This is a genomic window from Variovorax sp. 350MFTsu5.1 (assembly GCF_048302515.1).
GTDB lineage: Bacteria > Pseudomonadota > Gammaproteobacteria > Burkholderiales > Burkholderiaceae_C > Variovorax > Variovorax guangxiensis.
The window spans coordinates 1,193,163-1,421,785 of the sequence record NZ_CP157620.1; the positions used below are offsets into that span (position 1 = coordinate 1,193,163).

198 protein-coding genes and 1 pseudogene (2 of these 199 cut by a window edge) are annotated in these 228,623 nt (G+C 68.2%); 99 read left to right on the plus strand and 100 right to left on the minus strand.

Annotated features, from left to right (window positions below):
- From mdoH to ABL843_RS05190, 6 genes are all read right to left on the minus strand, one after another.
- Positions 1-719: the 5' portion of a glucans biosynthesis glucosyltransferase MdoH gene (mdoH, locus tag ABL843_RS05165; protein WP_418119196.1), read on the minus strand. 1,294 nt of this gene lie to the left of the window's left edge; the window shows 719 of its 2,013 coding nt (coding positions 1-719); it begins with the start codon at positions 717-719; its stop codon lies beyond the left edge, outside the window.
- 402 nt (positions 720-1,121) lie between these two features.
- Positions 1,122-2,510 carry a sigma 54-interacting transcriptional regulator gene (locus tag ABL843_RS05170; protein ID WP_126021369.1) on the minus strand — a complete coding sequence of 463 codons (1,389 nt, stop codon included), beginning with the start codon at positions 2,508-2,510 and terminating at the stop codon, positions 1,122-1,124.
- Positions 2,507-3,175, minus strand: a complete 669-nt coding sequence (locus ABL843_RS05175; RefSeq protein ID WP_418119197.1) for a hypothetical protein — start codon at positions 3,173-3,175, stop codon at positions 2,507-2,509. The genes ABL843_RS05170 and ABL843_RS05175 overlap by 4 nt, the downstream gene beginning before the upstream one ends.
- Before the next feature lie 60 nt (positions 3,176-3,235).
- Positions 3,236-4,663 carry a sensor histidine kinase gene (locus ABL843_RS05180; RefSeq protein WP_126021367.1) on the minus strand — a complete coding sequence of 476 codons (1,428 nt, stop codon included), beginning with the start codon at positions 4,661-4,663 and terminating at the stop codon, positions 3,236-3,238.
- Entirely contained in the window at positions 4,663-6,012 is a 1,350-nt protein-coding gene (gene miaB, locus ABL843_RS05185) for a tRNA (N6-isopentenyl adenosine(37)-C2)-methylthiotransferase MiaB (RefSeq protein ID WP_418119198.1), read from the minus strand. Before miaB ends, ABL843_RS05180 begins: the two co-directional genes overlap by 1 nt.
- Before the next feature lie 89 nt (positions 6,013-6,101).
- Positions 6,102-6,419 (minus strand): hypothetical protein, encoded by a 318-nt coding sequence (locus ABL843_RS05190; RefSeq protein WP_260319175.1) that lies wholly within the window; start codon positions 6,417-6,419, stop codon positions 6,102-6,104.
- A 394-nt stretch (positions 6,420-6,813) separates the two neighbouring features.
- Between ABL843_RS05190 and ABL843_RS05195 the strand changes: the two genes are divergently transcribed.
- Together ABL843_RS05195 and ABL843_RS05200 are read left to right on the plus strand one after the other, a co-directional pair.
- Complete coding sequence (locus tag ABL843_RS05195) at positions 6,814-7,989, plus strand: efflux RND transporter periplasmic adaptor subunit (protein WP_126021701.1); 1,176 nt, start codon at positions 6,814-6,816, stop codon at positions 7,987-7,989.
- The gene (locus tag ABL843_RS05200; protein ID WP_418119199.1) at positions 7,986-11,144 is read left to right on the plus strand and encodes an efflux RND transporter permease subunit; all 3,159 of its coding nucleotides are present in this window, start codon (positions 7,986-7,988) and stop codon (positions 11,142-11,144) included. Before ABL843_RS05195 ends, ABL843_RS05200 begins: the two co-directional genes overlap by 4 nt.
- A gap of 166 nt (positions 11,145-11,310) precedes the next feature.
- Here ABL843_RS05200 and ABL843_RS05205 read toward each other — a convergent pair whose 3' ends face one another.
- Genes ABL843_RS05205 through ABL843_RS05220 form a run of 4 tightly spaced genes read right to left on the minus strand, consistent with a single transcriptional unit; the run spans position 11,311 to position 14,632 of the window.
- Positions 11,311-11,952, minus strand: coding sequence for a histidine phosphatase family protein (locus ABL843_RS05205; RefSeq protein WP_369659566.1), 642 nt, complete (start codon positions 11,950-11,952; stop codon positions 11,311-11,313).
- Between the two features lie 20 nt (positions 11,953-11,972).
- Positions 11,973-12,599 (minus strand): DUF4136 domain-containing protein, encoded by a 627-nt coding sequence (locus tag ABL843_RS05210; protein WP_369659565.1) that lies wholly within the window; start codon positions 12,597-12,599, stop codon positions 11,973-11,975.
- A gap of 46 nt (positions 12,600-12,645) precedes the next feature.
- Positions 12,646-13,590, minus strand: coding sequence for a tRNA 2-thiocytidine(32) synthetase TtcA (gene ttcA, locus ABL843_RS05215; protein ID WP_418119200.1), 945 nt, complete (start codon positions 13,588-13,590; stop codon positions 12,646-12,648).
- 55 nt (positions 13,591-13,645) lie between these two features.
- Positions 13,646-14,632: a LysR family transcriptional regulator gene (locus tag ABL843_RS05220; protein WP_418119201.1), complete on the minus strand. Its 987-nt coding sequence runs from the start codon at positions 14,630-14,632 to the stop codon at positions 13,646-13,648.
- 100 nt (positions 14,633-14,732) lie between these two features.
- On the opposite strand from ABL843_RS05220, the gene ABL843_RS05225 reads away from it, so the two are divergent.
- On the plus strand, positions 14,733-15,962 hold the full coding sequence (locus tag ABL843_RS05225; protein ID WP_418119202.1) for an MFS transporter: 1,230 nt from the start codon (positions 14,733-14,735) through the stop codon (positions 15,960-15,962).
- 25 nt (positions 15,963-15,987) lie between these two features.
- On the opposite strand, the gene ABL843_RS05230 is transcribed toward ABL843_RS05225, so the two are convergent.
- Together ABL843_RS05230 and ABL843_RS05235 are read right to left on the minus strand one after the other, a co-directional pair.
- The gene (locus tag ABL843_RS05230; protein WP_418119203.1) at positions 15,988-16,362 is read right to left on the minus strand and encodes a dihydroneopterin aldolase; all 375 of its coding nucleotides are present in this window, start codon (positions 16,360-16,362) and stop codon (positions 15,988-15,990) included.
- A gap of 11 nt (positions 16,363-16,373) precedes the next feature.
- Positions 16,374-17,153, minus strand: coding sequence for an SDR family oxidoreductase (locus ABL843_RS05235; RefSeq protein ID WP_418119204.1), 780 nt, complete (start codon positions 17,151-17,153; stop codon positions 16,374-16,376).
- A 23-nt stretch (positions 17,154-17,176) separates the two neighbouring features.
- Between ABL843_RS05235 and ABL843_RS05240 the strand changes: the two genes are divergently transcribed.
- From ABL843_RS05240 to ABL843_RS05260, 5 genes are all read left to right on the plus strand, one after another.
- A complete protein-coding gene (locus tag ABL843_RS05240; RefSeq protein ID WP_126021356.1) occupies positions 17,177-18,292 on the plus strand; it encodes a class I SAM-dependent methyltransferase in 1,116 nt (371 codons plus the stop codon).
- A 560-nt stretch (positions 18,293-18,852) separates the two neighbouring features.
- Positions 18,853-19,743: a TauD/TfdA dioxygenase family protein gene (locus tag ABL843_RS05245; RefSeq protein ID WP_418119205.1), complete on the plus strand. Its 891-nt coding sequence runs from the start codon at positions 18,853-18,855 to the stop codon at positions 19,741-19,743.
- Positions 19,744-19,769: 26 nt separating this feature from the next.
- Positions 19,770-20,780: an ABC transporter substrate-binding protein gene (locus tag ABL843_RS05250; RefSeq protein ID WP_369659558.1), complete on the plus strand. Its 1,011-nt coding sequence runs from the start codon at positions 19,770-19,772 to the stop codon at positions 20,778-20,780.
- A 147-nt stretch (positions 20,781-20,927) separates the two neighbouring features.
- Entirely contained in the window at positions 20,928-21,686 is a 759-nt protein-coding gene (locus ABL843_RS05255) for an ABC transporter ATP-binding protein (RefSeq protein ID WP_369662483.1), read from the plus strand.
- Complete coding sequence (locus ABL843_RS05260; protein ID WP_418119206.1) at positions 21,683-22,552, plus strand: ABC transporter permease; 870 nt, start codon at positions 21,683-21,685, stop codon at positions 22,550-22,552. The genes ABL843_RS05255 and ABL843_RS05260 overlap by 4 nt, the downstream gene beginning before the upstream one ends.
- Positions 22,553-22,561: 9 nt before the next feature.
- On the opposite strand, the gene ABL843_RS05265 is transcribed toward ABL843_RS05260, so the two are convergent.
- The gene (locus ABL843_RS05265; protein WP_184634812.1) at positions 22,562-22,960 is read right to left on the minus strand and encodes a DUF5329 family protein; all 399 of its coding nucleotides are present in this window, start codon (positions 22,958-22,960) and stop codon (positions 22,562-22,564) included.
- A 114-nt stretch (positions 22,961-23,074) separates the two neighbouring features.
- On the opposite strand from ABL843_RS05265, the gene hisN reads away from it, so the two are divergent.
- The 5 genes from hisN to ABL843_RS05290 are packed head-to-tail and all read left to right on the plus strand — an operon-like array spanning position 23,075 to position 27,025.
- A complete protein-coding gene (gene hisN, locus ABL843_RS05270) occupies positions 23,075-23,851 on the plus strand; it encodes a histidinol-phosphatase (protein WP_418119207.1) in 777 nt (258 codons plus the stop codon).
- Positions 23,852-23,861: 10 nt separating this feature from the next.
- Positions 23,862-24,056 carry a DUF2905 domain-containing protein gene (locus ABL843_RS05275; protein WP_184634816.1) on the plus strand — a complete coding sequence of 65 codons (195 nt, stop codon included), beginning with the start codon at positions 23,862-23,864 and terminating at the stop codon, positions 24,054-24,056.
- A 38-nt stretch (positions 24,057-24,094) separates the two neighbouring features.
- Positions 24,095-25,021, plus strand: coding sequence for an ROK family protein (locus tag ABL843_RS05280; RefSeq protein WP_418119208.1), 927 nt, complete (start codon positions 24,095-24,097; stop codon positions 25,019-25,021).
- A 19-nt stretch (positions 25,022-25,040) separates the two neighbouring features.
- A complete protein-coding gene (locus ABL843_RS05285; RefSeq protein WP_418119209.1) occupies positions 25,041-26,582 on the plus strand; it encodes a tetratricopeptide repeat protein in 1,542 nt (513 codons plus the stop codon).
- Positions 26,579-27,025 (plus strand): DUF1877 family protein, encoded by a 447-nt coding sequence (locus ABL843_RS05290; protein WP_184634822.1) that lies wholly within the window; start codon positions 26,579-26,581, stop codon positions 27,023-27,025. The genes ABL843_RS05285 and ABL843_RS05290 overlap by 4 nt, the downstream gene beginning before the upstream one ends.
- 21 nt (positions 27,026-27,046) lie before the next feature.
- Here ABL843_RS05290 and ABL843_RS05295 read toward each other — a convergent pair whose 3' ends face one another.
- Entirely contained in the window at positions 27,047-28,492 is a 1,446-nt protein-coding gene (locus ABL843_RS05295) for a PLP-dependent aminotransferase family protein (RefSeq protein WP_369659555.1), read from the minus strand.
- A 183-nt stretch (positions 28,493-28,675) separates the two neighbouring features.
- Between ABL843_RS05295 and ABL843_RS05300 the strand changes: the two genes are divergently transcribed.
- A complete protein-coding gene (locus ABL843_RS05300; protein WP_126021344.1) occupies positions 28,676-29,008 on the plus strand; it encodes a hypothetical protein in 333 nt (110 codons plus the stop codon).
- A gap of 16 nt (positions 29,009-29,024) precedes the next feature.
- On the opposite strand, the gene otsA is transcribed toward ABL843_RS05300, so the two are convergent.
- From otsA to ABL843_RS05325, 5 genes are all read right to left on the minus strand, one after another.
- A complete protein-coding gene (gene otsA / locus ABL843_RS05305) occupies positions 29,025-30,410 on the minus strand; it encodes an alpha,alpha-trehalose-phosphate synthase (UDP-forming) (RefSeq protein ID WP_184634826.1) in 1,386 nt (461 codons plus the stop codon).
- Positions 30,407-32,329, minus strand: coding sequence for a glycoside hydrolase family 15 protein (locus tag ABL843_RS05310; RefSeq protein WP_126021342.1), 1,923 nt, complete (start codon positions 32,327-32,329; stop codon positions 30,407-30,409). The genes otsA and ABL843_RS05310 overlap by 4 nt, the downstream gene beginning before the upstream one ends.
- The gene (gene otsB, locus ABL843_RS05315) at positions 32,326-33,132 is read right to left on the minus strand and encodes a trehalose-phosphatase (RefSeq protein ID WP_126021341.1); all 807 of its coding nucleotides are present in this window, start codon (positions 33,130-33,132) and stop codon (positions 32,326-32,328) included. The genes ABL843_RS05310 and otsB overlap by 4 nt, the downstream gene beginning before the upstream one ends.
- 84 nt (positions 33,133-33,216) lie before the next feature.
- A complete protein-coding gene (locus ABL843_RS05320) occupies positions 33,217-35,046 on the minus strand; it encodes a hybrid sensor histidine kinase/response regulator (RefSeq protein WP_418119210.1) in 1,830 nt (609 codons plus the stop codon).
- A gap of 76 nt (positions 35,047-35,122) precedes the next feature.
- Positions 35,123-36,310 (minus strand): multifunctional CCA addition/repair protein, encoded by a 1,188-nt coding sequence (locus ABL843_RS05325; protein ID WP_418119211.1) that lies wholly within the window; start codon positions 36,308-36,310, stop codon positions 35,123-35,125.
- A 161-nt stretch (positions 36,311-36,471) separates the two neighbouring features.
- Between ABL843_RS05325 and ABL843_RS05330 the strand changes: the two genes are divergently transcribed.
- Positions 36,472-37,197, plus strand: coding sequence for an OmpW/AlkL family protein (locus tag ABL843_RS05330; protein WP_418119212.1), 726 nt, complete (start codon positions 36,472-36,474; stop codon positions 37,195-37,197).
- 30 nt (positions 37,198-37,227) lie between these two features.
- On the opposite strand, the gene ABL843_RS05335 is transcribed toward ABL843_RS05330, so the two are convergent.
- The 3 genes from ABL843_RS05335 to ABL843_RS05345 all read right to left on the minus strand — a co-directional run bounded on the left by ABL843_RS05335 (position 37,228) and on the right by ABL843_RS05345 (position 40,605).
- Entirely contained in the window at positions 37,228-37,917 is a 690-nt protein-coding gene (locus ABL843_RS05335; RefSeq protein ID WP_126021337.1) for a glutathione S-transferase family protein, read from the minus strand.
- Between the two features lie 108 nt (positions 37,918-38,025).
- Positions 38,026-38,559, minus strand: coding sequence for an MgtC/SapB family protein (locus ABL843_RS05340; protein ID WP_418119213.1), 534 nt, complete (start codon positions 38,557-38,559; stop codon positions 38,026-38,028).
- A gap of 15 nt (positions 38,560-38,574) precedes the next feature.
- Entirely contained in the window at positions 38,575-40,605 is a 2,031-nt protein-coding gene (locus tag ABL843_RS05345; protein ID WP_418119214.1) for a transglycosylase SLT domain-containing protein, read from the minus strand.
- A gap of 9 nt (positions 40,606-40,614) precedes the next feature.
- On the opposite strand from ABL843_RS05345, the gene ABL843_RS05350 reads away from it, so the two are divergent.
- Entirely contained in the window at positions 40,615-41,232 is a 618-nt protein-coding gene (locus tag ABL843_RS05350; RefSeq protein WP_125948468.1) for a 5-formyltetrahydrofolate cyclo-ligase, read from the plus strand.
- Between the two features lie 24 nt (positions 41,233-41,256).
- Here the strand turns inward: ABL843_RS05350 and ABL843_RS05355 are convergent, their stop codons facing one another.
- Complete coding sequence (locus tag ABL843_RS05355) at positions 41,257-42,240, minus strand: LysR substrate-binding domain-containing protein (RefSeq protein WP_176668509.1); 984 nt, start codon at positions 42,238-42,240, stop codon at positions 41,257-41,259.
- A gap of 170 nt (positions 42,241-42,410) precedes the next feature.
- On the opposite strand from ABL843_RS05355, the gene ABL843_RS05360 reads away from it, so the two are divergent.
- Entirely contained in the window at positions 42,411-42,728 is a 318-nt protein-coding gene (locus ABL843_RS05360; RefSeq protein WP_184634843.1) for a DUF2917 domain-containing protein, read from the plus strand.
- Positions 42,729-42,793: 65 nt separating this feature from the next.
- Here ABL843_RS05360 and ABL843_RS05365 read toward each other — a convergent pair whose 3' ends face one another.
- Entirely contained in the window at positions 42,794-43,204 is a 411-nt protein-coding gene (locus tag ABL843_RS05365) for a BLUF domain-containing protein (RefSeq protein ID WP_126021331.1), read from the minus strand.
- 92 nt (positions 43,205-43,296) lie between these two features.
- Here ABL843_RS05365 and ABL843_RS05370 point away from each other — a divergent pair, with 92 nt between their 5' ends.
- Positions 43,297-44,067, plus strand: a complete 771-nt coding sequence (locus ABL843_RS05370) for a Crp/Fnr family transcriptional regulator (RefSeq protein WP_375792071.1) — start codon at positions 43,297-43,299, stop codon at positions 44,065-44,067.
- Between the two features lie 25 nt (positions 44,068-44,092).
- Here the strand turns inward: ABL843_RS05370 and ABL843_RS05375 are convergent, their stop codons facing one another.
- A complete protein-coding gene (locus tag ABL843_RS05375) occupies positions 44,093-44,947 on the minus strand; it encodes a DUF6279 family lipoprotein (protein WP_418119215.1) in 855 nt (284 codons plus the stop codon).
- A gap of 40 nt (positions 44,948-44,987) precedes the next feature.
- Between ABL843_RS05375 and glmU the strand changes: the two genes are divergently transcribed.
- On the plus strand, positions 44,988-46,418 hold the full coding sequence (gene glmU, locus ABL843_RS05380; RefSeq protein WP_418119216.1) for a bifunctional UDP-N-acetylglucosamine diphosphorylase/glucosamine-1-phosphate N-acetyltransferase GlmU: 1,431 nt from the start codon (positions 44,988-44,990) through the stop codon (positions 46,416-46,418).
- A 9-nt stretch (positions 46,419-46,427) separates the two neighbouring features.
- Here the strand turns inward: glmU and ABL843_RS05385 are convergent, their stop codons facing one another.
- On the minus strand, positions 46,428-46,919 hold the full coding sequence (locus ABL843_RS05385) for an Lrp/AsnC family transcriptional regulator (protein WP_418119217.1): 492 nt from the start codon (positions 46,917-46,919) through the stop codon (positions 46,428-46,430).
- A gap of 138 nt (positions 46,920-47,057) precedes the next feature.
- Between ABL843_RS05385 and glmS the strand changes: the two genes are divergently transcribed.
- Entirely contained in the window at positions 47,058-48,938 is a 1,881-nt protein-coding gene (gene glmS, locus ABL843_RS05390; protein WP_184634850.1) for a glutamine--fructose-6-phosphate transaminase (isomerizing), read from the plus strand.
- Positions 48,939-49,087: 149 nt separating this feature from the next.
- Here the strand turns inward: glmS and ABL843_RS05395 are convergent, their stop codons facing one another.
- The 6 genes from ABL843_RS05395 to ABL843_RS05420 are packed head-to-tail and all read right to left on the minus strand — an operon-like array spanning position 49,088 to position 54,636.
- Positions 49,088-50,101 (minus strand): transketolase family protein, encoded by a 1,014-nt coding sequence (locus ABL843_RS05395; RefSeq protein WP_126021326.1) that lies wholly within the window; start codon positions 50,099-50,101, stop codon positions 49,088-49,090.
- On the minus strand, positions 50,098-50,976 hold the full coding sequence (locus ABL843_RS05400) for a transketolase (protein WP_418119218.1): 879 nt from the start codon (positions 50,974-50,976) through the stop codon (positions 50,098-50,100). The genes ABL843_RS05395 and ABL843_RS05400 overlap by 4 nt, the downstream gene beginning before the upstream one ends.
- 39 nt (positions 50,977-51,015) lie before the next feature.
- Positions 51,016-52,275, minus strand: coding sequence for a TRAP transporter large permease (locus tag ABL843_RS05405; protein WP_126021324.1), 1,260 nt, complete (start codon positions 52,273-52,275; stop codon positions 51,016-51,018).
- Between the two features lie 24 nt (positions 52,276-52,299).
- Complete coding sequence (locus ABL843_RS05410) at positions 52,300-52,830, minus strand: TRAP transporter small permease (RefSeq protein WP_126021323.1); 531 nt, start codon at positions 52,828-52,830, stop codon at positions 52,300-52,302.
- Between the two features lie 26 nt (positions 52,831-52,856).
- Positions 52,857-53,846, minus strand: a complete 990-nt coding sequence (locus ABL843_RS05415) for a TRAP transporter substrate-binding protein (protein ID WP_126021322.1) — start codon at positions 53,844-53,846, stop codon at positions 52,857-52,859.
- A 40-nt stretch (positions 53,847-53,886) separates the two neighbouring features.
- Complete coding sequence (locus ABL843_RS05420) at positions 53,887-54,636, minus strand: SDR family NAD(P)-dependent oxidoreductase (RefSeq protein ID WP_126021321.1); 750 nt, start codon at positions 54,634-54,636, stop codon at positions 53,887-53,889.
- A 158-nt stretch (positions 54,637-54,794) separates the two neighbouring features.
- Here ABL843_RS05420 and ABL843_RS05425 point away from each other — a divergent pair, with 158 nt between their 5' ends.
- Complete coding sequence (locus ABL843_RS05425; RefSeq protein WP_126021320.1) at positions 54,795-55,694, plus strand: LysR substrate-binding domain-containing protein; 900 nt, start codon at positions 54,795-54,797, stop codon at positions 55,692-55,694.
- Between the two features lie 206 nt (positions 55,695-55,900).
- On the opposite strand, the pseudogene ABL843_RS05430 reads toward ABL843_RS05425, so the two are convergent.
- The 17 genes and pseudogenes from ABL843_RS05430 to ABL843_RS05510 form a co-directional block, all read right to left on the minus strand.
- Positions 55,901-56,100: pseudogene (locus ABL843_RS05430) on the minus strand (IS5/IS1182 family transposase); the annotation flags it as partial.
- 210 nt (positions 56,101-56,310) lie between these two features.
- Positions 56,311-56,973: an aspartate/glutamate racemase family protein gene (locus ABL843_RS05435; RefSeq protein ID WP_126021319.1), complete on the minus strand. Its 663-nt coding sequence runs from the start codon at positions 56,971-56,973 to the stop codon at positions 56,311-56,313.
- Between the two features lie 7 nt (positions 56,974-56,980).
- Complete coding sequence (locus ABL843_RS05440) at positions 56,981-58,138, minus strand: MFS transporter (protein ID WP_418119219.1); 1,158 nt, start codon at positions 58,136-58,138, stop codon at positions 56,981-56,983.
- A gap of 11 nt (positions 58,139-58,149) precedes the next feature.
- On the minus strand, positions 58,150-59,475 hold the full coding sequence (locus tag ABL843_RS05445; RefSeq protein WP_418119220.1) for an NAD(P)/FAD-dependent oxidoreductase: 1,326 nt from the start codon (positions 59,473-59,475) through the stop codon (positions 58,150-58,152).
- A gap of 263 nt (positions 59,476-59,738) precedes the next feature.
- Complete coding sequence (locus ABL843_RS05450) at positions 59,739-60,719, minus strand: threonine ammonia-lyase (RefSeq protein ID WP_418119221.1); 981 nt, start codon at positions 60,717-60,719, stop codon at positions 59,739-59,741.
- A complete protein-coding gene (locus ABL843_RS05455; protein ID WP_184634864.1) occupies positions 60,716-61,711 on the minus strand; it encodes an ornithine cyclodeaminase family protein in 996 nt (331 codons plus the stop codon). The genes ABL843_RS05450 and ABL843_RS05455 overlap by 4 nt, the downstream gene beginning before the upstream one ends.
- 117 nt (positions 61,712-61,828) lie before the next feature.
- Entirely contained in the window at positions 61,829-63,154 is a 1,326-nt protein-coding gene (locus ABL843_RS05460; protein WP_418119222.1) for an NAD(P)/FAD-dependent oxidoreductase, read from the minus strand.
- 73 nt (positions 63,155-63,227) lie between these two features.
- Positions 63,228-64,646: an aldehyde dehydrogenase family protein gene (locus tag ABL843_RS05465; RefSeq protein ID WP_221297367.1), complete on the minus strand. Its 1,419-nt coding sequence runs from the start codon at positions 64,644-64,646 to the stop codon at positions 63,228-63,230.
- A 32-nt stretch (positions 64,647-64,678) separates the two neighbouring features.
- Entirely contained in the window at positions 64,679-65,032 is a 354-nt protein-coding gene (locus ABL843_RS05470) for a cupin domain-containing protein (protein ID WP_126021314.1), read from the minus strand.
- Positions 65,033-65,258: 226 nt separating this feature from the next.
- Positions 65,259-66,740 carry an NAD-dependent succinate-semialdehyde dehydrogenase gene (locus tag ABL843_RS05475; RefSeq protein WP_418119223.1) on the minus strand — a complete coding sequence of 494 codons (1,482 nt, stop codon included), beginning with the start codon at positions 66,738-66,740 and terminating at the stop codon, positions 65,259-65,261.
- Between the two features lie 19 nt (positions 66,741-66,759).
- On the minus strand, positions 66,760-67,848 hold the full coding sequence (locus tag ABL843_RS05480; protein WP_418119224.1) for a tartrate dehydrogenase: 1,089 nt from the start codon (positions 67,846-67,848) through the stop codon (positions 66,760-66,762).
- Positions 67,849-67,859: 11 nt separating this feature from the next.
- Positions 67,860-69,497, minus strand: a complete 1,638-nt coding sequence (locus ABL843_RS05485; RefSeq protein ID WP_418119225.1) for an ABC transporter ATP-binding protein — start codon at positions 69,495-69,497, stop codon at positions 67,860-67,862.
- Positions 69,497-70,402, minus strand: a complete 906-nt coding sequence (locus tag ABL843_RS05490; protein WP_184634876.1) for an ABC transporter permease — start codon at positions 70,400-70,402, stop codon at positions 69,497-69,499. Before ABL843_RS05490 ends, ABL843_RS05485 begins: the two co-directional genes overlap by 1 nt.
- Before the next feature lie 12 nt (positions 70,403-70,414).
- On the minus strand, positions 70,415-71,371 hold the full coding sequence (locus tag ABL843_RS05495; RefSeq protein ID WP_418119226.1) for an ABC transporter permease: 957 nt from the start codon (positions 71,369-71,371) through the stop codon (positions 70,415-70,417).
- 34 nt (positions 71,372-71,405) lie between these two features.
- Complete coding sequence (locus tag ABL843_RS05500; RefSeq protein WP_418119227.1) at positions 71,406-73,034, minus strand: ABC transporter substrate-binding protein; 1,629 nt, start codon at positions 73,032-73,034, stop codon at positions 71,406-71,408.
- 69 nt (positions 73,035-73,103) lie between these two features.
- Positions 73,104-74,402 carry an NAD(P)/FAD-dependent oxidoreductase gene (locus ABL843_RS05505; RefSeq protein ID WP_418119228.1) on the minus strand — a complete coding sequence of 433 codons (1,299 nt, stop codon included), beginning with the start codon at positions 74,400-74,402 and terminating at the stop codon, positions 73,104-73,106.
- A gap of 35 nt (positions 74,403-74,437) precedes the next feature.
- Positions 74,438-75,103, minus strand: a complete 666-nt coding sequence (locus tag ABL843_RS05510; RefSeq protein ID WP_418119229.1) for a haloacid dehalogenase type II — start codon at positions 75,101-75,103, stop codon at positions 74,438-74,440.
- Positions 75,104-75,672: 569 nt separating this feature from the next.
- Between ABL843_RS05510 and ABL843_RS05515 the strand changes: the two genes are divergently transcribed.
- From ABL843_RS05515 to ABL843_RS05530, 4 genes are all read left to right on the plus strand, one after another.
- Positions 75,673-76,551 (plus strand): GNAT family N-acetyltransferase, encoded by an 879-nt coding sequence (locus ABL843_RS05515; RefSeq protein ID WP_126021305.1) that lies wholly within the window; start codon positions 75,673-75,675, stop codon positions 76,549-76,551.
- Between the two features lie 11 nt (positions 76,552-76,562).
- The gene (locus tag ABL843_RS05520; protein WP_418119230.1) at positions 76,563-77,498 is read left to right on the plus strand and encodes a 2-hydroxyacid dehydrogenase; all 936 of its coding nucleotides are present in this window, start codon (positions 76,563-76,565) and stop codon (positions 77,496-77,498) included.
- 158 nt (positions 77,499-77,656) lie between these two features.
- Positions 77,657-79,060, plus strand: coding sequence for an aspartate aminotransferase family protein (locus ABL843_RS05525; RefSeq protein ID WP_418119231.1), 1,404 nt, complete (start codon positions 77,657-77,659; stop codon positions 79,058-79,060).
- 72 nt (positions 79,061-79,132) lie between these two features.
- Positions 79,133-79,627, plus strand: a complete 495-nt coding sequence (locus ABL843_RS05530; RefSeq protein WP_418119232.1) for an Lrp/AsnC family transcriptional regulator — start codon at positions 79,133-79,135, stop codon at positions 79,625-79,627.
- An 86-nt stretch (positions 79,628-79,713) separates the two neighbouring features.
- On the opposite strand, the gene ABL843_RS05535 is transcribed toward ABL843_RS05530, so the two are convergent.
- The gene (locus ABL843_RS05535; RefSeq protein WP_418119233.1) at positions 79,714-80,700 is read right to left on the minus strand and encodes a polysaccharide deacetylase family protein; all 987 of its coding nucleotides are present in this window, start codon (positions 80,698-80,700) and stop codon (positions 79,714-79,716) included.
- On the minus strand, positions 80,654-81,466 hold the full coding sequence (gene blaOXA, locus ABL843_RS05540) for a class D beta-lactamase (protein WP_418119234.1): 813 nt from the start codon (positions 81,464-81,466) through the stop codon (positions 80,654-80,656). Before blaOXA ends, ABL843_RS05535 begins: the two co-directional genes overlap by 47 nt.
- A 266-nt stretch (positions 81,467-81,732) precedes the next feature.
- On the opposite strand from blaOXA, the gene ABL843_RS05545 reads away from it, so the two are divergent.
- The gene (locus ABL843_RS05545; protein WP_418119235.1) at positions 81,733-82,971 is read left to right on the plus strand and encodes an alpha/beta hydrolase; all 1,239 of its coding nucleotides are present in this window, start codon (positions 81,733-81,735) and stop codon (positions 82,969-82,971) included.
- A 10-nt stretch (positions 82,972-82,981) separates the two neighbouring features.
- On the opposite strand, the gene ABL843_RS05550 is transcribed toward ABL843_RS05545, so the two are convergent.
- Positions 82,982-83,890, minus strand: a complete 909-nt coding sequence (locus tag ABL843_RS05550; protein ID WP_418119236.1) for a LysR family transcriptional regulator — start codon at positions 83,888-83,890, stop codon at positions 82,982-82,984.
- Positions 83,891-84,043: 153 nt separating this feature from the next.
- On the opposite strand from ABL843_RS05550, the gene ABL843_RS05555 reads away from it, so the two are divergent.
- From ABL843_RS05555 to ABL843_RS05575, 5 genes are all read left to right on the plus strand, one after another.
- On the plus strand, positions 84,044-84,778 hold the full coding sequence (locus ABL843_RS05555; protein ID WP_126021298.1) for an SDR family NAD(P)-dependent oxidoreductase: 735 nt from the start codon (positions 84,044-84,046) through the stop codon (positions 84,776-84,778).
- Positions 84,779-84,806: 28 nt separating this feature from the next.
- Positions 84,807-85,043, plus strand: coding sequence for a tautomerase family protein (locus tag ABL843_RS05560; RefSeq protein WP_418119237.1), 237 nt, complete (start codon positions 84,807-84,809; stop codon positions 85,041-85,043).
- 140 nt (positions 85,044-85,183) lie between these two features.
- The gene (katG, locus tag ABL843_RS05565; protein WP_369659532.1) at positions 85,184-87,385 is read left to right on the plus strand and encodes a catalase/peroxidase HPI; all 2,202 of its coding nucleotides are present in this window, start codon (positions 85,184-85,186) and stop codon (positions 87,383-87,385) included.
- A 115-nt stretch (positions 87,386-87,500) separates the two neighbouring features.
- A complete protein-coding gene (locus ABL843_RS05570) occupies positions 87,501-87,944 on the plus strand; it encodes a hypothetical protein (RefSeq protein ID WP_418119238.1) in 444 nt (147 codons plus the stop codon).
- Between the two features lie 63 nt (positions 87,945-88,007).
- Positions 88,008-88,400 carry a carboxymuconolactone decarboxylase family protein gene (locus tag ABL843_RS05575; protein WP_184634902.1) on the plus strand — a complete coding sequence of 131 codons (393 nt, stop codon included), beginning with the start codon at positions 88,008-88,010 and terminating at the stop codon, positions 88,398-88,400.
- Between the two features lie 18 nt (positions 88,401-88,418).
- On the opposite strand, the gene putA is transcribed toward ABL843_RS05575, so the two are convergent.
- The gene (putA, locus tag ABL843_RS05580; protein WP_418119239.1) at positions 88,419-92,153 is read right to left on the minus strand and encodes a trifunctional transcriptional regulator/proline dehydrogenase/L-glutamate gamma-semialdehyde dehydrogenase; all 3,735 of its coding nucleotides are present in this window, start codon (positions 92,151-92,153) and stop codon (positions 88,419-88,421) included.
- 176 nt (positions 92,154-92,329) lie between these two features.
- On the opposite strand from putA, the gene ABL843_RS05585 reads away from it, so the two are divergent.
- The 3 genes from ABL843_RS05585 to ABL843_RS05595 are packed head-to-tail and all read left to right on the plus strand — an operon-like array spanning position 92,330 to position 94,620.
- Positions 92,330-93,409 carry a hypothetical protein gene (locus ABL843_RS05585; protein WP_418119240.1) on the plus strand — a complete coding sequence of 360 codons (1,080 nt, stop codon included), beginning with the start codon at positions 92,330-92,332 and terminating at the stop codon, positions 93,407-93,409.
- A 60-nt stretch (positions 93,410-93,469) separates the two neighbouring features.
- Positions 93,470-94,081, plus strand: coding sequence for a helix-turn-helix domain-containing protein (locus ABL843_RS05590; RefSeq protein WP_418119241.1), 612 nt, complete (start codon positions 93,470-93,472; stop codon positions 94,079-94,081).
- Positions 94,078-94,620 carry an N-acetyltransferase family protein gene (locus ABL843_RS05595; protein WP_418119242.1) on the plus strand — a complete coding sequence of 181 codons (543 nt, stop codon included), beginning with the start codon at positions 94,078-94,080 and terminating at the stop codon, positions 94,618-94,620. The genes ABL843_RS05590 and ABL843_RS05595 overlap by 4 nt, the downstream gene beginning before the upstream one ends.
- Positions 94,621-94,660: 40 nt before the next feature.
- Here ABL843_RS05595 and ABL843_RS05600 read toward each other — a convergent pair whose 3' ends face one another.
- Together ABL843_RS05600 and ABL843_RS05605 are read right to left on the minus strand one after the other, a co-directional pair.
- Complete coding sequence (locus ABL843_RS05600; protein WP_418119243.1) at positions 94,661-95,803, minus strand: NADH:flavin oxidoreductase/NADH oxidase; 1,143 nt, start codon at positions 95,801-95,803, stop codon at positions 94,661-94,663.
- Entirely contained in the window at positions 95,800-96,783 is a 984-nt protein-coding gene (locus tag ABL843_RS05605) for a DMT family transporter (RefSeq protein ID WP_418119244.1), read from the minus strand. Before ABL843_RS05605 ends, ABL843_RS05600 begins: the two co-directional genes overlap by 4 nt.
- Before the next feature lie 141 nt (positions 96,784-96,924).
- On the opposite strand from ABL843_RS05605, the gene ABL843_RS05610 reads away from it, so the two are divergent.
- The 4 genes from ABL843_RS05610 to ABL843_RS05625 all read left to right on the plus strand — a co-directional run bounded on the left by ABL843_RS05610 (position 96,925) and on the right by ABL843_RS05625 (position 104,768).
- Positions 96,925-97,803, plus strand: a complete 879-nt coding sequence (locus ABL843_RS05610) for a LysR family transcriptional regulator (RefSeq protein ID WP_418119245.1) — start codon at positions 96,925-96,927, stop codon at positions 97,801-97,803.
- 145 nt (positions 97,804-97,948) lie between these two features.
- Entirely contained in the window at positions 97,949-102,727 is a 4,779-nt protein-coding gene (locus ABL843_RS05615) for a CapA family protein (RefSeq protein ID WP_418119246.1), read from the plus strand.
- Positions 102,724-103,662, plus strand: coding sequence for an alpha/beta hydrolase family protein (locus tag ABL843_RS05620; RefSeq protein WP_418119247.1), 939 nt, complete (start codon positions 102,724-102,726; stop codon positions 103,660-103,662). Before ABL843_RS05615 ends, ABL843_RS05620 begins: the two co-directional genes overlap by 4 nt.
- 11 nt (positions 103,663-103,673) lie before the next feature.
- The gene (locus ABL843_RS05625) at positions 103,674-104,768 is read left to right on the plus strand and encodes an aldose epimerase family protein (RefSeq protein ID WP_418119248.1); all 1,095 of its coding nucleotides are present in this window, start codon (positions 103,674-103,676) and stop codon (positions 104,766-104,768) included.
- Between the two features lie 16 nt (positions 104,769-104,784).
- On the opposite strand, the gene ABL843_RS05630 is transcribed toward ABL843_RS05625, so the two are convergent.
- Positions 104,785-105,726 (minus strand): LysR family transcriptional regulator, encoded by a 942-nt coding sequence (locus ABL843_RS05630; protein WP_418119249.1) that lies wholly within the window; start codon positions 105,724-105,726, stop codon positions 104,785-104,787.
- 175 nt (positions 105,727-105,901) lie between these two features.
- Between ABL843_RS05630 and ABL843_RS05635 the strand changes: the two genes are divergently transcribed.
- Genes ABL843_RS05635 through ABL843_RS05645 form a run of 3 tightly spaced genes read left to right on the plus strand, consistent with a single transcriptional unit; the run spans position 105,902 to position 109,431 of the window.
- Positions 105,902-106,888, plus strand: coding sequence for a Bug family tripartite tricarboxylate transporter substrate binding protein (locus tag ABL843_RS05635; RefSeq protein ID WP_418119250.1), 987 nt, complete (start codon positions 105,902-105,904; stop codon positions 106,886-106,888).
- Positions 106,889-106,900: 12 nt separating this feature from the next.
- Positions 106,901-108,031 (plus strand): C45 family autoproteolytic acyltransferase/hydolase, encoded by a 1,131-nt coding sequence (locus ABL843_RS05640; RefSeq protein ID WP_418119251.1) that lies wholly within the window; start codon positions 106,901-106,903, stop codon positions 108,029-108,031.
- A gap of 38 nt (positions 108,032-108,069) precedes the next feature.
- A complete protein-coding gene (locus ABL843_RS05645; RefSeq protein ID WP_418119252.1) occupies positions 108,070-109,431 on the plus strand; it encodes an L-serine ammonia-lyase in 1,362 nt (453 codons plus the stop codon).
- Positions 109,432-109,455: 24 nt separating this feature from the next.
- Here ABL843_RS05645 and ABL843_RS05650 read toward each other — a convergent pair whose 3' ends face one another.
- The 4 genes from ABL843_RS05650 to ABL843_RS05665 form a co-directional block, all read right to left on the minus strand.
- Entirely contained in the window at positions 109,456-111,315 is a 1,860-nt protein-coding gene (locus tag ABL843_RS05650) for a hybrid sensor histidine kinase/response regulator (protein WP_418119253.1), read from the minus strand.
- A gap of 37 nt (positions 111,316-111,352) precedes the next feature.
- Positions 111,353-112,432 (minus strand): hypothetical protein, encoded by a 1,080-nt coding sequence (locus tag ABL843_RS05655; RefSeq protein WP_418119254.1) that lies wholly within the window; start codon positions 112,430-112,432, stop codon positions 111,353-111,355.
- A 286-nt stretch (positions 112,433-112,718) separates the two neighbouring features.
- Positions 112,719-113,846: a 3-deoxy-7-phosphoheptulonate synthase gene (locus ABL843_RS05660; protein WP_418119255.1), complete on the minus strand. Its 1,128-nt coding sequence runs from the start codon at positions 113,844-113,846 to the stop codon at positions 112,719-112,721.
- A 72-nt stretch (positions 113,847-113,918) separates the two neighbouring features.
- Positions 113,919-114,851 carry an SMP-30/gluconolactonase/LRE family protein gene (locus tag ABL843_RS05665; RefSeq protein ID WP_418119256.1) on the minus strand — a complete coding sequence of 311 codons (933 nt, stop codon included), beginning with the start codon at positions 114,849-114,851 and terminating at the stop codon, positions 113,919-113,921.
- 126 nt (positions 114,852-114,977) lie between these two features.
- Between ABL843_RS05665 and ABL843_RS05670 the strand changes: the two genes are divergently transcribed.
- Positions 114,978-115,778, plus strand: a complete 801-nt coding sequence (locus ABL843_RS05670; protein WP_418119257.1) for an SDR family NAD(P)-dependent oxidoreductase — start codon at positions 114,978-114,980, stop codon at positions 115,776-115,778.
- A 140-nt stretch (positions 115,779-115,918) separates the two neighbouring features.
- Here the strand turns inward: ABL843_RS05670 and ABL843_RS05675 are convergent, their stop codons facing one another.
- Positions 115,919-116,884, minus strand: a complete 966-nt coding sequence (locus tag ABL843_RS05675; RefSeq protein ID WP_369659517.1) for a LysR family transcriptional regulator — start codon at positions 116,882-116,884, stop codon at positions 115,919-115,921.
- A gap of 148 nt (positions 116,885-117,032) precedes the next feature.
- On the opposite strand from ABL843_RS05675, the gene ABL843_RS05680 reads away from it, so the two are divergent.
- The 10 genes from ABL843_RS05680 (at position 117,033) to ABL843_RS05725 (ending at position 130,011) form a co-directional block, all read left to right on the plus strand.
- Complete coding sequence (locus ABL843_RS05680) at positions 117,033-118,487, plus strand: aldehyde dehydrogenase family protein (RefSeq protein ID WP_418119258.1); 1,455 nt, start codon at positions 117,033-117,035, stop codon at positions 118,485-118,487.
- 82 nt (positions 118,488-118,569) lie between these two features.
- Positions 118,570-119,535, plus strand: coding sequence for an ABC transporter substrate-binding protein (locus tag ABL843_RS05685; protein ID WP_184634929.1), 966 nt, complete (start codon positions 118,570-118,572; stop codon positions 119,533-119,535).
- Between the two features lie 137 nt (positions 119,536-119,672).
- Positions 119,673-120,743 carry a multiple monosaccharide ABC transporter substrate-binding protein gene (chvE, locus tag ABL843_RS05690; RefSeq protein WP_184634931.1) on the plus strand — a complete coding sequence of 357 codons (1,071 nt, stop codon included), beginning with the start codon at positions 119,673-119,675 and terminating at the stop codon, positions 120,741-120,743.
- A 2-nt stretch (positions 120,744-120,745) separates the two neighbouring features.
- A complete protein-coding gene (gene mmsA / locus ABL843_RS05695) occupies positions 120,746-122,314 on the plus strand; it encodes a multiple monosaccharide ABC transporter ATP-binding protein (protein WP_418120439.1) in 1,569 nt (522 codons plus the stop codon).
- Positions 122,301-123,518, plus strand: coding sequence for a multiple monosaccharide ABC transporter permease (gene mmsB, locus ABL843_RS05700; protein ID WP_418119259.1), 1,218 nt, complete (start codon positions 122,301-122,303; stop codon positions 123,516-123,518). Before mmsA ends, mmsB begins: the two co-directional genes overlap by 14 nt.
- Before the next feature lie 10 nt (positions 123,519-123,528).
- Positions 123,529-125,052, plus strand: coding sequence for a sugar ABC transporter ATP-binding protein (locus ABL843_RS05705; protein ID WP_418119260.1), 1,524 nt, complete (start codon positions 123,529-123,531; stop codon positions 125,050-125,052).
- Positions 125,053-125,218: 166 nt separating this feature from the next.
- The gene (locus ABL843_RS05710) at positions 125,219-126,268 is read left to right on the plus strand and encodes an ABC transporter permease (RefSeq protein WP_418119261.1); all 1,050 of its coding nucleotides are present in this window, start codon (positions 125,219-125,221) and stop codon (positions 126,266-126,268) included.
- The gene (gene yjfF, locus ABL843_RS05715) at positions 126,265-127,293 is read left to right on the plus strand and encodes a galactofuranose ABC transporter, permease protein YjfF (RefSeq protein ID WP_369659512.1); all 1,029 of its coding nucleotides are present in this window, start codon (positions 126,265-126,267) and stop codon (positions 127,291-127,293) included. Before ABL843_RS05710 ends, yjfF begins: the two co-directional genes overlap by 4 nt.
- A gap of 42 nt (positions 127,294-127,335) precedes the next feature.
- Positions 127,336-129,084, plus strand: coding sequence for an IlvD/Edd family dehydratase (locus tag ABL843_RS05720; protein WP_418119262.1), 1,749 nt, complete (start codon positions 127,336-127,338; stop codon positions 129,082-129,084).
- Between the two features lie 9 nt (positions 129,085-129,093).
- Positions 129,094-130,011, plus strand: coding sequence for a dihydrodipicolinate synthase family protein (locus ABL843_RS05725; protein ID WP_184634943.1), 918 nt, complete (start codon positions 129,094-129,096; stop codon positions 130,009-130,011).
- 40 nt (positions 130,012-130,051) lie between these two features.
- On the opposite strand, the gene ABL843_RS05730 is transcribed toward ABL843_RS05725, so the two are convergent.
- The 5 genes from ABL843_RS05730 to cphA (ABL843_RS05750) form a co-directional block, all read right to left on the minus strand.
- A complete protein-coding gene (locus ABL843_RS05730) occupies positions 130,052-130,342 on the minus strand; it encodes a hypothetical protein (RefSeq protein WP_126025651.1) in 291 nt (96 codons plus the stop codon).
- Positions 130,343-130,478: 136 nt separating this feature from the next.
- Entirely contained in the window at positions 130,479-130,970 is a 492-nt protein-coding gene (locus tag ABL843_RS05735; RefSeq protein ID WP_418119263.1) for a hypothetical protein, read from the minus strand.
- Between the two features lie 72 nt (positions 130,971-131,042).
- Positions 131,043-131,453, minus strand: a complete 411-nt coding sequence (locus ABL843_RS05740; RefSeq protein WP_369659508.1) for a hypothetical protein — start codon at positions 131,451-131,453, stop codon at positions 131,043-131,045.
- 155 nt (positions 131,454-131,608) lie between these two features.
- Positions 131,609-134,176, minus strand: a complete 2,568-nt coding sequence (gene cphA / locus ABL843_RS05745) for a cyanophycin synthetase (protein WP_126025654.1) — start codon at positions 134,174-134,176, stop codon at positions 131,609-131,611.
- A 43-nt stretch (positions 134,177-134,219) separates the two neighbouring features.
- A complete protein-coding gene (gene cphA, locus ABL843_RS05750; RefSeq protein WP_418119264.1) occupies positions 134,220-136,457 on the minus strand; it encodes a cyanophycin synthetase in 2,238 nt (745 codons plus the stop codon).
- 139 nt (positions 136,458-136,596) lie between these two features.
- Here cphA (ABL843_RS05750) and ABL843_RS05755 point away from each other — a divergent pair, with 139 nt between their 5' ends.
- Both ABL843_RS05755 and ABL843_RS05760 read left to right on the plus strand, forming a co-directional pair.
- Complete coding sequence (locus tag ABL843_RS05755; RefSeq protein WP_418119265.1) at positions 136,597-138,888, plus strand: ABC transporter ATP-binding protein; 2,292 nt, start codon at positions 136,597-136,599, stop codon at positions 138,886-138,888.
- Positions 138,885-139,364 carry a DUF1854 domain-containing protein gene (locus ABL843_RS05760; RefSeq protein WP_369659505.1) on the plus strand — a complete coding sequence of 160 codons (480 nt, stop codon included), beginning with the start codon at positions 138,885-138,887 and terminating at the stop codon, positions 139,362-139,364. The genes ABL843_RS05755 and ABL843_RS05760 overlap by 4 nt, the downstream gene beginning before the upstream one ends.
- 54 nt (positions 139,365-139,418) lie before the next feature.
- On the opposite strand, the gene ABL843_RS05765 is transcribed toward ABL843_RS05760, so the two are convergent.
- The 3 genes from ABL843_RS05765 to ABL843_RS05775 are packed head-to-tail and all read right to left on the minus strand — an operon-like array spanning position 139,419 to position 143,175.
- Positions 139,419-140,129 (minus strand): hypothetical protein, encoded by a 711-nt coding sequence (locus ABL843_RS05765; RefSeq protein ID WP_418119266.1) that lies wholly within the window; start codon positions 140,127-140,129, stop codon positions 139,419-139,421.
- Positions 140,126-141,661, minus strand: a complete 1,536-nt coding sequence (locus ABL843_RS05770; RefSeq protein ID WP_418119267.1) for an alkaline phosphatase — start codon at positions 141,659-141,661, stop codon at positions 140,126-140,128. Before ABL843_RS05770 ends, ABL843_RS05765 begins: the two co-directional genes overlap by 4 nt.
- 32 nt (positions 141,662-141,693) lie before the next feature.
- Positions 141,694-143,175, minus strand: coding sequence for an alkaline phosphatase (locus ABL843_RS05775; protein ID WP_369659502.1), 1,482 nt, complete (start codon positions 143,173-143,175; stop codon positions 141,694-141,696).
- A 259-nt stretch (positions 143,176-143,434) separates the two neighbouring features.
- Here ABL843_RS05775 and queC point away from each other — a divergent pair, with 259 nt between their 5' ends.
- On the plus strand, positions 143,435-144,172 hold the full coding sequence (queC, locus tag ABL843_RS05780) for a 7-cyano-7-deazaguanine synthase QueC (protein WP_418119268.1): 738 nt from the start codon (positions 143,435-143,437) through the stop codon (positions 144,170-144,172).
- On the opposite strand, the gene ABL843_RS05785 is transcribed toward queC, so the two are convergent.
- Together ABL843_RS05785 and ABL843_RS05790 are read right to left on the minus strand one after the other, a co-directional pair.
- Positions 144,121-145,914, minus strand: coding sequence for an ABC transporter ATP-binding protein/permease (locus ABL843_RS05785; protein WP_418119269.1), 1,794 nt, complete (start codon positions 145,912-145,914; stop codon positions 144,121-144,123). The genes queC and ABL843_RS05785 overlap by 52 nt on opposite strands.
- A gap of 107 nt (positions 145,915-146,021) precedes the next feature.
- A complete protein-coding gene (locus tag ABL843_RS05790) occupies positions 146,022-146,582 on the minus strand; it encodes a phosphonate degradation HD-domain oxygenase (protein WP_126025660.1) in 561 nt (186 codons plus the stop codon).
- Between the two features lie 302 nt (positions 146,583-146,884).
- Between ABL843_RS05790 and ABL843_RS05795 the strand changes: the two genes are divergently transcribed.
- The 7 genes from ABL843_RS05795 (at position 146,885) to ABL843_RS05825 (ending at position 154,487) form a co-directional block, all read left to right on the plus strand.
- Positions 146,885-147,919 carry a putative 2-aminoethylphosphonate ABC transporter substrate-binding protein gene (locus tag ABL843_RS05795; protein ID WP_126025661.1) on the plus strand — a complete coding sequence of 345 codons (1,035 nt, stop codon included), beginning with the start codon at positions 146,885-146,887 and terminating at the stop codon, positions 147,917-147,919.
- A gap of 163 nt (positions 147,920-148,082) precedes the next feature.
- Entirely contained in the window at positions 148,083-149,153 is a 1,071-nt protein-coding gene (locus ABL843_RS05800) for an ABC transporter ATP-binding protein (protein ID WP_418119270.1), read from the plus strand.
- Between the two features lie 2 nt (positions 149,154-149,155).
- On the plus strand, positions 149,156-150,871 hold the full coding sequence (locus ABL843_RS05805) for a putative 2-aminoethylphosphonate ABC transporter permease subunit (RefSeq protein ID WP_418119271.1): 1,716 nt from the start codon (positions 149,156-149,158) through the stop codon (positions 150,869-150,871).
- On the plus strand, positions 150,868-152,013 hold the full coding sequence (locus ABL843_RS05810) for a TIGR03364 family FAD-dependent oxidoreductase (RefSeq protein WP_418119272.1): 1,146 nt from the start codon (positions 150,868-150,870) through the stop codon (positions 152,011-152,013). Before ABL843_RS05805 ends, ABL843_RS05810 begins: the two co-directional genes overlap by 4 nt.
- 62 nt (positions 152,014-152,075) lie before the next feature.
- Entirely contained in the window at positions 152,076-152,918 is an 843-nt protein-coding gene (gene phnX, locus ABL843_RS05815) for a phosphonoacetaldehyde hydrolase (protein WP_418119273.1), read from the plus strand.
- 64 nt (positions 152,919-152,982) lie between these two features.
- Positions 152,983-153,120 (plus strand): hypothetical protein, encoded by a 138-nt coding sequence (locus tag ABL843_RS05820; RefSeq protein ID WP_369659494.1) that lies wholly within the window; start codon positions 152,983-152,985, stop codon positions 153,118-153,120.
- A 95-nt stretch (positions 153,121-153,215) separates the two neighbouring features.
- On the plus strand, positions 153,216-154,487 hold the full coding sequence (locus ABL843_RS05825) for an MFS transporter (protein ID WP_418119274.1): 1,272 nt from the start codon (positions 153,216-153,218) through the stop codon (positions 154,485-154,487).
- Here the strand turns inward: ABL843_RS05825 and ABL843_RS05830 are convergent.
- Entirely contained in the window at positions 154,435-155,853 is a 1,419-nt protein-coding gene (locus tag ABL843_RS05830) for a PLP-dependent aminotransferase family protein (protein WP_418119275.1), read from the minus strand. The genes ABL843_RS05825 and ABL843_RS05830 overlap by 53 nt on opposite strands.
- Before the next feature lie 99 nt (positions 155,854-155,952).
- Between ABL843_RS05830 and ABL843_RS05835 the strand changes: the two genes are divergently transcribed.
- Genes ABL843_RS05835 through ABL843_RS05845 form a run of 3 tightly spaced genes read left to right on the plus strand, consistent with a single transcriptional unit; the run spans position 155,953 to position 158,151 of the window.
- The gene (locus ABL843_RS05835) at positions 155,953-156,141 is read left to right on the plus strand and encodes a DUF2970 domain-containing protein (RefSeq protein WP_418119276.1); all 189 of its coding nucleotides are present in this window, start codon (positions 155,953-155,955) and stop codon (positions 156,139-156,141) included.
- Positions 156,138-156,848 (plus strand): c-type cytochrome, encoded by a 711-nt coding sequence (locus ABL843_RS05840; protein ID WP_418119277.1) that lies wholly within the window; start codon positions 156,138-156,140, stop codon positions 156,846-156,848. The genes ABL843_RS05835 and ABL843_RS05840 overlap by 4 nt, the downstream gene beginning before the upstream one ends.
- Positions 156,849-156,861: 13 nt before the next feature.
- On the plus strand, positions 156,862-158,151 hold the full coding sequence (locus ABL843_RS05845; RefSeq protein WP_418119278.1) for a c-type cytochrome: 1,290 nt from the start codon (positions 156,862-156,864) through the stop codon (positions 158,149-158,151).
- A gap of 16 nt (positions 158,152-158,167) precedes the next feature.
- Here ABL843_RS05845 and ABL843_RS05850 read toward each other — a convergent pair whose 3' ends face one another.
- From ABL843_RS05850 to gspG, 14 genes are all read right to left on the minus strand, one after another.
- Complete coding sequence (locus tag ABL843_RS05850; protein WP_418119279.1) at positions 158,168-160,177, minus strand: lipoxygenase family protein; 2,010 nt, start codon at positions 160,175-160,177, stop codon at positions 158,168-158,170.
- A 170-nt stretch (positions 160,178-160,347) separates the two neighbouring features.
- Complete coding sequence (locus ABL843_RS05855) at positions 160,348-161,739, minus strand: 8-oxoguanine deaminase (protein ID WP_418119280.1); 1,392 nt, start codon at positions 161,737-161,739, stop codon at positions 160,348-160,350.
- A gap of 56 nt (positions 161,740-161,795) precedes the next feature.
- A complete protein-coding gene (locus tag ABL843_RS05860) occupies positions 161,796-162,695 on the minus strand; it encodes a 5'-nucleotidase (RefSeq protein ID WP_418119281.1) in 900 nt (299 codons plus the stop codon).
- Positions 162,696-162,729: 34 nt separating this feature from the next.
- Positions 162,730-163,968, minus strand: a complete 1,239-nt coding sequence (gene gspF / locus ABL843_RS05865) for a type II secretion system inner membrane protein GspF (RefSeq protein ID WP_418119282.1) — start codon at positions 163,966-163,968, stop codon at positions 162,730-162,732.
- 18 nt (positions 163,969-163,986) lie between these two features.
- Positions 163,987-165,384: a GspE/PulE family protein gene (locus tag ABL843_RS05870; RefSeq protein ID WP_126025674.1), complete on the minus strand. Its 1,398-nt coding sequence runs from the start codon at positions 165,382-165,384 to the stop codon at positions 163,987-163,989.
- Positions 165,385-165,395: 11 nt separating this feature from the next.
- Entirely contained in the window at positions 165,396-167,732 is a 2,337-nt protein-coding gene (gene gspD, locus ABL843_RS05875; RefSeq protein ID WP_126025675.1) for a type II secretion system secretin GspD, read from the minus strand.
- A gap of 5 nt (positions 167,733-167,737) precedes the next feature.
- The gene (gspN, locus tag ABL843_RS05880) at positions 167,738-168,538 is read right to left on the minus strand and encodes a type II secretion system protein N (RefSeq protein WP_418119283.1); all 801 of its coding nucleotides are present in this window, start codon (positions 168,536-168,538) and stop codon (positions 167,738-167,740) included.
- Between the two features lie 22 nt (positions 168,539-168,560).
- Positions 168,561-169,109 carry a type II secretion system protein GspM gene (gene gspM, locus ABL843_RS05885; protein ID WP_126025677.1) on the minus strand — a complete coding sequence of 183 codons (549 nt, stop codon included), beginning with the start codon at positions 169,107-169,109 and terminating at the stop codon, positions 168,561-168,563.
- A complete protein-coding gene (gene gspL, locus ABL843_RS05890) occupies positions 169,106-170,317 on the minus strand; it encodes a type II secretion system protein GspL (protein ID WP_418119284.1) in 1,212 nt (403 codons plus the stop codon). Before gspL ends, gspM begins: the two co-directional genes overlap by 4 nt.
- Before the next feature lie 126 nt (positions 170,318-170,443).
- Positions 170,444-171,460: a type II secretion system minor pseudopilin GspK gene (gspK, locus tag ABL843_RS05895; RefSeq protein WP_418119285.1), complete on the minus strand. Its 1,017-nt coding sequence runs from the start codon at positions 171,458-171,460 to the stop codon at positions 170,444-170,446.
- Positions 171,457-172,152 (minus strand): PulJ/GspJ family protein, encoded by a 696-nt coding sequence (locus ABL843_RS05900; protein WP_418119286.1) that lies wholly within the window; start codon positions 172,150-172,152, stop codon positions 171,457-171,459. Before ABL843_RS05900 ends, gspK begins: the two co-directional genes overlap by 4 nt.
- 3 nt (positions 172,153-172,155) lie before the next feature.
- Positions 172,156-172,545, minus strand: coding sequence for a type II secretion system minor pseudopilin GspI (gene gspI, locus ABL843_RS05905; RefSeq protein ID WP_126025681.1), 390 nt, complete (start codon positions 172,543-172,545; stop codon positions 172,156-172,158).
- Complete coding sequence (locus ABL843_RS05910; protein ID WP_418119287.1) at positions 172,542-173,057, minus strand: prepilin-type N-terminal cleavage/methylation domain-containing protein; 516 nt, start codon at positions 173,055-173,057, stop codon at positions 172,542-172,544. Before ABL843_RS05910 ends, gspI begins: the two co-directional genes overlap by 4 nt.
- Positions 173,032-173,472 carry a type II secretion system major pseudopilin GspG gene (gene gspG, locus ABL843_RS05915; protein ID WP_184634988.1) on the minus strand — a complete coding sequence of 147 codons (441 nt, stop codon included), beginning with the start codon at positions 173,470-173,472 and terminating at the stop codon, positions 173,032-173,034. Before gspG ends, ABL843_RS05910 begins: the two co-directional genes overlap by 26 nt.
- Before the next feature lie 50 nt (positions 173,473-173,522).
- Here gspG and ABL843_RS05920 point away from each other — a divergent pair, with 50 nt between their 5' ends.
- The gene (locus tag ABL843_RS05920) at positions 173,523-174,179 is read left to right on the plus strand and encodes a hypothetical protein (RefSeq protein ID WP_418119288.1); all 657 of its coding nucleotides are present in this window, start codon (positions 173,523-173,525) and stop codon (positions 174,177-174,179) included.
- 59 nt (positions 174,180-174,238) lie between these two features.
- On the opposite strand, the gene ilvA is transcribed toward ABL843_RS05920, so the two are convergent.
- Positions 174,239-175,906, minus strand: coding sequence for a threonine ammonia-lyase, biosynthetic (ilvA, locus tag ABL843_RS05925; protein WP_418119289.1), 1,668 nt, complete (start codon positions 175,904-175,906; stop codon positions 174,239-174,241).
- Here ilvA and ABL843_RS05930 point away from each other — a divergent pair.
- A complete protein-coding gene (locus ABL843_RS05930; protein ID WP_126025686.1) occupies positions 175,905-177,035 on the plus strand; it encodes a hypothetical protein in 1,131 nt (376 codons plus the stop codon). The two genes, ilvA and ABL843_RS05930, sit on opposite strands and share 2 nt — an antisense overlap.
- 123 nt (positions 177,036-177,158) lie before the next feature.
- Here ABL843_RS05930 and ABL843_RS05935 read toward each other — a convergent pair whose 3' ends face one another.
- Positions 177,159-178,418, minus strand: a complete 1,260-nt coding sequence (locus ABL843_RS05935; protein WP_418119290.1) for a porin — start codon at positions 178,416-178,418, stop codon at positions 177,159-177,161.
- Between the two features lie 282 nt (positions 178,419-178,700).
- Here ABL843_RS05935 and coq7 point away from each other — a divergent pair, with 282 nt between their 5' ends.
- The gene (coq7, locus tag ABL843_RS05940; RefSeq protein WP_418119291.1) at positions 178,701-179,330 is read left to right on the plus strand and encodes a 2-polyprenyl-3-methyl-6-methoxy-1,4-benzoquinone monooxygenase; all 630 of its coding nucleotides are present in this window, start codon (positions 178,701-178,703) and stop codon (positions 179,328-179,330) included.
- 10 nt (positions 179,331-179,340) lie between these two features.
- Here coq7 and ABL843_RS05945 read toward each other — a convergent pair whose 3' ends face one another.
- Positions 179,341-179,790 (minus strand): OsmC family protein, encoded by a 450-nt coding sequence (locus ABL843_RS05945; protein WP_369662480.1) that lies wholly within the window; start codon positions 179,788-179,790, stop codon positions 179,341-179,343.
- Between the two features lie 270 nt (positions 179,791-180,060).
- On the opposite strand from ABL843_RS05945, the gene ABL843_RS05950 reads away from it, so the two are divergent.
- The 9 genes from ABL843_RS05950 to ygiD all read left to right on the plus strand — a co-directional run bounded on the left by ABL843_RS05950 (position 180,061) and on the right by ygiD (position 191,582).
- Entirely contained in the window at positions 180,061-181,302 is a 1,242-nt protein-coding gene (locus ABL843_RS05950) for a porin (RefSeq protein WP_418120440.1), read from the plus strand.
- A gap of 183 nt (positions 181,303-181,485) precedes the next feature.
- Positions 181,486-182,466, plus strand: coding sequence for an ABC transporter permease (locus tag ABL843_RS05955; RefSeq protein ID WP_184634997.1), 981 nt, complete (start codon positions 181,486-181,488; stop codon positions 182,464-182,466).
- Position 182,467: 1 nt separating this feature from the next.
- The gene (locus ABL843_RS05960; RefSeq protein WP_418119292.1) at positions 182,468-183,742 is read left to right on the plus strand and encodes a M20 aminoacylase family protein; all 1,275 of its coding nucleotides are present in this window, start codon (positions 182,468-182,470) and stop codon (positions 183,740-183,742) included.
- Positions 183,743-183,773: 31 nt separating this feature from the next.
- Complete coding sequence (locus tag ABL843_RS05965; RefSeq protein WP_184634999.1) at positions 183,774-185,360, plus strand: ABC transporter substrate-binding protein; 1,587 nt, start codon at positions 183,774-183,776, stop codon at positions 185,358-185,360.
- 171 nt (positions 185,361-185,531) lie between these two features.
- On the plus strand, positions 185,532-186,443 hold the full coding sequence (locus ABL843_RS05970; RefSeq protein ID WP_126025693.1) for an ABC transporter permease: 912 nt from the start codon (positions 185,532-185,534) through the stop codon (positions 186,441-186,443).
- A 133-nt stretch (positions 186,444-186,576) separates the two neighbouring features.
- Positions 186,577-187,647 carry an ABC transporter ATP-binding protein gene (locus ABL843_RS05975; protein WP_126025694.1) on the plus strand — a complete coding sequence of 357 codons (1,071 nt, stop codon included), beginning with the start codon at positions 186,577-186,579 and terminating at the stop codon, positions 187,645-187,647.
- Positions 187,644-188,651: an ABC transporter ATP-binding protein gene (locus tag ABL843_RS05980; RefSeq protein ID WP_418119293.1), complete on the plus strand. Its 1,008-nt coding sequence runs from the start codon at positions 187,644-187,646 to the stop codon at positions 188,649-188,651. Before ABL843_RS05975 ends, ABL843_RS05980 begins: the two co-directional genes overlap by 4 nt.
- Positions 188,648-190,618 carry a glycosyltransferase family 2 protein gene (locus ABL843_RS05985; RefSeq protein WP_418119294.1) on the plus strand — a complete coding sequence of 657 codons (1,971 nt, stop codon included), beginning with the start codon at positions 188,648-188,650 and terminating at the stop codon, positions 190,616-190,618. Before ABL843_RS05980 ends, ABL843_RS05985 begins: the two co-directional genes overlap by 4 nt.
- A gap of 55 nt (positions 190,619-190,673) precedes the next feature.
- Positions 190,674-191,582, plus strand: coding sequence for a 4,5-DOPA dioxygenase extradiol (gene ygiD / locus ABL843_RS05990; RefSeq protein ID WP_418119295.1), 909 nt, complete (start codon positions 190,674-190,676; stop codon positions 191,580-191,582).
- 22 nt (positions 191,583-191,604) lie between these two features.
- On the opposite strand, the gene zwf is transcribed toward ygiD, so the two are convergent.
- Positions 191,605-193,077, minus strand: a complete 1,473-nt coding sequence (gene zwf, locus ABL843_RS05995; protein ID WP_418119296.1) for a glucose-6-phosphate dehydrogenase — start codon at positions 193,075-193,077, stop codon at positions 191,605-191,607.
- Positions 193,078-193,257: 180 nt separating this feature from the next.
- On the opposite strand from zwf, the gene ABL843_RS06000 reads away from it, so the two are divergent.
- The 4 genes from ABL843_RS06000 to ABL843_RS06015 all read left to right on the plus strand — a co-directional run bounded on the left by ABL843_RS06000 (position 193,258) and on the right by ABL843_RS06015 (position 198,393).
- Entirely contained in the window at positions 193,258-194,274 is a 1,017-nt protein-coding gene (locus tag ABL843_RS06000) for an ABC transporter substrate-binding protein (RefSeq protein ID WP_126025698.1), read from the plus strand.
- Positions 194,275-196,524, plus strand: a complete 2,250-nt coding sequence (locus ABL843_RS06005; protein ID WP_418119297.1) for an ABC transporter permease — start codon at positions 194,275-194,277, stop codon at positions 196,522-196,524.
- A 141-nt stretch (positions 196,525-196,665) separates the two neighbouring features.
- The gene (locus tag ABL843_RS06010) at positions 196,666-197,718 is read left to right on the plus strand and encodes an ABC transporter ATP-binding protein (protein WP_418119298.1); all 1,053 of its coding nucleotides are present in this window, start codon (positions 196,666-196,668) and stop codon (positions 197,716-197,718) included.
- A 12-nt stretch (positions 197,719-197,730) separates the two neighbouring features.
- Entirely contained in the window at positions 197,731-198,393 is a 663-nt protein-coding gene (locus tag ABL843_RS06015; protein ID WP_418119299.1) for an HAD family hydrolase, read from the plus strand.
- Here ABL843_RS06015 and ABL843_RS06020 read toward each other — a convergent pair.
- Positions 198,339-199,001 carry a lipocalin family protein gene (locus tag ABL843_RS06020; RefSeq protein WP_418119300.1) on the minus strand — a complete coding sequence of 221 codons (663 nt, stop codon included), beginning with the start codon at positions 198,999-199,001 and terminating at the stop codon, positions 198,339-198,341. The genes ABL843_RS06015 and ABL843_RS06020 overlap by 55 nt on opposite strands.
- Positions 199,002-199,302: 301 nt before the next feature.
- Here ABL843_RS06020 and tal point away from each other — a divergent pair, with 301 nt between their 5' ends.
- From tal to ABL843_RS06035, 3 genes are all read left to right on the plus strand, one after another.
- The gene (tal, locus tag ABL843_RS06025; protein WP_184635013.1) at positions 199,303-200,256 is read left to right on the plus strand and encodes a transaldolase; all 954 of its coding nucleotides are present in this window, start codon (positions 199,303-199,305) and stop codon (positions 200,254-200,256) included.
- Between the two features lie 2 nt (positions 200,257-200,258).
- Positions 200,259-201,812: a glucose-6-phosphate isomerase gene (pgi, locus tag ABL843_RS06030; RefSeq protein ID WP_418119301.1), complete on the plus strand. Its 1,554-nt coding sequence runs from the start codon at positions 200,259-200,261 to the stop codon at positions 201,810-201,812.
- Between the two features lie 144 nt (positions 201,813-201,956).
- Entirely contained in the window at positions 201,957-202,295 is a 339-nt protein-coding gene (locus ABL843_RS06035) for a DUF805 domain-containing protein (RefSeq protein ID WP_126025705.1), read from the plus strand.
- A 72-nt stretch (positions 202,296-202,367) separates the two neighbouring features.
- On the opposite strand, the gene ABL843_RS06040 is transcribed toward ABL843_RS06035, so the two are convergent.
- Both ABL843_RS06040 and ABL843_RS06045 read right to left on the minus strand, forming a co-directional pair.
- Positions 202,368-203,432, minus strand: a complete 1,065-nt coding sequence (locus ABL843_RS06040) for a PdxA family dehydrogenase (RefSeq protein ID WP_418119302.1) — start codon at positions 203,430-203,432, stop codon at positions 202,368-202,370.
- Between the two features lie 57 nt (positions 203,433-203,489).
- Positions 203,490-204,470: a Bug family tripartite tricarboxylate transporter substrate binding protein gene (locus ABL843_RS06045; protein WP_418119303.1), complete on the minus strand. Its 981-nt coding sequence runs from the start codon at positions 204,468-204,470 to the stop codon at positions 203,490-203,492.
- A gap of 93 nt (positions 204,471-204,563) precedes the next feature.
- Here ABL843_RS06045 and ABL843_RS06050 point away from each other — a divergent pair, with 93 nt between their 5' ends.
- From ABL843_RS06050 to xylB, 11 genes are all read left to right on the plus strand, one after another.
- Positions 204,564-205,493, plus strand: a complete 930-nt coding sequence (locus ABL843_RS06050; RefSeq protein ID WP_418119304.1) for a LysR family transcriptional regulator — start codon at positions 204,564-204,566, stop codon at positions 205,491-205,493.
- 180 nt (positions 205,494-205,673) lie between these two features.
- Positions 205,674-206,984: an ABC transporter substrate-binding protein gene (locus ABL843_RS06055; protein WP_019654469.1), complete on the plus strand. Its 1,311-nt coding sequence runs from the start codon at positions 205,674-205,676 to the stop codon at positions 206,982-206,984.
- Positions 206,985-207,123: 139 nt separating this feature from the next.
- Complete coding sequence (locus ABL843_RS06060) at positions 207,124-207,981, plus strand: carbohydrate ABC transporter permease (protein WP_126022945.1); 858 nt, start codon at positions 207,124-207,126, stop codon at positions 207,979-207,981.
- 13 nt (positions 207,982-207,994) lie between these two features.
- A complete protein-coding gene (locus tag ABL843_RS06065; protein WP_126022946.1) occupies positions 207,995-208,831 on the plus strand; it encodes a carbohydrate ABC transporter permease in 837 nt (278 codons plus the stop codon).
- Positions 208,832-208,950: 119 nt separating this feature from the next.
- Positions 208,951-209,991 carry an ABC transporter ATP-binding protein gene (locus ABL843_RS06070; protein WP_418119305.1) on the plus strand — a complete coding sequence of 347 codons (1,041 nt, stop codon included), beginning with the start codon at positions 208,951-208,953 and terminating at the stop codon, positions 209,989-209,991.
- Between the two features lie 88 nt (positions 209,992-210,079).
- Positions 210,080-211,471 (plus strand): D-arabinitol 4-dehydrogenase, encoded by a 1,392-nt coding sequence (gene dalD, locus ABL843_RS06075; protein ID WP_418120441.1) that lies wholly within the window; start codon positions 210,080-210,082, stop codon positions 211,469-211,471.
- Entirely contained in the window at positions 211,468-212,256 is a 789-nt protein-coding gene (locus ABL843_RS06080) for an L-iditol 2-dehydrogenase (protein ID WP_126022948.1), read from the plus strand. The genes dalD and ABL843_RS06080 overlap by 4 nt, the downstream gene beginning before the upstream one ends.
- Positions 212,257-212,263: 7 nt before the next feature.
- A complete protein-coding gene (locus tag ABL843_RS06085; RefSeq protein WP_418119306.1) occupies positions 212,264-212,938 on the plus strand; it encodes a transaldolase family protein in 675 nt (224 codons plus the stop codon).
- 21 nt (positions 212,939-212,959) lie between these two features.
- Positions 212,960-213,934: a carbohydrate kinase family protein gene (locus ABL843_RS06090; protein ID WP_418119307.1), complete on the plus strand. Its 975-nt coding sequence runs from the start codon at positions 212,960-212,962 to the stop codon at positions 213,932-213,934.
- A 14-nt stretch (positions 213,935-213,948) separates the two neighbouring features.
- Positions 213,949-214,893, plus strand: coding sequence for an AraC family transcriptional regulator (locus ABL843_RS06095; RefSeq protein WP_184635034.1), 945 nt, complete (start codon positions 213,949-213,951; stop codon positions 214,891-214,893).
- 177 nt (positions 214,894-215,070) lie between these two features.
- Positions 215,071-216,537: a xylulokinase gene (gene xylB / locus ABL843_RS06100; protein WP_418119308.1), complete on the plus strand. Its 1,467-nt coding sequence runs from the start codon at positions 215,071-215,073 to the stop codon at positions 216,535-216,537.
- Between the two features lie 159 nt (positions 216,538-216,696).
- Here xylB and groL read toward each other — a convergent pair whose 3' ends face one another.
- On the minus strand, positions 216,697-218,349 hold the full coding sequence (gene groL, locus ABL843_RS06105; protein WP_126022952.1) for a chaperonin GroEL: 1,653 nt from the start codon (positions 218,347-218,349) through the stop codon (positions 216,697-216,699).
- A 31-nt stretch (positions 218,350-218,380) separates the two neighbouring features.
- Entirely contained in the window at positions 218,381-218,671 is a 291-nt protein-coding gene (locus ABL843_RS06110) for a co-chaperone GroES (protein WP_007835162.1), read from the minus strand.
- Positions 218,672-219,274: 603 nt separating this feature from the next.
- On the opposite strand from ABL843_RS06110, the gene ABL843_RS06115 reads away from it, so the two are divergent.
- A complete protein-coding gene (locus tag ABL843_RS06115) occupies positions 219,275-220,042 on the plus strand; it encodes a response regulator (protein WP_126022958.1) in 768 nt (255 codons plus the stop codon).
- A 22-nt stretch (positions 220,043-220,064) separates the two neighbouring features.
- On the opposite strand, the gene ABL843_RS06120 is transcribed toward ABL843_RS06115, so the two are convergent.
- From ABL843_RS06120 to ABL843_RS06135, 4 genes are read right to left on the minus strand one after another with little or no spacing between them, the layout of a single operon-like run.
- The gene (locus ABL843_RS06120) at positions 220,065-221,291 is read right to left on the minus strand and encodes an NAD(P)/FAD-dependent oxidoreductase (protein WP_418119309.1); all 1,227 of its coding nucleotides are present in this window, start codon (positions 221,289-221,291) and stop codon (positions 220,065-220,067) included.
- Positions 221,292-221,309: 18 nt separating this feature from the next.
- Positions 221,310-221,627: a non-heme iron oxygenase ferredoxin subunit gene (locus tag ABL843_RS06125; RefSeq protein ID WP_184635040.1), complete on the minus strand. Its 318-nt coding sequence runs from the start codon at positions 221,625-221,627 to the stop codon at positions 221,310-221,312.
- An 8-nt stretch (positions 221,628-221,635) separates the two neighbouring features.
- Complete coding sequence (locus ABL843_RS06130) at positions 221,636-222,106, minus strand: aromatic-ring-hydroxylating dioxygenase subunit beta (protein WP_126022961.1); 471 nt, start codon at positions 222,104-222,106, stop codon at positions 221,636-221,638.
- Positions 222,107-222,109: 3 nt separating this feature from the next.
- Complete coding sequence (locus ABL843_RS06135) at positions 222,110-223,378, minus strand: aromatic ring-hydroxylating dioxygenase subunit alpha (protein ID WP_418119310.1); 1,269 nt, start codon at positions 223,376-223,378, stop codon at positions 222,110-222,112.
- Positions 223,379-223,516: 138 nt separating this feature from the next.
- Between ABL843_RS06135 and ABL843_RS06140 the strand changes: the two genes are divergently transcribed.
- Positions 223,517-224,434, plus strand: a complete 918-nt coding sequence (locus ABL843_RS06140; RefSeq protein WP_418119311.1) for a LysR family transcriptional regulator — start codon at positions 223,517-223,519, stop codon at positions 224,432-224,434.
- A gap of 19 nt (positions 224,435-224,453) precedes the next feature.
- On the opposite strand, the gene ABL843_RS06145 is transcribed toward ABL843_RS06140, so the two are convergent.
- A complete protein-coding gene (locus tag ABL843_RS06145) occupies positions 224,454-226,055 on the minus strand; it encodes a phospholipase D family protein (RefSeq protein ID WP_418119312.1) in 1,602 nt (533 codons plus the stop codon).
- 178 nt (positions 226,056-226,233) lie between these two features.
- On the opposite strand from ABL843_RS06145, the gene ABL843_RS06150 reads away from it, so the two are divergent.
- Together ABL843_RS06150 and ABL843_RS06155 are read left to right on the plus strand one after the other, a co-directional pair.
- Entirely contained in the window at positions 226,234-228,348 is a 2,115-nt protein-coding gene (locus tag ABL843_RS06150) for a TonB-dependent siderophore receptor (protein WP_418119313.1), read from the plus strand.
- A gap of 29 nt (positions 228,349-228,377) precedes the next feature.
- A protein-coding gene (locus ABL843_RS06155; protein WP_184635050.1) for a PepSY-associated TM helix domain-containing protein crosses the window boundary here: on the plus strand, positions 228,378-228,623 show its 5' portion. It continues 954 nt past the right edge of the window; the window shows 246 of its 1,200 coding nt (coding positions 1-246); its start codon is at positions 228,378-228,380; its stop codon lies beyond the right edge, outside the window.

The following is a 228,623-nucleotide window of genomic DNA, read 5'->3' on the forward strand; positions in this document are numbered from 1 at the left end:
TTGGGGCTGTCGGCCAGCGCGGCGCGCAGGTCTTCCCAGGCGGCGCGCTCGGCGGCGGCGGTCTCGGGGTTGTAGCTGTCGGACAGCACGAACACGTCGAACTGCCTGGCGTGGCCGGTGGCCGCGACCGATTCGCAGGTGGCGCGCAGGCCGGCGAACACGGTGGCCACGTCCTCGTTGCAGATCGGCATGATGATCGCGGTGCGTGCCTCGGAGTTCATCGGGTGGTGGGCCACCTGCTTCGCCGAGAGGGAGTATTTGTCACCGCGCACGGAAACGTAGAAGCCCATGAGCGCGGTCACGAAGCCGGTCACGACCCAGCCCGAGAGCAGGCCGTACAGGCCGATCTGGCCGTATTCGAGCCAGAGGTTGTCGTAGTCGGGCTGCACGCTGGCGAAGAGCGAGGACGCGATCACGGTGCTCAGCAGCGTGAGCATCATGAAGACGAAGCGGCGGCGGGCGGCGGCGCGCTGCCAGGGCTGCTTCGTTTCGTTGACGGGGTGAGCGCCGGCTTCGGCGTCACGGCCCGCGCCGAGCTTGACCAGCGCGACGGTGCCGAGGCTGTTCCAGAAACCGCGCCAAGGACGCGGCGTCATGGAGCCGCGGTTGACCGGCGGAGCGGTGACGGAGTTGGGATGGCGTTCTTCGCGAACCTGGCTGCGGCGCGAGAAATCGGTGTCGGCCAGCACGTTCAGTTGGGAGAAGTCGTTCGGCTTCATGCGGTTTACCAACGTTGCTTGTCGAGGGAGGGGGTGTCGCCAATGGCCGGAAGGCGCTTGAAGACACAGTCGGAGGAGGCGCCGCCGGCGCTTGCGAGCGCGGCCAGCGAATGGCCCGCGGCACGGGGCCGCGAGGGGGAAAACTGCTTTTGACGCAGGCCGTCGCGCTGCTGGCGCAGTGCGAAAGATGGGCTGGTAAGTGCTGTCATGCCGATACAGGGGCAAACCCTGTGCCAGGCTGGAAAAACGCTTTCAGATCAACGACTTGGGCGTGTTCGAGAGCATTTTTCGTGGAGAAAGGCCGCCGGAGGGCCTCCAAACCCCTGTTTTTGTCGCCGAATCCCGACAAGCCTGGCCGACTGGCGGGCTTAGGTCAAGAAAATCAACAACTTAGCGGCGTCGCTACTCGGCGACAGCGTCTCCACCGCCAGCGACAGCGTCGGCCTTGAAGTGGCCCGGGGTGAGCTCGTGCTTCTGCAGAAGCCGGTAGAACTCGGTGCGATTCCGGTCTGCCAGGCGGGCTGCGTCGGCCACATTGCCGTCCGTCAGCTTGAGCAGGCCGACGAGGTAATCGCGCTCGAAACGCTGCTTGGCCTCGGCGTAGGTCTGCACCTCCACCGTTGGCACGCGCAGCGCCCGCTGCACCAGCGCCAGCGGGATCAGCGGCGAGCTCGACAGCGCGCACACCTGCTCCACCACGTTGTAGAGCTGTCGCACGTTGCCCGGCCAGGCGGCCATGGTCAGCGCTTTCAGCGCCTCGGGGGCGAAGCCCGAGAGCCGCTTGCCGTACTTGGTCGACAGGCGCTGCAGGAAGTGGTTGGCCAGCAGCGGAATGTCTTCGCGGCGCGCCGACAGCGGCGGCAGCGTGAGCGTGACCACGTTCAGGCGGTAATAGAGGTCCTCGCGGAACTGGCCGGCCTCCATCGCGGCGTCGAGGTCGCGGTGGGTGGCCGAGACGATGCGCACGTCGACCTGGATCGACTGGCTCGCGCCCAGCGGCCGAACAGCGCGCTCCTGCAGCACGCGCAGTAGCTTGACCTGCAGGGCGGGCGGCATGTCCCCGATTTCGTCCAGCAGCAGCGTGCCGCCGTCGGCCTGCTGGAACAGGCCCTTGTGATTGGCGTGGGCGTCGGTGAAGGCGCCCTTCATGTGGCCGAAGAGCTCCGATTCGAGCAGCGCCTCGGGAATGGCACCGCAGTTGACCGCCACGAAAGGCTTGTCGGCGCGCGCGCTGGCCTTGTGGATGGCGCGCGCCAGCATTTCCTTGCCGGCGCCGGAGTCGCCGCGCAGCAGCACCGAGGCGTCGGACTTCGCGACCATGCGCGCCTCGGCCAGCAGTTCGGCCATGCGGTTGCTGCGGCTCACGATCTCGGAGCGCCAGCTGTCGTCGCCGGCCTTGCTCGGCGTGGCGGCGGGGGCGCCGAGCGCCAGCGCCTGCGCGATCTTCTCGAGCAGCTCGCGCCCGTCGTAGGGCTTGGTCAGGTAGGTGAAGACACCGCGCGCGGTGGCTTCCACGGCGTCGGGAATGGTGCCGTGCGCGGTCAGCAGAATCACCGGCAGCGAGGGATGGCGCTTGCGGATCTCGTCGAAGAGCTGCAGGCCGTCGCGCCCGGGCAGGCGCACGTCGCTCAGCACCAGCTGCGGGTGCTCGATTTCCAACTGCGTGAGCGCAGTCTCGGCCGAAGTGACGGCCGTGACCTGGTAGCCCGCCGAGCTCAGCCGCATCGAGAGCAGCCGCAGCATGTCCGGGTCGTCATCGACCACGAGGAGGCGGGCGCCGGTGGTGCTCATTGATTGGGTTTGCCTGCGTTGGGCGGCGCGGCGGGCACGGCCGACGCCGGGTTGCTGTTGGGCCGCGCGAAGCTGCGCTCGATGGCACGCAGGGCTTCGATGCGGTCGTTGAGCTGGTCGATGCGGCGCTGGCTGTCGCGCAGCTGCTGCACCTGCTTGTCGCGGTCGTCCTCCACGCGGCGCTGCTCGACATAGCGGGCAGCGAGTGCGCGCGCCAGCGGCTGCAGCGCCTGCGCTTCGGGCGCGGGGTTGGAGATCACCCGCTGCAGCAGGCCCAGCGCGCGCGCCAGGTCGGCCGGCACGCGCGTCTGCGAGAGCAGCAGCGCCACCTGCATCTGCGCGGTGGGCGAGTCGCCGGGGTCGCCCACGCGGGCGATCTCGGCGCTCAGGTCGGCGCCGTTGAGGGGGCGAATCTTGTCGGCGTACGACAGCATCGAGGACACCGGACCCTGCAGCATCGTCGTGAAGAGCGAGGCGGCGGGCTGCGTGGCCGGCGCCTTGGGTTCGGCCTCCACCGGCATCACGCGCGGCACGACCGGCGGCGGCGGCAGCGCATCGGCCTCCGCGGGCGGCTTGGGCTGCGAGGCGCAGGCGGCCAGCAGCAGGACGAAAGGCACGGTCATCGCCCCGGCGAAGGAGGAACGGCGGACGAACGGGAAAGACATGGGTCGAAGAAGGACGCGAGGCGTTCGGACGGTTTTTCTGGAAAGGGGATGCCGGGGTGGTCAGGCCGTGCGCGGCAGCTCGATGCGGAAGTGGGCACCGGGACCGCCGGGCTGCAGTGTGATGCGGCCCCCGTGGGCTGCAATGTACTCCTGCACGATGGAAAGTCCGATGCCCGTGCCCTTCACCGTGTGCTCGGGCTGGCGCTCGCCGCGGAAGAAGGGTTCGAAGATCCGGTCGCGGTCGCCCTCGGCGATGCCCGGCCCGGCGTCGTTCACGTCGATGTGCACCGCTTCCGGTGTCTGCGACACGGCCAGCGTGATGACACCTCCCGTTACCGAAAAGCGGATGGCGTTGCTCAGCAGGTTGGCGATGGCGGTGCCGAGCTTGGCCCGGTCGACCGTGACGGTGACCGCCTCACCCTCGGCGCGCACGCGCAGGCCGTGCGACTGCCACTGCAGGCGCTGGCCTTCGATCTGCTCCTCGATCAGCGGCAGCAGCTCGGTGCGCTCGCGGCGCAGCTCGCGTGCCTCGAAGGCGGCGGCATTGAAGCGCAGCAGCGCCTCGATCTGGCCCTGCAGCGCCACCGTGTTCTGGTTGAGGATCTGCGCCACCTCCAGCTGCGCCGGGTTCAGCGGCCCGGTCACGCCGTCTTCGAGCAGCGACACGCCTTCGCGCAGCGCGGCCAGGGGCGTCTTCAGCTCGTGCGACACGTGGCGCAGGAAGCGCGCCTTGTCGGCGTCGAGCTCGGTCAGGCGCAGCCGCAGCCATTCGAGCTGCTGCGACACGCGGCGCACGTCGGCGGGGCCGCGGATGTCGATCGGCTCGTCGAGCCGGTTCTGTCCGAGGCCGACGATGGCCTGCTCCAGCCGCTTGAAGGGCCGCGCCAGCCAGATGCCGAAGGCCAGCGCCAGCACCGCGGCCAGCACGCTGGCGGCCACCACCTCGCGCATCAGCCGGCGGCGCGCGTTCTCGATGCGCCTGGCCAGCGCATCGTTCTGCGTCTCGATGAGGAACTGCGCCTGCTGCGCCAGGTTGGTGTTGAGCGCGTCGAGCTCGCGGAACTGCATCGCCATCGTGCTCTCGCGGGCCAGGGCGCTGTCGGCGCTGCCGCTCATCAGGCCCTCGATCACGCCGAGCTGCGTGCGCCACATCTCGATGCCGGCGGGCGGCAGGCCGTTCTTCTCCAGGCGGTCCAGCACCTGGTGCGCCTCGCGCGCCGCCTCGTCGAAGCGGCGGCGCAGCACGGCGTCGTTCAGCACCAGCGACTGGCGCCCGGCGCGCTCCATGGCCGCGCTGCGCTCGGCCAGCGACTGCGAAGCGCCCGACAGGCGCAGCGCGCGCGCGGCCGCGTCGCGGCTTTGCGTCATGAGCGCGTCGTACTGCAGCACCGAGCGCAGTGCCACGCCGACCAGCAGCGCGGTGATCAGAAGGAAGGCGAAGAGCAGGAGCTGCTGGAACGAGCCCCGGATGGACGGACGCTTCGCCATCAGTGGTGGGCGAGCGCCATCGGCGATTCGTTCGTGACGACTTCGCCGCGCAGCGTGTAGGCCAGCGAGCGCGTGATGCGCAGGTCGGCCATCTGGCCCACGAGTCGCGCGTCGCCCTCGAAGTTGACGACGCGGTTGCAGGCGGTGCGGCCCATGAGCTCGTTCGCGTCCCTGCGCGAGGCGCCTTCCACCAGCACGCGCTGCGTGGTCCCGACCAGCGCCTGGCCGAAGCGCTTCACGTTGGCGTCGATCACGGCCTGCAGCTTCTGCAGCCGTGCGAGCTTCACTTCGTGCGGCGTATCGTCGTGCAGCGCGGCCGCCGGCGTGCCGGGGCGCGGGCTGAAGATGAAGCTGAAGCTGGCGTCGAACTGGCAGTCGTCGATCAGCTTCATCATCTTGCCGAAGTCGTCCTCGGTCTCGCCGGGGAAGCCGACGATGAAGTCGCTGCTGAGCGCTAGCTCCGGGCGGATGGCGCGCAGCTTGCGCACCGTGCTCTTGTATTCCATGGCGGTGTAGCCGCGCTTCATCGCCATCAGGATGCGGTCGCTGCCGTGCTGCACCGGCAGGTGCAGGTGGCTCACGAGCTGCGGCACCTTCGCGTAGGCCTCGATGAGGCGCGGCGTGAACTCGTTCGGATGGCTGGTGGTGTAGCGGATGCGCTCGATGCCGGGGATCTCGGCGACGTACTCGATGAGCAGTGCGAAGTCGGCGATCTCGGCCGTATCGCCCATCTTCCCGCGGTAGGCATTCACGTTCTGGCCCAGCAGCGTGATCTCGCGCACGCCCTGGTCGGCCAGGCCGGCGATCTCGACCAGCACGTCGTCGAGCGGGCGGTTCACTTCCTCGCCGCGGGTGTAGGGCACCACGCAGTAGCTGCAGTACTTGGAGCAGCCTTCCATGATCGACACGAAGGCGGTCGCGCCTTCGACGCGCGCGGGCGGCAGGTGGTCGAACTTCTCGATCTCGGGGAAGCTGATGTCCACCTGCGGGCGGTCCAGGCGCTCGCGGTCGCTCAGCATCTCGGGCAGGCGGTGCAGGGTCTGCGGGCCGAACACGATGTCGACATAAGGCGCGCGCGCGATGATGGCCTCGCCCTCCTGGCTGGCCACGCAGCCGCCCACGCCGATCTTCACTCCCTTGGCCTTCAGGTGCTTCACGCGGCCGAGGTCGGAGAACACCTTCTCCTGCGCCTTCTCGCGCACCGAGCAGGTGTTGAACAGGATGAGGTCGGCCTCGTCCACGTTCTGGGTGGGCTCGTAGCCCTGCGCGGCGTTGAGCACGTCGGCCATCTTGTCCGAGTCGTACTCGTTCATCTGGCAGCCGAAGGTCTTGATGAATACTTTTTTCATGGGGAGCTCTCTCGTGGCCTCCCTGCTTGAAGGGGAAGGCACGGCGGCCGGCGCGCGGGACCCGCCGCGCCGGCCGTCTTCTTGCTTGCTTACTGCGTGTTGAGGGTGTCGTTCGAGGTGAACGGCCAGATGTTCAGGAACGGCTTGTCCAGCGATTCGCGGCTGGCGGTGGCTTCGTCGGGCGTGAGGATCCAAACCTCGCGCAGCAGCCCGGCGGCGTCGCGCGTGTAGTTGACGAGGTACTTCTGGCCGACGATGGCGCCGGGCATCACCAGCATGTTCTGGCCGCTGCGGATGCGCGCGCCGGCGCCCAGGCGGTCGGGCCTGCCGTCGAGCTCGACGTCGGGCGCGTTGGTCACCATGAACTTGCCGCGCAGGGTGCCGATGGGGAAGGTGCGGCCGCCCACGAGCGACTCGTTCTGGGTCTGTGGGCGGGGGACTTCGTCCTGTGCGCTGGCGGCGATCGGGAAAAGGCCTGCAGCCGCAATGGCTGCTGTGCAAAGCGCTATGGAAGTGAGAGCATTCGTGGATTGTTTCTTGCAGCGGTTCATGGGGTTTATCCAGAGGCTGTGGACCGGCGATTTTAGCGATGGGCCCCTGTCGGCCCGGGCCGGCCGCAGCGAGTAGTGCGACTTTCGGTTGACCTGCTTTACATTTCTTTACGGGACCCATGATCACCAGGAGTCGGCCGCTGATCCAATAGCCGTGTCAGCCCAAAGTGCACAAGAACCCATGAAGAAAAATGTCGCCGTCGCCCTTGCGGGCGTGTTGATCGTAGCCGTCGTGGGCGGGTGGTGGAGCATGTCCGCAGACAAGTCCGCCGCGAAGAACGCCAAGGCCCCGGCCGCTGGCGGCGCACCGGCGGGCGGTGGCGCTGCGGCGCTCGTGACGCTGGCCACGGCGAAGAAGCAGGACGTGCCCGTGACCGTGCAGGTCAACGGCAGCGTGGTGTCCCTCAACAGCGTCGACCTGCGCCCGCAGGTGACCAACACGGTGAGCGCGGTGCATGTGAAGGAAGGCCAGTTCGTCAAGGCCGGCCAGCTGCTCTTCTCGCTCGACGACCGCAACGACCAGGCCAACCTCGCGCGCGCGAAGGCGCAGCAGAAGAAGGACGAGGCCACGCTGGCCGACCTGGAGCGGCAGTACAAACGCAGCCAGGAACTGGTGGCGCAGAACTTCATCGCCAAGAGCGCGGCCGACGCCACGCTCTCGCAGCTCGAGGCGCAGCGCGCCGCCGTGGCCGCCGACCGCGCGGCCGTGCAGTCGGCGCAGGTGGCGCTGGGCTATGCCACGCTGCGCGCGCCCATCGCGGGGCGCATCGGCGCGGTCAACATCTACCCGGGCACGCTGGTGCAGCCGACGCTGTCGCTGGTCACGGTCACCCAGCTCGACCCGATCGCCGTGAGCTTCCCCGTGCCCGAAGGCAACCTGCAGGACCTGCTGGAGGCCGCGCGCTCGCGCTCCAAGGTCGAGGCCGTCGTTACCGGCCGCAGGGAGCCGCTGACCGGCACGCTCGATTTCGTCGACAACACCGTCGATCCGCAGATCGGCACCGTGCGCGCCAAGGCCGTGTTCGCCAATGCCGACCAGAGCCTGTGGCCGGGGCAGTTCGTGGGCACGCGCATCACGGTGCGCACGCTCAACGGCGTCACCGTGGTGCCGGCCGCGGCGCTGATGATGCTGTCCGATGGCGCATCGCTGTACGTGGTCGACCAGGCCAAGACCGCCACGCGCCGCAAGGTGAAGGCGCTGCACACCTTCGGCACGCAGGTGGCGGTGAGCGGCATCGAGCCCGGCGAGCAGGTGGTGATCGAGGGCAGCCAGAACGTGCGCCCGGGCGGCAAGGTGCGCGTGGATGCGAAGGCGCCAGGCACGGCCCCAGGTGCTCCGGTGAACGGCACCACGGGCGTCACGCCCGGCAGCGCCGCATCTACCGACGGCACCGACATCAAGCCGCCGCGCCAGGAACGCGCATGAACATCTCGGAGCTCTGCATCCGCCGTCCGGCGATGACGGTGCTGCTGTCCGCCGCCGTGGTCGTCATCGGCATCTTCGCGTACTTCAGCATCCCCGTTGCCGCGCTGCCCAGCTACAACACGCCGGTCATCAACGTCAACGCGCAGCTGCCCGGGGCCAGTCCGGACACCATGGCCTCATCGGTCGCGCTGCCGCTCGAAAAGCAGTTCTCGACCATCCCCGGCCTGCAGACCATCAGCTCGGTGAACACGCAGGGCGTGACCTCGCTCACGCTCGAATTCGTCAGCAGCCGCGATATCGACGCTGCCGCCGTCGACGTGCAGGCCGCGCTGCTGCGCGCCCAGCGCCAGCTGCCGCAGGAGCTGACGCAGCTGCCCTCGTACCGCAAGGTGAACCCGGCCGACGCGCCGGTGCTCTTCATCGCGTTGATCTCTCCGTCGATGAACCCGTCGGAGCTCAACGACTACGCCGAGAACCTGATCTCGCCCACGCTCTCGACCATCGACGGCGTGGCGCAGGTGGGCGTGTACGGGCGCAAGGCGTTCGCGGTGCGCATCAAGGCGAATGCCGACCTGCTCAACGCACGCAACATCACGCTCGACGAGCTCGCGAAGGCGGTCAACTCGGCCAACGCCAACACGCCGGTGGGCGTGCTCGACGGTCCGCGCCAGACGCTCACCATCCAGGCCAACCGCCAGCTCATGAAGGCGGCCGACTTCGCCAAGCTCATCGTCGGCCAGCGCAACGGCTCTCCGGTGCGGCTGGACGAGGTGGCCACCATCGAGGACAGCTTCGAATCGGTAAAAACTGCCAGCAGCTTCAACGGGCAGGATTCCATCTCGCTGGCCGTGCAGCGCCAGCCCAACGCCAACACCGTGCAGGTGGTGGATGCGGTGCGCGCGCTCATCCCGCGCTTCAAGGCGGAGCTGCCGCAGTCGGTCGAGATCCAGATGGTGAACGACCGCTCCATCTCCATCCGCGAGGCGGTGCACGACGTGCAGCTGACGCTGCTGGGCACCATCGCGCTGGTGGTGCTGGTGATCTTCCTGTTCCTGCACCGGCTGGTGGCCACGCTCATTCCTGCCGCGACCATTCCCATCTCGCTGATCGGCGCGGTGGCGCTGCTCTACGCCTTCGGCTACAGCCTGGACAACATCTCGCTGCTGGGCATCACGCTCGCGGTGGGCCTGGTGGTGGACGACGCGATCGTGGTGCTGGAAAACATCATGCGCTACGTCGAGAAGGGCATGGACCCGTTTGCCGCGGCGTTGCGCGGCTCGCGCGAGGTGGGCTTCACCATCGTGTCGATCTCCATCTCGCTGGTGGCGGTGTTCATCCCGATCTTCTTCATGCCGGGCGTGATCGGCCTGCTGTTCCACGAATTCGCGGTGGTGGTGGCGCTGGCGGTGCTGGTGTCGGCCGTGGTGTCGCTCACGCTGGTGCCGATGCTCGCGAGCCGGCTGCTCAAGCAGGTGCCGCGCAAGGAAGGCGCGATGGACCATGAGGAAGAGCACCCCGAGCCCGGCACCGCCATCGGCCGCGCCTTCGAGCGCGGCTACCGCAAGGTGCATGCGACCTACATGAGCACCCTCGACTGGACGCTGGTGCACCGCAAGGTGATGCTGCTGGCGGCCGCGCTCACCTTCGTCGTTACCGGCTGGCTGTTCGCGACCATCCCGAAGGGCTTCTTCCCCGAGGAGGACATCGGCCAGATCCAGATCACCACCGAGGCGGCCGAAGACATCTCCTTCACCGCCATGAAGGCGCTGCAGGACCGCGTGGCCGCCGCGCTCAAGGACGACCCCAGCGTCGACTACGTGAGCTCCTTCGTCGGCGTGGGCGGGCCCACCGCCACGCAGAACTCCGGCCGCCTGTTCGCCGTGCTCAAGCCGCGCGGTGAGCGTCCGCAGATGTCGAAGGTGCTCGAGTCGCTGCGCCAGCGCTTCCGCGAAATCCCGGGCATCGCCGTCTACATGCAGCCGGTGCAGAACCTGCGCCTGGGCGGACGGCAGAGCAAGGCGCGCTTCCAGTACACGCTGCAGAGCGTCAACGCCGGCGAGATGGTGCCGTGGGCCACGCGGCTCATGGAACGCATGCGCGCCGACCCCGACTTTCGCGACGTCACCAGCGACTCGCAGAACCGCGGCCTGCAGGCCACCCTCGACATCGACCGCGACAAGGCCGGCGTGCTCGGCGTGGCCGTGGGCGACCTGCGCACCGCGCTCTACAACGCGTACGGCGACCGCCAGATCGGCAGCATCTACGGTGCGAGCAACACCTACCAGGTGATCCTCTCGGCCGCCGACGACGACCGCCAGTTCGAGGAAGACGTCTCGCGCCTGTCGGTGCGCAGCACCACCGGCAAGCTGGTGCCGCTGTCGGCCTTCTCGACCGTCAAGCGCACCGTGGGGCCGACTGCGGTCAACCACCAGGGCCAGCTGCAGGCGGTGACGGTGTCGTTCAACCTCGCGCCCGACGTGCCGCTGGGCAACGCGACCGCGAAGATCGACCAGTTCAAGAGCGAGCTGAAGATGCCGCAGTCGATCATCACCACCTACGGCGGCGACGCGGCGGTGTTCCAGAGTTCGCAGTCGAGCCAGGCCGTGCTGCTGGTGCTGGCGGTGCTGGTCATCTACGTGCTGCTGGGGGTGCTCTACGAGAGCTACATCCACCCGATCACCATCCTCGCGGGCCTGCCCTCGGCCGCGGTGGGCGCGCTGATCTCGCTGAAGCTCTTCGGCTTCGACCTCACGCTCATTGCCACCATCGGCATCCTGCTGCTGATCGGCATCGTCAAGAAGAACGCGATCATGATGATCGACTTCGCCCTCGAGGCGCAGCGCACCGAGGGCATGAAGCCGGTGGACGCGATCCGCGAGGCCTGCCGCCTGCGCTTCCGCCCGATCCTGATGACCACGCTGGCCGCGCTCATGGGCGCGCTGCCGCTCGCACTGGGCCTGGGCGCCGGCGCCGAACTGCGTCAGCCGCTGGGCGTGGCGGTGGTGGGCGGACTGATCTTCTCGCAGGTGATCACGCTGTACATCACGCCCGCGATCTACCTCGCCCTCGACCGCTACAGCGGCACCGGCCCCATGGTCGACCTGCCGGGTGAAGCGCAGGCGGAGGCAGCCCACGCACAGCACTCGCACGCCTGAAAGCGGGAACGCGGGAGCGGGCAGCCGAACGCAGAAGGAAGACAAAAGCTACGCAAAAGTCGCAAAGGAAACCAGGAAACCTTTCAAGGTTTTCTTTCGCGCCCTTCGCGAAACCTTCGCGTCCTCTGCGTCCTCCGCGTTCGGCGGTCCGATCCCGCTCCCGCCCTCAGGTAGTCGTTTCGTCCAGAGCACCGTCCGTGAGGTGCGTCGTATCGCTCCACCCCACGAGGCTGAACCCCTCGCTCGTCCACAGCATGCGGTTGATGGCCGCGTTGCCGAGCAGCCAGGTGCGCGGCGCCTGCAGTTCCTGGCGGGTCGCTGCGCGGTAGAGCACGTCCATCACGCCGCCGTGTGCGACCAGCACCACCAGTTCGCCCGGATGGCGCGCCGCCAGTTCGGCGGCCACGCCGGTCACGCGGTCACGGAAGGTGAGCAGGCTCTCGCCGCCCTCGGGTTCGAATTCGGGATCGCGCTCGCGCCAGAGCTTTGCTTCCACGGGCAGCGTGGCTTCGATCTCGGCGAAGCTCATGCCCTCGAACTTGCCGAAGGCGCGCTCGCGCAGCCGCGGCTCGGGCTGCACGGCCAGGCCATGAGGCTCGGCGATGGCCTGGGCGGTCTGCCAGGCGCGTGAGAGGTCGCTGGCATAGACGACGCCGATGGGCTCGTCGGCCAGCGCCGCGCCCGCGCGCCGTGCCTGCCACACGCCGGTGGCGTTGAGCCCGATGTCGAGCTGGCCCTGGATACGGGTGTCGACGTTCCAGGCGGTCTCGCCATGGCGAACTGCGATCAGGCGGGTGGGTTCTTCCATCCGGGGAATTCTAGAAGGCGCTACTTTTTGGCCTGCTGCCCGGTCTGCAGCTCGATGTTGACCCGGCGCTCGCCCTGCGGCGGATTCGGGAAGCCCTGAAGCGCCGCCTGGAACATCACCGGCAGGATCGCCGCGCTCGACGTGTAGGGGCCATCGTTGCGGGCACGGGTCTCGTAGACCACGCGGTTGGTGGCCGCCTCGCGCAGCACGATGCTCACCTCGCGCTCGTACCAGGGGTTGGCCGGCGGCGCGAACACCGGGCCGCCATACCAGCCGCCGCCGTACCAGCGACGGCCGTAGTAGCCATAGCCGCCGTAACCGTAGCCCCAGGGGCCGTTGTAGAGCCACGGGTCGGCCCAGGGCGAGAGTCCGGCCGTCACCCGCGCGCCGATTTGCGCGGTGTACCGGGCCTTGGCGTCGTCGCGGCGCAGGCCGACCTGGTCGAGCGCCGCGCCGGCCATGGCTTCGAGCGATTCCTGCCGCGCGCCGTCGGCCTGCTGCGAGGGCAGGCGGTCGAAGCGGTAGGTGGCGCCGGGCGCCACGGCGCCGATGGAGGAGAAGCTCTTCACGTCGCTGTCGACCACCCAGGAGGTGGCGCAGCCCGTCAGGCTGGCGGCGAGAAGAAGAGCCGGGATCGCGGATTTCATGAGGGTCTCCGGGCACTGGTGCCCCAAATTCCCCTGGGTTGCCCGTTCAGCCCTGGACGATGCGCAGGGCGGCAGGTGCCTGGGAGAGCAGATCGAAGGAAGGCGGATCGAAGGCCTTGTCGCCCTCGTCGTCCGCCACGCCGGTCGCCTTCAGACCCTTGAAGTCGTGCCGCGTTCCGTCGAGCAGGTGCGAAGGCACCACGTTCTGCAGCGCGGTGAACATGTTCTCCACGCGGCCGGGATACTTCCTGTCCCACTCGCGCAGCATTTCTCCCACCTGCTTGCGCTGCAGGTTCTCCTGGCTGCCGCACAGCGTGCACGGAATGATCGGGAACTCGCGGTGCTGGGCCCAGCGGATGGTGTCCTTCTCGGACACATAGGCCAGCGGGCGGATCACGACATGTTTGCCGTCGTCGCTCACCAGCTTCGGCGGCATGCTCTTCAACTTGCCGGCGAAGAACATGTTGAGGAAGAAGGTCTGCAGCATGTCGTCGCGGTGGTGGCCCAGCGCGACCTTGGTGGCGCCCAGCTCGTCGGCCACGCGGTAAAGAATGCCCCGGCGCAGCCGGCTGCACAGGCCGCAGGTGGTCTTGCCCTCGGGAATCACGCGCTTGACGATGCTGTAGGTGTCCTGGTTCTCGATGTGGAAGTCCACGCCCAGCTCGCTCAGGTACTTGGGCAACACCTCCTCGGGAAAGCCGGGCTGCTTCTGGTCGAGGTTGACCGCGACGATGTCGAAGTGGATGGGCGCGCGCGCCTTCAGCTTGAGCAGGATGTCGAGCAGCGCGTAGCTGTCCTTGCCCCCCGAGACGCACACCATGACCTTGTCGCCCTCCTCGATCATGTTGTAGTCGACGATCGCCTGCCCGACCTGGCGGCACAGGCGCTTCTCGAGCTTGTGCGTCTCGCGCTCGATCTTCATGGAGTTGGCGGGAGAGGGAGCGGTGGCGTCGGCGGTGGCGGGCGCCTCGTCGATCCAGACGGCGTTCATGGGCAGGCTGCTTCGGGGAGTCGGGGTAAGGGGGTGATTGTCCCCGATCCCCATTTCACCCGCCATCCGGCCCGTTTCCGGCCTTCCCGGCTTTTCCGGTTCCAGGCAGCGGCGACTCCGGAAAGGCCTGCCGCATCGCCTCCACGAAGAGCCGCAGCCTCGCCGGATAGAAGCGCGCGTACGGGTACACGATGTAGACCGGCGCCGGCGTCCCGAGCCATTGCGGAGCCAGCTGCACCAGCCGGCCCGCCTCCAGTTCCTCGGTCAGCATCCAGGCCGACGACACCCCGACGCCCACGCCCAGCACGGCCGCGCTGCGCAGGGCGTAGAGGCTGTCGGTGATCATGCGCGGGCGTATGGGCACGCGGTACACCTCGCCCGTGCCTTCGTGCGTGAACACGACTTCGGTCCGGTAGAAATTGCGCGCCGCCAGCCAGGGCAGGGCCTCGAGCTCGGCGGGGTGCGCCGGCACCGGCGTGCCGGCCCCGAAGAGCGACGGCGCCCCGACCGCGATGCGCGGCACGTCGAAGAGGCGGATCGCCACGGCGTTGGGGTCCGTCACCTCGCCGACGCGGATCGCGCAGTCCACGCCCTCGGCGATGAAGTCGGGCGTTTCGTCATGCGGGCTGTCGTGCAGCAGCCATTCGACCGTCACCTGCGGATGGCGCTGCAGATATGTGGCCAGCGGCCCGACCAGCAGCTGCTGCCCGAAGGCATGCGGCGCCACCACGCGCAGCCGGCCCTCGGGCTGGTCGCCGACGCCCCGCAGCTCGGCCTCGAAGGCGCCCCAGCTCAGGATCAGTTCCTTGGCGCGGTCGAAGCAGCGCTCGCCGTCCTCGGTGAGCTTCATCGCGTGGGTGGAGCGCTGCAGCAGCCGCACGCCCAGCGAGCGTTCGAGGGCCTGCAGGCGGCGGCTCACTGTGGGCTGGGTGGTGCCCATCTGGGCCGCGGCGGCCGATAAGCTGCCGGCCTCGACGATGCGAACGAAGGTCTGCATCAGCTCGATGCGGTCGGCCGAAGGCTGCGGAAGGGGCGTTGCCATGCGTCAAGCGTATATCAATTGTTCAACGCCCGGGGCTACCTTCAGAGGGAATTGGCTCGCAAACTCCGGCCGTTGCTTCTCGAATCCAAGGGTTTACACCATGTCTCCTATTCAGAAAACGCATGAAAAGCTGCCAGGCTCGCTGATCCTGCTGCTGGCAGCCAGCGCCGGCTTCGGCGTCGCGGCGCTCTACTACAGCCAGCCCATGCTGGGCATACTCGGCCCCGACATCGGCGCCTCGGCCCGCTCCGTGGGCTTCGTGCCCACGCTCACGCAGCTGGGCTATGCGCTGGGCATCCTGCTGCTTGCGCCCCTGGGCGACCGCTTCGACCGGCGCCGCATCATCCTCGCCAAGGCTTCGGTGCTGGTGCTCGCGCTGCTGGGCGCGGCGTTCTCGCCCTCGGTCGCGCCGCTGCTGGTGGCGAGTCTGGTCGTCGGCCTGGCGGCAACGCTGGCGCAGGACGTTGTGCCGGCCGCCGCCACGCTGGCGCCCGAGGCGCATCGCGGCCGGATCGTCGGCACGGTGATGACCGGGCTGCTGCTGGGCATCCTGCTGTCGCGCGTGCTCGCCGGCTTCGTGGCCGAGCACTTCGGCTGGCGCGCGATGTTCGTCGTGGCGGCCGTGAGCATCGCGCTCATCGGCGCCGCCGCCGCACGCGGGCTGCCGCGCCTGCGCCCGACCACTCACCTGGGCTACGGCGCGCTGCTGGGTTCGCTGGCTGGCCTTTGGAAGCGCCATGGCGCGCTGCGTCGCGCGACCTTCGCGCAGGCCCTGCTGTCGGTGGGCTTCAGCGCCTTCTGGTCGACGCTGGCCGTGATGCTGCATGGCGCGCCGTTCCACCTGGGCAGCGCGGCCGCCGGTGCCTTCGGCCTGGCCGGTGCTGCGGGTGCGCTGGCCGCGCCGATCGCGGGGCGCCTTGCCGACCGCCGCGGGCCCGAGCTGGTGATCCGCATGGGCGCCGCGCTGGTCGCCGTGTCGTTCGCCGCGATGCTGTTCGCACCGCTGCTGGCGACGCCCGCTGCCCGGTTGGGGCTGATCGTGGTCGCCGCCATCGGCTTCGACTTCGGGCTGCAGGCCGCGCTGATCGCGCACCAGACTGTGGTCTACGGCATCGACCCCGGCGCACGCAGCCGGCTCAATGCGGTGTTCTTCACGGGTGTGTTCGTCGGCATGGCCACGGGCTCCGCGCTGGGTGCCCTGGTGCTGGCGCAGTGGGGATGGCCGGGCGTGGCGGCGATGGCCTCGGTGTCGGCGCTCGGGGCGCTGGGGGTGCGCATGTGGCCTGTCGCCTCGAAGAAGACAGCCGTTGCCTGCGGCTCGGCCGCCTGAAAGAAATGCAGGACGTCCGGCTAGCTCACCACTCGCCGGCTTCCATGCGGATCGCCACCTCGCAGTCGTCGAAGATCTCCAGCTTGGCGATCTTCACGCGCACGCCCAGCACGCCGGGCAGCTGCAGCAGCCGTTGCGCCAGCTTGCCGATCAGGCTCTCCAGCAGGTTGACGTGCTCGGCGGTGCACTCGTCGATGATGATGCGGCGCACCTTGCGGTAGTCGAGCACGTGGAAGATGTCGTCGTCCTGCGGCAGCAGCGGCTGGGGGCCGAGATTGAGTTCGGCGTCGACCAGGATCGGCTGGGGCGCCGTTTTTTCCTGCTCGAGGATGCCCAGGTTGGCGTCGAAGCGCAGGCCCTGGAGGGTGAGTGTCTGGCGGCCGTGCGAGGGAGTGGACATGGTGGATGGGCTCACATGAGCGAGAAATCGCGCTCGAATTTCATCAGGTGCTGGCCACCGTCCACCAGCAGCGTGGTGCCGGTGATCGAGCGGTTCTCCAGCGCGAATTTCACCGTGGCGGCAACGTCCTCGGGCGTGGACGAGCGGCCCAGCGGCGACAGCTTGTGCAGCTGGGCGAACTTGTCGTCGTCCAGCATGTGGCTCGCCAGCGTGAGGCCGGGCGCCACGCCCACCACGCGCACGCGCGGCGCCAGGGCCAGCGCCAGCATCGGCGTCGCGGCCTCGAGCGCAGCCTTGGACAGCGTGTAGCTCAGGAAGTCGGGGTTCGGGTTCCAGAGCTTCTGGTCGAGCAGGTGGACGACGGCGCCGTGGGCGTCGCGCGCGGCCAGGTGCTCGTGCAGCGCATTCGCCAGCAGGATGGCCGCGCCGGTGTTGCTGCGCGCATGGCGCTCCATGAGCGCGTAGCCGAAGATGGCGGCCTCGTCGTGCTCGAAGAGGGCCGCGCTGTGCACGACGGCATCGACGCTGCGAAAGCGCGCCACCACGCGGGGCAGCAGCGCGCGCGTGGCCTGCTCGTCGTCGAGGTCGGCCGAGAACAGGGCCGAGTCGCCCGAGAGAGCGGCGCAGTCGGCGACGGTCTGCTCGGCCTCTGCGCGCGAGTTCCGGTAGTGCACCGCCACCTGCCAGCCGCCCGCGGCCAGTGCGAGCGCGATCTCGCGGCCGAGCCGGCGGCCCGCGCCCGTGACGAGGACCGTGCGGGGGGAGTTGGATGCGGGGGAGGCGGGGCTCATGCGGGGAGAGGGAGAATGGCGCTGTGACGACAAAGACGACCCCCAGCAGTTTACCTACCGCCCTCGACCACCTCATCGCGCGCTCCGTCGAGCGCGCGGGCGGGTGGATAGGCTTCGACCGCTTCATGGCCCTCGCGCTGTACGCGCCCGGCCTCGGCTACTACGCCAACACACTGGCCAAGTTCGGGCACATGCCTTCTTCGGGTAGCGACTTCGTGACTGCGCCCGAGCTCACGCCCATGTTCGGCCAGACGTTGGCGGCACAAGTCGCCGAGGCGCTGGAGAAGACCGGGACCGATACGGTCTGGGAATTCGGTGCGGGCTCCGGTGCGCTGGCCGTGCAGCTGCTGCATGCGCTCGATGGCATGGGTCGGGGCGACGTGCGCTATCGCATCGTCGACCTGTCGGGGACCTTGAGGGAGCGGCAGCAGCAGGCGCTGGCGGGGCATGCGGGGCGTGTGGAGTGGCTCAACGAACTGCCTGAATCGATGCAGGGGGTTGTCGTTGGCAATGAGGTGCTCGATGCGATGCCGGTGCAGTTGCTGGCGCGTGCCGGCGGGCAATGGTTCGAGCGGGGCGTTGTGCGGAACGCTTCGGACGATGGATGGGCGTGGGCCGATCGTGCGACTGAACTGCGGCCGCCGGTGGAGGTGCCTGGAGAGCATGACTACCTCACGGAGATTCATCCGCAGGCCAAGGCGTTTGTTGCGACGCTGGCGGATCGGTTGAAGAAGGGGGCGGCTTTTCTTATCGACTATGGGTTTCCCGAGGCGGAGTACTACCACCCGCAGAGGCATATGGGGACTGTGATGTGTCATCGGGGGCACAAGGCCGATGGGGATCCGCTGTCTGATGTTGGCTACAAGGACATCACTGCACACGTCGACTTCACTGGGGTTGCTCTTGCTGGACAGGATGCTGGGCTTGCTGTGCTTGGCTATACGAGTCAGGCGCGGTTTCTTTTGAATTGCGGGTTGCTTGGGGTGATGGAGCAAGGGACTGTTGCTGAGCGGGGGATGGCGGCTCGGCTCATCCATGAGCATGAGATGGGGGAGTTGTTCAAGGTTGTGGGGTTTGCTGTTGGGGAAGCTTGGGATGCGATGGGGTTCAGGGAGGGGGATCGCAGTCATACGCTTTGAGTGACTGCGTTTGCTTTGCTTCCCGAGGCCGGGACTCGCCCCGGCGGGCGACCTACTTTTCTTTGCTTCGCCAAAGAAAAGTAGGCAAAAGAAAGGCGACCCCACTGTCTGCGACCCCTTCGCTGCGCTACGGGGCAACCTGCGGTGCTCGCGTTTCGCGGGGTCTCGCAGAACTCGCTTCGCTCAAACAGCTGCGAGCCCTGATCCGCGAAACGCTGCGCTCCTCGGCGCAGCCAGAGGGGAGGGGAGATGCCCGGGCCATCGCGTTGCTCGGCCCCCAAGGCACGGCAGGGGCTTCGCGCCTGCCGTGCCTGGAATGAATCCCTGTGGTTGTTGAATCCACTGAATCGAATCTGTGGCCAAGCGAAGCGAAGGGACGCAGACAGTAGGGTCGCCTTTTCTTTGCTTACTTTCTTTTGGCGAAGCAAAAGAAAGTGAGTCGGCCGCCGGGCCGAGACCCGGCCCCGGGAAGCAATCCCTCACCACGCCAAAAAACAAAGTCATAAGCTAGCAACAAAGAGTTCGTTGCCGATCCAAACCCCGCCCCCTACATTCCCGGCATGACTGCCGCCCCTGCCAGCGAGGTAAGCCCCCCTTCGCAGCACTTCGAAGTGCGCCCTTTCGATGCCCCGGTCGGCGCCGAGGTAGTAGGCCTCGACATCTCGAAGCCCATCAACACCGAAGACTTCACCCGCCTCCACAAGGCCCATCTCGACCACCACGTCCTGGTCTTCCGCAACCAGCAGATCACCCCGCAAGAGCACATCGATTTCAGCCGCCGCTTCGGCCCGCTCGAAATCCACGTCCTCCACCAGTTCCAGCTCAAGAACCACCCCGAGATCCTCATCGTCTCCAACATCAAGGAGAACGGCGAGCCCATCGGCCTCGGCGACGCGGGCGTCTATTGGCACTCCGACATCTCGTACAAGCCCAAGCCCAGCCTCGGCTCGCTGCTGCACGCCCAGGAACTGCCGAGCGAAGGCGGCGATACGCTCTTCGCCGACCAGCATCTCGCATGGGAGTCTCTGAGCTCCGAGCTCCAGCAGCGCATCCTGCCGCTGAAGGCCGAGCACAGCTACCTCGCCAAGTACGAGGAGCTGCGCGCGAAGAACCCATGGCGGCCGAAGCTCTCGCAGGCGCAGATCGACCAGGTCGCGCCCGCGGTGCAGCCGGTGGTTCGTACTCACCCGGAGACGGGCCGCAAGGCGCTCTTCGTCAGCGAGCACTTCACGACGCGCATCGTCGGGCTGCCCCAGGAAGAGAGCGACGCGCTGCTGGCCGAGCTGTTCGTGCACAGCGTGAAGCCCGAGTTCGTGTATCGCCACCAGTGGGCGCCGCATGACCTGGTGTTCTGGGACAACCGCTCGCTGATGCACCTGGCAGCGGGCACGCCCGACCACCTGCGCCGGCGACTGAACCGCACCACGATCGTCGGCGACACGCCTTTCTGATTTTTCTTTCCTAGCCACCGCTTCCAATGAACCGTTTCACCCGCAAAGCCGCGGCGCTCGTCGCCGGCCTCGGCCTTCTCGCCGGCAGCCTTGCCGCGCATGCGGAAGGCCAGATCCGCATCGCCGAGCAGTTCGGCATCGTCTACCTGCTGCTCAACGTGGCGCAGGAGCAGAAGCTCATCGAGAAACATGCGAAGGCCGCGGGCATCGACGCCAAGGTCGAGTGGGTCAAGCTCTCGGGCGGCTCGGCGGTGAACGACGCGCTGCTGTCGGGCAACATCGAGATCGCGGGCGCCGGCGTGGGGCCGCTGCTCACGCTGTGGGACCGCACCAAGGGCAAGCAGAATGTGAAGGGCGTGGCCTCGCTGGGCAACTTCCCGTACTACCTGGTGAGCAACAACCCGAACGTGAAGTCGATTGCCGACTTCACCGACAAGGACCGCATTGCACTGCCCGCGGTGGGCGTCTCGGTGCAGTCGCGCGTGCTGCAGTTCGCCTCGGCCAAGCTCTGGGGCGACAAGGAGTTCAACAGGCTCGACAGGATCAGCGTGGCGGTGCCGCATCCCGATGCGGCGGCGGCGATCATCAAGGGCGGCACGGAGATCACGGCGCACTTCGGCAATCCGCCGTTCCAGGAGCAGGAGCTCGCGGGCAACCCGAATGCGCGCATCGTGCTCAACTCGTACCAGGTGCTGGGCGGGCCATCGTCGGCGACGGTGTTGTACGCGACGGAGAAGTTCCGCAGCGAGAACCCGAAGACGTACAAGGCCTTCGTCGACGCGCTCGACGAGGCGGCGAAGTTCGTCACGGCAAATCCTGAAAAGGCCGCCGACATCTACCTGAAGGTGAGCAACGCGAAGCTCGACCGCGAACTGCTGCTGAAGATCATCAGGAACCCCGAGGTGCAGTTCAAGACCACGCCGCAGAACACCTATCCGCTGGCGGAGTTCATGCACCGTGTGGGCGCGATCAGGAACAAGCCGGCTTCGGTGAAGGATTACTTCTTCGACGACGCGCAGAACGTGTCGGGGAATTGAGTGAATACAGCGGCTGTTCTGGACTCGCGGGTTGACTCCCTCTCCCATCGGGAGAGGGCGGGGGTGAGGGGGGAGCCTCCGGCATCGCCGCCCACCCTCACCCCGACCCTCTCCCGCGAGCGGGAGAGGGAGCAAGACAGCGCGCCGCTGCTGCAGGTCGAGAACGTGAGCCTCGAATACCGCACCCCCGAGCGCGTCGTGCGCGCCACCCATCGAGTGAGCTTCGACGTCCATGCCGCCGACCGCTTCGTGCTGCTCGGCCCCTCGGGCTGCGGCAAGTCCACGCTGCTGAAGGCGGTGGCCGGGTTCATTCCGCCGGTCGAGGGCGAGATCCGCCTCGACGGAAGGCGCGTGGCGCAACCAGGCCCCGACCGCATCGTCGTGTTCCAGGAGTTCGACCAGCTGCCGCCGTGGAAGACGGTGAAGCAGAACGTGATGTTCCCGCTGCTGGCCTCGCGCACGCTCGGCAGGAAGGAGGCGGCCGAACGCGCGCTGCACTACCTCGACAAGGTCGGCCTCTCGAAGTTCGCCGATGTGCATCCGCACCAGCTCTCGGGCGGCATGAAGCAGCGCGTGGCGATCGCCCGCGCGCTGGCGATGCAGCCGCGCGTGCTGCTGATGGACGAGCCTTTCGCTGCGCTCGACGCACTCACCCGCCGCAGGATGCAGCAGGAGCTGCTCGAGCTGTGGGAGGAGGTGCGCTTCACGCTGCTGTTCGTCACCCACTCGATCGAGGAGGCGCTGGTGGTGGGCAATCGCATCGCGCTGCTGTCGCCGCATCCGGGGCGCATGCGCGCCGAGATCAACAGCCACGCCTTCACGCTCGACAGCCTGGGCGGCGCCGAATTCCAGGGCACGGCGCAGCGCATCCACGACATGCTGTTCGAAGAGGAGGCTGCCGTATGAGCGCCGTCGTCCCGCCGGTCCGCCCCGAGTACGAGCGCACGCTGGAGCCCTTCACCGATGTGCCGGTGGAGCGTTCGCTGCCGCTGGGTGAGCGCATCTGGTCGCAGGCCTGGCTGCGCAAGGGGCTGATCCTCGCCGTCATTGCCGTGCTGTGGGAGCTGGCGGCGCGGTGGCAGAACAACGACCTGCTGCTGCCCACCTTCACTGCCACTGCGGCGGCGCTGCTCGACGGTCTTGTGAGCGGCGAGCTGATCGAGAAGGTGCGCATCTCGCTGGCCGTGCTGCTGCAGGGCTACGTCGCCGGCGTGCTGCTGGCCTTCGCGCTCACCACGCTCGCGGTGTCGACGCGCCTCGGCCGCGACCTGCTGGACACGCTCACCTCCATGTTCAACCCGCTGCCCGCCATCGCGCTGCTGCCACTGGCGCTGCTGTGGTTCGGGCTGGGGCGCGGCAGCCTGGTGTTCGTGCTGATCCATTCGGTGCTGTGGCCGCTGGCGCTCAACACCTACGCGGGCTTCCAGGGCGTGCCCGACACGCTGCGCATGGCCGGGCGCAACTACGGTCTCAGGGGGCTGCGCTACGTGCTGCAGATCCTGGTGCCGGCGGCGCTGCCGTCGATCCTGTCGGGGCTGAAGATCGGCTGGGCCTTCGCCTGGCGCACGCTGATCGCGGCGGAGTTGGTGTTTGGGGCTTCTTCGGGCAAGGGCGGGCTGGGGTGGTACATCTTCCAGAACCGCAACGAGCTCTATACCGACCGCGTGTTCGCGGGGCTCGCGCTGGTGGTGCTGATCGGCCTGCTGGTCGAGAGCCTGGGCTTCAGGACGCTGGAGCGGCTGACGGTGCGCCGCTGGGGGCAGCAGCGCTAGGGTGCCCGGCTAGCCGCCGGGCTTCTTCGCGCCTGTCGCCTGCCGCAGCGCGCGCAGTTCGCTGTTGAGGAACTCGTTGGCGTCGCGCACCGTGCCGTTGGTGAGCTTCACCCTGTAGGCCTGTCCGGTCATCTCCGAGCGCGAGGCGCAGCGCTCGATGAAGTCTTCGGCCGTGACCAGCTCCTTTTTGAAGTAGTCGTACTTCGCCTGCATGTGCTTGGCGGCGTCGGAGGCGTTGTACTCGCTGCCGTTGCGCAGGAAGATCATCGAGCTCATCTTCGAGACCCGCTGTATCAGCGTGTCGATCAGCTTGTCTTCGGTGTCGGAGGGTGTGGCGTGGGCCAGAAAGGCCGAGGCGCCGAGCACGAGGGCGAGCAGGGCCGGGCGCAGGTGGGTGAAAGAAGCCATTTGTCGTAGTTCGTGGCAATTTCCGGGCCATGCTAGGGCTGGCGGGCCCGCTGTGTCAAACAGGGGCCGGCTCGGGTCTAATTGCAGGTTTTGGCAAGCGTTTCCAACTCTTTCATGAGCTCCTCCTCTTCCGACCTCTCGCCGATCGCCGAAGCGCTGGCCGATGCCGCCGCCGCCAAGTCGATGCACTACTTCCGCACGCCGCTGGACATCATCACCAAGGCGGACGAAAGCCCCGTCACGCTGGCCGACCGCGCCGCCGAGACGGCCATGCGCGAGATCCTCGCCGCGCGCGCCCCGGCGGACGGCATCTACGGCGAAGAGCACGGCCCCGAGCGGCTCGATGCCGGGCGCATCTGGGTGCTCGACCCCATCGACGGCACGCGCAGCTTCATCACCGGCTCGCCGCTGTGGGGCACGCTGATCGGCGTGCTGCAGGGCGGGCGCGTGGCGCTGGGCATGATCGACATGCCGGTGCTCAAGGAGCGCTGGATCGGCGTGGCGGGCCAGGGCGCGACGCGCGACGGCCAGCCGGTGCGCGTGAGCGGCTGCACCGAAGTGGCCAAGGCGCGCATCGTCACCACCTCGCCCGACATCTTCGCGCCGGCCGACTGGAGCGCCTTCGATCGCCTGAGCCGCCAGTGCGCCATGCGCCGCTTCGGTGGCGACTGCTACGGCTACGCCCAGCTGGCGGGCGGCACCATCGACCTCGTGGTCGAGACCGGCCTGCAGCCCTACGACTACCTCGGACCGGCCGGGCTGATCGAGGCGGCCGGCGGCGTCATCACCGACTGGCAGGGCCAGCCGCTCGGGCTGAAGTCCGACGGCCGGGTGATCGCGGCGGCCACGCCCGAACTCCACCGGCAAGCGATGGCCATTCTCTCGGCCTAGACTGTTGCCCATGCTTCGCTGGCTGATCGTCGTCGTCCTCGCGCTGGTGCTCATGAGCGGCCTGACCGCCTGGCTGCGCCGCTTCGGCTTCGGACGGCTGCCGGGCGACTTCGAGTTCCGCGCCTTCGGCCGCGAGTGGCAGCTGCCCATCGCCAGCACCATCGTGCTCAGCATGATCGCGGCGCTGGTGGCGCGCTTTCTGTAGACAGAGCACAGAACCAGACAAGGAAAAGACGAACCGCAATGAGAGCCTGCGTAGACATCGGCGGCACCAAGGTAGCCGTGAGCCTTTCCGCCTCGAGCGACGCGCCGCTGATCGGCCGCCGCAGCGAGCCTACGGCCAAGACCGGCGACAACGACGCGGTGGCGGTGCAGATCATGCGGATGATCGACGAGGTCTGCGCGCAGCAGGGTGTCGATCCGGCTTCCATCGACCGGGTGGGCGTGTCGTCGGCCGGGCCCTTCGAGCTGCATGATGGCAAGGTCGAGCTGGCCACGCCCAACATCTGCGGCGGCATTGCCGGCCCGGCGCGCGGCCTGCCCAACAACTGGATGACCGCGCTGATCGAGGCACCGCTGGCCAAGCGCTTTCCCCGCGTGCGGGTCGAGAACGACGCGGTGGCCGCGCTGGAAGCCGAGCGCCACTGGGGCGCGCTCAAGGGGATGGACAACTGTGCCTACGTCACCTGGAGCACCGGGGTCGGCGTCGGCCTTTGCGTGGATGGCCGCGCGCTGCGCGGCAAGAACGGCAATGCCGGCCACGCGGGCCACAGCTTCGTGGTGGACGATGCCAGCGGCGCGCTGTGCGGCTGCGGCAACGTGGGCGACGTCGAGGGGCTGATCGCCGGCAACTCGATCGCGCGGCGCTTCGGCCAGTCGGCGGCCGATCTCTTCAACTCGGCGGCGGCCGGCGAGCGGCATTCGCTGGAAATCGTCGACGCGCTGTGCCGCGTGATGGGCCGCATGCTCTACAACCTGATCGCCACGCTCGACCTGCAGGGCATCAGCCTGGGTGGCAGCGTGTTCTGGCACCACCGCGACTTCCTCTTGCCGAGGCTGCAGGCGCACATCGACGGCAAGCTGCCGCCGCTCACGCATGGCGTGCGCCTCATGTCCGCCGGCCTGGGCGACAAGGTCGGCGACTACGCGGCGCTCGCGCTGCTCGACTGACCCGGGCACCCGGCGAACCATGACCCCCTTGCCTCGCCGCCGCTCGTTCGCCTACCTGCTGTGGCTGGTGGGCGGCTTCATCGGCGCGCACCGCTTCTATCTGGGCAGCTACCTGGGCGGGGCGGGGCAGTTGGCGTTTCTGGTGTACGGAATCGCCGGCCTGCCGGGCGGCCGCTTCTGCCTGATGGTGCTGCTGCCGTGGATGCTGTTCGACCTGTGGTGGATCCATCGGCGCATGAGTCAGCTGCAGGCGCAGCGCCCGGCCGAGGAGGAAGAAGAAACCCCGCCCGCCGCCGCGCGCCACGCTTCCCGTCGCCCCGCGCCGAGGGACCCCGCCAAGGATTACGACCTTGCTGCCCTCGCCGAAGCCAACAAGCTGCAGGAGCGCTTCGTGGCCGCCGCCGAGGCCGGCGACTGGACGCAGGCCGTCGCCATCGGCGAGCAGATCGTCGCCGCCACGCGCCGCGTGTTCAAGGGCCCGCACCAGAACCTCGCCATGACCCTGTGCATGCTCGGCCAGGCCTGCTACCAGATCGACGCCTTCGACAAGGCGCGCGCCAGCCTCGAGGAAAGCCTGTCCATCGGCCGCAAGCTCGGCATGCCCGCGGAGGACATGGACGTCGCCCGCAAGGCGCTGGACCTGACGCTGGTCGGCATCGAGCAGCGCAAGGCGCGCGGCGCGACCACCGACGAGCAGGGCGCACTGCTGAACCTGTTGGACGACCGCGAGGCCCGCTACCGCGACGCGCTCGCGCAGGGCGACCTGAAGAGCGCCGAAAGGCTCTGCGCGGAGGCCATCGCCACCAGCCGCCGCCTGCACGGCGGCGCGCACCGCAGCGTGGTGCTGCATCTGTCCAGCCATGCCGAGCTGTGCCGGCGGCTGCGCTGGAACGAGAAGGCCCAGGCCTCGGCCGACGAGGCCCTCGCCGTGGCCGCGCAGCTCGGGCTGGACGACAGCTGGCGGCGCGGTCCGACCAACACGCTGGCGCTGCTGCATGCCGCGGCCGGACGTGCCGACGAGGCCGAGGCGCTCTACAAGAAGACCATCGCCATGGCGGTGGCCGAGGCCGGAGGCGGCTCCAGCGACGGCGTGGTACGCGCCTTCAACAACCTCGCGTTCCTCTATGCCGAGTCGGGCCAGGACGCGAAGGCCGAGCTCTGCTACGCACGCGCCCTGGTGCACCTCGACAAGCTCCCGCCGGGCGAGGGCGACGCCGAGCTGCATTCGGACATGCTCAACAACTTCGCGAGCCTCTTCATGGCGCGCCGCGACTTCGTGCGCGCGCGGGAGCTGTTCGAGCGCTCGCTCGACATCCAGCAGCGCAGCTGCCGCGGCATCTCGTCGTCGGCCGCCAATGCGCACAACGACCTGGGCCTGATCGCGCAGGAAGAGGGCGAGCTGCGCCAGGCGCTTGCGCACTTCAAGCGCACGCTGCTGCTCAACCAGATCTGCGCGCCCGACCATTTCAGGAACATCGACAACGCGCAGCGCAACATCGACAGCGTGAGCATCGCGCTCGCGGCGGTGGCGCGCGCCGCCCGCATGGAGCCCAGCACTTGAGCATCGGCGCCGCCTTCTACGCCCTCGACCGCTACCGGCTGCGCGCGCTGGTGATCGATCCGTCCACCGTCTCCGCCTTCCTGAATTCGCCCGCGGCGAAGGGCGGCCCGCACGACAGCCAGACGGTGGAGCAGGCCTGGGACGTGGTGCGCACGCTGATGCCCGAGGCGGTCGACGGCGAGGAGCTCGACGGCACCGACGGCCTGGGCTGCATCTACCTCACGGCCGCCCACGTGGAGCGCGCGGCGGCACGGCTCGCGCAGTGCGACGTGGCGGCGCTGGTGGGCCGATTCACTGCCGAGCCGGCGAAGTTCGGCGAGCTGTACTGGGCCAAGGCCTGGCAGGAAGGCGCTCAGGACCTCGCGGGCTTCATGGACGGCGTGAAGCGCTTCTTCGCCGAAGCGGCCGCAAGGCGCGACGCCGTCGTGTTCTACATCGTCTGAATCGCGCCGAAGCGCCGGCGGCTAGCGTGGCGGAGGCACTGCCGAGACGATCTCGCCCAGCCGCCGCAGCCCCGCGTCCACCGCCTTCGAAAACGGCCAGCCGCAGTTGATGCGCAGGTAGTTGTCGAAGCGCCCGGAGTTCGAGAACTGCGCGCCTGGCGCCACCAGCATCTGTTCGCGCAGCGCGGCGTCGAACACGTTCACCGACGAGCGCTGCTGCGGCAGCTCCACCCACAGCTGCAGCCCGCCGCGCGGCAGGTTCAGCCGCGTGCCGGCCGGGAAGTAGCGGGCGATGGCGTCGGCCGTCTGGTCGCGCTGCATGTGCAGCCGCTCGCGCAGGCGGCGCAGGTGGCGGTCGTAGCGCCCGCCCGCGATGAACTCGCCGGCGGCGATCTGCGCCAGCGCCTCGTTGTTGCGGGTCTGCGCGTACTTGAGCATCTCCACCTGCGCATGCCAGCGCCCGGCGGTGATCCAGCCCAGCCGCAGCCCCGGCGCCAGCACCTTGTGCAGCGAGGCGCAATAGATCACGTTGCCGGTGCGGTCCCACGACTTCAGCGCCCGCAGCGGCGCGTCGGTCTCCACCAGGTCGCTGTAGGTGTCGTCCTCGACCAGCGCGATGCCGTGGCTCTCGCACAGGTGCGCGAGCCGCTGCTTGTGGCCGTCGGGCATCACGCTGCCGATGGGGTTCTGCAGGTGCGGCACCACCACCACGGCCTTGATGTCGTCGTAGGTGTGGATGGCCAGGTCCAGCGCTTCCAGCGAGATGCCGGTCTGCGGGCTGGTCGGGATCTCCAGCGCGCGCAGGCCCAGGCTCTCGAGCACCTGCAGCAGGCCGTAGAAGGTGGGCGACTCCACCGCCACCGTGTCGCCGGGCTTCGCGACGGCGCGCAGCGCGAGGTTCAGCGCCTCGATGCAGCCGTTGGTGACCAGCACCTCGTCGGGCGCCACCGTCATGCCTATGCGCAGGCTGCGCTGCGCCACGGCCTCGCGGAACTGCTCGTGGCCCTTCTGCGACGAGGCGGTGGTCAGCAGTTCGGGCCGCTGGCGCAGGGCGCGCGTCATCGAGTTGCGCAGTGCCTCCGCGGGATACAGCTCGGGCGCTGCGCGGGCGATCGCGAAGTTGAGCTTCACGCCCGTATGCCGCCCGCGCGCCATGAAGTTGGCCATGCGCGCGCGCATGCTCACGAACTGCGCCGGGTCGGGCGGCACGTCGGCCACCGGTTCTTCCATCGGCGCGATGGCCAGCCGCTGCGGCCGGCGCACGAAATACCCGGAGCGGTCGCGCGCCTCGACCCAACCGTCGCTTTCCATGGCGCGGCAGACCTGCAGCGCGGTGGACAGGCTGATGTCGTGCAGCCGCATCAGGCTGCGCAGCGATGGCAGCTTGTCGCCCTGCTTGAGCGAGCCGGTGTGGATCGCATCCACGTAGTGCGCGGAAAGCTGGCGATAGAGCGGTAGCGAGTCCATGGATCGATGTTCCCCGCATCGGGCATCCGAAAACAGATGCAGTTGCCTGGGAAAACGACCATAACAGATGCGTTTCCAGCCATGCTGTTCCGGTCGCAATAGCCATGGCGTGTGCCTGTTTTCCGGGCAGCAGGATTCCTACGATGAAGCCTCGTCCAACCCACCTATGCCGACGTAGCCGCCATGATCACCACACTCTCCCAAGCGCCCGATTCCATCGTCCTCGAACCCGGACAGTCCCTGCGCACCTCGGTCGAGGCTGGCGCCTGGCTCCAGCTGGCCGAAGGCAGCGCGCGCGTGGTGTCGCCGCCCGGCTGGTTCGGCGAGACCGTGTTCATGACCGAGACGCTGCTCGAGGAAGGCGACATGCACCGCCTGCCGCACGGCGGGTGGATCGAGGTGTCGGCGCTGACGCCGGTGCACCTGCGGGTGCATGCGCCCATGGCCGCGAGGGCGGCCGCCCCTGCCCAGCCGCGGCCGGTGATGCGCCTGGTGCGGCTGCTGACCGGCTGGTGAGCGACCGGCCAGGGAGTCAGCGCTCGCTGGCCGACTCGCGCAGCGCATCCAGGAAGCTGCGCCGCCACCAGTGGATGTCCTGCTCGCGGATGCGCGACAGCAGCTTCTGGTGCCGTTCGCGCCGCTCCTCCAGCGGCATCTGCAGCGCCTGCTGCACCGTCTCGGCGGTGCCGTGGGTGTCGTAGGGATTCACCAGCAGCGCTTCCTTCAGCTGCTCGGCGGCGCCGGCGAAGCGCGACAGCACCAGCACGCCCGGGTCGGCCGGGTCCTGCGCGGCGATGTATTCCTTGGCGACGAGGTTCATGCCGTCGCGCAGCGGCGTCACCAGCCCCACGGCCGCAGCGCGGCACAGCCCCGGCACGCGCTTGCGCGCCACCATGCGGTGGATGTAGCGCACCGGCATCCAGTCGAGCTCGCCGTAGTCGCCGTTGATGGCGCCGCACAGCGATTCGAGCTCGCGCCGGATGTCGGCGTACGCGTCGACCGTCTCGCGCGTGGGCGAGGCGATCTGGATCAGCGTGGCGCTGCGCCGGTTCTCGGGGTAGTTCGCCAGCAGCTCGCGGAACGCGCGCACCCGCTGCGGGATGCCCTTCGAGTAGTCGAGCCGGTCGATGCCCATGAGCAGCCGGCGCTGCGAGTATTCGCGCTTCATGGTCTCGTACATGTCGCGAGACTCCTTCGCATGCGTGAGCGCCGCGAACTCGTCCACGTCGATGCCGATGGGAAAGGCGGCACTGCGCACCGTCTGCCCGTAGGCGCGGTACATGTCGTTGCCCAGGTACTCGCCGGCGGCCTCGTTGCGCACGTAGTGCTCGAAGTGCTGCACGTCCTGCTGCGCCTGGAAGCCGATCAGGTCGTACGAGAACAGCGAGCGCATCAGCCACGCATGCTGCGGAATGGCCGCGATGATGATCTGCGGCGGCAGCGGAATGTGCAGGAAGAAGCCGATGCGCTGCTTGCAGCCCATGGCGCGCAGCTCTGCCGCCAGCGGTATCAGGTGGTAGTCGTGCACCCAGATGATGTCGTCGTCTTTCAGCAGCGGCAGCAGCTTGCGCGCGAAGAGCTGGTTCACCCGCCGGTAGCCGGCGACGAAGCCGGCGTCGAAGTGGGCCAGGTCGAGCCGGTTGTGGAACACCGGCCAGAGCACGTCGTTGCTGTAGCCCAGGTAGTAGCTGTCGTGGTCCTCGCGGCTCAGGTCGAGGGTGGCCAGCGTGACCTTGCCGGCCTGCTGGCGGTGCAGCTCGCCCTCGCCGGTCGGGCCGCCCTCGATGATCTGGCCGCTCCAGCCGAACCACAGGCCGCCGCTTTGCTGCAGGCTCTCGCCCAGTGCCACGGCGAGGCCGCCGGCGGCGGGCTTGCGCGGGTCGGCCACGCGGTTGGAGATGACGACGAGGCGGCTCATATTGCGGAGTCCCAGGGGGCGGACAGCCGAACCGCTGCGTTGATGATGCCGACCATCGAGTAGGTCTGCGGAAAGTTGCCCCACATCTCGCCCGTGACCGGGTGCGTGTCTTCCGACAGCAGCCCCAGCGGGTTTCGCGCCGCGAGCATGGTCTCGAAGATCTGGCGGGCCTCGGCCTTGCGGCCGATCTTGGCGAGCGCGTCGATGCGCCAGAAGGTGCAGATGTTGAAGGCGGTCTCGGGCTTGCCGAAGTCGTCGGCGGCCTCGTAGCGGCGCATGTAGGGACCGTCGCACAGCGTCTTCTCCATGGCGTCGACGGTGGAGATGAAGCGCGGATCGCGCGCGTCGATCAGGCCCACTTCCACCATCAGAAGGATGCTCGCGTCGAGTTCGTGCCCGCCGAAGCTCTCGGCGAAGGCCTGGCGCTCCTCGCACCACGACTTGGCGAGGATCTCCTCCTTCATGCGCGCGGCATGGCCGTGCCAGTAGGCGGCGCGCTCGGCCAGCCCCAGCGTGCGTGCGATCTTGGAGAGCCGGTCGCAGGCGGCCCAGCTCATCAGCGCCGAGCTGGTGTGCACGCGCGCGCGGGTGCGCAGCTCCCACATGCCGGCGTCGGGCGTGCCGTAGACGGCCACCGCGCGCTCGCCCACCGCCTCGAGGTGCGGAAATTCCGCCAGCCCCGCGCGGCTGAGCAGCCGGTGGTCGTGGAAGGCCTGCGCCGCGCCGAGCACGATGTTGCCGTACACGTCGTGCTGGAAGTGCTCCTGCGCCTGGTTGCCCACGCGCACCGGGCCCATGCCGCGGTAGCCCGGCAGCTGGTCGACAAAGGATTCGGGCAGCTCGCGCTCCAGCCCGATGCCGTACAGCGGCTGGATGTGCTCGCCGTGCGAGCCGATCACCACGTTGCCCAGCCAGCGAAGGTAGTCCTCCATGGTGCCGACTTCGCTCAGCGAATTGAGCGCGCGCACCACGAAGAAGGCATCGCGCAGCCAGCAGTAGCGGTAGTCCCAGTTGCGCTGGCTGCCCGGCGCCTCGGGAATGCTGGTGGTCATGGCCGCGACGATGGCGCCCGTGTCCTCGTACAGCGAGAGCTTCAGCGTGATGGCCGCGCGGATCACCGCGTCCTGGTATTCGAAAGGAATGGCCAGGCGCTTGCTCCAGACGCGCCAGTACGAAATGGTCTCCTGCTCGAAGCGGCGCGCGGTGTCGGCGATGCCGTCCATCAGCGTCTCGTCCACGCCGAACATGAAGTTGTATTCGCGCGAGATCACGAAGGGCTGGCGCGAGAGGATGTGCGAGATCGACGCGTCGGTGTTCAGCCGCAGCGTCACGTCGGGCCCGACGTAGCGGATGTGGTTGCTGCCGCGCGTGACCTCCACCGGCGCCGACGAGCCCCATTGGAACCTCGGGTCGAGCGAGACCCGGATGCGCGGCGCGCCGGCAATGGGCCGCACGCGGCGCACGAGCATGAGCGGGCGGAAGTAGCGCGAGCGGCTGTAGAAGCGCGGCGCGAAGTCGGTGATCTCGATACCCTGGCCGGCGCTGTCGAAGAGCTGCGTGCGCAGCACGGCCGTGTTCGGCTCGTACCACTGCTTCGATTCGGCGAAGTCCTCGATGTCGATGCTCCATGCGCCCGCATCCTCGCCGGGGTGCAGCAGGGCGTTGAACACCGGGTCGCCGTCGAAGCGCGGCAGGCAGCACCACACGGCGCGGCCGCGCGAGTCGATGAGCGCGCTGTAGGCACAGTTGCCGATGACGCCCACGTTGAGCGAAGGTTCGGCCGGTGGAGCGAAGCCGCGCTTGCCCGGGGCGGCGGCCGCCCTCGCGTCGACCGGCGCGCGGTCGTCGGGGCCGGCCGCGCCCGCCAGCGCCTGGCCGGCGCGTTCCTCGGGCGCCGCCGGCAGTTGTTGTTCGCTCATCGGGGGCTCCTCGGTGATTCTTCGGGTTGGCTAGCGGTTTCTTTCGGTGGCCGTGCGGCGAGCAGGTCGCGTGCCTGCACCAGCCATTCATACACGGCCAGCGGCGATTCCAGGCGGTGCTGCGCCAAGCTCTGGCCGGAGCCGACCTTCACGGCCACGCCGCCGCGCGGCTGCACCACGGCGAAGCCGCTCTCGTCGGTGGTGTCGTCGCCGAGGAAGACGGGCACGCGGCCGGCGAAGGGCGCCTCGGCCATGAAGGCGTCGATGGCGATGCCCTTGTTGACGCCCGCAGGCTTCACCTCGAACACGAACTTGCCGTGCATCAGCTCCAGCATCGGATCGTGCGCGATGGCGCGCGACATCGCGTCGCGGCACACGGCCTCCAGCTGCGGCGCGAGCCTGTAGTGCAGGGCAATGGCGGCGTGCTTGCGCTCCACCAGCAGGCCTTCGTGCACGCGCGCGAGCTCGTTGGCGATGTCCAGAATGGGTACAAGGTCGGGCGCGCGCTGCTCCTGCATGCGGCCCTGGGCATCGCGGCGCTGCACGCCGTGCTCGCCGGCCGCGGGCAGCCGCAGCGGGGCGAGGAAGCGGTCGATGGAGTCGATCTGGCGGCCCGACACCACGGCGAGCGCGCCGCCGAGCTGGTCGCGCAGGTCGTCCAGCAGGGGCACGAGGGCCGGTGGAATCTCGATGGCTTCAGGCGTGGGCGCAAGCCCGACCAGCGTACCGTCGAAGTCGAGAAAGAGGGCTGCGTCCCGGCCCAACGGAGGAGGCAACTGCGTGTTGCTGGAGGACTTTGGCATCGGGAAAAACCTTAACACGCGTCGCGCGCCGCGCATGTCGGCCAAAGCCCAATGTGCCTGGATCCACCCCGGCGCGGGGGCCGGTCAGTGCGCAAGAGGCCCCGGCGCCAGTTCGGCCAGCGCGCGCAGCAGCGTCGCCGGGTTCACCGGCTTGAACAGCACCGGGATGCCGGAGGCGCGCACGCGCTGCAGCCGATCTGGCGACGTCTCGCCCGTCACCAGCAGCAGCGGCGCCTGCAGCCCGAAGCGGCGCTGCAGGCGCATGCCCGCGTCGAGGCCGTTCTCGCCGTCGCAGAGGCGGTAGTCGCACATGAGAAGAGAGAAGGGCCGCTCGTGCGCGTCGGGCTGGCCCAGCAATTCGGCGGCCTCGGCCTCGCTGGAGACGGCGTCGAGCGCGAGGCCGTGGGCCCGGAAGAGGCCGGTCATGGCTTCGCGGATCTCGGCCTCGTCGTCGATCAGCAGGATGCGGCCGTGCACCGCCGGCGCCGCGTGATCGCCTCGCACCCCCGTGGTGCGCACGGGCGCGGCCAGCCCGGCGTCGGGCATCGCCACCGCCTCGGCGGCCGGGAGCTCCAGCCGGAAGCGGCTGCCGCGGCCCGTCTGCGACTTCAGCCGCACCGGGTGCTGCAGCAGCCGCGAGAGGCGCTGCACGATCGACAGGCCGATGCCCAGCCCCTGCGCGCGGTCGCGGCCCGGGTTGTGCACCTGGTAGTACTCCTCGAACACGCGCTCCTGCTGCTCGGGAGCGATGCCGATGCCGGTGTCGAACACCTCGATCCACACCACGCCGCCGCGCGCGCGGGCCCGCACGGCGACGCCGCCGCGCGTCGTGTACTTCAGCGCGTTGTCGACGAGGTTGGAGAGCATTCGGTAGAGCAGCTGCGCATCGCTGTGTACCCAAAGGCCGCTGGCGCGCACGCGCAGCTGCAGCTGGCGCTGCTCGGCCCGCGCCGCGAACATGTGGTTGAGCGAGCGGAAGAGCGCATCGAGCGAGACGGGCGCGATGGCCGGCGTGACCACGCCCGCGTCGAGCCGCGACACGTCGAGCATGGTGTCCAGCGAACTGCCCAGCGCATTCACCGCGCGCATCAGCTGCTGCGCGTTGCGCCCGCCGTGGTGCTCGCGCAGCTCGTTCTCCAGCGCGGCGCCGAAGAGGGCGATGGCATGCAGCGGCTGGCGCAGGTCGTGGCTCGCGGTGGCCAGGAAGCGCGTCTTCTCGGCGCTCGCGCGCTCGGCCGCGGCGATCTGGGTGCCGAGCTGGTCGGCCAGCGCCTCGTTCTCGAAGCGCAGCACCAGCGAGTCGGTCAGCAGCTTGTGCTGCTGCCCGCCCACGCGCAGCGTGAAGAGCAGGTAGCCCAGGCTGAAGAGCGCGAGGAAGAAATGCATCGCGTCGCCCTGCCAGGCCAGCGCGACGATCAGGCTCAGCATCATCGGCAGCGTGTAGCCGTACAGCGCGGGCTTCAGCGGCCACAGCAGCTGCATGGCCCGCGCGCAGCTGCCGATGATGACCACCGTGATGACCGAGGTCACCGGCAGGTCGCCGGGCGAGATGAAAAGCAGCGGCGCGCTGGCCATGGCCGCGCCCACCACGGTGACGGTGCGCGAATGCCGGCGCGCCCAGCGCCTGGTGTCGGCCAGCGGCACATCGGGGTGCCAGCGCGGCATCAGGAAGAGGAAGAGGCCCAGCGAGAGATGCACCGCCATCCACACCAGGACCCAGGCGCGCGGCTGGTGCAGGTACATGGCCGCGCCCAGCGCCGCGCCCAGGCCGAAGTGCACGAACACCGACGCGTTGTAGGCCGCGTAAACCGAGGCCACGTGCTCGCGCAGCACGCGCAGGCCCAGTTCGTCCGGCCCGGGCGGGCGCGGGAAATCGGCGGATTCATGTGACGGCTTCGGCGCGGTGGCATTCACACGGCCGATGCTATCGGCCGGGTTCGCGCACGGAAGTGTCGTAAGTCATGCCCCGGAGGGCTGGCTCCGGTCGACCTCAGGCCTGGCCCGGCGACGCCGCGACGGCTTCGACGCGGGCCCGGTGGATGGCCTCGCCGATCTTCGGCCCCGTGGCGCCGGACTGCTGGGCGGCTCTGGCCACCACGTCGGTGGCCACGGCCGACGCCGTCGCCAGCACTGCGAGCAGCCGCTGGCGCTGCGGCCAGGGCGTATCGCTTTCGTCGACGCCACTGCCCGCACGGCTGCGCGCCGCGCACTCGCAGGCCAGCAGGGCCTCGGCGAAGCGCGCGGGCTTGCGGAAGGCGTCGCAGCGCTCCAGCAGGCGGACCAGCCCGGCGGCGTCGAGCGCGCCGCTCTCGTCGATGTGCGAATGCTCGCGCGCCACCACCTCCGCCAGCTCGCGGATTTCCACCGGGACGCGCCAGCGCTCGCACACCGCCTGCAGCGAGGCCACGCTGCCCTTGCTGCCGCCGAAGCCGCCGGCCAGGCAGGCGAAGCGCACGGCCAGCGATGTCTTCAGCCGGGCGGCGGTGTCGATCGCCCGCATCGTCCACGCGCCGGCATCGATCTCCGGCAGCAGCACGGCCAGCGCGCCGCATTCGCGCAGCACGTCGAACATGCGCGAGGGGCGCGTTTCCATCAGGCCGCGCGAGAGCTCCTGCCACACGCGCTCGGCCACCAGCGCATCGGCCTCGCCGGCCGCGACCATCTCTCGCATCAGCGCCATGGTTTCGGGGGCGACGCCGAAGTCGTCGAAGCGGGCGGCGAAGCGCGCCACGCGCAGGATGCGCACCGGGTCTTCGCGGAAGGCGTCGGTCACGTGGCGCAGCACCTTGTCGCGCAGGTCGCGCTGGCCATGGAAGGGGTCGGCCAGCGTTTCCGGCGTGGGGTCGAAGCGGCCATCGGCGCTCACCAGTTCGGCGGGCAGCGCGATGGCGTTGACGGTCAGGTCGCGGCGGGCCAGGTCCTGCTCGAGCGTGACGTCGGGCGCGGCATGCACGGTGAAGCCGCGGTAGCCCGGCGCGCTCTTGCGCTCGGTGCGGGCGAGCGCGTATTCCTCGCGCGTGTCGGGGTGCAGGAACACCGGGAAGTCGCGCCCCACGGGCAGGTAGCCGCGCTTGACCATCTCCTGCGGCGTAGCGCCCACCACCAGCCAGTCGTGGTCGGACACCGGGCGCTGCAGCAGGCGGTCGCGCAGTGCGCCACCGACGAGAAAGATTTTCATGGCCGCAGTTTAGGGATACTCCCCTCTGTCAGAAATAGAACGGTCGTTCGATAATTCGCGATGCAGACCGGGCAATCGTTCGTCATTCGGGCGATCTTCAGCGGCGGTCACAGCCGACGCCCGCATCCGCAGAGGGATATTCAACCAAAAGGATTCACATCATGAAGAAAAGAATGATTGCACTGGCAGCTCTGGGCGCCCTGGCGTCCGGCGGCGCCATGGCGCAACAGGCCGGCGACTGGGTCGTCGGCGCAGGGTGGTTCCATCTGTCACCGCAGGATTCGAGCAAGCCGCTGACCGTGACCTCGCCCGTGCAGAGCGTCCTGGCCGGTTCGGGCGCCAGCGTGAGCGATTCCGACACCCTGGGCCTCAACGCCACCTACTTCATCGACAGCCACTGGGCGGTGGAAGGTGTGTTCGGCGTGCCGCCCAAGTTCAAGCTCAACGGCACCGGCACCCTCGGGCGCGTGGGCCAGCTCGGCGAGGCCCGCCAGTGGAGCCCGACGATCCTGGGCAAGTATTTCTTCAACGAAGGCAACGACGCCTTCCGTCCGTTCGTGGGCCTGGGCGCCACCTATGTCTGGTACAGCGACGTCAAGCTGACCCCGAACCTGCAGGGCGCGCTGGCCTCGCAGTTCCACCAGTCGCCCTTCGCGGTCAACACCACGGCCAAGCTGGACAGCAAGTTCGCACCGGTGATCAACGTGGGCGCGGCCTACCAGTTCGACAAGCACTGGGGCATCTCGTTCTCGGTCTCCTACATCCCGCTGAAGACCAAGGCCAAGCTGACGACGACCTCGATCTACGGCCTGCCGGTTGCGACCAGCGAAGCCAGCCTGAAGCTGAACCCGATCGTCACCTACGTGGCGGCAACCTACCGGTTCTGAACCGGGCTCGCCCTTGCAGCGTTTGAAGCCTTATCGCCCCGTGCGGTAGGGCTCTTCGAACTGCAGGAAATCCTTCTCCGCCAGCCCCGCGTCGATCCAGGCCTTCACGCCCGGCAACGCCTGCACGCGCTCGATGTAGGCCGTGATGTGCGTCGGCACCGGCAGGCCATAGGTCCTGATGCGCGTGCCCACCGGCGCGAAGTAGGCGTCGGCGATGCCGAACTCGCGGCCGAACAGCATCGGGCCGCCGTGGGTGTCGAGCAGGCCGCTCCACATCTGCACGATGCGCGCGAGGTCGCTGGCGACTTCGGGCACTTCCTTCATCAGCCGCGCGCCCACCTCGGGCAGCGAGGCTTCGAGGTTCATGCCGCAATGGTTGCGCAGTCCGCCGAAGCCGGAATGCATCTCGGCGCAGACGCTGCGCGCGCGTGCGCGGTCGGCCTTGGCCTGGGGCCAGAGATGCTTCTCGGGAAAGGTCTCGGCGAGGTATTCGGCGATGGCGAGCGTGTCCCAGATGACGAGGCCGCCGTCTTCCACCAGCACCGGCACCTTGGCCACCGGGTTCAGCGCGCCGATGGTGTGCTTGAACTGCGAATCGGCCTCGAAGGAGTCGAAGCGCACCGCGACTTCCTCGAATTCGATGCCGGCCTGCTTCATCAGTACCCAGGGCCGCATGGACCACGACGAGTAATTCTTGTTGCCGACATAGAGCTTGCGCATAAGGGATCTCCGGTCCGTTGCGGGGGTGAAACAAAGCCTTCGATGCTAGCCGCGCGCCCGACTGCGATTGATGCCGAACGCGGCGCGAATTGATGCAGCTGCGCGCGTTCAGTGCCGGCCGCCGTCCTTGCCGCTCTCGTCCTGCTTCCTGGGCCCCGACACGCGCTCGATCAGGTCCACCAGGCGAGGCACCAGTGCCAGCACGGCGAGCGCCAGCAGCGCGCTGAGCACGGCCGTCAGCTCGCGGCCGAGCCCGCAGGCCATGCCGATGGCGGCGGTCATCCACAGGCCCGCGGCGGTGGTCAGGCCCTGCACGTGGCTCTCGTCCTTGCCCTGCTTGAGGATGGTGCCGGCGCACAGGAAGCCTACGCCGGCCACCAGCCCCTGGATCACGCGGCTCATGTCGGCCGGCACGATGCCGGTCTGTTGCGGCACCAGCACGAACATCGCCGAGCCGATCGCCACCAGCATGTGGGTGCGCACGCCGGCCGCCTTGCCCTGCTGCTCGCGCTCGAAGCCGAGCACGAAGCCCAGCGCGCTCGCCAGCGTCAGGCGCAGCACGATGCGCGTGAGCTGCGCGACATCGCCCACGTCCGAGAACTCGGACGCGAGGGTATCGAGGACCTCGTCGCGCCAGCTCATTTCAGGCCGCCGGGCTCAGGGCAGGTCCTTGTTCGGCTCGGGCTCGGAGGCGTCGCGCGGGCCGACGCGGCCCAGGCGCTCCTTCAGCGACTGCGGCCGGCCGCTGATGATGGCGGCGTAGTTGGTGGTGTTGGCCAGCACCTTCTTCACGTAGTCGCGCGTCTCGTTGAAGGGCACGTTCTCGGCCCAGATGGCGGCGTCGAGCACCGGCCCGTTGCGCCAGCTGCGCGGACGGCCGGGGCCGGCGTTGTAGGCGGCCGCCGCCAGCGCCATCGAGCCGTCGAAGTCGTCGAGCGCAAGCTTCAGGTAGTTGGTGCCGATGGTGATGTTGGTCTCGCGGTCGTTGATCTGGCTCGGCGAGAAGTCGGTCATGCCGATCTTGCGGGCCGTCCAGCGCGCGGTGGCGGGCATGACCTGCATCAGGCCCGAGGCGCCGACGCCGGAGCGCGCGTCCATGATGAAGCGGCTTTCCTGGCGGATCAGGCCGTAGACGTAGGCCGGATCGAGGCCGATGTCCTGGCTCTTGCGCAGCACCGTGTCGTGGAAGGGCATCGGGAAGCGCTGTTCCACGTCGACCACGCCCTTGGTGCGCTCGCTGGTGTTGATGCAGCGGTCCCACACCTCGCGCTGGCAGGCGAAGTCGGCCGCGGCCAGCAGCGCGCGGTCGTCCATGCCGCCCTTGTCGTGCAGGTTGGTGGCGTAGTTCCACTCGCGCGTGCCCTCGGGGCGCAGGCCGATGGCGATGGCGTAGAGGCCGCGCGCCAGCGCGGGGTTGCTGCGCGCGGCGGCCTTCTCTTCGGGGGTGAGCGGGGCGGGGCGCGTGGGCACCACGGTGCGCTGGCCCAGTTCCTCCAGCGCCAGCATCTCGTAGAAGCCGCGCGAGCCGGCGATGCTCTGGTAGAGCTCGCGGGCCTGGGCGCGGCGTTCGTCGCCGCCGGCACTGGCCAGGCCGCGCGCCTTCCAGTAGACCCAGGTGGGGTCGAGCTGGGCGGTCTCGCTCATCGCGTTGATAGCGGGCACCACCTCCTTCCACTGGCCGGCGCGCAGCGCGGCGCGCACGCGCCAGCCGAGCATGTCGTCGGAGAGGTCGCCGTTCTTGGTGACGTTGGCGTAGTAGCTGCCGGCCTGCGGCCACAGCTTGATGGCGGCGGCGCGGCCGATGGTGCCCCAGAGCCAGTTGCGCTCCTCGGCCGAGAGCATCGGGCCCCACTTGCTGTCGAGTTGCGAGGCGGCCAGCTCGGGGTCGGCCATGGCGACCTTGATGAGCGCGAGCACCACCAGCTCCTTGCGCGACTTGGCGGCCACGAAGGCGCGGCCGGTCAGGAACTTGGCCGAGCTCGCGTTGAGCTCCTCGAACAGCGGCAGCGCGTCGGGCGCGGCGATGGCGACGGCGGCGCGCGCGGCCTGCGGGCGGTTGGCCTCCATGGCCAGGCGGGCCTTCTTCCAGACGTCGTTGGTCGACAGCAGCCGGGCGGCGGTCATGCGGTCGGCGGCGGTGAGGCAGCCGTCGTCCAGGTCTTTCTGGGCGAACCAGTTGCGGCGCACCTCGTCGGCCTGCGCCTGCGTGGCGGTGCCGCTGCGCAGCGTATCGACCAGGATCGCGTAGCAGCGCACCTGCGGGTCGTCGCCCATGCGGAAGCCGTCGAGCGAGGCGGAGAAGTTGTCCCAGTCGCGGCGCTGGCCGGTCAGCAGCAGCCAGTCGTTGCGCAGGCGGTCTTCCTGGTAGGTGCCGGGGTAGCGGGCGTAGAAGTCCTGCACTTCGTTGGGTGCGGCTTCCTGCAGACGGGCCTTCAGTTCCCAGTAGGCGGCCCAGGGTTCGAGCGCATGGCCGCGGGCCTGCGGCAGCAGGGCCGTCAGCCGGGCCTTGTCGCCGCGCTGGAAGGCCTGCTTCATCTGGATCAGGACGTCGTCGTTGGTGTTGCTCTGGGCCGCGGCGGGCTGCTGCGAGAGCAGTGCGGCCAAGGCGATGACCGCGGAAAAAACCAGCGCGGGAGCCGCATTGCGCGGATGGCTGCGCTTGGATGCCAAAATGCTTGGGAACTGCATCGGGGGATTATGGACAAGTCAAAGGGTGCCGACACCTCGGCAACGGCGAGTTTTCTTAAGGAACAGTTGAGAAAGGCACTCATCGAGCAACGCCTTGCGATGCCCGACCGGTTGACGCGCGCCGACCTGCTGCAGCGCGTGATGCGGATCTGGCTCGTGGGCCGGCCCGACACGGTGATCGGTGCCTACTGGCCGATCAAGGGCGAGTTCGATCCGCTGCCCGCACTGCACCGCTGGAAGGAAGACGGTGAGCTGATGGAAGAGCCGCAGCGCCGCCGCATCGGACTGCCGGTGATCGACAAAGTTCACAAGACCCTGACCTTCCACGCCTGGTACCCGGGCTGCCAGATGGAAGAGGACGCCTACGGCATCCCCAAGCCCAAGGACACCGAGCTGATCGTGCCGACCCTGCTGTTCGTGCCCTGCGTGGGCTACAGCGCCGGGGGCTACCGGCTGGGCTACGGCGGCGGCTTCTACGACCGCACGCTGGCCGCGCTGGAACCCCGGCCCTTCACGGTGGGGCTGGGCTTCACCAACGGCTTCCTGGAAGACTTCGAGCCCGAGGCGCACGACCTGCCGCTGGACGCCATCCTCAACGACAACGGCGTGGTCTGGCCCACGAGCTGAGCTGCCCGGTAACTCGGTCGTCCGTCAGTCGATGTCGTCGACGGTATCCGGGTCGGGCACCTCGCCGATGGTTTCGCGCGTGGTCACGGCCTGCAGCTGCAGCCAGTCGCAGAAGGCCCGGATCTCGGGGCGCTGCATGCTGCGCGGGCCGGCGATCATCCAGTAGGACATCGGCGAATCCATGCGGTGCTGCGGCAGCACCTCGACCAGATCCCCGTTGGCCAGGCTCTCGGCGATCAGCGAGCTGCGCGCCAGCGTCACGCCCTGGCCGGTGAGGGCGGCCTGCACCATCTGGTAGGCGTAGTTGAAGTAGAGCCAGCGCTTGGGCTGGGCGCGCTCCAGCCCGTTCACCTCGAACCAGCGGCGCCAAGTCAGCCATTCCAGGTGCGTGCGGTGGGCGTCGCCGGCCTCGATGAGCGTGAACCGGGTCATGTCTTCCGGCGTCTTGATCGGCGGGCTGCTCTTGAGCAGCCAGGGGCTGGCCACGGGCGTGAGCGTTTCGCCGAACAGGCGCACGGCGCCGGAGGGCATGGAATCGCGCGGGCCGTAGCGCAGGGCGATGTCCACGTCGGCCACGTCGAGGTCGACCGCCACGTCGCTGGCGTCGATGCGGATGTCGATCTCGGGGTTGTCGCGCTGGAAGGCTTCCAGCCGCGGGATCAGCCACATCGAGGCGAACGAGGCGAAGGTGGTCAGCGACACGCTCTGGCGCCCCGCGCTCTGGCGGATCTGGCGCACGGCCGTGTCGATGCGCGGCAGCGACTGCTGCACCGCCAGCAGCAGCAGGGCGCCGGCGCTGGTGAGCTCCACCGCGCGCGTGTGGCGCAGGAACAGCGCCACGCCCACTTCCTCTTCCAGCGACTGGATCTGGCGGCTCACGGCCGACTGGGTCAGCGCCATTTCCTCGGCGGCCGCCCGGAAGTTCAGGTGGCGGGCCACCGCCTCGAAGGCGCGCAGATGCCCGGCGGAGATCGGGCGGGAGCGCAGATGGGTCTGGGAATGTTGCATGGGTGTGAATCCGGGTCGTCTCGCGGCCAGTCAATTGATGCGAAACCAGCATCAGTAGGCTAACTCGTTTTCATTGGACCGCCAACGCCGCACAAACGATCATTCATTCCCGAACTGCGCAATTGCCTCTTTCTGTCAAGCGCCTCGGCAAAGCCCCAAGGAGTTACACCATGTCCACCGCCGTCTGCACCACCGAATCGCTCTCGTCCCTCTCCGTCCCGGCTCGCGCCGCCACCGTCCCGCCGGCAGTGCGCCGCGGCGCATGGCAGATCGCTCCCGGCGAGGCGATGAGCCTGAAGGCGCGGGCGGCGAGCGTCCTGCGCGTGAAGCAGGGCCGCGTGTGGATCACGCCCGACGCCACGCTCGCCAACCCCAGCGAAGACCTGGTGCTCGCCCCCGGCGAGTCGCTGATGGTGGCCGCGGGCCAGCGCATCGTGATGGAGGCGTGGGATGGCTATGGCGCCACCTACAGCTGGGACAACGCCTGATCGTTCCAGTCCTCCAGGTGCTTGAAAAGGCGGCTTCGGCCGCCTTTTCCTTTTTTGGCGGCCGCTCAGCCGTTGATGTCGAAGCTGGGCACCAGCGCCAGGAAGTGCCTCAGCGCCGCTTCCCCGGTCAGCGCATGCACGCCCGCCATCAGGTCGGGGCCCTCGCATTCCGCCAGCCCCATGCCGAAGCCGCTGTAGCGGCGAACCTCCAGCGGGGCTCGGTGGACCACCCTGACGTCCACATGGCGCGGATCCTTCTCGATCCGCTGCATCAGCGCGCTGACGGCATCGGCCGGGCCCTCCAGGTGCTGGCAGAAGCGCATTCCGTCGAACACCAGGAGGCCCGTGATGCCGTGCAGCGCGTTCTGGGTGCGGGCCCGGGAAACGATCTGGCCCACGGTCTGCGGGGGCAGGCTATGCGTGAGCATGCTGCAGTAGAAGATTTCGTGAAGTGGGAGCGTTGCTTCGTCGGTCATGCGTTCGGAGTCGGAGGGGCGCGCAGAGTGTAGGTGGCCGGGGGAAGCCCTGGGCATGTCAAAAGACACAGGCCGGGCGCCTATAGTGCAGTGTGAAATTCGAGGACTACCCAGCTGCCGCCGCCCCGCCCGTCGGCGCGAATTCGTGCGACCGATGCGCGTTGCGCCGTCTGGACGCCTTCCTGCCGTGCTCGCAGGAGGAATTGAAGACCATCCAGTCCTTCCGCGTGGGCGCCCGCCGCGTGGAGGCCGGCGGCGCGATCATCGAGGAGCACCGGCGCAGCGCGCAGCTGTTCACCCTCTATGCGGGGTGGGCTTTCCGCTACAAGACGCTGAGCGACGGCCGGCGGCAGATCCTGAGCTTTCTGCTTCCCGGCGATTTCCTGGGCCTGCAGGACGAGTTCGCCGACGGCCAGACCCATGGTGTCGAGGCGGTCTCCGACGTCACGCTGTGCGCCTTCTCGCGCGACCGGCTGTGGGAGCTGTTCCATGCCCAGCCCAAGCTCGGCTACGACATCACCTGGCTGGCCGCGCGCGAAGAGAAGATGGTCGACGACAACCTCGTCACCGCCGGCCGGCGCAATGCCGGCGAACGGGTGGCGATGCTGCTGATGCACCTGTACCGCCGGGCGCAGCGCGTAGGCATGGAGCGCGACGGCTGGGTCGAGTTTCCTTTCAACCAGCAGCACATCGCCGACGCGCTGGGGCTTTCGCTGGTGCACACCAACAAGACGCTGCGGCGGCTGCAGCGCCTGGGGCTGTACAAGATCGACGCCGGCTGGCTGCGCATCATGGAGCCGCATGCGCTCGAAGCGCTGGGCGACTACTTCGAGCGGCCGATACGGCCGACACCGCTGTTGTGAGCTCCGCCTTCCGGAGCCGGCGTCTTCAGCGCGCCGCCACCAGCTGGCGCAGATCGTCCTGGTAGGCCTGCAGCCGGCGCACCGCCTGCGCGCGCTGGCTGGCGCTGGTGCTGTTGTGCATGGCCGCGGTGTTGCGGCAGCCTTCCTGCAGCAGGGCCCGCTGCTGGTCGCGCCAGGGGCCGGGCGGCGGCTCGGCGATGCGCTGGATGTAGTCGTGCAGCGCGGCCCGCGCCTCGGCCGGCGGGGTCTTGTTGGCGAGGAAGCCGCGCAGCAGCCTCAGCGCCTCCTGCTGTCGCTTGCGGCGCTCGGCGTCCGCCGGCTTCGGATCGAACACCGACTGCGCGACCTGCTGCTTCAGCAGGTCGCGCTGCTCGTTCGTGAGCCGGCCGTAGAAATCCTCGGTGCGCTCCAGGAACTGGTCGTAGCGCTTCTCGTGCACCTGCGCGGGCGTGCGGTCGAGCCAGTCCTTGCGGTATTCGGCGTTGTTCTTGGCGTACTTGCGCTCCAGTTGCTGCAGCTGGGCCTCGCTCAGGCTCAGAGCCAGCTCGGTGCCGGCGGGTTCGGCGCGCTCGGTCACGGCCAGCAGGCGTTCGCGGATGCGGTCGGACATGGCGCAGACCTGTTCGGGCGTCACCTCGCCCGGGGCCATCGTCTCGGCCTCCTTGAGCAGCGATGCGATGCGCGGCAGCTCGTTCTGCCGGTGCCAGGCCAGCAGCCGGGCGAGCTCGTCGCGCACCTTCGGGGTCTGGGCACCGTCGAAATCGAGGTAGCCGTCGAGCCACCAATAGCTCACCGTGGGCAGGTTGTTGTAGGCCAGCTGGATGGCGCTGCAGGCGCCCAGGGCGGTGGCCACGAGCAGCGCGCCGATAATTCGGCTCATTGCCGAGCAAGTCGCGCAACGAATCCTGGAAAAGAAACGCATGAATCAACCTCCGCAACAGAACAGCGACCACGGACCGATCGACGTCGTCATCATGGCCGCCGGCAAGGGTACCCGCATGAAGAGCAGGCTGCCCAAGGTCCTGCACCGGCTGGGCGGCCGCGCCCTGCTGGCGCACGTGGCGGGCACCGCCGCGCGCATCGGGGCGCGCGACGTGGTGGTGGTCACCGGCCACGGCGCCGACCAGGTCGAGGCCTCGATGGCTGGCGGCATCGGCGATGCCAGCCTGCGCTTCGCGCGCCAGGAGCCGCAGCTGGGCACCGGCCACGCGGTGCAGCAGGCCGCGCCGCTGCTGGCGGACGACGGCACGGTGGTGGTGCTCTCGGGCGACGTGCCGCTCATCGGCGAAGAAACCCTGCGTGCCCTCGTCGCGGCCAGTGCCGGCGGCAAGCTCGCACTGCTGACCATCGAGTTCGACGACCCCTCGGGCTATGGCCGGGTCATCCGCGCAGCGGGCAGCGGCGAGGTGCAGGCCGTGGTCGAGCACAAGGACGCCACCGAGGCCCAGCGCGCGGTGCGCGAGATCTACAGCGGCGTGATGGCCGTGCCCGCGCGGCTGCTCAAGGGCTGGCTCGCGCGGCTGGACAACAACAACGCCCAGGGCGAGTACTACCTGACCGACGTCGTGAAGCTCGCGGCCGCCGACGGCGTGCCCGTGGTCGCGCACATCACCACCGACGCGCTTCAGGTGGCCGGCATCAACAGCCCCGCACAGCTCGCGGCGCTGGAGCGCGCATGGCAGCTGCGCCAGGCGAACGCGCTGATGGAGCAGGGCGTGCGCCTGGCCGACCCGGCGCGCTTCGACCTGCGCGGCACGCTCGAATGCGCGGGCGACGTGGAGATCGACGTCAACTGCGTCTTCGAGGGCGCGGTGTCGCTGGGCGAGGGCGTGCGCATCGGCGCGAACTGCGTGATCGCCAACGCGCGCATCGAGGCCGGCGCGGTGATCCATCCCTTCACCCACATCGAGGGCGAGAAGGCCGGCGTCACCGTCGGCGCGGGCGCGCTGATCGGCCCCTTCGCGCGGCTGCGGCCCGGCGCGCAGCTGGGCGCCGAGGTGCACATCGGCAACTTCGTCGAAGTGAAGAACTCCACGCTGGCCGCCGGCGCCAAGGCCAACCACCTGGCCTACCTGGGCGACGCCACCGTGGGCGAGCGCGTGAACTACGGCGCGGGCAGCATCACCGCCAACTACGACGGCGCCAACAAGCACCGCACCGTGATCGGCGACGACGTGCACGTGGGCAGCAACTGCGTGCTGGTGGCGCCCATCACCATCGGCGCGGGCGGCACCATCGGCGGCGGCTCGACCATCAACAAGTCGACCGAGCCGGGCGCGCTGACCGTGGCGCGCAGCAAGGCGGTGAGCTTCCCGAACTGGAAGCGTCCCCAGAAGAAGCCGAAGGCCTGACGACGGCCTTCAGGCCCCCGATGCCAGCGGCATCCGGGGCTCGAACTTCGCGCGCTTCAGGCTGAAGAAGGCCTTGACGTTGCGCACGTTCGCATCGGCCGTGAACAGGCGCTGCGTGAGCGCGCCGTAGTCCGGCATGTCGCGCGCCGCCACCACCAGCACGAAGTCGGGGCCGGGCGATACGCGCCAGCACTGCTGCACCGCGTCGTCGGCGATCACGCGCGTCTCGAAGGCGTCGAGCGAGGCGGCGTCCTGCCGGTCGAGCGAGATCTCGATCACCGCCTGCAGGCCGTGGCCCAGCACCGCGGCGAGCCGGTCGGGCGACAGCAGCGCCACCTGGCGCTCGATGAGTCCGACGTCGCGCAGCCGCTGCACGCGGCGCAGGCAGGTGGGCGGTGAGATGCCCACGTCGGCGGCCAGGCGCTGGTTGGTCTGGGAGGCGTCGCGCTGCAGGGCGTCGAGCAGGCGGAGGTCGGTTGAATCGAGGGAAATTGATTCCATATTCAATGAAATTATGGAATAAAACTCCAATCATCCGAAATGGAGAAATAAAAGTACGAAATCAATTGAATTTCGAATGCATATTTCTTCCATGCCTTCCTACCATCGAGCCTCTTCTCCATTCAAAGGCAGCTCACCATGTGCGGCATCGTCGGGGCAGCGTCCCATCGCAACATCGTTCCGGTCCTCGTGCAGGGCCTCCAGCGGCTCGAGTACCGCGGCTATGACTCCTGTGGCGTCGCGGTGCATGCCGGCGGCCTGACGCGGGCGCGCACCACCTCGCGCGTGGCCGACCTCGTGGCGCAGGTGCGCGACGACAAGCTCGAGGGCCTCACCGGCATCGCCCACACGCGCTGGGCCACGCACGGCGCGCCGGCGGTGCACAACGCGCATCCGCACTTCAGCCACGGCCCGGGGGCCGACGCGCAGGCCGCGCGGCCGGGCCGCATCGCGCTGGTGCACAACGGCATCATCGAGAACCACGAGAGCCTGCGCGCCGCGCTCGAGGCCAAGGGCTACGCCTTCGAGAGCCAGACCGACACCGAGGTCATCGCCCACCTCGTCGACAGCCTCTACGACGGCGACCTGTTCGAGGCCGTGAAGGCCGCCGTGCTGCAGCTGCACGGCGCCTACGCCATCGCCGTGATCTGCCGCGACGAGCCGCAGCGCGTGGTCGGCGCGCGCGCGGGTTCGCCGCTGATCCTGGGCGCGGGCAAGGACGGCGCCGAGAACTTCCTGGCCAGCGACGCGATGGCCCTTGCCGGCGTGACGGACCAGATCGTCTACCTGGAAGAGGGCGACGTGGTCGACCTGCAGCCCGGCAAGTACTGGATCGTCGACAGGAACCACAAGCCCGTCACTCGCCAGGTGCGCACCGTGCTCGCCCACAGCGGCGCGGCCGAACTGGGCCCGTACCGCCACTACATGCAGAAGGAAATCTTCGAGCAGCCGCGCGCCATCGGCGACACGCTCGAGGGCGTGGAAGGCATCGTGCCCGAGCTGTTCGACGGCATCGGCCAAGACGGTGCCACCGGAGCGAGCGCGCACCGCGTGTTCCAGGACATCGACAAGATCCTGATCCTCGCCTGCGGCACCAGCTACTACAGCGGCTGCACCGCCAAGTACTGGCTCGAAGGCATCGCGAAGATCTCCACGCAGGTCGAGATCGCGAGCGAGTACCGCTACCGCGAATCGGTGCCCGACCCGAAGACGCTGGTCGTCACCATCAGCCAGTCGGGCGAAACGGCCGATACGCTGGCCGCGCTCAAGCACGCTCGCTCGCTGGGCATGGAGCAGACGCTGACCATCTGCAACGTGGCCACCAGCGCGATGGTGCGCGAGTGCAAGCTGGCGTACATCACGCGCGCCGGCGTGGAGATCGGCGTGGCCTCGACCAAGGCCTTCACCACGCAACTGGCGGGGCTCTTCCTGCTCACGCTGGCCATCGCGCAGGCCAAGGGCCGGCTGAGCGATGCCGAGGAGGCGCGCTACCTGAAGGAAATGCGCCACCTGCCCGTCGCGCTGCAGTCGGTGCTCGCGCTGGAGCCGCAGATCATCGGCTGGGCCGAAGACTTCGCGCGCAAGGACAACGCGCTCTTCCTCGGCCGCGGACTGCACTACCCGATCGCGCTGGAAGGCGCGCTCAAGCTCAAGGAAGTGACCTACATCCACGCCGAGGCCTACGCCGCCGGCGAACTCAAGCACGGCCCGCTCGCGCTGGTGACCAGCGAGATGCCCGTGGTGGCCGTGGCCCCCAACGACGCGCTGCTCGAGAAGCTCAAGAGCAACCTGCAGGAAGTGCGCGCCCGCGGCGGCGTGCTCTATGTGCTGGCCGACGGCGACACGAAGATCAGGAGCGGCGAAGGCCTGCACGTGATCCGCATGCCCGAGCACTACGGCGCGCTCTCGCCGATCCTGCACGTGGTGCCGCTGCAGCTGCTGGCGTATCACACGGCCTGCGCGCGGGGGACCGACGTGGACAAGCCGCGCAATCTTGCGAAGAGTGTGACGGTGGAGTGAGGCTGGGGGCGACTGGTGGAAGGGCGTTGAACGCAGCTGGCGCTGACCGCTCCTCGAGAAATGACGCGGTCTGCGTAGTCACTCGGTGAAAACGACCGGCGCCGCACCGATGGCGCCAAAGCGCGGGCCCGAAGCCGTTCGAACGCCCCTCAGCCCAGCCAGCCGCGGATGCGCCGCCCCAGTACTTCCCGGCTGATGCCGTAGCGATCGTGCAGGGTTGGCAACGCACCCGCATCGAGGAAGGCGTCGGGCAGGCCGGCGAGTTCGAAGCGGGCGGGCTGCACACGATGCCGTAGCAGCGCCGACGCCACCGCCTCGCCGAGGCCACCGACCACCGAATGGTTCTCGGCGACGACCACGAGACGGGGCGCCGCGCCGACGGCGGCGACGATGGCGGCTTCATCGAGGGGCTTGATGGTCGGGCAGTGCAGCACGGCCACACCGACGCGGTCGGCGGCCAGGTCCTGCGCCACTTCCAGCGCACGCATGGTGAGGATGCCGCTGGAGATGACCAGCACGTCTGCGCCCTCGCGCAGCATCCTGGCCTTGCCGAGCTCGAAGCGGTAGCCCTCGATCTCGTCCAGAACCAGCGGCACCTGGCCGCGCAGCAGGCGCATGTAGACCGGCCCGGGGTGCTGTGCGATCTGCGGCACGGCCTGCTCGATGTCCAGGGCGTCGCACGGGTCCACGATGGTCAGGCCGGGCACGCCGCGCATCATGGCGATGTCTTCGGTGGCCTGGTGGCTGGGCCCGTAGCCGGTGGTGAGGCCCGGCAGCGCGCAGCAGATCTTGACGTTGAGGTTTTCCTCGGCGATCACCTGGTGGATGAAGTCGTAGGCGCGCCGGGTGCCGAAGACGGCATAGGTGGTCGCGAAGGGCACGAGCCCCTCCTTGGCCAGCCCGCCGGCGGCTCCCATGAGCAGCTGCTCGGCCATGCCCATCTGGAAGAAGCGCTCGGGATAGGCCTGGGCGAAAAGATGCAGGTCCGTGTATTTGGCGAGGTCGGCCGTCAGGCCCACGACCTCGGGCCGATCGGCGGCGTACTCCACCAGGGCCTTGCCGAAGGGGGCCGCCTTGACACGCTGGCCTTCGGAGGCGATGGAGGCGATCATGGCCGACGTCGTCAGCCGGGGCTTTGCTTTCTCTGCGATGGCTTGGCTCATGCCAGGGCTCCTTCGGTGGATGGTTCGGGGCGGCTCGCGTCGAGGATGGCCAGCGCCTGCTGCCATTCGGGCGGGTCGACGCGGATGAAGTGGTTCTTTTCGCGCTGCTCCAGAAAAGGCACGCCCTTGCCCATCAGCGTGTCGAACAGGATCACGCGCGGCTTGGCATCGCGCAGGCCGCGGGCTGCGTCGAAGGCGCTCAGCACGGCCGGCAGGTCGTTGCCGTCCACACGCTGGACGTGCCAGCCGAACGCCGCCCATTTGTCGGCCAGGGGTTCGAAGCCCAGTACCTTGCTCGAAGGGCCGTCGGCCTGCTGATTGTTGATGTCGACCAGGCAGACCAGGTTGTCCAGCCGGTGATGAGCGGCGGCCATGGCGGCCTCCCAGGTCGACCCTTCGTCGAGCTCGCCGTCGGACATCGAGTTGTAGACGAAGGCCGGGTTCTTCTTCTGCTTGAGGCCCAGCGCCATGCCGACGGCAATGACCAGTCCCTGGCCCAGCGAGCCGCCGGAGATCTCCATGCCGGGCGTGTACGCGGCCATGCCGGACATGGGCAGGCGGCTGTCGTCGCCACCGTAGGTCTCGAGTTCGCTCTCGTCGATCACGCCGACCTCGATGAGCGCCGCATAGTGGGCAATCGCGTAGTGACCATGCGAGAGCAGGAAGCGGTCGCGGCCTTCCCATTCGGGCTCGCGGGGACGCAGGGTGAGGGCGTGGCGGTAAGCCACGGCCAGCACGTCGGCCCAGCCCAGGGCCTGGCCGATGTAGCCCTGTCCCTGCACTTCGCCCATGCGCAGGGCGTAACGGCGGATGCGCCAGGCAGCCTGTGCCAGCGCTTGCGTGGCCGTTGAAGGCAACGCCGCGGAATCGGTCATGAATTTCTCCTAGAAGACACGGGGGATGGGGGATCTGGGTCACTTCAGGATGAAGGACGGGAAATACGACACGAGGGCCAGGACGCCAAAGGCGACGAGGTAGAACGGGCCCAGTTCGCGCACGGTCTGCCCGACCTTGACCTTGGCCAGCGCGCTGGTGATGAACAGCGTGGTGCCCACCGGCGGCGTGTACAGGCCGATGGCGAGGTTGACGACCATCATGATCCCGAGCTGGGTCATGTCCATGCCGATGGAATTCGCCAGCGGAACGAACACCGGCGTCAGCAGCAGGATGGCCGCAGGCAGGTCGATGAACATGCCGAGGAAGAGCATGAGCAGGTTCATCAGCAGGATCACGAGCACCTTCGCATGCACGTTCTGCTGCACCCACTGCGCGATGCCCTGGGGCATCTGGTCGAAGGTGAGCAGCCAGCCGATGGCGGCGGAGGCCATGATCACCAGCAGCACCACGCCGGTTGCCAAGCCTGCGTGCACCACCGCGTCGTTCAGGCGCTTCCAGCCCAGGTCGCGATAGATCACCGCCGACACGACGCCCGCATACAGGGTCGACAGAACGGCCACCTCGGTCGGCGTCGCGATGCCGAAGCGCAGGAAGATGATGATGAGCACGGGCAACAGCACCGCGGGCGAGGCGTAAGCCAGATGCCTGCGGAATGCGATGCCGTCGAAGGGCGCGGTCTCGCGCGGGAAGTTGCGGCGCCGGCCCACCCACCAGCACATGAACATGAAGCCGCCGCACATCAGCAGGCCGGGCAGCACGCCGGCGACGAACAGGTCGGCGATCGACGCGTTGGCTGTCAACGCGAAGAGGATCATCGGGATCGACGGCGGGATCAGGATGTCGATGGTGGCGGCCGCCGCCAGCGTGGCCGCCGAGAAGGCCGCGGGGTACCCCAGGCGCTTGTGCCAGGGGATCATGAGCGAGCCGATGGCCGAGGCATCCGCCACCGCCGAGCCCGACACGCCGCCGAACAGCGTGGAGGACAAAACGCCGACCTGGGCGGGGCCGCCGTGGAAGCGCCCCAGCAGCGTGGACAGCACGCCGACCAGCGCTTCGCCCAGCTTGCCGCCCATCATGAGGCTGCCGGTGAGCATGAAGAAAGGGATGGCGATCAGTGGGAAGCTCTGCACCTGCGCGACCATCTGCTGCACCAGCAGGTCGAGAGGCACCTTGTCCGAACTGGCCGCCGCGGCCATGGCTGCCACGAGCAGCGCATGAGCGATGGGCATGGCCGCCACGGCGGCCACCATGAACACGAGAAGAATCAGGGCACTCATGTCGGGTCCTTGTCGTGTTGCGCTTTACCAGTGGGCGGCCGGGACGACCGGCTCCGCGTCGGCTGAAGGCGGCAGCGGCGTGCTGCGCCACGTCTTGACGCCCGATTGCAGGGCCAGCGCCGCGAGCAGGGCCATGCCCCCCATCACGCAGCCATAGGTGACCGAGCCCGGCACTTGCAGGATCGGCGACTTCTCGTCGTGCACGATTTCCAGCATGCGGAAGGTGGCGACCGACAGCGTGCCGTACATCGCCGCCACGACGAGCCAGGCGAACGTGGCAACCACACGGCGTGCGCCAGCAGGCAGCGCGTCCATCAAGAACGTGGTGGCGATGTGCGCGCCCTGCTGCGCGGCGATGACGACGCCGGCCATGACGAGCCAGGGAAACAGCAGCTCGGGCACCTCGTTGGCCCACTCCAGGCTGGAGCCGGTGGCATAGCGCAGCACCGTGTTGACCACGAGGATCAGGAAGATGACGGAGGTCGACAGCCAGAGCACCGCGCGGCAGATGCCGGCGATGACGCCATCGATCCAGCCGTTAGGGGCGTGGACCATGGGGATCTCCTTGGCGTGGCTATCGGTCAGAGCGCCTGGGCGGCCGCAACGACCTTCTTGACGTAGGCACCGATGGGGCCGCTTGCCCACTTGGTGACGACTTCCGCCGTGGCCTTGGCAAAGGGTGCCGGCGCAGGGGTGGTCACCTGTACGCCCTTGGCCTTGAGGTCGGCCAGCAGCTTCTCGTCGGCGTCCTGCGACAGCTTGCGCTGCAGCGCGGTGGCTTCGGTCGAGGCCTCCAGCACGATCCTGCGGTCTGCTTCCGACAGCTTGTCCCAGCTGCGCTTGCTCATCAGGAATGGCGTCATCTGGAACTGGTGATTCGTCATGGCCAGGTGCTTCTGCACTTCGTAGAGCTTGCTGGCGTGGAAATTCACGAGCGGGTTCTCCTGCCCATCGACCACTCCCTGCTGCAGGGCCACGTACAGCTCGGCGAACTTGATCTGCTGAGCCTCGGCGCCGAGCGCCTTCATGATGTCGACCAGGGTCGCATCCGGCGGCACGCGCATCTTCAGGCCCTTGAGGTCCTCGGGGCCGTTGATCGGGCGCTTGCTGTTGGTCATCTGCCGGATGCCGTTGTCCCAGGTACCCAGCAGCACCATGCCTTTTTCGGCCGAACGGTCGGCCAGTTCCTTGCCGAGCGGGCCGTCGAGCACCTTGAAGGCAGCCGCCGGGCTGGCGAACAGGAAGGGCATGCCGTAAGCGGCGTACTCGGGCACCGCATTGGCCACCGCACCCTGCGAGTTCGCGCTGATGTCGAGAGCACCGGTGCGCAGTGCGGTGACCATGGCAGCGTCGTCGCCCAACTGGCCGGAAGGTGCGACCTGCACCTCGATGCGGCCGCCTGACCTGGCCTTGACGACCTCGGCGAACTTCACGGCCGCTTCATGCCGCGGATTGCCGATCGCGGCGCCGTGGCCGAGCGTGAGCTTGACTGTCTGTGCGGCGGCGCCCGCAGCGCAGAGCAGGCCGAGGGAGGTGGCAAGCACGCTGCGGATGAAATGTTGGCGGTTCATGCGATGTCTCCTGGATTTTGTTGATGGAGTGAGGTGTCGGTCAGTGAATCAGCATGCCGCCGTTCACGTCGAGGGTGATGCCCGTGCAGTAGGCGGCCAGGTCGCTGGCCAGGAAGACGCAGGCGCCGGCTACGTCCTTGGCCTGGCCCAGGCGAGCCAGGGGAATGGTGTCCTCGATTTCCTTCTTGCGGTCCGGGCTCAGCTTGCCCTGCGTGATGTCGGTCTCGATCAAGCCGGGGGTGATGCAGTTGACGCGGATGCCTTCGACGCCGAACTCACGCGCCATCGCACGCGCCAGGCCGAGCACGCCCGCCTTGGCGGCCGAGTAGTGCGGCCCCCCGAAGATGCCGCCGCCGCGCTGCGCCGACACGGACGAGATGCAGACGATCGAACCGCCCTGTGCGCCGCGCATGGCGGGCAGCACTGCCTGCGACATGTAGAGCGTGCCGCGCAGGCTGACGTCCAGGATCCGGTCATAGTCGGCCCCCGTGATGTCCAGGGTCTTCACCGGCTGGGTGATGCCGGCATTGTTGATGAGGACATCGATGCGCCCGAAGGCCGCGACCGTTGCGGCTGCCGCTGCGATGCAGGCGTTCTTGTCGGTCACGTCGCCGACCACACCGAGGTGGCCTTCGCCCAGGCGAGCTGCAGCCGCCTGCGGTTCCGCCCGTTCGAGGTCCATGATGACCACGCGCGCGCCCTGCGCGGCCATTTCTCGCGCAGTGGCGAAGCCCAGTCCGTTGATGCCGGCACCGCCGGTGATCAGCGCGACCTTGTCCTTGAGCAGCATGTCTTCGATCTCCTGAGTTCTGAGTAAGGGGTCCGCAGCGGCCGTAGGTGGCGCGCCTCTCGGGACGGAGCGAATGGTCGATCGGGCTGAAGATGAAGACAAGCGATATCTCGTCAAGCTAGGATGAAGGATGTTCATCTGAGCGCGGGGGAAACCCGATGTCGTCGATCCCAGCCATTGCCAACCTCCTCGCATTCGAGAGCGTCGCGCGACGACGCAGCTTTGCGCTCGCCGCCGCGGAACTGCACCTGACGCCTTCTGCGGTCAGCCACCAGATCGCACGCCTGGAGTCGGACCTTGGCGTGCGCCTGTTTGAGCGCAGCGCGCATGGGGTGCGCCTGAGCTATGCGGGGACTCGCTACCTCGATCGCGTAGGCGGCGCGTTGTCGGCCATCTCCACGGCCACCGAAGACCTGCGCGAAGGAGTCGGCAACAGCCTGTACGTCCATTGCGCGCCCAGCATCGCTAGCCTGTGGCTCATGCCGCGCCTGCGCCGCTTCGCACAGGCGCACCCCGACATCTCGCTGAACCTGTCGGCCGCCCACACGCAGAGCGACTTCGCGCTGGGCCAGGCCGACATCGACATCCGCTATGGCGTGCCGCAATGGGGCAACCTGGTGGTCGAGCCGCTGTTCGAGGAACGCATCGTGCCGCTCGCGAGCCCGGAGTTCGTCCGCGAGCGTCGCCTGTCCAGGATCGATCAACTCCTGGACATGCCCTTGATCCAAAGCAACGTCAGCATCGTCCAATGGTCGGACTGGCTGCAGGCGTTTTCAGACAAGCGCGCCCCGGAGCGCTACGCCTTGCGTTTCGACCGCGCCCAAATGTCGCTGGACGCGGCAACGCAAGGGCTGGGTATCGCGCTGGAGAGCGACGTCAATGCCGCAGGTCACCTCGCCGAGCGCAAGCTCAAGCCGGTGTTCGGCCTGGACAAGGCGATCAGGGTCAAGGCACATTTTCTGGTCTATCCCCAGCGCCATGCCGGGCGTCCGGCGGTGGAGGCGTTTCTGGCGTGGGTGCATTCCGAAGCCGCGAGGCAGCGGGTGCGGCGCGCCTGAGTGGCGAGGCCGCGCCCGCAGCAACGCCCGCCTCCGCCTGCAAGGCCTCGAGGCCGCCGGCGACCGGTCCGAGCGGCGCAACCCGAGATGCGATTGACAGGAGGCGCCTCGGAAGCCAGCCGCAGGTTGGTCCAGTAGGCTTGAACGTGGGGCCGGGGCTGGTCGAGGCTGCGAATTCTGGTGCAAGCATCTGACAGAGTAGGCGAGAGTAGATCGCACGGTGAACGAAGGCTCGGCTCAGTTGCCGCCCGCAGGAAGTCGTCCCGCGCACCACAGAGTCCGCGAAGCCGGAGCCGATCCATTTTCATGATGCGTTGAGGTGTGCGAACAGCATCTCGACCTTCTTCCTGTCCCTGCGCGACTGGCTGTACTCCGGTGTCTTTGCGATGGACTGTGCCGTCTCGCGGGTATCGCGATCCCGAAGTCGCGCGCGGATCGCATGACAGCTCTGCTTGGATCGAGCGGCAGGCCTGTCGAGATAGTCAAATTGGCGCTCTGAGCCAGGATGACCTTGCGAACGATCACGAGATGCTGCAGCACGGTCTTGTGACGCACGACGCTCTGCATGCCGGGTGCCAGTCGCGTCAGATCCAGACGAGCCTGCGCCTCTTCGAGATCAGGCCGCCGCGGCCACGCGCGCCACGACATCGCGGACCATCCACTCCGGGCTGGCGAACACCGGCTTGCCGGTGGCTTCGGCGAGTGGCGCAGCCAAGTGGGCGAGCGAGGCCTGTGCCAGCACCAGCCGGTCGGCGCGTGCAGCGAGGGCAAGCGCCGATTCCGTCACCAGTGCATCGTGGATTTCGCGCCGGCCGGCGGAAAGCGCGTCGAATGCACCGTCGACCAGCACGCACTCGGCCTTCACCCGCGCGCCGGACGCCGCGGCATGTTCGGCCAGCAGCGAACGGCTCGGCTCCAGCGTCGAGCGCGCCGTGTACAGCAGGCCGACACGGCCATCGCAGCGGGCCGCCTCGGCGTACATCGCGTCGTCGATCTTCACGATGGGCACCGGCACCAGTGGCCGCGCCGCATCGATGGCGGGAGAGGTTGAGGAGCAGGTGAAGACGATCAGGTCCGCGCCCGCGTCGGCGGCCAGCGTGGCCAGCGTGACTATGCGCCGCGTAATGGCGGGCGACGGTCCGTCTCGCAGCAGGTCCTGCAGCACGCTTTCGTCGAGCAGGTGGAAGCAGCGCTGCTGTGGCAGCTCGGCCTGGAAGCGCGGCCGGAAACGCTCGACCAGCAGGGCCACGGTGTGGATGAAGGCGATGGAACGGATCATGGGGTTCTCAGTGATCTTTGAGGGGAAGCGCGAGACGCGCACCGGCGGCCGCCAGTACGCCCGCGGCCCAGAACACGCCGGCCGCGCCAACCAGCGAACCGGCCGCGCCCGACACCAAGGGAATGCCGACGCTGGATGCGTTGTTCACGATCACGCGCATCGCCACTGCTTCGCCATAGCGGTGCTGCGGCGCGAGCCGGTGCAGCAGGCTCATGACCATGGGCTGAGTGCTGCCGAGGCTGAAGCCCAGCAGCGCCGAGCACAGGCCCATGGCGAGCGGCGCCTGCACCAGCGGATAGACGGCGAACAGCAGCGCGGTGGCGACCATCGCGCCGAGCAGGACGGCCCATTCGCGCAACTGCGCGGCCACAAGCGGCGCCAGCAGCCGGACGGCGGCGGCGCCGATGCCGAAGGCGCCCAGGATGCTGCCGATCACCGATGCGGGCACGCCGCGCTCATGACCGAGCACGGGCACGACGAAGGTGTGCACGTCCCAGCAGCACGACAGCAGGCCGGTCAACAGCAGCAGCCGGCGCAGGCCGGCATGGCGCCAGAGGTCCCGGACGCTGCGCTCGCTGGTGGGCGCTTCGTGCAGCGGGGACGCATGATCGACCGCCCCTCGCACGGCTAGCCAGGCCAGCAGCGGCAGTGGCGCCAGCCCCAGGAGCGCGACGCGGATTCCGGCGCTGTCGATGAGGAACCCGGCCATCAGCGGGCCCAGGACATTCGACAAGGCCAGGCCGATCGCCAGCCACGAGAACGCTTGGCGAAGCGAGGCCGCCTCGCCCGCGACTCGCGGAACATGGCGCTGGACCGCAATGATCACGACGCCGCCCGCGCCGCCGGTGAGAAGCGCGCTGGCGCACAACACCGGCAACACCGGCCACGCCGCGGCCATGGCGCAGGCCGCCGTGGCGACCACCACGGCCATCGCGACCGGCCGCTTCAGCCCGCTGCGTTCGCAGTAGCGGCCCGCGGGTAGTGCGAGAAACACCTGGGCGAGCGCGAAGAGCGCGATCAGGCCGCCCACTGCCGCCTCGCCATGCCCCAGTCGCAGCGACTGCAGCGGCATGGCCATCCGCAGGCCGGTCACGCAGGCGTTGACGAACAACTGGGCGAGTACCAGCCTCGCCAGCTCACCGGCCGGAAGTTGAAAAGGGGACACGCGGTGGACTGCTAGAAGTCGGCGACTTGGCCCCAGGCCGACTTCGCGAAGCGCGCCGGGTTGTAGGGCGCCGGATCGAAGATGGGTGGCGCACCCGTCGCCAGGTCGGCGATCAGGTGGCCCGCGCCGGGGCCGATGCCGAAGCCGTGGCCCGAGAATCCCGCGGCCAGGATGAAGCCGGGGATCTGCGGCACCTCGCCGATGCCCGGAACGCCGTCCGGTGTGCTGTCGACAAAGCCAGCCCAGGCGTTGGCGATGCCCGCCCGGCCCAACGCCGGCAGCAGTTCGGCCGCACGGTGGAAAGTCTGCTTCACCGCCGCGGCATCCGGCCTGGGGTCGAGCACACGCACCCGCTCCATGGGCGTGGGCGCATCCAGCCGCCACCTTGCCAGCGTTTCGTGGCCGCCGCGGATGCCCTCCAGACCGCCTGGAAAAACGTTGCGCCAGCGCTTGGCGAACATTGGCAGGAATTGCGGCGCAAAGCGCAGCAGCTGCGCTGTCGGGTCCACGCGTCCGCGCCCGCTGATGGCGAGGTTGTAGCTGCCGTCGCTGCGCTGCGTAACGGACACGCGCGCGGTGTGCAGCGCAGCCGGCAGTCGCTCGGCCACGGATGACACGCGCACGATGGTCTGGCGAACCGTGGCCTGGGGAAACCTGATGCCCAGCTGGCGCAGGAAGGACGAAGCCCATGCGCCGCCGGCGTAGACGGCCATGCGGGTCCTGATGGTGCCGGCCTCGGTGACCACGCCGGCGAGGCGGCCTCCCTCGCGCTCGATGCCGCGCACGGCGCAGTTCTGATTCACCGTGCCGCCGAGTTTCATGAGCGCCGCGGCCACTGCGGGCGCTGCCTTCGACGGGTCGGCCGTGCCGTCGCTGGGCGAGAACACGCCACCCTTCCACGCGCGGCCGGTGGCCCGGCCCCGCTCGCTGGCATCGCGGCCGCTGAGCATGTGCGTCTTCACGCCGGCCGTCTTCGCGAATTCGCCCCATTTGGCCCAGCGGGCGATCTCGTCCTCGTCGTCGCTGAGGTAGAGCAGTCCGCAGCGGTTGAAGCCCGTGTCCTCGCCCGTGTCCGCTGCGAACTGCTGCCAAAGATCGAGGCTGCGGGTGGCCATGGGCAGCTCGCGTGCATCGCGGTTCTGCTGGCGGCACCATCCCCAGTTGCGGCTCGACTGCTCGGCACCGATGCGACCCTTCTCGACGAGCGCTACCGACAGGCCGCGACGGGCCATGTAGTAGGCCGTGAAGACACCGATGATCCCGCCGCCAATGACGACGGCGTCGGCATGGCGCGGCAGTGTGGAGGAGGTCTCGATGAGACGCAAGGGCTGGGCCATGGATGGATCGCTATCGTTTGTTCAGGCTGCCGTGCGTTGCACGACGTAGGGCTTGCGATGCGTGCGACGCGGCTGTCGCCGATTGCCACAGCTTAAGGGGGGTCATGAAGAGGTTGGTGCCGTTGCGTGGCCATAAACCCGCAGCATTGATCGCTATCGGCACCTCTGCCGGCACATGCTGCGGCAGTTGTGGAGCGGATCTCGGCAGATGAGGCTTTGCCGGCGCCGCTTTCCCACGGCGGACACGCCCGACCCCGGAGCGATCAATTGGCGCGCTGAAAGATTTCGGCAAGGTCGCACAGATCCCAGTTGCCGCCTGTCAACACCACACAGACCTTTTCCTCTGGCGTCACTTTGAGTCCTTTCGCCAGCAGCGCGCCAATGCCGATCGAGGCAGCCGGTTCTGCAATCAGCTTGGCGTCCTTGGCCAGCATGCGCATGCCCTCGATGATGTGTTCGTCCTCGACCAGCACGATCTCGTCGACGTACCTTTCGATGATGGGGTAGGGGTTCTGGCCTGGCACACTGATACGCAAACCGTCGGCGATCGTGTTCTTCAGCGGCAGTGAAGTGCGCTCCTTGTTGATGCGGCTATGGAAGTACTTGGGGGTCAGCGCTGGTTCCGCGCCCACCACACGCACGGAGGGTCTGGTTTCCTTGATGGCGGTGGCGATGCCGGAAATGAGACCCCCGCCCCCCATAGGGATGATGACGGTGTCGACGTCGGCCAGGTCTTCCAGGATTTCGCAGCCTATGGTTCCCTGGCCCGCCATGACCGTGGGATCCTCGAATGCGTGCACCACGGCGTAGTGGTTTTCTGCCGCGATCTCGTAAACCCGTTTCCATCGCGCCGCGGTGTCGCCGTCGAACAGAATCACCTCCGCGCCGAGCGCCCGGGTGTTCTCCACCTTGATTTTCGGGGTGGTGACGGGCACCACCAGAAGCGCCTTGACGCCCAGCATCCGCGCCGCGTAGGCCAGCCCCTGGGCATGGTTGCCTGAAGACGTGGCGATGATGCCGTTGTCAATCGCCTCGCGGGGCAGCGACAAGGCCTTGTTCAGCGCGCCGCGGATCTTGAAGGCCCCGGTGATCTGCAGCGTCTCGGGTTTGAGGTACACCTCGCACCCGAGCGTGGTCTCCATCTTCTCGACGCGCAGCAAGGGCGTGTGACGGATGTGTGGTTTCAGTCGCTCCCGCGCTTGGTGGATGTCGCGAAGGGTGGGGTGCTCGAGCAGGGGCGTCATGATTGAATGAACTCAAAAGCCGTGCCGGTGTTGCTGGCCATGGCGTTGCGATAGATCAGGTGCGACGTCGTGTTGTCCTGGATGGCCATGCCCGTCGAGTCGAAGATCGTGATCTCGTCGTCGGACTCGCGCCCCGGCTTCTTGCCCAGCAGGACCTCGCCGATCTCGGCGTGGATGTCGTGCTTGCTGATGATGTTCTTGTGCAGCGGATGCCAGGTTTCGCCTTTCTCGACGCATTGCGCAATCGAATCGTTGACGATCTTGGCGTTCCTGAAGATCTCGGGCTCCAGCTCCTGCTTGCCTTGCGTGTCCGTGCCAATGGCGACGATATGCGTGCCAGGTCGGACCCAGGCGGCTTCCACCAGCGAACCTTTGCCGCGGGTGGTAGTGACTAGGATGTCCGCCTGCTCCACAGCGTCTTGTTTGGAGCGGGCCATCACCACCGGAATGCCGAACTCGCGCTCGATATCGGCCTTGTATTGCGCGAGCGTCTGGGGGTGGGGGCTCCAGGCATGGATGGTATCGATCGTCATCACCTCCCGGATCGCGCGGATCTGCATCCGGGCCTGATTGCCGGTCCCGATGGAGGCGATGGTCTTCGCGTCCTTGCGGGCCAGCGCCTTCACCGAAACGGCCCCGGCGGCGCCTGTTCTCAAGCCGGTGACAAGGCTGCCATCCATCACGCAAATGAGCGCGCAGGTTCTGGCGTCGAACAGGAGGATGGTTCCCATGCCGCTGGGCACGCCGTGCTCGGTGGGGTTGTTCGGGAATCCCCCGGACGAGGTCTTCATCGAGATGATCTCGTTGGCCTCGCAGTACCCTATCTTGAAGTCGATTTCGCCCCGGGGTGGTGGGAAGTGGAGGCATGTGTAGGCCGGTTGAATCACCTGGCCGCTGCTGAAGGCTTTGTACGCCTGCTCCACCGTCCCAATGACTTCCTTCATGGAAATCAGGCTCCCTACATTCTCTTTGTTCAGCAACAGTGTCTTCATCGGTGTGATCTGTCCATGAATCAAGGGCTCGGGGCGACTGCCATCGGTGGCGCCGCGCGTGGTGTGGGGACCATAGGCGAAGGGGCGCCGGCCTGGTGCGGCAAACCCGGAACCGGTCTAGAAATCAGCCACCTTGCCCCACATCGACTTCTTGAACCGTGCGGGGTCGAAAGGCGCGGGATCGAGTATTGGCTTGGCCCCGGACACCAGGTCGGCGATCAGGTGCCCTGCGCCGGGACCGATGCCGAAACCGTGGCCCGAAAAGCCCGCAGCCAGGATGAGCCCGGGAACCTGCGGCAGCTCGCCGATCCCCGGCACGCCGTCGGGCGTGCTGTCGATGTAGCCAGCCCAGGTGTTGGCGATGCGGGCTCCGCGCAGCGCAGGCAACAAGTCGACGGCACGGCGGTGGGTTTCGCGGACACCTGCAGGGTCGGGCTTCGGGTCGAGGATGCGCGCCCGTTCCATCGGTGTGGGCGCGTCCAGCTTCCATCGAGCCCGGGTTTCGTGGCCCCAGCGGATGCCCTCCAGGCCGCCGGGAAACACGTTGCGCCAGCGCTTGGCGAACATCGGGATGAATTGCGGCGCGAAGCGCACCAGCTGCGCTGTGGGGTCGGCGCGCCCTCGCCCGCTGATGGCCAGGACGTAGTGTCCGTCGGGGCGGCGCGTGACGGCGACGCGCGGGCTCGTCAAGGCGGCCGGCAGGCTCTGATCCACCGGCGCCAGTCGTACGATCGATTGGCGAATCGTGGCGACCGGAAACTGCACACCGAGCTGGTTGCAGAACGAGGACGCCCATGCGCCGCCTGCGAGCACGGCGCTGCGGGTCTTGATGGTCCCCGCTTCGGTCACCACGCCGCAGAGCCGGCCGCCTTGCATCTCGATGCCACGCGCGGCGCAGTTCTGGTGCACCGTGCCGCCAAGTTTCATGAGCGCGGCTGCCACGGCGGGCGCTGCCTTGGCCGGATCGGCCGTGCCGTCGCTGGGTGAGAAGACGCCGCCTTTCCACGCGCGGCCGGTCGCTTGGCCGCGCTCGGAGGCCTCGCGGCCGCTCAGCATGTGCGTGGTCACGCCAACGGTCGTCGCGAACTCGCGCCATTTGGCCCAACCGGCAATCTGGGCTTCGTCGTTGCTGAGATACAGCAGGCCGCAGCGCTTGAAGCCCGTGTCTTCGCCGCTGTCTGCGGCAAACTGATCCCACAGCTCAAGGCTCCGGGTGGACATGGGCAGTTCGCGCGCATCGCGATTCTGCTGACGGCACCACCCCCAGTTCCGGCTCGATTGCTCGGCGCCCACGCGCCCCTTTTCCACGAGAGCGACCTTCATGCCGCGCTTGGCCAGGAAGTAGGCAGTGAATGCTCCAATGATGCCGGCGCCGATGACGACGACGTCCGCATGGGTCGGCAGATCGGGGCTGGACTCAACGGGAAACAGTGGTGCAGGCATTCTCGGGATGTCCGTGAAGGGGCGGTGAAAACGTGAAATATGTTTATTTCGATTGTTGGCAGATCCTGCTGGATCAGTAGCCAAGGACTGCCTTGGTCTCGAGATATTCCTCAAGCCCGTGAATGCCGTATTCGCGGCCATTGCCGGACCGCTTGAATCCGCCGAACGGCGCATGGCTGTTCCAAGCCGGATAGTTGATATGCACCTGGCCGGCGCGAAGTTGCATGGCTACGCGCTGCGCTCGCTCCCGATCGCCAGACTGCACGTTCGCACCGAGGCCATAGACCGTGTCGTTCGCAATCGCAATGGCCTCTTTCTCGTCCCGATAAGGAATGATGACCAGCACGGGACCGAATATTTCTTCCTGCGCCACTCTCATGTCGGGCGTCACATCGGAAAACACGGTCGGCTGTGCAAAATAGCCACGCGTCAAGCCGGCGGGCCTGCCCAGACCGCCGCAGACCAGCTTGGCGCCCTGTTCGATTCCGCTGGCGATCAGCTCCTGCACCCTCGCATACTGCGCAGCGTTTGCGATCGGGCCCATCGACGTCTTTGCGTCGCGCGGATCGCCAACCGTGATGCCCGCTGCCGCCGCTTGTGCCAATGCTTCCACCTCGGCCAACCGCGACGCGGGCACCAGCATCCGTGTCGGCGCACTGCACGACTGGCCCGCATTGCGCATTCCTGCCAGCACGCCCTTTGCCACGCCCCGTTCAAAGTCGGCGTCGTCCAGAAACAGGTTCGGCGACTTGCCGCCCAGTTCCTGCACGACGCGTTTCACCGTCACCGCAGCTGCTTGGGCCACGAGCACACCGGCTCGCGTCGATCCGGTGATGGAGATCATGTCGACATCGGGGTGCGCCGCCAACGACGCACCGACCACCTCCCCCCTGCCCCCGACCAGATTGAAGACACCTGCCGGCGTGCCGGCGTCGTGCATCACTTGCGCGAAAAGCTGCGCACTGTACGGCGACAACTCACTGGGCTTCAGGACGATCGTGCAGCCCGCGGCGATCGCCGGTGCGACCTTGGCGGTGATCTGATACAGCGGCCAGTTCCATGGCGTGATCAGGGCGCATACGCCGATCGGCTCTTTCGAAATGGCAACGCTGCCATCCGAGGAAAGAAACTTGTAGCGCTGAAGCACTTCCATCTGGGCACGGACATGCGCAATCCCGAATGGCACATGGGCGGTCCTGGCGAATCCGATGGGAGCCCCCATCTCCGCCACGATGGCTTGCGCGAACAACTCCGCGCGCTCCTCCAGAAGCGCCAGGATTCGCCCCAGGAGCGCAAGCCGCTCCTCGACGGAACTTTGTGAAAACGCCTCGAAAGCGCGCCGGGCCGCAGCGACGGCCAGGTCCACGTCGGTCGATGAGCCGGCTGCGACGTGTCCGATGATCTCTTCGGTAAACGGATCGACGACCGCAATACCCGCGGCATGAGTGCGGTCCTGCCAGCACCCATCGATGTAGAAGCGGGCGTCGTCCATGCGTGGTTCAGCTGTCATCACGGGGCTTTCCGTCAAGCGGTGACCCACACCTTGCGAACGGTCTCGATGGTGCGCCACGTTCCGACATAGCCCGGCTTCATGATGAAGCAGTCGCCGGCCTTGTAGGTCAACGGGGGCTGGCCTTGCTCGGTGATCTCCACCACGCCCGAAAGGATCAGGCAGAACTCCCACGTCTCTCCCTTGATGGAGTGATTGACGCCCACCGTCGACTCGAACACGCCGGCGCGCACCTTGCCGTCTTTGGCGCTGTCGACGTCCCAGTTGCGGCATACGACATCGCCCTCGATGACGCGCTCCGCCGGCGGCCGGTATTCACGCGGTTCACCGAGTTGGTCGAGGTTGAAAGGGACAAGAAGCTTGGACATGTGAAACCCTGTTCGCGTTGGTCGGATGGTGGATCGATGCTAGAAAAAATCCGGCCCCGTTGATGCTGAACCATGGGTCGACAACAGCGGGAAATATGTCTTTGCGAGCGCGCACTGATGGATCGTGCGGTGGCCGTTGATTCGCCGAGACGGAGGTGCCGTCTACCGTTCGATCCGGTAGCCTGCCGTCCGGGTTTTCTCGACGCAGCCAGGGCGAAACGATGCGCTATTGCAGCTGCCCTTGGCACACGTACTTGATGTGCATGTAGTCGTCCAGCCCGTACACCGAGCCTTCGCGGCCGTAGCCCGACTCCTTCACGCCGCCGAAGGGCGCGGCCTCGGCCGCCAGCGCGCCTTCGTTGACTCCGACGATGCCCGACTCCAGCGCCTCGGTCACCCGCCAGATGCGCCGTGCGTCCGTCGAATAGAAATACGCCGCGAGTCCGAAGGGCGTGTCGTTGGCGGCCGCGATGACCTGCGCCTCCGTCTCGAAGCGCGTGACCGGCACCACGGGGCCGAAGGTCTCCTCGCAGCTGCATTCCATCGTCGCGTCGGCGTTCACCAGCACCGTGGGCGCGAAATAGTTGGGGCCGTCGCAGCGCGCGTCGCGCAGCCGCTTGCCGCCGACCACGATGCACGCGCCGCGTGCGACCGCGTCGCGCACATGGCGCTCGATCTTCTCCACCGCGCGCGCGTTGATCATCGGCCCGATCTGCGAATCCGCCTGCGTGGCTGGCCCTACCTTGAGTGCGCCGACCCGCGCGGCCAGCTTGTCGACGAAGGCGTCGTGCACGCTCGCCTGCACGAACACCCGGTTCGGGCACACGCAGGTCTGGCCGCCGTTGCGGAACTTGGCGGCCATCAGGCCTTCGACCGCCGCGTCGAGATCGGCGTCGTCGAACACGATGAAGGGGGCATTGCCGCCGAGTTCGAGCGACAGCTTCTTCAGCGTGTCGGCCGAGCGACGCGCGAGGTGCTTGCCCACGGGCGTGGAGCCGGTGAAGGTGATCTTGCGGACGCGTGAGTCGTCGAGCCAGGCATCGACCACCTCGGGCGTGCGTTCGCGCGAGGCGGTCACGATGTTGAGTACGCCCGGCGGTACGCCGGCTTCAGATGCGAGCGCGACGAGTGCCAGCGAAGTCAGCGGCGTGTCCTCGGCCGGCTTGCACACCACGGTGCAGCCTGCGGCGAGGGCCGGAGCGATCTTGCGCGCGATCATCGCGGCCGGAAAGTTCCAAGGCGTGATCGCTGCAACCACACCGACGGGCTCCTTCAGTGCGAGCATGCGGCGGCCCGTCACGGGTGCCGGGATGATGTCGCCATTGGCGCGCGTCGCCTCTTCAGCGAACCATTCGATGTAGCTGGCCGCATAGGCAACCTCGCCTCGGCCTTCCGCCAGCGGCTTGCCTTGTTCGCGGGAGATGAGTCGGCCCAGGTCTTCCTGGTGCGCGAGCACGAGATCATTCCAGCGCTTGAGGATCTGCGCGCGCTGCTTCGCGGGCACCGCACGCCATGCGGGAAAGGCTGCATGCGCGGCATCGACGGCGGCACGCGCATCGGCGGCCGTGCCGTCGGGCACGCTCGCGAACACGCCATCGGTCGCGGGGTCGCTCACATCGAGGCGACGGCCGTCGCCGGCTTCGCGCCATTCGGCGCCGATCAGATGCCGGCCCGGCATCAGGCTCTTGTTTTCGATTTCGAGAGTCATATGGAGTAGGGAGCTTTCTTCAGGATGCGGCCACACGTTCGGCGATAGCGATGCCCACCTCGGTGGTGGTCGCCGAGCCGCCGAGGTCGCGCGTGCGCGGGCCGTCGCGCAGTACCGATTCGATCGCGCCCAGGATGGCGTCGTGCGCCGCGCGGCCCGCGCCCTGGCCCTGGGTGAGGAAGTCCAGCATCAGTGCGCCGGACCAGATCATCGCGATCGGGTTGGCAATGTTCTGGCCGTAGATGTCGGGCGCCGAGCCGTGCACCGGCTCGAAGAGCGAGGGGAATCTGCGCTCCGGATTGAGGTTGGCCGAAGGCGCGAGGCCGATGGTGCCGGTGGTCGCGGGGCCGAGGTCGGAGAGGATGTCGCCGAACAGGTTGCTCGCCACCACCACGTCGAAGCGCGTGGGCTGCAGCACGAAGCGCGCCGACAGGATGTCGATGTGCTGCTTGTCGGCCGTCACCTCGGGGTAGTCGCGGCCGACCGCGTCGGCGCGCCTGTCCCACCAGGGCATGCTGATCGCGATGCCGTTGCTCTTGGTGGCTACCGTCAGGTGCTTGCGCCTGCGGGCGCGCGCGGTCTCGTAGGCGAAGCGCAGCACGCGGTCGGCGCCGTGGCGGGAGAACACCGATTCCTGGATCACGATCTCGCGCTCGGTACCCTCGTACATCACGCCGCCGAGCGAGGTGTATTCGCCCTCGGTGTTCTCGCGCACCACGAGGTAGTCGATGTCGCCGGGCTTGCGGCCGGCCAGCGGGCAGGGGACGCCCTCGAACAGGCGCACCGGCCGCAGGTTGATGTACTGGTCGAACTCGCGGCGGAACTTCAGCAGCGAACCCCAGAGGGAGATGTGGTCGGGCACCGTCGCCGGCCAGCCGACCGCGCCGAAGTACAGCGCGTCGACGCCCTTGAGCTGCTCCTTCCAGTCGTCAGGCATCATCTGGCCGTGCGCGGCGTAGTAGTCGGCGCTGGCCCAGTCGAAGGCGCGGCAGTCGAGTTCGAAGCCGAAGCGCGCCGAGGCGGCCTGCACCACGCGCAGGCCCTCGGGCATCACCTCCTTGCCGATGCCGTCGCCGGCGATCAGCGCAATGCGGAAGGTCGGTGTCATCTCTGTCTTTCTCATGATGCGACGGTGGCCGTTGCTGCCGCGCGGTCCACGTCGTCGAGCCAGCCCTGGCGCAGCTCGGGGACGGAGCGCGCCAGCAGCTCGTAGTAGGGGTGGTGCGGGCCACGGTCGTAGTCGGCGCGTGCCACCTGCGCGAGCTTGCGGCCGTGCTGCATCACGACGATCTCGTCGCACACCGCGCGCACCGTGTGCAGGTCGTGGCTGATGAAGAGGTACGACACGCCCAGCTCGCGCCGCAGCTCGGCCATCAGGTCGAGCACCGCCGCGCCCACCACGGTGTCGAGCGCGGAGGTCACCTCGTCGCACAGGATCAGGTCCGGCTCCGCCGCCAGCGCGCGCGCGAGGTTCACGCGCTGCTTCTGCCCGCCCGAGAGGCCGCCCGGCAGGCGTCCGCCCACGGTGCGCGGCAGCTTCACCAGGTCGAGCAGCTCGCCGATGCGCCTGCGCAGCGGCTCGCCACGCAGTCCCTTGTAGAACTCCAGCGGCCGCGCCAGGATGCGTTCGATGATCTGCGAGGGGTTCAGCGCCGTGTCGGCCATCTGGAACACGATCTGGATGCGGCGCAGCTCGTCGCGCTCGCGCTGCTGCAGCGTCGGCTTCAGCTCGCGGCCATGGAACAGCACGCTGCCGCTGCTGGGCTTGAGCAGCCCCGCCACCGCGCGCGCCAGCGTGGTCTTGCCCGAGCCCGATTCGCCGATCACCCCGATGGCCTGGCCGCGGTAGAGCTTCAGGTCGATGTCCTGCAGGATCGGCTTGGCCGGGCGCCCCTGCGCATCGACCGGGCCGTAGCCGGCCGAGAGCTGGCGCACTTCAAGCAGCAGCTCGCGTCCGTCGTCCGTGGCGTTGGCCGGCGTGCGTACCTGCGGGCGCGCGGCGGCCAGCAGGCTTCTCGTGTAGTCGTCGGCCGGCGCGGTGAGGATCTGTCCGGTGGCGTTGAGCTCGCGCATGGTGCCGTTGCGCAGCACCAGGATGTGGTCGGCCATCTGCGCCACAACCGCGAGGTCGTGGCTTACGTACACCGCGGTGGCGCGGCGCTCGCGCACCACGCGGCGGAAGGCGCGCAGCACCTCGATCTGCGTGGTCACGTCCAGCGCGGTGGTCGGCTCGTCGAGGATCACCAGGTCGGGGTCGCCGATGAGAGCCATCGCCGCCATCAGCCGCTGCAGCTGGCCACCCGAGACCTGGTGCGGGTAGCGCGAGCCGATGCCCTCCGGGTCGGGCAGCGCCAGCTCGCGGAAGAGCTGCACCGCCTTCGCCTCGGCCTCGGCGCGCCTGCACAGGCCGTGGATCACGGTCGGCTCCACCACCTGGTCCATGATCATGCGCGAGGGGTTGAAGGAGGCCGCCGCGCTCTGCGCGATATAGGCCACGGTGCGCCCCCGAAGCGCGCGCTGCGCACGTGCATCGAGCGCCAGCACGTCGGTGTCGCCGATGCGTACCCGCCCCCCCGAGATGCTGCAGCCGTGGCGCGCATGGCCCATCAGCGCCAGCGCGGTGGTGGTCTTGCCCGAGCCCGACTCGCCGATCAGCGCCAGCACCTCGCCGGGCTGCACCGAGAAGCTCAGGTTGTCGACCAGCGTGGCGGTGCCGGCGCTGATGCTCAGGTTTTCGACGGTGAGTGAGGCTCCCATCAGCGTGCTCCTCGTTCCCGGGCCTGACGGCCAGGAAGGTTGTCGATTACAAGATTGACCGCAATGGTCAGGCTCGCGATGGCCAGCGCCGGCACGATCACCGAGGCGCCGCCCATGGCCAGCGCGCCGATGTTCTCGCGCACCAGCGATCCCCAGTCGGCGGCAGGCGGCTGGATGCCCAGGCCCAGGAAGCTCAGGCTCGCCAGCAGCAGCACGATGTAGACGAATCGCAGCCCCAGGTCGGCCAGCATCGGGCCGACGATGTTCGGCAGGATCTCGCGCAGCATGATGTAGAGCGTGCCCTCGCCGCGCGTGCGCGCCACGGTCACGTAGTCGAGCGCGTTGATGTTCACCGCCAGCGAGCGTGCGATGCGGAAGGCGCCCGGCACGTAGATGATGGCCGCCGTGACCACCAGCATCGGCACCGAGGAGCCGAAGCCCGCCACCATGATGAGCGCGAACATCTTGCTCGGGATGGCCGTCAGCGTATCGAGGCAGCGGCTGAGCGTGGCGTCGGTCCAGCGGCTGCCGGCTGCCGCCAGCAGCGCCAGCGTGGTGCCGGTGCCGCTGGCCAGCAGCGTCGCCAGCAGCGCCACGCCGACGGTGTAGCGCGCGCCCTCGATCACCAGCGCCAGCATGTCGCGGCCCAGGTAGTCGGTGCCCAGCCAGTGCGCCGCGCTGACCGGCGCGAAGACGTTCGAGGTGCCGGCGGCAGCCGCGCTGAACGAAAGCAGCCAGGGACCGAATGCCGCCGCGAGCACCCAGAAGAGCAGCACCGCGAGACCGAGCAGTCCCGAAGGCCCGAAGCCGGCGAGCCCGCGAAGCGGGTTGCGCCGAGGCGCGGGTGATGGTGGCAGCGTTTGCGTGGCCGCGTTCAGGACAGGGGAAGAAGTGGACGATTCCATGATGGTTCCCCGTCAGCGGTGCCGCAGCCGCGGGTTGGCGACGATGCCGCAGACGTCGGCCGCGGTCACCAGGATCAGGTAGGCGCCGCAGAAGATCATGGCGCAGGTCTGCACCAGCGGCATGTCGCGCTGCGAGACGCCGTCGACCATCAGCTTGGCGATGCCCGGGTAGTTGAAGATGGTCTCGACGATGATCACGCCGCCCAGCAGGTACGACAGGCTCAGCGCCACCGCATTGGCGATCGGCCCCACCGCGTTGGGCAGCGCGTGCGCCAGCACCGTGCGCATTGGCGATGCCCCCTTGAGCCGCACCATCTCGATGTAGGGCGCCTCCAACTGGTCGATGACGGCCGCGCGCGTCATGCGCATCATCTGCGCGACGATCACGCAGCACAGCACCAGCACCGGCATCGCGAAGGCCTGCAGCATCTGGCCCAGCGAGTCGATGTCGCTCACGAAGGAAAGCGCCGGCAGCCACCGCAGCTTCACCGCGAACACCAGCACCGCCAGCGTCGCCACCAGGAACTCCGGTACCGACACCACCGCCACGGCGCCCGTCGAGGCCGCGCGGTCGAACCACGAGCCGCGCCACACCGCCGAGGCGATGCCCAGCGTCAGCGCGATCGGCACCGAGAAGAGCGCTGTGACGGCCGCCAGCAGCAGAGAGTTGGGCAGGCGGCTGGCCACGAGCTCGGCCACCGGGGTCTGCGTGCTGGAGGAGAGACCGGGGTCGCCCTTCAGCATGCCGAGCAGCCACTTCGCGTAGCGCTCGGGCGCCGGCACGTCCAGGCCCATCTGGGCGCGCAGAGCCGCCACCGCTTCGGGCGTGGCGTCCTGGCCGAGCTGTTCCTGCGCGGCATCGCCGGGCAGCACCGCGGTGATCGAGAACACGACCACCGACACAGCCAGCAGCGACAGCAGCGCCAATGCGATGCGCTGGCCGAGTAGCTTGAGGATTACGCGGTTCATGGCGAGCATCCCGGAGAACGGCGGCTCGCGCGCGTCATGCCTCGAGCCACACGTTCTCGGCGAACTGATAGCCCATGAGGCCGCCCAGCGGGATGGGCGACAGGCCCTTGAGCTTGGAACTGTGGCCGTCGATGCTCGAGAGGAACAGCGGAATGCCGATACCCGCGTCCTGGTGGATCATGGTCTGCATGTCGGCGTACATCTGCTTGCGCTTGGCCAGGTCGGTCTCGGCGCGCGAGGCCAGCAGCAGCTGGTCGAACTTGTCGCTCTTCCAGCGCGACTCGTTCCACGCCGCACCCGACTGGAAGAACTGCGTGAGCAGCACGTCCGCGCTCGGGCGCGGATTGACGTTGCCGAAGCCGACGTGGCTGTTGAGCCAGTGGTTCGACCAGTAGCCGTCGGCCGGCATGCGCTTGATGTCCAGCTCCAGGCCCACGCGCTGCGCCGTCTGCTGCAACATGAGGGACATCTCCACCGAGTACAGCGCCACCGGCGAAGCCACGATCGGCACCTTGCCCGTGATGCCGGCTTTCTGCAGGTGGAACTTCGCCTTCTCGGGGTCGAAGGGCCGCTGCGGCAGGCCCGCGAAGTGGAAGCGGTTGGTCGGGTCGATCGGCTGGTCGTTGGCGACCACCGCGTACTCGAGCGCGATGGTCTTCTTCATCTGCTCGCGGTCGAACAGGTGCTTCATGCCCAGCACGAAGTCGGGGTTTGCACCGGGGCCCACGTCCTTGCGCATCACAAGGTCGGAGTACTGTCCCGACTGGGTGACGAAGATGCTGAAGCCGGGCGTTCCCTTCACGCGCTCCACCGAACGCGGGTTGACGACGCCGACGAGATCCATGCCGCCCGACAGCAGAGCGTTGACGCGCGCGCTCTCGTCGCCGATGCCGACGAACTCGATCTCGTCGAGGTACGGCTTGCCCGGCTTCCAGTAGGCCTCGTTGCGCACCACCACCGAGCGGATGCCGGGCTTGAATTCCTTGAGCTTGTAGGGGCCGGTGCCGATGCCGGCGTTGAAATCGGTGGTGCCGTCCTTGACGATGTGAAAGTGATAAGTGCCCAGGATCACCGGCAGGTCGGCGTTGGGCGCGCTCAGCACCATGGTCACCTCGTTCGGGCCCGTGGCCTTCACGCTCTCGATCTGGTCGGCGAGCACCTTGGCCTTGGAGGCGGTGGCCGGGTCCTTGTGGCGCATCACCGAGAACACCACGTCGGCGGGCGCGAGCGGCTTGCCGTCGTGGAACACCACGCCCTTGCGCAGCGTGAACACCCAGGTCTTGGCGTCTTTGGTGTTGAACGATTCGGCCAGCGCGGGCTGCGGCGTGAGGCTGCCGTCCAGCGAGGTCAGGCTGTTGTAGACCATGTTGCAGCGCGCGTAGTCGGTCTGGTTCGACTGCTTGGCGGGGTCCAGCGTGTCGGTGGCCGCGGCGGTGGCGCCGGCCACCCGGATGCGGCCGCCGCGCCGCGGCGTCTGCGCATGCGCCGACAAGGCCACGCCCGCGAGACTGCCGGCCAGCGTGGCCTGCATGCCGCCGGCCATCAGCATCGACAGGATGTCGCGCCGCGTGGCGCCGCGCCGAAGCGATGTCATCACGCGAAGGCTTTCGTCGGGACCGACGAGGTTCTGGAAGCTCTTGTAGTCGCTGCTGCTGTCGCTCATGGTGGGTGCTCCTGGGGGCCGTGGGGTGAAAGAAATCAGTCGGAAGAACGAACGCCGGACAGCCCGCTCTCAGGCCAGCCTGTCCTTGAGCCGGTAATAGAGGCCCACCGCCGGCAGGAACCACGGCGGGCCGAAGTGGCCGGGAATGGCGGGCCAGTCGCGGCCCTGCCAGGGGTTGGCTCCGGCATCGCCGCCCATCACGGCGGCCATGCGCTGGCCCATGTGCACCGACATCTGCGTGCCGTGGCCGCTGTAGCCCATGGCGTAGTAGAGGCCGTCGCGCTCGCCGGCGTGCGGCAGGCGGTCCTGCGTCATGTCGACGAGGCCGCCCCAGCAGTAGTCGAGCCGCACCGCGCCGAGCTGCGGGAAGGTTTCGGCCAACCCCGCGCGCAGGATGTCGCCGCTCGCGGCATCCGACTGCGGGCTGGACACCGCGAAGCGCGCGCGCCCGCCGAACACCAGCCGGTGGTCGGGCGTGAGCCTGAAGTAGTGGTGGATGTTCGCGATGGTGGTGTAGGTGCGCCGCGCCGCGAGCAGCGCCTTCGCGCGCTGCTCGCCCAGCGGCTCGGTGACGACGATGAAGCTGCCGATGGGCACGATGCGCCGGCGCAGCCAGCCGAAGCTGCCGTAGCCGCCATGGCGCGTCGCGCCCGTGGCCAGCAGGACCTGCTGCGCGGTGACGACGGCGCCGCGCCCGGTGTGCAGCCGGTGGGCATGGCCGCTGCCGCCGATGCGCTCGATGCGGCTCACCTCCGTGCCGGTATGAATCGAGGCGCCGCCGCGCTGCGCGGCCGCTGCAAGCCCGCCGGCGAAGCGGCCCATGTGCATCTGGCCGCTGCGCTTGTAGAGCAGGCCGCCGTGGAAGCGCTCGCTGCTCACCTCGGCGCGCACGCGGGCCGCGTCGAGCACTTCGACGTCGCTGTCCACGCCGTCGTCGATGAGTCGCTGCGCGCTGCGCTCGAGCGCGGCCATCTGGTTCGCCCGCGTTGCGAGCTTGAGCTTGCCGTGGCGCAGGAAGTCGCAGTCGATGGCTTCCTCGCGCACCAGCCGCTCCACCGTGTCGACCGCGTCGTCGTAGGCGCGATACCAGCCGCGCGCGCGCTCCACGCCGACCTTGGCCGCCACATCGGCGTAGTCCACGGCCAGCCCGTTGTTGACGTGCCCGCCGTTGCGCCCCGAGGCTTCTGCCGCCACCCGCGTGCCGGCCTCCAGCACCGCGACGCTCGCGCCGCGCCGGGCCAGCGCGAGCGCCGCCGACAGGCCGGTGAAGCCGCCGCCGACGATGGCGACGTCGACCCGCGCCGGCAGCTCGCGCGCCTCGGGCACGAAGGCGGGTGCCGAATCGGTCCAGTAGGAGTCGAGCTTCATGGCGTGGTGCTGTGTGTGGCTGCGTGAAAGGGAGATCAGAGGCCGACGACGCCGGGCAGGCCGCCGATGTCCTGGATTTCCGTGTAGCGGTAGGCCGGGTTGCCCGGCCCGTGGCCGCGATTGACGAACACCTTGTTGACGATGCCCAGGTCGTCGGCCGACATCAGGTCGTAGCGCAGGCTGGACGACACATGCAGCACGTCCTCGGGGTTGCAACCTAGCGAGTCGAGCATGTATTCGAAGGCCGTCAGGCGCGGCTTGTAGGCCTGGGCCTGCTGCGCGGTGTAGACGCGGTGAAAGGGCGCGCCCAGCATCGCGACGTTCTTCTGGATCTGGTCGTCCGATGCGTTCGACAAAATCACCAGCGGGATTTCCTTCGCGACCTTGGCCAGGCCCGCGGGCACGTCGTCGTGCGGGCCCCAGGTGGGCACCGCTTCGTAGATCTTCTGCGCGTCGAGGTCGAAGTACTGGATCTTCCACTTGCGGCACAGGCGACGCACCGCGTTCTTCAGCACCACCTCGTAGGGCTGCCACGCGCCCAGCACCTCGTCGAAGCGGTAGGCGGTGAAGTCCGCATGGAACTCCTCCATGCGTTCTGCGGGAATGCGGTCGGCAAACAGGTCTGCGGCCATCTCCTTCATGCGGAACCGGGTGAGGGTGCCGTAGCAGTCGAAGGTCACGTACTTGGGGCGGAAGGTCATGGTCTCGATCCTTTTTCAGAAGTGGCGAACAAGGTGGCGAATAGACAGGAATTGCGACAAGCTCATTACGAAGTGATTGCAGCACGCAGTCGCTTGGGGGATGTAGGGAAAAAAGGTGCTGCCCGAACCGAAGCTGCGGTTTACGGGGGCGGCGGCAGCATGCCGTGCTGTCCGCCCTTTCGGTGTGCGGCCACGCACCTCGCTGCGTCGGGGCGAAGTCGACGGGCACGCTTTTGAAGCACAGGCGCCGGGCGCGAGCGTGTGCCGGCCGCACGGCCCGCACGCAGCTGGATAGGTTTCCAATCGAAGGCTTCCATGGCACGGGGCAGGTGGAGAGGGGCGAAGAGAAGAGGGGGGCGATGGGCGTAGATCCGGGCCGACCGATGCTAGGCAGATCGACGCGGCATTTGTGTGCGTATGGGGGCGCGCCACCGCAGTAAATTGCAAGACCGGGGTGCGTGGCAGGCGAAGCTTGCGAGTTGCTGCGAAGAGCCGATTCGGTCTGGTGCAGCGCCGCAATGTCGTCCAAGATAGGCGTGCCATTCCAGCCGCAACAGAGAGACTTCCCGATGCCCGAACCCGCCACGAACGCACCCGCCATGGACGGCGTGGTGCTCAGACCAATGACCTCCGCCGACTTGCCGCACGCCCATGCACTGTCCGCCGAACTGCGCTGGCCGCACCGGCCGGCCGACTGGGAACAGATGTTCGCGCACGCCGAAGGCACCGTGGTCGAGCGCGACGGCGAGATCATCGCCACCGCCCTGCGCTGGCGCTGGGGCGAGCGCCACGCCACCATCGGCCTGGTGATCGTCACGCCCGCATGCCAGGGCCGCCGCATCGGGCATCGGCTCATGACCGCGCTGCTCGAAGGGATGGAAGACCGCACCGTGCTGCTGCACGCCACGTCGGAAGGTCGGGGCCTGTACGAGCGGCTCGGTTTCGTGCGGACCGGCGAAGTCCGGCAGCACCAGGGCATTGCGCAGCCGGCGCCGCTGATCGCGTTGCAGCGCGGCTGGCGCCTGCGGCCCGCGGGCCTGAACGAACTGCCTGCGCTGCAGGCGCTCGATGCCGCGGCGCGCGGCATGCCGCGCGACGCACTGATCGCTGACCTGCTCGCCACCGCCGACGCCTGCGTGGTGTTCGACCACGACAACACCCCCAAGGGCTTTGCCATGCTGCGCCGCTTCGGCCGGGGCCATGTCATCGGCCCGGTGGTCGCGCCCAGTGCCGAGGGCGCGAAGGCGCTGATCGCGCACCTCGCCGGCATGAATGCGGGCAGCTTCACGCGCATCGACGTCGACTTCGATAGCGGTCTGGCCGAATGGCTTGAGAGCATCGGCCTGCTGCGCGTGGATGCGCCCACGACGATGGTACGCGGTGCGCCGCTGGCCCGGTCAGCGGACGCACCGGCGCTGTTCGCCCTCGTGACCCAGGCCCTGGGTTGAAGGAGGCGTTCGTGGGGGCCTTCACTTTTCTCTACAAATCCGACCCCGCACGCGGGCGCCTGTGGGCCGAAGTGTTCCGCCGCCGCGCCCCGCACATCGACTTCCGCATCTGGCCCGATATCGGTGATGCGTCGCAGGTGCGCTTTCTCGCTGCATGGGAGCCGCCGGACGACCTGGCGAAGCGCTTCCCCGATCTGCAGGTGCTGTTCTCCTCCGGTGCTGGCGTAGACCAGTTCGACTTCGCGTCGCTGCCGCCAGCGCTGCCCGTGGTGCGCATGGTGGAGCCCGGCATCGTGCGCGGCATGGTCGAGTACGTGACGCATGCGGTGCTCGGCCTGCATCGCGACATGCCGCAGTACCGGCGCCAGCAGCAGGAGGCTTGCTGGAAGCCGCTGCCCGTGCGCACCGCCGCCGAGCGGCGCGTGGGCGTGCTCGGGCTGGGTTCGCTCGGGCAGGCCGTGCTGGCGCAGCTCGTCGCGCTGGGCTTCGACTGCGCGGGGTGGAGCCGCTCGCGGCACCAGGTGCAGGGCGTGCAATGCCACGCCGGCGCAGATGAGCTGCCCGCATTCCTCGCGCGCTCCTACATCCTCGTGTGCCTGCTGCCGCTGACCGATTCGACGCGCGGCTTTCTCGATGCGCGCCTGTTCTCGCAATTGCCCGAAGGCGCGAGCCTCGTGCACGTGGGACGCGGGCCGCAGCTGGTCGATGCCGACCTGCTGGCCGCGCTGGAGAGCGGCCGCATGGGCGACGCGGTGCTCGACGTGACCGACCCCGAGCCGCTGCCGCCGGAGCATGCCTTCTGGCGCCATCCGCGCATCCAGCTCACGCCGCACATCGCGAGCATGACGCAGCCGCTGAGCGCGGCCGAAGCGGTGCTCGACAACCTCGAGCGCTTCGAGGTCGGCGAGCCGATGCAGGGGCTGGTCGATCGCGCGCGCGGGTACTGAAAAGAGGCGCGAAGGACCCACCGCACGATCTGCTGAGCATGGCGTGCACAACCGCAGCCTGCTTCGCGCGGCACCCCCAAAGCAGCACCACCTCGCACCGCGGGCCGCCTAAGCTGAGGGCATCGAAAGCTTCCTTCGCTCTCGCTCCTTCACACCCCATGACACACCCCACCGCATTGCCCCAGCAAGCCGCGCTCGACGCCATCGACCGCGCGCACCTCATCCACCCCGTCTCGCCCTGGCGCGTGCACGAGCAGCGCGGGCCCACCGTGCTGTCTTCGGGCAAGGGCGCATGGCTGACCGACGGCAACGGCCGCCAGCTGCTCGACGCGTTCGCGGGCCTGTGGTGCGTGAACGTGGGCTACGGCCAGGAAAGCGTGGTGCAGGCCGCCGCCGAGCAGATGCGCCGGCTGCCCTACGCCACCGGCTACTTCCACTTCAGCAGCGAGCCGGCCATCCGCCTCGCGCAGAAGCTGGTGCAGATCACGCCCGCGTCGCTCACGCGCGTGTACCTCACGCTGGGCGGCTCCGAGGCGGTCGATGCCGCCGTGCGCTTCATCGTGCAGTACTACAACGCCATCGGCCGGCCGTCGAAGAAGCAGTTCATCTCGCTGGAGCGCGGCTACCACGGCTCATCTTCCACCGGCGCGGGCCTCACCGCGCTGCCGGCCTTCCATCGCGGCTTCGACCTGCCGCTGCCCACGCAGCACTACATCGCCTCGCCGTATGCCTACCGCCACGAGCATGGCGCCGATCCGCAGGCGCTGATCGCCTCCTCGGTCGCGGCGCTGCGCGCCAAGGTGGCCGAGCTGGGCGCGGACAACGTGGCCGCCTTCTTCTGCGAGCCGATCCAGGGCTCTGGCGGCGTCATCGTGCCGCCCAGGGGCTGGCTCAAGGCCATGCACGACGCGGCGCGCGAGCTCGACATCCTCTTCGTGGTCGACGAGGTCATCACCGGTTTCGGCCGCACCGGCCCCATGTTCGCCTGCGAGGCCGAAGGCGTGGAGCCCGACCTGATGACCATGGCCAAGGGCCTGACCGCCGGCTATGTGCCGATGGGCGCGACCATGATGTCCGAGAAGGTCTACGCAGGCATCGCCGACGGCGCGCCGTCGGGTGCCCCCATCGGCCACGGCGCGACCTATTCGGCACACCCGGTGGGCGCGGCCGTCGCGCTCGAGGTGCTGCGGCTCTACGAGGAAGGCGGCATCCTCGCCAATGGCCAGCGCGGCGCGGCACATTTCGCGGCCGGGCTGGAGGCGCTGCGCGCCCATCCGCTGGTGGGCGACGCGCGCCACCGCGGCCTGCTGGGCGCGTTGGAGCTGGTGAGCGACAAGGCCAGCAAGCGCCGCTTCGACGCGGCGCTGGGGCTGTCGGACCGCATCTTCGCGGCCGGCTACCGCAACGGCCTGGTGTTCCGTTCCTTCGGCGACCACATCCTCGGCTTCGCGCCCGCGCTCACCTTCACCGAGGACGAGTTCGCACAGCTCTTCACGCGCCTGAAGCGAACGCTCGACGAGGTGCTCGACGCCCCCGACGTGCGCGCCGCGCTGGCCGTCTGACCGGGAAAGCACTGATCCGCCGCCGCGGCGGCAAAGCAGAATCAGGACCTGTTTCGTTTTCTCAGGACTGCCATGTCTGAAGCCTTCAAGATCGACCGACTCGACCTGCGCATCCTGGCCCAGCTGCAGAAGAACGGGCGCATGACCAACGTCGATCTCGCGGATGCGGTCGGCCTATCGCCCAGCCCGTGCCTGATCCGTGTGAAGCGGCTGGAGCAGGCCGGCTACATCGCCGGCTACGGCGCGCACCTGCGGCTGGAGAAGCTCGGCGACACGCTGACCGTGTTCACCGAGGTCACGCTGCAGGACCACCATCGCGAGGACTTCGTGCGCTTCGAGGCCGCGATCCGCGAGGTCGACGAGGTGCTCGAATGCCATCTGGTCAGCGGCGGCTACGACTACCTGCTGCGCTTCCTCACGCGCGGCGTGAACCACTACCAGGAAGTGATCGAGAGCCTGCTCGAACGCAACATCGGCATCTCGAAGTACTTCAGCTACATCGTCATCAAGTCGCCGTTCATCAAGACGCACTGTCCGATCGATCGGCTTTTCCCCCACGAGCGGTGACCGGCGCTCTTCGACGTCTTCGACCTTCCATGCCTGGGGAACGTCTGATCAGGTCGTAAATTGGTCATCATTGGCAATGAACGGCACTACCGCAGCAGTCGCGCCGGCACCAGTCCCAGCGCGCGCAGCTTCGGTTCCTCATAGACCGAGTCCTCGGCCGGATAGCGCAGACCTGGAACCTGCGCCGCCTTGGCGCTGGCCCAGACGACGCTTTCGCCCGCAGGCAGGGTGTCGATCCGAACGGTGTAGACCGGGTCGTCGAAGGCCGTCCTGGCGGCGGTGAAAGTCCACCCTCGCGCCCGGAACGCCGCGATCAATTCGCCGAGAGCGGCGGCGTTGATCCTGCTCGTGTGCAGCAGCATCACATGGGCAGGGCTGCGGCCGAGGACCTGCCGGGCCAGGGCGTCGTAGTAGGCCGCGCGGTCCAGCAGATGCTCGATGTACGCGGCCTTCACTCGATCGGCCTTGCCGGCATTTCCTTCGTCCAGCCAGGCCGCATAGACCTGGTTGTAGTACCAGTCGCTCGCGTCGATCGAAACCGGTGCCGCCCTGTAGCCTGCGGCCTGCATCCAGAGGCGCATGCCGTCCCGCTTGGCAAGCGTGTCGCCTTCCTTGAGATACGGAAAGCGCAGCATCTTCGTCCAGCCAGGAAGCCGGCTCAGCACGGCTTCGGCCTCCTTGACATCGCCGATGAAGTCCGCAAGCGGCACTTGAGGCGACCCAAGGCTGCGGTGCCGGGAGGTGTGGTTGCCTACCGCGTGGCCCGCGCGCGCCCAGTCCCGGATGAGGTCCAGTCCTTGGGTTGGGCCGGTGCGCACGAGTGCTGGAAACACCATGGACGTGATGCCCGCATCGCGGAGCGTTTCCAGGATCTGCCGGTTCCACGACGCGGCCGCGGGCTCTTTCGAAGGGTCGAGGCCGTCGTCGAACGTCAGCGCCAAGGTCTGGGCCAGGACGCAGGACGAACCGAGAAGGAGGAGAAGCGCGGCAAGCGCGCGGCGCAATGCGGTCATGTCGATGCCCGCCTCAATGGTCGACGGTTGGCAGAAGCCGAAGCAGTTCGTCGCGCGCACGCAGGCCCGCATTGGGCCTGAGCGCCTGCTCATCCTGAATGAGGCGTGCGAACACCACCCTTCGCGCGCCCTTGGTGGCCCAGCCCACGTACCAGCCATAAGCGCGGCTCGCGTCGTAGCGGTTGTCGGTGCCTGGCGACCCGGTGCCCGTCTTGCCATGCACGACCCAGCCGTCGACCGGGGCGCCGTAGCTTGCGATGAGTGCGGTCATGTCGAAGGCATGCGCACTCACCGGCAGCTGGCGGCGCACGATCTTGCGCATGAACGCAAGCTGTTCCTCGGGGGAGATGCGCAGGGAACTCATCACCCAGACGCCGTTCTGCCCAGGGTCATCGACCGGCACGGCAGAGACATCTGCATTGCCATACCGAAAAGCCTTCACATATTGCGCGAAGCGCTCCTGCCCGACCCGCTTCACAACCTGCTGCGAGTACCAGAAGACGGAGTCCCTGATCCATGTGGCCGGCGTGATGTCGCGCCGCCAGGCATCGCCGCCCCAATCCGGATACCCCGCCTGATAAGGCAAGGCCGGCTGTGCAGCGTCCTTCAGCACACCCGCGTCGTAGCCCATGAGGCTGATGGCGAGCTTGAAAGTCGAGGCGGGCGTCACGCGCTCGGAACAGGCAGGGCCACGCTGCAGAAGCACCTTGCCGGAATCGGCATTGGCATCGGCGATCAGCGTGCACAGCTCGTGCGCGGTCGCGAAGGGCGCCGAAAAAAGAACGGCCGCTGCTGTCGCGGCGACCTGGAGGACGCGGTTGCGCATGTTGTTTTTTTTTCTGCGGGGAAGAATGGGAGCCCGGTGCCGGGGCGTGCTTCTGGAGCATCCCGCGGTACCCGGGAATCGAAGATGCCGGCGTGGTATTCGCGCGTGGTCCAGGGCCCTCGGCCAGCGCGCCGAGTTTATCGTTCCATGCCATGAAGGCTTGTCGCCGGAGTGCGAAAAGGTGCATCACCAATTCGAGGGATGTCTCCTCTCAGGCGCCGTCGCAAGATGAGGCGTGCCTGGAGAATCCGCCGCCGCGGTACTTCATGAAAAAAGAGCAGGGCGGCGCTGTCCTGGCGCTGCCAATGTCCGATGAAACAGGTCGAAGACTTCCGGAGGGATCCATGGCTGCAAGCCTTCTCATGCGTCTGACGCGGTGCGTTCGCCTCGTCGTATTGCTTGGCGCCCAGGTTCTCGTGGCGCTTGCACTGGGGGCCTGTGCGACAGCGCCAGCCCCGCTGGGCATTCCGACGGCTGTTCCTCGGATCGAGGACGCAAAGAAAGGACATCCGGTAAAGGTAGCGGTGTTCTACGGGACGAATCGCGTCCCGGTTGCAAGGCCGGTCTACTTCGATGACAACGAGGCGGCGGAAGTCCAGTATGGGTATGCCCTGGTCAGCCTGCCATGGATCCATGAAAAAGGTGAGGTCGAGACGCCGACAGTCTTCGACTGGGACCGGAACAACCCGGACAGGTTCATGCTTCTCCTCGACGCGGTGCCCCTGAGGCCCGATGAATTCATCGCTCAGGTGAATCGATCATTTGCCGCCGATCCGCGAAAGAACATCGGCTTCGTGTTCGTGCACGGCTTCAACGTTCCCTTCCGCGATGCCGCGCTGCGGACGGCGCAACTCGCCGTGGACATGCAGCTGCCCGTGGTGCCGGCCTTTTTCAGCTGGCCGTCGAATGGCGAGTCGCCCGTCGAGGGAACCGCCAACTACCTGCGGGACTTCACCAAGGCCATCAGCTCCATTCCCGCGCTCGAGGAGTTCCTCGTCCAGTTCGGGGAGAAGACCCGCGCCGAGGAGATCTACGTTCTTGCGCACAGCATGGGTTCCTGGACGACGACCCATGCGCTGATGTCGCTCGCCCTGAATCGCCCGAAGCTGGCCGCCAAGGTGAAGCTGGTCACGCTGGCGGCTCCCGACATCGACGCCAGGGTCTTCACGGTGCAGATCGCGCCGGCGATGGTCAAGGCCGGCTACGCCGTGAACCTCTATGCATCGGACAACGACAAGGCGCTGAACGCTTCCAGGGTCGTCTGGGGAAGGCCTCGCGCGGGCATCGCGGGCGCAGCGCTGACGCTCTCGCCTGGCGTCGAGACCATCGATGCGAGCGACATCGACACCGACGTTCTCGGGCATTCGAAATATGGAGACTCGCCGGCCCTTCTGGAGGACATGGCTCTTTTCTACGGCGGTGCGCGTGCCGGTAAACGGCCCGGATTGATTCCGAGAAAACGAGGCGCCGAAACGTACTGGCAGATCCAAGCTCCGCCGCATTGAGGGCCCTTGCCTAGGTGGCGCGCTCCACGATGAACTCCACGAACGCCCGAACCCGAGAGGGCAGCAGCCGCGCATGCGGATAGATCAGGCTCACCGGCCGTGAGCGCCCGGCGTAGGGTCGCAGCACCTCGACCAGCTCGCCGCGCGCCAGGTCTTTCTCGACGACGAAGCCGTAGGTCTGGAACAGCCCCGCGCCGGCCCGGGCCAGCGTGACGCCCGCGAGCACGTCTTCGGCGCAGCTGTAGTTGCCGGTGGAGAGGATTTCCTTCTCGCGCCCGTTGTCCGTGAACAGCCACGGAATCTGCCGCCCGCTGCTGGGCAGGTCGAACTGGATGCACTCGTGCCGCGCAAGGTCGTCCAGCGTCAGCGGCTGCCCCGCGCGGCGCAGGTAGGCCGGGCTCGCAACCACCACGAGCTTCGCGTCTTCCAGGTGGCGCGCCACCATCGTCGAATCGGGCTGGGCGCGAAAGCGGATCGCGACGTCGAAGTTCTCCTCGTGCAGGTCGATGTTGCGGTTGCTGATGTGCGCCTCGACCTTGATCAGCGGATAGCGCGCGCGGAACTCGGGCAACAGCGGCAGCAGGCGGTGGTGCCCATAGGTGGTGGGCGCGCTGATGCGCAGCGTGCCCGAAGGCTGCACCTGCTCGCCGGTGAGCTTGTGCTCGGCCTCCGACAGCTGGTGCAGGGCGGCGCGGCACTGCTCGAAGTACTCCCGCCCGCCTTCGGTGAGCCGGATGCTGCGCGTGGAACGCACGAAGAGGCGCACGCCCAGGCGCTTTTCCAGCCGCGCGATGGAGCGGCTCACCGCCGCCGGCGTGACGCCCGCCGCGTTGGCGGCCGCGGTGAAGCTGCCGGCCTCGGCCGCCAGGCAGAACAGCTCGATGCTGCCCAGGAGCACGTCGTCGAATTGGCGCTGCATATTGATTACATGGAGTATCAAGACAAGTGTAGTCGCGTGTGTTTATTGCTCTTCGAGTCATCAATAAAGTTCAGTCCAACCGGTGGCGAAACCTGAAATCCGCACCGGCCCTTCCGAACTTTTTTCTGAAACCGAACCTGATCGAGGACCACCATGAGCAAGTCTGAAAACACCGTCGTCATCACCGGCGCCACCAGCGGCATCGGCCTGGGCCTGGCCGAGGCCTTCCTGCGCGAGGGCTACAACGTCGTGGGCACCGGCCGCACCGAGCAGCGCCTGCAGGCCGCGGCCGAAGGCCTGAACGCAGGCGGCCGTTTCCTGGGCGTCGCGGGCGACGTCGGCCGGCCGGAGTCGGCGCGCGAGCTGTTCGCACAGGCCATCGCGCGCTACGGCCACGTCGACGTGCTGGTGAACAACGCGGGCATCTTCACCGCCAAGCCCTTCGTACAGTTCACGCCGCAGGAGATCGAGGAGAACATCGCGACCAACCTGAAGGGCGTGCTCTACGCGTCGCAGGAAGCGGCGAAGCACATGAGCGAACGGCGCAGCGGCAGGATCATCAACATCACCGCCGCGATCGCGATGCAGCCGCACAGCGGCGTGCCCGCGCTGCTGGCGGTTGCGCTCAAGGGCGGCGTCAACGAGGCCACGCGCGCGCTGGCGCTCGAACTCGCGCCCTACGGCGTGACGGTCAATGCGGTGGCGCCGGGCGTGGTCGACACGCCCATGCACAGCGCCGACAACCACGCGGCGCTCGCCGGACTGCACCCGCTGGGCCGCATCGGCACCACGCGCGACATTGACGAAGCCGTGCTCTACCTCGCCCGCGCCGGCTTCGTGACCGGCACCGTGCTGCCGGTGGACGGCGGCTTCAGCGCCGGGCGCTGAGCGCGGCCAGGAAAAAGGAGATACGGCCATGCCATTCGTCAGCATCCGCATCACCCGCGAGGGCAACACCGCCGAGCAGAAGGCGCAGGTCATCCGCGAGGTCACCGAGACGCTCGAGCGCGTGCTGCACAAGCCGCCGGAGTGGACGCACGTCGTCATCGAGGAGGTCGACACCGACAACTGGGGCTTCGGCGGGCACACGACCACCGCCGTTCGCCAGGGGCTGGTTCCGATGCCAGGCTCGCAGCCGAAGAACAGCGGCTAGAGCCTCCACCGGACAAGGCGAAATTCATAGGTCTTGGCTATGAATTCAATGCACTCAATTTGGTTGATGGATCGGTCACCCGAACCTAGACTGGCCCGGCTCCACACCTCCGAGCCACCCCACAACCAAAGGAGAACCTCTTGTCCGATGAAGCCAAATGCCCGTTCCCGGGTCATGCAACCACCGGCACCGCACGCCGCGCCGCGACGAACACAGACTGGTGGCCCAACCAGCTCAACCTGAAGCTGCTGCACCAGCACTCCGCCAAGGCCAACCCCATGGGCGAGGCCTTCGATTACGCGAAGGAGTTCAAGACCCTCGACCTCGACGCCGTCGTCAAGGACCTCCACGCACTGATGACCGACTCGCAGGACTGGTGGCCCGCCGACTACGGCCACTACGGGCCGCTGTTCATCCGCATGGCCTGGCACTCGGCCGGCACCTACCGCACCTTCGACGGCCGCGGCGGCGGCGGCGCGGGCGCGCAGCGCTTCGCGCCGCTGAACAGCTGGCCGGACAACGGCAACCTCGACAAGGCGCGCCGCCTGCTGTGGCCGATCAAGCAGAAGTACGGCCGCAAGCTCTCGTGGGCCGACCTGATGATCCTCACCGGCAACGTCGCGCTGGAGTCCATGGGCTTCAAGACCTTCGGCTTTGCCGGCGGCCGACCCGACATCTGGGAGCCGGAAGACGACGTCAACTGGGGCGCCGAGAACAAGTGGCTGGGTGACGAGCGCTACAGCGGCGAGCGCGATCTCGCCAACCCGCTGGCCGCCGTGCAGATGGGCCTGATCTACGTCAACCCCGAAGGCCCCAACGGCAACCCCGACCCGCTGAAGTCGGCCCGCGACATCCGCGAGACCTTCGCGCGCATGGCGATGAACGACGAGGAAACCGTGGCGCTCACCGCCGGCGGCCACACCTTCGGCAAGGCCCACGGCGCCGGCGACCCTGCCAAAGTGGGCGCCGAGCCGGAAGGCGCAGACATCGAGGAACTGGGCCTGGGCTGGAAGAACAGCTTCGAGAGCGGCATCGGCGTGCACGCCACCACCAGCGGCATCGAAGGCGCCTGGACCCCCACGCCCACCAAGTGGGACAACAGCTACTTCGAGACGCTGTTCGGCTACGAATGGGAGCTCACCAGGAGCCCGGCCGGCGCGCACCAGTGGAAGCCCAAGGGCGACACCGGCAACGGCACCGTGCCCGACGCGCACGACCCGTCGCGCCGCCACGCCCCGATGATGACCACGGCCGACATGGCCATGCGCATGGACCCGGCCTACGAGAAGATCTCGCGCCGCTACATGGCCAATCCGCAGGAGTTCGCCGACGCCTTCGCCCGCGCCTGGTTCAAGCTCACGCACCGCGACATGGGCCCGCGCGCCCGCTACCTCGGCAAGCTGGTGCCGAAGGAAGAGCTGATCTGGCAGGACCCGATCCCCGCCGTCGACCACCAGCTGGTCGACGACAAGGACGTCGCCGCGCTCAAGGCCAAGGTGCTGGCCTCGGGCCTGGGCATCGGCCAGCTGGTGCGCACCGCCTGGGCGTCGGCCTCGACCTTCCGCGGCAGCGACAAGCGCGGCGGCGCCAACGGCGCACGCATCCGCCTCGCCCCGCAGAAGGACTGGGAAGTGAACCAGCCGGCCGAGCTGTCGAAGGTGCTGTCGGTGCTCGAAGGCATCCAGAAGGAGTTCAACGGCGCGCAGGCCGGCGGCAAGAAGAAGATCTCGCTGGCCGACCTGATCGTGCTGGCCGGCAACGCGGCGGTCGAGGCCGCCGCGAAGAAGGCCGGCCAGGACGTGACCGTGCCCTTCTCGCCAGGCCGCATGGACGCTTCGCAGGAGCAGACCGACGTCGAATCCTTCGCTCCGCTGGAGCCGCTGGCCGACGGCTTCCGCAACTACCTGCGCAAGGGCGCCAACCCCGCGGCCACCGCCGACCTGCTGCTCGACAAGGCGCAACTGCTGCGCCTGAGCGCGCCCGAGATGACGGTGCTGGTCGGCGGCCTGCGCGTGCTGAACGCCAACTACGGGCAGTCGCCCAACGGCGTCTTCACCAAGCGGCCGGAGACGCTGAGCAACGACTTCTTCGTGAACCTGCTCGACATGCGCACCGGCTGGAAGAAGTCGGCCGCCGACGCCAACGTGCTCGAAGGACGCGACCGCACCAGCGGCGAGGCGAAGTGGACCGCCACCACCGCCGACCTGGTGTTCGGCTCGAACTCGCAGCTTCGCGCCCTCTCGGAGGTCTACGGCTCCAGCGATGCGCAGCAGGTGTTCGTGCGCGACTTCGTGGCCGCATGGGCGAAGGTGATGGACCTCGATCGCTTCGACCTCCGGTGATCGTTCGCGGACGGCGGCCGGCTCCGGCCGCCGCCGAGTACGGCAGCGCGTGAAGCCCCGGTCCGAAGCAGGCCGGGGCTCATCGGCAGAAAAAGAATGACAGCAGGAGACAACCATGCTCGTCGTGAAGAGGAAAGAAGAGAAGGCGCCCGCTGCATCGATGGAGTTCTTCCAGCCCGAGCAGTGGCTGCATCTGCTCGAGCAGATGGACATCATCCTGGCGACCGTGCAGGGCGACGACTCCAACCCTATCCTGCGCCGTTTCGGGCCGCGCAGGCGCAACGCCATCGTGCGTCGCCTGATGCTGGAGCGCAGCCGCCTCGTCAAGGAGATGGAAGCCTTCGGCCAGGAAGCGCTGCTGAACTTCGCGCGGAACAACTCGCCGGCCGGCGCGCCGCCATCGCGCCGCCACCTGGACGTCGAGTTCAGGCTGCTCGGCGAGGCCTTCGACCAATGCTCGAAAGACCTCTCGCCCGACAAGCAGGCCGCGCTGAGAAAGTGGCTGCTCGCGCGCTCGCACATGCACCAGGAGCATGCCCGGTTCCTGCAGACTTACTGACGGGCAGGGCGCGGTGAAGGCTGGTACCGTTGCCGGCAACGCATCCACCATCAGGAGCCTTGCATGAAACCCCAGCCCATCGAATACGCAGCCGCTTCGGAAGAAGTGCGCGCCGTCTTCGACGACATCAAGACCACGCGCAACGTGCCCGACGTCAACAACTTCTGGAAGTACCTCGCCAACGACCCTGCCACGCTCCGGCGCACCTGGAGCAGCCTGAAGGAGGTGATGGCGCCCGGCGCGCTCGATCCGGTGGTGAAGGAGATGGTCTACCTCGCCGTGAGCGTCACCAACGGCTGCGGCTACTGCACCGCGAGCCACCACGCCGGCGCGGAGAAGGCCGGCATGACTCCCGCGATGTTCGCCGAGCTCATGGCCGTGGTCGGCATGGCCAACGAGACCAACCGGCTCGTCAACGGCTACCGCGTGCCGATCGACCCCGCGTTCGACAAATAGCTGGCCGGCCGGGAGCGCTCAGCCGATCGTCATCAGGCTCGCGTTGCCGCCCGCCGCCGCGGTGTTGGTGCTGATCGCGCGCTCCACCACCAGGCTTTCCAGCGGAATGCGCGCCTCGCCCGGCGCGAAGCCGCGCACGCCGACGATGGGGCCCGGCCGCGCGGCGATGCGCCGCATCACTTCCGAGAGCCCCTGCGCATCGCCGTGATGCAGCGCGGCGTCGAACGCTACCGTGTCCGACGACCAGTCGCTCGCGACGGCCACGTTCTGCTGCACCTCGGCCGGCAGCGATGCGCGCAGGCTTTGCGCCGCCGCATCTGCGGGCCAGATCGCGCCACTGCCCACCGCGAGCACGGCGGCGAGCTGCGTCAGCCGGTCTTCTTCCGCATCGGCCAGGCACAGCACCGCCTCGCGCGGCTCCAGCCTGTAGACGTTGCGCTCGCCGGTAGGCCCGGCCAGCGTGCGCGAGCTGCCCGAGCGCGACTGCGCCGCGAAGAGCGCGCACTGCGCCGACAGCGCGGGCCGGCCGGTCGCATCGGCCCAGCGGGCCAGCGCCGACAGCGCCGGATGAGAAGCCGGCGCGGCGCCCGTCACCGCGCGCGCCATCGCGTCGTCAGGCCGCGCCGACAGCATGCGCAGCATGTACAGCGGCCCGCCCGCCTTCGGCCCCGTGCCCGACAGGCCCTCGCCGCCGAAGGGCTGCACGCCCACCACCGCGCCCACGATGTTGCGGTTCACGTAGACGTTGCCTGCCTTCGCGTTCTCCACGACCTGCGCGATGGTCTCGTCGATGCGCGTGTGCACGCCCAGCGTGAGCCCGTAGCCGGTGCCGTTGATCTGCCCGACCAGCGCGCCGAGGTCGCGGCGGCGAAAGCGCACGAGGTGCAGCACCGGGCCGAACACTTCGCGCTGCAGCTCGGCGATGCCGTCGAGCTCGATCAGCGTGGGTGTCACGAAGGTGCCGTGGCGGGTGTCGTCGCCATGCTCGCGGGCCTGGCGGAACACGGCATGGCCGCGCGCGCGCATCGCCTCGACGTGGCGTTCGATGCCGTCGCGAGCCTCGGCATCGATCACCGGGCCCACGTCCACCGCGAGGCGGGCGGGGTTGCCGATGGCGGCCTCGGCCATCGCGCCCTTGAGCATCGCGACCACGCGGTCGGCCGCTTCTTCCTGTACACAGAGCACGCGCAGCGCGGAGCAGCGCTGGCCCGCGCTGTCGAAGGCGGAGGCCATCACGTCGGCCACCACCTGCTCCACCAGCGCGGAGGAGTCGACGATCATCGCGTTCTGCCCCCCGGTCTCGGCAATGAGCGGCACCGGCGCGCCGTGCGCGCCCAGGCGCTGCGACAGCGTCTTCTGCAGGATGCGCGCGACCTCGGTGGAGCCGGTGAACATCACGCCCTGCACGCGCGCATCGACCACCAGCGCGGCACCCACCGTCTCGCCACGGCCGGGCAGCAGCTGCACCGCCGCGCGGGGAATGCCGGCCTCCCACAGCACGCGCACCGCCTCTGCCGCGACCAGCGGCGTCTGCTCGGCCGGCTTGGCCAGCACCGGGTTGCCGGCCGCGAGCGCGGCCGCCACCTGGCCGGTGAAGATCGCCAGCGGAAAGTTCCACGGGCTGATGCAGGCCATGGGGCCGAGCGCGCGGTGCGTGTCGTTGGAGAAATCGCTGCGCGCCTGCGCCGCGTAGTAGCGCAGGAAGTCCACCGCCTCGCGCACCTCCGCGATGGCGTTGGCGTACGTCTTTCCGGCCTCGCGCGTCAGCAGGCCGAGCAGGCGGGGCATGCCCTGTTCGAGCTTTTCGGCGGCGCGTTCGAGCAGCGCTGCGCGTTCGGCGGGTGGCGTGGCGGCCCATGCCGGCGCGACGGCATGGGCCTGCGCGATGGCCGATTCGACATCGGCGAGCGTGGCTTCCTGGACCTGCCCGACGATGTCGCGATGGTCGGCGGGGTTCAGCACGTTCGCCGTCTCGCCGTTGGGCGCGGCCTCGGCCAGCATCGGCGCCGCACGCCAGTGGTCGGACGCGCTTTCGCCCAGCACTTTGCCCAGCACGCGCAGGCTGTCGTCGCTCGCGAGATCGAGGCCGCGCGAGTTGGCGCGCTGCGTTCCGTACAAGGCCGCCGGCAGCGGGATGGCCGGATGCGGCAGGCCTGCCATGCCTTCCTGTACCGCCATGTGCTCCACCGTCGCGACCGGGTCTTCCACCAGCACGTCGAGCGAAATCATCGGGTCCGCGATGCGGTTCACGAAGGAGGTGTTCGCGCCGTTCTCCAGCAGCCGGCGCACCAGGTACGCCAGCAGTGTCTCGTGCGTGCCCACCGGCGCGTAGATGCGGCAGGGCCGCGCGAGCGGGCCCACCACCTGCTCGTACAGCGGCTCGCCCATGCCGTGCAGGCACTGGAACTCGTACTGCCCCGGCTCGTAGCGCGACGGATCCGCCATCGTGTAGATGGCCGCCAGCGTGTGCGCGTTGTGCGTGGCGAACTGCGGGTACACCGCCTCGGGCGCGTCGAGCAGCTTGCGCGCGCAGGCGAGGTACGACACGTCTGTGTAGGCCTTGCGCGTGTAGACCGGGTAGCCGTCGAGCCCGTCGAGCTGCGCGCGCTTGATCTCGCTGTCCCAGTAGGCGCCCTTCACCAGCCGCACCATCAGCCGGTGGCCGCTGCGCCGCGCGAGGTCGATCACGAAGTCGATCACGAAGGGGCAGCGCTTCTGGTAGGCCTGCACCACGAAGCCGATGCCGTTCCAGCCCGCGAGTTCGGGCTCGAAGCACAGGCGCTCCAGCAGGTCGAGCGAGAGCTCCAGCCGGTCGGCTTCCTCCGCGTCGATGTTCAGGCCGATGTCGTGCTGCCGCGCCAGCAGCGCGAGTTCGCGCAGCACCGGGTACAGCTCGGCCATCACGCGCGAATGCTGCGCGCGGCTGTAGCGCGGGTGCAGCGCCGAGAGCTTGATGGAAATGCCCGGCCCCTCGTACACGCCGCGCCGCGCCGACGCCTTGCCGATGGCGTGTATGGCCTCTTCGTACGCGGTGCGGTAGCGCTTCGCGTCCTCCATGGTCAGTGCCGCTTCGCCGAGCATGTCGTAGGAATAGCGGAAGCCCTGCGCCTCCAGCTCGCGCGCGTTGGCGAGCGCCTGCGCGATGGTCTCCCCGGTGACGAACTGCTCGCCCATCATCCGCATCGCCATGTCCACGCCCTTGCGGATCAGCGGCTCGCCGCCCTTGCCGATGAGGCGCGTGAGCACCGTCGACAGGCTGGTCTCGCTGTGCGTGGCCACCAGCTTGCCGGTGAGCAGCAGGCCCCAGGTCGCGGCGTTGACGAACACCGAGGGGCTGCGGCCCGCGTGCGACTGCCACTGGCCGTGCGCGATCTTGTCGCGTATGAGCGCGTCGCGCGTGCCCGCATCGGGAATGCGCAGCAGCGCCTCGGCCAGGCACATCAGCGCCACGCCTTCCTGCGACGACAGCGCGTATTCCTGCAGCAGGCCCTGCACGAGGCCGGCGCGGCCGCTCGCGCTCCTGCGGCCGCTCGCGCTCCTGCGGTCGCGCAGCTGCCGGGCGATGCGCATGGCGAGCGCCTGTGCCTCCCCCGCCTGATCGTCTGGCAACCGGGCCTGCGCGAGCAACGGCGGCAGTGCCTGCGGCTCGGGGCGGCGGCAGGCCGTGGTGATGCGGGCGCGCAGCGGCGAAGGCGCGGATGGCAGTCCGTCGGCGAACGCCTGGAAAGAGGAGGGCAGGGGGTCTGGGTTCATGGCGGTTCGTGGTGGGATTTGTTGGATGATCCGCGCCCCGTTGCCGAATTTGTGTTCGAAGAGCGGCGCTTCGGTAGAGCAAATCGCTATGTAAAGCAGCAGGCAAGTCAGTTTCGCCGGATGTGGCAGGCAGAGAATCCGGTTCCATTCCGTTCCATCCCGGGAGTCGCACGAACATGCCCAGCTACAGATGGTTCCTTTCCTTGGCCCTCGCCGCCGCGTACATCGCGCCATGGCCGGCTCATGCGGCAACGGCCGATGCCTCTGCCTGCATGAACTCGGCGGCCGCGGACTGCTTGCGCAGCTTCACGCCGCCAGGGGCCGGCGGCGCGCTTCACTTCTACTCGTCGCTCGACCCCGACGCAGCGGCGACCGCCGGGCCGACCAGAGCGCTGATCGCCATGCACGGCCATTCGCGCGACGCCGACAAGACATTCGAGGCCGCGCTGCGCACCCTGCGCAACGCCGATGCGCTCGGCGACACGCTGGTGGTCGCGCCGCTCTTCCAGGTCGCGGCCGACAAGGCGGTGGCCGGCCGCTGCAACACCGTGGGCGTTCCGGTCGCGCAGCCCGGCGACCTGCTGTGGACCTGCGGCTCCTGGCTCGAAGGCGCGCGCTCGGCATCGGGCAATCGCGTAGGGTCCTTCGCGGTGATGGACGCGCTGGTCGCCGACATCGCGCGGCGCTGGCCCAGCCTGCGCACCATCACCGTCGCGGGCTTCTCGGCCGGCGGGCAGTTCGTGCAGCGCTACATCGCCTTCACGCAGCACGACGGCAAGCCGGCCATGCGCTATGTGGTCGCCGACCCGAGCACCTGGCTCTATTTCGACCCGGTGCGCCCGCAGTTCTCGGCCGACGGTGCCTCCGTGACCGGCTTCTCCACACCCGACGCAGCCGCGTGTCCGCAGATGAACCGCTGGAAATACGGCACCGACGACCTGCCCGCCCACCTGGGCCGCACCGCCGCGCAGGCACGCGAGCAGTACGCGCAGGCCGACATCAGCTATCTGGAAGGCGCGCTGGACAGCAACGACGCCAAGGGCACCGCCTACCGCGTGCTCGACAAGTCCTGCGCGGCGCTCGCCCAAGGCTCGTTCCGCATGCAGCGGGGCCTGGCCTATGCGGAATACGACCGCAAGCTGCTCGCGCCCGACAAGCGACGCGAGGTCGTGGTGGTGCCGGGCTGCGCGCACGACGTGGCCTGCGTGTTTCCCTCCGAGGCCGCGCGCGCTGCGCTGGTCGGGCCTCCACGCTGACCGGAGGAGCCTGCCGGCGGGCTTGACGTGATTTCCTTTATGGTGGACATTTCATCCAATATGAAGGAAATTAAGGAATCGGCCGAGACGGAAACCCCGTCCGGCCTCAACGACCGCATCGCCCAGCGTGTGCGCGACCTGCGCGCGGCAAGGGGCCTCTCGCTCGACGCCCTCGCCACGCACTGCGGCGTGAGCCGCTCGATGATCTCGCTCATCGAACGCGGCGAGAGCAGCCCCACCGCGGTGGTCCTGGAAAAACTTGCGACCGGCCTCGGCGTATCGCTGGCCTCGCTGTTCGAGGCGCCGGCCCCGGCTGCCGATCCGGTCTCGCGGCTGGCCGACCAGCTGCAGTGGCGCGATCCGCACTCCGGCTACCTGCGCAGGAACGTGTCGCCCGGCGGCGTCGCGTCGCCGATCCAGATCGTCGAGGTGGAGTTTCCGCCCGGCGCCCGCGTGGCTTACGAAACCTCGGCGCGCGAGCCGCTCATCCACCAGCAGGTGTGGGTGCTCGACGGCGTCATCGAACTCACCGTGGGCGACGAGCTGCACCGGCTCGCCACCGGCGACTGCCTGGCGATGGTGCTCGACCGCCCCACCAGCTTTCACAACCCCTCGCGCAAGAACACGCGCTATGCCGTCGTGATCGCGACCGCCCCTTCTTCCTGGAGATGAACATGACGACCGTTTCCGCCGGGACCACCCCGGCCGTCCGCCTGCTGGACACCGTTTCCGAAGCGCAGCTGCGCGGCCTTGCCGCCGTGCTGGCCGATTGCGTCGAGGGCGGCGCATCGGTGAGCTTCATGCAGCCGCTGACCGCGCAGCGCGCGCAGGCCTTCTGGCGTCGGGTGGCCGATGGCGTGGCGAGCGGCGAACGCGCGCTGCTGGTGGCGGAGGACGAGGAAGGCATCCTCGGCACGGTGCAGGTGGTGCTGGCGCAGCCCGAGAACCAGCCGCACCGCGGCGAGGTGGCGAAGATGCTCGTGCATCGACGCGCTCGGCGCCGGGGCATCGGCGCGCTGCTGATGAAGGCGGCCGAACGGGTAGCGCGCGAACGCGGCAAGACGCTCCTGGTGCTCGACACATCGAGTGCCGACGCCGAGCGGCTCTACGAGCGCTCGGGCTGGGTGCGTGTCGGATCGATTCCGGGCTTCGCGCTGCTGCCGCAGGGCGAGCCTTGCGACACCACCTTCTTCTATCGCGAGCTGAAGTGAAGGTCGGCGCGACGAGGGGCCGTTTCGCAACCCGCGCGGTCTAACGCGCGCCGAAGGCCGCGTTCTCGAACAGATCCTTGAACTCGCGCGGCTGCGAGCGCCAGTACTGGTGAGGCGCCTTCACCCGCGCGCCCAGTTCGGCAGCCGCATGCCAGGGCCAGCGCGGGTCGTAGAGGATCGCGCGCGCCAGCGACACCGCATCGGCCTGGCCGTTGGCGACGATAGCCTCCGCATGCGCGGGTTCGGTGATGAGCCCCACCGCGATGGTCGGCAGCCCGACCTCGGCCTTGATGCGTTCCGCGAACGGCACCTGGTAGCCCGCGCCCAGCGTGATCGCCTGCTGCGGCGACACGCCGCCGCTGGACACGTGGATGGCCGCGCAGCCGCGCTCCTGCAGCGCGCGCGAGAAGGCGACGGTGCTGTCTAGGTCCCATCCGCCGGGCACCCAGTCGCTGGCCGACACGCGCACCCACACCGGCCGATCGGCGGGGAACTCCTCGCGCACCGCCTCGAAGACTTCGAGCGGGAAGCGCAGGCGGTTCTCCAGGCTGCCGCCGTATTCGTCCTCGCGATGGTTGGCGATGGGCGAGAGGAACTGGTGCAGCAGGTAGCCGTGCGCCGCATGCAACTCGATGCCGTCGATGCCGAGCCGCGCGGCGCGGCGCGCGGTGGCCACGAAGGCGTCGCGCACGCGCGCCAGCCCGGCCGCGTCGAGCGCGATCGGCGTGTCTTCGCCGGGTGCATGCGGCACGGCCGAAGGAGCCCAGGCCTTCCAGCCGCCGGGTTCGCCGGGGCGAATCTGCTTGCCGCCCTCCCACGGTGCGCGGCTCGAAGCCTTGCGCCCCGCGTGGCCGAGCTGGATGGCGATCTTGATCGGCGAGTGCGCGCGCACCGCGTGGAGCACCCTGGCCAGTCCTTCCTCGTTGGCATCGGAGTAGAGCCCGAGGTCGCCGGGCGAAATGCGGCCGTCGGCCTCCACTGCCGTCGCCTCGATGATCAGCAGCCCCGCGCCGGAGAGCGCCAGGTGGCCCAGATGGATCAGGTGCCAGTCGCCCGGCGTGCCTTCGGTGGCGGAGTACTGGCACATCGGCGCGATGACGATGCGGTTGTCGATCCGCAGGGGGCCGAGCTGAAGGGGCTCGAAGAGATGGCTTCGGGGGCTGTCGCTGTCGCTGGTGCTCATGAGGGTGTGGCTCCGCAGGTCCGGTAATTCTGCTGTGGAGGCACGATCGTTGCAGCCGCCGTGGCGGAAGCCTTGCGGCTCGATGCGGTATGGATCAGGAGCGCCGCGATCACCATCGCCATGCCGGCGGCCTCGCTCGTGGTGGGCAGCCGGCCCATGGCCGCGCTCATCAGCAGCGCGGAAACCGGAACGAAGTTGAGGAACGCCGTGCCCGTGACGGCGCCGAGCGCGCGCACGCCGTAGTTGAAAGCCAGCACCGAGATGGCCGAAGGCACCACGCCCACGAAGAGCAGCGCATGCCACGACAGGCGCAGCCCTTCCACGCTCGGCACCGCGGACCAGCCCAGCACCGAGGCGCCGACCGCCGCCGCCAGCAGCACGGGCCACGAGGCCAGCACCGTGAGCGCGGTGTACTCGATCACGTCGAGTTCCGGAAGGCGCGCAGCCCCGCGCGTGTACCAGACCCAGCCCAGCGTGCCGACGAAGGCGATCGCGTCGCCCATCAGCGTGCTCGCCCCGCCAGGGGAGCCCGCGCCGCCGGCCAGCAGCCCCGAGACGGTCGCCACGCCCAGCAGCGCCAGTGCGCTGGTCAGCAGGGTGGTGCGCGTGGGGCGCACGCCGTCGAGCAGCCAGCGCACGATCTGCGTGGTCATCATGGGCGTGGTGGCGATGATGACCGCGCCGTGCGAGGGCACCGAATGCGCCAGCCCCACCAGCAGCATGACGCTGAACACGCCGAAGCCCGCCGCGCCGCGAAGCGCAAGCGGCCCCGCATGCCGGCGCAGCTTGCGCCACGGGGCGGCGCCGCGCGGCAGTATCAGCAGCACGAAGAGCAGCGCCGACAGCGTGTAGCGGATCAGCGTGAACCACACCGGTTCGACATGGTGGAGCACGCCCTTGCTCACGAGGAACAGGGAGCCCCACCCGGAGGTGGCGAGCAGCAGCGCGGCGGTGCCGGCGATGCGTTGGCGACGGGACATGGGAAACCAGCCTTTTCTTTGCGATGGATCGATGCCCCAAGAATCGGGGCTGCGGTCCGCCATTGCCATTCGCATCTTTGGACAGGGGGCTCCAAAAAAGCGAACGGACGCATCGGGCGCCGGCGCTCACAATCGGCGGCCATGGAGCTCTACCAACTCAAGACCTTCGTCGCCATCGCCCGCGAGGGCAGCCTGACCCGTGCCGCCGAACGCGTGTTCACCAGCGCGCCGGCGGTCAGCGCCCAGCTCAGGGCGCTGGAAGACGAGCTCGGCGTGAAGCTGTTCGAGCGCACGCCGCGCGGCATGTCGCTCACCGAGGCCGGCGTGCGCCTGCTCGACGAGGCCGAGCGCACGCTGGCATCGGCCATGCGCATGCGCTCGGCGGCCGACCAGCTGCGCGGGGCGGCGCAGGGCGTGGTTCGCTTCGGCACGGTGGTCGATCCGGTCGCGCTGCGGCTGGGCGAGGTGCTGGTGACGCTGGCGCAGCGGCATCCGCAGGTGGCGCTGCAGCTGAGGCAGGGGTTGTCGTACCAGACGCTCTCGGCCGTGCAGCGCGGCGATCTCGACTGCGCCTACGTGCTCAGCGACGCGGAGCACATCGAGGGACTGGAGCTGCACCGCCTCGGCGCGGTCGACCTGGTCGTGGTGCTGCCGGCGTCGGTGGCCGAGGCGCATCCCGGCCTGTCGCTCGACGAGCTCACGAACCTGCCGTGGGTCGGCACGCCACCCTCGTGCGTCCTGCGCGTGCATCTCGAGAAGCTCTTCGCTGGCGCAGGCCGCGAATACCGCCAGGGCCGCACGGCCGATGACGAAAGCGCCATCCGCAGCATGGTCGCAAGCGGCATGGGCGCGGGGCTGATCCGGCTCGACCAGGCGCAGCAGGGCGAGCGCAACGGCGAGCTCGCGATCTGGAACGGGTGGCGCTCGCACACCTGGCTGTGCTGGGTGGCGCCGGGCGGTGACCGGCGGGCAGTCGCGATCGAGGCAGTGAAGGAGGCCGTGATGGAGGCCTGGGCCTGAGGCTGCGCCTCGTGCGGGGCCGGCACGAGTGGGCATTGCCGGTCGGAGTTGCTGAGACTCCAGGCGCAGCGCATGGTCAGCCAGCGGTCAGGCCGCGCGCAAATTCCATGGATTGACGGGATGGCGGCCAGTGTCGCGGCCTGTCATGATTCGCGGCTGCATGAATCACGAGCCGAAGAATCCACTCGCAGATCTGTTGAACCGCGCCAGGCAGGCCCTGGCGGACCCGGCGGGCATGCTGCCTCCGGCGGCGCCGGTCACCGCCGAGGCGGGTTGCGTGGTCTTCTTCGCCATCGGCGAGGCCAGCAGCCGGGCCCGCGTGGCCTCGGGCCGGGGCTCGGACATCGAGGCCGCCTGGCGCGCCGCCGCCGATGCCGTCGCCGCGCAAGCCAGGCGCGGCGCGCAGCCTCCGCAGCGCCTTCGCGCGGAGATCGTCGACAAGGTCGTGCCGATGAGCTGGGGCGAGCTGAAGGCCAGGCTCGCGAAGACCAAGCGCAACTACTTCAACGAGGGAATCGCCTTCGACGCGCGCTTCGAGTTCGCCCTGCTCGCGCAGGAGATGCACGGCAGCGCCGTGCTCTACAACGGCGACGTGGACCATGCCGAGCCCAACACCGGCAACCTGCGGCTGCACACCAAGCGGCGCTTCGGCCGCGAGCTCGACTTTCCTTCCGACGACGCCGCGCCGGTGTGGTGCTTCACCACGCGGGCCGTGTACGTCGATGCCAAGGGCGCGTGCCCCGTCACCGCCGAGGGGCAGGCCGCGGGCTTTCGCGAACTGAGCGACTGGAACGCGCAGCAGGTTCATGCGCTGATCGACGACGCGGGCAACTACCTCGCCGCGCAGGTCAAGCCCACGGGCGAGTTCCACTACGGCTGGTTCCCCTGCTTCGACCGCACCATTCCCACCTACAACACGCTGCGCCACGCGAGCTCGACCTACGCGATGCTGGAGGCCTGGGAGCTCACGCGCAACGACGCGCTGAAGGCGGCCATCGACCGCTCGCTGGCCTTCCTCGCCGGCACGCTGATCCGTCCGGCCAACCTGCCCGACGGCACGCGCGCGGCCTACCTGCTGGACATTGGCAGCGAGATCAAGCTCGGCGGCAATGCCGTGTGCCTGCTCGCGCTGGTCAAGTACACCGAGCTCACCGGCGACGGGCAATACCTGCCGCTGCTGGAGAAGCTCGCGCTGGGCATCCGCCACATGCAGGACCCGGAGACCGGCAGCTTCGTGCACGTGCTCAATGCGCCCGCGCTCGACGTGAAGGACAAGTTCCGCGTCATCTACTACGACGGAGAGGCCGCCTTCGGGCTGATGCGCCTGTACGGCCTCACACGCGACGCGCGCTGGCTCGCGGTGGTGGAGAAGGCCTTCGAGCACTTCATCGCCGCCGAGCACTGGCGCGCGCACGACCACTGGCTGAGCTACTGCGTCAACGAGCTCACGCGCTACAGGCCCGAACTGCGCTACTACCGGTTCGGCCTGCAGAACGTGGCCGGGTACCTCGACTTCGTGCTGGAGCGCATCACCACCTTCCCCACGCTGCTCGAACTGATGATGGCCGCGCGCGACATGGTGCTGCGGCTGGAGGCCGACCCCGAGCTGCGCCCACTGCTGGCCGGGCTCGACCGCGACAGGTTCGACCGTGCGCTCGAATACCGCGCGCGCTACCTCGCCAACGGCCATTTCTGGCCCGAGCTGGCGATGTTCTTCCGCAACCCGGCGCGCATCGCGGGCTCGTTCTTCATCAAGCACCACAGCTTCCGCGTGCGCATCGACGACGTGGAGCACTATCTCTCGGGCTACGTGGCCTACCACCGCATGCTGAAGGCTGGCGAGGCCGCGGTAGCGGCCGACGCTGGAGACAACAACGCCACCGGCACCGTCGCATGGGGCGGCGACGTGAACCTCTCGCGCCGCCAGCACTACCGGCTGAAGGATCTCGGCGGCGCGCACAGGATGCTCGGCGACATCGCCGCGCTGCGCGAAGCCGACCTGGGCATCGTGAACCTCGAATGCGTGGTCGCCACCGTCGGCGAGCAGGGCGTGGACAAGGGCGAGGCCGGCCCGTACTACTACCGCGCGCGCCCCGAGATGCTCGCGGTGCTGACCGAGGCCGGCATCGGCATGGTCGCCACCGCCAACAACCACAGCGGCGACTACGGCCCCGAGGCGCTGATGGAACAGCAGGCCCTGCTGCAGGCCGCGGGCATCGCCCACGCCGGCACCGGCCGCACGCTGGAGGCCGCGCTGCGCCCGGCCTTTCGCCGCGCGGGCGGCGTGCGCGTGGCGCTGTTCTCGCTCGACGCCACGCAGCCGAGCTTCGCCGCCACAGCCGCCAGCGCGGGCGCCGCCTGGCTGCCGCTCGAAGACCCCGCCGCATGGACCGCCACGCTCGCGCCGCGCATCGAGGCCGCGCGCCGCGAGGCCGACGTGGTGCTGGTTGCGGTGCACTGGGGCGCCAACCTCGAGACTGAGCCCACGCAGGCCGAGATCGCCGTCGGCCATGCCATCGTCGATGCGGGCGCGGACGCGGTGCTGGGCACTTCGGCGCACGTGCTGCAGGGCATCGAGACGTACAAGGGCAGGCCCATCCTGCACGACGCCGGCGACCTGCTGTTCGACTCGGTGCGCAACGACTTCGGGGATTCCGGCGTCTTCACGCTGAAGCTGAGCCCGCGCGGCGTGGAGGAGGTGGTGTTCACGCCCGTGGGCGTGGGCTTCGGCTTCTCGCGCCAGCTCGAAGGCGACGAAGCGCGGGCATCGAGCGAACGCTTCACCGCGCAATGCAGCGCGCTCGGCACGCGGATGAGCCCGCTGCCGGGAGGCCGCTGCGCGGTGCGCCTGTCGCCGCCCGCGCGGCCCGCGTTCCATGCGGACCCGTCCGGCGCCGGCGTCCAGGACTTCCGGCCCGCTCGCGCCATTGCGCCCCTGCCGACGCCGCGGCCTGAGTGGCTGGTGGACGAGGTGCCCAGGGAGGCGCGCATCGCGCCGCTGCAATTCGGTCCGCTGCGCCTCTTGGGGCTGCGCTGCGTGCCCAGGCAGATCGTCGGCCGGCGCATGCTGTGGATCGAGTCTTTCTGGAGCATCGACGCGCCCGTCGCCGCCGACCTGCGCCTGCACTTCCGCGCCTTGCCGATGCGCAGCAAGCGCATGCCGCCATGGGGCGAGGGCATGGACCACGACCCCTGCGACTGGATGTGGCCCACCAGCCGCTGGGAGCCCGGGCGCATATACCGCGACCGCTACGGACTGCGTCCGCCGCGCGCCGGCCTGCTCGAAAGCGACGTGCTGCAGATCGAGGTGGCCGTGCGCGGCGACTGGCCCGAGCTGCCGCCCGCGCGGCGCCTCACGCTGTGGTGCGGCCTGCGCGTGCCGGATCTGCCCGTGCCGCTGCCGCAGCGCCCCGCGCCCGTGCTCTGGGCCGACCGGCCCGGCGCCGGCCCGAGCCCCGCACCCGTGTGGACCGCCGACGAATTGCAGCGCGCCACCGGCGGGCGCTGGCTGGTCGAGCCGCCGCCGGGCTGGTACGCCAACTCGGTGGTGCGAGGACCGGTGCATATGGGCGTGCTGCCGCAGCCCTCGCTCTTCGTCGCTTCCGACTACCGCACGCTGGCCGTGCACGAGAGCTACAGCAAGCCCAGCTCCGACAACTGGGACCGCCACCTGGAGCTGCCCCGCCTGCAGATGGCGTTGGCCGGGGCCGTGATCGCGCACACGGTGGAAGGGCTCGATGCGGCCTTCCCGCTGCTGCAGGCCGACGACCCCATCCGCGCGATGCTCGCCATGGGCGAGGCTGCGCGGGAGCGCTTCAAGGGCCTGGTGGTGGGCGTGACCGGCACCGTGGGCAAGTCGTCCACCATCGCGATGCTGCGCGACCTGCTGCCCGAGCGCGCGCGCGTGCACACCACCGTCTACAACTACAACTCGCGCGTCGGCGTGCCCGCCACGCTCGCGAACCTCGGGCCGGACACCGACGTGTGCATCCTAGAGATGGCGCAGAGCGGCCTATGGATGGACCGCGGCCCCATCTCGCTGATGGCCCGGCCGCACGTGGCCATCCTCACCGAGGTGGGGCTGTCGCAGACCCGGCAGGCTCCGACGCTGGAGCTCACGGCCGCCTACAAGTCGCGCATCTTCCTCGGGCTGGAGCCGGGCGGCGTGGCGATCGTGCCCGACCACATTCCCTGCCTGCGCCAGGTGGTGGACATGGCCGCGCTCACGGCCGGCGCGATCTGGGTGGTGGGCAGCGGGCCCGACGCCAATGTGCGGCTGATCGAGACCCGCCCCGAACCCGGCGGCGGCTGCCGCGTGCGCGTCGCCGCGCCGGGAGGCACCTTCGAATACCTCTTTCCGGTCGAGAGCGCGGGGCTGGTGCGCAATTCGCTGCTCGCGTTCGCGGCGCTGCTGGCCATGGGCTTCGACGGCGAGGCCGCCTGCGCGCGCATGCCGCAGGTGCGGCTGCCGGCATCGGTGATGCAGGTGCGTGCACTGCGTACGCAGGCCGGCGTGCAGGCCACGCTGATCGACGACAGCTGGAACGCCGAGGTCATGTCGATGCGCAACGCCATGGAGTTCGTGCGCAACTGGCAGCGCGCCGACAGCGGCCCGGGCGTGCTGCGCAAGATCGGCGTGCTGGGGCGCATCGTCAACCTCGACAAGGACGCCGAGGCCATGCACCGCAGCCTGGCCGCGCCGCTGCTGGCCTCGGGCATCGAGCACCTGGTGACGCACGGCAACGAGATGCGCTGGCTGCGCGAGGAAGTGCCCCCCGAGCTGCTCGGGCCGCACTTCGACGACGCCGCGCAGCTCGCGGGCTACCTCGGCGGCTTCCTGCGAGACGGCGACCTCGTGCTGGTGAAGGGCGACCGCGACCGGTCGGATTTCGGCAGCATCCCGGGGCTGCTGCAACGGCTATGAGGCTGCTGCACACGCTTCGAAGACTGCGCTTCGTGCTGCTGCTCGTGGCGCTGGCGCAGACCGCCTGCGCGCAGCGCACCGGGCCCGATGTGCCCAGAGTCTTCGCCGCCGGCGCCGACGAGGTGCTGTACTGGAACCAGCCCGCCGACCGCGCCCGCTGCCCCGACCGCAACGGCTTCCTGTGGGTGCAGGCGGCCGAGGGGCCGTCGTGCATCCGCTACTTCGCGAGCGACGACATCGACGGCGCGCGCATCGCCATCGTGCAGTTCTCGGGCGACCGCGACGGCGTGATGGACCAGGCGCCCACGCGCATCCCCGGGAACACCGAGGAGCTGCGCACGCTCGACGCGCAGCGCAGCCGCGACCGCGCGGGCGTGCCGTGGATCTTCGTGGCACGGCCCGGCACGTACGGCTCCTCGGGCGATCACCGCAAGCGCCGCCAGCTTGTGGAGTTCCACGCGCTCGATGCCGCGCTCGACGCGCTCATGCAGCGCCACCGGCTGCAGCGCATCGTGATCGTCGGCCACAGCGGCGGCGCCACGGCCGGCGCCGCGCTGCTCACGCTGGGGCGCACGCGCGTCGCCTGCGCGGTACTCACATCCGGTGCCTACGGCCTGCTGGAGCGCGCGCGCATGCTGGGCCGCTCGAAGGACGGCCGCACCGACACCACCGGCAGCACGCAGTTCTACGACCCGCTCGACCACGTGAACGGCATCGTGCGCGACCCGGCGCGGCGCATCGTGCTCATCGGCAACCGCGAGGACAGGAACACGCCCTATGCGCTGCAGGAGCGCTTCGCCGATGCCGTAGCCAAGGCCGGCCACCGCATCGAGCTGCGCACCCACGCGGCCGAGCCGCCCGACTTTCACGACCTCAAGGACCGCATCGCGCTGCATACCGCGTCGCAGTGCGCACGCGAGGCACTCTTTCCCTGATCACCGCACACATGAGCAATCGAGAACAGAAAAGCAGCGTCGCATCGCGCGAGTACGGGCGCATGCCCGACGGCCGCGTGGTCACCGAGTACACCCTCGACAACGGACTCGGGCTGAGCCTGAGTGCCATCAACGTCGGCGGCATCGTCACCGCGCTGCGCGTGCCCGACCGGCACGGGCGCAGCGGCAACGTGGTGCTGGGCCTGCCCTCGCTGGCCGACTACCTGGGGCCGCATCCGCACCTCGGAACCATCGTCGGGCGCTACGCGAACCGCATCGCGGGCGGGCGTTTCACGCTCGATGGCAAGGCGTACCAGCTGGGCCTGAACAACGGGCCCAATTCATTGCACGGCGGCGCGACGGGCTTCGGCAAGCGCTACTGGGAGATCGTGCCGGTTCCGGCGGAGCAGGCGGGAAGCGACGCCATCGCCATCGAGCTGAGCTACACCAGCGCCGACGGCGAAGAGGGCTACCCCGGCGAAGTGCGGCTCACGCTGCGCTACACGCTGAGCACCAGCGCGAACACCTGGCGCATCGACTACAGCGCCATCGCCGACAAGCCCACCGTGCTCAACCTGAGCCACCACGACTACTTCAACCTCGCCGGCAGCGGCTCGGTGATGGACCACCGCCTGATGCTTGCCGCGAGCCGCTACTGTCCGGTCGACGCGACGCTGATTCCGCTGGGCACAGCCGACGTGACGGGAACTCCCTTCGACTTCCGCACCGCGACCCGCATCGGCGAGCGCATCCGCGAAGGCCACGAGCAGCTGATGCGGGCCCATGGCTACGACCACAACTGGGTGCTGGACCGTGCCGACACCGAGCAAGGCCTGGCGCTCGCGGCCCGGCTGGAGCACGAGGCTTCCGGCCGCGTGATGGAAGTGCACACCAGCGAGCCCGGCGTGCAGTTCTATTCGGGCAACTTCCTCGACGGCAGCCTGCTGGGCAGCGCGGGCGCGAGCATCAGGCAGGGCGACGGGCTGTGCCTGGAGGCGCAGCATTTCCCCGATTCGCCGAACCAGCCGGAATTTCCGTCGACGGTACTGCGGCCCGGGGAGCGCTTCCACAGCGCGACGGAGCATCGGTTCAGCCTGCTTGGCTGAAGCTGCACCTGCGCGCTCAGGACGGCCTGGCCTTCTTCGGTTCGTCCTTCAGCATCGAGATGACGGCCTCGCGCAGCCACCGGTGGGCCAGCGAGGAGTCCCAGCGCGAATGCCAGGCGATGGAGTACATCCTGTTCGAAACCATGCCCGGCATCGGGACGATGCAGAGGTCGAACTGGTCGGCCAGGATCTTCGCGACGCGCATCGGCAGCGTGATCACCGCGTCGCTGCCGCGCATGGCGAAGGGCGCCTGCGCCATGGCCGAGACGAACATCGGAAACTTGCGCTTGGGCAGCTCATGCTGCCTGAGCAGTTCGTCCACGTCGTTATCGCGCCCGAGCATGTTGACGGTGCTGATGAACCTCATGCCGGCGAGGTCGGCCAGCTTGAGCTTCTTGCCGGCGAGCGGGTGGTCGCGGCGCATGAGGCACACGCGCTTCTCTTCGAAGAGCGGCACGAAGCTGGTGTTGTGGGCCTGCTGGTCGAAGCGGCCGATCGTGATGTCGATGGCGCCCGTCTCCAGTTGCTCGACGGGCGTGATGTCTCCGTAGGTCGGCACGAAGTAGGCCGACGCGTTGGGCGCTCCGGACTCGAGGAACCGGTGAAGGGCCGGCGCCAGCAGAAGCTCGATGGCGCTCGTGGCGCCGATCTTGAAGACCTGGGTGGATTCGGCCGGGCGGAAGCCGCCGCCCTCCGAGAGCGCGGTGTCGACGGCTTCCAGCGCCCGCCGCACCGAATCGCGCAGCCTGCGGGCCAGCGCGGTGGGCTCCAGCTTTCCGCGCACCCGGACGAAGAGCGGGTCGGAGAGCTCTTCCCTCAGCCGCGCCAGGTCGCGGCTCACGGCCGGCTGGGTGCGGGCGAGCCTGTCGGCGGTTCTGGTGACGCTGTTCGTCTCCATCAGCGATTCGAAGACGAGCAGCAGGTTCAGGTCGAAGCGCCTGAGCGACAGGAGATCCATTTCCGCTCCTTGTGAGCCGGTCTTTGCGGCGGTTTCTGGTGGCTCTGGAATATACCGGGCATGGTATGGAGGGGCGCAAAAATATGATTTCCCATGAGGGTTGCCGCTCGGGATACTTCCGTCCAGAACCTGCATTGCAGCCGCAACGCGGACCCACCCACAGACGGAGACGGACATGAGAAATGCCTTCACGAAAGCGCTCAGGGGCCTGCTGCCCGTGATCGCGGTATCCATCGCGGCCACCGCATCCGCCCAGGAGGCGTACCCGGCAAAGCCGATCCGGCTGGTCGTGCCTCTTCCTCCGGGCGGCGGCGCTGACGGCCTGGCCCGCATCTGGAGCGACTACGCCTCGCGCACGCTGGGAACCCCGGTGGTGGTGGAGAACCGCGCCGGCGTGAACGGGTCGCTTGCCGCGGCCTTCGTGGCCAGCCAGCCCGCCGACGGCTACACGGTGCTGATGACCACGCAGTCGAACCTGGCGCTCAACCGCTTTTCGTACGGCAAGCTGAACTACGACCCGGACCAGAGCTTCGCGGGCATCGGCATTCTCGCGACCACGCCGCAGGTGCTGCTGGCGCACAGCGGGGTTGCGGCCAACACCCTCACGGAATTCATCAGCCTCGCGAAGGCCGCGCCGGGCAAGTACTCGTACAGCTCGGCGGGCAAGGGCAACTCCACGCACCTGAACATGGAGATCATGGCCAGGCACTTCGGCGTGAACCTGCTGAACGTGCCGTACAAGGGCAGCGCGGCGGCACTTCTGGCCACGGTGAGCGGCGAGACGCCGCTGACGAGCGCGGTGATGTTCTCGGCCATGCCGTTCATCAAGGACAGGAAGGTCAAGCCGCTGGTGGTGTTCTCCGACAAGCGGCTGGCGGACCTGCCCGGCGTGCCCACGCTGGCCGAGGCCGGTATTCCCAAGTCGCTGGGGGGCGGCTGGTATGCGCTCGTGGTGCCCAAGGGCACGCCCGAGGCCATCGTGCAGAAGCTCAACGGCGTGACCACGAAGATGTGGGCGGATGCCGATGCGCGCCAGAAGCTCAACACCATCTACATGGCCGAGCCCGCCGACAAGGCGCCCGCGGCGGTGCGCACCGCGACGCGGCAGGACGTCGACCAATGGGGCCCGCTGGTCAAGTCCCTGAACTTGACCGCGCAGTGATCGTTCGTCGACATGAGCACCACCACGCAATTCTTCCCCCTCGTCGACGTTACGGGCGAGGCCTACGAGCGCGGGCTGCAGCACGGCCGCGCGGTGCCCGAGAGGGTGGCCGCGGGTGCGGCGCTGTACCGGGCGCAGCTCGGGCACCGTGGCCTCGACGACGCCACCATCGAACGCCTCGCGCGCTCGATGCTTCCGCAGATCGAGGCATTCGATCCGCTCTGCCTCGACGAGATGCGCGGCATTGCCGACGGCTCCGGCGTGTCGCTGGAGAACGTCGTCACCATCAACTGCCGCACCGAGATGCTCTATGGCTTCTCGCGCATGAAGGAGGAGGCGATGCGCCACGACGCGACCGAGGATGGCGACTGCACCGGCCTGGTCGTGCTGCCGAAGCGCTCGGCCACGGGCCGGCTGATGCATGCGCACAACTGGGACTGGCGCGAGGAGTGCGTGGACAGCTGCATCGTCCTGCGCATCCGCAACGCGAAGGGGCCGGACATCCTGGCCTTCACTGAAGCCGGCGCGCTGGCGCGGCACGGCCTCAACAGCCATGGCGTATCGCTGACCGGCAACGCGATGTCCTGCCACAAGGACTTCCAGGGCGGCCCCGGCGCGCCGGTGGTGCTGCTGCGCCGGCGGCTGCTCGAATCGACCAACCTCGCGCATGCGATGCGGACCGTGTGGAGCGCGCGGCGCTACTGCTCCAGCAACATGATCCTGGCGCAGAGCAGCGCCACCGACGGCTGCTGCGTCAGCCTCGAAGCGGCGCCCGACGAGGTCTACTGGATGCTCCCGCAGGACGACGTGCTCGTCCATGCCAACCACTGGCTGTCTTCCGTGGCGCTCGCGAAGCTGCACGATCCGGGGCTGGCGGCGCGGCCCGACAGCCTCTACAGGCAGCACAGGGTCGAGAGCGCGATGCGCTCCGTCGTGTCGCGCGGCATCGGGTGGAGCGACATCCGTTCGGCGCTGGCGGACGACTTCGGCTACCCCGACGGTGTTCTGCGAAGCCCCAAACCCGCGGACTTCAGCAGCATCTCCGCCACCGTGGCGACGACGCTGATGGATGCCGCCAACGGCGTGATGTGGGTGGCGCGCAAGCCCTACGAAAGCCGCGAGTTCCAGGAGTACGCGCTCTAGGCGCCCCCACATTGCCGCAACTGCACGAGGATCGGTTCTTGTATCTCGGCGTCTTCGACATCTTCAAGATCGGCATCGGCCCTTCCAGCTCGCACACCGTCGGCCCCATGCGCGCCGCGCGGATGTTCGCCGCGAAGCTGGAGGGCGACGGCATGCTCGGCCGAGTCCACCGCATCCGCAGCGAGCTGTACGGATCGCTGGGCGCGACCGGAAAGGGCCACGGTTCCGACACGGCCACGCTGCTCGGCCTGTGCGGGCACGACCCGGAAACCATCGACGTCGATCGCGTGCCGGAGCTGGTGCACGGTATCCACGCCAGCGGCTCGCTCGCCGTGGGTGGCCGGCACCGCATCGCATTCAGCGAGAAGACCGACCTGCTGTTCTTCGCTGGCAGGACGCTGCCGCTGCATGTGAATGGCATGCGCTTCGTCGCGCTCGATGCCGGCGGCGAGGAGCTCACCGCGCAGGTCTACTACTCCATAGGCGGCGGCTTCGTGATCGACGACTCGGGCGTACGGGATGCGTCCGGCGACGTGGCGCCCCCCGTTCCCTTCGAGTCGAGCGCAGACCTGCTGGAGGCCGCGTCCCGGCTGCGATGCAGCATCGCGGACATCATGCGCCGCAACGAGCGCGGCATCCGCCCCGAGCAGCAGACCGTCGACGGCCTGATGAATATCTGGGCGGTGATGCAGTCGTGCATCGAACGCGGCTTCCGCGCCGACGGCGTGCTGCCCGGCGCCTTCAGGGTGAGAAGGCGGGCGCCCGAGCTGCACCGCGCCCTGCAGTCGGCGGCCGGCACGGACCCCTTCGAGCTGATGGACTGGGTGAACCTGTTCGCGCTGTCCGTGAACGAGGAGAACGCGGCGGGCGGGCGCGTGGTGACGGCGCCCACGAATGGCGCGGCGGGCATCGTGCCGGCGGTGCTGAGCTACCACATGCGGTTCAACCCGGCGGCCACCGAACGCTGTGTGGTCGACTTCCTGCTGACGGCGGCCGCCATCGCGATCCTCTACAAGAAGAACGCGTCGATCTCCGGCGCGGAAGTGGGCTGCCAGGGCGAGGTGGGCGTGGCCTGCTCGATGGCCGCGGGCGCGCTCTGCGCGGTGATGGGCGGCACGCCGGAACAGGTCGAGAATGCCGCCGAGATCGGCATGGAGCACCACCTCGGGCTGACCTGCGATCCGGTGGGCGGCCTGGTGCAGATTCCCTGCATCGAGCGCAACGCGCTCGCCTCGGTGAAGGCCATCAATGCGGCCCGCATGGCGCTTCGCGGCGACGGCTCGCACCATGTGAGCCTGGACAAGGTCATCAAGACCATGCGCGAGACCGGCGCGGACATGAAGTCCAAGTACAAGGAGACGGCGCGCGGCGGGCTGGCCGTCAACGTCGTCGCCTGCTGAGCGGCAGCCTCCGGCGACGCGCGCCTATGGCCGCTCCCTGGCCTCGCTCCGGATGATCTGGTGCAGCGTGCGCAGCAGCACCTCGGGCTGCACCGGCTTGAACATCACCACCAGGCCGCTGGCATAGGCCGCGCGCACGCGCTCGGGGTCGGTGTCGCCGGTGACGAGGATGGTGGGCACGCGGCGGCCCGCGAGCTGGCGCAGCTCGGCCGTCGCCTGGATGCCATCCTGCGGGTCTGCCAGCCGGAAGTCGATGATGAAGGCGTCGAAGCCGTCGGGCGTGGCCCGCACCTGCGCGCAGGCGTCGGCCACGCGGCTGGTGATCTCGATGCGCTCGCAGTAAGGGGCCAGCCACATGCGCACGGCTTCGCCCACGGGCTGCTCGTCGTCCAGCAGAAGAACGCGCGGAGGCACGAGCGGGAGTTCGGTGGCGTCTGCGCTGGCGGTATCGGGGGCGGCGGCAGGTGCCACGAGCGCCGCCGGTGCGGCGGGCGGCCGGCGCGGCAGGTCGACCCAGAATACGCTGCCGCGGTCCTGCCGCGAGCGCACGCCGATCTCGCCGCTCAACAGGTCGACCAGCCGCTTCACGATGGCCAGCCCGATGCCCAGCCCGCGCGCCACGTCGCGCTGCGGGTTGTCGACCTGGTAGAACTCGTCGAACACATGTGGCAGGTGCTCGGGCGCAATACCCAGGCCGGTGTCCCACACGGCCAGGCGCAGGCGGTCGCCGCGCGGCCGCGCGCTCACGAGGATGCCGCCGCTGCGCGTGTACTTCAGCGCGTTGTCGACGAAGTTGGTCAGCACGCGCAGCAGCAGGTCGGGGTCGGTCTGCAGCCATTCGGGCGCGGTGTGGAAGCGCAGCGACAAACCCGCCTGCTGGGCCCGTGGCTCGAAGAGCTGCGCGAGCCGCAGGAAGAGCGGGTCCACCGCGATCTCCATGGGCTGGGGCACCACGGTGCCCGCGTCGATCTTGGAGATGTCGAGCATCGCGTTGAGCAGGCCGCTGACCGCGTCGGTGGCCTGCACCACGCGGCCTGCCACGGGGGCGAGCGGGTGGTCCGCGAGGTCGCGCTCCAGCGAGCGCGAGAACAGCGCCAGCGCATGCACCGGCTGGCGCAGGTCGTGGCTGGCTGACGCGAAGAAGCGGCTGCGCTCGCGGTTCAGGCGCTGCAGCTCGAAGGACTGGCGCATCAGCTGCTCGCTCAGCAGCTCCTTGTCGATCTGGTCCGACAGGCTGCGGCGGATGAGCTGGTGCTGCGACAGCGCATAGCGCGCCATCGAGCCGCCGAACAGCAGCCCGACCACGCAGGCGAACCAGCCGTCGGTGCCGCCCATCCACGCGAAGCGCGTGACCACGCCCAGCGTGAGCGGAATGGTGACCACCGGGACCATCGCGCGCCAGGTGGCGATCACCGGCACCGAGCCCATCAGCACCGCGAACATGCCCAGCAGCAGGATCAGGATGCGCGTGGGCGATTCGGTGCCGGGCGGCATCAGCGCCCAGGGTGCCAGCGTCCACATGGCCATGTAGGTGCCCAGCGGCAGCATGAAGCGCCATGCGCCGTCGGGCTGGCGCAGGGTGAATTCGGGCTCGGGGTAGAGGCGCGCGTTCCAGCGCATGAACACCAGCCGGAGGCTGAGCAGCGCGCAGGTCGCGATGCCCCAAGTCAGTGCGCCGAGGCCGCGCGTCATCCAGAAGAACACCCCCGCCATCGCGATGGCCGCCGCGAGCGCCGTCAGCACCGTGGGCGGGCCCATCACGAACATGCGCCGCAGCAGGCGCTCGCGGACCAGTTGGGCGTGGGAGTCGGCGATGCCGGGCGGGGCACCGGTGCCCGCGAGCGTGCCCTCAGGCACGGAGGAGGTTGCTCCCTGCGTACTCATGGGCGGCAGTGTAAGAGGGCGATGTGTGCTGCTGGAGTCAGTAGAGGCTGTAGTGGTAGTCGTAGCTGCGCATCCATAGCCGCGGCTTCTTCGGCTCGTCGAAGCTCAGCTGCAGCAGGTTGCGTGGGTGGGCTGTGTCGATCAGCAACTGCTTTTCGGTCTCGGGCGAGTCGGCCTGCGAGAGGGCGAAGCGCTTGAAGACGCCGGTCAGGGCGGCCTCCGCAGTCTGTGGTCTGTAGTCGTCGTCCAGCAGCAGTTCGGGCTCGGCGATGCGCTCCTGGTGCAGCCAGTACCAGACCCCCTCGTTCGGCGTCGCGGGTTGCGCGCCGGGGTTGCCGTGGTCGCCGGTGGTGTTGGACGGCTCGTTAGGCACCACGCCCTCCGGGTCCCAGGCGAGGGCGCCGAGGCCGTCGCCGATCTCCACAAACACCGCCACGCTGCGGCGGTAGCGGGAGAGGACGGTGGGCGGCAGCAGGGCATCGAAGCCGCCGTTGCCGTCGCCGTATCCGCCAAGCCCGAGCAGCAGGCCTTCGGCCGTCTGCAGGCGGTGGGGCTGCAGGAAGTACGAGTTGTCGATCCGGATGTCGGCTTCGGCAAGCAGCACGCGCAGCGGGGAGGGCAGTGTGGTGCCGAGGCGGGCTTCGGCTTCGAGCAGCGCGGCCTCGGCCTCGGCGTTAGTGCCGGCGGGCAGACGGGCGTTGCCGACCTCCACCAGCCCGGAGAGTTCGGCGAAGGCGCGGATGCGCTCGACCAGCGGCCTGGCGGGATCGTAGAGAGGGTGGGAGATGCGGGCCATGTCGAGCACCGACCAGCGCCGCCTGAACGATGTGGCCTTGCCCTGGGCATCGACGTGCGATCCGCGCAGCTCGAGCCGACTCAAGTTCTCCGGCAGCTCGAACACCACCGAGGGCAGCTTCTTCAGCCCTGGCAGCGTGGCCGTGTGCTCCAGCCTCGCGATGGCCTTGCCATCCGCCAGCACGTCGGCATTCACCTGCTCGCCGACCTGGAGCCATGGATGGATGCCTGCACGCCCCTTCGCCGCGTGCAGCGGCGGTGCGTCTCCCGCGAAGACTTTGGAAAAGAGATTGCCGATGTAAGAAGAAAGAAGCGCTGCCATGTTCGATGTGTGGATATCGCCGCCCGGGAGTCGATGCGCGGGTGCCGCGCAGCAGGACGCCGAGTATCGTTTCACGAAACTCCCGCACGCACTTCACCTCGACTTCACCGCGCGTGGGCACACTGCGTCCCGACAGCGGTTCGGCGCTGGTAGAGGCAAAAAAAGAGGGGGAGGGAAACCGCTCAGGGACCGCCTCGATGCCAGCCGCTGTCGCCATTCAACCGGCGTGTTCAAGGCCCTGCGGCCTTGAACACCGCCACCACCCCAAGCTCCAAAGCTCCCGCCGTCAGGCCTTCGACGACAGGCGCCGCCGCGCCTTGACCGCGGACGCCAGCCCTTCGAGCACCGGCACCGTCTGCGCGAAGCCGATGCAGGCATCGGTGATCGACACGCCGTGCTTGAGCGGCACGCCGGGCTTCAGGTCCTGCCGTCCCTCTTCCAGGTGGCTTTCGATCATGATGCCCGTGATGCGCCGTTCGCCGCCCGCGATCTGCGCCGCCACGTCTTCGGCCACCACGATCTGGCGCTGATGCTGCTTGCTGCTGTTGCCGTGCGAGACGTCGATCATCACCTGCGGGCGCAGGCCGTTGGCCAGCAGCGCCTCGCAGCTCGAGGCGACGTCGGCGGCCGAGTAGTTGGGCGCCTTGCCGCCGCGCAGGATCACGTGGCAGTCGTCGTTGCCGCGGGTCTCGAAGATCGCGGACATGCCCATCTTGGTCATGCCCATGAAAGCGTGCGGGGCGCGCGCGGCGAGGATGGCGTCGGCCGCGACCTTCACGCTGCCGTCGGTGCCGTTCTTGAAGCCCACGGGGCAGCTCAGGCCCGAGGCCAGCTGACGGTGGCTCTGGCTCTCGGTGGTGCGCGCGCCGATGGCGCCCCAGGCGATCAGGTCGGCGATGAACTGCGGGCTCAGCAGGTCGAGGAACTCGGTGCCGGTCGGCAGGCCCAGCGTGGTCAGCTCCAGCAGCAGGCGGCGCGCGCGCTCCAGCCCTTCGTTGATCGCGAAGCTGCCGTCCAGGTGCGGGTCGTTGATGTAGCCCTTCCAGCCGACGGTGGTGCGCGGCTTCTCGAAGTAGGCGCGCATCACGATGATCAGGTCGTCCTGCAGCGAGTCTGCGACCTTCTTCAGGCGCTGCGCGTACTCGATGGCCTGGTCGTGGTCATGGATGGAGCAGGGGCCGACCACCACCACCAGCCGGTCGTCGCGATCGTGCAGCACGTCGGCGATCTCCGTACGGCTGCGCTCGACCAGCGCCAGCGTGTTGTCGCGCACCGGCACGCGCTCCTGCAGCAGCGCGGGCGTGATGAGCGGACGGACCGCGCCGATGCGCACGTCGTCGATGCGGGTGGTGTCGAGCGTGCTGTCGCGGGAGCCGATTTCGGCGTCGTGGAGGGGGTCGTCGAGGCGGGGCATGGTCGTTGATGCGGTTTCCGGTGGATGCCTCGATTGTCCCCTCGTCGCGACGCCGGCCCTGCGGGGGGCTGCTCAGCCCGCGAACAGCGCGGCCGGCACGCCCGGGCTGTCGATGCGGACCCTGAAGAGCCCGCCTGCCAGCGGTTCGGCCGCCTCCTGCTCGGGCGTGAGGCTGTTGCGGGCGGTCGTGATGTAGAGCGTGTGCATGTCGGCGTCGCCGAAGGCGCAGTCGGTGACGTGGCTCGCGGGTATGGCGATGCGGCACAGCTCGGCCGCGCTCACCGGATCGTGGCAGGTGACGCAGGAGCCGCCCCAGTGCGCGATCCACAGGCGCCCGGCCGCGTCGGTGGTCATGCCGTCGGGCAGTCCGTCGGGTTTGGGAAAGCGATGCCACACGCGGCGGTTCGACACGGTGCCCGCTTCCATGTCGAAGTCGTAGGCGTACAGGTTGTTCAGCACCGTGTTGTTGAAGTACATGGTGCGGCCGTCGCCCGACCAGGTCGGGCCGTTGGTCACCTCGAAGCCGTCGTCGTGCTTGGTGCAGCGGCCGCCGGCGTCGTAGCGGTAGAGCGCGCCGGTGGGCGCCTTGCAGTCGAAGTCCATGCTGCCGGCCCAGAATCGGCCGCGCGCGTCGCACTTGCCGTCGTTGAAGCGGTTGCCGGTGCGTTCGGGCTCGGGCTGGTGCAGGTACTGCGGTTTGGCTTCGTCGCCGGGCGCGGTGGTGTCGAAGAGCGCGAAGCCGCGGCGCAGCGTGATGAAGAGGCCGGGTGCCGATGCGCGCTCGGCGATGGCGGTGATCTCCTCGTCGAAGTTCCAGGTGCGCTGCGCGCCGGTGGCCGGGTCGTAGCGGAAGAGGCGCGGCGTGAGGATGTCGATCCAGTACAGCGCCTGCTCGCGCTGCGACCACATGGTGCCTTCGCCGAGGTTGGCGCCTGCCGGCCAGATGGACTCGGCCTGGCCGATGACGGAAGGGGAGGGAACGGGGGTGCTTGTCTCTTGGCTCATTGGTCTCTTTCTTGTTTCCTGTTCGTGACTGCCTGTCTGTCTTCTTGACGCGGCGGATGGTATCAAGGCATATTGATAACCGAAATCGAAAATCACGGCATCAATTGATATTCATATTGCAATGTCATGAGATGCCCACCCCGGAGACTTTTCTTGAATTCCCCCCAGCTTTCCATCCATCCCAGCCTCAAGGGCCGCACCGTGTTCGTCACCGGCGGAGGCAGCGGCATCGGCGCGGCCATCGTCGCCGCGTTCGCCGAACAGGGCGCGCGCGTGGCCTTCGTCGACATCGCCGAAAGTGCCAGCGCGGCGCTCGCACTGCAGATCGAAGAGGCCGGCCATGCCGCGCCGTGGTGGCGCGCCTGCGACGTGCGCGACATCGCCGCGCTGCAGAAAGCCATTGCCGATGCGGCGGCCGAGCTCGGCGACTTCGCGGTGCTGGTCAACAACGTGGCGAGCGACGACCGCCACACGCTCGAATCGGTCACGCCCGACTACTACGACAACCGCATGGCCATCAACGAGCGGCCCGCGCTCTTCGCGATCCAGTCGGTCGTTCCTGGCATGAAGCGCCTGGGCTTCGGCTCGGTGGTCAACCTCGGCTCCACCGGCTGGCAGACCAAGGGCTCGGGCTATCCCTGCTACGCGATCGCGAAGTCGTCGGTGAACGGTCTCACGCGCGGCCTGGCGGTGGATCTGGGCCGCGACCGCATCCGCATCAACACCGTCTCGCCCGGCTGGGTGATGACCGAGCGGCAAGTGAAGCTGTGGCTCGACGAAGAGGGCGAGCAGTCGCTCAAGCGCAACCAGTGCCTGCCCGACAAGCTGATGCCGGAAGACATCGCGCGCATGGTGCTGTTCCTGGCATCGGACGACGCGAAGATGTGCACCGCGCAGGAGTTCACCGTCGACGCCGGTTGGACCTGAATCCAACAGCCGAACGCAGAAGAAATACAAAAACTACGCAGAAGTCGCAGAAGAGACCGAAACCATTTTTGGGGTTTCCTTCTGCGACCTCTGCGAAACCTTCGCGCCCTCTGCGTCCGGCTGCCCGATCCCGTATTTCCTCAGTCGATCTCCATCTCCAGCTTGCGCCCGTAGACGCTGACGCTCGCCGTTTTCAGCGCCTTCATCATCACCTTCGCCGCCGGTGACGGCAGCCGGTCGGTGCGCGTGATGATGCCGAAGGCGTCCATGTGGCAGGGCATGTCCAGCGGCAGCAGCGACACGATGCCGTGCGACGCGTAGTAGCGCGCCACGTCGGTCGCAAGCACCGCCACCATGTCGCTCTGCTGCAGCATGCGCGTGATGAAGAGCAGGGCCGAGCTCTCGATGGTGTTGGTCGGCGGCGCAAGGCCTTCCTCCTGGAACATCAGCTCGAAGCGGTGGCGCAGCACGCTGCCCGCGGGCGGCACGATCCAGCCGGCGCCCACCACGTCGCGCAGCGTGAGGCCGCTCACGCCCAACAGCGGATGGCCGGGTCGTACCAGCGCGCACACTGGTTCCTCGCTGAGCGCCTCGTAGCGCAGCTGCGACTTGTCGTGCTCGGCGAAGAGGCGCGCCACCAGCATGTCGAGCTTGCCCTGCTCCAGCCGCTCGATCAGCACCGGGCTGGTCTCGATCTCCAGCGACACGCGCAGGTCGGGGTGTTCGCGCTTCACCATCGCCACCGCAGGCGGCATCAGCGTGAGGCCGGGCGCGGTGATGGCGCCCACGCTCACCTGGCCGAAGCGGCCGGCCTTCAGCGCGGTGAGCTCGTCGTGCGCCTGGTTCAGGCTCGCGAGCGCGACGCGGGCGTGGCGGATCATGGTCTCGCCGTACCAGGTCGGGCGCATGCCGCGCGGCAGGCGCTCGAACAGCGGCACCTCCAGCACGTCTTCCAGGTCCTTCAGCAGCTTGGAGGCGGCCGGCTGCGTCATGTTGAGCACCTGCGCCGCGCGGTGGATGTTGCCCTCCTCGGACAGCGCCACGAGCAGCAGCAGCTGCCGGGTCTTGAGGCGGGCGCGGATGAACCAGTGGTTGTAGTTGGTCATGTCTCCGGGCTTTAAACAAAGGACTGATCGGGTTTTCCAGAATCCGGCGATCGATATCCATTTTGCTTAAAAAACGATTGGATTGATATCAAATCTGTTTCTAGACTCCGGGCATTCCAAGAACAACAGAGACAAGGTCCAAGCCCCGGTGATCCACGGCGAGCTCCATCAGAACGTGCGGCAGTACATCAACGGCCGCTGGGAAACCAGCGCAACCACCGGTGTGAGCGCCAATCCTTCGGACACCAGCGAAGTGGTGGCCGAGTACGCACGTGCCGATCGCCGCCAGGCCGAGGCGGCCATCCGCGCCGCCACGGAAGCCTTTCCGCACTGGAGCCACAGCACGCCGCAGCGGCGCGCAGACGTGCTCGACCGCATCGGCACCGAGCTGCTCGCGCGCAAGGACGACCTGGGCATGCTGCTGGCGCGCGAGGAGGGCAAGACCCTGGTCGAGGCGGTGGCCGAAGTGGCTCGGGCCGGCCAGATATTCAAGTTCTTCGCGGGCGAGGCACTGCGCGGCGGTGGCGGCGAGAACGTGGCCTCGGTGCGCGCGGGCGTGCAGGTCGACGTCACGCGCGAGCCGGTGGGCGTGGTGGGGCTCATCACGCCGTGGAACTCGCCTTTCGTGGTGCCCGCATGGAAGATCGCGCCCGCGCTGGCCCATGGCAACAGCGTGGTGTTCAAGCCGGCCGAACTGGTGTCGGGCTGCGGCTGGGCGCTGGCCGAGATCATCAGCCGCGCCGCATTGCCGGCCGGTGCCTTCAACCTCGTGATGGGCAGCGGCCGCGAAGCAGGGCAGGCGCTGGTCGACAGCCCGCTGGTCGATGCGCTGAGCTTCACCGGCTCCATGGCCAACGGCGAGCGCATCCTGCAGGTGGCGGCTGCGCGGCGCGCCAAGGTGCAGCTGGAGACGGGCGGCAAGAACGCGCTGGTGGTGCTGGCCGATGCCGACCTCGACCGCGCGGTCGATTGCGCGGTGCAGGGCGCGTATTTCTCCGCCGGCCAGCGCTGCACCGCGTCGAGCCGGCTCATCGTCGAGTCGGCGGTGCACGACGCCTTCGTGGCGAAGCTGCGCCAGCGCCTGAAGACGCTGAAGATCGGCCACGCGCTGGAACGCGGCGTGGACATCGGTCCGGTGGCCGACGAAGACCGCCTCGCGCAGGGCCTCGCCTGGGTCGACACCGCACGCGAGGAGGGTGCCGAGCACGTCTGGGGCGGCGAGGCGCTGGAGCGCGCCACCGCCGGCCACTACATGAGCCCCGCGCTCTTCCTGGCGAAGCCCTCGCACCGCATCGCGCGCGAGGAGATATTCGGCCCGCTGGCCTGCGTGCTGCGCGCCGACGACTACGACGAAGCGCTCGCGCTGTGCAACGACACGCCCTTCGGCCTGTGCGCGGGCATCTGCACCAATTCGCTGAAGCACGCGATGCATTTCAGGCGCCATGCCGTGGTCGGCATGACGATGGTCAATCTGCCGACCGCGGGGGTGGACTTTCACGTGCCCTTCGGCGGCCGTAAGGGGTCGGGCTACGGGCCGCGCGAACAAGGGCGCCACGCCGCGGAGTTCTACACGACGGTGAAGACCGGCTACATGCTGGCCTGAGCCGGACGGGGTTCTTTTCAGTTTCGTTTTTCATCACCCACGCCAACCGGCATTCCTCGAATCATCAAGAAGGAGACATCCCATGACCATGAATCGCCGCACCCTCAATACCGCCCTGGCCGCCGCCGCGCTCGGCGGGCTTCTGCCCGCTTCCGTGCTCGCGCAGAAGAAGCTCGTGCTCGGCTTCGCGCAGGTGGGCGCCGAGAGCGAATGGCGTACCGCCAACACCGAGTCGATCAAGTCCTCGGCCAAGGAGGCGGGCATCGAGCTCAAGTTCTCCGACGCGCAGCAGAAGCAGGAAAACCAGATCAAGGCCATCCGCTCGTACATCGCGCAGAAGGTGGATGTGATCGCCTTCTCGCCGGTGGTCGAGTCCGGCTGGGAGACCGTGCTGCGCGAAGCCAAGGCCGCGAAGATCCCGGTGGTGCTGACCGACCGTTCCGTCAACACCAAGGACGACTCGCTCTACGTGACCTTCATGGGCTCCGACTTCACCGAGGAAGGCCGCAAGGCCGGCCGCTGGCTGGTGGAGAAGATGAAGGACCAGAAGGGCGACGTGAACATCGTCGAGCTGCAGGGCACCGTGGGCTCGGCACCGGCCATCGACCGCAAGAAGGGTTTCGAGGAAATCATCAAGGCCGACCCGAAGTTCAAGATCATCCGCTCGCAGACCGGCGACTTCACGCGCGCCAAGGGCAAGGAGGTGATGGAAGCCTTCCTGAAGGCCGACGGCAAGAAGATCAATGTGCTGTACGCGCACAACGACGACATGGCCATCGGCGCGATCCAGGCCATCGAGGAAGCCGGCCTGAAGCCCGCGAAGGACATCGTGATCATCTCCATCGACGGCGTGAAGGGCGCGTTCGAAGCCATGATCGCCGGCAAGCTCAACGTGTCGGTCGAGTGCAGCCCGCTGCTCGGGCCCCAGCTCATGCAGGCCGTGAAGGACATCAAGGACGGCAAGACGCTGCCCAAGCGCATCGTGACCGTCGAGAGCATCTTCCCGATGGAAGTCGCGGCCAAAGAATTCCCCAATCGGAAATATTGAGTACTCCCCCAGGCTTCGCGCACTTCGTGTCGCTTCGCCAACCCCCTCGACGGGGGCAACACCTGCGGCCGGGCAAAGCCGGTTCCGCGGTGTTCCCCCAAAGGCCATTCCCATTGAAAGACGGATTTACTAGCACCATGAAACGCAACTTCCTCAAGGCATCGCTGGCCGGCATCGCACTGGCCATCGTCGGCTTCGCTCCGCTGGCCAACGCGCAGGACAAGGGCCTGATCGCCATTTCCATGCCCACCAAGTCGTCGGCGCGCTGGATCGCCGACGGCGCCAACATGGTCAAGTACTTCAAGGACAAGGGCTACAAGACCGACCTGCAGTACGCCGAAGACGACATTCCCAACCAGCTCGCGCAGATCGAGAACATGGTGACCAAGGGCTCGAAGGTGCTGGTCATCGCGGCCATCGACGGCACCACGCTGTCGGACGTGCTGCAGAAGGCGGCCGACAAGGGCGTGAAGGTCATCGCCTACGACCGGCTCATCAAGGGCTCGAAGAACGTCGACTACTACGCCACCTTCGACAACTTCCAGGTCGGCGTGCTGCAGGCGCAGTCGATCGAGGCGGCGCTGGGCCTGAAGAGCGGCAAGGGCCCGTTCAACATCGAGCTCTTCGGCGGCTCGCCCGACGACAACAACGCCTTCTTCTTCTACAACGGCGCGATGTCGGTGCTCGACCCCTACATCAAGAGCGGCAAGCTGGTGGTGCGCAGCAAGCAGATGGGCATGGACAAGGTCGGCACGCTGCGCTGGGACGGCGCGGTGGCGCAGGCGCGCATGGACAACCTGCTGTCGGCCTTCTACACCAAGGACCGCGTCGACGCGGTTCTCTCGCCGTACGACGGCCTTTCCATCGGCATCCTCTCGTCGCTCAAGGGCGTGGGCTACGGCTCGGCCTCGCAGCCGATGCCGGTGGTGTCGGGGCAGGACGCGGAGATCCCCTCGGTGAAGTCGATCCTGCGCAAGGAGCAGACCTCGACCGTGTTCAAGGACACGCGCGAACTGGCCAAGGTGACGGTCGCCATGGTGGACGCGATGCTTTCGGGCAAGACGCCCGAGGTGAACGACACCAAGACCTACAACAACGGCATCAAGGTCGTGCCTTCGTACCTGCTCAAGCCCGTGAGCGTGGATGCGTCGAACTGGAAGCAGGTGCTGGTGGACAGCGGCTACTACAAGGAAAGCCAGATCAAGTGAGCATGCAGGGCAGCAGCGACGGTGCCGGCGCCATCCTCGAGATGCGCGGCATCACCAAGACGTTCCCCGGCGTGAAGGCGCTGAGCAACGTCAACCTCAGCGTGCGCGCCGGGGAGATCCACGCGGTGGTTGGCGAGAACGGCGCGGGCAAGTCGACGCTCATGAAGGTGCTGAGCGGCGTCTACCCGTGCGACTCGTACACCGGCGAGATCTTCTTCGAGGGCGAGGAGCGCCGCTTCAGGGGCATCGCCGACAGCGAGAAGCTCGGCATCATCATCATCCACCAGGAGCTGGCCCTGGTGCCGCTGCTGTCCATCGCCGAGAACATCTTCCTCGGCAACGAGATCGCCAGCGGCGCGGGCGTGATCGACTGGTTCGCCGCCTATGCGAAGACGCGCGAGCTGCTTGCCAAGGTAGGCCTGAAGGAGCCGCCCACCACGCTGGTGACCGACCTGGGCGTGGGCAAGCAGCAGCTCGTCGAGATCGCCAAGGCGCTGGCCAAGGAGGTGAAGCTGCTGATCCTCGACGAGCCCACCGCCAGCCTCAACGAGAACGACAGCGACGCGCTGCTGATGCTGCTGCTGGAGCTCAAGCGCCAGGGCATCGCGTCGATCCTCATCTCGCACAAGCTCAACGAGATCGCCAAGGTGGCCGACTCGATCACCGTGCTGCGCGACGGTGCCACCGTGGAGACCATGGACTGCCGCGGCCAGCCCATCAGCGAGGACCGCATCATCCGCGGCATGGTCGGGCGCGACATGGCGCACCGCTATCCGCAGCGCGACCCGAAGATCGGCAGCACCGTGTTCGAGGTGCGCGACTGGCGCGTGCACCACGCGCTGCACGCCGACCGCGAGCAGATCAAGGGCGTGAGCCTGAACGTGCGCCAGGGCGAGATCGTCGGCATCGCGGGCCTCATGGGCGCGGGCCGCACCGAGCTGGCCATGAGCATCTTCGGCCGCTCCTACGGCCAGCGCACCAGCGGCTCGGTGTTCATGCACGGCAAGCCGGTGGACGTGAGCACGGTGCGCAAGGCCATCGACCAGGGCATCGCCTACGTCACCGAAGACCGCAAGGGGCTCGGGCTGGTGCTTGAGGAAGACATCCGCAAGAACATCAGCCTCGCGAACCTGGATGCGATTGCCGACAAGTCGGTGATCGACCATGGGCGCGAGTTCAAGGTGGCCAACGAGTACCGCAAGGCGCTCAACATCCGCTGCTCGGGCATCGAGCAGCTGGTGGTCAACCTTTCCGGCGGCAACCAGCAGAAGGTGGTGTTGAGCAAGTGGCTCTTCACGAAGCCCGAGCTGCTGATCCTCGACGAGCCCACGCGCGGCATCGACGTGGGCGCCAAGTACGAGATCTACACCATCATCGACAGGCTTGCCAGCGAGGGCAAGGGCATTCTCATGATTTCTTCCGAACTGCCGGAGCTGCTCGGCATGTGCGACCGCATCTACGTGATGAACGAGGGGCGATTCGTCGCCGAGTTTCCGGCTGCAGAAGCCTCTCAGGAGCGCATCATGCATGCCATCGTGAGTTCGGGGAGTTCCGTCCATGTCGCATCCTGAAGTCAACGTGGCGAAACCGGCGGTGCCGGTACAGGAGGGCGCAGCCGCGAAGCTGCATGCCGGTTTCCTGAAGAACAACCTGCGCGAATACGGCATGCTGATCTCGCTGGTCGCGATCATGGTGCTGTTCCAGGTGCTGACCGACGGCACGCTGCTGCGGCCGCTGAACCTGACGAACCTGCTGCTGCAGAACAGCTACGTGGTCATCATGGCGCTGGGCATGCTGCTGGTGATCGTGGCGGGGCACATCGACCTGTCGGTGGGCTCGGTGTGCGGCTTCATCGGCGCGCTGGCGGCGGTGCTGATGGTGGAGTACGACTGGCACTTCGTGCCGACGGCGCTGGTGAGCATCCTCGCGGGCGCGATCATCGGCGCGGCGCAGGGCTGGTTCGTGGCCTTCCGAAAGATCCCGTCCTTCATCGTCACGCTCGCGGGCATGCTGGTGTTCAAGGGGCTGACGCTGGCGCTGCTGGCGGGGCAGTCGGTGGGGCCGTTTCCTGTGGAGTTCCAGCGGCTGAGCTCGGGCTTCATTCCCGATCCGCTGGGCGGCGACGCCTTCCGCACCACCTCGCTGATCGTCGGCGCGCTGGCCGCCGTGGCGCTGGTGTTCTTCAAGATGCGCGGGCGCGCCAAGCTGGCGGCGCACGGCATGGAGCAGGAGCCCTACGCCTTCTTCCTGGTGAAGAACCTGTTCTTCGCGGCCATCATCCTGTTCTTCAGCTACCTGCTGTCGACCTACAAGGGCCTGCCCAACGTGCTGATCGTGATGGCGGTGCTGATCGTGGTGTACGACTTCGTCACCAACCGCACCACCGTCGGCCGGCGCATCTACGCGCTGGGCGGCAACGAGAAGGCGGCGCGCCTGTCGGGCGTGAAGACTCAGCGGCTGGCCTTCCTCACCTTCGTGAACATGGGCGCGCTGGCGGCGCTGGCCGGCCTCGTGTTCGCGGCGCGGCTCAACACGGCCACGCCCAAGGCCGGCCTGGGCTTCGAGCTCGACGTGATCGCGGCCTGCTTCATCGGCGGCGCTTCGGCCTCGGGCGGCGTGGGCAAGGTGATGGGCGCGGTGATCGGCGCTTTCATCATGGGCGTGATGAACAACGGCATGTCGATCCTCGGCATCGGCATCGACTATCAGCAGGTCATCAAGGGACTGGTGCTGCTGGCGGCGGTGTTCATCGACGTCTACAACAAGAACAAGTGACGGGCAGCACATGGCAGACGCAAGCGCCACCAGCCCCGTTCTCCAGCTCCGGGGCATCCACAAGCAATTCGGTGGCATCCCGGTGCTGCGCGACGTGCGGCTCGACCTGTATCCGGGCGAGATCCACGCGCTCATGGGGCAGAACGGCGCTGGCAAGTCGACGCTGATCAAGGTGCTCACGGGCGTGCTGCCGTCCAGCGGTGGCGAGATGCTGCTCGAGGGCAGGCCGATCCGTGCGCATTCGCCGCTGGAGGCGCAGAAGCTCGGCATCAGCACCGTCTACCAGGAAGTGAACCTGTGCCCGAACCTCTCGGTGGCTGAGAACGTGTTCGCCGGGCGCTATCCGCGCAAGGGCGCGGCGCAGGGCTTTCGCATCGACTGGGCCGCGGTGAACCGGCGCGCCGAGGAGCTGCTGGCGCGCATCGGGCTCGACATCGACGTGACCCGGCTGCTGTCCAGCTACTCGGTGGCGGTGCAGCAGATGGTGGCGATCGCGCGGGCGCTGGGCGTGTCGTCGAAGGTGCTGATCCTCGACGAGCCCACCTCCAGCCTCGACGACGACGAGGTCGAGAAGCTCTTCGACGTGCTGCGGCGGCTGCGTGCCGAGGGGCTGGCCATCGTCTTCGTGACGCACTTCCTCAACCAGATGTACGCGGTGTCGGACCGCATCACGGTGCTGCGCAACGGCGCCTGGATCGGCGAATGGAAGGCGGCCGACCTCGGGCCGCAGGCGCTGATCGCCGCGATGCTCGGCCGCGAGCTGGCGGCGCAGTCGGCGCGGCCGGCCGCCTTGCCTGCGTTCGACGAGGCTGCGCCCGCGCTGCTGCAGATAGAGGGGCTCGGGCAGGCGGGCCAGCTGCAGGCGACCGACCTGCTCGTGCGCGCGGGCGAGGTCGTCGGCATCGCCGGCCTGCTGGGCGCCGGACGCACCGAACTCGCGCGGCTGCTGTTCGGGCTGGAGACGCCGGACCGCGGCGTGCTCAAGGTCGATGGCCGCAGCGTGAGCTTCTCGAATCCGGCCGACGCGATCCGCGAAGGCCTGGCGTTGTGTCCGGAAGAACGCAAGACGGACGGCATCGTCGCCGAGCTGTCGGTGCGCGAGAACATCGCGCTGGCCTTGCAGGCGCGGCTGGGCACGAAGCGCTTTCTCTCGCACGCGGAGCAGACGGCGATGGCGGAGAAGTTCGTCGCGTCGCTCGGCATCAAGACGGCGAGCGTCGAGACGCCCATCGGCCTGCTGTCGGGCGGCAACCAGCAGAAGGCCGTGATCGCGCGCTGGCTCGCGACCGAGCCGCGCCTCTTGATCCTCGACGAGCCCACGCGCGGCATCGACGTGGCGGCCAAGCAGGAGATCATGGAAGAGATCCTGCGGCTCGCGAAGGCCGGGATGGCGGTGATCTTCATCTCGTCGGAGATGAGCGAGGTGGTGCGCGTGGCGCATCGCATCGTGGTGCTGCGCGACCGGAAGAAGGTGGGAGAGCTGCCGGGCGGCTCGACCGAGGATGAGGTGTACGAAATGATTGCGGCGACGTGATGGCGACCCTGTTTTCGTGTTGTCCCCTCTCCCGCTTGCGGGAGAGGGCTAGGGTGAGGGCATCGGCTTTCGAAAAGCAAGGTGCTCCGGTTCAGGCCACACCCTCACCCCAACCCTCTCCCGCAAGCGGGAGAGGGGGCAAGACCGCCTCGGTGGAGCAACTGTCATGACCAACGCCGAAAACAATCGCTTGGCGGCTGCGATGCGCCACCGCCTCGCCTGGCCCATCGTCACGCTGCTGCTCCTGCTCGCGGTGAACACCGCCTTCAACGCCAGCTTCCTCCACCTCGAGTGGCGCGACGGCCATCTGTACGGAAGCCTCGTCGACATCCTCAACCGCGCCGCGCCGCTGGTGCTTGTATCTCTGGGCATGACCCTCGTGATCGCCACCCGAGGCATCGACATCTCGGTGGGCGCCGTGGTGGCCATCGCGGCGGCGCTCGCGGCCTGGATGATCGGAGGCTCGGTGTCCAGCGAAACGAGCCGCTTCCCGATGCCGCTCGCGATCCTCGCGGCCATCGGCATCGCGCTGGTGTGCGGGCTGTGGAACGGCCTGCTGGTGGCGAAGGTGGGCATGCAGCCGATCATCGCGACGCTGATCCTCATGGTGGCGGGGCGCGGCATCGCGCAGCTGATCGCCGACGGGCAGATCATCACCATCTACTACAAGCCCTTCTTCTTCCTCGGCAGCGGCTACCTGCTAGGCCTGCCGTTCTCGCTGTTCATCGTGGCGGCGGTGTTCGTGCTGCTGTACCTGGCGATCACGCGCACGGCGCTGGGGCTCTTCATCCAGGCGGTGGGCATCAACCCGACGGCGGCACGCGTGGCGGGCGTGCAGGCGCGGCGGCTGATCGTGGGCGCGTATGCGTTCTGCGGCGCCTGCGCGGGCGTGGCGGGGCTTCTCATCAGTTCCAACGTGAAGAGCGCGGACGGCAACAACGCGGGCCAGCTCATCGAACTCGACGCGATCCTCGCGGTGACGCTGGGCGGCACCGCGCTCACGGGTGGGCGCTTCAGCCTCGTGGGCAGCGTGATCGGCGCGCTCATCATCCAGACGCTTACCTACGCGATCTACTCGCTGGGCGTGCCGCCCGAGATCAACCTCGTGGTGAAGGCGGGTGTGGTGTTCGTGGTGATGCTGCTGCAGTCGCCGGAGTTCAGGTCGCAGGTGCGCACGCTGGTGCAGCGGCCGGTGCATGAAGGAGGACGGGCATGAGCGCGGTGATCGAGGCTGCACCCTCACCCCAACCCTCTCCCGCGCGCGGGAGAGGGGGCAAGAGGGGGCTCAATCCCAAGTACCTGCCATTGGCGGCGACCGTCTCGCTGTTCGTGCTGGTGGCGACGCTGGGTTCGGTCTTCTACGACGGCTTCTTCTCGGCCCAGGTTTTCCTCAACCTGCTGATCGACAACGCCTTCCTCATCGTCGTGGCGGTGGGCATGACCTTCGTGATCCTCTCGGGCGGCATCGACCTGTCGGTGGGCTCGGTGATCGCGCTCACCACCATGGTGTCGGCCTCGCTGGTGGAGAAGCACGGCTGGAGCCCCGGCATCGTGATTCCGCTCGTGCTCGCGATGGGCACGGCGTTCGGCGCCTTCATGGGGGTGCTCATCGAGCGCTTCAGGCTGCAGCCCTTCATCGTCACGCTCGCGGGCATGTTCCTGGCGCGCGGGCTTTGCTACCTCATCAGCATCGATTCGATCAGCATCACCAACGAGTTCTACTCCGAGGTCTCGCAGATCCGCATCCCGGTGTGGGGCGAGGCCTCGGTGTCGATCAGCGCGGTGATCGCCATCGCGGTGCTGCTGGCGGCGATCTTTCTCGCGCACTGCACTCCGTTCGGGCGCGCGGTGTACGCCATCGGCGGCAGCGAGCAGTCGGCGGTGCTCATGGGGCTGCCGGTGCGCCGCACGCTCATCGGCGTGTACACGCTCTCGGGCTTCTGCTCGGCGCTGGCGGGCGTGATCTTCACCTTCTACATGCTCTCGGGCTACGGCCTGCATGCGGTCGGGCTGGAGCTCGACGCCATCGCGGCGGTGGTGATCGGCGGCACGCTGCTCACCGGCGGCGTGGGCTACGTGGCGGGCACGCTCTTCGGCGTGCTGATGCTGGGCATCATCCAGACGCTCATTTCCTTCGACGGCACGTTGAGCTCGTGGTGGACGCGCATCGTCGTCGGAGCGCTGCTGTTCGTGTTCTGCCTGCTGCAGCGCTTCTTCACGTCGCGCACGCCACGGCGCTGACCTTCTTTTTTTCTCCCTTTTCTCTCCCTCAGGACAACTCGCATGCCGGACACCCCTCCGAAGAAACTGCGCTCGACCGAATGGTTCGGCTCGGCCGACAAGAACGGCTTCATGTATCGAAGCTGGATGAAGAACCAGGGCATTCCGGACCACGAATTCGACGGCCGGCCGATCATCGGCATCTGCAACACATGGTCGGAGCTCACGCCCTGCAACGCGCACTTCCGCAAGATCGCCGAGCACGTGAAGCGCGGCATCTCGGAGGCGGGCGGCTTCCCGGTGGAGTTCCCGGTGTTCTCCAACGGCGAATCGAACCTGCGGCCGACCGCGATGCTCACGCGCAACCTCGCCAGCATGGACGTGGAAGAAGCCATTCGCGGCAACCCGGTCGATGCGGTGGTGCTGCTCACGGGCTGCGACAAGACCACGCCCGCGCTGCTGATGGGCGCCGCGAGTTGCGACATTCCCGCCATCGTGGTCACGGGCGGGCCGATGCTCAACGGCAAGCTCGAGGGAAAGAACATCGGCTCCGGCACGGCCGTGTGGCAGCTGCACGAATCGCTGAAGGCGGGCGAGATCAACCTGCACCAGTTCCTCTCGGCCGAAGGCGGCATGTCGCGCTCGGCCGGCACCTGCAACACCATGGGCACGGCCTCGACCATGGCCTGCATGGCCGAGGCGCTGGGCACTTCGCTGCCGCACAACGCGGCGATTCCGGCGGTCGACGCGCGGCGCTACGTGCTCGCCCAGATGTCGGGCATGCGCGCGGTGGAGATGGCGAAGGAGGGGCTCACGCTGTCGAAGATCCTCACGCGCGAGGCCTTCGAGAACGCGATCCGCGTGAACGCGGCCATCGGCGGCTCGACCAACGCGGTGATCCACCTGAAGGCGATCGCCGGGCGCATCGGCGTCGATCTGGAGCTGGAGGACTGGACGCGCATCGGAAGTAACACGCCGACCATCGTCGACCTGATGCCCTCGGGGCGCTTCCTGATGGAGGAGTTCTACTACGCGGGCGGACTGCCGGCCGTGCTGCGCCGGCTGGGCGAGAACGGGCTGCTGCCGCATCCCGATGCGCTGACGGTGAACGGCCAGTCGCTCTGGGACAACGTGCGCGACGCGCCCAGCCTCGACGACGAGGTGATCCGCCCGATCGACAAGCCGCTGATCGCCGACGGCGGCATCCGCATCCTGCGCGGCAATCTCTCGCCGCGCGGCGCGGTGCTCAAGCCCTCGGCCGCGTCGCCGGAGCTGCTGAAGCATCGGGGCAGGGCGGTGGTGTTCGAGAACCTGGAGCACTACAAGGAGCGCATCGCCGACGAAGACCTGGACATCGACGCGAGCTGCGTGATGGTGCTGAAGAACTGCGGGCCCAAGGGCTATCCGGGCATGGCCGAGGTCGGGAACATGGGGCTGCCGCCGAAGCTGCTGCGCCAGGGAGTGAAGGACATGGTGCGCATCTCGGACGCGCGCATGAGCGGCACGGCCTACGGCACCGTGGTGCTGCACGTCGCGCCCGAGGCGGCCGACGGCGGGCCGTTGGCCGCCGTGCGCGACGGCGACTGGATCGAGCTCGACTGCGATGCAGGGCGCCTGCACCTGGACATCAGCGACGAGGAGCTGGCCGCGCGGCTGGCTTCGCTGTCCGCTTCGGACGCGCAGCCGATGAGCACGCGCGGCGGCGGCTACCAGAAGCTCTACGTCAACCACGTGCTGCAGGCCGACGAGGGCTGCGACTTCGATTTTCTCGTCGGCTGCAGAGGCGCCGCCGTTCCCCGCCACTCACACTGATTTATCACCATGACCCCCAGATACCGCGGCATCTTCCCGGTGGTGCCTACCACCTTCACCGAACAGGGCGCGCTCGATCTCGAAAGCCAGAAGCGCTGCGTCGACTTCATGATCGACGCGGGCTCGGACGGGCTCTGCATCCTCGCGAACTTCTCGGAGCAGTTCGTGCTGTCCGACGAGGAGCGCGAGGTGTTGACCCGAACCATCCTCGAACACGTGAAGGGCCGCGTGCCGGTGATCGTGACCACCACGCACTACAGCACCAAGGTCTGCGCCGAGCGCAGCCGCCGTGCGCAGGACATGGGCGCCGCGATGCTGATGGTGATGCCGCCGTATCACGGCGCGACCTTCCGCGTGCCCGAGCCGCAGATCTACGAGTTCTACGCGCGGCTGTCGGACGCGGTGGGCATTCCGATCATGATCCAGGACGCGCCGGCCAGCGGCACAGTGCTGTCGGCGCCGTTCCTCGCGCGCATGGCGAAGGAGATCGAGCAGGTGGCGTACTTCAAGATCGAGACGCCCGGCGCCGCATCGAAGCTGCGGGAGCTGATCCGCCTGGGCGGCGACGCCATCGAGGGACCGTGGGACGGCGAGGAGGCCATCACGCTGATGCCTGACCTCGATGCCGGTGCGACCGGATCGATGACGGGGGGCGGCTATCCGGACGGCATCCGCCCGATCATCGAGGCGCACCGCTCGGGCGACCGCGACAAGGCCTTCGCGCTGTACCAGCAGTGGCTGCCGCTCATCAACTACGAGAACCGCCAGGCAGGGCTGCTGGCCTGCAAGTCATTGATGAAGGAGGGCGGTGTGATCGCCTGCGAGGCGCCCCGCCACCCCCTGCCGGCCATGCACCCCGACACGCGTGCCGGCCTGATCGAGACCGCAAGGCGACTCGATCCGATGGTGCTGCGTTGGGGGAAGTGAAGAGAAAAGAGAAGAGGGGTGGGAAGGAAGCCGGGGCCGCTCAGGCCTTGGCTTCGGGTGCGTTCTTCCTGGGTTCGCTGCTCTTTTCGAGTTCGCTGACCTGCAGCGACAGATCGAACAGCTTGGACTTGCTGGCGTAGTAGCGGTCGAGGCGCCACTCCTTCAGGATGTCCATGGCGAGCTGGAAGCTCTTGTAGTCGAGTTCGTAGAGGGTGATGAGTTCGAAGCTTCGTTCGGACTCCAGAGCCAGCACGAGCTGGGCCAGGATCTTGGCCGAATCGTTGGCCGGGTCCGTTTCGATGAATCGGCGAGCGACCTTGATGGCATTCATGAAAAAGAGTTCCTCGGTAGGCAGGGACCGGGAACTATAGCTAGCACGCCGCGGCGTTTTGTGACAGAAATATGACATTAGGGGCATCGCCTTCCCGGGGGAAATGGCGATGCCCCTGTGTGGAAAGACTGCTAGATCAACGGATGGGCGCCGGCATGGGCCGGGGCATCGGCATCGGTTGCGGCATGGGCTGCGGCATCGGCATCGGCTGGGGTGCCATGGCCGGCGGGGGCACCGGAACCATGGTGGTGGTGACCGACTCGCGGATCACGCCGCCGCCCATCACGCTGCCGTCGACGTTGGCCGTGGTGTTGCCGCTGCTGCCGAGCACGCGGGCTTCACAGGCCGGGCGGTCGGCAGGCTGCTGCAGGCCGCAGCGGGCGAGCGCATTGGCGCGGTAGTCGGGGGCGCTGGTCAGGCCGCCGCGTGCCGCGGCCTGGCGCGCGGCGCCGGCTTCGCGGATGCAGGCGGCACGATCCTGTTGGTTGTGGCCGCAGACGGCCAGTTCCTGCTGGTAGGTGCTGGACGATTCACCGCGCTGCGGCGGTGCGGCCGAAGCGGCTGCGGAAACCGTGAGTGCCCCGGCGGCGAACATGGCGAAGAGCATCGAACGCGGGTTGCTTTTCATGGATGACTCCTTGAGGTGAGCTGGATAACCAGGAGAGATTGGACCGCCCGTATCTGGGCGGGTTCATTCGATTCAGCGCGCCGGCACTGTCTGCGGCGGCAGGGGCGTCACGGTCTCGCGGATCACGCCGCCGCCCATCACGCTGCCTTCGGTGGTGGTGCGCGGACCGCCCTTGATGCGCGCCTCGCAGGCCGGTTGCTCGGCTGCGGGCAGTTCGCTGCAGCGGGCCAGCGAATTGACCTGCTCCCGCGCGGGGCTGGGGCTGGTCAGGCCGCCGCGGGCCGCTTCCTGGCGCGCGGCTCCGGCTTCGCGCAGGCAGGCGGCACGGTCCTGCTGGACGCCGTCACAGGTGGCGCGCTCCTTCTGCAGGCGGGCGTCGCTGCCCGGCGCCTGCGCGCTGGCCGTCTGCGCGCCGAAGACGATGAAGCCACCGGCGGCGAAGGCGGCCGTGGCGGAAAGAACGGAACGAAGGGTTTTTCTCATGCGGGCTCCTCTGTGTGAAGGCACGCCCTCCAGGAGGTGCGTGACTGGAGCCCCAGTGTGCTGTGGGAGGCGGCCGGCGGTCTGTGGGACAGCCGCACGCCGCCAACCGGGCCGGACGCGCCCCAGCGTGTGGGACATGTCCGGCAAGCGCGGCTTCAGCCTGCTGCGATCCGTTGGGCCAGGTGAGCGAGCGCTTCCTCGACCTGGTCGACCAGGATCAGCGAGAGATCGCCCGGCTGCAGGCGCGCCAGCGCGGCGTCGATGGCCACGAACTCGCCGCGGATCTCGTCGATGTAGCGCGTGCGGGCCGCGCCCTGCAGGCCCTGGCGCAGCAGCGCCATGACTTCGCCGTCGGCGCGGCCGCGCTGCGCCGCGTCCTGGTAGAGGATCACGTCGTCGAAGGCCTGGCCGAGGATGGCCGTCTGGTCGCGGATGTCGGAGTCGCGCCGGTCGCCCGCGCCGCTGATGACCACCGAGCGCTTCTTCGCCGGCATGGTATCCACGGCCGACACCAGCGCGCGCATGGCGTCGGTGTTGTGGCCGTAGTCGGCGATCACGGTCGCGCCGCGGTAGTCCATGACGTTGAAGCGCCCGGGCACGCCGGCCGCGTCGTTCATGAAGCTCGCGAGGCCGCTGCGGATGGTGTCCCAGTCGAGGCCCACGCCCCAGGCCGCGGCCACGGCGGCCATCACGTTGTCGACCTGGAAGCCGATGCTGCCGCCGCGCGTGATGGGTACGTCGCGCAGCGGAATGCGTTCGCGCCACGAGCCTTCGGCGGCCACCAGCGTGTCCTGGTCGACGTACACCGTGCGCTTGCCCTGCGCGCGGTGCGTGGCCATCACAGGATGCATGCGGTCGGCGGTGAAGAAGATCACGTTGCCGGGGCAGCCTGCCGCCATGGCGGCGACGTTGACGTCGGCCGCGTTGAGCACCGCGTAGCCGTCGGGCGCCACGTTGCGCACGATCACGCGCTTGAGCACCGCCAGGTCTTCCACGGTGGTGATGTAGTTCAGGCCCAGATGGTCGCCGCTGCCGATGTTGGTGACCACCGCCACCTGGCAGCGGTCGAAGCCGAGGCCCTCGCGCAGGATGCCGCCGCGCGCCACTTCGAACACTGCCGCGTCGACGTCGGGGTGCATCAGCACGTTGCGCGCGCTCTTGGGGCCGCTGCAGTCGCCGCTGTCGGTCTGGCGGCCGTCGACGTACACGCCGTCGGTGTTGGTCATGCCGGTGCGCAGGCCGCTCGATGCGAGCAGGTGGTTGATCAGGCGCGCGGTGGTGGTCTTGCCGTTGGTGCCCGTGACGGCCACCACGGGAACGCGGCCGTCGTCGCCGTGGGCGAAGAGGGTGTCCATGACCGCCTCGCCGACCGCGCGGCCGCGGCCGAACGACGGCGAGATGTGCATGCGCAGTCCGGGCGCGGCATTTACCTCCACCACGCCGCCGTGCTGCTCCTCGAGCGGGCGCAGCACGTTCTCGCAGACCATGTCGACGCCGCAGATGTGCAGGCCGACCATCTGCGCCGCGTCGATGGCGCGCGCCGCGACTTCGGGGTGCACGGTGTCGGTCACGTCGGTGGCGGTGCCGCCGGTGGAAAGGTTCGCGTTGTTGCGCAGCACCACGCGCTGGCCGCGCGCGGGCACGCTGTCGGGCGTGAGGCCCTGCGATTCGAGCCGGCCGATGGCGATGTCGTCCAGGCGGATCTTGGTGAGCGAGGTGGCGTGGCCCTCGCCGCGGCGCGGGTCGAGGTTCACGGTGTCGACCAGCTGGCGCACGGTGGAGCTGCCGTCGCCGATGACCTGCGGCGGATCGCGGCGCGCGGCGGCCACGAGGCGGTCGCCCACCACGAGCAGGCGAAAGTCGAAGCCGGGCAGGAACTTCTCGACCATCACCTCGCCGTAGACGGCGGCCGATTCGTAGGCCGCGAACAGTTCTTCGCGCGAGTTGATGTTGACCGTGACGCCCTTGCCCTGGTTGCCGTCCTGCGGCTTCACCACGACCGGCAGGCCGATCTCGTTGGCGGCGGCCCAGCCGTCTTCCGCGCTGCTCACGGGGCGGCCCAGCGGCACCGGCACGCCGGCGGCGTTGAGCAGCTGCTTCGTCAGTTCCTTGTCCTGCGCGATCGACTCGGCCACGCCGCTGGTGCTGTCGACTTCGGCGGCCTGGATGCGGCGCTGCTTGGAACCCCAGCCGAACTGCACCAGGCTGCCGCGCGTGAGGCGGCGGTACGGAATGCCGCGCGCCACGGCCGCATCGACGATGGAGCCGGTGCTCGGGCCCAGGCGCTCCGACTCGTCGAGGTCGCGCAGCTCGGCGATGGCGGCTTCGGCGTCGAAGGGCGTGTCGTTCTGGGCGGCGACGATCAGCTCCTCGGCCAGCTCGGCGGCGCGGCGGCCCACGGCCTCCTCGCTGTACTGGAACACGACCTGGTAGACGCCTTCTTCCACGGTGGGGGAGGTGTGGCCGAAGTTGACCGCGCAGCCGGCCTGCGCCTGCAGCGCGACCGCAGCGTTCTCCAGCACGTGGGCCAGCGCCAGCGGCTGGCCCAGCACCATCGGGTGCAGCTCGCCAATGGTCGGGAAGCGCGCGCGCAGGCGGTCTTCGAAGCCGCTCAGCTTGCTGATGGCGTTCTCGTCGCCCTGGCAGGCCACGACCGCCTCGATGGCGGTATGGCGGCTCCAGAGATTGGGCCCGCGAAGGGCTCGGGTGCGGGTGACTTTCATGGGGCTGCGAGAGCTACGGTACTGTCTGCCGGGGCCGGGGGCCTCAGGCAAATTGGGGTTGGAGAGGCTGGGTCTGCGAGAGCTGCAGCGAGGCCAGCGCGGCCTGCAGGTCGGCCTCGAAGGCTTCGACCCCGGCGCCGATCAGGTTCAGCGGAATGCCCATGGCCCAGGCCGCGGCCACGGCGGCCAGCAGGCTTTCGAGGCTCACGCCGGCATGCGTGGCGCGCCACACTGTCAGGCGGCCGAGGCCCGGCAGGAACGATTCGCTGCTGCCGTTGGCCAGCACCACGCGGTCCTGCCGGACCAGCACGGCCTTGCCGCCGGCGGTCTGGTGCGCCGTGAGCGCGGGAGCCTGCGCGTCGGCCGAATAGAGGATGACGGCGCCGTCGCACAGCGGCGCGAGACCGGCGACGCGCGGGTCGGCGGCGTTCAGCACGGCCGTGCCCTCGGGCAGCACCACGTCGACCTGCGTGCGCAGCACCTTGACCATCTGGTCGCTCTCGGTGATGTCGTAGTCGGCCAGCGTTTCGCAGCCGTCGAGGTCGGTGACGATGCCGACTTCGCAGCGGTCGTACGGGAGACCGTCGCGCAGGATGGTCTCGGCGCCGTTCTCGATCACCACGGCCTGCACGGCGCGGTTCACCAGCAGGCGGTGGCCCGCTTCCCAGTTGGCGCTGTCGCGTGCGTCGACGCGGCGGCGCTCGAGGAACAGCCCGTCGCGACAGGCCAGGCCGGTGTGGCGGCCGCCCAGGTTGATGAGCCATGCCACCAGGCGCGCCAGCACGGCGGTGTCGCGCGAGCCGGCCACGCCGACCACGGGAATGCGCCCGGGCGCGTCGTTGGGAAACAGGTGGTCGCAGATCGCGCGGCCCACCGGGCGCGGCGAGCCGACGGCCGGCTTCAGGTGCATCAGCAGGCCGGGGCCGGCGTTGACTTCGACGATCGCGCCACCCTGCGGGCCGAGCGGCCTGGAAATGTCCTGCGCCACGAGGTCGATGCCGGCGATGTCCAGGCCCACCACGCGGGCGGCCAGCACGGCGGCGTGGGCCACCTCGGGATGCACCAGGTCGGTGCAATCGTTGGCCATGTTGCCGTTGCGCTGGATCGTGACCACGCGGCCGGCGGCGGGCACGGCGTCGGCGCTCAGGTCCTGGCGCTTGAGCTCGAGCTGCAGCTTGGCGTCGGTGTCGATCAGGATCACGTCGAGCGGAAACTCTTCCTCGGCGCCGCGGCGCGGGTCGCTGTTGAGCTGCTTTTCGATGAGCTCGCGCACGCTGGCCTGGCCGTCGCCGGTCACGGTGATGATCTCGCCGCGCGCGGCCGCCACCACCTCGCCGCCCACCACCAGCAGGCGGTGCTCGTGGCCGCGGATGAAGCGCTCGACCATCACGTCGCTGCCCTCGGGCTCGGCGACCGCGAAAGCGGCCATGACTTCCTCGCGGGTCGTCAGCTCGAGCGACACGCCGCGGCCATGGTTGGCATCCGATGGCTTCACGACCACGGGCAGGCCGATGTCCTCGGCGGCTTCCCAGGCTTCCTCGGCGTCGGCGACCACCTGGCCTTCGGGCACGGGCACGCCGCAGCTCGCGAGCAGCGACTTGGTCAGCTCCTTGTCGCTGGCGATCGATTCGCCGATGGCGCTGGTGTAGTCGGTCTCGGCGGTCCAGATGCGCTGCTGGTTGGCGCCGTAGCCCAGTTGCACCAGGTTGCCGCTGTTCAGCCGCATGTGGGGAATGCCGCGGTCGGTGGCGGCGGCCACGATGGCGGCGGTGCTCGGACCGAGGTAGCAGTCTTCCACCTTGGCCTTGACCGCGTCGACGGCCTTCTGCACGTCGGCGGCGGTGAACGGGTCGTTGTTGATGGCCGCCATCAGCAGGCGGTGGCCCTCGGCCAGCGCCACGCGGGCGACCTGCTCGTCACGGGCGCGGAACACCATGCGGTAGACGCCATGCTCCGAGGTGCTGCGGGTCTGGCCGAAGCCGGTCGGCATGCCGGCCAGGTTCAGCAGCTCGATGACGACGTGCTCCAGCACATGGCCCGACCAGGTGCCTTCGGTCAGGCGCTGGATGAAGCCGCCGCGCTCGCCGACGCCGCAGTGGTGCTCGATGAGCGCCGGCAGCAGGGTGGTCAGGCGGTCGGTGAAACCGTCGATCTTGTTGGAGGGGAAATCTTCGAGCTGGCCCAGGTCGAGCCAGACTTCGAGTACGGGACGGTAGGTCCAGAGATTGGGGCCGCGCAAATAATTGATGCGCAGCAGTTGGATGTCGTCGAAACGGGTCATGCAAACGTTCGATGTGCTTTGGCCGAGCACCACGGCGCCTTCAAGCGCACCCATGGCTATCGGTCAGAATCGGCGCCCGACCTGGGGCGCCATGACGCGGTCCAAGAGGCCCGCGACGGGCAAGAGTCAAAGAAACACAATGCAACATCACGATCCAGTCGGCACCCGGGAGGGCGAAACAGAAGCGGCATCAGCGCAAGCACTGAAAAACCGCCTCGCAGTCGCGGAAAACGTTCTGGTAACACTGACGGTTGACCTCGACGACCAACTTCGCTTCGCTTCCGGCCTAGTCGCCCTGACTGACCGGAAGCTGATTTCGCTCGATCCCGATGGGACTTGGCGTGAGTGGCCGCTAACCGATGCGGCCTTGGAAATGCGCGTTTCCGACCACGCAGGCGTCGGCACCCTCGACCTGGCGGGTCCCGCCGGACGGCTCGCACGGTGGCGCTATACCCTGGCCGGACAGGTCGCGGCGCTGCGGCTGATGAAGCTGTTCGGCCAGCGCATGGCGGGCGGTGTCGCCAAGGAGACACCCGAGGCCGTGGAGACTGCCGAGGGCGAGGATTCCGCCGACGCCGAACTCCAGACCCCGCCCTCCACCTGGGTGCTGCTGCGCCTCGGCCGCTTCGCCAAGCCCTACCGCAAGCAGCTGATCGCGGGGTTCTTCCTGACCCTGTTCTCCACCGCCGCGACGCTGGTGCCGCCCTACCTGACCATTCCGCTGATGGACGACATCCTGATTCCGTTCCAGAACGGGCAGAAGATCGATTCCATGCGCGTGGGCCTGTACCTGGGCGGCCTGCTGATCGCGGCGCTGGTCGGCTGGGGCCTGGGCTGGGCGCGCACCTACCTGCTGGCGCTGGTGTCCGAGCGCATCGGCGCCGACCTGCGCACCACCACCTACGAGCACCTGCTGACCCTGCCGCTGGACTACTTCGGCGGCAAGCGCACCGGCGACCTGATGGCGCGCATCGGCTCCGAAACCGACCGCATCAACGTCTTCCTGTCGCTGCACGCGCTCGATTTCGCCAACGACGTGCTGATGATCGTGATGACCGCGGTCATCCTGATCTCCATCAACCCGCTGCTGGCGGTGGTCACGCTGGTGCCGCTGCCCTTCATCGCCTGGATGATCCACGTCGTGCGCGACCGCCTGCGCACCGGCTTCGAGAAGATCGACCGCGTCTGGTCCGAAGTGACCAACGTGCTGGCCGACACCATTCCCGGCATCCGCGTGGTGAAGGCCTTCGCGCAGGAGCGCCGCGAGGCCGAGCGCTTCCGCGTCGCCAACGCCTACAACCTGCAGGTCAACGACAAGCTCAACCGCACCTGGTCGCTGTTCACGCCGACCGTGTCGCTGCTCACCGAAATCGGCCTGCTCGTGGTCTGGGCGTTCGGCATCTGGCAGGTGGCGCGCGGAAGCATCACGGTGGGTGTGCTCACCGCCTTCATCGCGTACATCGGGCGCTTCTACACCCGCCTCGACTCCATGAGCCGCATCGTCTCGGTCACGCAGAAGGCCGCGGCGGGGGCCAAGCGCATCTTCGACATCCTCGACCACGTGAGCAACGTGCCCGAGCCGGCCAACCCGGTGAAGGTGGAGCGGGTGCAGGGCCGCATCGACATGAGCGGGCTGGGCTTCCGCTACGGCTCGCGCGCGGTCATCCACGACCTCGACCTGACCATCGAGCCCGGCGAGATGATCGGCCTCGTGGGGCACAGCGGCTCGGGTAAGAGCACGCTGGTCAACCTGATCTGCCGCTTCTACGACGTGACCGACGGCGCCATCAAGGTCGACGGCACCGACATCCGCCGCTTCGCCGTGGCCGACTACCGCCGGCACGTGGGGCTGGTGTTGCAGGAGCCGTTCCTGTTCTTCGGCACCATCGCGCAGAACATCGCCTACGGCAAGCCCGACGCCACGCGCGAGGAAATCGTGGCCGCCGCGCGGGCCGCGCATGCGCACGACTTCATCCTGCGCCTGCCGCACGGCTACGACTCGCTGGTGGGCGAGCGCGGGCAGGGCCTGTCGGGCGGCGAGCGCCAGCGCATCAGCATCGCGCGCGCGCTGCTGATCGACCCGCGCATCCTGATCCTCGACGAGGCCACCTCGGCCGTGGACACCGAGACCGAGAAGGAAATCCAGAAGGCGCTCGACAACCTCGTGCAGGGCCGCACCACCATCGCCATCGCGCACCGCCTGTCGACGCTGCGCAAGGCAGACCGCCTCGTGGTCATGGACCGCGGCGAGGTCGTCGAGGTCGGCCCGCACGACGCCCTGATGGCGAAGCAGGGCGCCTACTGGCGGCTCTACCAGGCGCAGCTGCGCCAGGGCGACGACGACGCGAGCGAAGGCGCTGCCGACGAGCGCGCCAGCGCGCAGGCGCCGCTGGCTATCAGCCACGCGGCTCATCCGGCGGGGGACGCATGACCGACCACAACACGCCATCTTTCGAACTCGAACGCGATGCCTTCGGCCGCCTCGTGCTGACCGACGCCCAGGGCGAGCGCCACGTCGGCATCGTGCCCGTGCGAGCCTTTCCGCTGAGCGCGCCCGGCCACGGGATCTCGCTGGTCGGCAGCGAAGGGCGCGAGCTGGTCTGGATCGACAGCGTCGAGCAGCTGCCGGCGCAGGCCAAGGCGCTGCTCGAGGAAGACCTCGCGGTGCGCGACTTCGCGCCCACGCTGCTGAAGCTGCACGGCGTGTCGAGCTTCGGCGTTCCCAGCACCTGGACCATCAGCACCGACCGCGGCGAGACCAGCTTCGTGCTCAAGGCCGAGGAGGACATCCGACGGCTCGAAGGCGGCGCGCTGCTGATCGCAAGTGCGCACGGCGTGCAGTTCCGCATTCCGGATGTGAAGACGCTGGACCGGGCCTCGCGCAAGCTGCTGGAGCGCTTCCTCTAGTCCAAAAGAAAAGAGGCCCGAAGGCCTCTCTGCGTGGAGCACCGGAAAAGCCGGTCAATCCAGCAGGTCGGAATATTCGCCGCGTTCGTAGGAATCGGCGGTCTTCCACGGCAGCGTCTTCGGCGCCGGGATGGACGAGGCCGTCATCACGTTGAGCGAGGTGCCGTGCTCGTTGCGCTGCTCGATCCTGCGCGCGTAGCGGCCGACCGTGTCCCACTCGATGCGCAGCGTGCTCTCGCCCTGCTGCAACTCGTAGCGCTGAACACCCTTGCCGGCCGTGCCCAGCGACTTCATGCGCGGCAGGCTGGCGGGGTCGACGAGCCAGTAGGCATTCGCCCACGAGCCGCCGTAGCCCACGTTGCCGTAGTTGGCCTTGTCGACCTCGATCAGCTTGCGCTGCTGGCGCAGCACCATGTTCACCAGCACCTTGCCGGCCGGATCGCGGCTCAGCCACAGCGGCGCGGCCGTGTTGTCGGCGTGCGAGTGGCCGATGTGCACCTTGGCTTCGCTGGCCTCGTGGTCGTGGTCGGCGCGAAGCGCGGGCGGCAGCTCGCGCTCGATCCACACCGTGCCGGCGCGGCGGAACATCAGGTCGGCGTAGCGGCTCTCGCGCTGCACGCCGTCCTTGCCGATCGTCATTACATGGTGCTGGATGCGCAGGTTCTGGTCGGGCGCCTCGGCATCGCCGGCGGCGCTGGCCGCCGGCGGAAGTGCCGCGAGGGCCGCTGCCGCCAGCAGCGTTTTCAGTGCCACGGATGCGCTCACAGGCCCGCCGCTTCCTTGACCTTGTTGAACACCTTGATGTTCTCCACGGTGCCCTTGAAGATCTTCGAGCCAGCGCCGCCCGCGAACAGCATCACGTCGCCGCCGCCATGGGTTTCGGCGCCGGGCGTGCCGAGGTTGATGCCGACTTCCTGCAGGAAGTTGTCGTCCGTCGTGTCCATCGCGGTCTGGTCGTCGCGCGAGGCCGCACGCGCCGGAGCGATCCACGGCTTGTTGCCGTCTTCGGGGTTGACCTGGCTGGAGCCCGTCGCGTTGGGCCGGCCGCCGTTGCCGAACACCAGCGTGGTGTACGGGTTGCCGTCGGCGGCCTTCGCGAGCTTGCCGTCGGCGTAGCTGTTGACCTTGCCGAGGATCGGGTTGCCGATCTTCGGATAGCCGTTGAAGGCGATCGCGTGGTCATGGTCGGCCGTGACCACCACCAGTGTGTTCTTCAGGCCGGGGTCCTTCTTGTTCATGAAGTCGAGCGCGGTCTGGATGGCCGTGTCGAAGGCCAGCGTGTCTTCGAGCGCGCGCTTGGCGTTGGTGCCGTGCAGCGCATGGTCGATGCGGCCGCCTTCCACCATCAGGAAGAAGCCCTTGTCGTTCTTGCTGAGCACGCCGAGCGCCTTCTCGGTCATCTCCGACAGGCTGGGCTGGTCGAGGCTCTGCTTCACGCGGTCGAGCTCGTAGGCCATCTCGCTCTGGGAGAACAGGCCCAGCAGCTTGCCGGTGGCGACCGTGTCGACGGCCTTGAGCTTGGTGCCGGTGTCGACGTAGGTGTAGCCCTTGGCCTTCATCGCGGCCACCAGGTCGACGCCGTCGGTGCGCTTGCTGCCGGGGTTGGTCGCCACCGGCAGGTAGTTGCGCTGGCCGCCACCCATCAGCACATCGACGCCGTCGAGCAGCTTGGGGTTGTAGTTGGCGTGGCCCGGAACGCTCTGCTCGGCGATGCTGTTGTAGCCGTTGCGGTTGCAGATGTGCGAGTAGGTGGTGGCCGGCGTGGCGTGGCCCACGCGCGTGGTCGACACCGCGCCCACCGAGCGGCCCTTGGCCTTGGCGAGTTCGAGCAGCGTGTCGACGGCCTTGCCGTTAGTGGGCGGGCAGGTGGTGTCCTCGCCGCTGATGTACTGCTTGCCGGTGCCGTCGACGGCGGTGGTGTCGCTGGACATCGAGATGACTTCGTTGCGCATCTTCACGCCGGTCATGTAGGCGGCCATCGAGGGCGCGCTGTCGGTGGTCTGGCCGTCGAGCGAGAAGGTCTTCACGCGCGCGGCGTAGGGCAGCGACTGCATGACGAGGTTGGCGCGCTCGGGACTCACCAGCGAGCCGGGCTGTGCAGCCAGTTGCTTCTCGCCCTTGTAGATGCGCGCGGCGGTCACGGTGACGGGGCCCATGCCGTCGCCGAGGAAGAAGATGACGTTCCTGGCTTCGCCGGCGGCGTGCGCGGTGCCGGCCAGGGTGCCGGCGGCGGCGCAGACGAGGGCGGCGGCCAGGCGGGTGTTGCGGGTGATGCGGTTCATGGTCGTCGTGTTCATGGTTGTGTTCGTCGATGAGCGTTCGCTGCCCTTCACAGGCCGACCGCCTTCTTGATGAGGCCGAACACGTCGGTGTTGGTGATCACGCCGGCGAAGTTGTCGGCGCCCAGGCCCTGCGCGCCGAGGAACACGTCGGCGCCGCCATGGGTTTCGGAATCGCTGGCCGCATCCATCGGCACCACGGCTTCCTGCCTGTAGTCCTTGCTTTCCAGCTCGGCGTCGGAGATCGGGCCGCGCGTGGCGAGGCGGCGCGGGCCGTTGCCGAAGCCGATGATGGTGTAGGGGTTGCCGTCGACGTCCTTGCTGGTCTTGCTGGTGTCGACGTAGTCCTTCACGAGGCCCAGCACGCCAGGCTTGCCTGCCTCGGTCTTGCCGGTGCGCGCGGCGTAGCCGTTGAGCTGCAGCGTGTGGTCGTGGTCGGCCGTGACGACTACCAGCGTGTTCTTCAGGCCGGGGTCGACGGCCTGCATTTTGTCGAGCGCGAGCTTGATGGCGTCGTCGAAGGCACCCGTGTCCTGCAGGGCGCGGCGTGCGTTGGTGGCGTGCAGCGCATGGTCGATGCGTCCGCCTTCCACCATCAGGAAGAAGCCCTTCTTGCGCGCGGCCAGCGCGTCGATGGCCTTGCCGGTCATCTCGGCCAGGCTCGGTTCCTTGGTGGCGTCGCGGTCGAGGTCGTACGCCATGTGGCTCTTGGTGAAGAGGCCGGCGATCTTGGTGGCGCCGTCGGCCGGCAGCTTGTCGAACTCGCTCTTGTTCGCGGCGAAGCTGTACTTCGCAGCCTTCAGTTCGGCGATGAGGTTGCGCTTGTCGTTGCGCTTGCCGCCGTCTTCCTTGGCGGTGAAGTAGTCGGTGCCGCCGCCGAAGAACACGTCGACGCCGTCGCCCAGCTTGCCGTTGTAGCCGGCGCCGCCCGGCACCAGCGCGGCGGCGATGGTGTTCTCGGCGTCGCGGTGGCACACGTGCGAGTACGTGGCGGCGGGCGTGGCGTGCGTGATGCGGGTGGTCGTGACCACGCCGGTGGCGTAGCCCTTGGCCTTGCTCTGCTCGAGCAGCGTTTCGACGGCCTGGCCGTTGCCCGAGGGGCAGGTGCTGTCGAAGTTGACGTGGTAGGCCTTGCCCGAGGCGTCGGTGGCCTTGGTCTCGGCGCTCATCGAGATGACTTCGTTGTTCATCTTCACGCCGGTCATGTAGGCCGACATCGAAGGAGCGCTGTCGGTGACCTGGGCGTCGTTCGAATAGGTGTGGACGAAGGCCGTTTCGGGCAGCGTGTCCATCGTGAGGTCGCCGTCTTCGCCGACCTTGTAGATGCGCGCGGCGGTCATGGTGGTGATGCCCATGCCGTCGCCCAGGAAGAACAGGACGTTCTTCGGCGCCTGCGCCGCGGGCGGAGGCGGCGTGGTGTTCGACGGTGGGATGAACGGCAGCACGATGCCGTTGTTGTTGCTGCTGCCGCCGCAGGCGGACAGCAGGAGAGAGACGCCCAGCAGTGCTGGGGCGATAAGGCGTTGGGTCATGATTCCCTCGGTTGGTTGTTGGACCGGCGCACCGGGCGTGCGCCATTTCTGGCGATGAAATCTAAAGACGTCAGATGACCCGGCCGTGACGAGTTGAAAGCCGAATGAAAGTTCGCCGATCGCTCGGAAATAAATGCCGAGGCTGTCTTCGGTGTTTCATGCGCATCGTCTGGCCGATGCAGTGAATTCCGGCAGCTGCGCGAAGCTGACGGAAAATCGCGTCTTTGGATTGCGGCGGCACGCACCGCCGCCGACGGATATGCCCCTGCACACCACCGCCCTCGTCCTGTTCTCCGGCGGCCAGGATTCGACCACCTGCCTCGCCGATGCGCTCTCGAAGTACGAGCGCGTCGAAACCCTGGGCTTCGACTACGGGCAGCGCCACCGCGTCGAGCTCGACGTGCGCGGCACCATCCTCGCGAAGATGCGCGAGCGCTTTCCCGACTGGGCGCCGCGCCTGGGCGAAGACCACGTGCTCACGCTCGCGGCCCTGGCGCAGCTGGGCGGCTCCTCGCTCACGGAAGAAGTCGCCTTCGCCATGCAGGCCGATGGCCTGCCCAACACTTTCGTGCCCGGGCGCAACCTGCTTTTTCTCACGCTCGCCGGCGCGCTGGCCTACCGGCGCGGGCTGCAGGTGATCGTCACCGGTGTCTGCGAGACCGACTTCTCGGGCTACCCCGACTGCCGCGACGACACCATGAAGGCGATGCAGCTCGCGCTCTCGCTCGGGCTGGAGCGCCGCCTGGTCATCGAGACGCCGCTCATGTGGATCGACAAGGCCGAGACATGGCAACTGGCGCACCGCCTGGGCGGCAGGCCGCTGGTCGACCTGATCGTCGACGAGACGCATACCTGCTACCTGGGCGATCGCGTGCACCGCCAGGACTGGGGCTACGGCTGCGGCGAATGCCCCGCCTGCGAGCTGCGCAGGAAGGGCTGGGAGCGCTACGTGGCCACCGCCGTGCCGGCCGACGAGGGCACGACCTCCACGCGATAGCGGGCGGCCGCTCCGTCTGCCTCGGGTACCAGCGTCCACCGCTGGCTGTGGAACTCGCCCACGGCAGCACGATGGGCCACGGACACCATCGCGCCACCGCTCGCGCGCACCATCTCGGACAGCCGTTGGTAGAGCGTGCGCTCCGCCGGCGCGTCGAGCGCGCTGCTGATCTCGTCGGCGAAGACCCAGCGTGGCTTCTTTAGCAGCACGCGCGCGATGGCCAGCCGCTGCTGTTCGCCGCCGGAGAGCTTCTGGCTCCAGGCGTCGCTGTCGTCCAGTCGATCTGCGAATTGGGGCAGCAGCGCCTCGCGCAGCGCCTCGCGCAGTTGCGCGTCGCTGTACCTGGCTGCGTCGTCCGGATAGGCCAGCGCAACGCGCAGGGGCCCGTCGGGCATGTAGGGGCGCTGGGGCACGAACATCGCATCGGACGGCACCTGCACGCGTCCCCGCGCGAACGGCCAGATGCCGGCGAAAGCGCGGAACAGGGTCGACTTGCCGCTGCCGGACGGCCCTTGCACGAGGACGCTGTCGCCGGCCTTCGCCGAGAGCGCCGCGTTCACGAGCAGCGGCGTGCCGTTCGGTAGGCTGAGCGAGAGTCCGTCGGTTTGAAGTTCGGGAGCTTCGCTGCGCTCCAGGGGGTGTTCCTGCGCGGCGCGGGCCCGGATCGCATCGTCGAAGCTCGTGAGACGGTCGGTGGTTGCGCGCCATACGGCCACGCTGTCGTAGTTGTCGACGAACCAGCTCAGCGAATCCTGCACCTTGCCGAAGGCGGACGAAATCTGCATCAGCTGGCCGAGCTGGATCGCGCCGCTGAAGAAGCGCGGCGCCGCGACCACGAAGGGAAAGATCACCGCAGCCTGGCCGAAGAAGGCGGTGAAGGTCACGAGATTCTTCTGCTGCTTGATGAGCTGCAGGTAGTTGCGAAGCACGGCGCCGAAGCGCAGGTCGAGCTGGCCGTGCTCCACCTTCTCGCCGCGGTCGAGAGCAATGGCCTCGCTGTACTCGCGCACGCGCACGAGGTGGTGGCGGAAGTCGGCCTCGAAGCGCTGCTGGCGGAAGTTCAGCCCGATCAGCGGCCGACCGATGTAGTGGGTGATGATGGTGCCGACCACGCAGTAGGCCAGCGCAAGCCAGACCATCGCGCCCGCGACCTGGTAGGTGGTGCCGCTGAGCGAGAACTCGGTGGTTCCCGAGAGGCCCCAGAGAATGCCGACGAAGCTCACCAGCGTGACCACGGCGTTCAGCAGGCCCATCGACAGGGTCATCGTGGCGCTGGTGAACAGCTGCATGTCCTCCTGGATGCGCTGGTCGGGGTTGTCGGGCGTCGTGCCTTCCTTGCCGGCGTAGCGTGCCAGTTCCATCTCGTAGAAGGTGCGGTTCGCCATCCAGCGACCGAGATAGTTGCGCGTGATCCATGCGCGCCAGCGCAGCTGCAGCAGCTGCGTCACGTAGAACTTGAGCACCTGCAGCGCGATGTTGAAGAAGGCCAGCACGAGAAACACCCGGATCTCGCGCCAGAACACCGTCACATCCTTGTTCTGGAGGCCGTCGTAGAAGCGGCCATACCACTGATTGAAAAGCACCAGCGCATACACATAGGCCAGGTTGAGTGCCACGATGGCGGCGAACATGCTTCGCGCCCGCCATTTCTCCTCCGACTGGAAATAAGGCGCCGCAAGCCTGAAAACACGGCGCAGCACCTGGATGAACGAGCCAGCGCGAGCTGTGACTGATAGAGACATTCGGTTTCCTCGCAGGCGCTCGCGCGCCGGTCATGGTGAGGAGACCATCGTAGACAAATGTTTCTTAAACCGGCCTGAAACCGGCGTCGGCCCTCGAAAAGAGTTCGTCAGCGCAAAAGCACGCGCGCGGCCGTCGTCAGGAAATGGGCCAGCGGTGGTGTCTGCAGGCCCTTGACCTTCGCTTCCTCGTCCCATTGCCGCAGCCGAACCGCGTCACCGGCCCACTGATGGGTGGCGAAGCGCTGAGCGGCTTCGGCGTCCATCACGCCGCCCTGCAGGGCAAGGCTGCGCACGGAATCGGGAGAAAGCCTCGAGAAATAGTCGGGCTGGGTGGCGCAGAGGTAGCGCTTGGCGTCCACGTGCAGCCGGATCGGCTCGCGCACCTCGACGTCGAAGGCGCCGCGCAGCAGGGGCAGGGCGATGTACTGGTGCCGGTCGTCGATGCCCAGCTGGGTGGGAGAGTGCGAAAGCGTCTGGTGCTCGGCGATCAGCAGGTGGCCCAGGTCGTGAAGCAGCGCGGCCGTGACCAGCGAATCGCTCGCGCCGGCCTGCTCGGCGAGCCAGGCGCATTGCAGCGCATGCTCCAGCTGCGACACAGGCTCGCCCGCGTACGCGATTCCGCCGCGTTCGGCGAACAGGCGGGCGATCTCGGCGAGGTCGAGTGTCATGGGAGTGAAGCGCAGCGGGCGACGCGAAAACACAGGGCAATAAGTCCGCGAGTCTGCCGCGCCACGGTGACATGCGGATGACGAAGCCGTTGCAGGGCCACCCGGAGTCGCCAATTCAGCGTGATTTTGGGGATTTGGGTTTTTTTGAGGCATCTGACAAATCACTGTCACATGCCGCTGCCAGCATCGCCCCATTCGTTGCCCGGTGGAATTTGCGTACTTTCGCTTGCCCGTTCGCGGTTCCGCCTGGCCTCCCTCCTTCTCTCCACCTTCTCCACTTCTTTCTCCCGAGGAACCACCCCATGCTGCATCGTTCCATCCGCTGGGCTGCCCTGCCGGCCGCTCTGCTCTCGCTGGCCTTCGCCGCCTCGGCCCAGGGCCGTACCGAGCTGCTGGTCTACACCGCGCTCGAGGCCGACCAGGTCCAGGCCTACAAGGCCGCCTTCGAAAAGGAGAACCCGAGCATCGAGCTGAAGTTCGTGCGCGACTCCACCGGCATCGTCACCGCCAAGCTGCTCGCCGAAAAGGCCAACCCGCAGGCCGACGTGGTCTGGGGCCTGGCCGCCACCTCGCTGATGCTGCTCGACAAGGAAGGCATGCTCCAGCCCTACGCGCCCAAGGGCCTGGACGCCGTCAAGTCCAACATGCGCGATCCGGCCAACCCGCCCAAGTGGGTCGGCATGGACGTGTGGTCCTCGGCCATCTGCTTCAACACCGCCGAAGCGCAGAAGAAGAACCTGCCCAAGCCCACCAGCTGGGCCGACCTGACCAACCCGGTCTACAAGGGCCAGATCACCATGCCCAACCCGGCCGCCTCTGGCACGGGCTACCTGATGGTGTCGGGCTGGATCCAGATGATGGGTGAAGAAAAAGCGTGGAAGTACATGGACGCGCTGCACCAGAACATCGGCATCTACAGCCAGTCGGGCAGCAAGCCCTGCCGCCAGGCCGGCGCCGGCGAGTTCGCGCTGGGCATGTCCTTCGAATACCGCGCCAACAAGACCAAGCGCGACGGCGCACCCATCGACATCGTGCTGCCCAAGGAGGGCCTGGGCTGGGACATGGAAGCCACCGGCATCATCAAGACCAGCAAGAAGCAGGAAGCCGCCAAGGCGCTGGCGGACTGGGCCGTGACGAAGCAGGCCAATGAGCTCTACGCCAAGAACTTCGCCGTGCTCGCGCTGCCGGGCATCCAGGAGAAGCTCGAATTCGTGCCGGGCGACGTCGAGAAGCTGCTCGCCAAGAACGACTTCAACTGGGCCGCCGCCAACCGCGAGCGCATCCTGACGGAGTGGTCGAAGCGCTACGAATCGAAGTCGGAAAAGAAGCCGATGTGACTTGAATACGGACAGCCGAACGCAGAAGGAAGACAAAAGAGCGCAAAGGTCGCAGAAGGAAGCCCATTGGCTGGCTATTCCCTTTTGAAGACTTCTGCGACCTTCGCGAAACCTTCGCGTCCTCTGCGTTCTGTACCCGCATTCCACCCCGTTCGACATTGATATGAGCTTCCTTTCCCTGCGCGGCATCCAGAAATCCTTCGGCGCGACCCGCGTGCTCGACGGCATCGACCTCGACATCGAGCCCGGCGAGTTCGTGTGCCTGCTCGGCCCTTCGGGTTGCGGCAAGACCACGCTGCTGCGCATCGTCTGCGGCATCGAGCGTGCCGACAGCGGCCAGATCCTGCTCGGCGGCCAGGACATCGCGGGCCTGCCGCCCGCGGCGCGCGGCTTCGGCGTGGTGTTCCAGTCGTACGCGCTGTTTCCCAACCTGACGGCCGCGCAGAACATCGCCTACGGCCTGCATCCCACGGGCGCGCTGGCCCGCGAGATGGCCAAGCGCTCGCGCGAGATGCTCGACCTGGTCGGGCTGGCCGCGCATGCCGACAAGTACCCGGTGCAGCTCTCCGGCGGCCAGCAGCAGCGCATCGCGCTGGCACGCGCGCTCGCGCCCAACCCGCGCCTGCTGCTGCTCGACGAGCCGCTCTCCGCGCTCGACGCGCAGGTGCGCGCCACGCTGCGCAGCGAGATCCGCGCGCTGCAGAAGCGCCTGGGCATCGTCACCATCATGGTCACGCACGACCAGGAAGAAGCCCTCTCGATGGCCGACCGGGTGGTGCTCATGCACAACGGCCGCATCGAGCAGGCCGGCACGCCCGACGAGCTCTATCGCCAACCGCGCACCCGTTTCGTGGCCGGCTTCGTGGGCCGCATGAACATGCTGCCCGCCACCGTGCTGGCCGACGGCAAGGTGCGCGTGCGCGACAGCGAACTGCTGTGCGCGCCCGGCAACCTCAGCATCGGTTCGCAGGCGACCGTGGGCATCCGTCCCGAACACGTGGTGGTGAAGCGCTTCGGCACCGAGCTCGGCGCCAACAGCTTCGCGGCGCGCCTGCTCGACACCGAGTTCTTCGGCAACCGCACCTCCGCCCGCCTGGCCTGCGAGCCGCTGGGCATCGAGATCGAGGCCGAACTGCCCGCCGACGCCCGCAGCGGCGGCGACGAGCCGCTGGTGCCCAGCAGCATGGTGCACATCCAGCTGCCATTGAACGCGCTGTCCGTCCTGGCGCATTGAGCATGAGCAGTTCTCCCGACGCCATCGCCGTCGCACCGGTGGTGGCGACGCGCCGCAGTGCGTTCGACCGCGAGCGCTGGCTGACCGGCGCTGCCGTGCTGCTGGTCGTGCTGCTGCTGGTGGTGATTGTCGCGCTGCCGGTCGGTGCGCTGGTCGGCCAGAGCTTCTTCGACCGCGAGGGCGCCTTCGTCGGCCTCGCCAATTTTGCGCGCTACTTCGAGAACCCGGCGCTGGTGCAGTCGGCATTCAACAGCGTGGGGCTCGCGGCGATCAGCGCGGTGATCTGCACCGGCATCGCCTACGTCTATGCCTACGGGCTGACGCTGTCGTGCATGCCGGCCAAGGGCGTGCTGCGCGCCGTGGCGCTGATGCCGCTGCTCGCGCCTTCGCTGCTGCCCGCGATCAGCCTCGTCTACCTGTTCGGCAACCAGGGCCTGTTCAAGGGGCTGCTGGGCGACCTCTCCATCTACGGCCCGCTGGGCATCGTGCTCGGCTCGGTGTTCTGGACGCTCCCGCACGCGCTGCTGATCCTCACCACCGCCATGGCCACCTCCGACGGCCGGCTCTACGAGGCCGCACAGACGCTGGGCGCCTCGCGCTGGCGAATCTTCCGCACGGTGACCCTGCCTTCCTCGCGTTACGGCCTGATCGTGGCCGCGATGGTGGTGTTCGTATTGGTCGTCACCGACTTCGGCGTGCCGAAGGTGGTGGGCGGCCAGACGGGCGTGCTCGCCACCGACATCTACAAGCAGGTGGTCGGCCAGCAGAACTTCCAGATGGGCGCGGTGGTCGGCCTGGTGCTGCTGATTCCCGCGGTGCTTTCCTTCCTCGTAGAGCGGCATGTGCGCGGCAAGCAGGCCGCGGCGCTGTCGGCGCGCGCCACGCCCTACCAGCCGGAGCCCGTGAAGTCGCGCGACCGCGCGCTGCTGGCGTTCTGCGTGCTCACGGCCGGCGCCATCCTCGTGATGATCGGCATGGCGGTGTTCGCGTCGCTCGCCACCTACTGGCCCTACAACCTCGTGCCGTCTTTCAGGAACTACGACTTCAGCAACATGGACGGCGGCGGCTGGGGCAGCTACTTCAACTCGCTGCGCATGGCCGCTTGCGCGGCGGTGGCGGGCGCGCTCGTCACCTTCGTGTCGGCCTACTTCGTCGAGAAGCCGCGCCACTTCGGCCTGCTGCGCGAGCTGCTCAACCTGCTGGCCAACCTGCCGCTCGCGGTGCCGGGGCTGGTGCTGGGCGTGGGCTACATCTTCTTCTTCATCTCGCCGTCGAACCCGCTGCGTGCCATCTACGGCAGCATGACCATCCTCGTGGTCTGCACGGTGGCGCACTTCTTCTCGGTGGCGCACCTCACTTCGCTCACCGCGCTGCGCCAGCTCGACCGCGAATACGAGCTGGTGTCGGAGTCGATGGGCGTGCCGTTCTGGCGCACGCTGTGGCGCGTGCACCTGCCGGTGGCGCTGCCCACCGTGCTCAACGTGGGCGGCTATTTCTTCGTGAACGCGATGACCACCGTGTCGGCCGTCGTGTTCCTCTATTCGCCGCAAACCACGCTCGCCGCCATCGCCGTGCTCAACATGGACGACGCCGGCGACGTGGCGCCCGCCGCCGCCATGGCCTCGCTGATCATGCTCACCGCCGCCATCGGCCGGGGCCTGTTCGCGCTGGCGGGGCAATGGGCACTCAAGCGCACCCAGACCTGGAGACATCGTTGACAAGCGCAACCCCGCAAGCAAAGAACCCCGACAGCTTCGACCTCATCGTGGTCGGCGCCGGCATCGTCGGACTGGCCCATGCCTACACCGCCGTGCAGCGCGGCCTCAAGGTCTGCGTGATCGAGCGCGACACCGCCGCCATCGGCGCGTCGATCCGCAACTTCGGCTTCATCACCATCACCGGCCAGGCGCCGGGCGACATGTGGCGCCGCGCGATGCATGCGCGCGGCGTGTGGAACGAGGTCGCACCGCAGGCCGGCATCGATGTCGTGCACCGCAATCTCTGGCTCGCGGCCTATCGCCCCGAGGCGCACGACGTGCTCGAAGCCTTCATGCGCACCCCGATGGGCAAGGGCTGCGAACTGCTCGAAGCCGCCGACGCGCAGGCCAGGGCGCCTGCGCTGAGTCTTGCCGATGCGCGCTCGGTGCTCTTCAGCCCGCACGAGCTGCGCGTCGAATCGCGCACCGCCATCGGCCTTCTCACGAAATGGCTGGCGGAAGCGCACGGCGTGACCTTCCGCTTCGGCGAAGCCGTGCACGAGGTGGAAACCCCGCGCGTGCGCACCTCGCGCGGCACGCTGCACGCCGAGCGCGTGGTGGTCTGCACCAACACCGACCTGCACGGCCTGTTCGCCGATCGCATCGCAGCGCACGAGCTCACGCTGTGCCGCCTGCAGATGCTGCGCGTGAAGCCCGAGGCGGGCTTCCGCCTGCCGGGCTCGGTGATGATGGACCTGAGCCTGGTGCGCTACGAGGGCTACAGCACGCTGCCCGAAGCCGCCGCGCTGCGCGCGCGCCTGCAGCAGGAAGAGGCCGCGTCGCTCGCGCACGGCATCCACCTGATCGTGGTGCAGAGCGCCGACGGCTCGCTGGTGGTCGGCGACTCGCACCACTACGCCGACGCGCCGGAGCCCTTTGCGATGGAAGAGGTCGACCAGCTCATCCTGCGCCACCTGCGCAGCACGCTGAACCTCGAGGCCGCGCAGATCACCGAGCGCTGGACCGGCGTGTACCCGTCGTCGAAGACCACGCCCTGCGTGATCGACGCGCCCGACGACGCCACGCGGCTGGTGCTGGTCACCAGTGGCAGCGGCGCGAGCACGGGCTTCGGCATCGCGCACGACGTCTTCAACACCTGGTGAGACCGGCAAAAAGGCCATCACCGTTCGCTATCCTTCCTCCAGAGACACACACACCCGCCGCCATGAACGCCCACAACCACTCCCAACTCAAGGCCGTCGTCTTCGACTGGGCCGGCACCATCCTCGACTTCGGCTCCTGCGCGCCCATGGGCGCCTTCGTGAAGCTGTTCGAGCAGTTCGGCGTCGACATCACCATCGCCGAGGCGCGCGGCCCGATGGGCATGGCCAAGTGGGACCACATCAAGGCGCTGGGCACGCTGCCGCGCATCGCCGCGCAATGGGAAGCGAAGCACGGCCACGCCTTCAGCGACGCAGATGTCGACAGGCTCTATGAAGTGTTCACGCCGATGAACGCGGCCAGCGCACGCGACCATGCCGATTTCATTCCCGGCGCGCTCGAGGCCGTGAAGGCGGCGCGCGACCGGGGCCTGAAGATCGGCTCCACCACGGGCTACAACCGCCCGATCATGGAGGTGGTCGTGCCCATCGCCGCGGCCGGCGGCTACTCGCCCGACAACCTCGTATGCGCCGGCGACCTCGCAGAGGGCCGCCCGTCGCCGCTCATGATGTACCGCTGCTTCGCCGACCTCGGCGTGTGGCCGCCGCACACCGTGGTGAAGGTCGACGACACCGGCGTCGGCCTGCAGGAAGGCCTCAACGCCGGCACCTGGGCCGTGGGCCTCGCGGTCAGCGGCAACGCCAACGGCCTCACGCTGGCCGAATGGCAGGCGCTCGACGAAGCGCATCAGCAGGAGCGCCGCGCCCGCGCCACTGCCGACCTCGAAGCTGCCGGTGCGCACTATGTGATCGACAGCGTGGCCGACCTGCCGCAGGTACTGGAAGACATCGAGCGCCGCCTGCAGCGCGGCGAGCGGCCAGCAGCCGCCGCGGCCACTGCCGCCTGAGCGCTGGAGAGAAAGCGGCAGCGTCCGACTTGACGCGCCGCGGCCCGGGCCTAGCATGGCCCGCATGCGAAGCACAGCCTTTGTCCTTCTCTTCTGCCTCGGCCTGCTGACGGCCGCGTGCGACGAAAAGCCGACGAAGCCGGGCGTGCCCACGCCGAAGGCTTTGGCGAGCCTTGTCGCTCCGGCGGCCGACGCGCACTGAGGCAAAGCCGCGCCCGAGGTGGCTCACTGCGCCACCCGGTTCCGCGCGTGTCTCGGGTTTTCGCACCGCGGGGTATCCTCGCCGCGGAGAGAAAAATGAAGACAAGCGAGACAAACATCCACCAGCCCGACTCCCGCTACGCCATGGTCCGCCTTGGCCTCACGCTGCTGATCATGACCGTCGGCAGCAGCGGCATGTACGTGGTGTCGGTGATGCTGCCCGCCGTGCAGGCCGAGTTCGGCATCGCGCGCGCCGACGCCTCTCTGCCCTACACGCTGCTGATGCTGGGCTTCGGCTTCGGCGGCGTGCTGATGGGCAAGCTGGCCGACCGCATCGGCGTGATGAAGCCGCTGCTGATCGGCGCGGTCTTCCTGGGCGCGGGCTACGTCGCCACCGGGTTCTCCGGCGGCATCGTCAGCTTCACGATGGCGCAGGCGCTGCTGGTCGGCCTGCTCGGCAGCTCGGTGGCCTTCGCGCCGCTGGTGGCCGACACCTCGCTGTGGTTCGTCAAGCGGCGCGGCATCGCGGTGGCGGTGTGTGCCAGCGGCAACTACCTGGCGGGCGCGGTGTGGCCGCCGATCGCGCAGCACTTCGTGGAGACCGTCGGCTGGCGCCAGACCTACATCGGCATGGGCATCTTCTGCGGCGTGACGATGGCGCTGCTGGCCATGTTCTTCCGCGCGCGGCCGCCCGCGCTGGCCGAGGTGGCTCCGGCAGGCGCCGCTTCGGGTGCGGCAGCGCCCGTGCGCGACATGACCCGCCCCTTCGGCCTGAGCATGGGCGCGGCGCAGAGCCTGCTGTGCATTGCCGGCGTGGCCTGCTGCGTGGCGATGGCGATGCCGCAGGTGCACATCGTGGCCTACTGCGGCGACCTGGGCTACGGCCCCGCGCAGGGCGCGATCATGCTGTCGCTGATGCTGGGCTTCGGCATCGTGAGCCGGCTGGTGTCGGGCGCCATCTGCGACCGCATCGGCGGGCTGCGCACGCTGCTGCTGGGCGGCGTGCTGCAGTGCGTGGCGCTGCTGCTGTTCCTGCCGTTCGACGGGCTGGTGCCGCTCTACGTGATCTCGGCGCTCTTCGGCCTCTTCCAGGGAGGCATCGTGCCGTCGTACGCGATCATCGTGCGCGAGCACTTTCCGCCGAAGGAAGCGGGCGGGCGTGTGGGCACGGTGCTGATGTTCACGCTCTTCGGCATGGCGCTGGGCGGATGGATGTCGGGCAAGGTGTTCGACCTCACCGGCAGCTACCACGCGGCCTTCATCAACGGCATCGGCTGGAACCTGGTGAACGTGAGCATCGCGAGCTTCCTGCTGTTCAGGACGCTTCGGCGATCAGGCGGCCGAGTGTTCGCATTGCCTGCTCGCTGACCGTGTCCCACGGGTGGCCGTAGTTGAGCCGCAGGCAGTTGGCGAAGGCGCGCGTGGCCGAGAAGATCGGGCCCGGCGCCACGCTGATGCCGAGTTCCAGCGCCTTGCGGTGTATCTCCAGCGCGTTCGCGCCCGCCGGTAGCTCGACCCAGAGGAAGTAGCCGCCCAGCGGCCGCGTCGCGCGAGTGCCTTCCGGAAAGTAATGCCCCACGGCCTGCGCGAAGGTGGCCTGCTGCATCGCCAGCGCCTGGCGCAGCTTGCGCAGGTGCCTGTCGAGCCCGCCTTTCTCCAGGTAGCCCGCGAGCGCCAGCTGTGCCGGCGCCGAGGTGCTCAGTGTGCTCGAAAGCTTCTGCCGAGCGACCTTGCGTGCGAAGCGTCCGGCCGAGGTCCAGCCGATGCGGTAGCCCGGCGCCAGGCATTTCGAGAACGAGGAGCAGTGCAGCACCAGCCCCTGCGTGTCGAAGGCCTTGGCCGGCGGTGGGCGGCGTTCGCCGAAGTACAGCTCGGCGTACACGTCGTCCTCGATCAGGGGCAGCCCGTGCCGCGCGAGCAGTTCCACCAGCGCCTTCTTCTTCGCATCGGGCATCAGGCTGCCCAGCGGGTTCTGGAAGGTGGTCATGAGCCAGCAGGCGGCTGGCTTGTGTGCCGCGATGGCCTGCTCCAGCGCCTCCAGGTCGATGCCGTCGCCCGGATGCGTCGGCACCTCGACGGCGCGCAGGCCCATGCGTTCCAGCGCCTGCAATGCCGCGTAGAAGGTGGGCGATTCGACGATCACCGCATCGCCCGGCCGCGTCACCGCCGAGAGGCAGAGGTTGAGCGCCTCCAGCGCGCCGTTGGTGATGACGATCTCGTCGGCCGGCACCTGCATGCCGTCGGCCAGGTAGCGCAGCGCGATCTGCCGGCGCAGCGCCGCGCTGCCGGGCGTGAGGTCGTCCACCGTGCTCCACGGGTCGAGCGACCTGGCACTGGCGGCCATGAACTGCCCCAGCCGCGCCAGCGGAAACAGCAGCGGGCTCGGAAAGGCCGAGCCGAAGGGCACGACCTTGCGCGACATGCTGGCCTCGAGGATGTCGAACACCTGGTCGCTCACGTCCAGCGACTTCGGCCCGCCGGCGGGGCGCGAGGTGAGGGTGGATTCGGGCGGTGCGTCTCGCAGCCCGCCGCCGGCGACGTAGTAGCCCGAGCGGTCGCGCGCCCGCACCAGGCCGCGCGCCTCGAGCAGGTAGTAGGCCTGGAACACCGTGGAGGCGCTCACGCCCCGGCTGCTGCCGGTGTGGCGCACCGAGGGCAGGCGGTCGCCGGTCTTCAGGGTGCCGCTGCGGATCGAGGCCTCGATGTCGGCGGCCAAGGCTTCATATCGCTTCATCGCTGGGTGTGATTCGTTCGGATGCACTTTATCTGCACCGGTCAATTGGTGCGGATCTGCATCTGTTTTTTCCGGCCGGTCTGGTCCACACTCGACCTCATGTCGAATCTCTTGCGCGCACTGCGCGCCGTTCTCTGGAGCTTCATCGGGCTGGGTGGCCGCCGTGCCGACGCCGAGCGGCGCACCTCGCAGGTCGGCATCCTGCCGTTGATCGGCGTCGCGGTGGTGATGGTGCTGCTGCTGATCGCGGGGCTGGTCACGCTGGCGCATTTCGCCGCCGGCACATGAGGCGAGCGCTCAAGTTCCTCGGGCTCGGCCTGCTTCTTGCCGTGCAGGCCATGGCGAACGCCGCCACGCCGGCCACCGTGCCCGACACCATCGAGCAGCGCGTGGCCGCCTGCATCGCCTGCCACGGCCGCGAGGGCGCGACCACCAACGCCGGCTACTTTCCGCGCCTGGCGGGCAAGCCGGCCGGCTACCTGTTCAATCAGCTCGTGAGCTTTCGCGATGGGCGCCGCTTCAACACCGACATGGCGTACATGGTGCAGCACCTGTCGGACGCCTACCTGCGCGAGATGGCCGATTACTTCGCCGGGCTGCAGCTGCCTTACCCGCCCGTTTCCCCCGTGAGCGATGCGACGCCCGAGCAGCTGCAGCGCGGCCGCCAGCTCGTGCGCGAGGGCGATGCGGCGCGCGGCATCCCGGCCTGCGTTCAATGCCACGGCGCGGCGCTCACGGGCGTGCAGCCGGCCATTCCGGGGCTGCTGGGGCTCCCGAGGCTGTACGTGTCGTCGCAGCTCGGCGCCTGGCTCACCAACGAGCGCCATGCGCTGGCACCCGACTGCATGGCCGATATCGGCCGGCGCATGAGCACCGCCGACATCAATGCCGTCGCGAGCTGGCTCGCCGTGCAGCCGATGCCCGTCGACACGAAGCCCGCCGCCTCGCTGCCCGCACCGCTGCCGGTGAAGTGCGGCGGCATGCCCTACAAGTGAGGGAGCAGGGCCCATGAAACTGCGACACCTCGCGTGGCTGCTGCTTGCGCTCGTCGTGCTCGGCGCCGCGGCCGCCGGCACCATCGTGGCGATGAACCTGCGCGGCGAAGACCCGCTGCCCGCGCAGGCCGAAGCCTTCCAGTCCACGCCGCAACTCGTCGAGCGCGGGCGCTACCTCGCGCTGGCCGGCAACTGCGCCGGCTGCCACACCACGCGCGGCGGCGAGCCCTATGCGGGCGGGATGCCCATCGAGACGCCGTTCGGCACCGTCTATTCGAGCAACCTCACCCCCGACGACAAGGCCGGCATCGGCGGCTGGAGCAGCGCGCACTTCTGGCGTGCGATGCACAACGGCCGCAGCAAGGAGGGCCGGCTGCTGTACCCCGCGTTCCCGTACCCGAGCTTCACGCAGGTGACGCGCGAGGATTCGGACGCCATCTACGCCTACCTGCGCAGCGTGCCGCCCTCGGCGGTACCCAATCGCGAGCACCGGCTGCGCTTTCCGTACGACACGCAGGCGGCGCTCGCCGTGTGGCGCGCGCTCTCGTTCAAGCCCGAGCCCTTCGTCGCCAATGCAGGCAAGCCCGCCGAATGGAACCGGGGCGCCTACCTCGTCAGCGGCCTGGGCCATTGCATCGCCTGCCATGGCAGCCGCAATTCGCTGGGCGCAACGGAGACGAAGCTGGGGCTCTCCGGCGGCCTGATCGCCGTCGAGAACTGGTACGCGCCTTCGCTCACCGATCCGCACGAGGCGGGCGTGGCCGACTGGTCCGCAGCCGACGTGGTGGCACTGCTCAAGAACGGCGTGGCGCCGCGCGGCTCGGTGATGGGACCGATGGCCGACGTGGTGTTCCGCAGCACGCAGTACCTGAGCGAGGCCGACCTGGCGGCCATGGCGAGCTACCTCAAGGACCTGCCCGATGCGCCCAAGGCCGAAGCCCCGGCCGCCGCCACGGCCAAGGCCCCGATCCGCCGCGACGCCGGCACCATGGCGCGCGGCGCGAAGATCTACGACCAGCGCTGCGCCTACTGCCACGGCGACCAGGGCCAGGGTGCGGCGGGCGCCTATCCGCCGCTGGCGGGCAACCGCGCAGTGAACATGGCGCGGCCCACCAACCTGATCCAGGTGATCGCGCACGGTGGCTTCCTGCCCTCGACGGCTGGCAACCCGCGCCCGTACGGCATGCCGCCCTTCGGCCAGACGCTGGATGCGGCCGAGGTCGCGGCCGTGCTCACCTACGTGCGCGGCTCGTGGGGCAACGACAGCCCGCCGGTCACGCAGCTCGACACCATGCGGCGCTGATCGATCGACCGATCGGTCAGATGTTCGTGCTGGAGGGAATCCGGCTCGGCAGCAGATATTCGTAAGGCCGCGCGCGCGTCGTGTTGCGCTGGCCGATGGTCGCTTCGATGCCCACAAGCGCATTGCGGAAGCGCTCCAGCGGCCCGCCTTGCCCGACGATGGCCGGGTCCAGCAGCACCGGCAGGTGCGGAAAGACGTTGTCCTTGTATTCGCCCAGCGGCCGGTAGTACACGCCGCCGAGGATGTGGAACAGCAGGATCTGCTCCTGCGCCGCCAGCCGCGAGGGCAGCATCTGCGACCAGCTCGCCTCGTTCTGGCCAGCGCCGCTCGTCGGCGCCGGCACCCCTTCGGCACCCGCGCTGAAGGGCGCATAGGTCATCACCGAATACTGCGGAAAGTTCACCGCCGCGTGCTGCGCGCTGGCGTTGAAGATGATGGCGGTGAGCACGTCGGCCAGCTGCGCGCGCGTGGTGATCGCGCGGAAGCCGTGCACCTTGCCGCTTGTCGCCAGCTCGGAGGCCCAGGCCTTGAGCTCGTAGTCGCCGGTCACGTCGGCCTCGCTCAGGTAGTAGTTGGCCACGTAGTCGCCCACCCACTGCGCGATCGCGTTCCACACCAGCAGCGCGTCGTCGCGGTAGGGGTAGTCGGGCAGTGCCTTTGCGTCGTCCACGCCGCGCGTGCGCAGGTCGTTGGGCAGCATCATGCGGTCGTAGAAGTCGTAGGCCAGCCGGTCGCGTCCGCACTGCTGCTGCAGCGTCTCGATGGGCGCGGCGAGGATCACGTCGCCCGTGGTCAGCGGCGCCATGATGATCAGCGTCGCCGCCTCGTTGATGAACATCGCGCCTTCGAGGTGCGGCGACAGCAGCCGGCTCAGCGGATGCGCGGTCGCGAGCTGGCGCTGCGTGGCCATCGCGAAGGCTTCCGACATCAGGTGCGTGCGGCCCAGGTGCACGAACATCTCGTGGTAGTTGAAGTCGGCCACCTGCACCACGGTCTTGGCCGACTGCCAGGCCCAGTAGGCCTCGGCGTTGGCGGTGTCGTCCACGCGCAGGAAGATGGCGCTCGCGGCCGGGTCCTGCCCGCACTGGATGGCGACCGGCACCAGCGAGCGGCCGGTCTTCGGCCGCGCAAATAGCGCAATGGGCGCCTGGATGTAGCCGGTGCCCGTGAGCGGCTTGACCTGCGCTCCGGCCGGCGCCATGTCTGCGAGGCCTTCGTAGTCGAGGATGTAGAGCCGACCCGACGAGGCAGCCTCGGCAAGGCTGTCGCCCGCGCCCATCACCTGCTGGTACTGCGCATTGCCGAGGGGGAACTTGGCCGGCAGCGCGGTCGCGCGCTGGATCAGCATCGGGTTGGGCCCGGCTACGCGCATGGCGGCGAACAGGTCGTTGTCGTGCAGCAGCTGCGCGATGGCGGGCTTCTCGATGGTGACGAACAGCGCGTCGTACTGCGCCACCGTCTTCGGTCCATTCAGCGCGCCCAGCGGGCCTTGCGAGAGCAGGTCCTGGTGGATCTGCTTGAGCTGCGTGGAGATGTCGCCCGCCGTGCCGGTGAGCGTGCCGAGCAGCGTCAGAACCGCGGCCGGCAAGGTGGCCAGTCCGCTGTTGGCGGCCAGCAGCTGGTCGAAGCTGGCCTGCAGGCTCGCAAGCCGCGTGCGCAGGTTGTCCAGCGACTGCAGGCTGCCCGAGGCCAGCGCGCTGGTGGCGAACGAGGCCGCGAAGTTGGTGACGGCCTCCAGCGCCTTCGAGATCGTCTTGAGCTGGTGCTCCAGCGCCGGCAGTTCGGTGGCCGGCACCACCGCGCCCATCGGCACGCCAGCCAGGTTGATGTGCGATTCGGTCCAGAGATAGGTCGCCTGCCGTCCTGCCAGCTCCAGCCGCCGCAGCGTGGCGCTGATCGGGTCGATCTTCTGCGGCAGCGTGGGCTTCGGCACCGGCAGTGCCGCCGATGCCGTGGATGTCTTGCCGGCCAGCAGGCCCAGGCCGCCCGCCGAGGCGGACCATTTGAGGATGTCTCTGCGCTTCATCGGGGAGTCCCTGTTGTTGTGAATCTCGGGAGGCCGACGGAAGGCTCGGCCACCAAATCGAACGCTCGTTCTATTTGGTGGGCGGATTCTGCGGAGGGGCTTGGGCGTTGGCAATCAGGGTTGCTGCCTATTCCGAGGCGCGTTCCCTGCAACGCGTGGTCAGGGCGTCGTCAGGCCGTGTGCGGGTGCCGTGCGGCTTCATACAGCGTGCGCGCCAAGTCGCGATGTCTGGCCAGCAGCGGTGCCGGCTCGAGCCCGGTGAATGCACCGCCGCGGATCCGCACCGCGCCGCCGATCACGCTCAGCGACACCGAGGCGGGCGTGCAGAACACGAGCGCCGCCACAGGGTCATGCCCCGCGCCCGCATGCGCGACGCCGCGCATGTCGAAGGCCACGATGTCGGCCGACATGCCGAGTGCGATGGCGCCGATGTCGTCGCGGCCCAGCACCTGCGCCCCGCCGAGCGTGGCGATCTCCAGCGCCTCGCGCGCCGTCATCGCCGCGGGGCCGTAGCCCACGCGCTGCAACAGCATCGCCTGCCGCGCCTCGCCCAGCATGTGCGCACCGTCGTTCGACGCGCTGCCGTCCACGCCCAGCCCCACCGGCACGCCAGCGCGACGCATCGCACCGATGGGCGCGATGCCCGAGGCCAGGCGCATGTTGGAGCAGGGGCAGTGCGCCACGCCCGTGCCGGTGCGGCCGAAGAGTGCGATGCCGGCCTCGTCGAGCTTCACGCAGTGCGCATGCCATACGTCGCGGCCGACCCAACCCAGGTCTTCGGCGTACTCGGCCGGCGTCATGCCGAACTTCTCGCGCGAGTAGGCGACGTCGTTGTCGTTCTCGGCCAGGTGCGTGTGCAGCGATACGCCGCGCTCGCGCGCCAGTTCGGCCGACAGGTGCATCAGGTCGCGCGACACCGAGAAAGGCGAGCAGGGCGCGAGCACGATGCGGCGCATCGAATGGCGCGAGGCATCGTGCCAGCGGCCGATGAGCCGCTCGCTGTCGCGCAGGATCGCTTCCTCGGTCTCGACCATTTCGTCTGGCGGCAGGCCGCCGGCGCTGCGGCCCACGCTCATGCTGCCGCGCGCCGCATGGAAGCGCATGCCCATCGCGTCGGCCGCCTCGATCGAATCGTCGAGCCGCGAGCCGTTGGGAAACAGGTACAGATGGTCGCTGGTGGTGGTGCAGCCCGAGAGCATCAGCTCGGTCATCGCCGTCTGCGTGGACACCCGGATCATCTCGGGCGTGATGCGTGCCCACAGCTGGTACAGGCTGGTGAGCCAGCCGAAGAGCTCGGCGTCCTGCGCCTCGGGCACCGCGCGCGTGAGGCTCTGGTACATGTGGTGGTGCGTGTTGACCAGGCCGGGCATCACCACGTGGCCACGCATGTCGATGGCCTCGGCCTTGCCGTCGCGCAGGGCTTCGAGGTAAGCGATGGGCAGCTCGGCCGTGGGGCCGGCCCAGGCGATCGCGGGGCCGTCGCACACCACGGCGCCATCGGCGATCTCGCGCCGGGTGGCGTCCATGGTGACGAGAGTGTCGGCATGTCGGAGGATCAGCATGCCGGCATTCTTGTCCCCGGGCCGGGCGCGAGGCAAGCGCGCCGCGAGGCCGCCCCTCAGGACTCGTTGCTGATCCCGCTGCTCACATGCCCCGCCGGCACATGCCGCGAGGCCGCATCCACATGCCCCGTCTGGTCGTCGAAGAAGAAGTCGGGCTCGAACTCGCGCAGGAACTCGCCCTTGGGCAGGCCGCCGAGGAACATGGCCTCGTCGACGCGGATGTTCCACTTCATCAGCGTGCGGATGGCGCGTTCGTGTGCCGGTGCGCTGCGCGCGGTGACCAGCGCGGTGCGGATGCGCATCTGCGCGTTGCCGGCCAGCTGCAGGCGGTGCAGTGCGCTCAGCAGCGGCTTGAAGGGCCCTTCGGGCAGGGGCAGGTCGGCCTTGCTGAGTTCGTGGGCCTGGAAGGCGTCGAGGCCTTCCTTCTGGTACACGCGCTCGGCCTCGTCGGAGAACAGCACGGCGTCGCCGTCGAAGGCGATGCGCACTTCGTTCGGCCAGGCGTCGCTCGCCTTTACCGATTCGACCAGCACGCGCGCGGCCGGAAAGCCGGCATTGAGCGCCTCGCGCACGTCCTGCGCATTGACCGACAGGAACAGGTGCGCGCGCAGCGGGCGCAGGTAGCCGAAGGGCGGGCGACCCTGGGTGAATACGCCGCGCTGCAGCTTGATGTCGGCCGCCGCGCTCGACCTGAAGATGCGCATGCCCGAGACCGGGTCGTTGCGCGAGAGGATCACCACCTCCACGCGCTGCACGCCGTCGTCGTTGAAGCGCAGCAGCTTGCGGATGAGCGAATAGGCAATGCCGGGCGCGGCCGGCACGTCGATGCGGTCGAGCTGCAGCTTCATGTAGCCCTCGTTGTCGCCGGCCTCGAAGACCTTGTTTTCTTCTTCGAGGTTGAACAGGGCGCGCGAGGAGATCGCGACCACGAGCTTGTCTTCGAGGGTTACGGGCATGTCGAGTACGTCCTGCGCTGCTGGCTGGCCGTCGTCACTTGACGAATTGATTCAGCTGGATGATCGGCAGCATCACCGCCAGCACGATCAGCATCACCACCCCGCCCATCGCCACGATCAGCAGCGGCTCCAGGATGGTGGCGAGGTGCATCGCGCGGCGCTGCACTTCGGCGCCGAGCTGGTTGGCGGCGCGCTGCAGCATCAGCGGCAGGGTGCCGGTCTGCTCGCCGAGGCGGGCGAACATCGACACCAGGCCCGGAAAGCGTTTCTTCTGCGCCAGCGCAGAGGCCAGCGGCGCGCCTTCGCGCACCAGCACCAGCGCGTCGAGCGCGTCGGCGCGCATAGCGCGGTTGCCCAGCGTCTCGGAGGCCGCCTGCAGCGCGCGCAGGATCGGCACGCCGGCCGTGGCCAGCATGGCGAGCGTGCTCGCGAAGCGCGCCGCGTTGTAGCCGCGCGCGAGCTTGCCCACCAGCGGCAGCTTCAGCCAGGCCGAATCGAACTTCAGGCGCAGCGCTTCCTGCGCCAGCGCGAGCCGCGTGCCGATGGCGGCGAGCACCACGCCCGCCAGCATCCACCAGCCGTAGTTGCGCACGCCGGAGCTCAGCGAGAGCATCACCGTGGTGAGGAACGGCAGCGAGCGCTTGGTGCCCGCGAACACCTGCGCCACCTGCGGCACCACGTAGCTCACGAGGAAGATCACGATCACGATCGCCACCAGCGTGACGATGGCCGGGTACAGCGCCGCGCCGATCAGCTTCTGCTGCAGCGCCTGGCGCTCCTCGAGGTCGTCGGCGAGGCGGTCGAGCACGAGGCCGAGGTTGCCGCTCTGCTCGCCGGCGCCGATCACGGCCGTGTAGATGGGCGAGAACTCGCGCGGATGCGCCGACAGCGCCCGCGCGAACGGCGAGCCTGCGTTGACCTCGGCGCGCAGCGACGCGACAAGATTGCGCTGCTGGTCGGACTCGGCCTCGTCGGTCAGCGCCGTGAGCGCGCGTTCCAGCGGCAGGCCCGACGAGACGAGGCCCGCGAGCTGCCGCGTCCACACGGCGAGTCCGGTGGAGTTGAACACGCGCTTGCCGCCGCCCAGCCAGCGGCCGAGTCCGCTGCGCTGGCCACCACCGCCGGCATGCTCGCTGCCGACCGGCTTGACCGACAGCGGAATGAGCGCCTGAGCCCGCAGCAGGCTGCGCGCGCTGCGGGCGGTGTCGGCCTCGAGAACGCCTTCGCGCGACTGGCCGCTGGCGTCGATGGCTTCGAATGCGTAGGCGGGCATCTCTTCTCTTCTTGCTCGCTACTCGCGCGTGACGCGCAGCAACTCGGCGCGCGACGTGATGCCGGCCTGCACCAGCCGCTCGCCGTCCTCGCGCATGGAGCGCAGGCCGCCGCGTTCGCCGGCCTCGAAGAGCTGGCTCTCGGCCGCCTTGCCGTGGATGAGCGCCTGCACTTCGTCGTCCGCCACCAGCAGCTCGAAGATGCCGGTGCGGCCCTGGTAGCCGGTCTGGCCGCAGGCTTCGCAGCCCGCGCCGCCGCACGAGGTGCAGACCTTGCGCACGAGGCGCTGGGCGAGCACGCCCAGCAGCGACGAGCTCAGCAGGAAGGGCTCCACGCCCATGTCGGTGAGGCGCGTGACGGCGCTGACCGAGTCGTTGGTGTGCAGCGTGGCCAGCACGAGGTGGCCGGTCAGCGAGGCCTGGATGGCGATCTGCGCGGTTTCGAAGTCGCGGATTTCGCCGATCATGATCACGTCCGGGTCCTGCCGAAGGATGGCGCGCAGGGCCTTGGCGAAGGTGAGTTCGATCTTCGCGTTGATCTGCGTCTGGCCCACGCCCGGCAGCTCGTACTCGATGGGGTCTTCCACCGTCATGATGTTGCTGCGGGTGGCGTCGAGCCGGGCCAGCGCTGCGTACAGCGTGGTGGTCTTGCCCGAGCCCGTGGGGCCGGTCACGAGGATGATGCCGTGCGGCTGCGCGATGAGCTTCTCGAAGCGCTCCAGCGTGTCGCCCTGCATGCCCACCGATTCGAGCGTGAGCTTCGATTCGCTCTTGTCCAGCAGGCGCAGCACCGCGCGCTCGCCGTGCGCGCTGGGCAGCGTCGACACCCGCACGTCGACCGCGCGCGTGCCGATGCGCAGCGAGATGCGCCCGTCCTGCGGCAGCCGCTTCTCGGAGATGTCGAGGTCGGCCATGATCTTCAGGCGCGAGATCAGCGCCGCGTGCAGCGCGCGGTTGGGCTGCACCACCTCGCGCAGCGTGCCGTCGATGCGAAAGCGCACGGAAGACGTGCGCTCGTAGGGCTCGATGTGGATGTCGCTGGCGCCGTCGCGCGCGGCCTGAGTGAGCAGGGCGTTCAGCATGCGGATGATGGGCGCGTCGCCGGCGCTTTCCAGCAGGTCTTCCACCGCCGGCAGCTCCTGCATCATGCGCGAGAGGTCGGCGTCGCTCTGCACCTCGCTGACCACCGCGGCGGCGCTCGATTCGCCCTGCGCATAGGCCGCGCTGATGCGCTGCGCCAGCGGACCGTCGGCCAGCACCTCGAATGCCTGCACGCCGTATTTGCGCGAGACCTCGCCGACCGCGCTGCGCGCCGGGGTGCTCGACATCCACAGCGTGTAGCGGCCGTCGTCGGTCTCCTCCAGCAGCAATTGCTGGCTGCGTGCAAAGGCGTAGGGCAGGGGATAGCGGTTGGACATCGGAAACAGTATCAGGGCAGTTCCCGCGCGCTCACCGGGTCGCCGGTGGGGGGCAGTGCGCCACGCAGGGGGCTGGGCGCCAGTTTGCGGCTGTCCGCGGCAGGTTGCGATGGCGGGATCAGCTGGGTGCCTTCGAGGCGCGAGCCGCCGCGCGCGGCGGTGGAGGCCGAGGGCGCCGGAGCCGCCGAAGTCGGGGCCAGGGCACGGGACGGAGGCGCCAGTTCGGGCAGGATGTTCGAGCCGCTCACGCCGCGCAGCATCACGTTGGAGGTGTCGGGCTGCGTGCGCTGCTGCATGCCGCGGATCTCGTCGTAGCGGTCGTACGCGAAGGCTTCGGTGGCGCTGGCATCGCGCATCACCGCCGGGCGCAGGAACATCATGAGGTTGATCTTCTCGCGCGTGCGGGCCTGGCTCTTGAACAGGTTGCCGAGCACGGGAATGTCGCCTGCGAGCGGCACCTTCTCGACCGTGTTGCCGTAGCTGTCGGACAGCAGGCCGCCGAGCATCACGAGGCCGCCGTCTTCCACCAGCACGCTCGATTCGATGGAGCGCTTGTTGGTGGTGGGGCCGTTCTGGTTGTTGACGGTGTTTCCGTCGACCGTGGAGGTCTCCTGGAAGATCGTCAGCTTCACCGTGCCGTTCTCGTTGATGGTCGGGCGCACGCGCAGCGTGAGGCCCACGTCCTTGCGCTCGACGGTGGTGAACGGGTTGACGCCGACCGAGCCCGAGGTGCTGGCGTACTGGCCGGTCACGAAGGGCACGTTCTGGCCGATGACGATCTTGGCTTCCTCGTTGTCCAGCGTCAGCAGGTTGGGCTTGGACAGCACGTTGGCGTCCTTGTCGCTGTCGAAGAAGCTGGCGATCGCGCCCAGGATGTACTGGCCGCCGACCTTGCCGGCGATGCCGAGGTTCGCGCCCGGCGTGATCGCGCCGGCCAGGCCGGCGGCGTTGCGCGTGGCCAGCGCCTGGGTCAGCGTCAGCAGGTTGGCCCCGGCCACCGAGGAGTTGGTGCCGATCACCGCGTTGTTGCCCAGCGCGCTCTGCCACTGCACGCCGAACTTCGCGGCGGCCGTGTCGCTCACCTCGACGATCAGCGCCTCGATCATGACCTGCGCTCGCCGTCCGTCCAGCCTGTCGATCACCGCGCGCATCTGCCTGTACTGCGGCTCGGGCGCGGTGATGATCAGCGAGTTGGTCGACGGGTCGGCCTGGATCTGGCCGCCGGTGGACGGCTGGTTGGCGTTGTTGAGCGGCGCGCTGGCGGCCGCAGATGCCCCCGACTGGCTGCTGTTGTTCAGGTTGACCTGCATGGCCTGCGGCGCGCTCTGCTGCGGCACGGCGCTGGCCGTGGCGCCCGGCGTGCCCGGCGTGGTGTTCAGCTGGTTGGCGGCCATCGCCGCGCGCAGCGTGGCCGCGAGGCGCACCGCGTCGGCGTTCTTCAGGTACACCACGTAGATGTTGCCGGCCGCGCCGTTGCTGCCCTCGACGGCGGGGCGGTCGAGCTTGTCCACCAGCGTGCGGATCAGCGCCACGCGGGCCGGGTTGGCCGCGCGGATGATCAGCGAGTTGCTGCGCGGATCGGCCATGAGCGTGGTGCGGAACGACGCGTCGGCCGCGCCGGGAGCCGCCGGCGCACCCGGTGCGCCCGAGCCGCCGCCGTCCACCAGCCGCTGCACCAGCGGCACCATGTCGGTGGCCACCGAGTGCTTGAGCTGGATGATCTCGATGTCGGAGGCGTTCGGCACGTCCAGCGACGCGATGATGCGCGCCAGGCGGCGCATGTTGTCGGCGTAGTCGGTGATCACGAGCGAGTTGTTGCCCGGGTTCACGTTGATGGTGTTGTTCGGCGGAATCAGCGGGCGCAGCACCGGCAGCAGGTTGTTCGGCGACTCGTAGTTGAGCCTGAAGATCTGCGTGACGATCTGGTTGCTGCCGCTGGACGCCGTGGCGCTGATGGAGGTGTTGACGGTGCTGCTTTGCAGCTTGGCGTCGGCCTCGGGCACCACCTTGTAGAGGCCGTCGGCTTCCACCACCGCGAAGCCCTGCAGGCGCAGCGCCGAGGCGAACTGGTTGAAGGCCGCGGCCGGCTGGATCGCGCGGTCGGTGACGAGGTTCATCGTGCCCTTCACGCGCGGGTCGACAACCACGTCGCGGCCGGTGACCACGGCCATGGTGCGGGCCACGGCCTCGATGTCGGCGTTGGAGAAGTTCAGCGTGATCGGCTCGCCGCGGCGCGGCGCGTCGCCGGTCTGCGCGAACGCGGCGGGCGCGGCCTGCAGGAACGTGGCGGCGATCAGCACGCGCACGGCGAGCGCGACGGTGCCGGTCGAAAACAGTGGCTTCATCATGAGGATCAACCCAGGGTGATGATCGAACGCGCGTTGTCGCGTCGTCCGATGATGTTCAACAAATTGGAAAGAGCGTCTTCGCGGCCGGGCGCGGCACTGGCTTCGCCGTTGAAGCGAAAGGAAGTGCCGGTCCAGCTGCCGCTGCCGTTGAGCTCGAGGCTGCCCTCGCGCGTGCTCAGCAGCAGCGTGGGGCGGCTGCCGCCTTCGAGCGTGAGCCGGTAGCTGCCCATCGGCCGCAGCGTCGAGAGGCTGGAGGAAACATCGGTGGCGTCGAGCGTCGCCTGGCCGGCGATGCGCAGCGCGGGGCCGTCCCACTGCATCGAGAAGGCCTTGGTGTTCAGGTCGAGCGCGCCTTCGAGCTTGAGCGTGTTCCACGGCGCGCCCAGCCCCATGAGCAGGGTGGCGGGCCAGCGCGAGCGGCTGTCCTGCCAGGCGAGCTGCATGCCGCCGGCGCGCGGACTGGCCTTGAGTTCGATCGGCTGCGCGGCGCAGCACGGCAGATCGAGGCTGGCGGCGATGCCGTTCCAGCTCGGGCGCATGCGCCAGTGCAGCAGGCCGGGCAGCGACACCGCCTGCATGCCGCCCGCGCCGCTGGCGAGGACCACGGCGGCCGTGCCGTTCCATACGGTGCCGCGCGGGTTGGCCAGCACGAGGCGGCCCTGGCTCCAGCTCGACAGCGCCGCCGACAGCCAGCGGGCCGGCGCGAACAGCACCACCGCCAGCAGCACGCCGGTGACGGCGCCGAGCAGGGCCCAGCGCCAGCCGCGGCGGGGTCGGGGTTCGGGGATCGGAGGGCGGCTCAGCATGCGGGTCGTCTGCCGTTCTTTCTCAGCGCGCCGCGGGCAGCGCCATGACGACAGTGCCGTCCCAGCGGACCTGCGGGGTCCTGGGCGCGTCCTTGGCGGCGGGCGACGATGGCGGCGGCGTCGAGGCCGGCGCGCGGGTCAGGTGGACTTCGCGCGGCACCGCATGCGCATTGCCGCGGGCCTGGCCGAGCCATTGGGCGACGGTGGCGGCGGGCGCCGCGCGCAGCGAGACGGTGGCGGCGCCGTCACCTCCCGATGCCATGAGCTGCGCGTTGCTCGTGCCCAGGCTCTCGCGCACGGAGGTTTCGAGCGCGCGCATCGCGTCGTCGCGGTTCAGGCGGGGCTGCGACTGCAGGGCCTTGGCGCGGGCCTGCAGGGTGGCCATCTGCTGCAGCTGCGCATCGAGCTGAGCGTGTTCGGCGGGCGCCGCGGACAGTGTGCGCAGCGCGGGAGCGAGCGCGATCCACCAGAGCAGGGCCAGCGCTACGAGGGCCGCGGCGGCATAGACCATGCGGCGCTCGCGCACTTCCAGGGTGGCCCAGCGGGCCTTGAGCTGTTCGCTGAAGTTCATCGGTTGGCCTCGGCCTGTACCAGCAGGAGGTCGCCTTCGGTGCGCACGTTGTAGCCGCGTGGCGCCATCGCATTGGTGATCTGCGAGACCTCCGACGGCTGCAGCCCGAGGCCGCGCAGGCGCAGCTGGCCGGCGCTGTAGTCGACGGCGCTCGGCACCTTGCCGGGCGGCAGCACGGCGGCGAGAGCGCCGACCATGGGCTCGAAGTCGCTGTTGGAAACGTCGCCCACGGCCTGCTGCAGCGATGCGACCTCGCGCTGCATCTGCACGGGCGCCTCGACCACGAGCTTCACCGAGGGAAAGGTCTGGGTCAGGATCGCCTTGGCGGCCTGGCGCTTCGATTCGAGGGCGTTGCGCTCCTTCCACGCCCAGGCGTTCAGGCCGATGAGTTGGGTCAGCAGCAGCGCGACCACGCCCCAGCGCGCGGCGCGCCACTCGGGCGCATAGCGCAGCGTCTGCACCACCGAGGCGAACTTCTTGCCGGCACGCGCGCGGCCGGTGACCGCGAGGTCGAACTGAGCGAGCTCCCAGGGCGTGCGCGCGGCCTGCAGCCAGCGCTGCGGCGACTGCACGATGGGCACGCGGCGCTGCAGCAGCGATTCGGCGGCCTCGGCCACGGCGGGCTCGGTGGAGATGACGGCGGTGTCCAGCGGCAGGCCGTCCGACAGCGCCAGCCCCGCGCCGGCCAGCGGCAGCGAGACCACGCCGTCGGCGTCGCACACCGTGAGCCGCGGCGCCTCGGGTTCGCCGGTGACCAGCAGCAGCGGCGGACCGTCGGCCGGCTGCGGCGTGAATTCGGGAACGATGCGCACCACGCGCCGGCCGGCCGCTTCGAGCCCGTGCACGATGGTGCGCAGCCAGATGCGATTGCAGGCCGCGACCCAAACGGGCGCGCCGGCCTTGGCGTCGGGCTCGAGCGCGAAGTGCAGGGCCTCGGGCTCGTCGAGCAGGTGTTCTTCGAGAAGGCCGTCGAGCACGGCGCGCAGCTTCGAGGCGCTGCCCATGCTGCCCTTGGGCAGCGTGATGCGGTGCCACGAGAGCGCGGCGGAAGGAATGCCGAGCATGACCTCCGTGCTCGAGGGCAGCAGCGCCAGCAACGCCCGGCCCTGGTTGCGCAACGCAATGCCGTCGTCGCCTGCCTGGGCCCAGTCGTACTCGCCCGCGGCATCGGCCGGAGGGAGGGGGGCAATGAGCAGCAGGGGAGTCATGTGGATCTTGGAAAAGCCGGTGATTGTAGGTGCGCGTCCGACACGATGGCGCTCTGTTTTTCATAGCGTATCACGCTGATGTGACGCGCTCTGGAAGGCTTTTTGGCTACAAATAATGCATCGAAATCAGGGTTTGACCGGAGTGAGCGTTGCGCCGGCGCCGCGCGTGCGCCAGATCGTCGTCACCGTGACACCGCTTCGCTGTAGCAACGAGCGTTCCTCCACGTAGGTGCGATCGAGCCGCAGCTTGCCGTAGACCTCGAAGAACTGTGTGCCCACGCCGTGCTGGGCTGCGTTGAAGGGCGCGCTGCCGCTGGGCAGGGCGGCGTTGGCGGCGGCGATGTCCTTGAAGAAGGCGCGCGAGCGGCGGTCCACCAGCTGGCGCGCGCTGGCGATGTTGAGCGACTCCATGCTGGCGCTGATCGCCTCGGCGCTCGCGGTATTGAGGTTGAGCGTGGTCTTCACCGGCAGGATCGTCACGTACGGTTCGAGCGCCGCGGCCGTCGAGGCCGACAGACCCAGCCACACCAGCTGCGAGACCTGCTGCGGCATGAGCGGCGCGGCGCTGGAATCGACACCGCTGCTGCTGCCGTCGGTCGCAGTGCCCGTGGCAAGCGCGGCAGCGAGGCCATTGGTCATCAGGCTGAGCTCCGACACGGGCAGGCCCAGCAGGTTGAACAGCCGCGTGAAGGTGGCGACGGCCGCCGGCACCGGCTTGCCGTTGTCGACCAGCGAAAGCACGTTGAGCTTGGACTGCGCATCGACGATGCGGCCCGAGAGAAAGGCGTCGGGCAGTCCTTCGAGGTTGTCGCTCGCCACGTTCTTCTCGGCCGAGAGGAAACTGGTGAGCCGAGCCTCTTCCAGCGGAACGGCCCAGGGCTCGCCCAGGTGGTCGGGGCCGCCGGCGCGGCCGTCTTCGCCGAGGATGAGGCGCGACCAGTCGAGCGCGCCGATCAGCACCCAGGCCGCCTGCACGCGCGCCCGCTCGGCGCCTTCGACCTCGGCCGAGCGCCACTGCTGCCACAGCGCCGCGGCGGCGAAGGTGGCCACCAGCATCACGGTCAGCATCGCGGCGAGCAGGGCGGCGCCGCGCTGGCGCGATCGCTTGCTGCCGTCGTTGGTCCTTGCGGGCGTCTGCGTCATGAGGTTTTCGGCGCTCCGACGGTCGGCTTGACCCAGTCGCGCGTGAGCGTGCCCGAGAGGCCTTCGCCGGGCGGCAGCGTGATGACGAGGCGTACGCCGTCCGGCATGGCGACGACGGGGCCCGAGGGGTTGTTGGGGTTGGGCTGGGTGACGGGCAGCTGGCTGGCCGGCACCCAGCTGTTGTCGCGGAAGAAGAAGATCTGCCAGCTGTTGGCCGGCACCAGCGCCACGTCGCTGTAGCCGCCGTTCGAGCCGGCGCCGCCGTCCTGCGCCCAGGCGGCCGCCAGGTTCCAGGCCTGCTGCCATTCGCCGCGCGTGGTGAAGGGCAGCGATTGCCAGCGCCGCCAGCGCACGCCGTCGGGGCCGGACTTCAGCGTCCACGCCACCACCTGCACCGACGGCGCGGTGTCGTCGCTGCCGCGGCGCGTGAGCCGCAGCACCCGGCCGTCCCAGTCGATGGGGCGGGTCTGGGCGAGCGTGGTCACGGCGTCGAGGTCGGCTCCCCATTGCGCCAGCGTGGCCTGCAGCGTGAGCACGGCGTCGGCGCGCTGCTGGTTCTGGGTGGTGGCGCGCGACATGCTGTCGAGCCCGCGCCAGCTCACCAGCGAGAGCAGCGCCATCACCGCGATGGCGACAAGCAGCTCGATCAGCGTGAAGCCGCGCGCGGTGCGAGCGCCAGGGTGTCGCTGCATCGCTCAGTACCTCCCCACCACGGTGGAGATGCGCAGGATGGGCGAGTCGGCCTGGTCGCGCACCTGCACGTCGACGCGCCGGAAGTTCGGGTTCAGCGTCGGGATGGTCGAGGTGGTTACGTTGAACGAGATGCCGGCCTGCAGGCAGATCGACCCCGAGTCGCCCACCGCCGGCATCTGGCGCGAGAGGCGGGCCTTGGCCAGCTCGTTCTCGGCGCACAGGTCGGCCAGCACGAGGTCGGACTGGCGCTGCGCATTGCGTGTGAGCGACATGGTGGCCTGCGAGCCCGCGGCCAGCGCGATCGCGACGATGCCGAGCGCGATCAGCACCTCGATCAGCGTGAAGCCGCCGATGCGGGAGCGCGAAGCAAGCGGGCGCCGCGTATTTCTCATTGAACCGCCGAAACGGTGAAGGGGCGCACGCCGTCGGTCGAGATGCGCAGGGCGCGCGCGGGCGGGCCGGCGGAATAGAGCATGACCTGCTGCGCCGCGATGATCGGGTCGGGCCCGAGCTGCAGTGCCGGAATCAGCGTGCCGTTGGCGAGCGACACCTGGGCGGTGATGCCGTCGGCGGCCCAGCCATCGGGCAGCGAGCCAGGCAGCAGGCCGTCGAACCTGAAACTGCCTTCCACCGGCCGCCAACGCACCACGATGCCGCTGGCGCGCGACTGGGCGCGGGCCGATTCGAGCAAGGCGGCCAGGCGGTCGGCTTCTCGGTCGAGGTTGGCGGCGCTGGTGTCGCGGATGGCGAAGCTCACGGCGGCGGTGGCGATCGCGATGATGGCGATCACCACGATCAGCTCCAGCAGCGTGAAGCCGCCTGGCCGTTGGAGGCGGCGTGAATGGGGAGTGCGGAGCGGCGCGTCCGAGCCGCCGCTGCTACTGCCAGCTGCCGATGTCGGCATTCTTGCCCTCGCCGCCGCTCTGGCCGTCGGCGCCGAACGAGAGCACGTCGATCTCGCCCTTGATGCCCGGGTTCAGGTACTGGTAGGGGTGGCCCCAGGGATCGTTGGGCAGCTTCTCGACGTAGGGCTTCCAGTTGGGAGCGGCCGGACCGGTGGTCGGGCGGGTGAGCAGCGCCTGCAGGCCCTGCTCGGCGGTGGGGTAGCGCTGGTTGTCCAGGCGATAGAGCTTGAGCGCCTGCATCAGGTTGTTGATGTCGGTCCGGGCGGCAGTCACGCGGGCGTCGTCGGCGCGCTCGATCACGTTCGGGACGATGAGTGCCGCCAGCACGCCGATGATGACCAGCACGACCATCAGCTCGATCAGCGTGAAGCCGCGTTGGGCGGTACGGGTGGCGGCACGGAGGAATTTGTTCATAGCTTGGGCAGACATGATTCGGAAGGCGCGCTGCATGATAATCCGCGGCCATGACAAGTCCTTACTCCGCCGCCCGCTGGCATGCCCCACTTGCAACGACGGGGCTTTGGGCGCTGGCGGCCGGTGCCGCGGTGTTCTGGGCGCTGCGGCTGGCGTCGCCGACCGATGCCGTCGCCGCTGCCGCGACCATGCCCCGGCCCTCGGTGGCGGCGGACTCCGACTCGGTGGCGCGTCTGCTGGGCGTGCTGCCCGAGTCCCGCACGGCGCCTGTGGCCCCGGAAGCCGCCAGCCGCTTCGCGTTGTCCGGTGTGGTGGCCGATCCTTCCAGGCAGGGAGCGGCGCTGATTTCCATCGATGGCAAGCCGCCGCGGCCGTTCCGCGTCGGCTCGACGGTCGGCGAGAGCTACGTGCTGCAGTCGGTCGGTCTGCGCTCGGCGACGATCGGATTGCGTGCCGATGGCCCGGCGGCATTCACGCTGCAGCTGCCGGTGCGTGCGCCGATCAGCGTTTCCACTCCCGCGCTGGCGGCGGTACCGATGGTGGCTGTGCCGCCCCCGGCCATGCCCGCCGTGGCGGCTCCGCCGCAGATGCATCAGCAGCAGATGCAGCCTCCTCCGCCGCCGCCGGCTGGCTCGCTGTTGCAGCAACAGCAGCAACCGGCCGCCATGGGAGCGCCACCGCAGCAGCAACAGGCGGCTACCCAGTAATTTTCTTCAGGATTTCGGTTCGATGAAGCGAAGCCGGCCTTGCGCCGGCTTCTGCTTTTTCAGGCCTGGAGGAAGAGCCGGTAGGCCGGATTGGCAGTTTCCTCGACGTAGGGATAGCCCAGGGTCTTGAGAAAGGCGTCGAACTCGGCGGATTCGCCGGCCGGCACCTGCAGGCCGACGAGGATGCGGCCGTAGTCCGCGCCCTGGTTGCGGTAGTGGAACAGGCTGATGTTCCAGCTCGGCTGCATCAGGCTCAGGAACTTGAGCAGAGCGCCCGGCCGCTCGGGGAACACGAAGCGCAGCAGGCGCTCGTCATGCGCAAGGCCGGTGCGTCCACCCACCAGATGCCGCAGATGCTCCTTGGCGAGTTCGTCGTGCGTGAGGTCGAGCGCGTCGAATCCGTGCGCGGCGAAGGTCCGTGCGATGACGGCCGATTCGCCCCGCGTCGAGGTCGTGAGGCCGACGAACACATGCGCCTTGGCTGCATCGCTTATGCGATAGTTGAACTCCGTCACGTTGCGCAGCGCGCCGCCGCCGGTGCCCGGAGCTTCCGAATCGCTGGCGGGCATCTCGCCGATCAGTTCGCAGAAGCGGCGGAAGCTGCCGCGCTCTTCGGGCATGGTGACGGCAAACAGGGCTTCACGTTCTTCGCCGACCTCGGCGCGTTCGGCTACGAAACGCAGCCGGTCGAAGTTCATGTTCGCGCCGCACAGGATCGCCGCATAGGTTTCGCCATGGCGGCCATGCTGCGCGACGTATTCCTTGATGGCAGCGACCGCCAGCGCACCCGCGGGCTCGACGATGCTGCGCGTGTCCACGAAGATGTCCTTGATGGCGGCGCACACGGCATCGGTGTCGACGGCGATGTAGTCGTCGACCAGGTCGCTGGCGATGCGGAAGGTCTCCTCGCCGACGAGCTTGACGGCCGTGCCGTCCGAGAACAGGCCGACATCGGGAAGGTTCACGCGCTGGTGGGCTGCGACCGATTGCATCATCGCGTCGGAGTCGTTCATCTGCACGCCGATCACCTTGATCTCGGGGCGCACCGCCTTGATGTAGTTGGCCACGCCGGAGATCAGGCCGCCGCCGCCGATCGCAACGAACACCGCATCCAGCGGGCCCTGGTGCTGTCGCAGTATTTCCATGGCGATGGTGCCCTGGCCCGCGATGACGTCCGGGTCGTCGAAGGGATGCACGAAGGTCAGGTTTTGCTTTGTCTGCAAATCGAGTGCGTGCAGATAAGCATCCGAATAGCTGTCGCCATGCAGCACGATTTCTCCGCCGAAACCGCGCACCGCATCGATTTTGAGTTTCGGAGTGGTCACCGGCATCACGATCACCGCACGCGTGCCGAGCTTGCGGGCACCCAATGCAACGCCTTGTGCGTGATTGCCGGCCGATGCGCAAATCACGCCGCTTGCCAATTGGGCTGCACTCAGATGAGCCATCTTGTTATAGGCGCCGCGCAGCTTGAAGCTGAAAACCGGTTGCTGGTCTTCGCGCTTCAATAGAACTGTGTTGCCGAGTCGCTCGCTCAGCGCGCGCGCTTTCTCCAGCGCGGACTCGACAGCAACGTCGTAGACCCGGGCATTGAGAATTTTTCTGAGATAGTCGGCGGGCGTCAGCGTTGTTTTAAGAGGTGCGTCTTGCACGATTTTTCCAAGGGAGTTTTCATTTGCTAACTGCCGATGATAAGAGGCATCGAGATTGCATGCGAGATATGGCATGGACACAAATGTCATAAACCTCCTCCACAAGGCACCAGCTGCAAATGATTCGGGATTTTTTGGACGCACCTATCCCGCGATCCATATGGCCGCCGATCAAATTACAAATGAGCAAAATCTGTTATCAATTTCTGTCAGCGACCTTTCGAAGAGGCTGATGCAGGCGGAAGCCGCGCGCGTTCAGAGAAAGGAAATCGGGCGTGCCACGTGGCAAGTGATGGGCAACAGATTGCGTGCGCACATCGTTCCGTTGCTGGGTGATGTGCCGGCGCAGTCGTTTGCAACGGCTGACGCGCAACGCCTGATCGATCACCTCGGCGAACAGGGTTTCACCAGCACGACCATTGCCCAGTACCTGGTGCTGCTGCGCAAGGTCGTGATGCATGGCGTCCACATCGGCGCGCTTCGCGATGCGCCTGCATTCCCGAAGGTCAAGGTGCGCAGCCAGCCGCGTGGCAGCTTCAGCGTTGCGGAGTACCGCGCGATCATCAGGACTGCGCGCAGCTTGCGCGGGCACTCGCACCCGGTGCTCGATCAACTGGCGGCGGGAGAGCGTTTCTGGATAGCGCGCGAACTGCTCGTGATGCCGGACGAACTGCCTTGGCTGGTCCGCTGGATGGTGAACACCTTCGTGCGTCCGAGCGACATCAAGTTCATGAAGCACAAGCACATCGAAGTCGTGCGCGGCAAGCACGTCTATCTGCGGATGAACCTGCCGGAGACCAAGCGGCACAGCCAGCCCATCGTGAGCCTGTGCCCCGCCGTGCGGGTTTACGAATGTCTGCTCGCCTATCGAGCGGAGCGTGGATATGGTGGCGCGGAAGACTACGTCTTCATGCCGCAACTGAAGAACCGCGAGCACGCCCTGGCGGTGCTCAACTTCTTCTTCCACTGGGTGCTCGAAAAGGCGGGGCTCGAGAAGGGGCCGCTGGGCCAATCGCGAACTCTCTATTGCCTGCGCCACACGGCAATCACGTTGCGGCTGTTGTACGGGCAAGGGATCGACATGCTGACCTTGGCGCGCAACGCGCGCACGAGCGTCAACATGGTCGAGCGTTTCTACGCGTCGGTGCTGAGCGGAGAAATGAATGTGGGGTTGCTGCAGAGCCGGCGTAGCCGGGCAACCTGAAACGGGACGGGGAAAACGACAAAAAGCCGCCCGGCGCGAGCCAGGCGACTTGAGGCTTGGTTGCCGCTTCGAACTGGCAGGAGCCAGCATCGGGGTCAGGCAAAGAACTTGAAAGTTCGACGGTCAGAACGCGTGGCGAATGCCGAAGTCGTAGCCGGTCGAAGTCTTCGGCTTGAACACGTTCTCGGAAGCCTTGTAGAAACCGGGGCCACCGACCGTCAGCGCTGCGCCGTTCTTGTTGCTAACGCGAGCGATCGTTGCGTACAGGGCCGTCCGCTTCGACAGGTTGTGCACGTAGCCCAGCGCGAGCTTGTTCGCCTTCGGATCGGGGTTGTTCAAGCCGAACGGATTGAACGGCTGGTTGTAGTCGTACTTGACGGACGAGTAGGCTGCACGGATGAGTCCCGGGCCGACGGGTACGGTCACACCGAGCAGGTAGCCATTCAGGTCCACGTCTGGGCGGGCTCCGACGAAGGGCGTGATTTCGTAATCGCGCGAATTCTTGGCGCGCGACACTTCACCGAACAGCTTCACGGGGCCGAAGTCGTACGAAGCGCCCACATTGAACGTCTTCACGTAGTCGGTGGTGCCTGCGTAGTACTGATCGGCGACCGTGCTGCTGCCGTATGCCACAGCCACGTCCAGGGGGCCATTGGCATAGCCGAAGCGGCCGCCGATGTAGCGGCCGGCACGGCTCTTGGAAGTGCTGCTGTCCTTCGGCGTGAAGCTACCCTTGCTGTACTTGTCGTTCTCGTGGAACGCGTACATCACCTGGCCATAAAAGCCGCCCAGGTTCGGGGGCAGGAAGTAGCCGATCGAGTTGCTGGCGCGGGCGTAGTTCTGGTTGGCCCCGAATCCGCCGGTGTCCTTGGCGCCATAGGTCTCGGCGTTGAAGCCGTTGGCCGTGTTGATCAGGTTGGCGCCCACACCAAGTGTGCCGAACGGATCGAATACGGTGTCATTCCAGAAGGTCGGGGTGTAGTCGCGGCCCAGGCGCAGTTCGCCGAAACCGCCCGACAGGCTCACGGTCGAACGACGTGCGAAGCTGGCAACTCCGGTTGCACCGTCGTCGTTGGTGATGGGGGCTTCGAGCCAGAAGCTGGCGGCCAAGCCGCCGCCCAGGTCTTCCGTGCCGCGGAAGCCGAGCCGGCTCGAGTTATAGGCCGAGTTGGCCAAAGCCCTGCGGCTGACCTTGACGCTGCCCTGGTTCGTGTAGGTGGAAGCGCCGAAGCTGTTGGGCAGAACGGTAGGCTTCAGATCACGCGAACTCGACGAGTAGCCGCTGATCGACGCGTCGACCACACCAAACAGCGTGACGGACGACTGAGCCGAGGCAACACCGGCAACAGCCAGGGCAGCCAGAGCAACTAGAGATTTTTTCATTGCAAGTTTCTCCAAGGTTAAACATAGGGCTCCGGTGCGAAGGGCTCACCGTGACTGGCACTTTTGTGCTCCCACCGGACCCCGGGCCAACCTCCTTTTGGGAAGTTGATGCTATTGCACCAGAGCCGCTGCGGCAGGGCAAAACAAATCGCCCGAAATCTTGGATGGCCCGCGCGTTTCGTTGCACGCCTGCAACAAAGGACTTATGCCCCGAGATACACCATATTGTGAAAAATCATGCGCCCGTGGCAGGGCATTTCCCATGTGCGTTCAAATAGCCCCATGACGCTCATGATCGACTCAGTTCTGACCGCGGCAGATTCGGCGTTGCGCACGCTTTTTGCCCGCCCCCACGCTACCCGGGCGATTCCAGCCCCCTCCCAGGCGCCGGGCGAATTGAGCGAAGCAGAGTGTCGGGAAGCCGGGGCCCTGATGCGCGTGAACCACGTCGGCGAAGTCTGCGCCCAGGCGCTTTACACGGCCCAGGCGGCTGTGGCACGCGATCCGGCGCTGCGCGCTCGCTTCATCGAGGCGGCGCACGAAGAAACCGACCACCTGGCATGGACCCGGCAACGGCTGGATGAACTGGGCGCCCGCCCATCGATCCTGAACCCGCTCTGGTATGCGGGTGCTTTCGGCCTCGGTCTGGTCGCGGGCCGACTGGGAGATCCGCTGAGCCTGGGATTCGTCGCGGAAACCGAACGCCAGGTGGAGGCCCACCTGGACAGCCACCTCGACCGCCTGCCATCTGGAGACAGCGCCTCGAGGGCAGTGGTCGAGCAGATGAAAGTCGACGAAGCCCGCCATGCGTCGCAGGCCGTCGACGCCGGCGCGGCGGAGTTGCCGGCGCCAGCCAAGGCGATGATGCGTGCCGCTTCCCGCGTGATGACCACGCTGGCGCACCGCATCTAGGCTGAGCGGCTCAGGTTTCGATCAGGTCGAAACTGGTGGTGATCTCGGCCGTCTTCGCCAGCATGATGCTGGCGGAGCAATAGGTGTCGTGGCTCAGGGCAATCGCGCGTTCCACGGCGGAGGCCGGGATTCCCTTGCCCGCTACTGTGAAATGCATGTGGATCTTGGTGAAGACCTTGGGATCTTTCTCGGCGCGCTCGCTGGTCAGCTTGACGCTGCAGCGTTCTACACGGTGCCGTCCGCGCTTCAGGATCAGCACCACGTCATAGGCGGTGCACCCACCGGTACCGGCCAGAACGGTCTCCATCGGCCGCGCCGCCAGGTTCTGGCCGCCATTCTCGGGCTTCGCGGCATCGGGGGCGCCGTCCATCATCAGGATGTGGCCGCTGCCCGTCTCGGCAACGAAGCCCATGGCCGATCGCGTGCCGGCATCGCCGGTCCAACTTACTGTGCATTCCATGGTTTTCGGGTTTCCAGGTCTGGGATGCAGGGCAAAATGCACGCCAACATCCATTTGTGTGTGGGAAAAGCATCACTCGCTTGTTGCAACGCAACAAACAGTCGATATACTTTATTTCATTGCGCAAACGTATGCGCACCCAGTTGTCTCCTCCACCCTTCCAATTGGTGGATTTAGCCCCGAGCTGCAAAGCTCGGGGCTTTTTTCTTGCCCGAACGGCCTTGTCCGCCCTGTCACCACTCTAGCTTTCACTCGAAAAGGGCAGTTGCTCTGGCTGCCCTGGCTGTTGCCGGTGTTGCCTCGGCTCAGTCGTCCGTCACGCTGTTTGGTGTGGTCGACGCGTCGATCAGCGGCTACTCGAACACCGCGCGCGACGAACGCGCGACCGTTTTCCCCAACGCTTTCGGCATTCCCGTCTACCTGAACCAAGGTTCGGTCAAGACCAGCCGTCGCGTGCTGGCTAACTCGGGTTACAACTCGAGCCGCATCGGCTTCCGTGGTACGGAAGACCTGGGTGGTGGCCTGGCAGCCAGCTTCTGGCTCGAAGCTCCGATCTCCAATGACGACGGCCAACAAGGTATCGCGACGTTCGCTCGTCGCTCGACCGTGAGCCTGTCGGGCGGTTTCGGTGAAATCCGTCTGGGCCGTGACTACACCCCGACGTTCTGGAACGACACCGTGTTCGACCCGTTCGGCACCAACGGCGTTGGTACCAACCTGATCTCGACGGCTAACGATCAGTTCGGCGGCTTCGGCACCCCCGCAGCTTCGACCGCTCCGTTCACCAACGTCGGCTCGAGCAACTACGTCCGCGCCAGCAACACGATCGGCTACTTCCTGCCGCCGAACCTGGGTGGCTTCTATGGCCAAGTCCAGTACGGCTTTGCCGAGAAGACCAAGTACAGCTCGGGCATCTTCACGCCTGACGTTGCAAACAGCCAGCGCCAAGGCCGTTACATCGGCGGCCGCTTCGGCTACGCAAACGGTCCTCTGGACGTTGCACTGGCTTACGGCAGCAGCACGGTTGGCGACCAGTACTACGTTGGCACGACCACCAAGGTCAACACCCTGAACCTGGGCGCTTCGTATGACTTCGGTCCCGTGAAGCTGTTCGGTGAACTGTCGAAGGCCAAGAACAAGATCGACTACGAAGTGACGCCTCTCCTGGGCGGCCGTCCCGACATCGATCTGACCGGCTACCTGCTCGGCGTGACCGTGCCGGTCGGCGCTGGCCTGATCCGCGCTTCGTGGTCGCACGTCAAGTACGACACGAACCAGCCGTTCAACCCGTTCGTGGTCAACAATGCCGATCCGAAGGCTAACAAGATCGCTCTGGGCTACGTGCACAACCTGTCGAAGCGCACGGCTCTGTACGCAACGATCGCTCGCGTCAGCAACAAGAACGGTGCTGGCCTGACGGTTGGCGGCCCTGGCTTCTACAACAACGCAGCTGGCGCCTTCACCCCGAAGAGCTCCACCGGCTACGACTTCGGTATCCGTCACGCTTTCTAATCTGACGCTGGCGCAAGCCAGCTTCGGTTAAAAAGTCAGAAGCCACTCGGCGCAAGTCGAGTGGCTTTTTTTCGTCTGCCCCCGGCGTGAAGCCCCGGGGAAATCACGATGCGCACCCCCGGGGAACCACCGTGCGGGCACGCACCTTGCACTGCTAGCATGCCCGTTCACTTTGCTTGCTGAATGATCGCCTTTGTACTGCGCCGCCTGATCCAGGCCGTGATCGTGATGATCGCGGTCGCGTTCATCGCCTTCCTTCTTTTTCAATACGTCGGCGACCCTGTCGTGTTCCTTCTGGGCCAGGACGCCAAGCCCGAGCAGATCCGCGAGCTGCGCGCCGCATTGGGGCTAGACCAACCCTTCTTCGTGCAGTTCTGGCACTTTCTCGTGAACGCGGCGCAGGGCGAGTTCGGCCTGAGCCTGCGCCAGGGCGCGAAGGTGTCGCGCCTGATCGGCGAGCGCTTCCCGGCCACGCTCGAGCTTGCGCTCGTGGCGGCGGTGCTGGCGCTCTTCATCGGCATCCCGATGGGCGTGTACACCGCGCTGCGCCGCGGCACCTTCATGAGCCAGGTGTTCATGACCGTCTCGCTGCTAGGCGTGTCGCTGCCCACCTTCCTCATCGGCATCCTGCTGATCCTGGTCTTCGCTGTCACGCTGGGCTGGTTCCCGAGCTTCGGCCGCGGCGAGACAGTGAAGTTCGGCTGGTGGACCAGCGGGCTCTTCAGCGCCGATGGCTGGCAGCACATCGTGCTGCCGGCGGTGACGCTGGCGATCTTCCAGCTGACGCTGATCATGCGGCTGGTGCGCGCCGAGATGCTGGAGGTGCTGCGCACCGACTACATCAAGTTCGCGCGCGCACGGGGCCTTTCGAACCGCGCCATCCATTTCGGCCATGCGCTCAAGAACACGCTGGTGCCGGTGATGACCATCACCGGCCTGCAGCTCGGCGGCCTCATCGCCTTCGCGATCATCACCGAGTCGGTGTTCCAGTGGCCCGGCATGGGCCTGCTCTTCATCCAGGCCGTGACCTTCGCCGACATCCCGGTGATGGCCGCCTACCTGTGCCTCATCGCACTGATCTTCGTGGTGATCAACCTCGTGGTCGACATGCTGTATTTCGTGGTCGATCCGCGCCTGCGCGTGGGCAAGGCGGGAGGACACTGACATGGCCGCAGCAGCCACGCCCATGGTCCCGCGCCTGAAGGCCTCCGGCCGTGCCTTCGCGCACATCGCGAACTTCTACCCCGAGATCGAGGCTTTCCGCCGCGACCTCCATGCCCACCCCGAACTCGGTTTCGAGGAGGTCTACACCTCCGGGCGCGTGCGCGAAGCGCTACGCGCCTGCGGCGTCGACGAGATCCACGAGGGCATCGGCAAGACCGGCGTGGTCGGCGTGATCCGCGGCCGCTCGACGGCCAGCGGCCGCATGATCGGCCTGCGCGCCGACATGGACGCGCTGCCGATGCGCGAGGACAACGACTTCGGCTGGCGCTCCGCCTGCGACGGCCTGATGCACGGCTGCGGCCACGACGGCCACACCGCAATGCTGGTCGGCGCCGCGCGCTACCTCGCCGAGACGCGCAACTTCGACGGCACCGCGGTGCTGATCTTCCAGCCCGGCGAGGAAGGCTTCGCCGGCGCGCGCGTGATGATCGAGGACGGCCTGTTCGACCGCTTCCCGGTCGACGCCGTCTACGCCATGCACAACTGGCCCGCGATGCCGGCCGGCACCGTCGGCATCAACCGCGGCGCGATGATGGCTGCGGCCGACCGCATCACCATCGAGATCAAGGGCAAGGGCGGCCACGGCGCGCACGCCTACCAGACCATCGACCCGGTGATCGTCGCGGCGCACATCATCACCGCGGCGCAAACGATCGTGTCGCGCAACGTGCGCCCGATCGACGCGGCCGTCATCAGCATCTGCGCGATGCAGGCCGGCGACCTCGGCGCGATGAGCGTGGTGCCCGGCGAGGCCACGCTGGTCGGCACCGTGCGCACCTTCAGCTCGCGCGTGCAGGCACAGGTCGAGCAGCGCCTGAACGAGCTGTGCGCGGCCATCGCCTCCGGCTTCGGCGCCACCGCCAGCGTCAGGTACGAGCGCATCTACCCGGCCACCATCAACACCTCGCCGGAGGCGATGTTCGCCGCCGACGTGGCCGAGTCGCTGGTCGGCGCGCGCAATGTCGAGCGCAGCATGGAGCCCAGCATGGGCGCCGAGGACTTCTCCTTCATGCTGCAGAAGAAGGCCGGCGCCTATCTGCGCATCGGCCAGGACGTGCGCGACGGCGCCTACCTCCACAACAGCCGCTACGACTTCAATGACGAGATCCTGCCGCTCGGCGCCGCGCTGCATGCCGGCCTGATCGAGCAGGGCATGCCGCTCGCCGCTACCCGCGGCGCGCAGCCAGGGAAAGCAGCCGCCACCGCGGCGACGTGATTTGTTCGATTCCAACCCGAGGAGTGTTCCCATGAGTTTCATCAAGAAGAATGTGGCCGCGGCCGCCGTTTTGTGCGCCTTGAGCGCCGTCAGCATGGTCGCCGGCGCGCAGACCATCCGCATCGCGAACCAGGGGGATGCGCTATCGCTGGACCCGCACTCGCTGAACGAATCGCTGCAGCTGAGCGTCACCGCCAACGTCTATGAAACCCTCGTGGGTCGCAACAAGGACCTGACCCTTGCCCCGCTGCTGGCCACCAGCTGGAAGCAGACCTCGCCCAACGTCTGGCGCTTCGAACTGCGCAAGGGCGTTGTCTTCCACGACGGCACGCCGTTCACCGCCGATGACGTGGTCTTCAGCTTCGCGCGCGCCCAGGGCGACGGCTCCGACATGCGCGCCACGCTCAGCGACATCAAGGCGGTGCGCAAGGTCGGCGACCTCGCCGTCGAGATCGAGACCAACGGTCCCTTCCCCATCCTGCCCGACGTGATCTCGCTGACGATGATCATGAGCAAGAAATGGTGCGAGGAGAACCAGGCCACCAAGCCGGTCGACCGCCGCAAGGGCATCGAGAACACGGCTTCGTTCAAGGCCAACGGCACCGGCCCGTTCCGCGTGCGCGAGCGCCAGCCGAACGTGCGTACCGTGTTCACGCGCAACGGCACCTACTGGGGCAAGATCGAAGGCAACGCGCAGGAGATCGTCTTCACGCCCATCGCCAACCCCGCCACCCGCGTGGCCGCGCTGGTCTCCGGCGAAGTCGACGTGATGGAGCCGGTGCCGGTGCAGGACATCGCCCGCATCAACGCCGCGCCCAACGCACGCGTGATCACCGGCCCCGAGCTGCGCACCATCTTCCTGGGCATGGACCAGAAGCGCGACGAGCTGCAGTACTCGAACATCAAGGGCAAGAACCCGTTCAAGGACAAGCGCGTCCGCCAGGCCTTCTACCAGGCCATCGACATCGCCGGCATCCAGCGCACCGTGATGCGCGGCGCCTCGCGCCCGACCGCGCTGCTGGTGGGCCCCGGCATCAACGGCTGGAGCGCCGAACAGGACAAGCGCCTGCCCTACGACGTCGATGCCGCCAAGAAGCTGCTGACTGAAGCCGGCTACCCCAACGGTTTCGAGGTGTCGCTGAACTGCCCGAACGACCGCTACGTCAACGACGGTCAGGTCTGCCAGAGCGTGGCCTCCAACCTGGCGAAGATCGGCGTCAAGGTCAACCTGGTCGCCGAGACCAAGGGCACCTACTTCCCGAAGGTGCTGCGCCGCGACACCAGCTTCTACATGCTGGGCTGGACCCCGACGACCTACGACGCGCACAACGCGCTGAGTTCGCTCACCGCCTGCCCCGACGACAAGGGCACCGGCCAGTTCAACCTGGGCGCCTACTGCAACCCCAAGCTCGACGAGCTGACCAAGAAGATCCAGTCGGAAACCGACAAGGCCAAGCGCAACGAGATGATCAAGGAGGCCTTCAAGATCCATGCCGACGACGTGGGCCACCTGCCGCTGCACCAGCAGTCGCTGGCCTGGGGCGTGAGCAAGAAGGTCGAGCTGGTGCAGCTGGCCGACAACTTCATGTACTTCAAGTGGATGAGCATCAAGCCCTGATGCCGCCGGCCGCCGGCTGATCGATCGGACAAGGCGGCCTGTCCATGGGCCCGCTTCTTGCGGGCCCATTCCTTTTTGCTTCACGATGAAAATTAACCCCCACGCTTCCCTTGCTGCGCAAGGTCCGCTGCCCCCCGAGGGGGCCGCTTTTCATCTTGGGGCGGCCCGGCGATGAAGAAGACACTCGCTCGTTGGCTCGACAGCGATGTCGGCTACAGCTTCCGCACATCGCCCGTGGCCATGGCCGCGGCGCTGATCGCGCTGGTCTGCGTGTTCTGCGCGGTGTTCGCCGGCTGGGTCTCGCCTCACAACCCCTTCGACCTCGCCACCCTCGAGCTGGGCGACGCGCGGCTACCGCCCGCATGGAGCGCCGAAGGCTCTTCCAAATACCTGCTGGGCACAGATGACCAGGGCCGGGACATCCTCTCGGCCGTGATCTACGGCGCGCGCATCTCGCTGATCGTCGGCCTCGTGTCGGTGGTGCTGTCGGTGGCCGTCGGCGTGGTGCTGGGCCTGCTAGCCGGCTTCTTCGGCGGCTGGCTCGATTCCTTCCTCATGCGCGTGTGCGACGTGATGCTGTCGTTCCCGCCGATCCTGGTCGCGCTGCTGATCGCTGGCGTCGGGCGCGCGCTCTTTCCGGGGGCGCACGAGTCGCTCGCCTTCGGCGTGCTGATCATCTCCATCTCGCTGACCGGCTGGGTGCAATACGCGCGCACGGTGCGCGGCTCCACGCTGGTGGAGCGCAACAAGGAATACGTGCAGGCGGCGCGCGTGACCGGCGTGGCGCCGCTGCGCATCATGTTGCGCCATGTGCTGCCCAACGTGCTGGGGCCGGTGACGGTGCTCGCCACCATCCAGGTGGCGACGGCGATCATCACCGAGGCCACGCTGTCCTTCCTGGGCGTGGGCGTGCCGCCGACCTCGCCCTCGCTGGGCACGCTCATCAGCATCGGCAACCAGTACCTGTTCTCGGGCGAGTGGTGGATCACGGTGTTTCCGGGCCTGATGCTGGTGCTGATCGCGCTCAGCGTGAACCTGCTGGGCGACTGGCTGCGCGACGCGCTCAACCCCAGGCTCAGATGATCACCCCCAGTCTTCGCGCACTTCGTGTCGCTTCGCCAACCCCCTTGCAGGGGGCAACACCTGCGGCCCGGCAAAGCCGGTTCCGCGGTGTTCCTGATATGTCACCCCGTGGAGTTCGGTGGAAGGTAGCGCCATGAGCCTGTTGCAAGTCAAAGACCTCGTCGTCGAATTCCCCCATCGCCGCGGCACGCTGCGCGCGCTGGACCGCATTTCCTTCGACATCGCGCCCGGTGAAATCCTCGGCGTGGTGGGCGAATCGGGCGCCGGCAAGTCGCTCACGGGCGCGGCCATCATCGGCCTGCTGGAGCCGCCGGGCCGCGTGGCCGGCGGCGAGATCGTGCTGGAGGGCCAGCGTATCGACAACCTCGGCTTCGAGGCGATGCGGCCCATTCGCGGCCGAAAGATCGGCGCGATCTTCCAGGACCCGCTGACCTCGCTGAACCCGCTCTATACCGTGGGCCGCCAGCTGGTGGAAACCATCCGCGCACACCTGCCGGTGACCGAGGCCGAGGCGCGCAAGCGGGCCATCGGCCTGCTGCAGGACACCGGCATCCCGGCCGCCGAGCAGCGCATCGACCACTTCCCGCACCAGTTCTCCGGCGGCATGCGCCAGCGCGTGGTGATCGCGCTTGCGCTCGCGGCCGAGCCCAAGCTCATCGTGGCCGACGAGCCGACCACCGCGCTCGACGTGTCGATCCAGGCGCAGATCATCCAGCTGCTCAAGCAGGTCTGCAAGGAACGCGGCGCGGCGGTGATGCTGATCACGCACGACATGGGCGTGATCGCCGAGACCTGCGATCGCGTGGCCGTGATGTATGCCGGGCGGATCGCCGAGATCGGTCCGGTGCACGAAGTCATCCACCAGCCCGCGCACCCCTACACATCGGGCCTGATGGGCTCGATTCCCGACATGACCAGCGACCGCGAGCGCCTCAACCAGATCGACGGCGCGATGCCGCGGCTCAATGCCATCCCGGCCGGCTGCGCCTACAACCCGCGCTGCCCGCGCACCTTCGCACGCTGCCTGGTGGAGCGGCCCGAGCTCATGCATGCCGGCGCCACTCGCGCCGCCTGCTGGCTGCACGACGCCGCCGATCCGCATGCAGGCCAGGCCGAGATCGCCGCGAGGCACCACGACGCGATGGCGGCCGGCGAGCGCGCCACGCCCGAAGCGGCCGAGACCATCGTGGAGGTGACGCGATGAGCGCTGTAGTGAACGAGCCGCTCGTCGTTGCCCACGACCTCGCGCGCACCTTCGACGTGTCGCCGCCCTGGCTCAACCGCGTGCTCGAACGCAAGCCGCGCGTGCTGCTGCACGCGGTGGACGGCGTGAGCTTTTCCATCGAGCGCGGCAAGACGCTGGCGCTGGTGGGCGAATCGGGCTGCGGCAAGAGCACCGTGGCGCGCCTGCTGGTCGGCCTCTACGCGCCCACGCGCGGCGGCCTGAAGTTCGACGGGCAGGACGCGCACGCCGCCTTCAAGACCGCCGAAGGCCGCAAGCTGCGCCGGCGCATCCAGATGATTTTCCAGGACCCGTATGCGAGCCTCAACCCGCGCTGGATCGTGGAAGACATCATCGGCGAGCCGCTGCGCGAGCACGACATCCTCAGCGACAAGGCCGCGCTGCGCGAGCGCGTGGGCGAGCTGCTGAAGTCTGTCGGCCTCTCGCCGCTGGACATGAGCAAGTACCCGCACCAGTTCTCGGGCGGCCAGCGCCAGCGCATCTCCATCGCGCGCGCGCTCGCCACGCAGCCCGAGTTCCTGGTGTGCGACGAGCCCACTTCCGCGCTCGACGTGAGCGTGCAGGCGCAGGTGCTCAACATCATGAAGGACCTGCAGCGCGAGCAGGGCCTGACCTACCTCTTCATCTCGCACAACCTCGCCGTGGTGCGCCACGTGGCCGACCAGGTGGGCGTGATGTACCTGGGCCGGCTGGTCGAGGTGGCGGACAAGCAGGACCTGTTCTCGACCCCGCGCCATCCGTACACGCGCATGCTGCTGGACGCCATCCCGCAGATGAAGCAGACCGGCCGCGCCCGCACCCCGGTGCAGGGCGAGGTCCCGAACCCGCTGAACCCGCCCGCGGGCTGTGCCTTTCATCCGCGCTGCCCGCATGCGAATGCGCGCTGCTCGGCGGAGCGGCCGAAGCTCTCGAGCATCGGGGGCGTGCAGGTGGCCTGCCACGCGGTGGAAGAAGGGCGGCTGTGAGCGGGGCCGCCGTGATCGGCTGGCCTGAACACTTTCCGTATCGCCCGCACCTGCGTTTCTGCTCGCTGGGCAACGAGAACGTCGCGGAGGTCATGCAGAGCTTCCGCCTCGCCTGCGAGCGGCTCGGCTTCACCACCAGCGTCGAGGGGGTGCCGAGCGTCGACAACGCCGACATCAACCTGTTCTTCTTCGCGATGGGGCTTTCGCTGCCATCCGACGAGGAACTGCCGCCCAACGCCATCGTCGTCAACTTCGAGCCTGCGCTGCCCCAGTTGCTGGAGCGCATGCCCGGCTACCGGCGCCTGCTCGAGCGCGCCTACGTGTGGGAATACAGCCTGGAGAACATGGCGCATCACCGGGCGCTGGGCATCTTCAGGTCCGACTACGTGCCGCTGAGCTTCGAGCCCCTGGCGACGCCGCTGGTGCCGGAGGCCCAAGTGCTGGACGACGCGCAGCAGGACATCGACGTCATCTTCTTCGGCGAAACCACGCCCCGGCGCCTGCAGGTGCTGGAAGCGCTGAAGTCCGCCGGGCTGCGCGTGGCCCATCCCTTCGGCACGCCATGGACGCCCGCGCAGCGCGATGCCCTGCTGCCGCGCGCCAAGGTCGGCCTGAACATGCGCAAGGACGACAGCACGGCCACAGCCGAGCTGCCGCGCCTGTCGATCCTGCTTCGCCATCGCAAGGCGGTGGTGTCCGAGCTGTATCCGCATTCGGAGATTCCTGCCGTGCTCAGGAGTGCGGTCGAAGGATGTGCGAAGGAAGAACTCGTCGTTCGGGTGCGCGCGCTGGTGGCCGATGCCCCGCGGCGGCGCGAGCTGGAAAGGGCTGGTCCGCGGGCGCTGGAAAGCCTGCCACCGCAGCACACGATCCTGGCTGGCACGATGCGCCGTTACCTCGCTGCCACGTCACAGCGGCTGGCGAGCCGCCGGGCGGTGGCGGCGACCGAACACGTTTCGCGGGTGTCGGTCCTGATGGTCACCCGCAACGATGCGGCCCATGTGGCGGACGCGCTCGATTCGATCGCAGCACAGACACTGGCTCCTCATCGCATCGTCGTGGTCGACGATGCTTCGTCTGACGGCACGGTGGCCGTGATTCGCGAGCGGATGAACTCCGATCCGCGCCTCGCAGGGCTTCGGCTGCTGCAGGCCCCCGAGCCGATGGGCCGGGCGGCGGCCGCGCAATGGGGCCTGTCGCAGGCAGAGGGCGACTGGCTCGCCCTCTGGTCTCCCGACGTGCGCGCGGAAGCGAACCGGTTGCAGGTGCAAGCCGCGTTCCTTCAGGGCTCGCCGGCCGTTGGCGCAATGGGGGCCTGGCAATCCTCCGGGGATGCCGGAATCCGGCGCCTGCCGGAGATGCACGGGCATATCCTGGCTGGCCTGCTGGCGCATATGCCATGCGAGCAGCCCTTGCAGATGGGCAGCCTGATGTTCTCGCTGCTCCGCATCAGGCAGCTTGGCCTGGGCTTCGATGCCACCTTCGGCCGCTTCGCATGGATGGGCCTGCTGATTGCGCTCGTCGCCGACGGTGCCCTGCTGGCCAACCTGGACGTCGTGCTGGGGCGGGAACGGGGCATCGCGCCGGAAGCCCCGACCGAAGCCGACGTCGTCGCGCTCTTCCACGTCCGTGAACGGCTGCTGCCGCTGATCTTTCCGGGCCTCCCATCGGCCGATGCCCGCAGGCTCGCACGCCTCTACGGCCAGCATTGGGCGCCCGACGCATCCGACGCCACGGCCCTGCTGCGGGAGATGGCGTCGGCCTGCGAGCGGCATGGGGACGTCCATGTCGTGACCGCGCTGCGCCGCGAATGCCTGCGCGTGCTCGATGTGTACGCCGCGAACGGGCGCCTCCCGCCGGGCTATGTCGACGAACTGATGCGCGAACCGCTGCTGCGCGATTTCCTGGCGCCGCTGGGGGAGCGCATCCTGGCCTTCGCGCCCGCGGAGAGTCCACCGGTTTCATGAAAAAAGTGTGCGCAAAGGCACCGCCTCGCGCGCGGAACTGTTGCAGAGTGCCGCCATGCCACTGACGACGACTCTCGCAACCTCCGAACCGGGCCGCCGCGGCTTCCTGATGGGCACCGCGCTCGGTGCGACCGCGGTGCTGGCTTCGCTGGCCTGCAGCGTGCAGGCCGCGGGCACGGCCGGGCGCCGCATGCCGGTGATTTTCATCGGCCACGGCTCGCCGATGAACGCCATCACCGACAACGCCTTCACGCGCCGGCTGGCGGCGTGGGGCAGGGAGCTGCCGCGGCCGTCGGCGATCCTCAGCGTGTCGGCGCACTGGCTCAGCCGGGGCGCCACCGGGGTCGGCGTGCAGGAGCGGCCGAAGACGATCCACGACTTCGGTGGTTTTCCCCAGGCACTGTTCGACATCGAGTACCCCGCACCAGGTCATCCAGGGCTCGCCCGCGAGACCGTCGGGGTGGTGAAGCAGGCGCCGGTCATCGCCACCGACCAGTGGGGCCTGGACCACGGCACGTGGACGGTGCTGAAGTACCTCTACCCCAAGGCCGACATCCCGGTGTTCCAGCTCAGCATCGACTACGACAAGCCGGCCGCGTTCCACTATGCGGTCGGGCGCGACCTGGCCGCGTTGCGCGACAAGGGCGTGCTGGTGATGGGCAGCGGCAACGTGGTTCACAACCTGCGCGCCACCGACCGTGGCACGCCGGACGGCCTGCGCGCGAGCCGTCCGTGGGCGCAGTCTTTCGACGATGCGGTGAAGTCGGCGCTCGCGGGCCGGGACGACCGGGCGCTGATTGACTACGCGAAGCTCGAAGGAGCAGCCACCGCCGTGGCGATGCCCGATCACTACTACCCGTTCCTCTACGCGCTGGGCGCCGCCGGAAGCAGCGAGCGCGCGAAGACGGCCTACGAGGGGTTCCAGTCGGGCACGCTCAGCATGCGTTGCCTGCAGTTCGGCTGAGCGGCCCCGGGGCGGCCAGGGCTTACTGTTCCTCGCCCCAGGAGAAGCCGTCGCGCGCGATCATCGCGCTCGATGCGCTCGGGCCCCAGGTACCGGCCGCATAGGGGCGCGGGCCGCCGTCCGACTCCCAGCTCTCGAGCAGCGGTTCGACCCAGCGCCATGCCTCTTCCTGCTCGTCGCTGCGCACGAACAGGTTGAGCCGGCCGTCGATCACGTCCAGCAGCAGCCGCTCGTAGGCGCCCACGCGCTCGGAGCCGAAGCGCTTGTCGAAGTCGAGGTCGAGCTGCACCGGCGCCAACTGGGCGGCCGAGCCCTGGTTGCCGTTGCTGCGCTGGCGGTTGTCCTGCGCCTGCGCGAGCATGTGCAGCTCCAGCCCGTCCTTGGGCTGCAGGTTGATCACCAGCTTGTTGACGTTGCCGGCCGGTGCGCGGTAGATGGCGTGCGGCGTAGGCCTGAAGTTGACCTCGATGCGCGCGTCGCGCGAGGCCAGGCGCTTGCCGGTGCGGATGTAGAAGGGCACGCCGGCCCAGCGCCAGTTGGCGATTTCGGTGCGCAGCGCCACGAAGGTCTCGGTGCGGCTGTCGGGATTCACGCCCGGCTCGTCGCGGTAGCCGGGCACGCGCTCGCCGTAGGCCGTGCCGGCCGTGTACTGGCCGCGCACCGCGTGCAGGCCCAGGCTCTCGGGCGTCCAGGGCTTGAGCGCGCGCAGCACCTTGAGCTTCTCGTCGCGGATGGCGTCGGCGTGCGAGTTGATGGGCGGCTCCATGCCGATCGCGCACAGCAGCTGCAGCGCGTGGTTCTGAACCATGTCGCGCAGGGCACCGGTCTGGTCGTAGAAGGCGCCGCGCTTTTCCACGCCCAGGTCTTCGGCGATGGTGATCTGGATGTTGGCGATGTGCTCGCGGCGCCAGATGGGCTCGAACAGCGCATTGCCGAAGCGCATGGCGAAGAGGTTCTGCACCGAGGGCTTGCCGAGGTAGTGGTCGATGCGAAAGACCTGCTTCTCCTCGAGCACCTTGCCCACGGCGGAGTTGATGGCGCGGTTGGACGCCAGGTCGTGGCCCAGCGGCTTCTCCAGCACGATGCGGGTGCGCGGGCCGTTCAGGCCGGCCGCGGCGATCTGCTCGACCACCTGGGTGAAGAGCGCCGGGGCGGTGGCCACGTACATCACGACCGTCTTGGCGTCGCGCTGCTTGAGCAGGTCGGCCAGGCGGGCGTAGTCGTCGGGCTTGGAGAGGTCCATGCGCAGGTAGTGCAGCATGGAGGCGAACTTCCTGAACTCCTCGGGCGAGGGCCGCTTGGCGCCTTCGACGGCGCTGAAGCGCGACTGGATCAGCTCCCGGTACTGGTCGTCCGACAGGTCGTCCCGCGCCACGCCGACGATGCGTCCGTCGGGTGGCAGGCTGCCGTGGCGGAATGCCTGGAACAGCGCGGGCATGAGCTTGCGCCACGCGAGATCGCCAGTACCGCCGAACAGAACGAGATCGAAGCTCATGAGAAAACTTTCCTTCCTTGTCTGAATGCCTGGCCAGGCCGCCCCGGTCGCGACTCCTCGTCGCAAAGGCGACTGCGCCACCCGCGATGGTACTTGTACGGATTCGCGAAGCCTGTACAAAAGCTACGCTGCCCGATGGCCGCGAGGCCTTTTTTTATTGCTCAGAGGAAGAGAGACCAGATGAACAAGAACAAGTTTCTTGCCGCGGCAGCGCTGCTGGGCCTGTCGGCCACGGCTTCGGCCCAGACCGTCAACGTGATCTGCTCGGTCCAGGCCGAATGGTGCAGCGTGATCTCCACGGTCTACGCCCGCACCACCGGCGTGCGCATCAACATGGCGCTCAAGGGCTCGGGCGAGGCGCTGGCCCAGCTGATCGCCGAGAAGGACAACCCCAAGACCGACGTCTGGTTCGGCGGCACCGGCGACCCGCATCTGCAGGCGGCCGAGCAGGGGCTCACGCTCGAATACAAGTCGCCCACGCTGCCGCAGCTGCACCCCTGGGCGCAGCAGCAGGCCAAGCAGTCGGGCTACAAGACGGTGGGCATCTACTCGGGTCCGCTGGGCTTCGGCTACAACCCCGAGCTGCTGGCCAAGAAGAAGCTTCCCGTGCCCAAGACCTGGGCCGACCTGCTCAAGCCCGAGTACAAGGGCGACATCCAGGTGGCCAACCCGGCCTCCAGCGGCACGGCCTACACCATGATCGCCACGCTGGTGCAGCTCATGGGCGAGGACAAGGCCTTCGACTACCTCAAGGCGCTGCACAAGAACGTCGGCCAGTACACCCGCTCGGGCACCGGCCCGATCAAGGCGGTGGCGCGCGGCGAGACGGCCGTGTCCATCAGCTTCGTGCATGACGGCCCGGGCGAGAAGATGCAGGGCTTCCCGGTCGAGACCATCACCCCGAGCGACGGCACCGGCGCCGAGATCGGCTCCATGAGCATCGTCAAGGGCGCGCGCAACCTCGACGCCGCCAAGAAGTTCTACGAATGGGCGCTCACGCCCGCCGCGCAGGAGCTGGGCGCCGCCAACAAGCAGTTCCAGCTGCCGAGCAACGTGAACGCCAAGCTCGATCCGCGCATTCCCGACTTCAAGAAGATCAAGTTCATCAACTACGACTACGCCAAGTACGGCGCCAGCGCCGAGCGCCGCCGCCTGATCGCGCGCTGGGAGAAGGAAGTCAACTCGCTGCCGCGCTAAGTGAAAGCGGGTGCTATCGACGCGGGCGCGCCGGCCAATCCGGCATCGCTCGCCGCGGCCCGGCGCTCGCAGCGCTGGGTTCGGGCGTGGATCGCTCTGGGCTTCGCGGCCTACCTGCTGCTGCCCTGGTATGCGATCCAGGATTCGACCTGGTACGAGGCCGTTCCGCAGGTCTTCGGCCAGGGGGAGGGCGCCAACGGGCTGATGCAGGCCGCCACGCAGGGCCGCGTCTGGCTCTTCGTGGGCCTGGCCGGCCTGCTGCTGTGCGCCGTGGGCGCGTGGCTTCCGGCCGGCAGGACGCAGGGGCGCTGGCTGCTGGCCGGCGGCCTGATCGGCGCGCTGGGGCTCGCCGCTACCGGCTTCACCATCGGCGCGCGCGGCTGGAGCGTGGCCGTGCTCAACGCGCAGTTCGGCGAGCTGGCGGTCAACCAGTTCGGCCTCGGCGCGGGCGGCTTCGTGGCGCTCACGGCGCTGGTGCTGCTGGCGGCCTTCGGCATCGCGCGGCTGGGGCTCTTCAAGGGCGACCTGTTCGTGTCCGCCGCGGTGGTCGGCTGCGGCGTGCTGATGGCGCTTTTCATCGCCTATCCGGTGAGCAAGGCGCTGTCGGGCGCTTTCTTCGATGAAGATGGGCAATGGTCGGCCGCCGCCTTCTTCGCTCGCGTGTTCACCGAGCGCATCTGGGGGCTGGGCTGCCTTGCGGGCGGCGTGCGTTGTGGCGTGGCCTGGAACACGCTGGTGCTTGCGCTGCTCACGGCCGCCGGAACCACCTTCCTCGGCACGCTGATGGCGCTGATGGCCGAGCGCGGCAGCAAGCGCGGGCAGGGCGCGCTGCGGGTGCTGGCGCTGCTGCCGATCATCACGCCGCCCTTTGTTGTGGGGCTGGGTTTGATCCTGCTCTTCGGCCGCGCGGGCATCGTCAACCAGGTGCTGGAGAGCGCCTTCGGCATCGAGCCCACGCGCTGGTTCTACGGCATGCCGGGCGTGCTGGTGGCGCAGCTCTTCGCCTTCACGCCCATCGCCTTCATGATCATGCGCGGCGTGGTGCAGGGCATCGCGCCCAGCCTGGAGGAGGCCGCGCAGATGCTGCGCGCCGACCGCCGCCGGGCCTTCTTCACCATCACGCTGCCGCTGCTGAAGCCCGGGCTGGCCAACGCCTTCCTGGTGGGCTTCATCGAGAGCATCGCCGACTTCGGCAACCCGGTGGTGGTGGGCGGGCAGTTCTCGGTGCTGTCGACCGACATCTTCTTCGCCATCGTCGGCGCGCAGTACGACCAGGGCCGCGCGGCCTCGCTGGCCTGGGTGCTCACGCTCTTTGCGCTCGGCGTTTTCGCGCTGCAGCGCGGCCTTCTGGGCAAGCAGAACTACACCACCGTCAGCGGCAAGGGCGATGCCGGCATTCCGATGGCGCTGCCCGACGGCGTGCGCCGCACCATCCTTTGCATCGCCGGGCCGTGGATCGCGTTCACCGCCGTGGTCTACCTGTTCGCCTTCGCCGGCGGCTTCGTGCAGACCTGGGGGCGCGACTACACCTTCACGCTGAACCACTTCAGGACGGCGTTCTCGCTCGAATGGGGGCAGTTCGGGCTGGTGTGGGCGGGTACCGCATGGAACTCGCTGCTCACCACGCTCAAGCTGGCGGGCATCTCGGCGCCGATCACTGCCGCGCTGGGCCTGCTCATAGCGTGGCTGCTGGCGCGCAACGAGTTCAGGGGGCAGGGCCTCTTCGAGTTCGGCGCGCTGCTGGCCTTCGCGATTCCGGGCACGGTGTTGGGCGTGAGCTACATCCTGGCCTTCAATGTGCCGCCCTTCGAGCTCACCGGCACCGGGCTGATCATCGTGCTGTGCTTCATGTTCCGGAACCTGCCGGTGGGCGTGCGCGCCGGCACGGCGGCCTTCAAGCAGCTCGACCGCTCGCTGGACGAGGCTTCGCTGATGCTGCGCGCATCGACCTCGCAGACGCTCTTCCGGGTGGTGCTGCCGCTGCTGAAGCCGGCGCTGGTGGCCGCGCTGGTCTACAGCTTCGTGCGCGCGATGACGACGGTGAGTGCGGTGATCTTCCTGGTCACGGCCGAGAACGAGCTCGCCACCACCTACATCATCGGCCGCGTGGGCAACGGCGACTACGGCATCGCGCTGGCGTACTGCACGGTGCTGATGATCCTGATGTCGCTGGCCATCGCGCTGGTGCAATGGGTGGTCGGCGAGCGCAGGCTGGGACGGCGCGGCACCGCGCCGGTGTTGACCCAGTGAATACGGGCAGTCGAACGCAGAGGTCGCAGAAGTTGCGCAGAAGTCGCGAAAGGAACATCCAGAAATTTCCTTTGGTTTTCTTTTGCGACTTCTGCGCAATCTTCGCGACTTCTGCGTTCTGAAATTTGAGGTTCTGACTTCATGAGCAACGGCATCGAATTCCGCAACGTCACCAAGCGCTACGGCAGCGACAAGAACGCGCCGCTGGCCGTCAAGGGCATCAGCTTCGAGGTGCCGGTGGGCACGCTCACCACCATCCTCGGCCCCTCGGGCTGCGGCAAGACGACCACGCTGCGCATGATCGCGGGGCTCGAGTCGCCCACCTCGGGGTCGATCCTGATGGGCGGGCGCGACGTCACCACGCTGGGGCCGGCCGAGCGCAACGTGAGCATGATGTTCCAGAGCTACGCGCTGTTCCCGCACATGAACGTGATCGAGAACGTGGCCTACGGGCTGCGCATGAGCGGCGTGAAGAAGGAGGAGGCCGCGGCGCGGGCGCGCGAGGCGCTGCGCGGCGTGGGGCTGGTCGGCTTCGACGAGCGGCTGCCCAGCGAGCTCTCGGGCGGCCAGCAGCAGCGGGTGGCGCTGGCGCGCGCACTGGTGCTGGAGCCGGCGGTGCTGCTCTTCGACGAGCCGCTGTCGAACCTCGACGCCCGGCTGCGCCGCGAGATGCGCGAGGAGATCCGAGCGTTGCAGCAGCGGCTGAAGCTGACTGTGGCCTACGTCACGCACGACCAGAGCGAGGCGCTGGCGGTGAGCGACCAGATCATCGTCATGGATCACGGCGTGATCGCCCAGCGCGGCACGCCCGAGCAGCTCTACGGCCGGCCGGAGAGCGAGTTCGTCGCCGGTTTCATGGGCGAGGCGATGGTGTTCCCGGCGGTGGCCGAGGCCGACGGCAGCGTGGCGCTGGGCCCGCTGCGCCTGCAGCCGCGCTACGCGGTGGCGCCCGGCACGGTGAAGGTGGCGGTGCGGCCCGAGGCCTGGCGCATCGGCACTGCCGATATGGGAGGCGGCCTGCCCGCCACGCTGCGCAAGTCGGCCTACCTCGGCAGCTTCTACGAATACGGCTTCGACACCAGTCTGGGGCCGGTCTTCGTGGTGTCGACCGATCTGTCGAGCCCGCTGGCGGCCGGCGCCCAGGCCACCCTGTCCCTGGGAGCCCATGGCGTGAGCGTGGTGCCCGGGGCATGAAACAATCGGGCCATGAACGTGGTTTTCGACCTGGGCGCCGTGCTGTTCGCATGGGAGCCCACCCGGCTTGTACAGGCCCATCTCGCCCCACACGCATCCACTGAAGCCGCCGCGGCGGCCATGGGCCGCGCGCTTTTCCATCACGACGACTGGACCAGCTTCGACTGCGGCACCCGCACGCTGGCCGATTCCATCGCCCGCATGTCGACCCGGCTGGGGCTGCCGCCCGAGCCGTTGTTCGCCATGCTCGACGGGCTGGGCGAGCGGCTGGAGCCCATCGGCGTCACCGTCGAGATGCTCGAACAGCTGATCGCCCTTCGCGACGCGGGACAGCCGCTGCGGCTTTACTACCTGTCGAACATGCCCTCGCCGTACGCCCGCGCCATCGAGCGCCGGCATTCCTTCATGGGTCGCTTCGACGGCGGCGTTTTCTCGGGCGACGTGAAGTTCCTCAAGCCCGAGCGCGAGATCTACGAGCTGCTGGCGATGCGCTACGCGCTCGATCCCGAGCAGACCGTCTTCATCGACGACTCGGCCGCCAATGTGGAGGCGGCGCGCGCCTTCGGCTGGCACGCCATCCACTGCACCTCGCCCGCCATGCTGCCCTCGCAGCTGCAGCGTTACCTGCCGGTCAGCGTCACCTTGGCGGTGTCGAACCCCAGGCTGCGGGCGTAGTCCAGCTCGGCCTGCAGCACCGCGTCGTCCAGGCGCGGCGCGCGCGAGAGCACCCAGAGGTACTCGCGGTTGGGCGTGCCGACCAGCGAGACCTGGTAGTCGCGGTCCAGCTTCAGGATCCAGTAGTCGCCCCAGACGATCGGCAGCCAGCTCAGCCACGCAGGGGCGAAGCGCACTTCGAGCCGGCCCGCGCCGGGCTGGCCCGCCACCGGAACCACGCGGGCGGTGCCCACGGCCTCGTCGAAGTTGCCGTCTTCCCTTACGCAGCGGTTGACCACGCGCACCGTGCCGTCGGGCTGGGGCGTGTACTCGGCGCTCACCGGGCCCGCGCATTGCTTCTGGAAGCGGTTCGGCAGCCGGGCCTGCTCGTGCCAGACGCCCGCATAGCGCTCCAGGTCGACCGGCGCCACCACCTGCAGTGGCGCGCGCATCAGCGGGGCGCCGTCCGCGGGGCCCGCGGGCTGGGCACGCGCCGTGCGTGCGGCACCCAGCGCGAACCACGTTGCCACCCCGCCCACGACGAAGGCCGTGGCCATCGCGCCGATCGCATGGCTGGTGCGACGGTCGTCGAAGGGCCTGACGTTGGCGGGAGGTCGGCGAGTGGTCATGGGGGCTCCTGAAGGGAAAGACTTTGCGTCTGCTGAAACTGCTGAAGACATTCGCAGTACGGCAAAGCCTAGCCGCGCGGCGGGCGCCGGGCCGTCAGCCACGGACCACAGGCGCTGTAGGGCGCCAAGGGGAGAGCCAGGGGACACCAGCGGGGGCGGAAACCGCAGAAGAAACCGACAACCCCACTCGGCTCAGGCCGATGGAGCCGCGCGGAAACCCGTGCTACGGTGCGCATGAAAACATCGGCCGACGCGCAACTGCGTGCAGGTCTTGTCACAACCGGCACAGGATAATGATTTCATGAACCAACTCGATGCACTCCGCCAGTGGACCACCGTTGTCGCCGACACCGGTGACTTCAAACAGCTCAGCATTTCCAAGCCGCAGGACGCGACCACCAATCCGTCGCTGATCCTCAAGGCCGTGCAGAAGCCCGAGTACCGGCCTCTGCTCGACGAGACCGTGAAGAAGCACGCAGGCAAGCCGCTCGACGAAGTCATCGACCGCTTGCTGGTGCGCTTCGGCACCGAGATCCTCTCCATCATCCCGGGCCGCGTCTCCACCGAGGTCGACGCCCGCCTGTCCTTCGACACGGCCGCGACCGTCGCGCGCGGCGAGCGCATCGTGGCGCTGTACAAGGCCGAAGGCATCGACACCGAAAAGCGCCTGCTCATCAAGGTGGCCTCCACCTGGGAAGGCATCGAGGCCGCGCGCCAGCTTGAGCGCAAGGGCATCCGCACCAACCTGACGCTGCTGTTCTCCTTCGCGCAGGCCGTGGCCTGCGGCGCGGCGGGCGTGCAACTGATCTCGCCCTTCGTGGGCCGCATCTACGACTGGTACAAGAAGTCGGCCGGCGCCAACTGGAACGAGGCGGAGAGCGCCGGTGCCAACGACCCCGGCGTGAAGTCGGTGCGCCAGATCTATGCCTATTACAAGCAGCACGGCATCAAGACCGAAGTGATGGGCGCGAGCTTCCGCAACGTGGGGCAGATCAAGGCCCTGGCCGGCTGCGACCTGCTGACCATCAGCCCCGAGCTGCTGGCGGAGCTGGCCGCGAGCAACGAGCCGCTGCAGCATGCGCTCGACCCCAAGGCCACCGGCGCCGACATCGCCAAGGTCAGCTACGACGAGGCGAGCTTTCGCTTCGCGCTCAATGAAGACGCCATGGCCACCGAGAAGCTGGCCGAAGGCATCCGCGCCTTCGCGGCCGACGCCGTGAAGCTCGAGAAGCTCATGCAGGAAAGCGGCAAGTAAAGATGGCCATGACCCTTCGCTGCGACCGCGCGCCGTCCTGGACGCAACTGCAGGCCGGCTTCGACACCGCGGGCCGCCAGTTCGACCTGCGTCATGCCTTCGTGGAAGACGCCGGCCGCTTCGAGCGCTTCAGCCAGGAGGCACCCTTCGTGTTCGCCGACCTGTCGAAGAACCTGATCGACGCGCGCACCGAGGAACTGCTCTTCAAGCTGGCGCGCGAATGCGGCCTGGAGGCGCATCGCGACGCCATGTTCGCCGGTGAGCACATCAACAACACCGAAGACCGCGCCGTGCTGCACACGCTGCTGCGCGCGCCGGCCGATGCGCCCACGGGCCCGAAGACGGCCAGCGAGCTGCGCGAGGTGCATGCCACGCTCGACGCGATGCTGGCCTATGCAGAGAAGGTGCGCGCCGACCACACGATCACCGACGTGGTCAACATCGGCATCGGGGGCTCCGATCTCGGCCCGCAGATGGCGGTGCTGGCGCTGGCCGAATTCGCCGCGCCGGGCAAGCGCTTCCACTTCGTCTCGAACGTCGATGGCCACGAGCTGGCCGGCGTGCTGCAGGGGCTGGCGCCCGAGCACACGCTGTTTCTCATCGCCTCGAAGACCTTCACCACCGCCGAGACGATGACCAACGCGCAATCGGCCAGGCGCTGGTACGAGCAGTCGGGCGGCACCGACATCGCAGGCCACTTCGCCGCGCTCACCACCAACGTGGAAGCGGCGAAGAAGTTCGGCATCGACACCACCTTCGGCTTCTGGGACTGGGTCGGCGGGCGCTATTCGCTGTGGTCGGCCATCGGCCTGCCGATCGCGCTGGCGATCGGTGCCGAGGGCTTCCGCCGGCTGCTGGCAGGCGCGCATGCGATGGACGAGCACTTCCGCACCGCGCCGCTGGAGAGCAACCTGCCGGTGCGCCTCGGGCTGCTCGATGTCTGGTATCGCAACTTCCACAAGTTCACGAGCCGCAGCATCGCGCCGTACCACAGCGCGTTGAAGCGCGTGCCGGCCTACCTGCAGCAGCTCGAGATGGAGAGCAACGGCAAGCAGGTCGACGCGGACGGCAAGCCGCTGGCCTTCGGCACCTCGCCGGTGCTGTGGGGCGAGCCCGGCACCAACGGCCAGCACGCCTACTTCCAGATGCTGCACCAGGGCACCGACGTGACGCCGCTCGAGTTCGTGGCGGTGCGCGATGCCTCGCACGACCTCGAAGGCCACCACCCCAAGCTGCTGGCCAATGCGCTCGCGCAGGCGCAGGCGCTGATGGTGGGCAAGCTCGACGAGGGCGGCCACAGGAACTTCCCCGGCAACCGGCCGAGCAGCTTCTTCGTGTTCGAGAAGCTCACGCCCGAGGCGCTGGGTGCGTTCCTCGCGATGTACGAGCACCGCGTGTTCACCAGCGGCGCGCTGTGGGGCATCAACAGCTTCGACCAGTGGGGCGTGGAGCTCGGCAAGGTGCTCGCCAAGGACATCGAGCCGCGCCTCGCATCGGGCGACATCACGGGGCTCGATGCCTCCACCGCGGGGCTGCTGAAGCGGCTCGGAAGCTGATCGAGGGCCGCGGGAAAAGCGATTTCGGAGCCTTTTGTTTTAAGCCAGGCTATGGCTTCCGGCTGTATTTGCCGTTGAAAGACGCATCGATATGATGGCCCCGGGAAATTTCCCTGGGACCAATCACAAAAGAGGAGTCGAACGATGGATTTTCAAACAGCGGTCAAGACCTGCTTCAACAAGTACGCCGATTTCAACGGCCGTGCATCGCGTTCCGAGTACTGGTGGTTCGTGCTGGCCGAGGTGATCGTTCTGATCGTCGCCAGCCTCATCCACCAGTACGTCTACGGCATCGCGGCCCTGGCCTTCCTGCTGCCCGCGCTGGCAGTGGGCGCCCGCCGCCTGCATGACATCGGCAAGAGCGGCTGGCTCCAGCTCCTGATGATCATCCCGATCGTCAACCTCGTGCTGATCTACTTCTACGTCCAGCCTTCGCAGCCCGCGTCCAACAACTACGGCGAAGCGCCGGTTGTCTCTGCCTGAGTCTTCCGGGATTTCAATGCAAGAGGGCCGCGCAAGCGGCCCTTTTCTTTTTGCCTTGCTTCGTGCGATGCGTCAGGCCGCCACCGCCTGTGCCTGCTCGCGCACGGGCGCGCCGCTGGCCATGCGCACGCACAGGTCGAATGCCTGCTGCAGCCCCTCGATCTTCGCGATGCCCTTGCCCGCGATGTCGAATGCGCTGCCGCTGGCCGAGGTGGCCACCGGCACCGGCAGGCCGCCGTGCAGCGTCACGCCCTGCTCGAATCCCATGAGCTTCATCGCGATCTGGCCCTGGTCGTGGTACATCGACACCACAGCATCCACGTCGCCGCGCCGCGCACCGATGAACACCGTGTCGGGCGAGAAGGGGCCGCGCGCATCGAGGCCCTCGGCGCGCAGTTGCTCGATGGCGGGCGCGATGATCTCGATCTCCTCCATGCCGATGGAGCCGCCGTCGCCCGCGTGCGGGTTGAGCCCGGTCACCGCGACGCGCGGATGCGCCACGCCCGCGCGCCGCAAGGCGCTGGCGATGATCTTCACCGCGTCGCTCACGCCCTGCACCGTGATGTGGCTGGCCACGTCCTTCAGCGGGATGTGCGAGGTCACGCGCGAAGTCCACAGCGAGCCGGTGAGGTTGAACTCGCAGACGAAGCCTTCCACCGCGAAGCGCTCCTGCATGTAGCGCAGCTCGTCCTCGTGCACCAGGCCGCCCAGGCGCAGCGAATGCTTGTTGAGCGGCGCGAAGAGGATGCCTTCGGCCTGCTCGCGCCGAACCGCCAGCGTGGCCAGTTCCAGCGCCTCGAACGAGGCCAGGCCCGAGCGTTCGTTCGATTCGCCGAGCACCGGCTCGCGACCCTCCATCCAATCCATGGCGAGGAGGGTGGGGCGCCCGTCCTCGAAGCGCACTGCATCGAGGCTGTCGACCCGCAGCGGGTTCAGCTTTTCGCCCGCGATGCGCTCGCCGGACGCGAGCACGACCGGGTCGGCGATCAGCAGTACGCGCGCGGCGTCGAGATTGCGCTGCCGCGCGAGCAGCTTCACCGCCATCTCGGGGCCGATGCCGCTCGGATCGCCGAGTAGCACGGCGATGCGGGGCTTGGCGGAGGTCACGCCTGAAGTCTTGGAGGAGGAAGGGGACATGGTGTCGGTCGGGTGCGGTTGAAGAAGAAAAGAGGGAGAAAAAGAGAGCCGGCCGCCTCATTCGGCCTTGATGTTGGCGTCACGCACCAGCTGGCCGTAGTGGTCGAACTCCTGCCGGTTCATCGCCGCGAAGGGTTCGCCGGTCAGGCCACCGGGCTCGCCGCCCAGCGCCTTGATGCGCGTCTGCACGTCGGCCAGCTTCAAGGTGCGCGAGAGCTCGGCGCTCAGCCGCTCCACCGCGGGGCGCGGCGTGCCGGCCGTGACGTACAGGCCGTACCAGGTCGACACGTCGGCGCCCTTGATGCCCTGTTCGGCCAGCGTGGGCACGTCGGGCAGCTCGGGCGAGCGCTGCGGCGCGCTCACCGCCAGCGCGCGGAACTTGCCGGCCTTGATCTGGCCCATGGCCGAGGAGGTGCTGTCGAACATCATGTCGACCTCGCCCGCGATGATGTCGACGTGCGCCTGCGAGCTGCCCTTGTAGGGCACGTGGATCGACTTCATGCCCGTCGCCAGGTTGAAGGCCTCGCCGCCCACGTGCTGCGTGCTGCCGATGCCCGAGGACGCGTACTTGAAAGCACCCGGCTTCGCGGCCATGGCCGCCACCAGGTCCTTCACCGACTTGTAGGGCGAGTTGGAGGACACCACCAGCACGTTGGGCATCACGGCCACCAGGCCGACGGGCTGCAGGTCTTTCAGCGGGTCGTACTTGAGCTTGAGGATGTGCGGCGCCACCGCCTGCGCCGTGTTGGTTGCCAGCAGCAGCGTGGCGCCATCTGCCGGCGCTCGGGCCGTGAGCTCGCCCGCGATGGTGTTGGAGGCGCCCGGCCGGTTCTCCACCACCACGGGCTGCTTCAGCGCGGGCGAGAACTTGTCGGCCAGCACGCGCGCCAGGATGTCGGTGCCGCCGCCGGGGGAGGCGCCGACCATGATGCGCATCGGCTTGTCGGGATAGGCCGGCTGCTGTGCGCCGGCTGGCGCCGCCGTGAGCAGCATGGTGGCCGCCAACCCTGCCGCGCGGGCGAGAAAAGAGGGCTTCATCGGGTCTGTCTCCTGCTTGTAGTGGGGCTAGCGTACGGAGCATCGTCCGCGCGATCCAATCGAAAAAGCCTGCGGATCCATATACTTTTGTGCATGACCCAAGGCCCCTCCGACGCCTCGCTGATGCTCCTCGTGCGGCCGCGCCAGCTGCTGCTGCTGGCCCGGCTCGACGCCCATCGCCACCTCGGCCGGGCGGCCGAGGCCATGAACATCAGCCAGCCGGCGGCCACCAAGCTGCTGCAGCAACTGGAGGATTCGCTGGGCGAGAAGCTCTTCGAGCGCCTGGCGCGCGGCATGGAGCCCACGCCCTACGGCGAGATCCTGATCCGCTACGCCCGCCGCGTGCTCAGCGACTTCGGCACCGCCCGCGAGGAGATGCTGGCGCTGCGCTCGGGCCTGAGCGGCGCCCTGCGCGTGGGCAGCGTGCCCGGCGCGGTGCCGCAGCTGCTGGCGCCGGCGCTGGTGGAATACCACCGCAGGCATCCGCAGGTGGCGGTGTCGGTGGTGGTCGAGACGAGCGACGTGATCCAGGCGCAGCTGGAGCAGGGCGACGTCGATTTCGTGCTGGGCCGACTCACCGACGGCCACGACGAGGCGAAGTACGCGAGCGTGCCGCTGCTGGGCGAGTCGCAGGTGGTGGTGGTGCGCGCGGCCCACCCGGTGTTCGAGCGCGGCAACGTCACGCTGGCCGAGATGGCGGGCTGGTCGTGGGTGCTGCAGCCGCCGGGCTCGCCGCAGCGCGGGCGCTTCGAGGCGGCGATGCGCGAGGCGGGCATACGGGAGCGGCTGGACATCATCGAAACGGCATCGCCCATTGCCATCACCGCCTTGCTGGAGAACTCCGACATGGCGGCCGTGATGCCCGCCTCGCAGGCCGGCCACTACGCCCGTCTCGGCGTGCTGCGCGTGGTGCCGGTGGAGTTGCCGGTGCGCGTGCCGCCGATCTGCCTGATCACCCGCACCGACCGGGCGCTGTCGCCCGCGGCGGCGCAGCTGCGGCGCCAGCTGCTGGGCGGCGCCTGAAGCCTTTGTGCTGCTGTTTTCCATGCTGTATTGCGTTAACTAGGGAATTCACTAGCCAACTGGTGCATGAAAGTACTGGTGATGGCGGCGGCAGTACCAAAACCGAAGGCGTGCTTCTCCAGAATTCGCGGCACGGCGACCCGACAGGAACAGGGCGTCGCTCACCTCTAGGAGACAAACATGAAGCGTTTTCTGAAAGCGGGCCTCGTCCTCGCACTCATCGGTACGGGCGTCGTCTCGCAGGCCGCCACCGAGCTCGTGATCGCGACCGTGAACAACGGCCACATGATCGAGATGCAGAAGCTCACCCCCTTCTTCGAGAAGGCCAACCCCGACATCAAGCTCAAGTGGGTCACGCTGGAGGAAGGCACGCTGCGCCAGCGCGTGACCACCGACATCGCCACCAAGGGCGGCCAGTTCGACGTGATGACCATCGGCCTGTACGAGACGCCGATCTGGTCGAAGAAGGGCTGGCTCAAGCCCATCGCCACCGACGCCGCCTACGACGTGGACGACCTGCTGCCCGCCATCCGCGACGGCCTGTCGAACGAGGGCAAGCTCTACGCAGCGCCCTTCTACGGCGAGAGCTCCATGCTCATGTACCGCAAGGACCTGGCCGACAAGGTGGGCGTGAAGTTCCCCGAGCAGCCCACCTGGGCGCAGGTGAAGGAGTTCGCCGACAAGGCCAACGACCCGAAGGCGGGCGTCTACGGCATGTGCCTGCGCGGCAAGCCGGGCTGGGGCGACAACATGGCCTTCCTGACCACGCTGGTCAACACCAACGGCGGCCAGTGGTTCGACATGCAGTGGAAGCCGCAGATCGACACCAAGCCCTGGAAGGACGCGATCACCTTCTACGTCGACCTGATGAAGAAGGACGGCCCTCCGGGCGCCTCGGCCAACAGTTTCAACGAGAACCTCGCGCTCTTCAACGAAGGCAAGTGCGCGGCCTGGGTGGACGCGACCATCGCGGCATCGTTCATCAGCGACCCGAAGCAGTCGAAGGTGGCCGACAAGGTGGCCTTCGCGCAGGCGCCCACCGCCGCCACGCCCAAGGGCGCCAACTGGCTGTGGTCGTGGAACCTCGCCATCCCGGCCAGCTCGACCAAGGACGAGGCGGCACAGAAGTTCATCAAGTGGGCCACGTCGAAGGACTACATCGCCCTCGTGGCCAAGGAAACCGGCTGGGCCTCGGTGCCGACCGGCACGCGCAAGTCGACGTATGCGAACCCCGAGTTCCAGAAGGTCGCCAAGTTCGCGGCGGCCGAGAAGAAGGCGATCGACAGCGCGAACCTGACGGACAGCACGCTGCCGAAGTCGCCATACGTGGGCGTGCAGTACGCGGCCATTCCCGAGTTCCAGGCGATCGGCGTGGCGGTGGGGCAGCAGATGAGTGCGGCGCTGTCGGGCAAGGTCACTGTGGACCAGGCGCTGAAGACTTCGCAGACGGCGGCGGAACGTGAGATGAAGAAAGCGGGCTACTACAAGTAAGCCGCTTTCTTACCCTCTCCCCTCGGGGAGAGGGCAGGGTGAGGGGGGCGGCGTGCCCACCGCATGTGTCGCATGCCCTCACCCCAACCCTCTCCCGCAAGCGGGAGAGGGGGCAACAGCCCCCAGAGAGGAACACACAATGAAAAGACTCCTGCCACGCGCCCTCATGGCGCCCGCCGTGCTCACGCTCTTCCTCTGGATGATCGTGCCGCTGGTGATGACGTTGTACTTCTCGTTCGTGAACTACAACCTCATGCAGCCCGGCGAGCGCACCTTCGCGGGCATCGAGAACTTTCACTACTTCATCACCGACCCCGACTTCTGGCCGGCCACGTGGAACACGCTGCTGCTGATCGGCAGCGTGATCGTCATCACGGTGGTGCTCGGCGTGCTGCTCGCGCTGCTGGTGAACGAGCCCTTCCCGGGGCGCGGCATCGTGCGGGTGCTGCTGATCTCGCCCTTCTTCGTCATGCCCGCTGTCAACGCGCTGCTGTGGAAGCACATGATGATGAACCCCATCTACGGCATCCTGGCCGACGTGTGGCGCGCCTTCGGCGCCGAGCCTGTCGACTGGCTCACCGACGTGCCGCTGCTGTCGGTGATCATCATGGTGGCCTGGCAGTGGCTGCCCTTTGCCTGCCTGATCTTCATCACCTCGCTGCAGTCGCTCGACCGCGAGCAGATGGAGGCCGCGCGCATGGACGGCGCGAGCGCCGTCCAGCGCTTCTTCTATCTCACCATTCCTCACCTCGCCCGTCCGATGGCGGTGGTGATCATGATCGAGATGATCTTCCTGCTCAGCGTGTTCGCCGAGATCGCCATCACCACCAACGGCGGCCCGGGCAACGAGAGCACGAACATGACCTACATGATCTTCAAGCAGTCGCTCATGAACTTCGACGTGGGCGTGGCCTCGGCGGGCGCGCTGTTCGCGGTGGTGCTGGCCAACATCGTGGCCGTGTTCCTCATCCGCATCATCGGCAAGAACCTCGATTGAGGGAGCGCACACCATGCAACAGACACAAGCTCCCAGCAACTTCCTGCCGCAGCTGCTGCGCACCGTCGGTGCGTGGGCCGTCGCGCTGCTGCTGTTCTTCCCGCTCGGCTGGCTGTTCCTCACGGCCTTCAAGACGGAGCTGCAGGCGATCCACGTGCCGCCGCTCTTCATCTTCGAGCCCACGCTCGACAACTTCGGCGAGGTGCAGCGCCGCAGCGACTACCTGCTGTACGCGCGCAACTCGCTCATCACCAGTCTGGGCTCGACCATCCTGGGCCTGCTGATCGCGGCGCCGGCCGCGTACTCGATGGCCTTCTTCCGCACGAAGAAGACGCGCGACATCCTGATGTGGATGCTCTCCACCAAGATGATGCCGGCCGTGGGCGCGCTGGTGCCGATCTACGTGATCGCGCAGACCGCGGGCCTCTTGGATTCGCTCACCGCGCTGACCATCGTGTTCACGCTGTCGAACCTGCCGATCATGGTGTGGATGCTCTACAGCGCCTTCAAGGACATCCCGCCCGAGATCCTGGAGGCCGCGCGCATGGACGGCGCCAGCCTCTGGACCGAGTTCCGCCACGTGGTGATGCCGCTGTCGGTGGGCGGGCTCGCGTCCACCGGCCTGCTGTGCCTGGTGCTGAGCTGGAACGAGGCCTTCTGGGCGCTCAACCTCAGCTCGGCCAAGGCCGGCACGCTGGCCACGCTCATCGCCTCCTACTCCAGCCCCGAGGGCCTGTTCTGGGCCAAGCTGTCGGCCGCCTCGCTGATGGCCATCGCGCCTATCGTGGTGTTCGGCTGGTTCAGCCAGAAACAACTAGTCCAGGGCCTGACCTTCGGCGCAGTGAAATGAACACCCCCAGTCTTCGCGCACTGCGTGTCGCTTCGCCAACCCCCTCGAGGGGGCGCCGCGCGCTTTCGAACAACGTCGGCGCATCGCTCGCCTGCTGGCAAAACATCAAGGAGTCGTGAATGGCCTACCTCGAACTCAAGAACATCAAGAAGAGCTTTGGTGAAGTCAACATCATCAAGGGCGTCGACCTGCAGATCCAGAAGGGCGAGTTCATCGTCTTCGTCGGGCCCTCGGGCTGCGGCAAGTCGACGCTGCTGCGGCTGATCGCGGGGCTGGAGCCGATCACCAGCGGCAACCTGCTGCTGGACGGCAAGGACATCACCTGGGCGCCGTCGGGCAAGCGCGACCTCGCGATGGTGTTCCAGAGCTACGCGCTCTATCCGCACATGAGCGTGTACGACAACATGTCCTTCGCGCTCAAGCTGGCGGGCGTCTCCAAGAGCGAGATCAAGACCAAGGTGGAGTACGCGGCGAAGACGCTGAACCTCACGCAGTACCTCGACCGCACGCCCAAGGACCTTTCGGGAGGCCAGCGCCAGCGCGTGGCCATCGGCCGCGCCATCGTGCGGGCGCCGAAGGTGTTCCTGTTCGACGAGCCGCTTTCGAACCTCGACGCCGCACTGCGCGGCAACACGCGCGTGGAGATCCACAAGCTGCACCGCGCGCTGGGCGCGACCACCATCTACGTGACGCACGACCAGGTCGAGGCCATGACGCTGGCCGACCGCGTGGTGGTGCTGAAGGACGGGCTGATCGAGCAGGTCGGCACGCCGCTGGAGCTGTACGACCGCCCGGCCAACCAGTTCGTGGCGCAGTTCATCGGCATGCCGTCGATGAACATGGTGGCGGCCAACGCCATTCCTTCCTTTTCCGCCGCGACCGGCGGCAGGCTGCCCGCCGACGGCTTCCTGGGCGTGCGCCCCGAGGGGCTGCGCGTGCATCCGAAGCAGGGCGCGCCGGTGACCGACGTGCTCGGCCGCGTCGAGCTGGTCGAGGCGCTGGGTGCCGACACGCTCATCCACGTCGACGTGGGTGGCGTGCCGCTGATCGCGCGGCAGAACGACCGCACGCCGCTGCAGGCCGGCGACGACGTGGCCGTGGAGCTCGATCCGTCGGTGCTGCATCTCTTCAACCGCGAGGGCCGCTCGGTCGCCGCGTGACCTGACCCATCTACTCCTGTCCACCGTCTTTTCAACGGACCTTCTCGTGACCATTGCGCAAACTCCACCGGCTCTTTCCGAGTTCACGGTGCTCCATCTCGGCCTGGGCTCGTTCCACCGCGCCCACCAGGCCGTGTACCTGCAGCGGCTGATCGACGCGGGCGACACCCGCTGGTCGCTCTCGGGCGCCAACATCCGGCCGGACATGGCCGAGGTCGTCGCGGCGCTCGAAGCCCAGGGCGGGCGCTACACGCTCGAAACCGTCTCGCCCGCGGGTGAGTACCGCTACGAAGAGATCTCCGCGATCCGCGAGGTGCTGCCCTGGGAGCGTTCGCTGGCGGGCGTGATCGCCCGCGGCGCGGCGCCCTTGACGCGCATCGTCTCGTTCACCGTGACCGAGGCTGGCTACTACCTCGACGACAAGGGCAAGCTCGATCTCTCCTTCAGCGACCTCGCGGCCGACGTGGAGCGCGCACGGCGCGGCGAGACGGGTGGCGACGGCGTGACCATCTACGGCGCCGTCTGCGCCATCCTGCGTGCGCGCAAGGCCGCGAACGCGGGCCCGCTGACGCTGCTGAACTGCGACAACCTGCGCCACAACGGCGACCGCTTCCGCGCCGGCCTGCTGGAGTTCATCGGCCTGGCGGGCGATGCCGACCTGCTGGCCTGGGTGAACGCGAACACCCGCTGCCCCAACGCCATGGTCGACCGCATCACGCCGCGCCCGCCGCCCGAGTTGCGCGCGCGCGTGAAGGCCGCCACCGGACGCGACGACGCAGCCGCCATCACCGGCGAGAGCTTCATCCAGTGGGTGATCGAAGACGACTTCGTGGCCGGCCGCCCCGACTGGGGCCGCGTGGGCGTGGAGCTGGTCGAGTCGGTGCAGCCGTATGAAGAAGCCAAGATCCGCATCCTCAACGCCACCCACAGCTGCGTGGCCTGGGCGGGCACGCTGATCGGGCTGGGCTTCATCCACGAAGGCACGCACGATGCGGCCATCCGCAAGATGGCCTTCAATTACGTCACGGACGACGTCATTCCCTGCCTGAGCCCCAGCCCCATCGACCTTGCGGCCTACCGCGACGTGGTGCTCGACCGCTTCGGCAACCCGGCCATCCGTGACACCAACCAGCGCGTGGCGGCGGACGGCTTCTCGAAGATCCCCGGCTTCATCGCGCCGACGGTGCGCGAGCGCCTCGCGGCCGGCCAGCCCATCGAGAGCGTGGCGATGCTGCCCGCGCTGTTCCTGGCCTTCCTGCAGCGCTGGCACAAGGGCGCGCTGCCCTACGCCTACCAGGACCAGGGCATGGACGAGGCCGTGGCGCACGCGATCTGCGACGCTGCCGACCCTGTGGTCGCGCTGTGTTCCGACGCGGGGCTGTGGGGCAACATCGCGGGCGATGCGCGGCTGATCGATGCCGTGCGCCGCGCGGGAGAACGCGTCGCGCGCTTCGTGCAGGCCGCGGGGCACAAGCCATGAGCGGCAGGCTGCAGGGCAGGCACGTGCTGCTGACCGGCGCGGGCGGCGGCATCGGCCTGGCCGTGGCCGCGGCCTGCATCGCCGAAGGTGCGCGCTGCACGGTGATCGACCGCGCGCCCGCCGCACCCGAGGCCGTGCGCGCGCTGCAGCAGGGCCACCCCGACAGCCTGGCCTACATCGCGGCCGACGTGACCGACACGCAGGCCATCGCGCACATGCTGGCCGAGGCGCAGGTGGCCTTCGGGCCGGTCCACACGCTGTTCAACAACGCGGCGGTATTCGACCTCGCGCCGCTGCTCGACAGCGACGAGGCTTCGTTCGACCGGCTGTTCGCCGTCAACGTGAAGGGCATGTTCTTCGTGATGCAGGCGGTGCTGCGCCACATGGTGGAGGCCGGCACGCAGGGCGCGTCGGTCATCAACATGGCCTCGCAGGCCGGGCGCCGCGGCGAGGCGCTGGTGTCGCACTACTGCGCGACCAAGGCGGCCGTCATCAGCTACACCCAGAGCGCCGCGCTGGCCATGGCGCCGCACGGCATCCGTGTCAACGGCATCGCTCCCGGTGTGGTCGACACGCCGATGTGGGACCATGTGGACAGCCTGTTCGCCAAGGCCGAAGGACTGCAGCCCGGAGAGAAGAAGCGGCAGGTCGGCCTAGCGGTGCCGCTCGGACGCATGGGCGTGCCGGACGACATCGCGGGGGCGGCGGTGTTCCTCGCCAGCGACGAGGCGCGCTACATCACGGCGCAAACCCTCAATGTCGACGGCGGCAACGTCATGAGCTGAAGACCCGATGAACCAAGACTTCCACCTGTACCTCGACAGCGCCGACATGGTCGAGCTGCAGGCCTGCCTGCCGCACCCCGTGGTGCACGGCGTGACGACCAATCCCACGCTGCTCAGGCGCGCCGGCATCGGCCGCGCCGACGTGCCCGGCCTGCTGCGCCGCTGCATCGAGCTGGGCGCGCGGCAGGTGCAGGCGCAGGTGTATTCGCAGGACGCCGACGGCATGCTGGAGGACGCGCGGGCGCTGCTCGCGCACTTCGCGCCGGGCCAGCTGGTGGTGAAGATCCCGGCCACGCGCCAGGGCTTCGCGGCCGGCGCGCGGCTCATCGAACAGGGCGTGCCCGTCACCTGGACTGCGGTTTACGCGCCCGAGCAGGCCCACTTCGCGGCGCAGCTGGGCGCCGCCTATGCCGCGCCGTACCTCGGCCGCCTGGAAGACTCCGGCGCCGACGGGCTGGGGCTGATCGCGCAGATGCAGGCGCTGGTGGCGCAGCGGCCCGCGTCGGGCACGCGGCTGCTGGTGGCGAGCATCCGCTCGCGCGAGGCCTATCTTTCTCTGCTGCGGATCGGCGTGGGCGCCATCACCATTCCGCCGCGCCTGTTTTCCGCATTGCTCGACCATCCCGCCACGCTGGCCGCGGAAAGCGGCTTCCTCGCCGACGCGCGCGACCTGCCGGCCTGACCGCGCCAGAATCCAGACACCATGCGCATTGCACTCACGGGCGAAGCCCTCATCGATTTCACCGCCAGCGAGGCTGGCACCCTGGCGTTCCTCGGGCACGAGGGCGGTTCGCCGCTCAACACGGCCGTGGCCTGCGCGCGGCTCGGGCAACCGACGGGCTTTCTCACGCAGCTTTCGACCGACCTGTTCGGCGAGCGGCTGATGGGCTTCCTGCAGCGCAACGGCGTAGACACCAGCTTCATCCTGCGCAGCGGCGCGCCTTCGACGCTGGCCTTCGTCGAGCGCACGCCACAAACCAACCGCTATGCCTTCTATACGCAAGGCAGCGCCGACGCCACCTGGGCGCCCGAGCCGCTGCCGCAGCTGCCGGCGGAGTGCCGCTTCCTGCACTTCGGCTCGATCTCGCTGCTGCAGGACCCGGCCGCCACGCGCATCGCCGACTTGGTCGCGGCGAACCGCGGGCAGCGCGTGATCGTGTTCGACCCGAACGTGCGGCCCAGCCTCATCACCGACATGGCTACCTATCGCGAGCGCGTGAACGGCTGGTTCGGCATGGCCGACCTGGTCAAGCTCAGCGACGAGGACGCCGCGCTGCTCGCGCCCGGCCAGCCGGTGGATGCGCTGGCCGCCGAGTGCCTGAAGGCCGGCGCTCGCGCCGTGATCGTCACGCGCGGCGGCGACGGCGCGACGCTCTGGCGCACCGGCCATGCGCCGCTGAGCGTGGCGGCGCCGCGCGTGACCGTGGTCGACACCATCGGCGCGGGCGACACCTTCACGGCAGGGCTGTCGGTGGCGCTGCTCTCGCACGGCATCGAGCAGCCCGGGCAGCTCGACGCGCTGACCGACGACGACTGGAAGGGCGTGATGGGCTTCGCCGCTACCGCCGCCGCCCTCAACTGCACCCGCGAGGGTGCCGATCCACCGACGCTGGAGGCGGTTCACGCCGCGCTGGCGAAGGCACAAAATACCGCTGTTGCTGCTGCTTCCCGGCCCTGAGCCGGGCTGCCATCATGACGACGTCCACCCGCAAGCGCTCGATTCCCCGCCAGCGTCAGCCCGAACTGGAGCGCGACTTCGCGCGGTCCCCCTCGCTGGGCTACGAGGCCCCCGAAGAAACCGGCGTGGTGCGCTGCCTGGCGCACGGCTTCCCGAGCCCGCTGGTGCGGTGGCACTTCCATGAAGAGTACGAACTGCACCTGATCACCGAGACATCGGGCAAGGCCTTCATCGGCGACTGGATCGGGCCCTTCCAGCCCGGGCACCTGGTGCTGTGCGGGCCGAGGCTGCCGCACAACTGGATCTCGCTCGACGTGCCCGAAGGCGGCGCGGCGGGGCGCGACCGCGTGATCCAGTTCCGCCACGAGCCCATCGAGCACGCGGCGGCGCAGATTCCCGAGCTGCGCGAGGTGATGCAGCTGCTGGAGCGGGCGCGCCACGGCATCGAGTTCTTCGGCATGTCGCAGCAGGCGCAGTCGCACTGGGACCGCATCAAGGCCGCGCGCGGCGTGCGCCGCCTGGGCCTGTTCCTCGACTTCATGGCCGACCTGGCGCAGTGCACCGATTACCGGCTGCTGTCGAGCGTGCAGATGCAGGGTGCGCAGGGCGCCGACGGCGACGCGCAGGTCGACCAGATCAACGGCATCGTCAACCGCATCACCAACAACATGGCCGAGCCGATCTCGATGTCCGACGTGGCGGCCGAGCTGGGCATGAGCGAGAGCCGCTTCAGCCGCTTCTTCCGGCGCTCCACCGGCAACAGCTTCACCGACTTCGTCAACCGCGTGCGCATCAACAGCGCCTGCCACCTGCTGATGCAGACCGACCACTACGTGACCGACATCTGCTACCAGGTGGGCTTCAACAACGTGGCGAACTTCAACCGGCGCTTTCTCGAGATCAAGGGCATGACGCCCAGCGAATTCCGCAAGCAGGCCGACACGCGCTTCGGGGTATGAGGTTCGCCCCCAGGCTGCGCGCACTCCGCGTCGCTTCGCCAACCTCCTCGCCGGGGGGCAACACCTGAGGCCCGGCAAAGCCGGTTCCTCGGTGTTCCTTGAAAGGAAAGCGAGCTCTTCGTACATCCGCCGCGCGAAAGCACGGCAATTCTGAACAAATCAAATAAGGGGCTCATCTTGTATCTGGGACTCGACCTCGGCACGTCCGAGCTCAAGGCGCTCTTGCTCGCCGACGACCATCGCATCGTGGGCGTGGCCCGCGCGCCGCTCACGGTCGAACGGCCGCAGCCGTTGTGGTCGGAACAGGCGCCGCAGCAGTGGTGGCAGGCGCTCGAAGAAGTGATGCGTGCGCTCGGCAAGTCGCACCCCGAAGAACTCGCGGCGGTGCGCGCCATCGGCCTTTCGGGCCAGATGCACGGTGCCACGCTGATCGACGAAGCGGGCGAGGTGCTGCGCCCCGCGATCCTCTGGAACGATGGCCGCAGCGGCGCGCAATGCGAAGCGCTCGCGCGCGCCGTGCCCAGGCTCGGCGAGATCGCGGGCAACCTCGCGATGCCGGGTTTCACCGCGCCCAAGCTGCTGTGGGTGCGCGAGCACGAGCCCGAGATCTTCAGCCGCGTCGCCCGCGTGCTGCTGCCGAAGGACTGGCTGCGCTTCATGCTCAGCGGCGAGTCGGTCAGCGAGATGTCGGATGCGGCGGGCACGTTGTGGCTCGACGTGGGCGCGCGCGACTGGTCCGACGAGCTGCTCGCCGCCACGGGGCTGACGCGTGCCCACATGCCGAGGCTGGTCGAGGGCAGCGAAGTGTCGGCGCAGCTCAAGCCCGAACTGGCCGGGCGATGGGGCCTGCCCGATGGCGTCAAGATCGCCGGCGGTGCCGGCGACAACGCGGCGAGCGCGGTCGGCATGGGGCTGGTCGAGCCGGGGCAGGGCTTCGTGTCGCTAGGCACGTCGGGCGTGGTGTTCGCGTCGACCGACCGCTTCCTGCCGAACCCCGCACAGGCGATGCACGCCTTCTGCCACGCGCTGCCGAAGCGCTGGCACCAGATGTCGGTGATGCTCTCGGCCGCCAGCGCGGTGAGTTGGGCCGCCAAGACTTTCAGGTTTGCCGACGAGGCGGCGCTGCTCGAAGCTGCCGCAAGCGTTGCGCTGTCGCAGCGCGAACGCTGCCCGCTGTTCCTTCCGTACCTGTCGGGCGAGCGCTCGCCGCACAACAACCCCAACGCGCAGGGCGTGCTCTTCGGGCTCACGCATGCGCACGGGCCGGCGGAGATCGCCTATGCCGTGGTCGAGGGCGTGAGCTTCGGCCTGCGCGACGGCTTCGACACCCTGCGGCTGCCGCAAGACATGCCGATGCGCGAGATGGCGCTGGTCGGCGGCGGCGCGCGCAGTGTGTGGTGGGGGCAGTTGCTGGCCGACATCTTCCAGGTTCCGCTCACGCTCTATGCGGGCAGCGAGACTGGTGGGGCGCTGGGCGCGGCGCGGCTGGCCTGGCTGGCGAATGGGGGCGAGGTGGCAGAGGTGTGCACGCTGCCGCCAGTGAAGCAGAAGCTGGTTCCCTCGACCGAGGGGGCCGATGCCCGCAGGACGAGGCATACGCGCTTCCAGGCGCTCTACAAGGCGGTGCAGGCGCAATTCCAGTAGCAGAGCAATCACGACCGCCCATGAAAAAAGCCCGGCGCAAGCCGAGCTTTTTTCATTTCGCGAGACACCGCGGATCCGGCTCAGCCGGTCCGCAGGTGTCGCCCCCGGTAGGGGGAGGCGTAGCGGACACGAAGTGCCGCGCAGCCTGGGGGCGAGCAATTACATGCCCATGCCGCCCATGCCACCCATGCCACCCATGTCGGGCATGCCGCCGCCGGCAGGAGCGTCGTCCTTCGGAGCGTCAGCCACCATGGCTTCGGTCGTCAGCAGCAGCGAGGACACCGAAGCGGCGTTCTGCAGTGCGGTGCGGGTGACCTTCGTCGGGTCCAGGATGCCCAGCTCGAGCATGTCGCCGTACGTGTCGTTGGCGGCATTGAAGCCGTAGTTGCCCTTGCCGGCCAGAACCGCGTTCACCACCACCGAGGCTTCGCCGCCGGCGTTGTTCACGATTTCGCGCAGGGGAGCTTCGATGGCCTTCAGCACCAGCTTGATGCCGGCGTCTTGGTCGGCGTTGTCGCCCTTGACCTTGTCGCCCACGGCTTGCTTGGCACGCAGCAGAGCCACGCCGCCACCAGCCACGACGCCTTCTTCCACTGCAGCGCGGGTGGCGTGCAGGGCGTCTTCGACGCGAGCCTTCTTTTCCTTCATTTCGACTTCGGTGGCAGCGCCGACCTTGATCACGGCAACACCGCCGGCCAGTTTGGCCACGCGCTCTTGCAGCTTTTCACGGTCGTAGTCGCTGGTGGCTTCCTCGATCTGCACGCGGATCTGCTTCACGCGGGCTTCGATGTCCGGAGCAGCGCCCGAGCCGTCGATGATGATCGTGTTTTCCTTGCCCACTTCGATGCGCTTGGCCTGGCCCAGGTCGGCCAGGGTCACCTTCTCGAGGGTCAGGCCCACTTCTTCGGCGATGACCTTGCCGCCCGTCAGGATGGCGATGTCTTCCAGCATGGCCTTGCGGCGGTCGCCGAAGCCGGGAGCCTTGACGGCCACGACCTTCAGGATGCCGCGGATGGTGTTCACCACCAGCGTAGCCAGGGCTTCGCCTTCGACTTCTTCAGCGATGATCAGCAGCGGACGGCCGGCCTTGGCGACTTGCTCCAGCGTGGGCAGCAGGTCACGGATGTTGCTGATCTTCTTGTCGAACAGCAGGACGAACGGGTTGTCCAGGATCGCCGATTGCTTCTCGGGGTTGTTGATGAAGTAGGGCGACAGGTAGCCGCGGTCGAACTGCATGCCTTCGACGACGTCCAGTTCGCTGTCCAGCGACTTGCCGTCTTCCACGGTGATCACGCCTTCCTTGCCGACCTTGTCCATCGCGTCGGCGATGATCTTGCCGATGGTTTCGTCGCTGTTGGCCGAGATCGAGCCGACTTGAGCGATTTCCTTCGACGTGGTGGTGGGCTTCGAAGCCTTCTTCAGCTCTTCGACCAGGGCAGCAACTGCCTTGTCGATGCCGCGCTTCAGGTCCATCGGGTTGATGCCGGCGGCCACGTACTTGAAGCCTTCGCGAACGATGGCTTGAGCCAGCACGGTCGCGGTGGTGGTGCCGTCACCGGCGTTGTCGCTGGTCTTGGAGGCCACTTCCTTCACGAGCTGGGCGCCCATGTTCTGGAGCTTGTCCTTCAGTTCGATTTCCTTGGCGACCGACACGCCGTCCTTCGTGACGGTGGGGGCGCCGAACGAGCGCTCGAGCACCACGTTGCGGCCCTTGGGGCCCAGGGTCACCTTGACTGCGTTGGCGAGGATGTTCACACCCTCGACCATGCGTGCGCGGGCTTCGCCGCCGAAGACTACGTCTTTTGCTGCCATGTCTAATTACTCCGAATGGGGATCTGTTGAATTACTTCTCGACGACCGCGAACAGGTCGTCTTCCTTCATGACGAGCAGCTCGTCGCCGCCGACCTTGACGGTCTGGCCGCTGTACTTGCCGAACAGGACGCGGTCGCCGACCTTCACGGTCAGAGCTGCCAGTTCGCCCTTGTCGTTGCGCTTGCCCGGGCCCACGGCCAGGACTTCACCCTGATCGGGCTTCTCGGCGGCTGCGTCGGGGATCACGATGCCCGATGCGGTCTTGGTTTCGCTGTCAACACGCTTGACGATCACGCGATCGGCCAAAGGACGAAGTTTCATTGCATCTCCTGGATGTATGGATAAGAAACGGGTTTGTGGTCGGGCGCCGGACCGGAGGCCGGCAGCCCATCAGCTGGAAGCGAGGGCTGTTAGCACTCGTCAGCAGCGAGTGCTAATCATAAGGGCAATCGATGACGTTTCAAGGCTGGGCGGCCGCTGGCGCCAGTTCCGCAGTCAGGAAATCCGAAATCGCACGGCCGTGCTCTTTCTGTCGCCGATGCGGCAGGAGGTGGCTTCCGGAGGCCCGGGAGGGGCGGCAGGGAACCGGGGCCATCAGTCGATGCACGGATCGATGATTCAGGCCCGACGCCGACGCCGCTGCTCGCCAGGCCGGCAAGTCGCTCTTCGGGGCCAGGCAAGTGATGAGGCACGCGGGACGGCGCTCATGGGGCTGCTAATGGATTAGATCAATCAACGGCCCCGGCCCTATAAATCCCGGTTTTTCACCCGGCCTCGGGGCCGATGTCGAACTTGGCGGATCGAGCCGGTTTCCATGATTTTGCATTTGATTTTACGCAGGGCCGATGGCTCGCGCGGGCTGCGGGGAACGATGAGTTCGAGAAACGAGGCCCATCGCAGCCCGCCACCGAAAGACCCGCTCGCATGACCGCGTCCCATCGCTGCGATGCGATCGCGGTCGTCGACGACGACCCGCGCCTGCGGCAACTGGTCGGCGGCTATCTCTCCCAGGAGGGCTACGAGGTGTTCGAGGCCGAGAACGGCAGTGCGCTTTCGTCGATCCTGCAGCGCCGCGCCATCGACCTCATCGTGCTCGACGTGCTGCTGCCGGGCGAGGACGGCTTCTCGGTCTGCAGGCGCCTGCGCGCCACTGGCACGCGCACGCCGATCATCATGCTCAGCGCGAAGGCCGAGGACGCCGACAGGATCGCGGGCCTGACGATGGGCGCTGACGACTATGTCTGCAAGCCCTGCAATCCCCGGGAACTGCGTGCCCGCATCCAGGCGATCCTGCGGCGCAGCCCTCCGAAGGAGGAGCCCGGCGGGCCTTCGATCGCGAACGAGGTCGTGCGTTTCGGGCCTTTCGAATTCAACATGGGCACGCGCACGCTTCGCAGGGACGGGCGCATCCTCGGCATCACCACCGTGCAGATCGCGATTCTCAAGGTGCTCGTGCGGCACACGGGCCAGCCGATGTCGCGGGAGAAGCTCGCGCAGGTGGCGCGCGGGCGCGAACTCGGCGCCTTCGACCGCAGCCTGGACGTGCAGGTCTCCCGGTTGCGCAAGCTGCTGGAGGACGGGGCGTTTTCCTATATCCAGACGGTATGGGGCGTGGGCTACATGTTCGAGCCCAGCGGCAAGGATGGCGGCATCAGGTATCCGTCAGGGCCCGGCCACGCGGCCTCCTGGTAGCTCCGGGCTGCCTTGGCGCCGCTCAGAGCCTGGACAGCGGCACCTGAAGATCGGCAAGCTGCTCCGGCGTGACCTCGGTGCCGCGCTCGATGAGCCTTCGCGCAAACCGCAGATCGCGCGCCGCGTTCGGCCCCAGCGCGGCGGCGACCTTGCCGCCATCCAGGAAGAACACGACGAAGCTGTCGCTCTCCATGTCGCCGCGCACCACGGCGCGATGCCCCGGCGCCGGCATGCCGAATATCTGGAGGTTGATGCCGTACTGGTCGGACCAGAACCACGGAAGCGGCTGGTGATCGACCGCGATGCCCAGTGCGGAGCGCGCGGCCGCGATGCCCTGCTCCTGCGCGTTCTGCCACGACTCCAGCCGAATCCTCCGGCCGGCGCGCTCGCAGTGCCAGACGGCGACGTCGCCGGCGGCGAGGATGTCCGGGTCGGAGCTGCGGCATTGCGAGTCGACCACGATGCCGCCTTCGCACTGCAGGCCGGCCTCGCGCGCGAGCTCGTCGTTCGCGATCAGGCCGATGCCGGCCAGCACCACGTCGCATGCCAGCGTGCGTCCGTCGACGAGCGTGGCGATCAGGCCGTTGCCGTCCGCGCCTTGCGCCAGGCGCTCGATGCCCATGCCCAGTTCGACATGAACGCCATGCGAGGCGTGGAGCCGAAGCAGGTAGCCGGATATCTCAGGCGCAACGGTGCGCTCGCAGAGGCGCTGCATCGCTTCCACGACCGTGACCTCCAGCCCCTTCCTGCGGGCGGTCGAGGCCACTTCGAGCCCGATCCATCCGCCACCGATGACCAGCAGCCGCCTGCCCGGCATGAGCGCGGCTCCCAGCGCCGCGGCATCGTCGAGGTTGCGCAGCGTGAAGACGCCGGGCAGCTCCGACCCGGGAATGCCCAGCCGCCGGGCACGGCCACCGGTGCAGAGAATCAGTTTGTCGTAGCCGACGACGTCGCCGCCGCTCAGGTGCAGTCGCTTCGCCGCGCTGTCGATGCGCGTCGCGCTCACTCCCGGGCGCCAGTCCACGTTGAGCGCGCCGAAGGCTTCGGGCTTCTGCAGGCTGGTCGTCTCTGGAAGGGCTTCACCGGCGAGAACCGATTTCGACAGGGGAGGGCGCTCGTAGGGGCGATGCGCCTCGTCGCCGATCAGCACGATCCTGCCGCCGAAGCCTTCGCTGCGCAGTGTCTGCGCGGCCCATCCGCCGGCCTGGCCGGCGCCGACGATCGCGATCGTCTTTTCTTCAGCGCTCATGGTTCGTACCGTTGCAGATCAGCCCAGCGAAAGAAACACCCGCCCGCCCTCGATCTTCACGGGATAGGAGCGGATCGCTTCGGTCACAGGCGCGCAGGTGGGCTTGCCGCTGCGCACGTCGAACTTGCCCTGGTGCAGCGGGCACTCGATCTCGTGCCCTTCGAGAAAGCCTTCGCACAGGCGGGCATGCCCGTGGGTGCAGATGTTGTCGGTGGCGTAGACGTTGCCTTCGACGCTGTAGAGCGCGACTTCATTGCCACCCACGAGGACGGCGATCACGTCGTCCGCCGGTACGTCGTCGACCGCGGCGGCGTCGGTCCATTGCAGCTCACTCATGGCGGTCCTCAGATCGGATAGATGACGGAGTTCGGGATCATTTCGCTGTCGTAGATGACCTGGCGCGAGGCGAACTTCAGGCCCTCCTCGGTGCGCACCACCACGTCGATGTAGCGGCCCACGCTGAAGACGCTCGAAAGCTCCGAGAGCTTGGTGCGGAAGACCGCGTAGTTGGCCTCCGACTCGATGCGCCCCGGCTCGGCCTTCAGCACCACGGGTGCGCCCACCACGTGGCGCTGGTAGTACGGGTCGTGGAAGAGGGTCTCGCGGATGCCGTAGACACGATCCTTCAGCATGCCCTTGCTCTCGAAGGAGAGCGTGGCGAGAGGAAAGCCGCGCTCGTGGTTCTCGCGCGGCTGCAGCCGGTAGACGCAGTCTTCCGTGAAGAACTCTGGCCACAGTTCCCACTGGCTGGAGCTCACGGCCTGGGCGTAGCGGGCGTAGAGCTGCGAAAGCTCGAAGTACTCCTGGAAGTCCATCGCTCAAGCCTCCATCACCTTGCGCCAGTACTCGTACATGCCCCGGATCAGCGTCTCGGTGACCATGTGGTCCGTATCGCCGACCTCGCGGCCGCCGAGTTCGGCGAGCGTGCGGTGGAATGGCTTCTGCTCGAAGCCCTTCTGCGAGAGCTCGATCACCTCGCCGTCGTCGGCCGACACGAAACCCGCGGGGCCGAAGAGGTTGGCCTGGCGCAGCCGGCGCTGCGTCATCTCCTCGGTGTCGTCCTCGAAGCCGAAGTGCGTCCAGACGAAGTCGAAGGCGCCGGGACCGCTGGGCTGGATGTGCCGCGTCGAGACGCTGTTGACCTGCTGCTGCAGGATTACGCTCGGGAAGAGCGTCATCATCACCGCCGTCGGCCCGCCCCACCAGGGCTCGGGCACGATGTCGAGGAATCGCGGGTCGTTGAGCTGCATGCTTTCCTTGAAGCTCGACACCTGGGTCACCTGGTCTGCCTTGCCGCTCGCGCCGCGCGTGGAGATCATGGCGGCGTGGCGGTGGTGCCGGTCCATCTTCAGCTCCGACTTGTTGTCCGCGCGCCAGAGCCCGAAGGTCACGAACCAGGTGTGCAGCAGGCCCGGGTGGTACGGGTCCTTGATGTTCTCCTGCATGAGCTTCCAGTTGCCCGGAATGCGCTGGCGGTTGTAGCCGAGGATGGTGAGCTTGCGGCCGTTGAAGAGCCGGTCGAAGTAGCCCAGGATCTCCGGGCCCATGAAGTCCTCGAGCGATTCGACCTCGGGGTCGAAGGCCGCGAAGACCACGCCGCCGCGCCGGGCCACCTTGAGCTTGTTGAGGCCGTGCTCGGCCGGCTTGAAGTCGGCCGGCATGCCGCCGTTGACCTTGCCGTCCTGCTTCACGCCGCGGCGGAAGGGCACGCCCTGCAGGTCGCCTGCGAGCGTGTAGTTCCATTGGTGGTAGGGGCAGGTGAAGCCGCCTTCCTTGCGGTTGCCGTGCCGCTCGCGGCAGAACTGCATGCCGCGATGGGCGCACACGTTCTCGACCACGCTGATGGAGTCTTCCGCATCGCGCACCATGATCACCGAGCGCTCGCCCACCACCGTGCGCTTGAAGTCGCCGACCGCCGGAATCTCGGCCTCCAGGCCGACGTAGCTCCAGTGGCCGCGATAGAAGAAGCGCTCCAGCTCCTGGCGGTGCAGGTCGGCCTCGGTGTAGGCCATGAAGGGGATGCGGCTGGTGCCCTGGCTCTCCCAGTGGATCTTCTGGGGGAAGACCGCCGATGCGGTGTCGTCCATTCTTGTGTCTCCTTGGCCGCCCGGTGGAGGGCGGCGTTCGTCTCTCGTGGGTGCGTCGATGATCCGCATTCGGGCGTCATCGCTCAATAGAATGTGATCAATAGTTCATATTGATTTCAAGAATGTGAGAGGCCGGCGATGGAGCTGAAGGACATCGATCTCAACCTCCTGGTCGTCTTCCAGCAGCTGCTCGTCGACCGCCGGGTCTCCAAGGTGGCCAGCAGCCTCGGTCTCTCGCAGCCGGGCGTGAGCAACGCGCTGGCGCGGCTGCGCAAGCTCACCGACGATCCGCTCTTCCTGCGCACGCCCAACGGCATGGAGCCCACGCCCTATGCGCAGCAGCTCGCGGAGCCGACGGCGCGCGCGCTGCAGGTCATCCACGCGGCGATGAACCAGAAGGCCTCGTTCGATCCGGCCACGTCGAAGCGCGCCTTCACCGTCGGCATGACGGACATCGGCGAGATCTACTTCCTGCCCAGGCTGATGAAGGAGATCGCGCGCGTCGCGCCCAACGTGTCGCTGAGCACCGTGCGCAACACGGCGGTGAACCTGCAGGACGAGATAGAGGCCGGCCACGTCAGCCTCGCGATCGGCCTGCTGCCGCAGCTGAAGGCGGGCTACTTCCAGCGCAGGCTCTTCAGGCAGAACTATGTGTGCATGTTCAGGCGCGGCCATCCGCTGGACGGCAGGAAGAAGGTGACGCTCGACGACTTCTCCGCCGCCGATCACGTCGTGGTGGTTTCGGACGGCACCGGCCACGGCAAGGCCGACGAATTCCTCGACCGCAAGAAGATCACGCGCAAGGTGGTGTTGACCGTGCCGCACTACGTGGCCGTGGGGCACATCCTGCACGACTCCGACCTCGTCGCGACCGTGCCCGAGAGACTCGCGCAGGCACTGGCGGGGCCCTTCGACCTGTCCTACGTGCGGCATCCGGCGAAGCTGCCGGAGATCGCGATCAACCTGTTCTGGCACGGCCGCTTCCACAAGGACCCAGCTATCGCGTGGCTGCGCTCGCTGATCATCGGGCTCTATGGCGAGGGCGGGCCGGGCTGAGGAGCGGGCTTCGCCGCTGCTACAGCTGGTCGGTGGGTACGAACCACGAGAAAAGCAGCAGTTGCAGCCGGGTCAGCATGCTCGAGTCGGGTTCGCTGTCGAGCACCTCGTTGTCGACGTCGCCGGTACCGACCCACTGCACGCTCTGGCCGTCGGGCTTGAGGGTGACGCGGTACACGCCCTCGATGTCGTCGAGCTGGTAGGCGAAGAGCAGGGCCTGGGTCAGGTCGAAGCTGCGCACGCGCACGCCGAACTCGGTGTTCAGGCGGGCGGAGCGCGGGTCGAGGTTCATGGAGCCGAGCAGCACCCACTGCCGGTCGACCAGCGCCAGCTTGGCATGCAGCCGCCCGCGCGCCTTCTTCAGCAGGGTGCGGAACTGGTCGCTGCGCTTCAACTGCTGCGTGCTCACCTCGTACAGTTTCACGCCGAGCTTGAGCATGTCGACGCGGTAGCGGTTGTAGTTGATGTTGACCAGCGGCTCGTCGCTGTCGGCCAGCGAGTTGGTGATGACGGTGATGTTCACGCCATGCTCGCGGCCCATGCGGATGCGCTCCATGCCCTCGTCGCCCGGAATGAAGTAGGGCGAGATCACGACCACGCTCGAACGGGCCGTGGCCAGCATCTCGTGAAAGCGCTGCGCGAGCGGCTCGACCGGGTGGGCCATCACGCCCAGCGCCTTGTTGGGGCTGTCCGCGGAGGCGTGGGCCTCGGCGCGCATCCATTTCGCCTCGTCGATGTCGGCAAGCTGCGCGCCCAGTGGCGGATCGCCGAGCAGGTCGGAAAACGGCAGCGGGTCGGGCGGCGGCGCGTGGGCGTGGGAGGTCGCTTCCTCGAAATCGGCCTTCAGCGCCTGCGGCGTGCGGCTGGAACCGGCCACCCGCTGCAGCGGGTAGACCACGTCGCTGTTCCAGTAGGTGTCGAAGATGGCGGCGGATTCGGGCACCACGGGGCCGGCCAGCAGCAGCTCGAAATCGATGAAGTTCGCGCTCTCGCTGCGCAGGAAGTACTCGTCGGCGAGGTTGCGGCCACCCGCGATGGCCATGGCACCGTCGGCCACGAACAGCTTGTTGTGCATGCGGTGGTTGAGCCGGCGGAAGTCGGAGAAGAACTCCAGCCAGCGCCCGGACGAATGGTCGCGCGCATTCACGAAGGGGTTGAAGAGCCGCACCTCGACGTTGGGCTCGGCTGCGAGGCCGAGCAGCAGGCGGTCCATGCCTGCCGTGTAGAAGTCGTCGAGCAGCAGCCGCACGCGCACGCCGCGGCGGGCGGCGTTGCGCATCTCGCGAAGCAGCAGGCGGCCGGTCTTGTCGTTGCCGAGCTGGTAGGTCTGGATGTCGAGCGACGACTTCGCACGTCGCATCAGCTCGAGCCGCGCGTCGAGCGCGAAGGAGGCCTCGATCAGCGGCCGCATGCTGCTAAGGCCGTCGGACGGGGTGTTGAGGCTGATGGCCGCGCGGCCCAGTTCGGTGGCCGGCGAGGCGGGGATGGCCAGCGTGGGCGGCTCGGGCGTGCGCGGCGGCAGGCCGGCGCAGCCGGTGAGCGCGGCGACCGCCACGAGCGCCATCAGCCGCAGAGCCGGACCGCGCAATGCGGGAAACAGAAGGGCGATGAGCTTGAGCATGAAGGCTGCCAACGCACGGTGAGCGTGCGGGCGGCATCGTAGCCGTTTCGCCTTCGCGCAGAAGACGCAATTTCGCAACGCAACGCCCTTCATTGAAGGCGGTGATTCGGGAAGGCGGAAATTTGTCACGCATAAAATGCGAATCGTTCTTATTAATTTGTAGAGGAGCGGAGCGGGAATGAAGAGGTTGGTGGCGCGGCGCAAGGCTGCATCGGTGCTGGCGGGATGCCTGGCGATCTACACACAGCACCAGGTGCTGGCCCAGACGACGAATGCAGCCTCGCTGCCGGAAGTGCGGGTCGATGCCGGGGCCGAGACGGCGACCACGCCCGTTATCGGCTACCGAGCGAAGAACGCCGTCACTGCCACCAAGACCGACACGCCGCTTGCCGAGACGCCGCAGTCCGTCACGGTGGTCACGCGCGACCAGATGGTCGACCAGGGCGCGACCAACCTGCAGGACGCGCTCACCTACGCCGCGGGCGTGCGTTCCGACGCCTACGGCATCGATTCCCGTTCCGACAGCTTCCTGGTGCGTGGCAGCGAACCGACCATCTACCTCGACGGCCTGCAGACCTACTCCTCCGGCTGGTACACCGCCACCGCACGCCCCGACCCCTACACCCTGGAGCGCCTCGAAGTGCTGCGCGGGCCCTCTGGGATGCTCTTCGGAGCGGGCACCGCGGGCGGCGTGGTCAACATGGTCAGCAAGCGGCCCCAGCAGGAGGCCTACCGCGAGGTCGGCGTGCAGTTCGGCTCCTTCGGCCGCAAGCAGATCCAGGCCGACCTGACCGGCCCCCTGACGGCGGACGGCGACTGGTCGTACCGGCTGGTGGCGCTGCACCGCAAGTCCGACACGCAGGTCGACTACGTTCCCGACGACCGCTCCCTCATCATGCCGTCGCTCACCTGGCGGCCGAACGCCGCCACGTCGCTGACGCTGCAGGCCCTGTGGCAGAAGGACAAGACCGGCAGCACCTCCCAGTTCTTCCCGTGGCAGGGCACGATCCTGCCGAACATCAATGGCCCGTTGCCGTCGAGCCGCTTCATCGGCGAGCCGGGCGACGGCTACGACACCGAGCGCAAGACCTTCGGCTGGCTGTTCGAGCACAAGTTCGGCGACCGGTGGACCTTCCGGCAGAACTTCCGCGCGTCGCGCACCTTCAACGACTCGCACTACCACTACGCCGATTCGTTCTCCGAGCCCGGCGGCTGGTCGCTCGACCCGGTCGGCCAGCGCCTGCTCGGCCGCTACAACGACAAGTCGCTGGCCTGGACCAGCATGGCCGGCATCGACAACCACGTCGAAGGCCATTTCGACACAGGCGCGGTGCGCCACACGCTGCTCGTGGGGGCCGAGTACTCCCGCCAGCGCCAGGACAAGACCGAAGGCTCGGTCTACAGCACCATCGACGCCTATGCACCGGTCTACGGCCTCGGCTACGTGCCGGTCACCGAGCTGACGCGCAAGCCCCGCACCACGCAGCGCAATGCCGGCATCTACGTGCAGGACCAGATGAAGTGGAACAACTGGATCTTCGTTGCCGGGCTGCGCCATGACCGCAGCACCGCCGGCACGGCGGGCAGTGCTTCTGAAACGACGAGCGCCACGTCGCGCCGCCTGGGCGTGATGTACGCGCTGCCCTCCGGCTGGTCGCCTTACCTGAGCTACACCGAATCCTTCACCCCGCAGGCAGGCACCGACGCCGACGGCAAGCTGTTGAAGCCGTTGCGCGGCGAACAGGTGGAAGCCGGAGTCAAGTACCAGCCCCAGGGTTCGGCGACGAGCTTCACGGCCTCGGTGTACTCGCTGAAGGAAAAGAACCGCACCGTCTTCGACAGCACCAATCCGAACTATGGCCGGCAGGTCGACGCGACGAAGAACAAGGGCGTGGAGTTCGAGCTCAAGACCACCCTGGCGCGCGACTTCGACCTCGTCGCCAACTACACCTACATCGACGTCGACCACAAGCTCACCGACACGCCGCGCAACCAGGTGTCGGTGTGGGGCAAGTACCGCTTCTCGATCGCGGGCGTGCCGGGCTTCTCGGCCGGCGCCGGCGTGCGCTACATGAGCGGCTTCCGCGACGTCGAGGGCACCGGCGCAGGCCCGTACGTGCCTTCGGTCGCACTGCTCGACCTGATGCTCGCCTACGAGTCGGCCAAGTGGCGCTACGCCCTGAACATCAACAACGCCACCGACAAGACCTACTTCAGCACCTGCCTCGCGCGCGGCGACTGCTGGTACGGCGCGCGCCGCAACATCGTCGCCAGCGCGACCTACCGTTTCTAGAACCCCTTCCTCGATAGAACAGCCACGACATGAACAGCAGAAAGATCAAGACCTGGGCCTGGGTGCACAAGTGGAGCAGCCTCGTGTGCACCGTCTTCATGCTGCTGCTGTGCATCACCGGGCTGCCGCTGATCTTCCACCACGAGATCGGCCACCTGCTGGGCACCGAGGTCGAGGCGCCGAAGATGCCGGCGGACACGCCGCGCGTCAGCCTCGACCGCGTGCTCGAGGTCGCGAAGGCCAGGCACCCCGACCGCGTGGTGCAGTTCGCCTCG

Coding starts and splice junctions, on each gene's coding strand:
- ABL843_RS05170 (WP_126021369.1), bottom strand. CDS start 2,510: ATGAGCACCACCGGCGCCCGCCTCCTCGTGGTCGATGACGACCCGGAC.
- ABL843_RS05175 (WP_418119197.1), bottom strand. CDS start 3,175: ATGTCTTTCCCGTTCGTCCGCCGTTCCTCCTTCGCCGGGGCGATGACC.
- ABL843_RS05180 (WP_126021367.1), bottom strand. CDS start 4,663: ATGGCGAAGCGTCCGTCCATCCGGGGCTCGTTCCAGCAGCTCCTGCTC.
- miaB (WP_418119198.1), bottom strand. CDS start 6,012: ATGAAAAAAGTATTCATCAAGACCTTCGGCTGCCAGATGAACGAGTAC.
- ABL843_RS05195 (WP_126021701.1), top strand. CDS start 6,814: ATGTCCGCAGACAAGTCCGCCGCGAAGAACGCCAAGGCCCCGGCCGCT.
- ABL843_RS05200 (WP_418119199.1), top strand. CDS start 7,986: ATGAACATCTCGGAGCTCTGCATCCGCCGTCCGGCGATGACGGTGCTG.
- ABL843_RS05205 (WP_369659566.1), bottom strand. CDS start 11,952: ATGGAAGAACCCACCCGCCTGATCGCAGTTCGCCATGGCGAGACCGCC.
- ABL843_RS05210 (WP_369659565.1), bottom strand. CDS start 12,599: ATGAAATCCGCGATCCCGGCTCTTCTTCTCGCCGCCAGCCTGACGGGC.
- ttcA (WP_418119200.1), bottom strand. CDS start 13,590: ATGAACGCCGTCTGGATCGACGAGGCGCCCGCCACCGCCGACGCCACC.
- ABL843_RS05220 (WP_418119201.1), bottom strand. CDS start 14,632: ATGGCAACGCCCCTTCCGCAGCCTTCGGCCGACCGCATCGAGCTGATG.
- ABL843_RS05225 (WP_418119202.1), top strand. CDS start 14,733: ATGTCTCCTATTCAGAAAACGCATGAAAAGCTGCCAGGCTCGCTGATC.
- ABL843_RS05230 (WP_418119203.1), bottom strand. CDS start 16,362: ATGTCCACTCCCTCGCACGGCCGCCAGACACTCACCCTCCAGGGCCTG.
- ABL843_RS05235 (WP_418119204.1), bottom strand. CDS start 17,153: ATGAGCCCCGCCTCCCCCGCATCCAACTCCCCCCGCACGGTCCTCGTC.
- ABL843_RS05245 (WP_418119205.1), top strand. CDS start 18,853: ATGACTGCCGCCCCTGCCAGCGAGGTAAGCCCCCCTTCGCAGCACTTC.
- ABL843_RS05250 (WP_369659558.1), top strand. CDS start 19,770: ATGAACCGTTTCACCCGCAAAGCCGCGGCGCTCGTCGCCGGCCTCGGC.
- ABL843_RS05260 (WP_418119206.1), top strand. CDS start 21,683: ATGAGCGCCGTCGTCCCGCCGGTCCGCCCCGAGTACGAGCGCACGCTG.
- ABL843_RS05265 (WP_184634812.1), bottom strand. CDS start 22,960: ATGGCTTCTTTCACCCACCTGCGCCCGGCCCTGCTCGCCCTCGTGCTC.
- hisN (WP_418119207.1), top strand. CDS start 23,075: ATGAGCTCCTCCTCTTCCGACCTCTCGCCGATCGCCGAAGCGCTGGCC.
- ABL843_RS05275 (WP_184634816.1), top strand. CDS start 23,862: ATGCTTCGCTGGCTGATCGTCGTCGTCCTCGCGCTGGTGCTCATGAGC.
- ABL843_RS05280 (WP_418119208.1), top strand. CDS start 24,095: ATGAGAGCCTGCGTAGACATCGGCGGCACCAAGGTAGCCGTGAGCCTT.
- ABL843_RS05285 (WP_418119209.1), top strand. CDS start 25,041: ATGACCCCCTTGCCTCGCCGCCGCTCGTTCGCCTACCTGCTGTGGCTG.
- ABL843_RS05295 (WP_369659555.1), bottom strand. CDS start 28,492: ATGGACTCGCTACCGCTCTATCGCCAGCTTTCCGCGCACTACGTGGAT.
- ABL843_RS05300 (WP_126021344.1), top strand. CDS start 28,676: ATGATCACCACACTCTCCCAAGCGCCCGATTCCATCGTCCTCGAACCC.
- otsA (WP_184634826.1), bottom strand. CDS start 30,410: ATGAGCCGCCTCGTCGTCATCTCCAACCGCGTGGCCGACCCGCGCAAG.
- ABL843_RS05310 (WP_126021342.1), bottom strand. CDS start 32,329: ATGAGCGAACAACAACTGCCGGCGGCGCCCGAGGAACGCGCCGGCCAG.
- otsB (WP_126021341.1), bottom strand. CDS start 33,132: ATGCCAAAGTCCTCCAGCAACACGCAGTTGCCTCCTCCGTTGGGCCGG.
- ABL843_RS05325 (WP_418119211.1), bottom strand. CDS start 36,310: ATGAAAATCTTTCTCGTCGGTGGCGCACTGCGCGACCGCCTGCTGCAG.
- ABL843_RS05330 (WP_418119212.1), top strand. CDS start 36,472: ATGAAGAAAAGAATGATTGCACTGGCAGCTCTGGGCGCCCTGGCGTCC.
- ABL843_RS05335 (WP_126021337.1), bottom strand. CDS start 37,917: ATGCGCAAGCTCTATGTCGGCAACAAGAATTACTCGTCGTGGTCCATG.
- ABL843_RS05340 (WP_418119213.1), bottom strand. CDS start 38,559: ATGAGCTGGCGCGACGAGGTCCTCGATACCCTCGCGTCCGAGTTCTCG.
- ABL843_RS05345 (WP_418119214.1), bottom strand. CDS start 40,605: ATGCAGTTCCCAAGCATTTTGGCATCCAAGCGCAGCCATCCGCGCAAT.
- ABL843_RS05350 (WP_125948468.1), top strand. CDS start 40,615: ATGGACAAGTCAAAGGGTGCCGACACCTCGGCAACGGCGAGTTTTCTT.
- ABL843_RS05355 (WP_176668509.1), bottom strand. CDS start 42,240: ATGCAACATTCCCAGACCCATCTGCGCTCCCGCCCGATCTCCGCCGGG.
- ABL843_RS05360 (WP_184634843.1), top strand. CDS start 42,411: ATGTCCACCGCCGTCTGCACCACCGAATCGCTCTCGTCCCTCTCCGTC.
- ABL843_RS05365 (WP_126021331.1), bottom strand. CDS start 43,204: ATGACCGACGAAGCAACGCTCCCACTTCACGAAATCTTCTACTGCAGC.
- ABL843_RS05375 (WP_418119215.1), bottom strand. CDS start 44,947: ATGAGCCGAATTATCGGCGCGCTGCTCGTGGCCACCGCCCTGGGCGCC.
- glmU (WP_418119216.1), top strand. CDS start 44,988: ATGAATCAACCTCCGCAACAGAACAGCGACCACGGACCGATCGACGTC.
- ABL843_RS05385 (WP_418119217.1), bottom strand. CDS start 46,919: ATGGAATCAATTTCCCTCGATTCAACCGACCTCCGCCTGCTCGACGCC.
- glmS (WP_184634850.1), top strand. CDS start 47,058: ATGTGCGGCATCGTCGGGGCAGCGTCCCATCGCAACATCGTTCCGGTC.
- ABL843_RS05395 (WP_126021326.1), bottom strand. CDS start 50,101: ATGAGCCAAGCCATCGCAGAGAAAGCAAAGCCCCGGCTGACGACGTCG.
- ABL843_RS05400 (WP_418119218.1), bottom strand. CDS start 50,976: ATGACCGATTCCGCGGCGTTGCCTTCAACGGCCACGCAAGCGCTGGCA.
- ABL843_RS05405 (WP_126021324.1), bottom strand. CDS start 52,275: ATGAGTGCCCTGATTCTTCTCGTGTTCATGGTGGCCGCCGTGGCGGCC.
- ABL843_RS05410 (WP_126021323.1), bottom strand. CDS start 52,830: ATGGTCCACGCCCCTAACGGCTGGATCGATGGCGTCATCGCCGGCATC.
- ABL843_RS05415 (WP_126021322.1), bottom strand. CDS start 53,846: ATGAACCGCCAACATTTCATCCGCAGCGTGCTTGCCACCTCCCTCGGC.
- ABL843_RS05420 (WP_126021321.1), bottom strand. CDS start 54,636: ATGCTGCTCAAGGACAAGGTCGCGCTGATCACCGGCGGTGCCGGCATC.
- ABL843_RS05425 (WP_126021320.1), top strand. CDS start 54,795: ATGTCGTCGATCCCAGCCATTGCCAACCTCCTCGCATTCGAGAGCGTC.
- ABL843_RS05435 (WP_126021319.1), bottom strand. CDS start 56,973: ATGATCCGTTCCATCGCCTTCATCCACACCGTGGCCCTGCTGGTCGAG.
- ABL843_RS05445 (WP_418119220.1), bottom strand. CDS start 59,475: ATGGCCCAGCCCTTGCGTCTCATCGAGACCTCCTCCACACTGCCGCGC.
- ABL843_RS05450 (WP_418119221.1), bottom strand. CDS start 60,719: ATGACGCCCCTGCTCGAGCACCCCACCCTTCGCGACATCCACCAAGCG.
- ABL843_RS05455 (WP_184634864.1), bottom strand. CDS start 61,711: ATGAAGACACTGTTGCTGAACAAAGAGAATGTAGGGAGCCTGATTTCC.
- ABL843_RS05460 (WP_418119222.1), bottom strand. CDS start 63,154: ATGCCTGCACCACTGTTTCCCGTTGAGTCCAGCCCCGATCTGCCGACC.
- ABL843_RS05465 (WP_221297367.1), bottom strand. CDS start 64,646: ATGGACGACGCCCGCTTCTACATCGATGGGTGCTGGCAGGACCGCACT.
- ABL843_RS05470 (WP_126021314.1), bottom strand. CDS start 65,032: ATGTCCAAGCTTCTTGTCCCTTTCAACCTCGACCAACTCGGTGAACCG.
- ABL843_RS05475 (WP_418119223.1), bottom strand. CDS start 66,740: ATGACTCTCGAAATCGAAAACAAGAGCCTGATGCCGGGCCGGCATCTG.
- ABL843_RS05480 (WP_418119224.1), bottom strand. CDS start 67,848: ATGACACCGACCTTCCGCATTGCGCTGATCGCCGGCGACGGCATCGGC.
- ABL843_RS05485 (WP_418119225.1), bottom strand. CDS start 69,497: ATGGGAGCCTCACTCACCGTCGAAAACCTGAGCATCAGCGCCGGCACC.
- ABL843_RS05490 (WP_184634876.1), bottom strand. CDS start 70,402: ATGGAATCGTCCACTTCTTCCCCTGTCCTGAACGCGGCCACGCAAACG.
- ABL843_RS05495 (WP_418119226.1), bottom strand. CDS start 71,371: ATGAACCGCGTAATCCTCAAGCTACTCGGCCAGCGCATCGCATTGGCG.
- ABL843_RS05500 (WP_418119227.1), bottom strand. CDS start 73,034: ATGAGCGACAGCAGCAGCGACTACAAGAGCTTCCAGAACCTCGTCGGT.
- ABL843_RS05505 (WP_418119228.1), bottom strand. CDS start 74,402: ATGAAGCTCGACTCCTACTGGACCGATTCGGCACCCGCCTTCGTGCCC.
- ABL843_RS05510 (WP_418119229.1), bottom strand. CDS start 75,103: ATGACCTTCCGCCCCAAGTACGTGACCTTCGACTGCTACGGCACCCTC.
- ABL843_RS05515 (WP_126021305.1), top strand. CDS start 75,673: ATGCCCGAACCCGCCACGAACGCACCCGCCATGGACGGCGTGGTGCTC.
- ABL843_RS05525 (WP_418119231.1), top strand. CDS start 77,657: ATGACACACCCCACCGCATTGCCCCAGCAAGCCGCGCTCGACGCCATC.
- ABL843_RS05530 (WP_418119232.1), top strand. CDS start 79,133: ATGTCTGAAGCCTTCAAGATCGACCGACTCGACCTGCGCATCCTGGCC.
- blaOXA (WP_418119234.1), bottom strand. CDS start 81,466: ATGCGCAACCGCGTCCTCCAGGTCGCCGCGACAGCAGCGGCCGTTCTT.
- ABL843_RS05545 (WP_418119235.1), top strand. CDS start 81,733: ATGAAAAAAGAGCAGGGCGGCGCTGTCCTGGCGCTGCCAATGTCCGAT.
- ABL843_RS05550 (WP_418119236.1), bottom strand. CDS start 83,890: ATGCAGCGCCAATTCGACGACGTGCTCCTGGGCAGCATCGAGCTGTTC.
- ABL843_RS05555 (WP_126021298.1), top strand. CDS start 84,044: ATGAGCAAGTCTGAAAACACCGTCGTCATCACCGGCGCCACCAGCGGC.
- ABL843_RS05560 (WP_418119237.1), top strand. CDS start 84,807: ATGCCATTCGTCAGCATCCGCATCACCCGCGAGGGCAACACCGCCGAG.
- ABL843_RS05570 (WP_418119238.1), top strand. CDS start 87,501: ATGCTCGTCGTGAAGAGGAAAGAAGAGAAGGCGCCCGCTGCATCGATG.
- ABL843_RS05575 (WP_184634902.1), top strand. CDS start 88,008: ATGAAACCCCAGCCCATCGAATACGCAGCCGCTTCGGAAGAAGTGCGC.
- putA (WP_418119239.1), bottom strand. CDS start 92,153: ATGAACCCAGACCCCCTGCCCTCCTCTTTCCAGGCGTTCGCCGACGGA.
- ABL843_RS05585 (WP_418119240.1), top strand. CDS start 92,330: ATGCCCAGCTACAGATGGTTCCTTTCCTTGGCCCTCGCCGCCGCGTAC.
- ABL843_RS05590 (WP_418119241.1), top strand. CDS start 93,470: ATGAAGGAAATTAAGGAATCGGCCGAGACGGAAACCCCGTCCGGCCTC.
- ABL843_RS05595 (WP_418119242.1), top strand. CDS start 94,078: ATGAACATGACGACCGTTTCCGCCGGGACCACCCCGGCCGTCCGCCTG.
- ABL843_RS05600 (WP_418119243.1), bottom strand. CDS start 95,803: ATGAGCACCAGCGACAGCGACAGCCCCCGAAGCCATCTCTTCGAGCCC.
- ABL843_RS05605 (WP_418119244.1), bottom strand. CDS start 96,783: ATGTCCCGTCGCCAACGCATCGCCGGCACCGCCGCGCTGCTGCTCGCC.
- ABL843_RS05610 (WP_418119245.1), top strand. CDS start 96,925: ATGGAGCTCTACCAACTCAAGACCTTCGTCGCCATCGCCCGCGAGGGC.
- ABL843_RS05615 (WP_418119246.1), top strand. CDS start 97,949: ATGATTCGCGGCTGCATGAATCACGAGCCGAAGAATCCACTCGCAGAT.
- ABL843_RS05620 (WP_418119247.1), top strand. CDS start 102,724: ATGAGGCTGCTGCACACGCTTCGAAGACTGCGCTTCGTGCTGCTGCTC.
- ABL843_RS05625 (WP_418119248.1), top strand. CDS start 103,674: ATGAGCAATCGAGAACAGAAAAGCAGCGTCGCATCGCGCGAGTACGGG.
- ABL843_RS05630 (WP_418119249.1), bottom strand. CDS start 105,726: ATGGATCTCCTGTCGCTCAGGCGCTTCGACCTGAACCTGCTGCTCGTC.
- ABL843_RS05635 (WP_418119250.1), top strand. CDS start 105,902: ATGAGAAATGCCTTCACGAAAGCGCTCAGGGGCCTGCTGCCCGTGATC.
- ABL843_RS05640 (WP_418119251.1), top strand. CDS start 106,901: ATGAGCACCACCACGCAATTCTTCCCCCTCGTCGACGTTACGGGCGAG.
- ABL843_RS05650 (WP_418119253.1), bottom strand. CDS start 111,315: ATGAGTACGCAGGGAGCAACCTCCTCCGTGCCTGAGGGCACGCTCGCG.
- ABL843_RS05655 (WP_418119254.1), bottom strand. CDS start 112,432: ATGGCAGCGCTTCTTTCTTCTTACATCGGCAATCTCTTTTCCAAAGTC.
- ABL843_RS05660 (WP_418119255.1), bottom strand. CDS start 113,846: ATGCCCCGCCTCGACGACCCCCTCCACGACGCCGAAATCGGCTCCCGC.
- ABL843_RS05665 (WP_418119256.1), bottom strand. CDS start 114,851: ATGAGCCAAGAGACAAGCACCCCCGTTCCCTCCCCTTCCGTCATCGGC.
- ABL843_RS05670 (WP_418119257.1), top strand. CDS start 114,978: ATGAGATGCCCACCCCGGAGACTTTTCTTGAATTCCCCCCAGCTTTCC.
- ABL843_RS05675 (WP_369659517.1), bottom strand. CDS start 116,884: ATGACCAACTACAACCACTGGTTCATCCGCGCCCGCCTCAAGACCCGG.
- ABL843_RS05685 (WP_184634929.1), top strand. CDS start 118,570: ATGACCATGAATCGCCGCACCCTCAATACCGCCCTGGCCGCCGCCGCG.
- chvE (WP_184634931.1), top strand. CDS start 119,673: ATGAAACGCAACTTCCTCAAGGCATCGCTGGCCGGCATCGCACTGGCC.
- mmsA (WP_418120439.1), top strand. CDS start 120,746: ATGCAGGGCAGCAGCGACGGTGCCGGCGCCATCCTCGAGATGCGCGGC.
- mmsB (WP_418119259.1), top strand. CDS start 122,301: ATGTCGCATCCTGAAGTCAACGTGGCGAAACCGGCGGTGCCGGTACAG.
- ABL843_RS05705 (WP_418119260.1), top strand. CDS start 123,529: ATGGCAGACGCAAGCGCCACCAGCCCCGTTCTCCAGCTCCGGGGCATC.
- ABL843_RS05710 (WP_418119261.1), top strand. CDS start 125,219: ATGACCAACGCCGAAAACAATCGCTTGGCGGCTGCGATGCGCCACCGC.
- yjfF (WP_369659512.1), top strand. CDS start 126,265: ATGAGCGCGGTGATCGAGGCTGCACCCTCACCCCAACCCTCTCCCGCG.
- ABL843_RS05720 (WP_418119262.1), top strand. CDS start 127,336: ATGCCGGACACCCCTCCGAAGAAACTGCGCTCGACCGAATGGTTCGGC.
- ABL843_RS05725 (WP_184634943.1), top strand. CDS start 129,094: ATGACCCCCAGATACCGCGGCATCTTCCCGGTGGTGCCTACCACCTTC.
- ABL843_RS05730 (WP_126025651.1), bottom strand. CDS start 130,342: ATGAATGCCATCAAGGTCGCTCGCCGATTCATCGAAACGGACCCGGCC.
- ABL843_RS05735 (WP_418119263.1), bottom strand. CDS start 130,970: ATGAAAAGCAACCCGCGTTCGATGCTCTTCGCCATGTTCGCCGCCGGG.
- ABL843_RS05740 (WP_369659508.1), bottom strand. CDS start 131,453: ATGAGAAAAACCCTTCGTTCCGTTCTTTCCGCCACGGCCGCCTTCGCC.
- cphA (WP_126025654.1), bottom strand. CDS start 134,176: ATGAAAGTCACCCGCACCCGAGCCCTTCGCGGGCCCAATCTCTGGAGC.
- cphA (WP_418119264.1), bottom strand. CDS start 136,457: ATGACCCGTTTCGACGACATCCAACTGCTGCGCATCAATTATTTGCGC.
- ABL843_RS05755 (WP_418119265.1), top strand. CDS start 136,597: ATGCAACATCACGATCCAGTCGGCACCCGGGAGGGCGAAACAGAAGCG.
- ABL843_RS05760 (WP_369659505.1), top strand. CDS start 138,885: ATGACCGACCACAACACGCCATCTTTCGAACTCGAACGCGATGCCTTC.
- ABL843_RS05770 (WP_418119267.1), bottom strand. CDS start 141,661: ATGAACACGACGACCATGAACCGCATCACCCGCAACACCCGCCTGGCC.
- ABL843_RS05775 (WP_369659502.1), bottom strand. CDS start 143,175: ATGACCCAACGCCTTATCGCCCCAGCACTGCTGGGCGTCTCTCTCCTG.
- queC (WP_418119268.1), top strand. CDS start 143,435: ATGCCCCTGCACACCACCGCCCTCGTCCTGTTCTCCGGCGGCCAGGAT.
- ABL843_RS05785 (WP_418119269.1), bottom strand. CDS start 145,914: ATGTCTCTATCAGTCACAGCTCGCGCTGGCTCGTTCATCCAGGTGCTG.
- ABL843_RS05790 (WP_126025660.1), bottom strand. CDS start 146,582: ATGACACTCGACCTCGCCGAGATCGCCCGCCTGTTCGCCGAACGCGGC.
- ABL843_RS05795 (WP_126025661.1), top strand. CDS start 146,885: ATGCTGCATCGTTCCATCCGCTGGGCTGCCCTGCCGGCCGCTCTGCTC.
- ABL843_RS05800 (WP_418119270.1), top strand. CDS start 148,083: ATGAGCTTCCTTTCCCTGCGCGGCATCCAGAAATCCTTCGGCGCGACC.
- ABL843_RS05805 (WP_418119271.1), top strand. CDS start 149,156: ATGAGCAGTTCTCCCGACGCCATCGCCGTCGCACCGGTGGTGGCGACG.
- phnX (WP_418119273.1), top strand. CDS start 152,076: ATGAACGCCCACAACCACTCCCAACTCAAGGCCGTCGTCTTCGACTGG.
- ABL843_RS05820 (WP_369659494.1), top strand. CDS start 152,983: ATGCGAAGCACAGCCTTTGTCCTTCTCTTCTGCCTCGGCCTGCTGACG.
- ABL843_RS05825 (WP_418119274.1), top strand. CDS start 153,216: ATGAAGACAAGCGAGACAAACATCCACCAGCCCGACTCCCGCTACGCC.
- ABL843_RS05830 (WP_418119275.1), bottom strand. CDS start 155,853: ATGAAGCGATATGAAGCCTTGGCCGCCGACATCGAGGCCTCGATCCGC.
- ABL843_RS05835 (WP_418119276.1), top strand. CDS start 155,953: ATGTCGAATCTCTTGCGCGCACTGCGCGCCGTTCTCTGGAGCTTCATC.
- ABL843_RS05840 (WP_418119277.1), top strand. CDS start 156,138: ATGAGGCGAGCGCTCAAGTTCCTCGGGCTCGGCCTGCTTCTTGCCGTG.
- ABL843_RS05845 (WP_418119278.1), top strand. CDS start 156,862: ATGAAACTGCGACACCTCGCGTGGCTGCTGCTTGCGCTCGTCGTGCTC.
- ABL843_RS05850 (WP_418119279.1), bottom strand. CDS start 160,177: ATGAAGCGCAGAGACATCCTCAAATGGTCCGCCTCGGCGGGCGGCCTG.
- ABL843_RS05855 (WP_418119280.1), bottom strand. CDS start 161,739: ATGCTGATCCTCCGACATGCCGACACTCTCGTCACCATGGACGCCACC.
- ABL843_RS05860 (WP_418119281.1), bottom strand. CDS start 162,695: ATGCCCGTAACCCTCGAAGACAAGCTCGTGGTCGCGATCTCCTCGCGC.
- gspF (WP_418119282.1), bottom strand. CDS start 163,968: ATGCCCGCCTACGCATTCGAAGCCATCGACGCCAGCGGCCAGTCGCGC.
- ABL843_RS05870 (WP_126025674.1), bottom strand. CDS start 165,384: ATGTCCAACCGCTATCCCCTGCCCTACGCCTTTGCACGCAGCCAGCAA.
- gspD (WP_126025675.1), bottom strand. CDS start 167,732: ATGATGAAGCCACTGTTTTCGACCGGCACCGTCGCGCTCGCCGTGCGC.
- gspN (WP_418119283.1), bottom strand. CDS start 168,538: ATGCTGAGCCGCCCTCCGATCCCCGAACCCCGACCCCGCCGCGGCTGG.
- gspM (WP_126025677.1), bottom strand. CDS start 169,109: ATGAACTTCAGCGAACAGCTCAAGGCCCGCTGGGCCACCCTGGAAGTG.
- gspL (WP_418119284.1), bottom strand. CDS start 170,317: ATGACTCCCCTGCTGCTCATTGCCCCCCTCCCTCCGGCCGATGCCGCG.
- gspK (WP_418119285.1), bottom strand. CDS start 171,460: ATGACGCAGACGCCCGCAAGGACCAACGACGGCAGCAAGCGATCGCGC.
- ABL843_RS05900 (WP_418119286.1), bottom strand. CDS start 172,152: ATGCAGCGACACCCTGGCGCTCGCACCGCGCGCGGCTTCACGCTGATC.
- gspI (WP_126025681.1), bottom strand. CDS start 172,545: ATGAGAAATACGCGGCGCCCGCTTGCTTCGCGCTCCCGCATCGGCGGC.
- ABL843_RS05910 (WP_418119287.1), bottom strand. CDS start 173,057: ATGCCGACATCGGCAGCTGGCAGTAGCAGCGGCGGCTCGGACGCGCCG.
- gspG (WP_184634988.1), bottom strand. CDS start 173,472: ATGAACAAATTCCTCCGTGCCGCCACCCGTACCGCCCAACGCGGCTTC.
- ABL843_RS05920 (WP_418119288.1), top strand. CDS start 173,523: ATGACAAGTCCTTACTCCGCCGCCCGCTGGCATGCCCCACTTGCAACG.
- ABL843_RS05930 (WP_126025686.1), top strand. CDS start 175,905: ATGGACACAAATGTCATAAACCTCCTCCACAAGGCACCAGCTGCAAAT.
- ilvA (WP_418119289.1), bottom strand. CDS start 175,906: ATGCCATATCTCGCATGCAATCTCGATGCCTCTTATCATCGGCAGTTA.
- ABL843_RS05935 (WP_418119290.1), bottom strand. CDS start 178,418: ATGAAAAAATCTCTAGTTGCTCTGGCTGCCCTGGCTGTTGCCGGTGTT.
- coq7 (WP_418119291.1), top strand. CDS start 178,701: ATGACGCTCATGATCGACTCAGTTCTGACCGCGGCAGATTCGGCGTTG.
- ABL843_RS05945 (WP_369662480.1), bottom strand. CDS start 179,790: ATGGAATGCACAGTAAGTTGGACCGGCGATGCCGGCACGCGATCGGCC.
- ABL843_RS05955 (WP_184634997.1), top strand. CDS start 181,486: ATGATCGCCTTTGTACTGCGCCGCCTGATCCAGGCCGTGATCGTGATG.
- ABL843_RS05960 (WP_418119292.1), top strand. CDS start 182,468: ATGGCCGCAGCAGCCACGCCCATGGTCCCGCGCCTGAAGGCCTCCGGC.
- ABL843_RS05965 (WP_184634999.1), top strand. CDS start 183,774: ATGAGTTTCATCAAGAAGAATGTGGCCGCGGCCGCCGTTTTGTGCGCC.
- ABL843_RS05970 (WP_126025693.1), top strand. CDS start 185,532: ATGAAGAAGACACTCGCTCGTTGGCTCGACAGCGATGTCGGCTACAGC.
- ABL843_RS05975 (WP_126025694.1), top strand. CDS start 186,577: ATGAGCCTGTTGCAAGTCAAAGACCTCGTCGTCGAATTCCCCCATCGC.
- ABL843_RS05980 (WP_418119293.1), top strand. CDS start 187,644: ATGAGCGCTGTAGTGAACGAGCCGCTCGTCGTTGCCCACGACCTCGCG.
- ygiD (WP_418119295.1), top strand. CDS start 190,674: ATGCCACTGACGACGACTCTCGCAACCTCCGAACCGGGCCGCCGCGGC.
- zwf (WP_418119296.1), bottom strand. CDS start 193,077: ATGAGCTTCGATCTCGTTCTGTTCGGCGGTACTGGCGATCTCGCGTGG.
- ABL843_RS06000 (WP_126025698.1), top strand. CDS start 193,258: ATGAACAAGAACAAGTTTCTTGCCGCGGCAGCGCTGCTGGGCCTGTCG.
- ABL843_RS06010 (WP_418119298.1), top strand. CDS start 196,666: ATGAGCAACGGCATCGAATTCCGCAACGTCACCAAGCGCTACGGCAGC.
- ABL843_RS06015 (WP_418119299.1), top strand. CDS start 197,731: ATGAACGTGGTTTTCGACCTGGGCGCCGTGCTGTTCGCATGGGAGCCC.
- ABL843_RS06020 (WP_418119300.1), bottom strand. CDS start 199,001: ATGACCACTCGCCGACCTCCCGCCAACGTCAGGCCCTTCGACGACCGT.
- tal (WP_184635013.1), top strand. CDS start 199,303: ATGAACCAACTCGATGCACTCCGCCAGTGGACCACCGTTGTCGCCGAC.
- pgi (WP_418119301.1), top strand. CDS start 200,259: ATGGCCATGACCCTTCGCTGCGACCGCGCGCCGTCCTGGACGCAACTG.
- ABL843_RS06035 (WP_126025705.1), top strand. CDS start 201,957: ATGGATTTTCAAACAGCGGTCAAGACCTGCTTCAACAAGTACGCCGAT.
- ABL843_RS06040 (WP_418119302.1), bottom strand. CDS start 203,432: ATGTCCCCTTCCTCCTCCAAGACTTCAGGCGTGACCTCCGCCAAGCCC.
- ABL843_RS06045 (WP_418119303.1), bottom strand. CDS start 204,470: ATGAAGCCCTCTTTTCTCGCCCGCGCGGCAGGGTTGGCGGCCACCATG.
- ABL843_RS06050 (WP_418119304.1), top strand. CDS start 204,564: ATGACCCAAGGCCCCTCCGACGCCTCGCTGATGCTCCTCGTGCGGCCG.
- ABL843_RS06055 (WP_019654469.1), top strand. CDS start 205,674: ATGAAGCGTTTTCTGAAAGCGGGCCTCGTCCTCGCACTCATCGGTACG.
- ABL843_RS06060 (WP_126022945.1), top strand. CDS start 207,124: ATGAAAAGACTCCTGCCACGCGCCCTCATGGCGCCCGCCGTGCTCACG.
- ABL843_RS06065 (WP_126022946.1), top strand. CDS start 207,995: ATGCAACAGACACAAGCTCCCAGCAACTTCCTGCCGCAGCTGCTGCGC.
- ABL843_RS06070 (WP_418119305.1), top strand. CDS start 208,951: ATGGCCTACCTCGAACTCAAGAACATCAAGAAGAGCTTTGGTGAAGTC.
- ABL843_RS06080 (WP_126022948.1), top strand. CDS start 211,468: ATGAGCGGCAGGCTGCAGGGCAGGCACGTGCTGCTGACCGGCGCGGGC.
- ABL843_RS06085 (WP_418119306.1), top strand. CDS start 212,264: ATGAACCAAGACTTCCACCTGTACCTCGACAGCGCCGACATGGTCGAG.
- ABL843_RS06090 (WP_418119307.1), top strand. CDS start 212,960: ATGCGCATTGCACTCACGGGCGAAGCCCTCATCGATTTCACCGCCAGC.
- ABL843_RS06095 (WP_184635034.1), top strand. CDS start 213,949: ATGACGACGTCCACCCGCAAGCGCTCGATTCCCCGCCAGCGTCAGCCC.
- groL (WP_126022952.1), bottom strand. CDS start 218,349: ATGGCAGCAAAAGACGTAGTCTTCGGCGGCGAAGCCCGCGCACGCATG.
- ABL843_RS06110 (WP_007835162.1), bottom strand. CDS start 218,671: ATGAAACTTCGTCCTTTGGCCGATCGCGTGATCGTCAAGCGTGTTGAC.
- ABL843_RS06115 (WP_126022958.1), top strand. CDS start 219,275: ATGACCGCGTCCCATCGCTGCGATGCGATCGCGGTCGTCGACGACGAC.
- ABL843_RS06120 (WP_418119309.1), bottom strand. CDS start 221,291: ATGAGCGCTGAAGAAAAGACGATCGCGATCGTCGGCGCCGGCCAGGCC.
- ABL843_RS06125 (WP_184635040.1), bottom strand. CDS start 221,627: ATGAGTGAGCTGCAATGGACCGACGCCGCCGCGGTCGACGACGTACCG.
- ABL843_RS06130 (WP_126022961.1), bottom strand. CDS start 222,106: ATGGACTTCCAGGAGTACTTCGAGCTTTCGCAGCTCTACGCCCGCTAC.
- ABL843_RS06135 (WP_418119310.1), bottom strand. CDS start 223,378: ATGGACGACACCGCATCGGCGGTCTTCCCCCAGAAGATCCACTGGGAG.
- ABL843_RS06140 (WP_418119311.1), top strand. CDS start 223,517: ATGGAGCTGAAGGACATCGATCTCAACCTCCTGGTCGTCTTCCAGCAG.
- ABL843_RS06145 (WP_418119312.1), bottom strand. CDS start 226,055: ATGCTCAAGCTCATCGCCCTTCTGTTTCCCGCATTGCGCGGTCCGGCT.
- ABL843_RS06150 (WP_418119313.1), top strand. CDS start 226,234: ATGAAGAGGTTGGTGGCGCGGCGCAAGGCTGCATCGGTGCTGGCGGGA.